At 55.5% G+C, this 230,686-nt stretch carries 205 protein-coding genes and 1 tRNA gene (2 of these 206 only partly in view); 114 read left to right on the forward strand and 92 right to left on the reverse strand.

All coding sequences use genetic code 11. The features are described 5' to 3' along the window. The 3 genes in view from ugpE to ugpQ are tightly spaced (each overlapping or abutting the next) and all read left to right on the forward strand, a layout consistent with a single transcriptional unit that may run on beyond the window. Nucleotides 1-478: the 3' portion of a sn-glycerol-3-phosphate ABC transporter permease UgpE gene (gene ugpE, locus ACXIZX_RS00920; protein ID WP_008109907.1), read on the forward strand. It extends 368 nt beyond the left edge of the window; 478 of the gene's 846 nt are visible here — the last part of the coding sequence; the start codon falls outside the window, past its left edge; its stop codon occupies nucleotides 476-478. Next, the gene (locus tag ACXIZX_RS00925; protein ID WP_479403448.1) at nucleotides 479-1,552 is read left to right on the forward strand and encodes a sn-glycerol-3-phosphate import ATP-binding protein UgpC; all 1,074 of its coding nucleotides are present in this window, start codon (nucleotides 479-481) and stop codon (nucleotides 1,550-1,552) included. Continuing rightward, nucleotides 1,549-2,292: a glycerophosphodiester phosphodiesterase gene (ugpQ, locus tag ACXIZX_RS00930; RefSeq protein WP_154154766.1), complete on the forward strand. Its 744-nt coding sequence runs from the start codon at nucleotides 1,549-1,551 to the stop codon at nucleotides 2,290-2,292. Before ACXIZX_RS00925 ends, ugpQ begins: the two co-directional genes overlap by 4 nt. On the opposite strand, the gene ACXIZX_RS00935 is transcribed toward ugpQ, so the two are convergent. Beyond that, nucleotides 2,289-2,567 (reverse strand): DUF2756 domain-containing protein, encoded by a 279-nt coding sequence (locus ACXIZX_RS00935; RefSeq protein ID WP_312180078.1) that lies wholly within the window; start codon nucleotides 2,565-2,567, stop codon nucleotides 2,289-2,291. The two genes, ugpQ and ACXIZX_RS00935, sit on opposite strands and share 4 nt — an antisense overlap. Nucleotides 2,568-2,896: 329 nt before the next feature. On the opposite strand from ACXIZX_RS00935, the gene ggt reads away from it, so the two are divergent. Then, on the forward strand, nucleotides 2,897-4,648 hold the full coding sequence (gene ggt, locus ACXIZX_RS00940; RefSeq protein WP_258144358.1) for a gamma-glutamyltransferase: 1,752 nt from the start codon (nucleotides 2,897-2,899) through the stop codon (nucleotides 4,646-4,648). Between the two features lie 83 nt (nucleotides 4,649-4,731). On the opposite strand, the gene ACXIZX_RS00945 is transcribed toward ggt, so the two are convergent. Both ACXIZX_RS00945 and ACXIZX_RS00950 read right to left on the reverse strand, forming a co-directional pair. Continuing rightward, the gene (locus ACXIZX_RS00945; protein ID WP_179451814.1) at nucleotides 4,732-5,226 is read right to left on the reverse strand and encodes a GNAT family N-acetyltransferase; all 495 of its coding nucleotides are present in this window, start codon (nucleotides 5,224-5,226) and stop codon (nucleotides 4,732-4,734) included. Nucleotides 5,227-5,454: 228 nt separating this feature from the next. Next, nucleotides 5,455-7,026, reverse strand: coding sequence for an AbgT family transporter (locus ACXIZX_RS00950; protein ID WP_179451815.1), 1,572 nt, complete (start codon nucleotides 7,024-7,026; stop codon nucleotides 5,455-5,457). A 242-nt stretch (nucleotides 7,027-7,268) separates the two neighbouring features. Between ACXIZX_RS00950 and gntR the strand changes: the two genes are divergently transcribed. The 3 genes from gntR to gntU all read left to right on the forward strand — a co-directional run bounded on the left by gntR (nucleotide 7,269) and on the right by gntU (nucleotide 10,286). Then, complete coding sequence (gntR, locus tag ACXIZX_RS00955; RefSeq protein ID WP_154194851.1) at nucleotides 7,269-8,264, forward strand: gluconate operon transcriptional repressor GntR; 996 nt, start codon at nucleotides 7,269-7,271, stop codon at nucleotides 8,262-8,264. Nucleotides 8,265-8,406: 142 nt separating this feature from the next. Then, nucleotides 8,407-8,943 (forward strand): gluconokinase, encoded by a 537-nt coding sequence (gene gntK / locus ACXIZX_RS00960; protein WP_008109916.1) that lies wholly within the window; start codon nucleotides 8,407-8,409, stop codon nucleotides 8,941-8,943. A gap of 2 nt (nucleotides 8,944-8,945) precedes the next feature. Further along, nucleotides 8,946-10,286 (forward strand): gluconate transporter, encoded by a 1,341-nt coding sequence (gene gntU, locus ACXIZX_RS00965; protein WP_154182470.1) that lies wholly within the window; start codon nucleotides 8,946-8,948, stop codon nucleotides 10,284-10,286. A 43-nt stretch (nucleotides 10,287-10,329) separates the two neighbouring features. Here gntU and ACXIZX_RS00970 read toward each other — a convergent pair whose 3' ends face one another. The 6 genes from ACXIZX_RS00970 to ACXIZX_RS00995 form a co-directional block, all read right to left on the reverse strand. Further along, entirely contained in the window at nucleotides 10,330-11,955 is a 1,626-nt protein-coding gene (locus tag ACXIZX_RS00970) for a Na/Pi cotransporter family protein (RefSeq protein WP_008109921.1), read from the reverse strand. Nucleotides 11,956-12,063: 108 nt separating this feature from the next. Continuing rightward, the gene (locus ACXIZX_RS00975) at nucleotides 12,064-13,056 is read right to left on the reverse strand and encodes an ABC transporter ATP-binding protein (protein WP_479403449.1); all 993 of its coding nucleotides are present in this window, start codon (nucleotides 13,054-13,056) and stop codon (nucleotides 12,064-12,066) included. A 2-nt stretch (nucleotides 13,057-13,058) separates the two neighbouring features. Next, on the reverse strand, nucleotides 13,059-13,844 hold the full coding sequence (locus tag ACXIZX_RS00980; RefSeq protein WP_179451819.1) for an ABC transporter permease: 786 nt from the start codon (nucleotides 13,842-13,844) through the stop codon (nucleotides 13,059-13,061). Nucleotides 13,845-13,854: 10 nt separating this feature from the next. After that, nucleotides 13,855-14,700, reverse strand: a complete 846-nt coding sequence (locus tag ACXIZX_RS00985) for an ABC transporter permease (protein ID WP_008109927.1) — start codon at nucleotides 14,698-14,700, stop codon at nucleotides 13,855-13,857. Next, complete coding sequence (locus ACXIZX_RS00990) at nucleotides 14,700-15,509, reverse strand: alkaline phosphatase family protein (RefSeq protein WP_479403450.1); 810 nt, start codon at nucleotides 15,507-15,509, stop codon at nucleotides 14,700-14,702. The genes ACXIZX_RS00985 and ACXIZX_RS00990 overlap by 1 nt, the downstream gene beginning before the upstream one ends. Nucleotides 15,510-15,519: 10 nt before the next feature. Then, nucleotides 15,520-16,581: an ABC transporter substrate-binding protein gene (locus ACXIZX_RS00995; RefSeq protein WP_008109931.1), complete on the reverse strand. Its 1,062-nt coding sequence runs from the start codon at nucleotides 16,579-16,581 to the stop codon at nucleotides 15,520-15,522. A 224-nt stretch (nucleotides 16,582-16,805) separates the two neighbouring features. On the opposite strand from ACXIZX_RS00995, the gene ACXIZX_RS01000 reads away from it, so the two are divergent. From ACXIZX_RS01000 to ACXIZX_RS01020, 5 genes are all read left to right on the forward strand, one after another. After that, a complete protein-coding gene (locus ACXIZX_RS01000; protein ID WP_008109933.1) occupies nucleotides 16,806-17,504 on the forward strand; it encodes a UTRA domain-containing protein in 699 nt (232 codons plus the stop codon). Nucleotides 17,505-17,573: 69 nt separating this feature from the next. Continuing rightward, nucleotides 17,574-17,984, forward strand: coding sequence for a phosphate-starvation-inducible protein PsiE (gene psiE / locus ACXIZX_RS01005; RefSeq protein WP_008109934.1), 411 nt, complete (start codon nucleotides 17,574-17,576; stop codon nucleotides 17,982-17,984). Nucleotides 17,985-18,076: 92 nt separating this feature from the next. Further along, entirely contained in the window at nucleotides 18,077-18,595 is a 519-nt protein-coding gene (gene ubiC / locus ACXIZX_RS01010; protein WP_061718382.1) for a chorismate lyase, read from the forward strand. A 6-nt stretch (nucleotides 18,596-18,601) separates the two neighbouring features. Next, on the forward strand, nucleotides 18,602-19,486 hold the full coding sequence (gene ubiA / locus ACXIZX_RS01015) for a 4-hydroxybenzoate octaprenyltransferase (protein WP_008109936.1): 885 nt from the start codon (nucleotides 18,602-18,604) through the stop codon (nucleotides 19,484-19,486). A 434-nt stretch (nucleotides 19,487-19,920) separates the two neighbouring features. Next, nucleotides 19,921-21,108, forward strand: a complete 1,188-nt coding sequence (locus ACXIZX_RS01020) for an IS4 family transposase (protein ID WP_479403451.1) — start codon at nucleotides 19,921-19,923, stop codon at nucleotides 21,106-21,108. A gap of 142 nt (nucleotides 21,109-21,250) precedes the next feature. Here the strand turns inward: ACXIZX_RS01020 and plsB are convergent, their stop codons facing one another. Continuing rightward, nucleotides 21,251-23,674 (reverse strand): glycerol-3-phosphate 1-O-acyltransferase PlsB, encoded by a 2,424-nt coding sequence (plsB, locus tag ACXIZX_RS01025; RefSeq protein ID WP_258144363.1) that lies wholly within the window; start codon nucleotides 23,672-23,674, stop codon nucleotides 21,251-21,253. 127 nt (nucleotides 23,675-23,801) lie between these two features. Here plsB and ACXIZX_RS01030 point away from each other — a divergent pair, with 127 nt between their 5' ends. The 4 genes from ACXIZX_RS01030 to ACXIZX_RS01045 all read left to right on the forward strand — a co-directional run bounded on the left by ACXIZX_RS01030 (nucleotide 23,802) and on the right by ACXIZX_RS01045 (nucleotide 26,726). Further along, complete coding sequence (locus tag ACXIZX_RS01030; RefSeq protein WP_154182481.1) at nucleotides 23,802-24,170, forward strand: diacylglycerol kinase; 369 nt, start codon at nucleotides 23,802-23,804, stop codon at nucleotides 24,168-24,170. Between the two features lie 105 nt (nucleotides 24,171-24,275). Then, the gene (gene lexA, locus ACXIZX_RS01035; protein ID WP_008109941.1) at nucleotides 24,276-24,890 is read left to right on the forward strand and encodes a transcriptional repressor LexA; all 615 of its coding nucleotides are present in this window, start codon (nucleotides 24,276-24,278) and stop codon (nucleotides 24,888-24,890) included. 136 nt (nucleotides 24,891-25,026) lie between these two features. Then, a complete protein-coding gene (gene dinF / locus ACXIZX_RS01040; RefSeq protein ID WP_479403452.1) occupies nucleotides 25,027-26,349 on the forward strand; it encodes an MATE family efflux transporter DinF in 1,323 nt (440 codons plus the stop codon). 164 nt (nucleotides 26,350-26,513) lie between these two features. Beyond that, nucleotides 26,514-26,726, forward strand: coding sequence for a CsbD family protein (locus tag ACXIZX_RS01045; protein ID WP_008109944.1), 213 nt, complete (start codon nucleotides 26,514-26,516; stop codon nucleotides 26,724-26,726). A 75-nt stretch (nucleotides 26,727-26,801) separates the two neighbouring features. On the opposite strand, the gene zur is transcribed toward ACXIZX_RS01045, so the two are convergent. Beyond that, a complete protein-coding gene (gene zur / locus ACXIZX_RS01050; protein WP_008109945.1) occupies nucleotides 26,802-27,320 on the reverse strand; it encodes a zinc uptake transcriptional repressor Zur in 519 nt (172 codons plus the stop codon). 451 nt (nucleotides 27,321-27,771) lie between these two features. Here zur and ACXIZX_RS01055 point away from each other — a divergent pair, with 451 nt between their 5' ends. From ACXIZX_RS01055 to pspG, 3 genes are all read left to right on the forward strand, one after another. Continuing rightward, complete coding sequence (locus tag ACXIZX_RS01055; RefSeq protein ID WP_479403453.1) at nucleotides 27,772-29,022, forward strand: conjugal transfer protein TraF; 1,251 nt, start codon at nucleotides 27,772-27,774, stop codon at nucleotides 29,020-29,022. 97 nt (nucleotides 29,023-29,119) lie between these two features. Further along, nucleotides 29,120-30,118 (forward strand): tRNA dihydrouridine(20/20a) synthase DusA, encoded by a 999-nt coding sequence (gene dusA / locus ACXIZX_RS01060; protein WP_179451824.1) that lies wholly within the window; start codon nucleotides 29,120-29,122, stop codon nucleotides 30,116-30,118. A gap of 223 nt (nucleotides 30,119-30,341) precedes the next feature. Beyond that, nucleotides 30,342-30,608 carry an envelope stress response protein PspG gene (gene pspG / locus ACXIZX_RS01065; RefSeq protein ID WP_008109948.1) on the forward strand — a complete coding sequence of 89 codons (267 nt, stop codon included), beginning with the start codon at nucleotides 30,342-30,344 and terminating at the stop codon, nucleotides 30,606-30,608. Nucleotides 30,609-30,802: 194 nt separating this feature from the next. Here the strand turns inward: pspG and ACXIZX_RS01070 are convergent, their stop codons facing one another. After that, entirely contained in the window at nucleotides 30,803-31,786 is a 984-nt protein-coding gene (locus tag ACXIZX_RS01070; protein WP_479403454.1) for an NADPH:quinone reductase, read from the reverse strand. A gap of 73 nt (nucleotides 31,787-31,859) precedes the next feature. On the opposite strand from ACXIZX_RS01070, the gene dnaB reads away from it, so the two are divergent. From dnaB to ACXIZX_RS01105, 7 genes are all read left to right on the forward strand, one after another. After that, nucleotides 31,860-33,266 (forward strand): replicative DNA helicase, encoded by a 1,407-nt coding sequence (gene dnaB, locus ACXIZX_RS01075; protein WP_036649986.1) that lies wholly within the window; start codon nucleotides 31,860-31,862, stop codon nucleotides 33,264-33,266. A gap of 128 nt (nucleotides 33,267-33,394) precedes the next feature. Beyond that, a complete protein-coding gene (locus ACXIZX_RS01080; RefSeq protein WP_008109951.1) occupies nucleotides 33,395-33,886 on the forward strand; it encodes an Lrp/AsnC family transcriptional regulator in 492 nt (163 codons plus the stop codon). A gap of 228 nt (nucleotides 33,887-34,114) precedes the next feature. Then, nucleotides 34,115-34,729, forward strand: a complete 615-nt coding sequence (locus tag ACXIZX_RS01085) for a YitT family protein (protein WP_008109953.1) — start codon at nucleotides 34,115-34,117, stop codon at nucleotides 34,727-34,729. A gap of 48 nt (nucleotides 34,730-34,777) precedes the next feature. Then, nucleotides 34,778-35,971, forward strand: coding sequence for an amino acid aminotransferase (locus tag ACXIZX_RS01090; protein ID WP_179451825.1), 1,194 nt, complete (start codon nucleotides 34,778-34,780; stop codon nucleotides 35,969-35,971). A gap of 183 nt (nucleotides 35,972-36,154) precedes the next feature. After that, the gene (locus ACXIZX_RS01095) at nucleotides 36,155-37,690 is read left to right on the forward strand and encodes a catalase (protein ID WP_258144369.1); all 1,536 of its coding nucleotides are present in this window, start codon (nucleotides 36,155-36,157) and stop codon (nucleotides 37,688-37,690) included. Between the two features lie 108 nt (nucleotides 37,691-37,798). Next, complete coding sequence (locus ACXIZX_RS01100; RefSeq protein WP_479403455.1) at nucleotides 37,799-38,215, forward strand: secondary thiamine-phosphate synthase enzyme YjbQ; 417 nt, start codon at nucleotides 37,799-37,801, stop codon at nucleotides 38,213-38,215. A gap of 3 nt (nucleotides 38,216-38,218) precedes the next feature. Then, nucleotides 38,219-38,569 carry an MmcQ/YjbR family DNA-binding protein gene (locus ACXIZX_RS01105; RefSeq protein ID WP_008109961.1) on the forward strand — a complete coding sequence of 117 codons (351 nt, stop codon included), beginning with the start codon at nucleotides 38,219-38,221 and terminating at the stop codon, nucleotides 38,567-38,569. Nucleotides 38,570-38,575: 6 nt separating this feature from the next. Here the strand turns inward: ACXIZX_RS01105 and ACXIZX_RS01110 are convergent, their stop codons facing one another. Next, nucleotides 38,576-39,640, reverse strand: coding sequence for an NAD(P)-dependent alcohol dehydrogenase (locus tag ACXIZX_RS01110; protein WP_179451826.1), 1,065 nt, complete (start codon nucleotides 39,638-39,640; stop codon nucleotides 38,576-38,578). 211 nt (nucleotides 39,641-39,851) lie between these two features. Continuing rightward, nucleotides 39,852-42,680, reverse strand: a complete 2,829-nt coding sequence (gene uvrA, locus ACXIZX_RS01115) for an excinuclease ABC subunit UvrA (RefSeq protein WP_008109963.1) — start codon at nucleotides 42,678-42,680, stop codon at nucleotides 39,852-39,854. A 222-nt stretch (nucleotides 42,681-42,902) separates the two neighbouring features. Here uvrA and ssb1 point away from each other — a divergent pair, with 222 nt between their 5' ends. Further along, entirely contained in the window at nucleotides 42,903-43,457 is a 555-nt protein-coding gene (gene ssb1, locus ACXIZX_RS01120) for a single-stranded DNA-binding protein SSB1 (protein WP_008109965.1), read from the forward strand. 72 nt (nucleotides 43,458-43,529) lie between these two features. On the opposite strand, the gene ACXIZX_RS01125 is transcribed toward ssb1, so the two are convergent. The 3 genes from ACXIZX_RS01125 to ACXIZX_RS01135 form a co-directional block, all read right to left on the reverse strand. Next, complete coding sequence (locus tag ACXIZX_RS01125) at nucleotides 43,530-43,991, reverse strand: RES family NAD+ phosphorylase (protein WP_479403456.1); 462 nt, start codon at nucleotides 43,989-43,991, stop codon at nucleotides 43,530-43,532. Then, the gene (gene parS, locus ACXIZX_RS01130) at nucleotides 43,988-44,431 is read right to left on the reverse strand and encodes a type II RES/Xre toxin-antitoxin system antitoxin (protein WP_101763056.1); all 444 of its coding nucleotides are present in this window, start codon (nucleotides 44,429-44,431) and stop codon (nucleotides 43,988-43,990) included. The genes ACXIZX_RS01125 and parS overlap by 4 nt, the downstream gene beginning before the upstream one ends. A gap of 72 nt (nucleotides 44,432-44,503) precedes the next feature. Continuing rightward, on the reverse strand, nucleotides 44,504-45,031 hold the full coding sequence (locus tag ACXIZX_RS01135; RefSeq protein WP_479403457.1) for an isochorismatase family protein: 528 nt from the start codon (nucleotides 45,029-45,031) through the stop codon (nucleotides 44,504-44,506). A gap of 123 nt (nucleotides 45,032-45,154) precedes the next feature. On the opposite strand from ACXIZX_RS01135, the gene ACXIZX_RS01140 reads away from it, so the two are divergent. Together ACXIZX_RS01140 and ACXIZX_RS01145 are read left to right on the forward strand one after the other, a co-directional pair. Further along, entirely contained in the window at nucleotides 45,155-45,985 is an 831-nt protein-coding gene (locus ACXIZX_RS01140; RefSeq protein ID WP_479403458.1) for an AraC family transcriptional regulator, read from the forward strand. Nucleotides 45,986-46,057: 72 nt separating this feature from the next. Beyond that, complete coding sequence (locus ACXIZX_RS01145; RefSeq protein ID WP_479403459.1) at nucleotides 46,058-47,011, forward strand: DMT family transporter; 954 nt, start codon at nucleotides 46,058-46,060, stop codon at nucleotides 47,009-47,011. A 932-nt stretch (nucleotides 47,012-47,943) separates the two neighbouring features. Here ACXIZX_RS01145 and ACXIZX_RS01150 read toward each other — a convergent pair. Next, on the reverse strand, nucleotides 47,944-48,339 hold the full coding sequence (locus ACXIZX_RS01150; RefSeq protein WP_008109970.1) for an IS3 family transposase: 396 nt from the start codon (nucleotides 48,337-48,339) through the stop codon (nucleotides 47,944-47,946). Between the two features lie 526 nt (nucleotides 48,340-48,865). On the opposite strand from ACXIZX_RS01150, the gene ACXIZX_RS01155 reads away from it, so the two are divergent. Together ACXIZX_RS01155 and ACXIZX_RS01160 are read left to right on the forward strand one after the other, a co-directional pair. After that, on the forward strand, nucleotides 48,866-50,122 hold the full coding sequence (locus ACXIZX_RS01155) for an oligosaccharide flippase family protein (protein WP_008109971.1): 1,257 nt from the start codon (nucleotides 48,866-48,868) through the stop codon (nucleotides 50,120-50,122). Between the two features lie 8 nt (nucleotides 50,123-50,130). Further along, nucleotides 50,131-51,081, forward strand: coding sequence for an ATP-grasp fold amidoligase family protein (locus tag ACXIZX_RS01160; protein WP_008109972.1), 951 nt, complete (start codon nucleotides 50,131-50,133; stop codon nucleotides 51,079-51,081). A 56-nt stretch (nucleotides 51,082-51,137) separates the two neighbouring features. Here ACXIZX_RS01160 and ACXIZX_RS01165 read toward each other — a convergent pair whose 3' ends face one another. Together ACXIZX_RS01165 and soxS are read right to left on the reverse strand one after the other, a co-directional pair. Beyond that, complete coding sequence (locus ACXIZX_RS01165; protein ID WP_008109973.1) at nucleotides 51,138-51,419, reverse strand: YjcB family protein; 282 nt, start codon at nucleotides 51,417-51,419, stop codon at nucleotides 51,138-51,140. 254 nt (nucleotides 51,420-51,673) lie between these two features. Further along, complete coding sequence (gene soxS, locus ACXIZX_RS01170; protein WP_036649992.1) at nucleotides 51,674-52,105, reverse strand: superoxide response transcriptional regulator SoxS; 432 nt, start codon at nucleotides 52,103-52,105, stop codon at nucleotides 51,674-51,676. Nucleotides 52,106-52,203: 98 nt separating this feature from the next. Here soxS and soxR point away from each other — a divergent pair, with 98 nt between their 5' ends. The 4 genes from soxR (at nucleotide 52,204) to ACXIZX_RS01190 (ending at nucleotide 56,786) form a co-directional block, all read left to right on the forward strand. Next, nucleotides 52,204-52,680: a redox-sensitive transcriptional activator SoxR gene (soxR, locus tag ACXIZX_RS01175; protein WP_479403460.1), complete on the forward strand. Its 477-nt coding sequence runs from the start codon at nucleotides 52,204-52,206 to the stop codon at nucleotides 52,678-52,680. 43 nt (nucleotides 52,681-52,723) lie between these two features. Continuing rightward, complete coding sequence (locus tag ACXIZX_RS01180; protein ID WP_258144375.1) at nucleotides 52,724-53,389, forward strand: glutathione S-transferase family protein; 666 nt, start codon at nucleotides 52,724-52,726, stop codon at nucleotides 53,387-53,389. A 258-nt stretch (nucleotides 53,390-53,647) separates the two neighbouring features. Continuing rightward, nucleotides 53,648-54,997, forward strand: a complete 1,350-nt coding sequence (locus ACXIZX_RS01185; protein WP_061718363.1) for an NCS2 family permease — start codon at nucleotides 53,648-53,650, stop codon at nucleotides 54,995-54,997. A 139-nt stretch (nucleotides 54,998-55,136) separates the two neighbouring features. After that, nucleotides 55,137-56,786: a Na+/H+ antiporter gene (locus tag ACXIZX_RS01190; protein WP_008109982.1), complete on the forward strand. Its 1,650-nt coding sequence runs from the start codon at nucleotides 55,137-55,139 to the stop codon at nucleotides 56,784-56,786. 69 nt (nucleotides 56,787-56,855) lie between these two features. Here the strand turns inward: ACXIZX_RS01190 and ACXIZX_RS01195 are convergent, their stop codons facing one another. Further along, nucleotides 56,856-57,758 (reverse strand): LysR family transcriptional regulator, encoded by a 903-nt coding sequence (locus tag ACXIZX_RS01195; RefSeq protein WP_008109983.1) that lies wholly within the window; start codon nucleotides 57,756-57,758, stop codon nucleotides 56,856-56,858. A 104-nt stretch (nucleotides 57,759-57,862) separates the two neighbouring features. Here ACXIZX_RS01195 and ACXIZX_RS01200 point away from each other — a divergent pair, with 104 nt between their 5' ends. From ACXIZX_RS01200 to ACXIZX_RS01215, 4 genes are all read left to right on the forward strand, one after another. Next, nucleotides 57,863-58,285, forward strand: a complete 423-nt coding sequence (locus tag ACXIZX_RS01200) for a CidA/LrgA family protein (protein WP_008109984.1) — start codon at nucleotides 57,863-57,865, stop codon at nucleotides 58,283-58,285. After that, nucleotides 58,278-58,973: an LrgB family protein gene (locus ACXIZX_RS01205; protein WP_008109985.1), complete on the forward strand. Its 696-nt coding sequence runs from the start codon at nucleotides 58,278-58,280 to the stop codon at nucleotides 58,971-58,973. Before ACXIZX_RS01200 ends, ACXIZX_RS01205 begins: the two co-directional genes overlap by 8 nt. An 84-nt stretch (nucleotides 58,974-59,057) precedes the next feature. Then, nucleotides 59,058-59,600 (forward strand): YfaZ family outer membrane protein, encoded by a 543-nt coding sequence (locus ACXIZX_RS01210; RefSeq protein ID WP_008109986.1) that lies wholly within the window; start codon nucleotides 59,058-59,060, stop codon nucleotides 59,598-59,600. 140 nt (nucleotides 59,601-59,740) lie between these two features. Further along, entirely contained in the window at nucleotides 59,741-60,286 is a 546-nt protein-coding gene (locus tag ACXIZX_RS01215) for a YfaZ family outer membrane protein (protein ID WP_008109987.1), read from the forward strand. Nucleotides 60,287-60,362: 76 nt separating this feature from the next. Here ACXIZX_RS01215 and actP read toward each other — a convergent pair whose 3' ends face one another. The 3 genes from actP to acs all read right to left on the reverse strand — a co-directional run bounded on the left by actP (nucleotide 60,363) and on the right by acs (nucleotide 64,467). Beyond that, the gene (gene actP, locus ACXIZX_RS01220) at nucleotides 60,363-62,015 is read right to left on the reverse strand and encodes a cation/acetate symporter ActP (protein ID WP_008109988.1); all 1,653 of its coding nucleotides are present in this window, start codon (nucleotides 62,013-62,015) and stop codon (nucleotides 60,363-60,365) included. Next, nucleotides 62,012-62,338, reverse strand: a complete 327-nt coding sequence (locus ACXIZX_RS01225) for a DUF485 domain-containing protein (protein ID WP_008109989.1) — start codon at nucleotides 62,336-62,338, stop codon at nucleotides 62,012-62,014. The genes actP and ACXIZX_RS01225 overlap by 4 nt, the downstream gene beginning before the upstream one ends. A 173-nt stretch (nucleotides 62,339-62,511) precedes the next feature. Further along, nucleotides 62,512-64,467, reverse strand: a complete 1,956-nt coding sequence (gene acs / locus ACXIZX_RS01230) for an acetate--CoA ligase (RefSeq protein WP_479403461.1) — start codon at nucleotides 64,465-64,467, stop codon at nucleotides 62,512-62,514. A 581-nt stretch (nucleotides 64,468-65,048) separates the two neighbouring features. On the opposite strand from acs, the gene gltP reads away from it, so the two are divergent. From gltP to ACXIZX_RS01255, 5 genes are all read left to right on the forward strand, one after another. Continuing rightward, nucleotides 65,049-66,350 (forward strand): glutamate/aspartate:proton symporter GltP, encoded by a 1,302-nt coding sequence (gene gltP / locus ACXIZX_RS01235; protein ID WP_061718358.1) that lies wholly within the window; start codon nucleotides 65,049-65,051, stop codon nucleotides 66,348-66,350. A 172-nt stretch (nucleotides 66,351-66,522) separates the two neighbouring features. After that, nucleotides 66,523-67,434, forward strand: a complete 912-nt coding sequence (murQ, locus tag ACXIZX_RS01240) for an N-acetylmuramic acid 6-phosphate etherase (RefSeq protein ID WP_479403462.1) — start codon at nucleotides 66,523-66,525, stop codon at nucleotides 67,432-67,434. Further along, on the forward strand, nucleotides 67,434-68,864 hold the full coding sequence (murP, locus tag ACXIZX_RS01245) for a PTS N-acetylmuramic acid transporter subunit IIBC (protein ID WP_479404836.1): 1,431 nt from the start codon (nucleotides 67,434-67,436) through the stop codon (nucleotides 68,862-68,864). The genes murQ and murP overlap by 1 nt, the downstream gene beginning before the upstream one ends. A gap of 146 nt (nucleotides 68,865-69,010) precedes the next feature. Further along, a complete protein-coding gene (locus tag ACXIZX_RS01250; protein ID WP_479403451.1) occupies nucleotides 69,011-70,198 on the forward strand; it encodes an IS4 family transposase in 1,188 nt (395 codons plus the stop codon). A 498-nt stretch (nucleotides 70,199-70,696) separates the two neighbouring features. Further along, complete coding sequence (locus ACXIZX_RS01255) at nucleotides 70,697-76,765, forward strand: autotransporter outer membrane beta-barrel domain-containing protein (protein WP_479403463.1); 6,069 nt, start codon at nucleotides 70,697-70,699, stop codon at nucleotides 76,763-76,765. A gap of 225 nt (nucleotides 76,766-76,990) precedes the next feature. On the opposite strand, the gene ACXIZX_RS01260 is transcribed toward ACXIZX_RS01255, so the two are convergent. Beyond that, nucleotides 76,991-81,124 carry an Ig-like domain-containing protein gene (locus ACXIZX_RS01260; protein WP_479403464.1) on the reverse strand — a complete coding sequence of 1,378 codons (4,134 nt, stop codon included), beginning with the start codon at nucleotides 81,122-81,124 and terminating at the stop codon, nucleotides 76,991-76,993. 429 nt (nucleotides 81,125-81,553) lie between these two features. Between ACXIZX_RS01260 and ACXIZX_RS01265 the strand changes: the two genes are divergently transcribed. Further along, complete coding sequence (locus ACXIZX_RS01265) at nucleotides 81,554-83,098, forward strand: methyl-accepting chemotaxis protein (RefSeq protein ID WP_479403465.1); 1,545 nt, start codon at nucleotides 81,554-81,556, stop codon at nucleotides 83,096-83,098. On the opposite strand, the gene ACXIZX_RS01270 is transcribed toward ACXIZX_RS01265, so the two are convergent. After that, nucleotides 83,095-84,045 carry an AraC family transcriptional regulator gene (locus ACXIZX_RS01270; protein ID WP_008105638.1) on the reverse strand — a complete coding sequence of 317 codons (951 nt, stop codon included), beginning with the start codon at nucleotides 84,043-84,045 and terminating at the stop codon, nucleotides 83,095-83,097. The genes ACXIZX_RS01265 and ACXIZX_RS01270 overlap by 4 nt on opposite strands. Nucleotides 84,046-84,148: 103 nt before the next feature. On the opposite strand from ACXIZX_RS01270, the gene ACXIZX_RS01275 reads away from it, so the two are divergent. The 4 genes from ACXIZX_RS01275 (at nucleotide 84,149) to ACXIZX_RS01290 (ending at nucleotide 88,915) form a co-directional block, all read left to right on the forward strand. Continuing rightward, nucleotides 84,149-85,336 carry an MFS transporter gene (locus ACXIZX_RS01275; protein ID WP_008105635.1) on the forward strand — a complete coding sequence of 396 codons (1,188 nt, stop codon included), beginning with the start codon at nucleotides 84,149-84,151 and terminating at the stop codon, nucleotides 85,334-85,336. 338 nt (nucleotides 85,337-85,674) lie between these two features. Beyond that, on the forward strand, nucleotides 85,675-85,884 hold the full coding sequence (locus ACXIZX_RS01280) for a YdgH/BhsA/McbA family protein (RefSeq protein WP_008105630.1): 210 nt from the start codon (nucleotides 85,675-85,677) through the stop codon (nucleotides 85,882-85,884). A 215-nt stretch (nucleotides 85,885-86,099) separates the two neighbouring features. Continuing rightward, complete coding sequence (gene yncE / locus ACXIZX_RS01285; protein ID WP_061718351.1) at nucleotides 86,100-87,152, forward strand: 7-bladed beta-propeller protein YncE; 1,053 nt, start codon at nucleotides 86,100-86,102, stop codon at nucleotides 87,150-87,152. A gap of 122 nt (nucleotides 87,153-87,274) precedes the next feature. Beyond that, a complete protein-coding gene (locus ACXIZX_RS01290; RefSeq protein ID WP_479403466.1) occupies nucleotides 87,275-88,915 on the forward strand; it encodes a dihydroxyacetone kinase subunit DhaK in 1,641 nt (546 codons plus the stop codon). Nucleotides 88,916-89,033: 118 nt separating this feature from the next. Here ACXIZX_RS01290 and sbmA read toward each other — a convergent pair whose 3' ends face one another. Then, nucleotides 89,034-90,269, reverse strand: coding sequence for a peptide antibiotic transporter SbmA (gene sbmA / locus ACXIZX_RS01295; RefSeq protein WP_479403467.1), 1,236 nt, complete (start codon nucleotides 90,267-90,269; stop codon nucleotides 89,034-89,036). Nucleotides 90,270-90,565: 296 nt separating this feature from the next. On the opposite strand from sbmA, the gene ACXIZX_RS01300 reads away from it, so the two are divergent. The 6 genes from ACXIZX_RS01300 (at nucleotide 90,566) to ACXIZX_RS01325 (ending at nucleotide 96,186) form a co-directional block, all read left to right on the forward strand. Continuing rightward, on the forward strand, nucleotides 90,566-91,300 hold the full coding sequence (locus ACXIZX_RS01300) for a gluconate 2-dehydrogenase subunit 3 family protein (RefSeq protein ID WP_061718349.1): 735 nt from the start codon (nucleotides 90,566-90,568) through the stop codon (nucleotides 91,298-91,300). 2 nt (nucleotides 91,301-91,302) lie between these two features. Continuing rightward, the gene (locus tag ACXIZX_RS01305; RefSeq protein ID WP_008105620.1) at nucleotides 91,303-93,087 is read left to right on the forward strand and encodes a GMC family oxidoreductase; all 1,785 of its coding nucleotides are present in this window, start codon (nucleotides 91,303-91,305) and stop codon (nucleotides 93,085-93,087) included. 11 nt (nucleotides 93,088-93,098) lie between these two features. Beyond that, nucleotides 93,099-94,418 carry a c-type cytochrome gene (locus ACXIZX_RS01310; protein WP_479403468.1) on the forward strand — a complete coding sequence of 440 codons (1,320 nt, stop codon included), beginning with the start codon at nucleotides 93,099-93,101 and terminating at the stop codon, nucleotides 94,416-94,418. Nucleotides 94,419-94,650: 232 nt separating this feature from the next. Then, on the forward strand, nucleotides 94,651-95,718 hold the full coding sequence (locus tag ACXIZX_RS01315; protein WP_277966403.1) for an ImmA/IrrE family metallo-endopeptidase: 1,068 nt from the start codon (nucleotides 94,651-94,653) through the stop codon (nucleotides 95,716-95,718). Then, entirely contained in the window at nucleotides 95,699-96,013 is a 315-nt protein-coding gene (locus tag ACXIZX_RS01320; protein WP_479403469.1) for a PIN domain-containing protein, read from the forward strand. The genes ACXIZX_RS01315 and ACXIZX_RS01320 overlap by 20 nt, the downstream gene beginning before the upstream one ends. Nucleotides 96,014-96,033: 20 nt before the next feature. Then, entirely contained in the window at nucleotides 96,034-96,186 is a 153-nt protein-coding gene (locus ACXIZX_RS01325) for a hypothetical protein (RefSeq protein WP_479403470.1), read from the forward strand. Between the two features lie 37 nt (nucleotides 96,187-96,223). Here ACXIZX_RS01325 and ACXIZX_RS01330 read toward each other — a convergent pair whose 3' ends face one another. From ACXIZX_RS01330 to ACXIZX_RS01345, 4 genes are all read right to left on the reverse strand, one after another. Next, the gene (locus tag ACXIZX_RS01330; RefSeq protein ID WP_061718345.1) at nucleotides 96,224-97,633 is read right to left on the reverse strand and encodes an MFS transporter; all 1,410 of its coding nucleotides are present in this window, start codon (nucleotides 97,631-97,633) and stop codon (nucleotides 96,224-96,226) included. A gap of 190 nt (nucleotides 97,634-97,823) precedes the next feature. After that, nucleotides 97,824-99,344 carry a p-aminobenzoyl-glutamate transporter gene (gene abgT, locus ACXIZX_RS01335; protein ID WP_154182518.1) on the reverse strand — a complete coding sequence of 507 codons (1,521 nt, stop codon included), beginning with the start codon at nucleotides 99,342-99,344 and terminating at the stop codon, nucleotides 97,824-97,826. Between the two features lie 169 nt (nucleotides 99,345-99,513). Then, a complete protein-coding gene (locus ACXIZX_RS01340) occupies nucleotides 99,514-100,956 on the reverse strand; it encodes a M20 family metallopeptidase (protein WP_479403471.1) in 1,443 nt (480 codons plus the stop codon). Continuing rightward, the gene (locus ACXIZX_RS01345) at nucleotides 100,953-102,266 is read right to left on the reverse strand and encodes an amidohydrolase (RefSeq protein WP_479403472.1); all 1,314 of its coding nucleotides are present in this window, start codon (nucleotides 102,264-102,266) and stop codon (nucleotides 100,953-100,955) included. The genes ACXIZX_RS01340 and ACXIZX_RS01345 overlap by 4 nt, the downstream gene beginning before the upstream one ends. Before the next feature lie 113 nt (nucleotides 102,267-102,379). Here ACXIZX_RS01345 and ACXIZX_RS01350 point away from each other — a divergent pair, with 113 nt between their 5' ends. Then, complete coding sequence (locus ACXIZX_RS01350; RefSeq protein WP_154193242.1) at nucleotides 102,380-103,282, forward strand: LysR family transcriptional regulator; 903 nt, start codon at nucleotides 102,380-102,382, stop codon at nucleotides 103,280-103,282. Between the two features lie 78 nt (nucleotides 103,283-103,360). After that, nucleotides 103,361-103,792, forward strand: a complete 432-nt coding sequence (yjdN, locus tag ACXIZX_RS01355; protein ID WP_008105604.1) for a VOC family metalloprotein YjdN — start codon at nucleotides 103,361-103,363, stop codon at nucleotides 103,790-103,792. 186 nt (nucleotides 103,793-103,978) lie between these two features. Here the strand turns inward: yjdN and ACXIZX_RS01360 are convergent, their stop codons facing one another. The 3 genes from ACXIZX_RS01360 to ACXIZX_RS01370 form a co-directional block, all read right to left on the reverse strand. Continuing rightward, the gene (locus tag ACXIZX_RS01360) at nucleotides 103,979-104,845 is read right to left on the reverse strand and encodes a nucleoside-specific channel-forming protein Tsx (RefSeq protein ID WP_101762354.1); all 867 of its coding nucleotides are present in this window, start codon (nucleotides 104,843-104,845) and stop codon (nucleotides 103,979-103,981) included. Between the two features lie 335 nt (nucleotides 104,846-105,180). Continuing rightward, nucleotides 105,181-106,539 carry a sensor histidine kinase gene (locus tag ACXIZX_RS01365; RefSeq protein ID WP_008105600.1) on the reverse strand — a complete coding sequence of 453 codons (1,359 nt, stop codon included), beginning with the start codon at nucleotides 106,537-106,539 and terminating at the stop codon, nucleotides 105,181-105,183. After that, nucleotides 106,536-107,195 carry a response regulator gene (locus tag ACXIZX_RS01370; RefSeq protein ID WP_008105599.1) on the reverse strand — a complete coding sequence of 220 codons (660 nt, stop codon included), beginning with the start codon at nucleotides 107,193-107,195 and terminating at the stop codon, nucleotides 106,536-106,538. The genes ACXIZX_RS01365 and ACXIZX_RS01370 overlap by 4 nt, the downstream gene beginning before the upstream one ends. A gap of 165 nt (nucleotides 107,196-107,360) precedes the next feature. Between ACXIZX_RS01370 and ACXIZX_RS01375 the strand changes: the two genes are divergently transcribed. The 3 genes from ACXIZX_RS01375 (at nucleotide 107,361) to ACXIZX_RS01385 (ending at nucleotide 110,048) form a co-directional block, all read left to right on the forward strand. After that, complete coding sequence (locus ACXIZX_RS01375; protein ID WP_008105596.1) at nucleotides 107,361-107,726, forward strand: helix-turn-helix domain-containing protein; 366 nt, start codon at nucleotides 107,361-107,363, stop codon at nucleotides 107,724-107,726. Between the two features lie 107 nt (nucleotides 107,727-107,833). After that, entirely contained in the window at nucleotides 107,834-108,724 is an 891-nt protein-coding gene (locus ACXIZX_RS01380; protein ID WP_179451845.1) for a LysR family transcriptional regulator, read from the forward strand. 112 nt (nucleotides 108,725-108,836) lie between these two features. Next, nucleotides 108,837-110,048, forward strand: a complete 1,212-nt coding sequence (locus ACXIZX_RS01385; RefSeq protein ID WP_479403473.1) for an MFS transporter — start codon at nucleotides 108,837-108,839, stop codon at nucleotides 110,046-110,048. Nucleotides 110,049-110,173: 125 nt separating this feature from the next. On the opposite strand, the gene ACXIZX_RS01390 is transcribed toward ACXIZX_RS01385, so the two are convergent. The 3 genes from ACXIZX_RS01390 to ACXIZX_RS01400 form a co-directional block, all read right to left on the reverse strand. Then, complete coding sequence (locus tag ACXIZX_RS01390) at nucleotides 110,174-111,502, reverse strand: IS4 family transposase (protein ID WP_479403474.1); 1,329 nt, start codon at nucleotides 111,500-111,502, stop codon at nucleotides 110,174-110,176. A gap of 116 nt (nucleotides 111,503-111,618) precedes the next feature. After that, nucleotides 111,619-114,009, reverse strand: coding sequence for a glucose/quinate/shikimate family membrane-bound PQQ-dependent dehydrogenase (locus tag ACXIZX_RS01395; RefSeq protein ID WP_479403475.1), 2,391 nt, complete (start codon nucleotides 114,007-114,009; stop codon nucleotides 111,619-111,621). A 284-nt stretch (nucleotides 114,010-114,293) separates the two neighbouring features. Further along, nucleotides 114,294-114,893, reverse strand: a complete 600-nt coding sequence (locus ACXIZX_RS01400) for a hypothetical protein (RefSeq protein ID WP_479403476.1) — start codon at nucleotides 114,891-114,893, stop codon at nucleotides 114,294-114,296. Between the two features lie 409 nt (nucleotides 114,894-115,302). Here ACXIZX_RS01400 and ACXIZX_RS01405 point away from each other — a divergent pair, with 409 nt between their 5' ends. Both ACXIZX_RS01405 and ACXIZX_RS01410 read left to right on the forward strand, forming a co-directional pair. After that, complete coding sequence (locus ACXIZX_RS01405; RefSeq protein ID WP_008105588.1) at nucleotides 115,303-116,541, forward strand: MFS transporter; 1,239 nt, start codon at nucleotides 115,303-115,305, stop codon at nucleotides 116,539-116,541. Nucleotides 116,542-116,644: 103 nt separating this feature from the next. After that, nucleotides 116,645-117,832: an IS4 family transposase gene (locus ACXIZX_RS01410; RefSeq protein ID WP_479403451.1), complete on the forward strand. Its 1,188-nt coding sequence runs from the start codon at nucleotides 116,645-116,647 to the stop codon at nucleotides 117,830-117,832. 114 nt (nucleotides 117,833-117,946) lie between these two features. On the opposite strand, the gene ACXIZX_RS01415 is transcribed toward ACXIZX_RS01410, so the two are convergent. Then, a complete protein-coding gene (locus ACXIZX_RS01415; RefSeq protein ID WP_323272000.1) occupies nucleotides 117,947-119,107 on the reverse strand; it encodes a Gfo/Idh/MocA family protein in 1,161 nt (386 codons plus the stop codon). A gap of 267 nt (nucleotides 119,108-119,374) precedes the next feature. Between ACXIZX_RS01415 and ACXIZX_RS01420 the strand changes: the two genes are divergently transcribed. Both ACXIZX_RS01420 and ACXIZX_RS01425 read left to right on the forward strand, forming a co-directional pair. Then, nucleotides 119,375-120,253 carry a glucosamine kinase nucleotide-binding domain-containing protein gene (locus tag ACXIZX_RS01420; protein WP_179451849.1) on the forward strand — a complete coding sequence of 293 codons (879 nt, stop codon included), beginning with the start codon at nucleotides 119,375-119,377 and terminating at the stop codon, nucleotides 120,251-120,253. An 18-nt stretch (nucleotides 120,254-120,271) separates the two neighbouring features. Then, a complete protein-coding gene (locus tag ACXIZX_RS01425) occupies nucleotides 120,272-121,396 on the forward strand; it encodes an ROK family transcriptional regulator (RefSeq protein ID WP_479403477.1) in 1,125 nt (374 codons plus the stop codon). Nucleotides 121,397-121,486: 90 nt separating this feature from the next. On the opposite strand, the gene ACXIZX_RS01430 is transcribed toward ACXIZX_RS01425, so the two are convergent. Further along, nucleotides 121,487-122,578, reverse strand: a complete 1,092-nt coding sequence (locus tag ACXIZX_RS01430; protein WP_479403478.1) for an ABC transporter ATP-binding protein — start codon at nucleotides 122,576-122,578, stop codon at nucleotides 121,487-121,489. A gap of 13 nt (nucleotides 122,579-122,591) precedes the next feature. Beyond that, on the reverse strand, nucleotides 122,592-123,191 hold the full coding sequence (locus ACXIZX_RS01435; protein ID WP_479403479.1) for an N-acetyltransferase family protein: 600 nt from the start codon (nucleotides 123,189-123,191) through the stop codon (nucleotides 122,592-122,594). Nucleotides 123,192-123,719: 528 nt separating this feature from the next. Between ACXIZX_RS01435 and ACXIZX_RS01440 the strand changes: the two genes are divergently transcribed. The 4 genes from ACXIZX_RS01440 to ACXIZX_RS01455 all read left to right on the forward strand — a co-directional run bounded on the left by ACXIZX_RS01440 (nucleotide 123,720) and on the right by ACXIZX_RS01455 (nucleotide 128,316). Further along, complete coding sequence (locus tag ACXIZX_RS01440) at nucleotides 123,720-125,063, forward strand: ABC transporter substrate-binding protein (protein ID WP_479403480.1); 1,344 nt, start codon at nucleotides 123,720-123,722, stop codon at nucleotides 125,061-125,063. Nucleotides 125,064-125,122: 59 nt separating this feature from the next. Then, nucleotides 125,123-125,995: a carbohydrate ABC transporter permease gene (locus tag ACXIZX_RS01445; protein WP_061718332.1), complete on the forward strand. Its 873-nt coding sequence runs from the start codon at nucleotides 125,123-125,125 to the stop codon at nucleotides 125,993-125,995. Further along, on the forward strand, nucleotides 125,995-126,810 hold the full coding sequence (locus ACXIZX_RS01450) for a carbohydrate ABC transporter permease (protein ID WP_061723466.1): 816 nt from the start codon (nucleotides 125,995-125,997) through the stop codon (nucleotides 126,808-126,810). Before ACXIZX_RS01445 ends, ACXIZX_RS01450 begins: the two co-directional genes overlap by 1 nt. A 177-nt stretch (nucleotides 126,811-126,987) precedes the next feature. Further along, complete coding sequence (locus ACXIZX_RS01455; protein ID WP_479403481.1) at nucleotides 126,988-128,316, forward strand: glycoside hydrolase family 28 protein; 1,329 nt, start codon at nucleotides 126,988-126,990, stop codon at nucleotides 128,314-128,316. 115 nt (nucleotides 128,317-128,431) lie between these two features. Here ACXIZX_RS01455 and ACXIZX_RS01460 read toward each other — a convergent pair whose 3' ends face one another. Continuing rightward, nucleotides 128,432-129,502 (reverse strand): tartrate dehydrogenase, encoded by a 1,071-nt coding sequence (locus ACXIZX_RS01460; protein ID WP_479403482.1) that lies wholly within the window; start codon nucleotides 129,500-129,502, stop codon nucleotides 128,432-128,434. Nucleotides 129,503-129,587: 85 nt separating this feature from the next. On the opposite strand from ACXIZX_RS01460, the gene ACXIZX_RS01465 reads away from it, so the two are divergent. The 4 genes from ACXIZX_RS01465 to ACXIZX_RS01480 all read left to right on the forward strand — a co-directional run bounded on the left by ACXIZX_RS01465 (nucleotide 129,588) and on the right by ACXIZX_RS01480 (nucleotide 134,038). Further along, a complete protein-coding gene (locus ACXIZX_RS01465; protein ID WP_479404837.1) occupies nucleotides 129,588-130,493 on the forward strand; it encodes a LysR family transcriptional regulator in 906 nt (301 codons plus the stop codon). Nucleotides 130,494-130,747: 254 nt separating this feature from the next. Then, entirely contained in the window at nucleotides 130,748-132,169 is a 1,422-nt protein-coding gene (locus tag ACXIZX_RS01470; RefSeq protein WP_179451854.1) for a sodium:solute symporter family protein, read from the forward strand. Nucleotide 132,170: 1 nt separating this feature from the next. Beyond that, nucleotides 132,171-133,358: a sialidase family protein gene (locus ACXIZX_RS01475; RefSeq protein ID WP_479403483.1), complete on the forward strand. Its 1,188-nt coding sequence runs from the start codon at nucleotides 132,171-132,173 to the stop codon at nucleotides 133,356-133,358. Beyond that, nucleotides 133,355-134,038 carry an SDR family NAD(P)-dependent oxidoreductase gene (locus ACXIZX_RS01480; RefSeq protein WP_479403484.1) on the forward strand — a complete coding sequence of 228 codons (684 nt, stop codon included), beginning with the start codon at nucleotides 133,355-133,357 and terminating at the stop codon, nucleotides 134,036-134,038. Before ACXIZX_RS01475 ends, ACXIZX_RS01480 begins: the two co-directional genes overlap by 4 nt. Nucleotides 134,039-134,085: 47 nt before the next feature. Here ACXIZX_RS01480 and ACXIZX_RS01485 read toward each other — a convergent pair whose 3' ends face one another. Then, on the reverse strand, nucleotides 134,086-136,038 hold the full coding sequence (locus ACXIZX_RS01485) for a sigma-54-dependent Fis family transcriptional regulator (RefSeq protein ID WP_479403485.1): 1,953 nt from the start codon (nucleotides 136,036-136,038) through the stop codon (nucleotides 134,086-134,088). Between the two features lie 197 nt (nucleotides 136,039-136,235). Between ACXIZX_RS01485 and ACXIZX_RS01490 the strand changes: the two genes are divergently transcribed. From ACXIZX_RS01490 to ACXIZX_RS01510, 5 genes are all read left to right on the forward strand, one after another. Then, a complete protein-coding gene (locus tag ACXIZX_RS01490) occupies nucleotides 136,236-137,255 on the forward strand; it encodes a Gfo/Idh/MocA family oxidoreductase (RefSeq protein ID WP_479403486.1) in 1,020 nt (339 codons plus the stop codon). Continuing rightward, nucleotides 137,255-138,034 carry a TIM barrel protein gene (locus ACXIZX_RS01495; protein WP_479403487.1) on the forward strand — a complete coding sequence of 260 codons (780 nt, stop codon included), beginning with the start codon at nucleotides 137,255-137,257 and terminating at the stop codon, nucleotides 138,032-138,034. The genes ACXIZX_RS01490 and ACXIZX_RS01495 overlap by 1 nt, the downstream gene beginning before the upstream one ends. 85 nt (nucleotides 138,035-138,119) lie before the next feature. Next, nucleotides 138,120-139,034 (forward strand): substrate-binding domain-containing protein, encoded by a 915-nt coding sequence (locus ACXIZX_RS01500; protein WP_479403488.1) that lies wholly within the window; start codon nucleotides 138,120-138,122, stop codon nucleotides 139,032-139,034. 198 nt (nucleotides 139,035-139,232) lie between these two features. Beyond that, nucleotides 139,233-140,201: a glycosyltransferase family 8 protein gene (locus tag ACXIZX_RS01505; RefSeq protein WP_479403489.1), complete on the forward strand. Its 969-nt coding sequence runs from the start codon at nucleotides 139,233-139,235 to the stop codon at nucleotides 140,199-140,201. Beyond that, nucleotides 140,202-141,449 (forward strand): O-antigen ligase family protein, encoded by a 1,248-nt coding sequence (locus ACXIZX_RS01510; RefSeq protein ID WP_479403490.1) that lies wholly within the window; start codon nucleotides 140,202-140,204, stop codon nucleotides 141,447-141,449. Between the two features lie 44 nt (nucleotides 141,450-141,493). On the opposite strand, the gene ACXIZX_RS01515 is transcribed toward ACXIZX_RS01510, so the two are convergent. Then, the gene (locus tag ACXIZX_RS01515; RefSeq protein WP_277966391.1) at nucleotides 141,494-142,423 is read right to left on the reverse strand and encodes a glycosyltransferase family 2 protein; all 930 of its coding nucleotides are present in this window, start codon (nucleotides 142,421-142,423) and stop codon (nucleotides 141,494-141,496) included. A gap of 230 nt (nucleotides 142,424-142,653) precedes the next feature. On the opposite strand from ACXIZX_RS01515, the gene ACXIZX_RS01520 reads away from it, so the two are divergent. After that, complete coding sequence (locus ACXIZX_RS01520; RefSeq protein ID WP_479403491.1) at nucleotides 142,654-144,105, forward strand: methyl-accepting chemotaxis protein; 1,452 nt, start codon at nucleotides 142,654-142,656, stop codon at nucleotides 144,103-144,105. A gap of 393 nt (nucleotides 144,106-144,498) precedes the next feature. Here the strand turns inward: ACXIZX_RS01520 and ACXIZX_RS01525 are convergent, their stop codons facing one another. From ACXIZX_RS01525 to ACXIZX_RS01545, 5 genes are all read right to left on the reverse strand, one after another. After that, nucleotides 144,499-144,789, reverse strand: coding sequence for a DUF1330 domain-containing protein (locus ACXIZX_RS01525; protein ID WP_479403492.1), 291 nt, complete (start codon nucleotides 144,787-144,789; stop codon nucleotides 144,499-144,501). Further along, on the reverse strand, nucleotides 144,789-145,670 hold the full coding sequence (yghU, locus tag ACXIZX_RS01530; protein WP_008106935.1) for a glutathione-dependent disulfide-bond oxidoreductase: 882 nt from the start codon (nucleotides 145,668-145,670) through the stop codon (nucleotides 144,789-144,791). The genes ACXIZX_RS01525 and yghU overlap by 1 nt, the downstream gene beginning before the upstream one ends. A gap of 101 nt (nucleotides 145,671-145,771) precedes the next feature. Then, nucleotides 145,772-146,791 (reverse strand): LacI family DNA-binding transcriptional regulator, encoded by a 1,020-nt coding sequence (locus ACXIZX_RS01535; protein ID WP_479403493.1) that lies wholly within the window; start codon nucleotides 146,789-146,791, stop codon nucleotides 145,772-145,774. Nucleotides 146,792-146,915: 124 nt separating this feature from the next. Further along, complete coding sequence (locus tag ACXIZX_RS01540; protein WP_007888450.1) at nucleotides 146,916-147,797, reverse strand: sugar phosphate isomerase/epimerase family protein; 882 nt, start codon at nucleotides 147,795-147,797, stop codon at nucleotides 146,916-146,918. 16 nt (nucleotides 147,798-147,813) lie between these two features. Continuing rightward, complete coding sequence (locus tag ACXIZX_RS01545) at nucleotides 147,814-148,851, reverse strand: Gfo/Idh/MocA family protein (protein WP_479403494.1); 1,038 nt, start codon at nucleotides 148,849-148,851, stop codon at nucleotides 147,814-147,816. A gap of 321 nt (nucleotides 148,852-149,172) precedes the next feature. Here ACXIZX_RS01545 and ACXIZX_RS01550 point away from each other — a divergent pair, with 321 nt between their 5' ends. From ACXIZX_RS01550 to ACXIZX_RS01560, 3 genes are all read left to right on the forward strand, one after another. Beyond that, the gene (locus tag ACXIZX_RS01550; protein ID WP_179451866.1) at nucleotides 149,173-150,201 is read left to right on the forward strand and encodes a LacI family DNA-binding transcriptional regulator; all 1,029 of its coding nucleotides are present in this window, start codon (nucleotides 149,173-149,175) and stop codon (nucleotides 150,199-150,201) included. A 147-nt stretch (nucleotides 150,202-150,348) separates the two neighbouring features. After that, a complete protein-coding gene (locus ACXIZX_RS01555; RefSeq protein ID WP_479403495.1) occupies nucleotides 150,349-151,272 on the forward strand; it encodes a TIM barrel protein in 924 nt (307 codons plus the stop codon). 10 nt (nucleotides 151,273-151,282) lie between these two features. Next, entirely contained in the window at nucleotides 151,283-152,452 is a 1,170-nt protein-coding gene (locus tag ACXIZX_RS01560) for a Gfo/Idh/MocA family protein (protein WP_479403496.1), read from the forward strand. 418 nt (nucleotides 152,453-152,870) lie between these two features. Here the strand turns inward: ACXIZX_RS01560 and ACXIZX_RS01565 are convergent, their stop codons facing one another. The 6 genes from ACXIZX_RS01565 to nac form a co-directional block, all read right to left on the reverse strand. Then, the gene (locus ACXIZX_RS01565) at nucleotides 152,871-153,608 is read right to left on the reverse strand and encodes an amino acid ABC transporter ATP-binding protein (RefSeq protein ID WP_008106948.1); all 738 of its coding nucleotides are present in this window, start codon (nucleotides 153,606-153,608) and stop codon (nucleotides 152,871-152,873) included. Nucleotides 153,609-153,617: 9 nt separating this feature from the next. Further along, nucleotides 153,618-154,373, reverse strand: a complete 756-nt coding sequence (locus tag ACXIZX_RS01570; protein WP_479403497.1) for an amino acid ABC transporter permease — start codon at nucleotides 154,371-154,373, stop codon at nucleotides 153,618-153,620. A 5-nt stretch (nucleotides 154,374-154,378) separates the two neighbouring features. After that, the gene (locus ACXIZX_RS01575; RefSeq protein ID WP_479403498.1) at nucleotides 154,379-155,074 is read right to left on the reverse strand and encodes an amino acid ABC transporter permease; all 696 of its coding nucleotides are present in this window, start codon (nucleotides 155,072-155,074) and stop codon (nucleotides 154,379-154,381) included. Between the two features lie 22 nt (nucleotides 155,075-155,096). Further along, the gene (locus ACXIZX_RS01580; protein WP_008106954.1) at nucleotides 155,097-155,849 is read right to left on the reverse strand and encodes an SDR family oxidoreductase; all 753 of its coding nucleotides are present in this window, start codon (nucleotides 155,847-155,849) and stop codon (nucleotides 155,097-155,099) included. Nucleotides 155,850-156,074: 225 nt separating this feature from the next. After that, nucleotides 156,075-156,497, reverse strand: a complete 423-nt coding sequence (locus ACXIZX_RS01585; RefSeq protein WP_479403499.1) for a biotin/lipoyl-containing protein — start codon at nucleotides 156,495-156,497, stop codon at nucleotides 156,075-156,077. A gap of 109 nt (nucleotides 156,498-156,606) precedes the next feature. Then, a complete protein-coding gene (nac, locus tag ACXIZX_RS01590; protein WP_049851333.1) occupies nucleotides 156,607-157,530 on the reverse strand; it encodes a nitrogen assimilation transcriptional regulator NAC in 924 nt (307 codons plus the stop codon). A gap of 486 nt (nucleotides 157,531-158,016) precedes the next feature. Between nac and ACXIZX_RS01595 the strand changes: the two genes are divergently transcribed. After that, nucleotides 158,017-159,219, forward strand: coding sequence for a pyridoxal phosphate-dependent aminotransferase (locus ACXIZX_RS01595; RefSeq protein ID WP_479403500.1), 1,203 nt, complete (start codon nucleotides 158,017-158,019; stop codon nucleotides 159,217-159,219). 428 nt (nucleotides 159,220-159,647) lie between these two features. On the opposite strand, the gene ACXIZX_RS01600 is transcribed toward ACXIZX_RS01595, so the two are convergent. The 4 genes from ACXIZX_RS01600 to ACXIZX_RS01615 are packed head-to-tail and all read right to left on the reverse strand — an operon-like array spanning nucleotide 159,648 to nucleotide 162,974. After that, nucleotides 159,648-160,418 carry a 5-oxoprolinase subunit PxpA gene (locus ACXIZX_RS01600; protein WP_479403501.1) on the reverse strand — a complete coding sequence of 257 codons (771 nt, stop codon included), beginning with the start codon at nucleotides 160,416-160,418 and terminating at the stop codon, nucleotides 159,648-159,650. 20 nt (nucleotides 160,419-160,438) lie between these two features. After that, on the reverse strand, nucleotides 160,439-161,425 hold the full coding sequence (locus tag ACXIZX_RS01605; protein ID WP_479403502.1) for a 5-oxoprolinase subunit C family protein: 987 nt from the start codon (nucleotides 161,423-161,425) through the stop codon (nucleotides 160,439-160,441). After that, complete coding sequence (gene pxpB, locus ACXIZX_RS01610) at nucleotides 161,422-162,132, reverse strand: 5-oxoprolinase subunit PxpB (RefSeq protein ID WP_479403503.1); 711 nt, start codon at nucleotides 162,130-162,132, stop codon at nucleotides 161,422-161,424. The genes ACXIZX_RS01605 and pxpB overlap by 4 nt, the downstream gene beginning before the upstream one ends. A 2-nt stretch (nucleotides 162,133-162,134) precedes the next feature. Beyond that, nucleotides 162,135-162,974, reverse strand: a complete 840-nt coding sequence (locus ACXIZX_RS01615; RefSeq protein WP_061718305.1) for a transporter substrate-binding domain-containing protein — start codon at nucleotides 162,972-162,974, stop codon at nucleotides 162,135-162,137. Nucleotides 162,975-163,244: 270 nt separating this feature from the next. Here ACXIZX_RS01615 and ACXIZX_RS01620 point away from each other — a divergent pair, with 270 nt between their 5' ends. Further along, nucleotides 163,245-164,165: a DMT family transporter gene (locus ACXIZX_RS01620; protein WP_479403504.1), complete on the forward strand. Its 921-nt coding sequence runs from the start codon at nucleotides 163,245-163,247 to the stop codon at nucleotides 164,163-164,165. Nucleotides 164,166-164,554: 389 nt separating this feature from the next. Here ACXIZX_RS01620 and ACXIZX_RS01625 read toward each other — a convergent pair whose 3' ends face one another. Beyond that, nucleotides 164,555-165,250 (reverse strand): RraA family protein, encoded by a 696-nt coding sequence (locus ACXIZX_RS01625; protein WP_479403505.1) that lies wholly within the window; start codon nucleotides 165,248-165,250, stop codon nucleotides 164,555-164,557. Between the two features lie 461 nt (nucleotides 165,251-165,711). On the opposite strand from ACXIZX_RS01625, the gene ACXIZX_RS01630 reads away from it, so the two are divergent. Both ACXIZX_RS01630 and ACXIZX_RS01635 read left to right on the forward strand, forming a co-directional pair. Further along, nucleotides 165,712-166,077: a type II toxin-antitoxin system RelE/ParE family toxin gene (locus ACXIZX_RS01630; RefSeq protein ID WP_479403506.1), complete on the forward strand. Its 366-nt coding sequence runs from the start codon at nucleotides 165,712-165,714 to the stop codon at nucleotides 166,075-166,077. After that, nucleotides 166,064-166,363: a helix-turn-helix domain-containing protein gene (locus tag ACXIZX_RS01635; RefSeq protein ID WP_176970147.1), complete on the forward strand. Its 300-nt coding sequence runs from the start codon at nucleotides 166,064-166,066 to the stop codon at nucleotides 166,361-166,363. Before ACXIZX_RS01630 ends, ACXIZX_RS01635 begins: the two co-directional genes overlap by 14 nt. 88 nt (nucleotides 166,364-166,451) lie before the next feature. On the opposite strand, the gene ACXIZX_RS01640 is transcribed toward ACXIZX_RS01635, so the two are convergent. From ACXIZX_RS01640 to aspA, 5 genes are all read right to left on the reverse strand, one after another. After that, nucleotides 166,452-166,527 (reverse strand) — tRNA-Phe (locus ACXIZX_RS01640). 108 nt (nucleotides 166,528-166,635) lie between these two features. Continuing rightward, nucleotides 166,636-167,214: a division control transcriptional repressor DicD gene (dicD, locus tag ACXIZX_RS01645; RefSeq protein WP_154193184.1), complete on the reverse strand. Its 579-nt coding sequence runs from the start codon at nucleotides 167,212-167,214 to the stop codon at nucleotides 166,636-166,638. 66 nt (nucleotides 167,215-167,280) lie between these two features. Continuing rightward, a complete protein-coding gene (locus tag ACXIZX_RS01650; protein WP_479403507.1) occupies nucleotides 167,281-168,981 on the reverse strand; it encodes a protein-disulfide reductase DsbD in 1,701 nt (566 codons plus the stop codon). Nucleotides 168,982-169,064: 83 nt separating this feature from the next. After that, the gene (locus tag ACXIZX_RS01655; RefSeq protein ID WP_154154544.1) at nucleotides 169,065-170,366 is read right to left on the reverse strand and encodes an anaerobic C4-dicarboxylate transporter; all 1,302 of its coding nucleotides are present in this window, start codon (nucleotides 170,364-170,366) and stop codon (nucleotides 169,065-169,067) included. Nucleotides 170,367-170,483: 117 nt separating this feature from the next. Then, entirely contained in the window at nucleotides 170,484-171,920 is a 1,437-nt protein-coding gene (gene aspA, locus ACXIZX_RS01660; RefSeq protein WP_008104424.1) for an aspartate ammonia-lyase, read from the reverse strand. A gap of 375 nt (nucleotides 171,921-172,295) precedes the next feature. On the opposite strand from aspA, the gene ACXIZX_RS01665 reads away from it, so the two are divergent. The 4 genes from ACXIZX_RS01665 to ACXIZX_RS01680 all read left to right on the forward strand — a co-directional run bounded on the left by ACXIZX_RS01665 (nucleotide 172,296) and on the right by ACXIZX_RS01680 (nucleotide 175,479). Further along, the gene (locus ACXIZX_RS01665; RefSeq protein ID WP_036648355.1) at nucleotides 172,296-172,748 is read left to right on the forward strand and encodes an FxsA family protein; all 453 of its coding nucleotides are present in this window, start codon (nucleotides 172,296-172,298) and stop codon (nucleotides 172,746-172,748) included. A gap of 193 nt (nucleotides 172,749-172,941) precedes the next feature. After that, the gene (locus tag ACXIZX_RS01670) at nucleotides 172,942-173,235 is read left to right on the forward strand and encodes a co-chaperone GroES (protein WP_008104420.1); all 294 of its coding nucleotides are present in this window, start codon (nucleotides 172,942-172,944) and stop codon (nucleotides 173,233-173,235) included. Nucleotides 173,236-173,281: 46 nt separating this feature from the next. Next, complete coding sequence (gene groL, locus ACXIZX_RS01675; RefSeq protein ID WP_008104418.1) at nucleotides 173,282-174,934, forward strand: chaperonin GroEL; 1,653 nt, start codon at nucleotides 173,282-173,284, stop codon at nucleotides 174,932-174,934. A 197-nt stretch (nucleotides 174,935-175,131) separates the two neighbouring features. Continuing rightward, the gene (locus ACXIZX_RS01680) at nucleotides 175,132-175,479 is read left to right on the forward strand and encodes a DUF4156 domain-containing protein (RefSeq protein ID WP_008104416.1); all 348 of its coding nucleotides are present in this window, start codon (nucleotides 175,132-175,134) and stop codon (nucleotides 175,477-175,479) included. A gap of 63 nt (nucleotides 175,480-175,542) precedes the next feature. Here the strand turns inward: ACXIZX_RS01680 and ACXIZX_RS01685 are convergent, their stop codons facing one another. Together ACXIZX_RS01685 and epmB are read right to left on the reverse strand one after the other, a co-directional pair. After that, nucleotides 175,543-175,977 carry a DUF1090 domain-containing protein gene (locus ACXIZX_RS01685; RefSeq protein ID WP_061718296.1) on the reverse strand — a complete coding sequence of 145 codons (435 nt, stop codon included), beginning with the start codon at nucleotides 175,975-175,977 and terminating at the stop codon, nucleotides 175,543-175,545. 96 nt (nucleotides 175,978-176,073) lie between these two features. Then, nucleotides 176,074-177,102 carry an EF-P beta-lysylation protein EpmB gene (gene epmB, locus ACXIZX_RS01690; protein ID WP_179451879.1) on the reverse strand — a complete coding sequence of 343 codons (1,029 nt, stop codon included), beginning with the start codon at nucleotides 177,100-177,102 and terminating at the stop codon, nucleotides 176,074-176,076. A gap of 42 nt (nucleotides 177,103-177,144) precedes the next feature. Here epmB and efp point away from each other — a divergent pair, with 42 nt between their 5' ends. Beyond that, a complete protein-coding gene (gene efp / locus ACXIZX_RS01695) occupies nucleotides 177,145-177,711 on the forward strand; it encodes an elongation factor P (protein WP_008104410.1) in 567 nt (188 codons plus the stop codon). A 145-nt stretch (nucleotides 177,712-177,856) separates the two neighbouring features. Then, nucleotides 177,857-177,991 carry an entericidin A/B family lipoprotein gene (locus tag ACXIZX_RS01700; protein ID WP_008104408.1) on the forward strand — a complete coding sequence of 45 codons (135 nt, stop codon included), beginning with the start codon at nucleotides 177,857-177,859 and terminating at the stop codon, nucleotides 177,989-177,991. Between the two features lie 39 nt (nucleotides 177,992-178,030). Here the strand turns inward: ACXIZX_RS01700 and ACXIZX_RS01705 are convergent, their stop codons facing one another. Next, complete coding sequence (locus ACXIZX_RS01705; protein WP_179451880.1) at nucleotides 178,031-178,555, reverse strand: lipocalin family protein; 525 nt, start codon at nucleotides 178,553-178,555, stop codon at nucleotides 178,031-178,033. 136 nt (nucleotides 178,556-178,691) lie between these two features. Here ACXIZX_RS01705 and epmA point away from each other — a divergent pair, with 136 nt between their 5' ends. Beyond that, nucleotides 178,692-179,669 carry an elongation factor P--(R)-beta-lysine ligase gene (epmA, locus tag ACXIZX_RS01710; protein ID WP_008104404.1) on the forward strand — a complete coding sequence of 326 codons (978 nt, stop codon included), beginning with the start codon at nucleotides 178,692-178,694 and terminating at the stop codon, nucleotides 179,667-179,669. Between the two features lie 23 nt (nucleotides 179,670-179,692). Here the strand turns inward: epmA and degS are convergent, their stop codons facing one another. From degS to zapG, 3 genes are all read right to left on the reverse strand, one after another. Next, complete coding sequence (degS, locus tag ACXIZX_RS01715; RefSeq protein ID WP_008104403.1) at nucleotides 179,693-180,772, reverse strand: outer membrane-stress sensor serine endopeptidase DegS; 1,080 nt, start codon at nucleotides 180,770-180,772, stop codon at nucleotides 179,693-179,695. An 86-nt stretch (nucleotides 180,773-180,858) separates the two neighbouring features. Beyond that, the gene (gene degQ / locus ACXIZX_RS01720) at nucleotides 180,859-182,229 is read right to left on the reverse strand and encodes a serine endoprotease DegQ (RefSeq protein ID WP_179451881.1); all 1,371 of its coding nucleotides are present in this window, start codon (nucleotides 182,227-182,229) and stop codon (nucleotides 180,859-180,861) included. 104 nt (nucleotides 182,230-182,333) lie between these two features. Further along, nucleotides 182,334-182,738, reverse strand: coding sequence for a Z-ring associated protein ZapG (gene zapG / locus ACXIZX_RS01725; protein WP_008104398.1), 405 nt, complete (start codon nucleotides 182,736-182,738; stop codon nucleotides 182,334-182,336). Between the two features lie 190 nt (nucleotides 182,739-182,928). On the opposite strand from zapG, the gene zapE reads away from it, so the two are divergent. From zapE to ACXIZX_RS01755, 6 genes are all read left to right on the forward strand, one after another. Further along, complete coding sequence (gene zapE / locus ACXIZX_RS01730; RefSeq protein WP_479403508.1) at nucleotides 182,929-184,056, forward strand: cell division protein ZapE; 1,128 nt, start codon at nucleotides 182,929-182,931, stop codon at nucleotides 184,054-184,056. 238 nt (nucleotides 184,057-184,294) lie between these two features. Continuing rightward, nucleotides 184,295-184,723 (forward strand): 50S ribosomal protein L13, encoded by a 429-nt coding sequence (gene rplM / locus ACXIZX_RS01735; protein ID WP_007886599.1) that lies wholly within the window; start codon nucleotides 184,295-184,297, stop codon nucleotides 184,721-184,723. A 15-nt stretch (nucleotides 184,724-184,738) separates the two neighbouring features. After that, entirely contained in the window at nucleotides 184,739-185,131 is a 393-nt protein-coding gene (rpsI, locus tag ACXIZX_RS01740) for a 30S ribosomal protein S9 (protein WP_007886600.1), read from the forward strand. A 329-nt stretch (nucleotides 185,132-185,460) separates the two neighbouring features. Then, nucleotides 185,461-186,102 (forward strand): stringent starvation protein SspA, encoded by a 642-nt coding sequence (sspA, locus tag ACXIZX_RS01745; protein WP_008104394.1) that lies wholly within the window; start codon nucleotides 185,461-185,463, stop codon nucleotides 186,100-186,102. Between the two features lie 3 nt (nucleotides 186,103-186,105). After that, entirely contained in the window at nucleotides 186,106-186,594 is a 489-nt protein-coding gene (sspB, locus tag ACXIZX_RS01750; protein WP_008104391.1) for a ClpXP protease specificity-enhancing factor, read from the forward strand. A 111-nt stretch (nucleotides 186,595-186,705) separates the two neighbouring features. Continuing rightward, nucleotides 186,706-188,034 carry an IS4 family transposase gene (locus tag ACXIZX_RS01755; RefSeq protein ID WP_479403509.1) on the forward strand — a complete coding sequence of 443 codons (1,329 nt, stop codon included), beginning with the start codon at nucleotides 186,706-186,708 and terminating at the stop codon, nucleotides 188,032-188,034. 47 nt (nucleotides 188,035-188,081) lie between these two features. On the opposite strand, the gene ACXIZX_RS01760 is transcribed toward ACXIZX_RS01755, so the two are convergent. Beyond that, nucleotides 188,082-189,830 carry a sulfite reductase subunit alpha gene (locus ACXIZX_RS01760; RefSeq protein WP_008104389.1) on the reverse strand — a complete coding sequence of 583 codons (1,749 nt, stop codon included), beginning with the start codon at nucleotides 189,828-189,830 and terminating at the stop codon, nucleotides 188,082-188,084. A gap of 69 nt (nucleotides 189,831-189,899) precedes the next feature. Further along, entirely contained in the window at nucleotides 189,900-195,431 is a 5,532-nt protein-coding gene (locus ACXIZX_RS01765) for a glutamate synthase-related protein (protein WP_179451885.1), read from the reverse strand. Nucleotides 195,432-196,333: 902 nt separating this feature from the next. Between ACXIZX_RS01765 and arcB the strand changes: the two genes are divergently transcribed. Both arcB and mtgA read left to right on the forward strand, forming a co-directional pair. Continuing rightward, the gene (arcB, locus tag ACXIZX_RS01770) at nucleotides 196,334-198,688 is read left to right on the forward strand and encodes an aerobic respiration two-component sensor histidine kinase ArcB (protein WP_179451886.1); all 2,355 of its coding nucleotides are present in this window, start codon (nucleotides 196,334-196,336) and stop codon (nucleotides 198,686-198,688) included. Between the two features lie 876 nt (nucleotides 198,689-199,564). Beyond that, nucleotides 199,565-200,287: a monofunctional biosynthetic peptidoglycan transglycosylase gene (gene mtgA / locus ACXIZX_RS01775; RefSeq protein ID WP_479403510.1), complete on the forward strand. Its 723-nt coding sequence runs from the start codon at nucleotides 199,565-199,567 to the stop codon at nucleotides 200,285-200,287. A gap of 5 nt (nucleotides 200,288-200,292) precedes the next feature. Here the strand turns inward: mtgA and npr are convergent, their stop codons facing one another. The 11 genes from npr to ACXIZX_RS01830 form a co-directional block, all read right to left on the reverse strand. Continuing rightward, complete coding sequence (npr, locus tag ACXIZX_RS01780) at nucleotides 200,293-200,565, reverse strand: PTS phosphocarrier protein NPr (protein ID WP_179451887.1); 273 nt, start codon at nucleotides 200,563-200,565, stop codon at nucleotides 200,293-200,295. Next, on the reverse strand, nucleotides 200,562-201,416 hold the full coding sequence (rapZ, locus tag ACXIZX_RS01785) for an RNase adapter RapZ (protein WP_008104378.1): 855 nt from the start codon (nucleotides 201,414-201,416) through the stop codon (nucleotides 200,562-200,564). Before rapZ ends, npr begins: the two co-directional genes overlap by 4 nt. A 52-nt stretch (nucleotides 201,417-201,468) precedes the next feature. After that, complete coding sequence (gene ptsN / locus ACXIZX_RS01790) at nucleotides 201,469-201,951, reverse strand: PTS IIA-like nitrogen regulatory protein PtsN (RefSeq protein ID WP_175501705.1); 483 nt, start codon at nucleotides 201,949-201,951, stop codon at nucleotides 201,469-201,471. A 160-nt stretch (nucleotides 201,952-202,111) separates the two neighbouring features. After that, nucleotides 202,112-202,399 carry a ribosome hibernation promoting factor gene (gene hpf, locus ACXIZX_RS01795; RefSeq protein ID WP_008104375.1) on the reverse strand — a complete coding sequence of 96 codons (288 nt, stop codon included), beginning with the start codon at nucleotides 202,397-202,399 and terminating at the stop codon, nucleotides 202,112-202,114. Between the two features lie 21 nt (nucleotides 202,400-202,420). Continuing rightward, nucleotides 202,421-203,860: an RNA polymerase factor sigma-54 gene (gene rpoN / locus ACXIZX_RS01800; RefSeq protein ID WP_154154511.1), complete on the reverse strand. Its 1,440-nt coding sequence runs from the start codon at nucleotides 203,858-203,860 to the stop codon at nucleotides 202,421-202,423. 48 nt (nucleotides 203,861-203,908) lie between these two features. Further along, nucleotides 203,909-204,634 (reverse strand): LPS export ABC transporter ATP-binding protein, encoded by a 726-nt coding sequence (lptB, locus tag ACXIZX_RS01805; RefSeq protein WP_008104371.1) that lies wholly within the window; start codon nucleotides 204,632-204,634, stop codon nucleotides 203,909-203,911. 5 nt (nucleotides 204,635-204,639) lie between these two features. Further along, nucleotides 204,640-205,194 carry a lipopolysaccharide ABC transporter substrate-binding protein LptA gene (gene lptA / locus ACXIZX_RS01810; protein WP_036648348.1) on the reverse strand — a complete coding sequence of 185 codons (555 nt, stop codon included), beginning with the start codon at nucleotides 205,192-205,194 and terminating at the stop codon, nucleotides 204,640-204,642. After that, nucleotides 205,169-205,741 carry an LPS export ABC transporter periplasmic protein LptC gene (lptC, locus tag ACXIZX_RS01815; protein WP_036648345.1) on the reverse strand — a complete coding sequence of 191 codons (573 nt, stop codon included), beginning with the start codon at nucleotides 205,739-205,741 and terminating at the stop codon, nucleotides 205,169-205,171. Before lptC ends, lptA begins: the two co-directional genes overlap by 26 nt. After that, nucleotides 205,738-206,304, reverse strand: a complete 567-nt coding sequence (gene kdsC, locus ACXIZX_RS01820; RefSeq protein ID WP_154154508.1) for a 3-deoxy-manno-octulosonate-8-phosphatase KdsC — start codon at nucleotides 206,302-206,304, stop codon at nucleotides 205,738-205,740. The genes lptC and kdsC overlap by 4 nt, the downstream gene beginning before the upstream one ends. Nucleotides 206,305-206,317: 13 nt before the next feature. Then, nucleotides 206,318-207,298 carry an arabinose-5-phosphate isomerase KdsD gene (gene kdsD / locus ACXIZX_RS01825; protein ID WP_101762279.1) on the reverse strand — a complete coding sequence of 327 codons (981 nt, stop codon included), beginning with the start codon at nucleotides 207,296-207,298 and terminating at the stop codon, nucleotides 206,318-206,320. 13 nt (nucleotides 207,299-207,311) lie between these two features. Continuing rightward, entirely contained in the window at nucleotides 207,312-208,295 is a 984-nt protein-coding gene (locus ACXIZX_RS01830; protein ID WP_008104362.1) for a calcium/sodium antiporter, read from the reverse strand. Between the two features lie 227 nt (nucleotides 208,296-208,522). Between ACXIZX_RS01830 and mlaF the strand changes: the two genes are divergently transcribed. From mlaF to murA, 7 genes are all read left to right on the forward strand, one after another. After that, nucleotides 208,523-209,338 (forward strand): phospholipid ABC transporter ATP-binding protein MlaF, encoded by an 816-nt coding sequence (gene mlaF / locus ACXIZX_RS01835; protein WP_008104360.1) that lies wholly within the window; start codon nucleotides 208,523-208,525, stop codon nucleotides 209,336-209,338. Between the two features lie 4 nt (nucleotides 209,339-209,342). Further along, nucleotides 209,343-210,125 (forward strand): lipid asymmetry maintenance ABC transporter permease subunit MlaE, encoded by a 783-nt coding sequence (mlaE, locus tag ACXIZX_RS01840; protein ID WP_007886633.1) that lies wholly within the window; start codon nucleotides 209,343-209,345, stop codon nucleotides 210,123-210,125. 4 nt (nucleotides 210,126-210,129) lie between these two features. Next, nucleotides 210,130-210,666 (forward strand): outer membrane lipid asymmetry maintenance protein MlaD, encoded by a 537-nt coding sequence (gene mlaD / locus ACXIZX_RS01845; RefSeq protein ID WP_008104357.1) that lies wholly within the window; start codon nucleotides 210,130-210,132, stop codon nucleotides 210,664-210,666. Nucleotides 210,667-210,684: 18 nt separating this feature from the next. Beyond that, nucleotides 210,685-211,320: a phospholipid-binding protein MlaC gene (mlaC, locus tag ACXIZX_RS01850; protein WP_036648371.1), complete on the forward strand. Its 636-nt coding sequence runs from the start codon at nucleotides 210,685-210,687 to the stop codon at nucleotides 211,318-211,320. Then, a complete protein-coding gene (gene mlaB, locus ACXIZX_RS01855) occupies nucleotides 211,320-211,625 on the forward strand; it encodes a lipid asymmetry maintenance protein MlaB (protein ID WP_179451888.1) in 306 nt (101 codons plus the stop codon). Before mlaC ends, mlaB begins: the two co-directional genes overlap by 1 nt. Before the next feature lie 114 nt (nucleotides 211,626-211,739). Continuing rightward, nucleotides 211,740-211,997: a BolA family iron metabolism protein IbaG gene (gene ibaG / locus ACXIZX_RS01860; protein WP_008104351.1), complete on the forward strand. Its 258-nt coding sequence runs from the start codon at nucleotides 211,740-211,742 to the stop codon at nucleotides 211,995-211,997. Nucleotides 211,998-212,043: 46 nt separating this feature from the next. After that, a complete protein-coding gene (gene murA, locus ACXIZX_RS01865; RefSeq protein WP_008104349.1) occupies nucleotides 212,044-213,303 on the forward strand; it encodes a UDP-N-acetylglucosamine 1-carboxyvinyltransferase in 1,260 nt (419 codons plus the stop codon). 67 nt (nucleotides 213,304-213,370) lie between these two features. On the opposite strand, the gene ACXIZX_RS01870 is transcribed toward murA, so the two are convergent. Further along, nucleotides 213,371-213,652: a helix-turn-helix domain-containing protein gene (locus ACXIZX_RS01870; RefSeq protein ID WP_008104347.1), complete on the reverse strand. Its 282-nt coding sequence runs from the start codon at nucleotides 213,650-213,652 to the stop codon at nucleotides 213,371-213,373. Nucleotides 213,653-213,886: 234 nt separating this feature from the next. After that, a complete protein-coding gene (gene ispB, locus ACXIZX_RS01875) occupies nucleotides 213,887-214,858 on the reverse strand; it encodes an octaprenyl diphosphate synthase (protein WP_008104346.1) in 972 nt (323 codons plus the stop codon). Between the two features lie 253 nt (nucleotides 214,859-215,111). Here ispB and rplU point away from each other — a divergent pair, with 253 nt between their 5' ends. The 3 genes from rplU to cgtA all read left to right on the forward strand — a co-directional run bounded on the left by rplU (nucleotide 215,112) and on the right by cgtA (nucleotide 217,121). Beyond that, complete coding sequence (gene rplU / locus ACXIZX_RS01880) at nucleotides 215,112-215,423, forward strand: 50S ribosomal protein L21 (RefSeq protein ID WP_007886644.1); 312 nt, start codon at nucleotides 215,112-215,114, stop codon at nucleotides 215,421-215,423. 15 nt (nucleotides 215,424-215,438) lie between these two features. Beyond that, entirely contained in the window at nucleotides 215,439-215,696 is a 258-nt protein-coding gene (gene rpmA, locus ACXIZX_RS01885; RefSeq protein ID WP_007886647.1) for a 50S ribosomal protein L27, read from the forward strand. A gap of 249 nt (nucleotides 215,697-215,945) precedes the next feature. Next, on the forward strand, nucleotides 215,946-217,121 hold the full coding sequence (gene cgtA / locus ACXIZX_RS01890) for an Obg family GTPase CgtA (protein ID WP_008104343.1): 1,176 nt from the start codon (nucleotides 215,946-215,948) through the stop codon (nucleotides 217,119-217,121). A 40-nt stretch (nucleotides 217,122-217,161) separates the two neighbouring features. On the opposite strand, the gene ACXIZX_RS01895 is transcribed toward cgtA, so the two are convergent. From ACXIZX_RS01895 to ACXIZX_RS01915, 5 genes are read right to left on the reverse strand one after another with little or no spacing between them, the layout of a single operon-like run. Continuing rightward, nucleotides 217,162-217,578 carry a hotdog fold thioesterase gene (locus ACXIZX_RS01895; protein ID WP_179451889.1) on the reverse strand — a complete coding sequence of 139 codons (417 nt, stop codon included), beginning with the start codon at nucleotides 217,576-217,578 and terminating at the stop codon, nucleotides 217,162-217,164. Between the two features lie 3 nt (nucleotides 217,579-217,581). Then, the gene (gene dhbA / locus ACXIZX_RS01900; protein ID WP_179451890.1) at nucleotides 217,582-218,340 is read right to left on the reverse strand and encodes a 2,3-dihydro-2,3-dihydroxybenzoate dehydrogenase; all 759 of its coding nucleotides are present in this window, start codon (nucleotides 218,338-218,340) and stop codon (nucleotides 217,582-217,584) included. Continuing rightward, complete coding sequence (locus ACXIZX_RS01905; protein WP_091003749.1) at nucleotides 218,337-219,191, reverse strand: isochorismatase; 855 nt, start codon at nucleotides 219,189-219,191, stop codon at nucleotides 218,337-218,339. The genes dhbA and ACXIZX_RS01905 overlap by 4 nt, the downstream gene beginning before the upstream one ends. A gap of 18 nt (nucleotides 219,192-219,209) precedes the next feature. Further along, nucleotides 219,210-220,826, reverse strand: coding sequence for a (2,3-dihydroxybenzoyl)adenylate synthase (locus ACXIZX_RS01910; protein WP_179451891.1), 1,617 nt, complete (start codon nucleotides 220,824-220,826; stop codon nucleotides 219,210-219,212). Nucleotides 220,827-220,836: 10 nt separating this feature from the next. Beyond that, nucleotides 220,837-222,018: an isochorismate synthase gene (locus ACXIZX_RS01915; RefSeq protein ID WP_154181736.1), complete on the reverse strand. Its 1,182-nt coding sequence runs from the start codon at nucleotides 222,016-222,018 to the stop codon at nucleotides 220,837-220,839. 176 nt (nucleotides 222,019-222,194) lie between these two features. Here ACXIZX_RS01915 and fepB point away from each other — a divergent pair, with 176 nt between their 5' ends. Continuing rightward, on the forward strand, nucleotides 222,195-223,160 hold the full coding sequence (gene fepB, locus ACXIZX_RS01920) for a Fe2+-enterobactin ABC transporter substrate-binding protein (RefSeq protein ID WP_179451892.1): 966 nt from the start codon (nucleotides 222,195-222,197) through the stop codon (nucleotides 223,158-223,160). Here fepB and entS read toward each other — a convergent pair. Beyond that, the gene (gene entS / locus ACXIZX_RS01925) at nucleotides 223,155-224,405 is read right to left on the reverse strand and encodes an enterobactin transporter EntS (RefSeq protein ID WP_061718256.1); all 1,251 of its coding nucleotides are present in this window, start codon (nucleotides 224,403-224,405) and stop codon (nucleotides 223,155-223,157) included. The genes fepB and entS overlap by 6 nt on opposite strands. A gap of 141 nt (nucleotides 224,406-224,546) precedes the next feature. On the opposite strand from entS, the gene fepD reads away from it, so the two are divergent. The 3 genes from fepD to ACXIZX_RS01940 are packed head-to-tail and all read left to right on the forward strand — an operon-like array spanning nucleotide 224,547 to nucleotide 227,313. Continuing rightward, nucleotides 224,547-225,536, forward strand: coding sequence for a Fe(3+)-siderophore ABC transporter permease (fepD, locus tag ACXIZX_RS01930; protein WP_179451893.1), 990 nt, complete (start codon nucleotides 224,547-224,549; stop codon nucleotides 225,534-225,536). After that, nucleotides 225,533-226,516, forward strand: a complete 984-nt coding sequence (gene fepG, locus ACXIZX_RS01935) for an iron-enterobactin ABC transporter permease (protein WP_479403511.1) — start codon at nucleotides 225,533-225,535, stop codon at nucleotides 226,514-226,516. The genes fepD and fepG overlap by 4 nt, the downstream gene beginning before the upstream one ends. Beyond that, a complete protein-coding gene (locus ACXIZX_RS01940) occupies nucleotides 226,513-227,313 on the forward strand; it encodes an ATP-binding cassette domain-containing protein (RefSeq protein ID WP_179451895.1) in 801 nt (266 codons plus the stop codon). Before fepG ends, ACXIZX_RS01940 begins: the two co-directional genes overlap by 4 nt. Nucleotides 227,314-227,346: 33 nt before the next feature. Here ACXIZX_RS01940 and ACXIZX_RS01945 read toward each other — a convergent pair whose 3' ends face one another. Continuing rightward, a protein-coding gene (locus ACXIZX_RS01945; RefSeq protein WP_479403512.1) for an amino acid adenylation domain-containing protein crosses the window boundary here: on the reverse strand, nucleotides 227,347-230,686 show its 3' portion. The gene runs 572 nt beyond the window's last position; only the last 3,340 of its 3,912 coding nucleotides appear in the window; the start codon falls outside the window, past its right edge — the gene reads right to left on this strand; its stop codon occupies nucleotides 227,347-227,349.

The following is a 230,686-nucleotide window of genomic DNA, read 5'->3' on the forward strand; positions in this document are numbered from 1 at the left end:
GCCGGTGGAAGTGCGTATTTTCCCCACGGTGGAAGTGATTTCGACGCTGAATATGCTCGACAGCTACAGCGGCTTAACGCTGCCGCTGATGGCGTCGGCTACCGCCACTTTCCTGTTCCGTCAGTTCTTTATGTCGCTGCCGGACGAGCTGATTGAAGCGGCGCGCATCGACGGTGCCAGCCCGATGCGCTTCTTCTGGGACATCGTGCTACCGCTGTCCAAAACCAATCTCGCCGCGCTCTTCGTGATCACCTTTATCTACGGCTGGAACCAGTATCTGTGGCCGCTGCTGATCATCAACGATGCCAGCCTCAGCACCGCTGTCGCCGGAGTGAAAAGCATGATCAACAGCAGCGGCGGCCCGACGCAGTGGAATGAAGTGATGGCGGCAATGTTATTAACCCTGATTCCACCGGTGGTGGTGGTACTCGTGATGCAACGTGCGTTTGTGCGTGGCCTGGTAGAGAGTGATAAATAAATGGCAGGCGTAACCCTTCAGACCGTTACCAAATCGTATGACGGCAAAAATCAGATCATTCAGCCACTGAATATCACCATTAACGATGGCGAATTTATGGTGATGGTCGGCCCTTCCGGCTGCGGTAAATCGACGCTGCTGCGCATGGTGGCGGGCCTTGAGCGCGTATCGTCGGGCGATATCTATATCGACGACAAACGCGTCACCAACATGGAGCCAAAAGATCGCGGCATTGCCATGGTGTTCCAGAACTACGCGCTCTATCCGCATATGACGGTGGGCGAAAACATGGCGTATGGCCTGAAAATTCGCGGCATGGGCAAAGTGCAGATCGATCAACGCGTAATGGAAGCGGCACGCAGCCTCGAACTGGATCATCTGCTGCATCGCCGCCCGCGTGAGCTGTCGGGCGGACAGCGTCAGCGCGTGGCGATGGGGCGCGCTATCGTGCGTGAACCGGCGGTCTTCCTGTTTGATGAGCCGCTGTCGAATCTGGATGCGCGTTTGCGCGTGCAGATGCGCCTTGAGCTGCAACAGCTGCATCGTCGCCTGAAAACCACCAGTATTTACGTGACGCACGATCAGGTGGAAGCGATGACGCTGGCGCAGCGCGTGATGGTAATGAACAAAGGTGTGGTCGAGCAGGTGGGCACGCCAGTGGAAGTGTACGAGCGTCCGGCCAGCCAGTTTGTTGCCTCGTTTATCGGCGCGCCCGCCATGAATTTACTGCCGGGACAAATCAGCAGCGACGGCACACGTTTCACGCTGGATGCGCTCAACAGCTTGCTGCTGGGCCAGAGCAAAGCCAAGTGGGCCAATCGTCCGCTGACGCTCGGCATTCGTCCCGAGCACATCAAGCTCAGCAGTCGCGACGCGGGCGGCATTCCGCTGGTGGTGGAGACGCTGGAGATGCTGGGCGCGGATAATCTGGCGCACGGCCGCATCGGTAATGCACGCATGGTGGTACGTTTGCCACACAGCGAGCGCCCGCAGGCGGGCAGCACCTTGTGGCTGCATCTGCCGTCAGATGCGTTACACTTCTTCGATTCAACCTATGGAAAGCGTCTGGAATGAGTCAACATAACTGGCCTTATCCGCACATTGTCGCGCATCGCGGCGGCGGCAAACTGGCTCCGGAAAATACCCTCGCGGCGATTGATGTCGGCGCGCAGCACGGTCACACCATGATCGAGTTTGATGCCAAGCTGTCGGAAGATAAGCAGATTTTCCTGCTGCATGACGACACGCTGGATCGCACCAGCAACGGTTGGGGCGTGGCAGGCGCGTTGTCGTGGCATAAGCTGTCACAGCTGGATGCCGGCGGCTGGTTTAGCCGCGATTACGAAGGCGAACCGCTGGCGCTGCTGAGTGAAGTGGCCGAACGTTGTCGCCAGCATCAGATGATGGCGAATATCGAGATCAAACCCACCACTGGGCAGGATGTGGAAACCGGCCGCAATGTGGCGCTGGCCGCACGCGAACTGTGGCAAGGACAAACCGCGCCGCTGCTCTCCTCCTTCTCATACGCCGCGCTGGAAGCAGCAATGGAAGCGGCGCCGGAACTGCCGCGCGGTTTGCTGCTGGATGAATGGCACGACGATTGGCAGGCGCTGACTTCGCGTCTGGATTGCGTGTCGATCCATCTGAACCACAAATTACTCGACGCCGAACGCACCGCGCAGCTAAAAGCGGCCGGTCTGCATATTTTGGTGTATACCGTGAATCAGCCCGCGCGGGCGCGCGAGCTGTTAGGTTGGGGCGTCGATGCTATCTGCACCGACCGCATCGATATTATCGGGCCCGACTTCCGCTAGTTCTGTTGCTGATTCTGGCCCGGCTGCGACTGAATCACGCGCTGCTGGGCGCTATCCCGCTGTTCCTGCACCTTGCGCTGTACATCCTGACTTTGCTGTTGCTGACTCTGCTGCAACTTGAGCTTCTGCTGTTGCTGCTGACTCTGCATCTGCGACTGCATCCGCTGCTGGCTCGGGTTATAGCCGGGTTTGTTCGGGTCGTTGGTGCTGTTCAACGTATTTGCCATGCTGCTTAACGGCAGCAATGCTGCGATCACAATTAGCCATTTGTTCATGGTCTTCCTCCATTAATGCAGCCTGCTGTGTGCTGATGCTGCCAATGTGGCAACACGCGCTGCAGCCATAAGTTTATGCGATATCACAAACCTATGATCCAGGAGTGCGCCGAATTTAGCTTACTGCTACGCTTTTTACCGTGTTTGCAAACACTTGCATCAATAAATAACAAATGGATACCCAAAATAATTCAAGGCGCAGGAAGGCGGCAAACGAGAGAGTCCCGATGAGCTTACACAAGTAAGTGATTCGGGTGAACGAGAGCAGCCAACGCATCTGCACCTTGAAGTATGAAGGGTATAAATAACTTTAAAAGGGTGGTGGCAGGATGAGGATACAGGGCAACATGCGGCAGTTCGGCTGGGCATTATTGATGAGTTTTACCGTGGTGCAGGGTGCACAAGCCGCGCCGGCCAACGCGCCGCCGGTTTCGTATGGCGTTGATAGCGATACCTTTCACCCGGTAAAAGCCAAACATGGCATGGTGGCATCGGTGGATGCGATGGCGACGGAAGTTGGCGTCGATATTCTCAAGCAGGGCGGTAACGCGGTGGATGCGGCCGTTGCGGTGGGTTTCGCGCTGGCGGTGACGCATCCGCAGGCCGGTAACCTCGGCGGCGGGGGCTTTATGCTGCTGCGCACCGCATCCGGACGCACCACCGCTATCGACTTCCGCGAAATGGCACCGGCGCGCGCCTCACGCGATATGTTTCTCGATAAGCAGGGCAATGCTGATAGTAAGTTGTCACTCACTTCTCACTTAGCCTCAGGCACGCCGGGCACCGTGGCCGGTTTTGCGCTGGCGGCACAGAAGTACGGTACCTTGCCGCTGAGCAAATTACTGGCACCCGCCATCAAACTAGCGCGTGACGGCATCGTGGTGAACGATGCGCTGGCCGACGATCTCGCCACCTACGGCAAAGAGACGTTGATCAACCACGACAACAGCCGCGCGATTTTCTACAAAGCTGACGGTAAGCCGTACCAAAAGGGCGAACGTCTGGTGCAGAAAAACCTCGCACATAGCCTGCAGCTGATTGCCCAGCAAGGTCCGGATGCGTTCTATAAAGGCAAAATCGCTGATGAAATTGCCGGTGAAATGGCACAGCACGGCGGCCTGATCGGTAAGCCAGATCTGGCGGCTTATCGCGCGGTAGAACGCAAACCGGTGAGCGGCACCTATCGCGGCTACGAAGTGTTCTCCATGCCGCCGCCATCGTCCGGCGGGATTCACATCGTGCAGATCCTCAATATCCTGGAAAACTTCGACCTCGCGAAGTTTGGCTTTGGCAGCGCCGATGCCATGCAGGTGATGGCGGAAGCGGAAAAATACGCTTATGCCGACCGTTCGGAATACCTTGGCGATCCTGACTTCGTTAAAGTGCCGCAACAAGCGCTGACCAGCAAAGCCTACGCCAAAACTCTGGCGCAGCAGATTGACGTCAACAAAGCGCGTCCATCCAGCGAGATCAAACCAGGTAAACTGGCACCGTATGAAAGCAATCAAACCACGCACTTCTCGGTGGTGGATAAAGATGGCAACGCGGTCGCAGTGACCTATACGTTGAATACCTACTTCGGCAGCGGGATTGTTGCCGGACAAAGCGGCATCTTGATGAACAATGAAATGGATGATTTCTCGGCCAAACCGGGCACGCCCAACGTCTACGGCTTAGTCGGCGGCGAGGCGAATGCGGTGCAACCGGCCAAACGTCCTCTATCATCGATGTCGCCCACCATCGTGGCAAAAGACGGTAAAACCTGGCTGGTGACCGGCAGCCCAGGCGGCAGCCGCATTATCACCACCGTGCTGCAAATGGTGGTGAACAGCATCGATTTTGGTATGAACGTTGCGGAAGCGACCAACGCACCGCGCTTCCATCATCAATGGTTGCCCGATCAGCTGCGCGTGGAAAAAGGCTTCAGCCCGGATACGCTGCGCCTGCTGGAAGCCAAAGGCCAGCATGTGAAAGTGATGCCGGCAATGGGCAGCACGCAGAGCATTATGATTGGGCCGGATGGCACGCGCTATGGCGCATCGGATCCGCGCTCGGTGGATGATTTGAGCGCAGGTTACTAATCACTTGTAGGGTCGCCATTCATGGCGACCTGATTTCCAGGTGCGCATTAATGCGCACCCTACAAGCAACCGGCGAATTCACATTAACCTTTCAAGCGCGCCATATAATGCGTATCCACCATTTCGCCGTCGCGCATCGCGTGTCGACGCGCGGTGCCTTCAATCTCAAAGCCAAACTGCTGATACAAGCCAAGCGCTTTGTGGTTATCGGCGAATACCGTCAGTTCAATGCGCGTTACCTGCAGCCAGTTGTCGCACAAATCAATCATTGCTGACATCAGCGCTTTACCCACGCCGCGCCGATGAAAGGCAGAATCGACGCCCATGCCGAACGTCGCCGTGTGGCGACGGCGCGGCACCGACAGCACTTCAAGAGTGAGTTGTCCGGCAATCTGATCGTCAATACACGCCACTAGCATCTGTACACCCGGACGCGGATTGCTGAGGCGTTCCTGCCACAGCGTCGGCGATTGAAACGGCAGATGCAGCGTGCTGGCCTGCGGTTCAGGCTGGCTATACATACGCGTTAAAGCGGCGGCATCTTCGGGAATGGCGTGACGAATGACGATCTGACTCATAGAGCGCTCCTTGTGCAAAATGGAATAAATCCCCTTTAACATCAAGGAATTCACATCGTTCGTCAACGCAAAATAATCCGCAAAAATACTTTACAGACGCGAATGATAATGATTATTATTGTCATGCGAGCTCGGAAACGTCTCCTGACAACCGGGTAAGCACGACATTGCTCACATTGCTTCCAAGTATTATTTAGCCAGCTCGGGTGCTGGCTTTTTTTTTACCTTTTACATTGTGTACCAGGTTGCTGCACCGGGCCCGACCGGCAGATTGAAGACAAACACCCACAGTACAAACAGCAGCGTCCAGCCAATCATAAACACCACAGAATAAGGCAACATCATCGCCACCAGCGTTCCGATGCCCATGTCGCGACGATAGCGCGCCGCCACCGCCATAATCAGACCAAAGTAACTCATCATTGGCGTAATCACGTTGGTTACCGAATCACCAATGCGATAAGCCGCCTGAATCACTTCCGGCGCAAAGCCGACCAGCATTAACATCGGTACGAAAATCGGGGCGGTAACCGCCCATTGCGCCGAGGCGGAGCCAATCATCAGGTTGATAAAGCCGCAGATCATGATGAAGCAGACAAACAGCAGCGGCGCGCCCATATCCAGTGATGCCAGCAGATTGGCGCCTTTCACCGCCACCACGGTGCCGAAGTTGCTCCAGTTAAAGAACGCCACAAACTGTGCTGCAAAGAACACCAGCACGATGTACATGCCCATGCTGCTCATGCTGGCGGACATGGCATTGATCACGTCGCGATCGTTGCGCATATTGCCAATCATGCGGCCATACACCATGCCGGGAATGGCGAAGAAGACAAAGATAAACACCACAATGCCTTTCAGGAATGGCGAGCCCGCCAGCGTGCCGGTTTTCGGGTTGAGCAACACGCCATAGCCTGGAATCACGGTCAGAATCAGCAGCAGCGTAACGCCGAGAACCGCCCAGCCTGCGCCTTTCAGCGCGCGACGTTCTTCTGCCGATAGCGCGCCCATATCGCCACGCACCGCCTCGCCTTCGCTGTCCTGATACTTGCCCAGTTTGGGTTCGACAATGCTGTTAGTGATCCAGGTGCCAAGAATGGAAATCACGAAGGTACTGACAAACATGAAGTACCAGTTCACTTCCGGACCAACATGGTAGTTGGGATCGATAATCTGTGCGGCGCTTTGGGTAATGCCAGACAGCAGCGGATCAATGGTGCCGAGCAGCAAGTTGGCGCTGTAGCCGCCGGAAACACCGGCAAACGCCGCCGCCAGGCCCGCCAGTGGATGACGGCCCAATGAGTGGAAAATCATCGCTGCCAACGGAATCAGTACCACATAGCCCAACTCAGAAGCGGTATTGGATACGATACCGGCGAAGACGATGGTGAAAGTGATGAGCTTTTTCGGTGCGTTAAACACCAGCGCGCGCATCGCCGCCGAGAGCAGCCCTGAATGCTCGGCAATTCCCACGCCGAGCAGCGCAACCAGCACGGTGCCGAGCGGCGCAAAGCCGGTGAAGTTGGTGACCAGATGGCTGACGATGCGTTGCAAACCATCGGCACTCATCAGGCTAACCACGTGAATCACACCATCCGGTGCACGGCCTGCCGCACCCACCGGGCGCGGATCGATCACGCTGACGCCGAAGGCGGCAGCAATCGCGGAGGCGACGATGATGAATAATGCAAACAACGCGAAGAGCGTAATCGGATGCGGTAATAAGTTACCTAGCCACTCAACGGTATTGAGAAAACGCTCAATCGGGCGTTTGGCTGGTGTAGAAGAATGGTCCGTCATAATGATCCTTGTTTTGTCATTTAGTCTAATGTGCAGGACTGCCGATGCTCTTTGTTCTCTTCCAGGTTAGCTACAAGACCATTCTCGGAAGTAACGAGAAGCCTGGTGCGCATGAATGCGCACCCTACAAAACCCCCGCCGTATAACCGTAAGGTCGCCATTAATGGCGACCGATTTCCCGCAAAACCTTAACCTGACAAAAAATGATAAACTCGGGTTATCTCCGATCTCAGGCGCATACGATGAAGAAGAAAAGACCGGTATTACAGGACGTTGCCGATCGCGTCGGCATCACAAAAATGACCGTCAGCCGCTACCTGCGCAACCCGGATCAGGTCTCGGTGGCACTGCGCGATAAGATCGCCGTGGCGCTGGATGAGCTCGGTTACATCCCCAATCGCGCGCCCGATATGCTCTCCAATGCCACCAGCCGCGCCATCGGCGTGCTGCTGCCTTCGCTGACTAACCAGGTTTTCGCCGACGTTTTGCGCGGGATCGAAGCCGTTACCGACGAAGCGGGTTATCAAACGCTGGTGGCGCACTTTGGCTATAACGCGCAGAAAGAGGAGCTACAGCTGCGCTCGTTGCTCGGCTGGAACATCGATGGCGTAATCCTCACCGAACGCACGCATACGCCAGGCACGCTGCGCATGCTGGAAGTGGCGGGCATTCCGGTGATTGAGATGATGGATTCGGTTACGCCGTGCCTCGATATGGCGGTGGGCTTCGATAACGTCGAAGCCGCGCGGCAGATGACACATGCTATTCTGAAAAAAGGCCATCGCCACACCGTCTATCTCGGTGCGCGCCTTGATGAACGTACCTTGCAGAAGCAACAGGGCTACGAGAAGGCGATGCGCGAAGCGGGGCTCACGCCACATAGCGTGATGATGGAGGATGCCTCCTCGTTCAGCGCCGGCGCGCAACTGCTGTGTGAAGCGCAAAAGCGTTATCCGGAAACCGACAGCCTGTTTTGTACCAACGATGACCTGGCGGTGGGCGCAATGTTTGAGTGTCAGCGTCAGGGATTGCGTGTGCCGGAGCAGATGGCGATTGCCGGATTCCACGGTCACGACATCACGCAAGTGGTGAATCCGCGCCTCGCCACAGTGTTAACGCCGCGCGAGCGTATGGGACGCGAATCGGCAGCGATGCTGCTGGCGCGTATTGGCGGCGATCGCACGATGACACAACCGCTGGATGTTGGCTTTGAAATCTCCGAAGGTGACAGCATCTGATTTTGGCGATTTTTTGAGTCAGTTCACACTTTCGTGCTTTTCCGCCTGAGAAGGGTTGCCAGCCTTTCAGTGGGCTCTGACAATGGCAACTCGATTTGTTATCGGTAACATTGGGCAGAATTCACTGCCGGAGCGCAAAACAATGACAACGCCATCTCCATCGCACCACGTCTTTATTCTGATGGGCGTTTCCGGCAGCGGAAAATCTGCCGTCGCCAATCAGGTCTCTCATCAGTTAAACACTGCGTTCCTCGATGGGGATTTCCTCCATCCGCGCAGCAACATCATGAAAATGGCCGACGGTCATCCGCTGGACGACACAGATCGCCAGCCGTGGCTGCAGGCGCTGAATGATGCGGCATTTGCCATGCAGCGTACCCAGGAGATCTCCATCATCGTCTGTTCGGCGCTGAAAAAGTCCTATCGCGACATCCTGCGTCAGGGCAATGAGAACCTGAAATTTATCTATCTGCAGGGCGACTTCGAAACCATCGAATCCCGCCTGAAAGCGCGTAAAGGTCACTTCTTTAAACCGCAGATGCTGGTGACGCAGTTCGCCACGCTGCAGGAACCCGGCGCGGATGAGCCCGATGTACTGGTGGTTGATATCAATCATTCACTGGATGAGGTAGTTGCGGCCACGGTTGCGACCATTGAGGGTGCAATCAACAAGGGTTAGTCATGAGTACCGCAACGCTAGTGTTAACCGCAGCAGGCTCTGTCCTGCTGCTGCTGTTTTTGGTGATGAAAGCGCGTATGCACGCCTTTGTTGCCCTGATGTTAGTCTCTATTGGTGCCGGTCTGTTTTCTGGTATGCCGCTCGATAAAATTGCTGAAACCATGGAAAAAGGCATGGGCGGAACGCTCGGCTTTCTCGCCATTGTGGTGGCGTTGGGCGCGATGTTCGGCAAGATCCTGCATGAAACCGGCGCCGTCGATCAGATCGCCATCCGCATGTTGAAAACCTTTGGTGAAAGCCGCGCGCACTATGCGATGGGCGTCGCCGGATTGATCTGTGCATTGCCGCTGTTTTTCGAAGTGGCGGTGGTGTTGCTGATCAGCATTGCGTTCGCCGTGGCGCGTCGCACTAAAGGTAATTTAGTGAAGCTGGTGATCCCGCTGTTTGCCGGTGTTGCCGCTTCTGCCGCGTTCCTGCTGCCGGGACCCGCACCGATGCTGCTGGCTGCGCAGATGCACGCCGATTTTGGCTGGATGATTCTGCTGGGCCTGTGCGCGGCGATTCCGGGCATGCTGATTGCCGGTCCGCTGTTTGGCAGCTTTATCGCGCGTCACGTTAGCTTTAGCGCGCCACCGGAAGATCATCAGCCGGAGGTGGAAGAGGGCAAACTGCCGTCGTTTGGCTTTAGCCTGGCGTTGATTCTGTTCCCGCTGCTGCTGGTGGGCCTGAAAACCATCGGCGCACGCTTCACCACGCCGGGTTCTCATCTGTATGAGTGGCTGGAGTTTATCGGCCATCCGTTCACCGCGATTCTACTGGCCTGTCTGGTGGCGATTTATGGCCTGGCGTATCGTCAGGGCATGGATAAAGAGAAGGTGATGCAGGTGTGCGGCAGCGCGCTGCAACCGGCGGGGATTATTCTGCTGGTGATTGGTGCGGGCGGCGTGTTTAAGCAGGTGCTGGTGGATTCGGGCGTTGGCCCGGTGTTAGGACATGCGTTAACCGGCGCGGGCATGCCGATTGCGCTGGCGTGCTTCATCCTTTCTGGCGCGATTCGCGTGATTCAGGGTTCGGCCACCGTGGCGTGTTTAACTACCGTTGGTTTAGTGATGCCGGTGATTGAACCGCTGCACTACAGCGGCGCGCAGCTGGCTGCGCTGTCGATCTGTATCGGCGGCGGCTCCATCATTATCAGTCACGTGAATGATGCCGGTTTCTGGCTGTTTGGCCGCTTTACCGGCGCAACTGAAGCCGAAACGCTGAAGACATGGACGCTGATGGAAACCATCCTGGGAACCACCGGCGCGATTGTTGGCATGATTGCGTTTAGTTTGTTGTCGTAAATTTTGTGTGGTCGCCATCAATGGCGACCCTACGAAACGACATTTAATCCTCTTCCCGCTCGTCATCCGGCTGATCCAAAACCGTGTACGCCACGGCGCAGAACAGCGAATTCAAACGCTTCATATCGCCCAGCAAGCCAAGGTGCAGCGAGCTGGTTTCGATGCTTTGCACGTTCTGCAGATGCAAACGCTCAACATGCGCGTGTGAGAAACGGCGAATCAGGATGCGGAAGCGATGCTTGGAGCGGCGCAGGCGCTTAGCGCTGGTGACATCGTGCGACAGAAACACCGACAAACTCAGACGCAGGTTATACAGCACCTGCTCCTGCAAGGTTTGCAGCTCCTCCAATCCCTCCGCTGAGAAGGCACGGCGCGCGGTCAGCGACTTATCCGCTACGTCGGCACACATGCGTTCGATGATGTCGCCCGCCTGTTCAAGGTTGAGCGCCATCTCAATGATCTCCGCCCAGCGGCGTGAATCATCCTCCGGCAAATCCTCTTTTGGCATACGCGCCAGATAGAGTTTGATCGCGGTGTAGAGCACATCAACATCATCATCCAGCCGCCGCACCGCGCGCTCTTCGCGCAGGTCGCCGTGCACCACTTTATTGAATGACTCAATCATCTGCTCGACCACATCGCCGATGCGCAGCGTCTCGCGTGAGGCATTAGCCAGCGCTAACGCGGGTGTATCCAGTGCGCTGCTGTCGAGGTGTTTGGGTTTGAGATGCGTTTCGTTCTCAGGATCATCGGCGATCATACGGCGGCACAGGCGCGCCATTGGATCGGCAAACGGCACCATGACTAAGCAGCGGATCAGGTTGTAAAACACGTGGAAGAAGATCACCAACTCTTCATCGTTGACCGGCATTTTATCCAGCACGTCGGCGACAACATTGACGAACGGCAAAATCGCGATGCTGCCAATTAGCTTAAACAGCAGGCTGCCGAGCGCGACGCGTTTGCCCGCCGCGTTGGAGCCGCTGGCGTTGATCATCGCCAGCAAGCCGCTACCGAGGTTGGCACCAATCACCAGACAGAGCGCCACTTTGAAGGAGATCACGCCGGTGGCGGTCAGCGTGGCGGTAATCAGTACCGCTGCGAGGCTGGAGTAACTGATGATGGCGAACACCGCGCCAATCAGCGCATCGAGCATCACATCGCCGGTCAGCGTTGAGAACAGCACCTGAACGCCCGCCGCCTGAGTGATCGGTTTGGCGGCCGCTACAATCAGCTGCAGCGCCAGCAGAATCAGTCCGAGCCCAATACTGGCGCGGCCCAGTTGCCCAACGCGCGTTTGCTTGCGGCTGAGGAAGAACACCACGCCAAAGAAGATAAACAGCGGCGACAGCCACGACAGATCGAAAGTCAGGATACGCGCCATGATCGCGGTCCCGACATCCGCGCCCAATACCACCACCAATGCGGGCGTCAGGCTCACCAGATTCTGCGCAACAAAGGAGGTAACCAGCAGCGTGGTGGCGTTACTGCTCTGCACCAGCGCTGTAACGCCAATGCCGGCAAGAAACGCCATCGGTTTTTTTTCAACGCTGCGGCTAAGTACACGACGCAGATCGGCACCGTAAACGCGCATGATGCCGGTTCGCACAATGTGTGTGCCCCACACCAGCAGCGCAACGGCAGAGAGTAGATTAAGCAGAGTTAACACGTATAGAGGCTCCTCATCCGTCAGGCTCAAACAGCACCGATTGCCAGCCTGACGGTGAGCACAACCGGTAAAACCTTCGCCGCGTTGTGTCGCCTTTTTTCGTTTAAATTAAGCAACCTGGCGCAACGTCGACATCTCTAACTGTAGCCCAATCTGCATGCCAGCGGGATGCAAATCTGCCACGCTGCGGTTAAGTACATCAACTGAGAGCTCCACGTTTTGCGCGCGCACCCGATAGCGAATCACGTTGCCGAGCAAGCTGTGGCTGAGGATGGTGGCGGGAATGCCAGCCTGCGGCGCGCATAGCTGGATCGACTCTGGGCGAATCGCTACCTGGCCGCTGAAAGTTTGTCCGGTCAGCTGCGTTGCTTGTTCCGCGCTCAGCAGGTTGTAGTTGCCAATAAAGCCAGCCGCAAACAGATCGGCCGGTTGGGTATAGAGCATTTCCGCGTTGCCGTTCTGCACGATCTTGCCCCGGTTCATCAACACGATGCGATCGGACATGGTCAGCGCCTCTTCCTGATCGTGGGTAACGAACAAGGTGGTGAGCTTCAGCTCGCGCTGAATATGGCGGATTTGCTCGCGCAGATGGCGACGAATGCGCGCATCCAGCGCCGACAGCGGTTCATCCAGCAGCAGCAAGCGTGGACGCGTCACTAGCGAACGCGCCAGCGCCACGCGCTGACACTGTCCGCCAGAGAGCTGATGCGGATAACGCCGCGCGAACTCGGTGAGTTCCACCAGCGCCAGCGCCTCCATCACGCGTTTTTGAATCTCGCCGCTCGCCAGTTTCTGCATTTTCAGGCCAAACGCCACGTTCTTCTCAACCGTCATGTTGGGGAATAGCGCGTAGCTCTGGAACACCATGCCGATGGTGCGCTTCTGCGGTGGCAGCGGCACGATATCCTGACCTTGCAGCAATACTTTGCCGCTATCGACTTCGGTCAATCCGGCAATGCAGCGCAGTAGCGTAGATTTGCCGCAGCCGCTGGGGCCGAGCAGCGTGACAAATTCGCCTTCTTCGGCGCTGAAATCGATATTTTCAAAAATGGCGGTTGGGCCATAGCTTTTATTCAACTGGGTGACGCTCAAATAACTCATGGTCAGCCTCGTTCAGGATTGAGGGCATTCGCCAGCCAGGTGACCAGCAGGACGACGGCAAAATAGGAGATCACCAGCGCGCTGGTAAAGTGGCCGCTGCCGTTGCGCATGTTAAACAGATAAACCTGCAAGGTTTCATAGCGGGTGCCGACCAGCATATTGGCGAAGACAAACTCGCCAATCAGGAAGGAGAAGGAGAGCAGCACCGCGATAAACACGCCTTTGCGCAGGTTCGGCAGCACCACAAACAGCGCCGCTTGCCAGGTGCTGGCACCGAGCAGCTGGGCGGCATCAATCAGCTCTTTCAAATTGATGGCCTGCATATTGTTGGAGATGGCGCGATAGATAAACGGCAAGGCGATGGTGAAGTAGCAGCCGATCAAAATCCACGGTGTGCCGGTCAGCATCAGCGGCGACGACGAATAAAGCTGCAGCAGGCCGACCGACGAAACCACCGGCGGCACGGCGAATGGCATCAGGATCAGCACGTTCATTACCGCATCCAGTTTCGGATAGTAGTAAGCGATCACAAACATGGCAGGCAGCACCAGCACCAGCGAGAACAGCAGCGCACCGAAGCAAACCAGCAGCGAATGACCGAGCGCGGTGAGGAATCGCGGATCGCTCCATAATGCGGTGAGCCACTTCAGCGTAAAGCCCTGCGGCAGAATGGTATCGCTCCAGCTGGTGGAGATGCCGTACAGCAGCGTCGCCAGCAGCGGTGCGGCTAAAATACACAGCAAAAGCCAGACAATCAGGCGATGGTAAATTTTTTCCGCGCGCGACAAGGTTGGCTCCTCAGGAAGGTTTGGCGTTGAGATAGCTGCGGCGCACCAGATACTGCTGCACCACGGTAATCAGCGCCATAATCAGCACCAGCAGCATCGCCAGCGCGCCGCCAGTATTGGGATCAAGTGAGATATCGCCAGATACCAGCGCAGCAATGCGCACCGGCACCACGTTAAAGTTGCCGGTGGTGAGCGCGTAAATGGTGGCGTAAGCGCCGAGCGCATTGGCGAGCAGAATCACGAAGGTTCCGAGCAGCGCCGGGAACAGAATCGGCAAACCGATGTGCCACCAATAGCGCCAGCGGCCTGCACCCAGCAGCGCGGCGGACTCTTGCCAATCCTGACGCAGGCCATCAAACGCAGGATAGAGCAGCAAAATGCCGAGCGGGATTTGGAACCAGGTGTAAACCAGCACCATGCCGTCACGTGAGAACAGCTTGAAGCCCTCCAGCACGCCATAATGGCGCAGCAGCAGCGTCAGACAACCGTTCAGACCGAGCAGAATCACAAACGCAAACGCCAGCGGCACGCCGGCGAAATTGCTGGTCATGTTGGTAAATGACATTAAAAAGCGCTGAAAACGGCCGCTGCCAAGGCGATGCAGCGAATATCCGGCAACCAGCGAGATCAGCAATCCGTAAATGCTCGACCAGATGGAGATATCCAGCGACAGGCGAAACGCCTGCAAATAGAACGGCGAGGTGAGGATGTCGCTGTAATTATCGAAGCCCCAGCGCTCATTGATGTCGCTCCAGAAGCTGTTGATGGCAATCCACAACAGCGGCGCAAGCTGGAATGCCACCCAAAACAGCGCAAACGGCAGCAGCAACAGCGCAGCGAGCGTTTTGCCCTTCATTACTGCGGCTCCGCCAGTAACGCGTGACAAACCGGCTTGTCATGTTCGACGCCGAGCAAGGTGCAGACGATGCCGCACAGTTCGGTTTGCTGTGGCTGGAGATCCGGCTGCAGCGAGAAGCCTTTGCCAAACACGAACAGCGGCACCTGCGTCTCTTCCGGCAAAATGCCGCCGTGCGAGCGGTCATCGTTCATGCCGTGATCGGCAGTGACAATTACCTGATAACCGGCCGCCAGCCAGACCGGCATCCATTGCGACAGGTAACCATCGGCCATGCGCGCGCGGTTACGATACTGCGGCGATGACAAGCTGTGCTTGTGCCCGGCATCGTCAATGTTCATCGGGTGAATCAGCAGGAAGTCAGGATCGTGTCGCAGGCGCAGGCTTTCTGCGTCTTCAAATAGGTGGGAATCCGGATAACTGTCGTCCCAGTAAAAATGGCCATACTGAATCGGCAGATCAGGCGCGACCGTGTGGCGGTCGCGCGCCGCGTTGAACGGGGATTGGTTATAGAGTTCACTCACCCAGTGATAGGCGGCCGCAGCGGTGGTGAGACCGGCGGCACGCGCGTAATGGAAGATGCTGCGCTGATTACTCAAGCGGCTGACGCCGTTATGAATAATGCCGCTGCGCACCGGTGGAATGCCGGTGAGAATGCATTCGTACAGCGGGCGCGACAGCGAAGGCAGTTCGCAGGTCAGCGTGTAATATTGGCCGTTGCCCTGCGCGCATTCGGCAAACAGATAGCCCATTGCGTGTTGCGCCACCTGATTACTCAGCCCATCCAACACCACCAGGATCGTTTTCATCCCTCGCTCCTTACTGCTTCATATTGATGATGACGTTCTCTTGCCACAAACGCGGCAGCATTTTCGAGGTTTTATCCCACGCAGCCTGGTCTTTGATTGGACGAGCATTTTTATACTCAGACTGCGGCAGCAGCTTGGCCTGCACGTCGGCTGGCAGCTTCAAGTGCTCGGCACGAATCGGACGCGCATAACCTTTCGCCAGATTGATCTGACCTTCATCAGACAAGATGTATTCACGCGCCAGCTTGGCGGCGTTTGGATGTTTGGCGTATTTGTTGATAATGGTGCTGTAGCCAGACGTCACGGAACCATCAGATGGAATCACCACTTCGTAGCGGTTTTTGTCGATCTGATCGCGGTAGTTCAGGCCGTTAAAGTCCCACACTACAGCCACCTGAATTTCGCCTTTCTCGATGTTGGCAATCACCGGATCGGTCACGCCAAGGCGGCCTTCTTTCGCCAGATCGCCGAAGAAGCTCAACGCCGGTTTCACATTCTTCTCGTCACCGCCCAACGCGTAGCTTGCCGCTAACACGCCGTTCGCCGCCTGAGCTGCAGTGCCGACATCACCGATAGTGACCACATACTTACCTTTCTTCAGATCGGCCCAGCTGTGTGGCACATCTTTAACCTGCTGCTTATCCACCAGGAACGCGATGGTGCCGGTATAAGCCAGCATCCAGTTGCCATCCTGATCTTTCGCCCAGCTCGGGATTTGGTCCCAATGCGTTGGTTTATAGGGTTGCGCCACGCCTTTCGCCACGGCAATCGGACCGAAAGCTGCGCCCACATCACCGATATCGGCGCTGGCGTTCTCTTTCTCTGCATCAAATTTTGCCAGTTCCTGCGCCGAAGACATGTCGGTGTCACTGTGCTTTAGACCATATTTGCTGTTGAGGTCACTCCAGGTATCTTTCCAGTTGGCCCAGCTATCTGGCATGCCGACGCTGTTAACCTGGCCTTCAGCGCGCGCGGCTTTTTCTAACGCGGCGAGGTCATTATCTGCGGCTTGCGCGGCAGGCAGCGCAAGCAGTACGGCACTGGCTACTACAGAGGCGATAAACGCTTTCATCTCGATTGCTCCCGGTATATGTTGTGGGACTTCTTGGTCTAGTCCAGCAAGAACCGAGCCAATGTAGCCCGAGTAGATGAAGGTTTTATGACCATGGTGGTGAAATGTGGTGTGGCGCGACGATCCACATGCGGTTACAGCGCGCTAAAGCGTGGGTTGTACTCTGTCACATTGTAGTCATCGAACTGTCATAGTGCAGATTTGCCCCAAAATGAGGCTGAAAAATGTTGTCGAAAACGGCGGATGTGATTGCGGCAGGGCTGCGGGAACGCATTGAAAACGGTGAATTTGCCAGCGGTCGTTTGCCTGCCGAACGCAGCTTAAGCGAACAATATTCCACCACGCGCATCACGCTGCGTGAGGCGCTGGGTTTGCTGGAAGCGCAGGGTATTATCTACCGGGAATTGCGTCGCGGCTGGTTTCTCGCTCCGCCGCGGTTGGTCTACAACCCTTCACATCACAGCCATTTTCACGCCATGGCCGCCGAGCAAGGGCGCATTGCCAGCACCGAAGTGCTGGAGGCGCGGGAAGTACCGGCACAACTGGCGATTGCGCGTCATCTGCAACTGCTTGAAGGCGATAAGGTTTACCGCATTCGCCGCCTGCGTCGTATTGACGGCCGCGCCGTGTTATATGTCGAGCATTACCTCAATCCCGCTTTTTTTCCGGGATTGCTGGATGAAGACCTGACGCGCTCGCTGACCGATCTCTATGACCAGCGCTACGGGATTCGCTACGGCGGCGCGCGTTTTACCATTTTGCCGGGACCGCTACCGGTGCGCGCCGCGCCCGCGCTCAACGTGGCGAGTGGTACGCCCGGCTTGTTAATTACCCGCATCAACCGCGATCAGCACAAGCGAGTGATTGATTGCGACTGCGAGTTCTGGCGCTACGACGCGCTGTGCGTGGATGTCGAAGTATAAATATTGTGATTTTGATCACACTACAGCATGATAGCGCCAGTGAGTTATTGAGAGCGAGAGGCGCAAAAAATGACAATAAAAACAGGGGTTGGGCAGTACATTTCTTTAGCACTGCAGTGGGTGCTGAATATTGGTCTGATCATCCTGGCCATTATTCTGGTGGTGTTTCTCGGTAAAGAAACCATCCATCTGGCCAATGTGCTGTTTAGCACTGGCGAGCAGACGTCGTCCTATCTGCTAATTGAAGGCATCGTTATCTATTTCCTCTACTTCGAATTTATCGCCTTGATTGTGAAGTACTTTCAGTCTGGTTATCACTTCCCGCTACGCTATTTCATCTATATCGGCATCACGGCGATTATTCGCCTGATCATCGTCGACCATAAAAATCCGTTTGATACGCTCTACTATTCAGCGGCGATTTTGATTCTGGTGGTGACGCTGTGGCTGGCCAACAGTAACCGCCTGAAGCGCGAGTAATAAACCCTGTTTTTAGCGCGTGGCACAACCAGCAGTGCCACGCATTCTCCTCTGCGTTAAACTAGGGCAACTTTTTTTCCGGAGATGTCCTGATGTCGCATGACGCGCTGCGCCAGTTACGCGCATTGCACTGGCTGCCAGCCTCTTCCCCGCAGCTTTCTGCCCCGTTACTTGACTGGTTAATGGAAGAAGACTCCATGACGCGTCGCTTCGAGCAGCATTGTCAGCAAGTGACCGTAGAACTGATCCGCGAAGCGTTTATTGGCGCCGATGAGATAACGGATGAGGCGGAATTTCTGCCCGCCGATCAGCGCTTCTGGCTGCGCGAAATAGTGCTGTGCGGTGATGGTGAACCCTGGCTGATTGGCCGCACCGTGGTGCCAGAAAGCACGCTGAACGGTCCCGAGCAGATGCTGCAACAGCTCGGTACGCGCCCGCTCGGTCGCTATCTGTTCTCTTCATCTACTCTGAGCCGCGATTTTATCGATCCCGGTCAGGTTGGCGAGTTATGGGGACGCCGTTCTCGCCTGCGCTTGTCGGGCAAACCGCTACTGTTAACTGAACTGTTTTTACCGGCGTCGCCGCTCTATCGCGCGCTGGATCAAGGATAAACCACTGTGCAAAACACCTTACCCATGACCAAATGGCAGGCATACTGCCGCCTGATGCGTATCGATAAACCCATCGGCACCGTGCTACTGCTGTGGCCAACTCTGTGGGCATTGTGGCTCTCCGGCATGGCGATTCCACCGCTGCCGGTGCTGCTGGTGTTTGTGCTCGGCGTTATCGTGATGCGTGCTGCAGGCTGCGTCATCAATGACTACGCTGACCGCAAAATCGATGGTCACGTTAAGCGCACGGCGTCACGTCCGCTGGCCAGCGGCGCGGTATCTGAGAAAGAGGCCAAGCTGCTGTTCGCCGGTCTCGGTTTGCTGGCGTTTATGCTGGTGCTGACCATGAACACCATGACCATTTTGCTGTCATTTGGCGGCCTGGCGCTGGCGTGGGTTTATCCGTTTATGAAGCGCTACACGCATCTGCCGCAGGTGGTGCTCGGCGCGGCATTTGGCTGGGCGATTCCAATGGGATGGGCGGCAGTTAGTGAGTCCTTACCTTTGGTCTGCTGGCTGGTGTTCCTGGCGAATATCTGCTGGACGGTGGCCTATGACACGCAGTATGCGATGGTTGATCGTGATGATGATTTGAAGATTGGTGTGAAGTCGACAGCGATTCTGTTTGGTCGTTACGACAAACTGATTATCGGTTTACTGCAGCTGGCTACGCTTGGCCTGATGGCGCTGGTGGGCATGATGCTCAATCTGAATGGCGCATTTTACTGGTCGCTACTGCTGGCAGCTGGCTTGTTTGTGCATCAGCAGAAGTTGATTGCCCAGCGCGAGCGCGATCCCTGCTTCCAGGCATTCCTGAATAACAATTATGTGGGTATGGTGCTGTTTCTCGGCATTCTGCTTAGCACCGTGCCGTTCGCGGATTTGCTGTAAATATATTAGGCGCACCGAGGTGTTCAGTTAAGCGCAGAGCGACTTTCGTTCGCCTTGCGCTGAGGCAGTTGCAGCACCTCCGTGCGGCGACCGAGCAGAGAGCGCCTGGCCGCGCCCTCTGCACTCGCGGGCCTTTCGCCAGCTCAGCTCGCCGCTGCGCGGTGCCTTCACTCGTTCACGATTCCTGACGGACCGGTGGCGATTCGCTCCTGCTCAGCGCCACCTCTCGCCGCATCCATGCGGCTCGCCCTGGAATCCCTCACTCGTTCAGCGAGTTGGGATGTCGCCTCAACACCCGCGCTGCACCATCAAGGCATAATTTTGACTCGCCATCGCTACAAGGCTCGTAGGGCTGATGAATCCCCACAAAAACGAAGCAGGCACAGTGGAAAAATGATCTAATTATTGCGCCAACAAAAAATAAGATCGCCACTATGCCTGCTTCCGCATTTTGCCATAAATTTTTACGGGAATCTTTAGCCAGCACCCATCAGTATCGTCGTAACGCCCTCACTGATATGACGATTTCCCTGACCCGCGGTGCTTCCCTCAATCTGACCAGCATTGGTCGCTCTCTTGCGGGCGATGCCCGCGTTAAGCACAAAATCAAACGCGTTGACCGCCTTATGGGGAATGCTGCCCTCCACCGGGAGGTGCCCGCGCTGTCACGCGACATTATCTGCTGGCTTATCCGGGACATGAAGGAGTGCGTCATTGCCGTGGACTGGAGCGCCTGGCCGACTCAGTCCTTCAGCCTTTTGCGTGCCAGCCTGCTGGCGGACGGACGCGCTATCCCGCTGCTGAGCCTCATCGCAGAAGGCGATAAGCTGGGAAATCCCGACCTTCAGAACCGCTTTCTGGACGAACTGGCCGGGTGTATGGGAGACAGGAAAGTGACCATCGTCACCGATGCCGGGTTCCGCCGCGAGTGGTTTAACCGCGTTCAGTCGCACGGATGGCACTTCATCGGCCGGCTCAGGGGCAACGGCGTTCTGAAGCTGGCCGGAACGGATGAGTGGGTAACGCCGGGTCAGCTAAAAGCCGGCACAACGCCGCGCTGTGCTGGTGCGGCCCGGCTGACGCGATATAAAAAATCACCGGCTTACGGCTTCGTGCACGTTCATAAGAGAGCGCCCAAAAATCGTCACGGAAAGAAAAGCCGGGATCGTTTTTTTTACACGCGCGAAGAGGCAAACCAGAGTCGCCTGGCCCGTGAGCCGTGGGTGCTGTTTACCAGCGATGCGGAGCTGAAGCCACGGACGGTAATGAAGCTTTACAGCCGGAGAATGCAGATAGAACAGAACTTCCGGGATGAAAAGAGTGAACGTTACGGTATGGGGCTGAGAAGCAGCTTCAGCCGGAGTGTGGAAAGGATGTCAGTGCTGAACCTGCTGTCGACGCTGTGCAGCATCTTACTGTGGCTGATGGGCTACGCGCTTGAAAGCAAAGGCGAGCACCGGTTTTATCAGGCGAACACGGTGCAACACCGGCGAGTACTGTCATACCTTACGCTGGCAAGAAATGCGATAAGGCACAACCCGGCAGGGATCAGTCAGCTGGATATAGAAACGGTGCGAGCCGAACTATCAGCGAGTTACAGGAATATCGTATATGTGTATTAACGATATTCCTGGGGATCCCTCAGCTCGTAGGGTCGCCATTCATGGCGACCAGGATGTGTCATCAGGCAGGAGGGATCGTGGGAGAATAGCGAGGACTTAGCAGGGCGCACCGAAGTGCGCCTTTGTGTTTTCATGTCGCCTACTAATCGTGGGTGACCGCACTCTCAATCGTCAGACGGACATCGCTGGTTACCAGCTCCGCCAGCATCTGCCACATCATATGGCTGCGTTCCGCATCGGCATCGCCTTTGTCACTGATATAACCTTCATCACGCAGCGTAAGTACCAGTGCAGTAAATACCGCTTTATCAAAGAACTCTGGCGCGTTGATGCCGTGCAGCACAGAAAGACGCTGAGCCAGCGTGCGGCTCTCTTTCTCCAGCGTGCCACGGTTGATGGCCGGTTTCGCGCTGAGGATAGCGAAGGTAATCGCGAAGCGCTGTAGCGTCTCACGAATACCCGCCGCCAACAGTTGCAGCGAACGGTGACGTGCTGGCGTCATTTTCAGCTGACCATCCTGCAACGTAATCAGCCCCTGACGTGCCATCTCTGAACAGAGTGCGTTCAGCAGGGCAGGTAATTCCGCCTTGTCCCAGCGCAGGAACAGTTCGCTCTTCAGCATCGGATACACCAGGCTAACCTGGCGCAGCAGCTCAGCTTCGCTAATTTCACGGTGTTGCTGCACGATGGCGGCAATCAGCGACGGCATCACCAACATGTGATGGATGTTGTTGCGATAGTAGGTCATCAGCACCGCCTGCTCGCGCGGCAAAATGATGATGTCGCCAATACTGTCTTGCTCGGTCTCGAACTTGTTCATGCCCATCGCGTGATCAAGCAGCGCTTCGGCGCTCATATCGGGCACCGTGGCTTCCGGCGAATACGGCACGTTGCGCAGCAGTTGGGTGTAGCACTCTAACTGCTCAATCAGCTGTTCGCGGGTTAGTGAACGCTGACGTGATGCCAGTAGCGCAGTCACGCACAGGTTCATGGCGTTAGCCGCACCGGCTTCGTTGATGCGTACCATCAGCTTCGCCGCAATGTCATTCACGGCAGGTGTCATCCACGCAGGGCGTTGCGGTTCGATAGGATCAATCGCATCACGCCATTCCGGCACGTTTTTGTTCAGGTAGTTCATCAACGGCAGCGGTTCGCCGAAGTTAACGTAGCCCTGACCCAGATTGCGCAGCTTACGCAAGCCGCGTACCATCTGCAGGAAGCTCTCTTTCTCTTTGGCCGCGCCACGCAGCTCTTTGGCATACGTGCCCACTTCCATCACGTGCTCGTAACCGATGTAGATCGGCACGAAGGTGATAGGACGACTGCCGCCGCGCAGCATCGCTTGCAGCGTCATCGACAGGGTGCCGGTTTTCGGGTCCAGCAAACGGCCAGTACGCGAACGTCCGCCTTCCACAAAGTATTCAACGGAGTAACCACGGCTAAATAGCTCGCCGAGATATTCACGGAACACGGTGGAGTAGAGTTTGTTGCCCTTAAAAGTACGACGAATAAAGAACGCGCCCAGACGACGGAAAATCGGGCCGGCAGGCCAGAAGTTCAGGTTGATACCCGCAGCAATGTGCGGCGGCACCAGACCTTGATGATAAAGCACGTAGGAGAGCAGCAGATAATCCATGTGGCTGCGGTGGCAGGGCACATAGACAATCTCATGACCATCCTGCGCCAGCTGACGCACGCGCTCACCGCCATGCACGTTGATGCCCTGATACAGGCGGCTCCACAGCCAGCCCATCACGCGGTCAGTGACTTTAATCGCTTCGTAAGAGAAGTTGGCCGCCACTTCTTCCATCATTTCGATGGCGTTCTGCTGGGCTTTCTCATGCGAAATCTTTTTGCTGCGCGCTTCATCTTCTACCGCTTTTTCAATCGCTTTGGACTGTAACAGTTTGTTGAAGAGATCCTGACGTGCAGGCAGACGCGGGCCGACCGCAGCCAGACGTTGGCGAGCAAAGTGAATACGCGCCACGCGAGCCAGCTTCTGCGCAATCGACTTATCGGTGCCGTGTTCGGTCGCCATCTGGCGTAGCGAAACGGTTTGCGAGAAGCGTACAAAGCTGTCGCGGCCGTGCCACAGAATGGCGAAGAACTTCTGCACGCCATTCAGCACACGCAGATGCGGCGTGGATTCACCGGATGTTTCACGTCCCGGCGCACGACCAAACATCACCGCGACCGGTAGCATTTGCACGTCGAGTTGCGGGTTACTGCGGTGCAAATCCAGATAATCGTGGAACAGCTTCACCGATTCGGGATTGGCCACGAAATAGGGAATTACGCGCGGACCATCGTGAATAAACACGTGGCGCGGCAGCAGGGTGCCATCGATCTCCAGCGGAGCCAGTGGATCGGGCAGATCATGTTTCAGGCATTGAGCACGCAGCGTGAGCAAGTCAGCCTTTGAATCATAAGGCAAAACATACATCACCGGACGTGTCGGATCGATCCCGTGTTCAGAGACGGGATCGGTCGGAATGACCTTACTTTTTACCAAAATAGAGAGTGGTAAATTCAATAATTTGTAATAGAGTTTACGCCAACCTGACATAGACAACTTTAAGCCTCTTGTTAGCAAAGCGCGGCAAGCATACCAGAAAGCGCAGCGAAGGTCTGTGGCTCTGCCGCCTCATACTGCCCACACATTGACGTCAAAATAGATCAAGGGTTCCATAGACATGGCAAATAACGTCACCGGTTTAGTAAGAATAGTGAAAGCAGCCGGTTATTCCTGGCAGGGCCTGCGTGCCGCATGGCAGCACGAAGCCGCATTTCGGCAGGAAGCTGTCGCCGCGCTGGTGGCCATTCTCGTGGCCTGCTGGCTGGATGTAGATACCCTTTCCCGCATCTTGATGATTGGCTCGGTAGTGCTGGTTATTATCGTTGAGATCCTTAATAGCGCTATCGAAGCGGTGGTTGACCGCATCGGGCAGGAACAACATCCGCTCGCGGGCCGCGCCAAAGATATGGGATCGGCTGCCGTATTGCTGACTATCTTACTGGCTCTGTTCGTCTGGATCGCGCTGCTCTGGACGCATTTGAGATAGGGATTCCAGATTCATCAAACCGCTGATTTTTCCCTCTGTTACGGTTTTCATTTCGCGAATACCTGTATATACTCACAGCGACTGTATAAACAACCAGGGGGCGGGATGAAAGCGTTAACTGCACGGCAGCAACAGGTCTATGACCTGATTCGCGACCATATTAACCAGACGGGCATGCCGCCAACGCGTGCGGAAATTGCTGCGCAACTGGGTTTTCGCTCGCCCAATGCTGCTGAAGAGCATCTGAAAGCGCTGGCGCGTAAAGGCGTAATTGAAATTGTTTCCGGCGCATCGCGCGGGATTCGTTTGCTAATGGAAGAAGAACCGAGCGAGGGGCTGCCGCTGATTGGCCGTGTCGCTGCCGGTGAACCCTTGCTGGCGCAGGAACATATTGAAGCCCACTATCAGGTGGATGCGAATCTGTTCAAACCAAGTGCCGATTTCCTGCTGCGTGTAAGCGGTATGTCGATGAAAGATATCGGCATTATGGATGGCGATCTGTTAGCGGTGCATAAAACGCAGGAAGTGCGTAACGGCCAGGTTGTCGTGGCGCGCATTGATGATGAAGTCACCGTGAAACGCTGGAAAAAGCAGGGCGCGATTGTTCATCTGCTGCCGGAAAACACCGATTTCCAACCGATTGTTGTTGATACCCGTGAGCAGTCACTAACTGTTGAAGGTTTAGCTGTTGGGATTGTACGCAACGGCGAGTGGCTCTGATCAGTTTCTGATCCTCCCCAACTGCGGCGGTGTGAATTTGCGCTGACCGCAGTCTGCTGTTTTACTTCTCTGTGACTCTTTCTGCGGCTCACGCTGGCGCCATTACGCTGATTACCGCACACAACGGAATGGGCTGATGCAGCTGTTTTCCTCTTCAGATAAAACACTCTGGCGGCTAGCGCTGCCGATGATTCTGTCAAATATCACCGTCCCGTTACTGGGCGTGGTGGATACCGCTGTTATTGGTCATCTCGATAGCCCGATTTATCTCGGGGGCGTCGCCGTGGGCACAACAGCGACCAGCTTCATCTTTATGCTTCTGCTGTTCCTGCGCATGAGCACTACCGGATTGACCGCTCAGGCATTTGGCGCCAATGACAAAACCGCGCTGGCGCGCGCCTTAACGCAACCGCTGCTGATTGCGCTGGTTTTTGGCGTGCTGTTTATGGTGTTGCGAACGCCGGTAAGCAGCCTGGCGGCAGCTTTAATGGGCGGCAGCCCGGAAGTGCAGCAGCAGGCGAAAATCTTTATTGAGATTCGCTGGCTGAGTGCGCCCGCAACCTTAGCCAATTTGGTTATTCTTGGCTGGCTGCTGGGCGTGCAGTATGCGCGGGCGCCGATGGTGCTGCTGATCATCGGCAATCTGGTGAATATCCTGCTTGATCTGCTGTTCGTCCTCAAACTGCATTGGGGTGTGGCTGGCGCGGCGGCGGCTACCGCGCTGGCAGAATATGTCACGCTGGGCGTGGGTTTGTGGATGGTAGCGCGCGTGCTGAAAATGCGCGGTATCCACTTTACTCTGCTTAAAAGTAGCTGGTGCGGCGATGCGGCGCGGCTATTCCGCCTCAATCGCGACATTATGCTGCGCTCTTTAATGCTGCAAATTTGCTTCGCCTCACTCACCATCCTTGGTGCTCGAATTGGCCCGGATGTGGTGGCGGTCAATGCGGTACTGTTGATGTTCCTCACTTTTACCGCATACGCGCTGGATGGATTTGCCTACGCGGTTGAAGCCTGTTCGGGTGAAGCGGTTGGGGCCAAAGATCGCAGTCGGCTGTTGCTGATTTGGCATGCGGCTTGTCGTCAGGCTTGCTTCGTTGCAGCAATCTTTGCGCTGATTTATGCGTTCACCGGTCCGCAGATTGTGGCGATGCTGACGTCACTGGAAGCGCTACGCGAGATGGCCGATCGCTATCTGATTTGGCAGGTGATTCTGCCGCTGGTTGGCGTGTGGTGTTATCTGCTGGATGGCATGTTTATCGGCGCGACGCGCGGCCGTGAGATGCGTAACAGCATGGTGATGGCGGCACTCGGCTACGGTGTATCGCTGCTCACATTGCCGTGGCTCAGCAATCACGGTTTATGGCTGGCAGTGACGGTGTTCCTGGCGCTACGCGGACTGACGCTGTGGCTGATCTGGCGCGGTCACTGGCAACGTGATAGCTGGTTCAACGCCTGAATAAGCGAAGCGTAACCTACAGATTAATCTGTAATTCTCTACAAACTGCGAAACGGCTACTACAATTACCTTATACGGCGCACATGAGTAGCGCGTTGTGTGGGTATATCGCCAGATAGATAGGCGATGTATCTATCTCACTCAGGATGAAGTGGAGGATTGTTATGAACAAAGACGAAGCGAGCGGAAACTGGAAGCAGTTTAAAGGGAAATTTAAAGAGAAGTGGGGCAAGCTTACGGATGACGACATGACGGTGATCGAAGGTAAACGCGATCAGTTGGTCGGTAAAATCCAGGAGCGCTACGGTTATGCGAAAGACCAGGCCGAGCAAGAAGTTAAGGACTGGGAAAGCACCAATAAAGATTACCGCTGGTAATCGCCCCTTAATGAATATGCTCCTACCCGCCAATCATTTAGCGTAGTGATTGGCCCGGCACAAGGATGTGCCTCTCTATTTTCTTACCCGTTTTTTCCCCTCAACCTGATGGTCATGCTCGCAACTTTCATGATGCGTGCAAGCTGCCACTTCTGCGCAGTTCTCACACAGGCCATGCGCCTCAATTACAGTATGACGCAGAGAAAATCCCGCCTGATCCGCTAACGAAGCAATGGTCTTTTCCACACCATGAGCATGTTTTTCAGTCACTGCCGCGCAACCGTCACACACCAACATCACTGAAGTATGTGCCGGCTCATCAAAATGATGACAAACCACATAACTGTTATTCGACTCAACGCGATGAATAAATCCCTGTTCTAGCAGGAAATCCAGCGCGCGATAAATGGTGGGCGGTTTAGCTTGCGGTTCACTGACACGCAGCTGATCCAGCAAATCGTAAGCGCTTATCGAACCATTCTGCTCTGCCATCAAGCGCAGCACTTCCGCGCGCTGAGTGGTGAGGCGCACGCCGCGATCAAGGCAAAGTGATTCAGCCTGGGTAAGAAGTTGTTCTGGCGTGAGGTTTGACATAGGCATTCTCCGGGTTGCAGGTGATGTTATTTTATCACACAAATTTTTACGCTGCTGTGATTGCTTATTTTACTTAAATTCCTACAGAAAATTCCCACCAATCAATCGATTACCCTTCCTGTTTTCCGATCAATTTTGTTGCAATCAACATTCCTGAAAAATGCGTACCGCCAGGCAGCGCAACGGCTGCATGGATTTTGCTTTGCAACTCACCGGGTTAGCGTCTATGGTTCAAAAGGTCTTAAGTAATTTCTGGTATCAATTTACTCACTGTTAATTTTTCTGCATAAAAACACAGCGGAATGGTGCTTACGCATCCAATTCTGCGAATAGCAGTGCTATTTCCTTTTAATTCACAGCAATGAAGCGTTAGCCAGGGTTCAGAATAGCGGCTAACTAAACTTTCAGTCGGTGAGTGATTCAGCGACATTTCAAAGGTGATGGCAGGCTCATGGTGAAGACAATATTCAGGCACAAAAAAGTAGCTTATCTTGTTGGTTTGAATGCAGTTTTTCTTTCTTCCTCAGCTCTGGCAGCAGGTACATGGTATGACGCGCGTAACGACGCAATGGGCGGTACCGGCGTAGCCTCTTCCACCTGGAGTTCCGCAGTGCTGGCTAACCCAGCATTGATGACCAAAGCGCAACCTGAAGATAACGTCAGCATCATTTTTCCTTCAGCCGGTGCACAGGTTACTGATAAAGACAAATTGATCGATCGCGTCGATGACATCACTGATACCGTTGATCGTTATCAGGACGTAATCGATAACCTGACCTTTGCCGATTACCTCAATGGTTACCCGCAGTTGAAGGCTGCCGCGGGCGATATGGCTAACCAGCTCAGCGATCTGCGCGGCAATAAAGCCAACGCAACGGCGGGCGTAGCCCTGGCCGTCACCGTTCCAAATGAAACCTTACCTTTTGCCTTTATCACTAAGGCGTACGGTACTGCGCACGTGCGCGCCAACGTAGCGGATAGCGATATTGCCTACCTGCGCGCTGTTGCCGATGGGTCAAGAATTCCTGTTCCAGGTGATGAAGATAACTTGCGCTCTAGCGCCAATGGCTTGGCGGCTCTGGTCACCGATTATGGTGTGTCAGTCGCGCATGAGTTCTCGATTGCTGGCCATCCGGTTTCTGTCGGCGTGACGCCAAAGCTGCAGAAAACCTGGCTGTATAATTACACCGCGAGTATCTACAACTACGACAAGAGCGATATCAACAACAGCCGCTATCGCAGCAGCGATACCGGTTTCAACATGGATGCTGGCGTTGCAACGGATTTCGGTGAGAACTGGACCTTCGGTGTGACCGGGCAAAACCTGATCTCGCGCGATATCGACACCAAAGAGGTGAACGGCTACCGCGATACTTACCAAATACGTCCACTGGTTACGACCGGACTTTCCTGGAATAACGGGCCGTTCACGCTGGCCGGTGATGTTGATCTGACTGAAACCAAGCGCTTCAAATCGGAAGACAGCAGCCAGTATGCTGGCGTAGGTGCGGAGTATCGTGTGCTGGATTGGCTGGCGCTGCGCGCCGGTTATCGTGCCGATCTGAAGTCGAACGATACCGACGTGTTCACCGCCGGTTTGGGTGTGTCACCGTTCAACAATACCGTTCATCTCGATCTGGCCGGTTCTGTGGGTAAAGACAATACCGTGGGTGCGATGCTGCAGCTCGGATTTAACTTCTAATTACCCGTCTGATAACGGGCGGCTGTGCCGCCCGTTTTGCTGTGATATGATTGCGCAGTTTCTCATCACTTAACTTACTGCGGATTTACTGCGTTTCATGACCGATACTTTCTCCTCGCAACGTTTTTCCATCGCCCCAATGCTCGACTGGACCGATCGTCACTGTCGTTATTTCCACCGTCAGCTGAGCGGCGACACGCTGCTGTACACCGAAATGGTGACGACCGGCGCGATCATCCACGGTAAAGGCGACTATCTGGCTTACAGCGAGGAAGAGCATCCGCTGGCGCTGCAGTTGGGTGGTAGCGATCCCGCCGCGCTGGCGCAGTGCGCAAAGCTGGCAGAAGAGCGTGGCTATGATGAGATCAACCTCAACGTGGGTTGTCCATCCGATCGCGTACAGAATGGCCGTTTTGGAGCTTGCCTGATGGGCGATGCGGCGCTGGTTGCCGACTGCATTAAAGCGATGCGCGATGTGGTGAGCATTCCGGTGACGGTGAAAACCCGTATCGGCATTGATGAGCAGGACAGCTACGAATTCCTGTGTGATTTTATTGGCACCGTGGCGCAACAGGGCGGCTGCGATACCTTTATTATCCACGCGCGCAAAGCCTGGCTTTCCGGTTTGAGTCCGAAAGAGAATCGCGAGATCCCGCCGCTCGATTATCCACGCGTATACCAATTGAAGCGCGACTTCCCGGCGTTGACCATGGCGATTAATGGCGGCATCAAAACCCTGGAAGAAGCTAAACTGCATCTGCAGCATATGGATGGCGTGATGATGGGGCGCGAAGCCTATCAGAATCCGGGTATTCTGGCGCAGATTGACCGCGAACTGTTTGGCCGCGATACGCCGCGTGTCGATCCGGTGGCAGTGGTGCGCTCAATGTATCCGTACATTGAAGCTGAATTATCCAAAGGCATGTACCTCGGCCATGTTACGCGCCATATGCTTGGCCTGTTCCAGGGCATTCCCGGTGCTCGCCAGTGGCGTCGCTATTTAAGTGAAAACGCCCATAAACCCGGCGCCGATGTGCGCGTGCTGGAAGCGGCGTTAGCGTTGGTAGCGGATAAGATCCCGCAGGAAGTGATGTAATTATCGTCAGGCAAGCCGGAGCGTTCCGGCTTTTGTAGGGTGCGCATTCATGCGCACATCAAGGCCAGCAGGATGGTTTTTTCTGCGCCATAAATTAGTTTTTTTCATCATCCTTTCAAGCCTTCACTCATACCTTATCCAACATATTCAAACAGTTAACCAAGTTTATAAGTTGGCACGCATCTTGTAATGTTCCTGATGTTACTTACACAGGAGAGCCTTCGTGGAAATTCTATTTGTTATCGGCTTTTTTCTGATGCTGCTGTTCACCGGCGTTTCATTGCTGGGCGTGATTGCGGCATTGGTGGTGGCGACCGCTTTGATGTTCTTTGGCGGATTGCTGGCAATTGTTATCAAAGTGTTGCCATGGCTGGTGCTGGCCGTTGCTGTTGTATGGCTTTATCGCGCATTTACCACGCCTTCAGGTGAGGCAAAATTGCGCAGGCTGAAAAGAAAAATCAGTGACTTAGATAGAAGGGATTGGCGTTAATTGCGGTGAGGATCACAGACTCGGAAATTGCTTAGAATAATTCCGCATTTAAACATATTTTTTACTTATGTTTTCTGTCAGGATGATTGGCGTTGTTTCAAACGAATTCATCGCCGCTGTCCCTACACCAGCGCGAACTATAAAAAAGAAAGAAAAAGGGGCTTCCTACGGGAAGCCCCGTTTGCATTTAGCGATCAGGGAATCAACAGGCTGGAACCCTGAGTTGCGCGGCTCTCCAGCACCTGATGCGCGCGCACCGCGTCACGCAAGGCAAATTTCTGCTGCTCTGGCACATTAAGCTGAATTGCCCGGCTGGCGATCAATGAGAACAATTCATTGCTGGCGGCATCCAGTTCTGCACGATTGGTGATGTAGCCGAACAGCGAAGGACGAGTGACGAACAGCGAGCCTTTCTTATTGAGAATGCCAAGATCAACGCCGGTTACCGGACCCGATGCATTACCAAAGCTGACCATTAATCCATGGCGACGCAGGCTATCCAGCGAAGGTTCCCAGGTATCTTTTCCCACCGAGTCATACACTACGGCCACTTTCTCGCCGTTGGTCAATTCGCTGACGCGCTTCGCAATATCCTCTTCACGATAATTAATCGTCGCCCAGGCACCGGCATCTTTGGCTATCTTCGCTTTCTCTGCGGAACCTACCGTGCCAATCAGATGTGCGCCGAGCGCTTTGGCCCATTGGCAGGCGATCAAACCCACGCCACCGGCTGCGGCATGGAACAGGAAGATTTCATCGGCTTTCACTTTATAGGTTTGGCGCAGCAGATACTGCACGGTTAACCCTTTAAGGAAAGAGGCCGCGCCTTGCTCAAAGGAGATGCTGTCCGGCAAGATTACCAGGCGCTCCTCCGCCACATTGTGCACTTCGCTATACGCACCGAGCGCGGCCTGGCAATAGACCACGCGGTCGCCCGCCTTAAAACGCGTCACCGCCGATCCGACGCGCTTCACCACGCCGGCCGCTTCGGTGCCCAGGCCGGAAGGGAAGCTGCTTTGCGGATACAAACCGCTGCGCACGTAGGTATCAATGTAGTTAATGCCAATCGCCTTGTTTTCCACCTGCACTTCGTGCTCGGCGGGATCGGCTAATTCGAAATCGACCCATTGCAGCACATCTGGGCCGCCGTGTTGGTTGAACTGAATACGCTTTGCCATTCTGACTCCTGTGATTGTTCATCCTGGGACGTTATACTTGCGCGTCCCTTTCACGATCGGTAATGCATTCACTATGGCAGGAAATAAACCCACCAACAAATCGAACGAACCCCGCGATCGGCAGCTGGAAGGCGTGAAAATGCCGCCGCATTCCATAGAAGCGGAGCAGTCGGTGCTCGGTGGGTTGATGCTGGATAACCAGCGCTGGGACAACGTTTCTGAACGCGTCGTCGCCAATGATTTCTTCAACCGCTCGCACCGCATGATCTTCACCGAAATGCAGCGTTTGCTGGAAGCTGGCCAGCCGATCGACCTGATTACACTCTCTGAATCACTGGAAACGCTGGGCGAATTAGAGATGGCCGGCGGCTTCGCCTATCTGGCCGAGCTGGCAAAAAATACGCCAAGTGCGGCGAACATCGGGGCTTATGCCGATATCGTGCGCGAACGTGCGGTGGTGCGCGAGATGATCTCGGTGGCGAACCAAATCGCCGATGCCGGTTATGATCCGCAAGGACGGAGCAGTGAAGATCTGCTCGACTTCGCCGAATCCAACGTTTTCAAAATTGCTGAACAGCGCGCCAATAAAGATCAGGGTCCGCAGAATATCGAGCAGATTCTCGAAGCCACGGTTTCGCGTATTGAGTCGCTGGTCTCAACGCCGCACGACGGCGTTACCGGCGTCGATACCGGCTATCAGGATTTGAACAAAAAAACCGCCGGTTTACAGGGCTCGGATCTGATTATCGTCGCGGCGCGTCCTTCAATGGGCAAAACCACCTTCGCCATGAATTTGTGCGAAAACGCCGCGATGTTGCAGGACAAGCCGGTGCTGATTTTCAGTCTGGAGATGCCCAGCGAACAGCTGATGATGCGTATGCTGGCGTCGCTGTCGCGCGTGGATCAGACGCGTATTCGTACCGGTCAGCTGGAAGATGAAGATTGGGCGCGCATTTCCGCCACCATGGGGATTTTGCTTGAGAAGAAGAACATGTTTATCGATGACTCTTCTGGCCTGACGCCAACTGAAGTGCGTTCACGCGCGCGCCGCATTTTCCGCGAAAACGGCGGGTTGAGCCTGATCATGATCGACTACCTGCAGCTGATGCGCGTGCCTGCGCTGTCCGACAACCGTACGCTGGAGATCGCCGAGATCTCGCGCTCGCTCAAAGCGCTGGCGAAAGAGCTGAATGTACCGGTGGTGGCGCTGTCGCAGCTGAACCGCTCACTGGAACAACGTGCGGATAAGCGTCCGGTAAACTCGGATCTGCGTGAATCAGGCTCGATCGAGCAGGATGCCGACTTGATCATGTTCATCTATCGTGACGAGGTGTATCACGAAAACAGCGATCTTAAAGGCATCGCCGAGATCATCCTCGGTAAGCAGCGTAACGGCCCGATCGGTACGGTACGTTTGACCTTTAATGGCCAATGGTCGCGCTTTGATAACTACGCTGGCCCGCAATACGACGACGAATAACCCTTTCAACCCGGATGCATGCACGTTTTGTGCATGCATTTCACGTCATCAGAAAATAGTGTTGGACAACCCCGGCTTTAATCAGGTTATCTGTACCAAAGCGCCCCTTATTTCGCTGTGGAAACAGAATGACTCAGGTAGACGATCACGACCTTAAGATATTGACATTATTACAATCTAACGGACGCCTCACCAACCAGGAACTCAGTGATTTAGTCGGACTTTCGGCATCGCAATGTTCACGCCGCCGCATCAATCTTGAGCAGGCCAATCTCATTCTCGGCTATCACGCACGGCTCTCGCCCGACGCGGTGGGCCTTGGCATGGTGGGATTAATTGAAGTGCGATTGAAAAACCACACGCCCGATTATGAAGAGAGTTTCCATCGCATGGTGGAGGAAGAAGCCGCCATCGTCGATGCCTTTAAAACCACCGGCGATGCCGATTATCTGCTGAAAGTAGCGGTGGCCGATCTGGCTTCTCTGAGCGCGCTAATCAGCCAGCTAGTGGCTGGCCATCAAAGCGTGGCGCACGTGAAAACGTCCGTGGTTTTGAGTCGTTTAAAAGAGAACGGTTTGATGATGATCCCGCAGCACAAAACGCGCCAAAAAAGTGCGTGATGTGCTAATCTGGTGCAATTATTGCCTTAATAATGCAAAAAACGCGCACCAGAAAACAGATTTGTGCATGGGTTGATGGTTTGAGTCTCAATTGATGCACAAAAACCTGCAATAAAGCGCCTTAGTTATCAATTGGATAATCGCTGGCACCCATCGGCGGCGCGCATACGTCGCCGATGTGGTGCGTTTTTTGCATTTGAACCGCATCATTTGCAATGAGATTAACCCATGGATAACGTTGTTCAACCCACCAAAGTTCCCCATTCGCTGATTGAAGATGCGCTGGCAATCGTGCTCGGCACGCTGATGGTCTCTTTCGGCGTCATTATGCTGAAACAGGCCGGCGCACTGACCGGCAGTTCAGCGGGTATTGCCTTCTTAATCAGCTATTTGTCACCGCTCTCCTTCGGTAGCGCCTTCTTCCTGATCAACCTGCCATTTTACTGGCTGGCCGTGCGCCGCATGGGCTGGGAATTTACCCTGAAAACCTTCTGCGCCGTTGGACTGGTGTCGCTGTTCACCCATTTGCATCCGCTGTTTGTGCATTTTTCTGCGCTAAATCCGTTTTATGCGACACTGTTCGGTAACGTGGTGATGGGCATTGGGTTTATAGTGTTGTTCCGTCACAAAGCCAGCCTCGGCGGCATCAATATTTTGGCGCTCTGGCTGCAGGACCGCATCGGTCTGCGTGCCGGAAAACTGCAAATGGCGGTTGATACCTGCGTGGTATTAGCGTCACTGTTTGTGGTGTCGTTACCGATGCTGTTTGCTTCAATCGCGGGCGCGGTGATCCTCAATCTCATCATCGCAATGAATCATCGTCCCGGCCGTTACATGGTTTGATGACGCATCTTTACCTCTTATTTATGACCAATCATGGAGATCTGCACCGTGTTTCAAAACGTTGATGCCTATGCCGGCGATCCGATTCTGTCGTTGATGGAAACCTTCAAACAAGATCCGCGTGATAACAAAGTAAACCTGAGCATCGGTCTCTATTACAACGAAGCGGGCATCATTCCTCAGCTGCAGGCGGTTGCCGCAGCAGAAGAGCACCTGCAGGCGCAGCCGCATCAGGCGTCGCTGTATCTGCCGATGGAAGGTCTGAACGCTTACCGTAACGCCATTGCACCGCTGCTGTTCGGTAAAGAACATCCGATGCTGCAAGCGGGCCATATTGCATCCATCCAGACCTTAGGTGGCTCAGGCGCGCTGAAAGTCGGTGCTGATTTCCTCAAGCGTTATTTCCCAGCCTCAAACGTGTGGGTGAGCGATCCAACGTGGGAAAACCATATCGCGATCTTCAACGGTGCGGGCTTTGATGTAGAGACTTATCCGTGGTACGACGCAGAAACCAACGGCGTGAAGTTTGATGCGTTCATCGCCAAGCTGAAAACCTTGCCGAAACAATCCATCGTGCTGCTGCATCCGTGCTGCCACAACCCAACCGGCGCCGATCTGACCAACGCGCAGTGGGACGAGACTACCGAAGTGCTGAAAGCGCAGGAGCTGATTCCGTTCCTCGATATCGCTTATCAGGGCTTTGGCGCGGGCATGGAAGCGGATGCTTATGCGATTCGCGCCATTGCGGCTGCCGGCTTGCCAGCGCTGGTGAGCAACTCGTTCTCCAAGATCTTTTCGCTGTACGGCGAGCGTGTTGGCGGCTTGTCCATTGTCTGCGACAGCGCGGAAGAGTCTGCGCGTGTGCTGGGTCAGCTGAAAGCGACCGTGCGCCGCAACTACTCCAGCCCGCCAAACTTTGGTGCGCAGGTGGTTTCCTGCGTGCTGAACGACGAAGCGCTGCTGAATAACTGGCTGGCAGAAGTGGAAGCGATGCGTCTGCGCATTATCGAAATGCGCCAGGCGCTGGTGAATGTGTTGAGCACCAAGCTGCCGGGTCAAAACTTTGATTACCTGCTGAAGCAGCGCGGTATGTTCAGCTACACCGGTCTGAGCGCGCAGCAGGTTGATCGTCTGCGCGATGAGTTCGGCGTCTACCTGATTGCCAGCGGCCGCATGTGCGTTGCCGGCCTGAACAGCCGTAACGTCAACCAGGTTGCTGAGGCGTTTGCCGCAGTAATGTAAACCATGATTTGATGATTAAAAAACCGTCGGCGCAAGCTGGCGGTTTTTTTTTAACTTATTTGTTAAGGATAATCGAGACTGGTCTTGTTAGGACTTAACTCCTTGAATGTAAAGATTGTCCAGCCTAAAAATGGCTGAGCGCGACATCATAATCGCGAATTTTATGCACAAGGAAGCATGCTCATGACCCTTAAAACCCGTTCTTACCTCATCAAACCTACGGCTATTGCACTTGCGTTAGCTTTCTCTGTTCCGGCTTATAGCACCGAACTCACGCGTGATAACGGCGCACCAGTGGGTGATAACCAGAATTCTCAAACCGCAGGCGAGCATGGTGCGGTGCTGCTGCAGGACGTACAGCTGATCCAGAAGCTGCAACGCTTCGACCGCGAACGCATTCCAGAGCGCGTGGTTCACGCACGCGGTACCGGCGCACACGGCGAGTTCCGCGCCAGCAAGGACATCAGTGACTTAACCATTGCCGAAGTGTTCAAACCGGGCAGCGTGACGCCGGTATTTGTGCGCTTCTCCTCCGTAGTGCACAGCAAACATTCTCCGGAAACGCTGCGCGATCCGCGCGGTTTTGCCACCAAGTTTTACACTAGTCAGGGCAACTGGGATTTAGTCGGCAATAACCTGCCGGTGTTCTTCATCCGCGACGCGATTAAATTCCCGGACATGGTGCACGCGTTTAAGCCTGATCCACGTACCAACCTTGGCAATGACGCTCGCACCTTTGATTTCTTCTCACATGTTCCAGAAGCCACGCACGGCCTGACCATGCTGTTCTCCAACATGGGTACGCCAGCAAACTATCGTCAGATGGATGGCAACAGCGTGCACGCCTATAAGTTCGTCAACGCAAAAGGCGAAGTCCACTATGTGAAATTCCACTGGAAAACTCTGCAGGGCGAGAAGAACCTCGATCCAGGCGAAGTGGCGGCAATTCAAAGCGGCACCTTCAGCCACATGACCGAAGATTTAGTGGCATCGATCAACAACAAAGCCTTCCCGAAGTGGGATCTCTATATTCAAACCATTAAAGCCAGCGATCTGGATAAATTCGATTTCAACCCGCTGGACGCCACCAAAATCTGGCCGGGTATCGCTGAAGTGAAAGTGGGGCAGATGGAACTGAACCGCAACGTGGATAACTTCTTCCAGGAAACCGAGCAGGTCGCGATGGCGCCATCGAATCTGGTGCCGGGCATTGAGCCATCAGAAGATCGCCTGTTGCAGGGCCGTTTGTTCTCCTACGCCGATACCCAGATGCACCGCTTGGGCGCTAATGGCCTGACGTTGCCGGTCAACGCGCCGCGCGTGCCGGTGAGTAACGGGAATCAGGATGGCGCGATGAACAGCGGTAAAGCTGACGATCATGGCGTCAACTATCAGCCAAGCCGTATCTATCCGCGTGAAGAGCTGCAGAGCGCACGTTATAGTCACAGCCCGCTGAGCGGCACTACGCAGCAGGCGATGATCGCTAAAACGCAGAACTTTAAGCAGGCGGGCGATCTGTATCGTTCCTTTAACGACAAAGAGAAAACCGATCTGATCAATTCTCTGGGCGGCGCGCTGAAAGGTGTGGATGTGCAGAGCCGCGCCATTATGCTGTCGTATTTCTACAAGGCCGATAAAGAGTACGGCGAGCGTCTGGCTGCTATCACCAAAGATGATGTGGGCAGCATCAAAACCATGGCCGCTAAGCTGAGCGACTAACCTTCAGGCGGCAGAGTTCACGCTCTGCCGCTTTTTCCTCTCTTCAGGGTTTACCTTTCGCCGACATGCTGCACACTTAAACGGTGTGATTACTTTTAGGATTCTGGCATGTGGTATCAACAAACGCTTACGCTTAGCGCTAAAGCGCGCGGCTTTCATCTGATTACCGACGAGATTGTCGGCCAGCTTCACGGCTTATCCGATGTGCGCGTCGGCCAATTGCATCTCCTGCTGCAACACACATCGGCGTCTCTAACGCTAAATGAGAATTGCGATCCCACTGTGCGCAGCGATATGGAGCAGCATTTCTTACGCCATGTTCCGGAAAGTGCGCCTTATCAGCACGACTACGAAGGGGCCGACGACATGCCTGCACACATCAAATCGTCGCTACTCGGCGTTTCGCTCCTGATTCCGGTCAACCGTGGTCGCCTGATGTTAGGCACATGGCAGGGAATCTGGTTGGGTGAACATCGGGTGCAGGGCGGTGCGCGGCGTATCGTGGCGACCTTACAAGGGGAATAAAACATGAACACATCGGATTTACTGACGTACTGCATGAGCAAGCCGGGCGCGGAGCAAAGCTTTAAAGAGTGCTGGCAGGCGACGCAGATTAAAAGTGAAGGCGTGCTGTTTGCCATGCTTTATGAGGTCAAAGGGCGTCCGGCTTTGTCGCTGAAAGCAACGCCCGCACTGGCGGAATTATTACGTGAGGAGCATAACGATGTGTTTCCCAGCGAGCACTTAAACAAGTCGCACTGGAGCACGTTGTGGCTGGACGGTTCGCTGAAGGATTCGCAGATTTACTATCTGGTGGATGCTTCCTGGCAACAGGCTGACGCCACGCGTGAAGCGGGCGTCAACCATGATGACCACTAAGGCGAATTAAGCCGCAGACTCCTCGCGCAGGGTATTGATATCAATCACGAAGCGGTATTTCACGTCGCTTTTCAGCATACGTTCGTAGGCTTCGTTGATTTGATTCATCGCGATCAGTTCGATATCTGAAGTGATACCGTGCTCGCCGCAGAAATCCAGCATCTCCTGGGTTTCCGCGATGCCGCCAATCAGTGAACCGGCGATGCTGCGACGTTTGAAGATCAGGTTGAAGACCTGCGGTGCCGGGTGATCGTGCTCCGGTGCGCCGACCAGCGTCATGTTGCCATCACGCTTTAGCAGGGCGATGAACGGGTTGAGATCGTGCTGTGCCGCAACGGTGTTCAGGATGAAGTCAAAGCTGTTGGTGTGCGCTGCCATTTGATCGGCATCTTTTGAAATCACCACTTCATCAGCGCCGAGGCGTTTACCATCTTCAATTTTTGACGGTGACGTGGTGAACAGCACCACATGTGCGCCCATCGCATGAGCCAGTTTCACGCCCATGTGACCAAGGCCGCCCAAACCAACGATACCAACTTTTTTACCCGGACCGACATTCCAGTGACGCAGTGGCGAGTAAGTGGTGATACCAGCACACAGCAGCGGCGCAACGCCCGCCAGATCGAGATTCTCTGGAACGCGCAGCACGAAGCTTTCATCTACCACCATGCTGGTGGAGTAACCGCCGTAGGTGATGGCTTTGGTTTCGCGATCTTCGCCGTTGTAGGTGCCAACAAAGCCATTTTCGCAATACTGCTCCAGCCCTTCCTGACAGCTTGGACAGCTGCGGCAGGAATCAACCATACAACCAACGCCGACCAAATCACCCACTTTGTAGTGGTGAGTGTGCGCGCCAACGGCAGTGACGCGACCCACAATTTCATGGCCCGGCACTACAGGGAAAATGGTGTTGCGCCATTCGTTGCGCGCGGTATGCAGGTCAGAGTGGCAGACGCCGCAGTACAACACTTCAATCTGCACATCATGAGCGCGCAGTTCGCGTGGCTTAAAGTCGAACGGGGCGAGTTTTGCTTTCGCGTCCTGTGCGGCATAGGCATGCGTAATATTCATGGTGTCTCCAGTAGGATGTGTCGTGAGTTTTATGCGGGATCCCGTAAGGGATAAAAGGCGCGTGAGTTACGCCAAAAGGAACGCTGTAAGGATAGTCAGCAGGATGGAATGCGTATATGCCTGAAGTTGTCTGATTCTTGCCTGTTCCTGCATTTCGTTGCGGAATTCGGCAGAAAAAAATCAGGCCCGCAATGGCGGGCCTGGGCGAAAATTACTTCTTCAACATTGGCTTAAGGAAACGCGCCGTGTGTGATTTTTCACACTCCGCCACCGTTTCTGGCGTACCGGATACCAGGATTTCACCGCCGCCGCTGCCGCCTTCCGGGCCAAGATCGACAATCCAGTCTGCGGTTTTCACCACGTCGAGGTTGTGCTCAATCACCACGATGGTGTTGCCCTGATCGCGTAGCTGATGCAGCACTTCCAGCAGTTGCTGAATATCCGCAAAGTGCAGACCGGTGGTCGGCTCATCAAGGATATAGAGCGTCTGGCCGGTGCCACGTTTAGACAGCTCACGCGCCAGCTTAACGCGCTGCGCTTCACCGCCCGAGAGCGTGGTCGCCGACTGACCGAGGCGGATGTACGACAGGCCAACATCGATCAGCGTTTGCAGCTTACGCGCCAGCGCCGGCACCGCATCAAAGAACTCGCGCGCTTCTTCGATGGTCATATCCAGCACTTCGTGGATGCTCTTGCCTTTGTATTTGATCTCCAGCGTTTCGCGGTTATAGCGTTTGCCTTTGCACTGATCGCACGGCACGTAGATGTCCGGCAGAAAGTGCATTTCTACCTTGATCACGCCATCGCCCTGACAGGCTTCGCAGCGTCCGCCGCGCACGTTGAAGCTGAAGCGGCCCGGATTGTAGCCGCGTGAACGCGCTTCCGGTACACCGGCGAATAGCTCACGTACCGGCGTGAAAATGCCGGTATAGGTCGCGGGATTGGAGCGCGGCGTACGGCCAATTGGGCTTTGATCGATATCGATCACTTTATCGAAATGCTCGAGACCGGCGATCTCACGATACGGCGCGGCTTCGATGGTGGTAGCGCCATTGAGCTGGCGCTGCGCAATCGGGAACAGCGTATCGTTGATCAGAGTTGATTTACCCGAGCCGGACACGCCGGTGATGCAGGTAAACAAGCCGACCGGAATCGTCAGCGTGACATCTTTGAGGTTGTTACCGCGCGCACCGGTGAGTTTCAGCACTTTGGCTGGATCGCCTTTGACGCGCTGTTTAGGGATCGCAATTTCACGTTTGCCGCTGAGGAACTGGCCGGTCAGGGAATTTTCATTCGCCATAATCGCGTGCACATCGCCTTCAGCAACCACCTGACCACCGTGCACGCCGGCGCCCGGACCGATATCGATCACGTGGTCAGCGGCACGAATCGCATCTTCATCGTGCTCCACCACAATCACGGTATTACCGAGATCGCGCAGGTGAATCAGCGTGCCGAGCAGGCGTTCGTTATCGCGCTGATGCAGGCCGATGGACGGTTCATCCAGCACGTACATCACGCCAACCAAACCGGCACCAATCTGGCTGGCCAGACGAATACGCTGCGCTTCACCGCCGGAGAGCGTTTCCGCCGAGCGCGACATCGACAGGTAATTCAAGCCGACGTTCACCAGGAAGCTCAGGCGATCGCCAATCTCCTTCAGGATTTTTTCCGCGATCTGCGCACGCTGGCCGCTCAGCTTCATGTTGGCGAAGAAATCCATCGCATGACCAATGCTCATTTCTGAGATGGTCGGCAGGTTGGTGTCTTCGACAAAAACATGGCGCGCTTCACGACGCAGGCGCGTACCTTCACAGCTGGCACAGGCGCGGTTGCTGATAAATTTCGCGAGCTCTTCACGCACCGCGTTGGATTCCGTCTCTTTATAACGGCGCTCCATGTTGTGCAGCACGCCTTCAAACGGATGGCGGCGCACCGAAGTGTCACCGCGATCGTTGATGTATTTGAATTCGATATTCTCTTTGCCGGAACCGTACAGAATCACATTGCGCGCGTTGTCGCTCAGGCTGTTGAACGGAGCTTCGACATCGAATTGCAGATGCTCAGCCAGCGAGCGCAGCATCTGGAAGTAGTAGAAGTTACGGCGATCCCAGCCGCGAATGGCGCCGCCCGCCAGCGAGAGCTCGGGATTTTGCACCACACGATCGGGATCGAAATATTGCTGCACGCCCAGTCCATCACAGGTCGGGCAGGCGCCGGCCGGATTGTTGAACGAGAACAGGCGCGGTTCGAGTTCACGCATGCTGTAGCCACAAATCGGGCAGGCAAAGTTAGCTGAGAACAGCATCTCTTCGGCGCTGGTGTCATCCATATCGGCGACGATCGCCGTGCCACCGCTCAGTTCCAGCGTGGTCTCGAAGGATTCGGCCAGACGCGTTGCCAGATCGTCGCGCACGCGGAAGCGGTCAATCACCACTTCGATGGTGTGTTTCTTCTGCAACTCCAGTTTCGGCGGATCCGACAGATCGCACACTTCGCCATCGATACGCGCACGGATGTAGCCTTGCGCGGCGAGGTTTTCCAGCGTTTTGGTGTGTTCGCCTTTGCGATCTTTCACCACTGGCGCCAGCAGCATTAGACGACGGCCTTCTTCCTGCGACAGCACCTGATCAACCATCTGGCTCACGGTTTGCGCCGCCAGTGGAACGTCGTGATCTGGACAGCGCGGCTCACCCACGCGTGCAAACAGCAGGCGCAGATAGTCATGAATTTCAGTAATGGTGCCGACGGTGGAACGCGGGTTATGCGAAGTCGATTTCTGCTCAATGGAGATGGCGGGCGAAAGACCTTCAATATGGTCAACGTCCGGTTTCTCCATTAATGAAAGAAACTGGCGCGCATAGGCCGAAAGCGACTCGACATAGCGACGCTGGCCTTCGGCATACAGCGTATCAAACGCCAGCGAAGACTTACCGGAACCTGACAGACCGGTAACCACAATGAGCTTATCGCGAGGGATGATCAGGTTGATGTTCTTCAAATTATGGGTGCGAGCACCGCGGACTTCGATCTTATCCATTCACCTTTCCCGGATTGAACAACACTCGCCATGCCTTGCCAGCACGACCAGCAGAAACGGTCCATTATGGCACAAAAAATAAACTGAATAAATATCCAGTGTTTTTGCTAATCTGTCCGCCGATAAATTTTGGAATCCCGCTCTAAAGTGGGCACACGCTAATGTGACGTGATACAATTTTTCGCTTAGACTTTTAGCATCAACTCATCGGGAGACAGCAACATGGCCAGTCGTGGCGTAAACAAAGTGATTCTAGTCGGGAATCTGGGTCAGGATCCGGAAGTGCGCTACATGCCAAATGGTGGCGCGGTAGCCAACATTACGCTGGCCACGTCAGAGAGCTGGCGCGACAAGACAACCGGTGAAAACAAAGAGATCACTGAATGGCACCGCGTTGTGCTGTTCGGCAAGCTGGCGGAAGTGGCTGGCGAATACCTGCGTAAAGGTTCTCAGGTTTACATCGAAGGCCAGCTGCGTACCCGCAAATGGACCGATCAGGCCGGCCAGGAAAAATACACCACTGAAGTGGTAGTTAACGTTGGCGGCACCATGCAGATGCTGGGCGGACGTCAGCAGGGCGCGAACGCAGGTGGCGCACCTTCGGGCGGCCAGGGCGGCGGCAATAACAACGGTTGGGGCCAGCCACAGCAGCCACAACAGCAGCCGCAGGGCGGTGGTAACCAGTTCAGCGGCGGTGCGCAACAGCGTCCACAGCAGCAGAGCGCGCCAGCCAACAACGAACCGCCAATGGATTTTGACGACGATATTCCGTTCTAAAAATACAGAACGTCGTATCTGTTAAGAGCCCCGCAATGCGGGGCTCTTTGTTATTCAAAAGAGAATATTTTTTTATTTTATCAATCGTTTATCGAATGCAAACGGTAACTTTTTTACGCTCGACAGATAACTCTCAAATACCGGATGCTCCGGGTTCAATATCGCATTATTTTCCATTGGAATAATACTTGAAGGGATGATCAGTGCTGCACCTTCTCTTGATTGCAGCCAACCTGTGCCCAAATCCATAGTTGAAACCGGAGCCGGATCCTGGCGCCAATCAGCAGGCAAAAAATCTTCTGCAATATAGGAGACCTCATCGTCAGGAATCTCGATGCTGAATAAGGTGTACTCATCCAAAATCGACTCGTTCGAAACGTGCACCAGCACTTCAAGCGCGGCAAGTGAAACCGAGGTCGCGACATAAATGGTTGGGTGGCCTTTGTGATTCCAGCGGCCACCGTACTGTTTCGCACCGTTTCCGGTCCAAGCTTCAGAAGCGTATAGCGTTTTGGTTAGCCGATAGAAAATCACGAGAAGACACCATGCTCCAAACGGCCAATCAGATCGAGCACATCCAGTGCGCCGCTTTCAGTGGCTAGCAAGGTAATAGGTGCAATGTTGCCTAATCCTTTGACCGGCCTGCTTAACCATTGCGTAGCATCTTCTTTATTACCACCAAACAATTGAACGGCTGCATCCATCACTCGGACGAAGCGGGCTATGCGTTCGCTCTCATCGGGTGACAAGCTTTTACCTGCGCTTTTACGGCGGGCAATATTTCGCTCATTGATGCCAGTGACCTTCATGATCTCGGCTCTGCTCATCGCCGACCAATGACGAATGTCATCTATCACCGCGACCGGCAAGCCAGCCTCAAGCATGCGAGTTAGCTCCAGTCCGCGTGGCGGTAAGCCAGCAAAGCGCCAAAGTGCGTTGTCATGTGATTTGCCATCAGGAATGTAGGCTCTCATAAGATTCTCCAGGTCTGACAAATGTCATACTCTATTATTGACACTTGTCAGAAGTTTTCAATAGCAGAACCTCTAATGCGGTCGCCATTCCCGCAATAACGCTTCCGTCTCACGCACCAGCACCGGATTGCCCGGCATAATCAAATCGGCCCACACTTCGTTGTGCTGATTGATTTGCTGCTGCGCGGAAACATACGTTCGGTCGGCGGTGGTATGCGCATCGGCGGCGACGGTGATGTGATAGCCGAGGCTGGCGCCGACTTTGATGGTGGTATCGACACAGTAATCGGTCGCGCAGCCGCAAATGACGAAGTTTTTAATGTCCAGTTGGTCGAGTTGAGCGGCAAGATCGGTTTGCCAGAAACTATCGCAGGCGGTCTTATTAATGAAGATGGCGTTGGATGGCTGCTGCAACTCGGGCACAATCGCCCAACCAGCTGAATCAACCTCTAAACCTGGCCCAACGTGCTGGATGAAGATCACCTGATCGGCCGCAGCGGTTAACTGATTGATTCGCTCACAGCGTCCGGCACGATCAAAACGCGGCGTTGCCAGCACGCCATTTTGCATATCCACCACAACTACGACTCGATTCGCCATTTCACTCTCCTAAGTTTGAAGCCTCAGTGTGGATTGCCGACGCGCAGAGGTAAAGCAATTCACCTTTGCATTTATCGCCACTGCCGCGCATGCTTATAAGCGCTTTTAAATCGGAGGTGTGTTGTGAAGGTGGTTCCTGAAATCTTTCCTTGTGAGCAAGATCGTGCGCAGTTTCAGCATTTCGCTGAGCTGCCGGGCATCGAGCTGTATCAGGCGCACATCTCCCGCTACGCTTTTGAACCCCATACCCATGAAGCCTTTGGCATCGGCACAATTGAGTCCGGCGCCCAGCGTTTTCGCTATCGCGGCGCCAATTACACCGCGCCGCAGCATTCGTTAGTGATGATGAATCCCGACGAACTTCATACAGGTGAATCTGCCTGCGACGAAGGCTGGCGCTATCGTATGATCTATATCGATCCGCGAGAAATGGATCGTCTGAGTGGCGATCGTGATTGGTGGTTCACCGATGCACTGCGCACCGATGCGCGTCTGGCACAGCCGTTCTCGCAACTGCTGGCGCAGATGTGGCAGGCGGAAACTACGCTGGAGCGCGAAAGCATTTTGCTCGAACTACTGGAGTTGATGCGTCCACTGGCGCGTCAGGGACAGCAGCGACCTAACGAAGGCGCGCATCGCTTTGATGCGGTTCGAGACTATTTGCGTGAAAACCTCGCCGAACCGGTGCGGCTTGAAGAACTTGCTGCACTGGCATCACTGTCGCCGTGGCATTTCCTGCGCAGTTTCAAACAACACTTCCACGTCACGCCGCATCAAATGCTGATGGCTTTTCGTTTGTTCGCCGCAAAACAGCAGCTGGCGCGCGGCGACAGTGCGGCAACCGTTGCGGCATCGGTCGGCCTTACCGATCAGGCACATCTCACCCGCGCCTTCGCGCATCGCTACGGCATCACGCCGGGCCGCTATCAAAAACAAGTGTTCCCTTCACGCTAACCGCAATCTGCTACAAGCCTTTCGCTTCCGCCTGCGTCACACTGCAGCGGAATGCATATAAAGGAAGAGTTTATGTTTGCTGGAATACTGTTTGCGCTGGCAGCGGGATTGATGTGGGGATTGATCTTTGTGGGTCCGCTGCTGATACCGGATTATCCGGGCACTTTGCAATCGGCCGGACGCTACGTCGCCTTTGGATTGGTGGTGTTGCCGCTGGCCTGGCTGGATCGCCGTCGTTTGCGTCAGCTGGCGCGCAAAGATTGGATTGAAGCGCTGAAGCTGTCGCTGATTGGCAATTTACTCTATTACGCGTTTCTCGCCAGCGCGATTCAACGCACCGGCGCGCCCATTTCGACCATGATTATCGGCACCTTGCCGGTGGTGATTACCGTGACGGCTAATCTCTGTTATGGCCATCTTGAGGGGCGCTTGCCGTGGCGCAAATTGACGCCGGCTTTGCTGATTATTGCCGCAGGCTTGGCTTGCGTGAATGCCGCCGAACTTCAGACGCAAGGTCCCGATTTTGATTGGTCGCGCTATCTCACCGGTTTAGGGTTAGCGGTTCTGGCGGTGGCATGCTGGACATGGTATCCGCTGCGTAATGGTCTATGGTTACGCGCGCATCCCCAACACAAGCCCTCCAGCTGGGCGACGGCACAAGGTTTGGTGACGCTGCCGCTGGCATTGGTGTTCTATCTATTGGTCTGCGTGCAGCTCCACTGGCAGCAACCTGCGTTTGCGCTGCCCTTCGGGCCGCAGCCGCAACGCTTTCTATTATTAATGTTAGGTATCGGGCTGATTTGCTCATGGCTGGGCACACTCTGCTGGAATGCTGCCAGCCAACGCGTGCCGACGGTGATCATGGGGCCGCTGATTGTGTTCGAAACCTTAGCCGGATTGCTGTGGACATTCCTTTGGCGACAAAGCTGGCCGCCGCTGTTAACTGCGGTCGGCATTGGCTGTTTGATTGTTGGCGTAATCTACGCGATGCGCATTAAACCCCAGCCGCATATTACAGCGGTATAAGTCATCAATGAGCGCTGCTGAAAAATCATTTCGGCAGCGTACTCCGCTGTATTTTAAGAATTTGACTAACCCCTTTCACGCATCTAATCCTGCTTTCTGACGCTGACCAGGCCGTTGATATAACTTTTCGGCTAATTTCAGCCGCTTTTTCAGCCCTGATTTGTCATAAACAGACATGCCGCTGCGTCCCGCGCGACAGTGTTTGGCCGTATTAAGGCGCACTAAACCTTCATAAATCCTCGTTCTTCCTGGCTATAGCAGGCCCTAAAGCGGAAAAAACCGGCGCGTTAAGGCGGAAAAACATGCATCTAACCTACCGTTTATTGCCGTTTGGCACTGAAGATTGGCACTCGAAAGCCACTTTTTGCTTAAGGGAATAGGGCGTTGTTAAGAAAGATTCCATTAACCGTTGGCAAAAAACCATTAAGCGTAACGATGAATAGGGTGCGGTAATTTAACTTATCTCCCGCTTTTTGGCTGTTATTGTTTAGGCTCGATAACCTTTCTTATCAGGATTATTCCTGGCGGCAAGATGAGAAATTATGGTCTACGCGCGTCAACCGAATGATGAATGAATCCAGGAGTAGATCCAGTTAAAAACAGAGGTTATGTGTGAGCGGTTACACGGCGTTGTTCATTAATGCTTAACAGAATTGTCTGCATTCAGGGCTGATGATTAATGTTGGTAAAGTAATAATTGAAGCGCCAATCTCACCGAAATGAGATTGGACTTCGTTTGAATGGCTTGAATAGAGAGACTTTTGCTGATGTGAATCTATTTTACCGCAAAAAAGGAAGCAATTCCGCGATGGTATTCATCAGGAAAAATTGGAGCGAATTGTTATGTTGTGAACGCCGTATTAAATGATCTTCATATCTTCTGGTAAGAACAAATCTCAGCATTAAGTCAAATAACATCGGCCTTAATGGTGTTAGCGATTATCTGTTCCTGCAGGATAATGATAAACGCTGCGGCTAATATCCAGTAAACGGCAGCTACGACGGGTACCTATGTCGAATGTCGTTTGCAGAAAGTTAACCGCCTGACGCTTTTCATTCGTGGTAAAGAAGTTTTTCAATACGCTTTGCAGCATCTCTTTATCGGAACTCAGAGATTGCAGTTCACGCGTGAGGTTAAGAAGCTGATCTTCCAACTCCTTGATTTTGCGACCTTCCTCGGAAGAGAGCCCAGAAAACTTCTTCTTCCAGCTATAGAAAGTGGCCTCGGAAATGCCAAGCTCCTCACAAATCTCCCTGACTTTCACTCCCGTTTCAGAAGCTTTAATGGCATTTGTGATTTGCTCTTCGCTATATCGTGACTTTCTCATAAATGCTATTACCTTTCTTATCAATTAGTGGATGAGAATTACTGTATTAATATCTGGCACTGCAAAAACACTATTAATTCAGTATTAAAGTGCGCGATTTGAATTGCGAGGGTTAAATTAAGATATTTAGAAGAAATATCATCATGGGATAAATCTTATTTTATTCCGAATGGCATTGAACGCCTTCCTGGCTTTAGGTTTTTGATATAAATTCTCTCCATCCCAAATGCAGAAAAATACTACATTCATTGGAAAATCGGCATAAACCACTTGCAGAAATGTCAGGGTGTGCCAGTAAACCTTTGCTTAGAATTTAAGCTGAAATCGTTTACATCCACCGAGTTTCGCACCGGATATAATCGGAATTTTCCTGAATATAATTCCTAATTGCTGACGCGAGTCTCATTTTTCGGACCAGTTTGGTTTGAAGGTAATAAATTAAGTCAGGCCCACTGAGCGCTTGTTAATTCATTTCAAGGACGTTGTACCGAAAGTTGTTGTAGTTCGTAATACTAAGGATCAGTCAATGAAATTGAGCGTAATGTCTAATGCCGCCTGGATGATGTCTGAAAAGATCGTCTCCGTGTTCGGCGTCATATTTGTGACCTCCTACGTGGCAAAATCCTTTGGTCCAACCATCTTTGGCCAAATGGCGTTTTCGACCTCGCTATTTTCCATGGTGCAGACCGTGGCGATTTTCGGTACGGAAACCATCCTGTTTAAACGTATCAGTAAGAGTGCGCCAAAAGGGCTGCGCCTGATGACCGTAGCGCGCAACATGCGCATGGTTTTGCTGTTGCTGACATCGCTGCCCGTCTTGATTTGGGTCTGGTACAACATGCAGGAAAACTTCCTCGCTTTTGCACTGGCCTCGTTTATCTCTTCGGTTTTCGTGACGCAGGACACCTTCAGTGTCTACAACAATGCGCGCTTAGCGTCGCGACTGAATACCATCGCCAACTCTGTCGGTTTGCTGCTGGGCTTCAGCTTAAGTTTTGCCATTGCCTGGCTGCACCTCAATCCGCTGTGGCTGACCGTATCGATTGTCGCCGTCACGCTGGTGCCGTATGTCATTAAGCGTTTTAACTTTTACCGCGAAAATCAGGACGTGGCGCCGCCGCAGGATAAGCGCAACACCTATCTGCGCTATTTGCTGTACGCCGGATTACCGCTGGCCATCTCCAGCATCTTTATCTCGGTGCAGGTGAAAGCGGCACAGATGTTCCTGGCGGGCATCGCCTCGGCGCGCGATCTCGGGCTGTTCGCCGCCGCCAATACCATTTCGGCTTCCTGGATTTTCATCCCGGTCGCCATCATCACTTCCTGCTTTTCGGAAATCTTCCGCGAGCGTGGAGAAGCCGCCATCAAGCTGACAGCACGGCTTAATGGTTATGTCATGGGTGTTTCATTGTTGTTGTTAGCGGTGATCGCGATGTACGGCGAAAAAATCATCATCGCTTTATATGGTCACGAGTACACACAGTCAGGAAGTCTCATTACGTTGTTGTCGTTAGCGACCTGCTTTTCGGCGATGGGGACCGTAGCGTATCGCTACATGGTCAAAGAAGGCGGGTTTAATTATCTGTTGAAGAAAATTGTTTGCCTGATGGTGATCAGCTTGCCGCTGTCGTGGTGGCTGATCCAGGGCTACGGCATCATGGGTGCCGCATGGAGCGTTTTCATCTCAGAATTGCTGTCTCTTACCGTAATGAATTACTTCTTCAAAAACGGCGTCATCCAAAAAATCCAGGTTTCCTCACTCAACTACAAAACCTACAAATGAGGTCAGATATGCTCAAGTTGAAAGATGAACTCAGAAGAAGCGTGCAGTACTTCATCAAGAAGATGCCCTGGGCATACCAGGATCGTATCTACTATTTTCATAAGTTCCGCAAACTGCCCAATTTGCGTGAGCCGAAAGTGTTTAACGAGAAGGTGCTGTACCGCAAATTCATCCATGGCGATTATCAGATGTATGGTCGTCTATCGGACAAGTATTCGGTGCGCGAATATATCGCCGAGAAAGTGGGCAGCGAATACCTGATCCCGCTGGTGTACGAGACCAGCGATCCAAGCTCTTTGCACACGCTGCCGAGCTGGAAAAATACCGTCATCAAGCCGAATCACGCCTCTAACATGGTGGAGATTCTGCTGGAAGAGCCGGATGCGCTGAAGAAGCAGCAGATTATTAGCGACTGCCATCGCTGGCTGAAGACCGATTTCGCCAACGAAGCGCGTGAGATTCACTATCGCTACATCAAGCCACGCATTCTGGTGGAGCAGTACATTGGCGATGGTAAATCGGCGCCGATTGATTACAAGTTCCACATGTTCAACAAGCGCGACGGCAGCTTTGAGTATGTGTTGCAGGTGATCTACAACCGCTGCAATCCGCTGTTGTCGATGAACTTTTACGTCAACAACCTCAACGAGGCGTATCACAAAATTCGTGATACCGGCCTGGACGTGACGCCACAAATGGCCTCGTTGCAGCACGCGTTGGCGTTGAGTAAAAAGCTGGCGAGTGATTTCGATTATGTGCGCGTGGATTGGTACATTGATAAAGAGCAGATCTACTTCGGCGAGTTGACCTTTACGCCAGGCGCGGGTTTGGTGACCGGTCTGGATCGCGGGCTCAATCAGATGATGGGTGATATGTGGATTCAGGATCGTCGCGGTACGAAGATACCGGGCATCACGGTGACGGAAGTGACCATTCCGGCCGTATTGAAGAAAATTTAAGTATCACACAGCAAAATAAAAAACCCCGCTTCGGCGGGGTTTTTTATTGGCAGCGATTAAGGCATTGGCCAATCGGTTGGCGTCTGGCTCATCACTTCAATAAAGGCGTTTTTGGAGATTTCCATAAAGTTATGCAGATTCTCCATGCTCAGCGTGATACCGAGCAGGCCAGTGACAAACCAGCAGGACATACCCACGCCAATGCCACCGCACAGCAGCGCCATCACGTGATGACTGTTCTGACGCAGTCGAATTTTCATGGTGCTGGCGAAGAACATCATTACCGCACTCAGGAGTTCCCAGCGCATAACAATCAGACTGGTGGTTAAGGTGGCCATCTGCAAAAACCTCTTAGAATCAGTGATATCCCCGACATTCAATCGACATCACTGGCGGCGAAGAAGGAAGGTCAGGGAAGTCCTTCAGGCCGTCTTACTGAATACAGGAAAGTGTGACTTGGCTCACATTATATCACTCGATTTTAAATTTTGAACAAAATTTATACCTGGTATGGTAGAAAGATTTTTATCGAACTGGAGGGAAAAGCAGGCAGGAAAAGCGAGGTGCGCCCGCAAGGGGCGCGCAGAAAAGGTTAGCTAACCGGGCAGCACTCGCCGGTTGTACGCTGGGCAAAACTGGTCATGTTGTTGTCTGCACAGTCAAAACTGAGCAAGCGCGGACGCTGAATCATCGCCTGACGACGCATAGTGTGACGATAAGCGGTTGGCGTTTGCGAGAACTGACGGCGGAACACGCGCGAAAAGGTCTGCTGCGAGTCATAACCGTATTGCATCGCGATATCGAACACCGGACGCTGAGTTTGACGCAGCGCTTCAGCGGCCAGCGTCAGACGACGTTCGCGAATATAGCCACCCAGCGTTTGTTTCGTGACGGCACGGAACATACGCTGCAGGTGCCATTTTGAGTAACCTGATTTTGCCGCGACTTCATCAATAGACAGCGCTTTATCCAGATTCTGATCGATCCAGTTGGACAGCGAATGAATGATTTCCTGTTGCATCATAGCCTCATCCTTCTGATGTTTTTTGCCTGGTGAGAAATTCGAAGTTTTGCTGGGGTGCGAGTATAATTCCTCAAGTTAACTTGAGGTAAAGGCCCTAAATGAAAAAAGAACGCAATTACCCGAAGCCGGTTTTAACGCCGGGCGAAGTGGCGAAGCGCAGCGGCGTGGCGGTGTCGGCGCTGCACTTCTATGAGACCAAAGGATTGATTTTCAGCTCGCGCAACGGCGGCAATCAACGCCGCTACAGCCGTGACGTGCTGCGTCGCGTGGCCATCATCAAAATTGCGCAACGTATCGGTATTCCGCTGGCGACGGTGAGCGACAGCCTGACGCATGTGCCGGCCAATAAGCGCATGTCGACGCATGAGTGGGACGCGCTGACGCAACACTGGCGCGAGGAGCTGGATAAACGCATCGAAACCCTGACGCGCTTGCGTAACGATCTGGATGGCTGCATTGGCTGCGGCTGTTTATCGATGCGCGATTGTCCGCTACGCAATCCGGGTGACCGCCTGGGCGAGCAAGGTTCGGGCGCGGTGCTACTCGATCCGGAACAAGACGAGCAAAAACGCTGATCGACTATACTTGGCGGAACACTTTTACCGGCAAGGAAACCGTATGATCACCGTTCACCATCTGGAAAACTCCCGCTCGCATCGCGTGTTATGGCTACTGGAAGAGCTCGCGGTGCCTTACCAAATCAAACGCTATCAACGTGAAAACACTCTGCTGGCCCCCGATTCCTTAAAGAAAGTGCATCCGCTAGGGAAATCACCGGTGATTACCGACGGCAATCGCGTGATTGCCGAGTCAGGCGCGATTCTCGAATACCTGCAACTCAAATACGACAGCGAGCATCAGCTGGCGTTGAGTCATGAAGATGAACAGATTCAGGCGCGTTACTGGCTGCATTACGCGGAAGGATCGCTGATGCCGCTGCTGGTAATGAAGCTGGTGTTTGCGCAGTTTGGCAAAAAGCCGGTGCCGTGGCTGCTGCGTCCGGCTGGCATCGCACTGAGTAAAGGGATTCAGAAAGCCTGGCTTAATAAGCAGCTGGCTTTGCACGGCAGCGTGATTGAAGAGCATCTCACGCAGCATCCATTTTTTGCCGGTTCACGTTTTAGCATCGCCGATGTGCAGATGAGCTTCCCGCTGCTGGCGCTGCAGTTGCGGGGTTCACTGCGCGATACGCCCGCCACCGCCCGCTGGCTGGAAACCATGCAGCAGCGCGCTGCCTGGCAACGTGCGATCCAGCAGGGTGGCGCGATTGAGTTGAGCCGCTAAGTTCAGCCAGGTCGCCATGAATGGCGACCCTACGGGACGGATGCCTGAATTTATCCTGTCATGCCCGCGATTAGTAGTTGAAAACCCCATGGCAAACGCCAGATAATCGTTTGCCTTTTTTCCGCGTCCCCTTTTACGGCCTGGAATACGCGGCGACGTAAACGTTTGCCTGGATTTTCATCATAAAAATCCGCCATCAGGGAACAGCAAACGTGCGCCGCGCGGCGACTCACATCACAAAAATATTGAGGAAGAATTATGTCTGGCGAATCGCGCCCGGCCAGTGGAAAACTGGACGCCTGGTTCAATATCTCTGCACGCGGCAGCAGCGTGCGTCAGGAAGTATTGGCGGGTCTGACAACGTTTCTGGCGATGGTGTATTCCGTCATCGTGGTGCCCGGCATGCTGGGCAAAGCGGGCTTCTCGCCAACGGCGGTGTTCGTCGCCACCTGTTTAGTCGCCAGTTTTGGCTCGATTATCATGGGCTTGTGGGCCAACCTGCCAATGGCGATTGGTTGCGCCATCTCACTGACCGCGTTCACCGCTTTCAGCCTGGTGCTTGGCCAGCACATTAGCGTGCCGGTGGCGCTTGGCGCAGTGTTCCTGATGGGCTTACTGTTCACGCTGATTTCGGTCACCGGCATCCGCGCATGGATTCTGCGTAACTTGCCGATGGGCGTGGCGCACGGAACCGGTGTCGGTATCGGCTTGTTCCTGCTACTGATCGCCGCGGACGGTATTGGTTTGGTGGTGAAAAACCCGGCTGCGGGCTTGCCGGTGGCGCTGGGTCAGTTCGCGTCATTTCCGGTGATCATGTCGCTGGTCGGCCTGGCAGCGATTTTCGGTCTGGAAAAACGCCGCGTGCCGGGCGGCATTCTGCTGACCATCATCACCATCTCGATTCTTGGCCTGATTTTCGATCCGGCGGTGACCTATCAAGGTCTGTTCGCTATGCCGAGCCTGAAGGATGCCAACGGGCAATCGGCGATGTTTAGCCTTGATATCATGGGCGCGCTGCAACCTGTGGTGCTGCCGAGCGTGCTGGCGCTGGTGATGACCGCCGTCTTTGATGCCACCGGCACCATTCGCGCGGTAGCGGGGCAGGCGAATCTGCTGGACAAAGAGGGGCAGATCATCAACGGCGGTCGTGCGCTGACCACCGATTCCGTCAGCAGCCTGTTCGCTGGTCTGGTCGGCGCTTCGCCGGCTGCGGTCTACATCGAATCGGCGGCAGGAACGGCGGCGGGCGGGAAAACCGGTCTGACGGCGATTGTGGTGGGTTTGCTGTTCCTGGTGATTCTGTTTATGTCACCGCTGGCCTATCTGGTTCCCGCTTACGCGACGGCACCAGCATTGATGTACGTTGGCCTGCTGATGCTGAGCAACGTGGCAAAAATCGACTTCAACGACTTCGTTGATGCGATGTCCGGCTTGCTGACCGCAGTGTTCATCGTGCTGACCTGCAACATCGTCACTGGCATCATGCTCGGCTTCGCTTCACTGGTGATTGGTCGTTTGTTTGCTGGCGAGTGGCGCAAGCTGAACGTTGGCACCGTGGTGATTGCTGTCGCGCTGGTGGCGTTCTATGCCGGTGGCTGGGCCATCTGACTTTAAAGCGAATAAATTTCGAGATTATTCTCTTTCTGCCCCACGCCGCACATCGGGTTGCCCCGCTGTGCGGCGTTTTGTTTTACACTTTCCCACGCAACAACATCGCTTTAATGAAATTGATTCGCCTAAGGAAAGCATGGAAATCTTCTTTACTATTCTCATCATGACGCTGGTGGTTTCACTCTCCAGCGTGGCGGCACGTATTCTGCCGTTTCAAATTCCCCTGCCGCTGGTACAAATTGCCGCCGGTGCACTGCTCGCATTTCCAGTCTTCGGCCTGCATGTCGATTTTGATCCGGAGCTGTTCCTTGTGCTGTTCATTCCACCGCTGCTGTTCGCGGATGGCTGGAAAACGCCGATTAACGAGTTCCTGCATCACGGTCGCGAAATCATGGGGCTGGCGCTGGTTCTGGTGCTGATCACCGTGGTCGGGATTGGCTACCTGATTTACTGGCTGGTGCCGGGGATTCCGCTGATTCCCGCCTTTGCGCTGGCGGCGGTGCTGTCGCCAACCGATGCCGTGGCGCTGTCCGGCATTGTCGGTGAAGGGCGCATCCCGAAAAAAATCATGTCGATTGTGCAGGGCGAAGCCCTGATGAACGATGCATCGGGTCTGGTATCGCTGAAGTTTGCCGTCGCGGTGGCGATGGGCACCATGGTGTTCACGTGGGGCGGCGCCAGCGTCGAGTTTCTCAAAGTGGCGGTCGGCGGTTTGGTTGCTGGTGTGGCGATATGCTGGCTGTATGGCCGCTCACTGCGTCTGCTGAGCCGCTGGAGCGGTGATGACCCGGCAACACAAACCGTGCTGCTGCTGCTGTTACCGTTCGCCTCGTACCTGATTGCGGAACACCTTGGCGTGTCGGGCATCCTCGCCGCCGTCGCCGCCGGTATGACCATCACGCGTTCTGGCATTATCCGCCAGGCACCGCTGGCGATGCGTCTGCGTGCGAACAGCGTGTGGCAGATGCTGGAGTTCGTGTTCAACGGCATGGTGTTCCTGATGCTCGGCCTGCAACTGCCCGACATCCTTTCCACCTCGATTGCGCAGGCCAACGCCGATCCTAACGTCGAACTGTGGATGCTGTTTACCGACGTTCTGTTGGTGTATGCCGCGCTGATGGTGGTGCGTTTCGGTTGGTTGTGGATCATGAAGCGCACCAGCATGCGCTTGCTGAAGAAGAAGCCGCTGGAGTTTACCAACTACTCGCTGCGTGAGCTGCTGATTGCCTCTTTTGCCGGGGTTCGCGGCGCCATCACGCTGGCTGGTGTGCTGTCGATTCCGCTGTTCCTCAGCAACGGCGATCCGTTCCCAGCGCGCTATGAATTGGTGTTCATCGCCACCGGCGTGATTTTAGTGTCGCTGCTGGTTGGTGTGGTGATCTTGCCGATTCTGCTGCGTGACGTTGAGAGCATCGATAAGGTCGGCCATCGTCGTGAGATTCAGTTTGCGCGTGCTGCGATGGCGGGCGTGGCGATTGAGAGCCTGCATAAAATGGAGCAGCGCCTCGAAACCGACACCGAAGAGAACATCGATCCTGAACTGCTGAAAGAGGTCAGCCTGCGCGTGATTGGTAATCTGCGTCGCCGCGCGGAGGGCAAAAACGATATCGAACAGGCGCAATTTGCCGAAAACCTCGAACGTCGCTTCCGCCTCAATGCGCTGCGTGCCGAGCGTGCCGAGGTTTATCATCTGCGCGCCACGCAGGAGATCTCCAACGAGACGATGCAGAAACTGCTGCACGATCTCGATCTGCTGGAAGCGCTGCTGATAGAGAAAGAGGAATAGCAGCCAGTCACACAAACGTAAGGTCGCCATTCATGGCGGCCTATCTACATAAATGCGCTGCGGCCGTTTTCACACCGACAGCCGCGGCGCACTATCCGGCCAGTGTTCACGACAACACTCAATCCACGCTTCGGCGCTACGCGACAGATAACTGCCTTCCCGCCAAATCAGCCCTAAGCTCCACTGCAACTCCGATTCCAGCGGCAGCCACAGCAGCGATTGTTTATCCAGCCGCTGACAAATGGGCTCCGGCAGAATCGCCAATCCCATGCCCGCCTGCACCATCGCGGCGAGAAAATCCCACTGCGCGCTGCGCAACGCAATAGTCGGCGTCAGGTTCTGGCGTTGGAATGCTTTGCGAATCTGGCGATTCAGCGCGAACTCTTCATTGAGGATCAGTAGCGGATGTTCGGCTAACTCCGCCAAAGCCACTTTACGGTGATTGCGCCATTGTTCAGTGCGCGGCAGCAGAACGCACAGCGGATGGTGCATCAACTCCAGCGTGTTGAGCGGCAGTTCTGACTCAATCGGCAGCGCGGTGAGGGCGATATCGAGCGCGCCACTCAGCACCGCTTGCTGCGCCGTTAATCCACCGAACTCGGAGATTTTCAGCTGTACGCCCGGATAACGGCGGCGAAAGGCTGAGATCGATCCGGCCATCTGCATGCCGACCATCGGCGGAATCCCCAGCCGCAGCTCGCCGGTTTTCAGCTGGTTGATATCACCCAACTGCGCCTCAAGCTGATGAAACTCCTGCAAAATCACCAATCCGCGCTGGTAAACCGCCTGGCCGCTATCAGTAAGATGCAGTTTGCGACCTTCACGCAGCAGCAAGGTGCAGCCGAGCTCCTCTTCCAGCTGGCGCAACATTTTGCTGATGGTCGGCTGCGTCACGAACAGCTTCTCAGCCGCACGGGTGAAGCTTTGCTGTCGCACCACTTCAGTGAAGTAGCGCAAGGCACGTACGTCCATAAACATTCCTTTTGGGCATAGTTTGAATGATTTTAATTCATTTCTTTCACAGTTTGCGGCGGATTTATACTGGGCACCTCAATTCTTCCTCAGGGTTCAAGGCAATGATGGCATTAAGTCCGCGCAGAACGGATCTCCTGCAACGTACATTTGTTCCGCTGCAGCTGGTGCTGTATGTCGGTTTGTTTATTTTCAGCGACAGACTGGTGAGCTGGCTGCATTTGCCGCTGCCGGCCAATGTGGTTGGCATGGTGCTGCTGCTGGTGTTAATCATGACGCGCATCGTGCCGCTGCGCTGGGTGAAAGCCGGTGCTAACTGGCTGCTGGCGGAAATGCTGCTGTTCTTTATTCCAGCGGTGGTGGCGGTAGTGAATTACAGCGATTTGCTGCGCAGTGAAGGCTGGCGCATTTGCGTGGTGATTGGCGTCAGTACCTTGCTGGTACTGGCGTCGACTTCACTGGTGGTCGATCGTTTATATCGCTTCGAACTGGCGCGCGCCGCCCGCAAGCAGGCCCATCATGAATGATCTGCTGATTAGCCTGCTGTGTCTGGCGTTTACACTGCTGGTCTATTACCTCAATAAGATTCTCTATCGTCGCTGGCGCACGCTACTGTTGATGCCGCTGGTCTTGACGCCGTTGGTGCTGGTGGCGCTGCTGCTGCTCACTCATGTCAGCTGGAAAAATTACATCGCCGAAAGTCACTGGCTGATTTGGTTGCTCGGTCCGGCAACGCTGGCGTTTGCCGTGCCGGTGTATGAGAACCTCGAAATCATCAAGCGTCACTGGCTGTCGCTCAGCGTGGGCGTGCTGACGGCCACGCTGGTGGCGGTATGCAGTTCGGTGTGGCTGGCGCGCTTGCTGACGCTGCCGGAAACCATCCAGCGCAGCCTGGCGGTACGCTCGATCACCACGCCGTTTGCGCTGGCAGCCGCGCAGCCAATTGGTGGCCAGCCGGATCTGGTGGCGCTATTTGTGGTGATCACCGGCGTGTTCGGTATGGCGGTGGGCGATGTACTGTTTCTGCGTATCGCCATCAAACAAGGCGTCGCCAAAGGCGCGGGTTTTGGTGCGGCGTCGCACGGCGCAGGTACCGCGCGCGCTTACCAACTCGGCCAGCAGGAAGGCGTGGTGTCCAGCCTGGTGATGATGCTGTCAGGTGTCGTGACGGTGATTCTTGCGCCGCTGCTGAGCCATTTATTATGGGCGTCATGATGCCTTTGTTTTGAGTCATTGCTCATACTGCAATCACATCGCTTTGCTTATTGTTTGCACGCTTAAACTATAAGGAAGCGAGAAATGAAAAGTCAGTATTTTGCAATGGGGCTCCTGTTGGCCTCCGCTGGGGTAAACGCTCAGGAAATCGGCGTAAAGGGTGGTAGTGATTTCTTTGCTGCCGCAATCAATAGCCAAAAAACCGCGCCAGGCCTGCAATACGGTGTGGAATATGTCAAAGCAAAACATCAGTCAGAGTTGCTGGACGCTAATCTGGGCTATGGCGTGGCGGTCGGAGAGCTGCGCGTAGTTCCACGCGTGGGCTTGTTCTGGGCTGAGTTGAACCACGACAAGACCTCCAGCTACGGCGTTAACGCGGGTATCCGCGCGATGGCTCCATTGCCACAAGCGCGCCATACCTGGCTTTACTTCGATTTCAGCATGTCGCCGAATATCGGCAATTATAAGCTGGATCATCTGCATCAATTTGAAGCGGGTGTTTACTATCAACCGGCACACTGGCTCACGTTGAGCTCAGGTTACCGCTATCTCGGCAGTGGTTTGCACGGCCATACAACCCAACATGCGATTGATGGGTTGTTTATGGGCGCAGCCTGGCGTTTCTAGTCTGACGAGTGGCCTTGCGGGGCCACTTTTTCCCCCGCCGTAATCCATTTTTACGTAAAGCTTTCCAAATAATGTTGTCTCTCGTCGCCAGGCTGGTACCCTTGCCGCCGAATTAATTGTCCTTCATGGAGTGGAATCACATGTTAAAGCAACTTGTTACTGGAAGCGTATTGGGTCTGGCACTGCTGAGCAGCGGCGCGCAGGCAATTGAGGGCAGTGTTGACGTGGGTGAGCATAGCACCAACCTGAACCTTGGCCTCGGCACCACTTCACCGGGCCTGTTCCTGAAAGGCAACTGGCTGCGCAGCGATCACGATGGCAGCACTTACGGTGCGGGCCTCGGCTATAACATCGACGTGGGCGATTTCCGCATTGCTCCTACCGCGAAAGCGCTGTTCACCCATCCGGAAGATGGTCGTGATGGCTTCACCGTGGCAGTCGGTGGCGCAGCGCAATACAGCTTCAACAGCATGTGGGGCCTGTACGGCGAATATTACTATGCGCCAGAAGCCTTCTCCGATCGTCTGGATAGCTACCAGGAAGCCTCGGGCGGCCTGAGCTTTACGCCGATCTCTCTGCTGAACCTGCGTGTGGGTTATCAGTACATCGAGCTGAACAACAAAGGCAGCCGCAAAGATAACGTACTGGTCGATGGCCCGTACGTTGGCGCGTCACTGCGTTTCTAATGAGGTAACCAGGTGCGCATCAATGCGCACCCTATCCGTAGGGTCGCCATTCATGGCGACCTTTTTAACATCCTCACTAATGCGATTTACCCTGCGAAATCCCAATCCCCGTCTGCGAGCGAATAAACTGCCCACGGAAGCGCGCACGTTCCTGCGCACCGCGTGCTGAATGGTCGGTAATCGAGAACAGCCAGATGCCGATAAACGCCGCCAGCATCGAGAACAGCGCCGGATACTCATACGGATAAATCGGCTTCTCATGCCCCAACACTTGCACCCAAATCGTCGGGCCAAGGATCATCAGCAGCACAGCAGTGATCAGTCCCAGCCAACCGCCCACCATCGCGCCGCGCGTGGTCAGTTTCGACCAGTACATCGACAGCAGAATAATCGGGAAGTTACAGCTGGCAGCAATCGAGAACGCCAGGCCGACCATGAAGGCAATGTTCTGTTTCTCAAACAGAATCCCCAGCGCAATCGCTACCACGCCCAACACCAGCACGGTGATCTTCGAGATGCGCAGTTCATCGCGCTCCGTCGCCTTACCTTCGCGGATCACGCTGGCATAGAGATCGTGTGAAACCGCTGATGCGCCCGCCAGTGTCAAACCTGCCACCACCGCCAGAATGGTGGCGAAGGCCACTGCCGAGATAAAGCCGAGGAACAGGCTACCGCCGACCGCATTCGCCAGATGCACCGCAGCCATATTGGTGCCGCCGAGCAGCGCGCCGCTGGCATCTTTGAAGGCTGGATTCGCTCCCACCAGCAAAATCGCGCCGAAGCCGATAATAAAAGTCAGGAAGTAGAAGTAGCCCATAAAGCCGGTAGCCCAGAACACGCTTTTACGCGCTTCACGCGCATCGGCCACGGTGAAGAAGCGCATCAGAATATGCGGCAAACCGGCAGTACCGAACATCAAACCGAGACCTAATGAGAGCGCCGAGATCGGATCTTTCACCAGCCCGCCAGGCTGCATGATCGCCGCGCCTTTCGGGTGCACCGCCATCGCTTCGGTGAACAGCGTATTGAAGCTAAAGCCAACGGCTTTCATCACCATAATCGCCATAAAGCTAGCGCCAAACAGCAGCAGCACCGCTTTAATGATCTGCACCCAGGTGGTCGCCAGCATGCCGCCGAACAGCACGTACAGCACCATCAAAATGCCGACCATCACCACCGCGATATGGTAATCGAGGCCAAACAGCAGCTGGATCAGCTTACCGGCACCGACCATCTGCGCGATCAGATAGAGCGCCACCACCACCAGCGAGCCGCAGGCCGACAACGTACGGATCGGTTTCTGCGCGAGGCGATAGGAAGCGACATCGGCGAAGGTATAGCGCCCGAGGTTACGCAACCGTTCGGCAATCAAAAACAGGATCATCGGCCAGCCGACGAGGAAGCCGAGCGAGTAGATCAGCCCGTCGTAACCCGAGGTGTAAACCAGAGCAGAAATACCAAGGAAGGAGGCGGCGGACATAAAGTCACCGGCGATGGCTAGGCCATTCTGGAAACCGGTGATATTGCCGCCAGCGGTGTAGTAATCGCTGCGTGAGCGGGTGCGTTTCGAGGCCCAATAAGTGATGCCGAGCGTCGCGGCGACAAACACCACGAACATGATAATGGCTTCATAGTTGGTGGCTTGCCGTTGCACCGCGCCGGTAATGGCATCGGCGGCAAACACGCTGGCGGGCACGATGGCTAAAAATACCGAAAGCAGGCGCTTCATGATTTCACCTCGCTCAGGATCTGTTTGGTCAGACGATCAAACTCGCCGTTGGCGCGCCACACGTAGACGCCGGTCAGCACGAATGACATCACGATTAAACCGACGCCAATCGGAATGCCGCGCGTGACGTTAGTGCCCGCGTGCAGCGGCGTACCGAGCCAGGCGGGCGCAAAGGCGATCAACAGAATAAAGCCGATGTAGAGCACCAGCATGATCACGCTGAGCAGCAGCGCAAACGCCTGGCGCTTATGCACCAGCTCATGAAAGCGCGGATTATTCTCGACTTGTTGCCAGACTGCTTCCTGTTCAGGGGTTTCGTTCATCACATTTTCTCCAGAGGCAAGGCAGACAGAAATCTCACAATAAAGTGATTTAACCATCTGAATATTCTAGTTATATAGGTTGTGCGATGGTGAAAAGCATACGGCGTAAGGTGAAGGTGACGGAGAGGAGCCTGCCGGGGACAGGCTGACACTCTCCGTCGGGTCGATGCCGGTTATGGCATGGTGATGGACTGTTTCTCCTCCAGCAATTTCTCTACCACGCCCGGATCGGCCAGCGTAGAGGTATCGCCGAGATTGCTGGTATCGCCGGCAGCGATTTTGCGCAGAATGCGACGCATAATCTTGCCTGAGCGGGTTTTTGGCAGCGAGTCGGTCCAGTGCAGCACATCCGGCGTGGCAATCGGGCCAATCTCTTTACGCACCCAGTTACGCACTTCGGTATACAGCTCTGGCGACGGCTCTTCGCCGTGGTTGAGCGTGATATAAGCGTAGATCGCCTGGCCTTTGATGCTGTGCGGAATGCCCACCACCGCAGCTTCGGCAATCTTCGGATGCGACACCAGCGCCGATTCAATCTCGGCGGTGCCAAGACGGTGACCGGAAACGTTCAGCACGTCATCAACGCGGCCGGTGATCCAGTAATAACCATCTTCATCACGGCGCGCGCCGTCACCGCTGAAGTAGCGATTTTTGAAGGTAGAGAAATAGGTTTGCTCGAAACGATCGTGATCGCCATACAGCGTACGCGCCTGGCCTGGCCAGGAATCAACGATCACCAGGTTGCCTTCGGTCGCCCCCTCAAGCGGATTGCCTTCGTTATCTACCAGCGCAGGCTGCACGCCGAAGAACGGTTTGGTGGCGGAACCGGCTTTCAGTTCGGTCGCACCCGGCAATGGCGTGATCATGAAGCCGCCGGTTTCGGTTTGCCACCAGGTATCGACGATCGGGCAACGGCTGTCGCCAATCTTCTTGTAATACCACTCCCAGGCTTCCGGGTTGATCGGTTCACCCACCGAACCCATGATGCGCAGGCTGCTGCGATCGGTGCCTTCAATCGCTTTATCACCTTCGGCCATCAGCGCGCGAATCGCGGTTGGCGCGGTATACAGCAGCGTAACCTTATGTTTATCCACCACTTCCGCCATGCGGCTCGGCTTCGGCCAGTTCGGCACGCCTTCAAACATCAGCGTGGTCGCGCCGCACGCCAGCGGCCCGTAAATCAGATAGCTGTGGCCGGTGATCCAGCCGACGTCGGCGGTACACCAGTAAACATCATCCGGATGATAATCAAACACATACTTGAAGGTGCTGGCGGCATACACCAGATAACCGCCGGTGGTGTGCAGCACGCCTTTCGGCTTGCCGGTGGAACCGGAGGTATAAAGGATAAACAGCGGATGTTCGGCATCAACGGCGACCGGTTGGTGCTGATCGCTGGCCTTCGCTACCAGATCGTGCCACCACAGATCGCGGCCTTCGCGCCAGCCGGTGTCTTTACCGGTGCGCTTAAACACCACCACATTTTTCACCGTGGTGACATTCGGATTGTTCAGGGCATCATCGACGTTTTTCTTCAGCGGAATGCTGCGACCAGCACGCACGCCTTCATCGGCGGTGATGATTAGTTTGGCGTTGGAATCGACCACGCGTCCGGCGACCGCTTCCGGTGAGAAGCCACCGAAGATCACCGAGTGCACCGCGCCAATGCGCGCGCAGGCCAGCATCGCCACGGCCGCTTCGGGCACCATCGGCATATAGATCGCGACCACGTCGCCTTTCTTCACGCCCAGGCTGCCGAGCACATTGGCAAAGCGGCAGACGTCCGCATGCAGTTCGCGGAAGGTAATGGTTTTGCTTTCGCTGGCGTCGTCGCCTTCCCAGATGATGGCAGGATGGTCGCCACGCGTGGCCAGATGGCGATCGAGGCAGTTAGCGGCGAGGTTTAGCTCGCCATCTTCATACCAGCGAATTGAAATATTGCCGGGGGCAAAGGAGGTATTTTTCACTTTGCTGTAAGGCTTAATCCAGTCGAGGATTTTGCCTTGCTCACCCCAAAAGGTGTCGGGATCGTCAACCGATTGTTGATACAGCGCCGCATACTGATCGGCATTAATGAGAGCATTCGCTGCAATGGCAGCGGGTACGGGATGCTTGTGTATTTGGCTCATGGCTGACCTCCTTGAAGATGTTAATCATATGTCAATCAATGGTTAATTGAAGAGCGCAGTAGGGCTTTGTTTCTGTTTTGTAGTCTGGATCACGACCTTTTATCACCGCCAAATGCCCCACGAACGCGGAGTCAAAACGCCGCGCGATCAGTCCGATCTTCTGCTTTAAGCCTAAGAGATTTCTGGTTCTTCTGTGCAAATAATAAGCAAACGAGCCGGGCCGCTTTTTGCGCAATATTGCATAGCTATGCTGAAACTTATCGAATTAACACTTTTCATAACAGCGAGTTATGGCTGTTAACCTTTGTCAGCATTTTATGCTACTAACCTGAATAAGATTTGCGCTATCACGCCGGGGGTTGCATTTACCGTAGTGAAAATGGTACTTATCTCGGCCCTGTTCAGCAGGTATCAACTCAGACTGCATCACTCCGCAGGCGCAAAATGCCTGCACAGCTGTAACCGACGTAGTCATAAATAACCCTCTATTTTATCGGGCTTTTGCTCACTTCCCTGTGTGACATTTCTCCTGCACCTTCGCAGCAGAGCAAAGGGGTTTTTAACTGAGGAAATAACGCGTTATGAAAGGTTTTAAGTTCACCCTTGCATGGCAAATCCTCGTCGCGCTGATTTTGGGCGTGATTGTGGGAACCGTGCTGCATAATCAGCCCGACGATCGTGAATGGTTAATCACTAACATTCTGACGCCAGCGGGTGACATCTTTATTCATCTGATCAAGATGATTGTGGTACCGATTGTTATCTCCTCACTGATTGTCGGCATTGCTGGCGTGGGTGATGCGAAAAAGCTCGGACGTATTGGTGTCAAAACCATCATCTATTTTGAAGTGATCACCACCATTGCCATTGTGGTCGGCATCACGCTGGCCAACGTATTCCAACCCGGCAGCGGCATTGATATGTCAACGCTGGCAACGGTGGACATCTCTAAATACGAAGCCACAACCGAAGCCGTTCAGGGCGCACCGCACGGTCTGGTCACCACCATTCTGTCGCTGATCCCGCAGAACATCTTCGCCTCGCTGGTGAAGGGCGACATGCTGCCGATTATCTTTTTCTCGGTGCTATTTGGTATGGGCTTGTCGGCGCTGCCATCGGAACATCGCGATCCGCTGGTCACGGTATTCCGTTCTATTTCCGAAACCATGTTTAAAGTGACGCACATGATCATGCGTTATGCGCCAGTCGGCGTGTTTGCGCTGATTGCGGTTACCATTGCGAACTTCGGTTTTGCCTCGCTCTATCCGCTCGCCAAGCTGGTGTTGCTGGTGTACGTGGCGATTCTGTTCTTTGCTTTCGTGGTGCTCGGCACGGTGGCGCGCTTCTGTAAGCTGCGCATCACTACGCTGATGCGCATTCTGAAAGACGAGCTGATTCTTGCCTATTCCACTTCCAGCTCAGAAACCGTGCTGCCGCGCATCATGCAGAAGATGGAAGCCTACGGTGCACCGAAAGCCATCACCAGCTTCGTGGTGCCAACCGGTTACTCGTTCAACCTCGACGGTTCAACGCTTTATCAGAGCATCGCGGCGATCTTTATCGCCCAACTGTATGGCATTGACCTGTCGCTGACCGACGAGATCATTCTGGTGCTGACGCTGATGGTGACCTCGAAAGGTATCGCTGGCGTGCCGGGCGTCTCCTTTGTGGTGCTGCTGGCAACGCTGGGCAGCGTGGGGATTCCGCTGGAAGGTCTGGCGTTTATCGCCGGTGTGGATCGCATCATGGACATGGCGCGCACCGCGCTGAACGTGATCGGTAACGCGCTGGCGGTGCTGGTGATCGCGCGCTGGGAAGACCAGTTCGACACCAAACAGGCCGCCGCCTACGAGCAGCAGCTGCGCACCCAAAGCGCCAGTTAATAACGTCGTAGGGTCGCCATTCATGGCGACCGCCATATACAGAAACCCGCTTAGGCGGGTTTTTTTATGCCTGCTGCGGCAAAAAGCAAAAAAATCACGCGCAGCAGAGGAATTAACAATTCTGTGTGATATATAGTTTTACGAATAAATTATTCTCTCACCGGAGTGTCCCATGCAGATCGATCTCAGCCAGATGATCACCGAAGGTCGTAATCCCGCCAGTCAGAACATTGATGAGCTGTCCACCGAAGCCATGCTGCGGGTGATTAATGATGAAGACAAAAAAGTGGCATTGGCGGTGGAAGCCATCGTGCCGCAGATTGCGCAGGTGGTAGATGCCATCACCCAAGCCTTCAGCAAAGGCGGTCGCCTGATCTATTGCGGCGCGGGCACGTCGGGTCGTCTGGGTATTCTGGATGCCAGCGAATGTCCGCCTACCTTTGGCACGCCGCGCAGCCAGGTTGTTGGGCTGATTGCTGGCGGCCACACCGCAATTCTGCAGGCGGTGGAAAACGCCGAAGACAATGTTGAGCAAGGCGCGCAGGATCTGCGGGATATCCAGTTCAATGCTAACGATGTGCTGGTCGGGATTGCCGCCAGCGGCCGCACGCCGTATGTGCTGGGCGCGCTGGCGTATGCGCGTCAGCAAGGCGCATTTACCGCAGCGTTAACCTGCAATCCCAACAGCCCGATGTCGCAGGCTGCGGATGTGGCGTTGACGCCGGTGGTGGGCCCGGAAGTGGTCACCGGTTCATCGCGCATGAAGGCCGGAACGGCGCAGAAGCTGGTGCTCAATATGCTCACCACCGGCGCGATGATTCGCAGCGGCAAGGTGTACGGCAATTTGATGGTCGATGTGGAAGCCACTAATCAGAAGCTGGTGCAGCGCCAGGTGAATATCGTCAAACAAGCCACCGACTGTGACGATGCCACCGCGCAGCAGGCGCTGGCGGCGTGTAATGGGCATTGTAAAACCGCGATTGTCATGGTGCTGGCGGGATTAACTTCCGATGAAGCGAAATCGCTGCTGAGTCAGAATCAGGGCTTTATTCGCAATGCGCTACGTGACGCAGGAGCGCAATGATGGCGGCCATTACCGAAGGTCTGGTGCGCGATATCCTGCAGGCTGTGGGCGGCGCCAGCAACGTGCTGCAGTGCGGCAACTGCATGACGCGTCTGCGCCTGACGCTCAACGATGCCACGCAGGTGGATAGCGCCACACTCAAAACGCTGCCGGGAGTGCTGGGTGTGATCGACAGCGATGCGCAGCTGCAGATTGTGCTCGGTCCCGGCAAAGCACAAACCGCAGCGGAGAAAATGCAGGCGCTGCTCAATCAACAGACGCCAGGCGATCTGCAGGCCATCGCCAGCGCGCAAAAGCAGCAGATGAAGGCGAAACAGACCAGCGCGCTGCACCGTTTTCTCTCTTGCTTTGCCACTATCTTTACGCCGCTGATCCCCGGTTTTATCGGTGCCGGTTTGCTGCTGGGTTTTGCCACGCTGATCGAGCAGATCTTTCACCTCAATCAACCGGGCGATCACGCGCGCTGGCTGCTGGATACCGTGGCGTACATGAAGGTGTTCGGCAAAGGGCTGTTTACCTTCCTGAGTATTTTGATCGGCTACAACGCACAGAAAGCCTTTGGTGGGACCGGCGTGAACGGCGCCATTATCGCCTCACTGTTTGTGCTCGGTTATGTGCCTGACGCCAAAGTTGGCTATTACAGCGGCATGCAGGATTTCTTCGGCATGGTGATTGATCCACGCGGCAATATTATAGGCGTGCTGCTGGCGGCGATATTTGGTGCCTGGATTGAGAAACAGCTGCGAAAAATCATTCCCGATAATCTCGATATGATCCTGACGTCGTTGCTGACGTTATTAATTACCGGCGCGGTGACATTCCTGGTGATTATGCCGATCGGCGGCGAACTGTTTAAAGGTATGTCGTGGTTGTTTATTCACCTCAATAACAATCCGTTTGGTTGCGCTATTTTGGCCGGACTGTTTTTAATTGCGGTGATGTTTGGCATTCATCAGGGCTTTATTCCGGTCTATTTCGCGCTGATGGAAACCCAGGGCTTTAACTCGCTCTTTCCCATTCTGGCGATGGCTGGCGCCGGGCAGGTTGGCGCCTCGCTGGCGTTATGGTGTAAAGCGGATAAACACTCGCAGCTGCGTAAACAGATCAAAGGCGCGATTGTGCCAGGTTTGCTCGGTGTCGGCGAACCGCTGATTTATGGCGTCACGCTGCCGCGCCTGAAGCCGTTTATTACCGCCTGTTTTGGCGGCGCGCTGGGCGGCTTCTTTATCGGGCTGGTGGCGTGGCTGGGATTGCCAGTGGGAATGAACACCGTGTTTGGCCCTTCCGGTTTAGTCACGCTGCCGCTAATGACTTCATCACAGGGCATTTTTGCCGGGATGGCGGTCTATCTCGCCGGGTTGATTGTAGCGTGGATTGGCGGGTTTGCTTTTACCTGGTGGGGCGGCACCCGCGATGTGGATTTGAGTTGAGTGAAGTGCGTGCATCGACCAGGTCGCCATAAATGGCGACCCTAAAAACCAACTCCCCGTAGGGCTGATGAATCCCCACAAAAACGAAGCAGGCACAGTGGAAAAATGATCTAATTATTGCGCCAACAAAAAATAAGATCGCCACTATGCCTGCTTCCGCATTTTGCCATAAATTTTTACGGGAATCTTTAGCCAGCACCCATCAGTATCGTCGTAACGCCCTCACTGATATGACGATTTCCCTGACCCGCGGTGCTTCCCTCAATCTGACCAGCATTGGTCGCTCTCTTGCGGGCGATGCCCGCGTTAAGCACAAAATCAAACGCGTTGACCGCCTTATGGGGAATGCTGCCCTCCACCGGGAGGTGCCCGCGCTGTCACGCGACATTATCTGCTGGCTTATCCGGGACATGAAGGAGTGCGTCATTGCCGTGGACTGGAGCGCCTGGCCGACTCAGTCCTTCAGCCTTTTGCGTGCCAGCCTGCTGGCGGACGGACGCGCTATCCCGCTGCTGAGCCTCATCGCAGAAGGCGATAAGCTGGGAAATCCCGACCTTCAGAACCGCTTTCTGGACGAACTGGCCGGGTGTATGGGAGACAGGAAAGTGACCATCGTCACCGATGCCGGGTTCCGCCGCGAGTGGTTTAACCGCGTTCAGTCGCACGGATGGCACTTCATCGGCCGGCTCAGGGGCAACGGCGTTCTGAAGCTGGCCGGAACGGATGAGTGGGTAACGCCGGGTCAGCTAAAAGCCGGCACAACGCCGCGCTGTGCTGGTGCGGCCCGGCTGACGCGATATAAAAAATCACCGGCTTACGGCTTCGTGCACGTTCATAAGAGAGCGCCCAAAAATCGTCACGGAAAGAAAAGCCGGGATCGTTTTTTTTACACGCGCGAAGAGGCAAACCAGAGTCGCCTGGCCCGTGAGCCGTGGGTGCTGTTTACCAGCGATGCGGAGCTGAAGCCACGGACGGTAATGAAGCTTTACAGCCGGAGAATGCAGATAGAACAGAACTTCCGGGATGAAAAGAGTGAACGTTACGGTATGGGGCTGAGAAGCAGCTTCAGCCGGAGTGTGGAAAGGATGTCAGTGCTGAACCTGCTGTCGACGCTGTGCAGCATCTTACTGTGGCTGATGGGCTACGCGCTTGAAAGCAAAGGCGAGCACCGGTTTTATCAGGCGAACACGGTGCAACACCGGCGAGTACTGTCATACCTTACGCTGGCAAGAAATGCGATAAGGCACAACCCGGCAGGGATCAGTCAGCTGGATATAGAAACGGTGCGAGCCGAACTATCAGCGAGTTACAGGAATATCGTATATGTGTATTAACGATATTCCTGGGGATCCCTCAGCCCGTAGGGTCGCCATTCATGGCGACCTTGCCTAACCGTGACTCTGATCACACTTTTAAACTCTCTCGCATCGCTTATCCTGGCACTGTCCCGTTAATCCATTAAGTACCGTTTGTAAGTAAAGTGTCAGCAGAAAATAAAGGATTTATTAAGGAGATAGAAAGCTAGACCTAAAATTTAAAATGGACTTAATATATTTATAATATCCAACCTGCATCGCAATTAATTCCCCGAAATCACAATAGGTTACTCATTATTGCCTTTTGCACTTAGCAATGAAAACGTCTATACCTAAAGCCAATTAATCTATAACAAAAATTCCATCCCTTTTTCGCTGCACCGTATTTCTTCACACAGTTGTTCTCAAATTAGATTGCTACACGGGATTGGTATTAACCTGCCGTTTTATCCCCTCGCGATGAATTTAACGCTGTTGCAAAAACAGCGCGGACGCTGCACGCCCACTGGAGGAAGTATGAGGTTTAAATTAAATCCTATCGCATTAGGGATGTTGGCGGCGCAATTGCTGATCTATCCAGCAATGCAAAGTCAGGCTGTTACGTTGGGGACTTACACACCACAAAATAATGACAATCAAATAGGTAAAATTACCGTCAGCAGCGGCAATGAAACCCTCACCGGCAATCAGGCGTTCACGCCAGGAACAGATGGCGCAGTCACCACCACGCTCGGACAAGTAGCAATCACCTCGGGATCGCAGTATCTCAATCAGGATCGCCTTGATCCCGGCCCGCAAAACTTTGCTATCACTACGCCCGATGCGGCCACCGGCACCAACAGCACGTTCCAGGTTTACAACTCTGCGAGTCTTGTCGCATTAGCGCCCGTCACCAGCGCCACCAGCGTGCCGGATGTGCAAAACGTCAATAATGGCCAATATATCGACGCGCGCATTGCCGATGTCACCGGCGGCACGCTGGATGTGAATATCGGCCAGGCCAATGCGCTCAGCAGCGCCAGCACCAACAGCTGGACCATGGCAGCCAAGCAGACAGAGCTGTTTGATGTGAGCGGCAGCGGCACGGTGAACTGGAACAGCAACAACCGCATCAGCTTCTTCGGCTCAACCGCCACGCCAGACGGCGCAGGATCGGCCACCAGCAGCTATCAGGTGCAAAATCTTGCCACTTATAACGGTGGTTTCAGCGTGCAGACGCTGGATGGCAAAAGCACCAGTTTTACCGTCACTAACGCCAGCCAACTGCAAAGCTACAATAACTGGCTGATCAGCCAGCTGCAGGCAGGCAATCTCGATAAAACGCGCTATCTCACCGAATTCAACAAAGCCGTCACCTTCACCAATGCCAACATCGTCTACAACGTTAGCGCCACACCGCCAGATGAAGTCACGCAACCGATACTGAACCGCATTGTGATTAATGCCAGTGGCGCAGGCGCAAAAGTCAATCTGGCGGCGGGTAAAACGCTGGAAGTGGTGGGCGCAACCGGCGGAGCGATTAAAGCCTCCAACGGCGCACAAGCGGTGATTGATGGCAAGCTGGCGAGCCGTGGCAGCATCACTAATAACGGCACGGCGCTGGTGCTAACCGACAACAGCAGCGGGATTAACAACGGTGTGATTAACGGCGGATTCCTTAATCGTCAGGATGGCACCGGCATTGGCTCAACCGGCTACGGTGCCAATGGCGTAGCCGTGCAAACCGGCAGTACCTTCAACAACAACGGCATCCTTAACTTCGCCACCACCGGCAGCAATTCACAGTATGGCGTGGCCGGCATCAATCTTGGTGTGTCATCCACCGCTAATAACAGCGGCAATATCAACGTCGGCGTTAACGGTTCGAGTGCGCGCGGCACCGCATCCGGCGTGTTACTGACCGATGCCACATCCAGCTTTACCAATAACGCCAGCGGCAATATCTACATTGGTCGCGGACCGCAGAACAGCTTGGGTGAGGCGACAGCGGATACCGCGATGAACCAGAGCGGACTCACCAGCGGTATCGCTTTGGTCGCCAACGGCAACGCGGTCAACGATGGCAGCATTACCATCGGGACGAAAACGCAAAACGCAGCGGGGATGTCGGCGACGGGTGCTAATAACGCCACCATGATCAACACCGGCACCATCAATGTGAACGGTGCGGCCGCCACGATACCGCGTGAAAACGTCGGCATGCTGGTAACCAACAGCGCGGGCAACATCAATAACGCGGGCACCATCAACCTGAATGGCGTGAACGGCACCGGCCTGAAAGTGCTGGCCACCAATGGCAACACCGCCAGCGCAACCTCAACCGGCACCATCAACGTGGCAGGCGGCGCCGATCCGGCGAGCGGCACGCGCAACTATGGCGTGTGGGTGGAAGGGCAAGGAACGGGTACGGCGCAGGCCACCGTCGATGGCCCGATTAACCTCAGCGGCAATGGCGCGATTGGCGTGCATGCGCGTGGAAACTCCACGGTAACTGTTGATCCGGCTGCCGTGCCGACTTTCTCCAACGGTACCAATCAGATTGCCTTCTTTGCTTACGGCCCTAATGCGGTGATCAACGTGCTGGGCAATGATCCGTTTGATGTGACGACACAGAACTCGACGCTGTTCCGCGTTGAGCAGGGCGCTGATTTCCACGGCAACGCCCTGTCGCTCACCGCGTCGGGCGCCGGCTCTACCGCCGTGCTCGGCAGCGGCGCAGGCACGGAAGTGAGCAGCGACGCGGCGGTGATTAACGTCAGCGGCAGCGGTGCTAATGGCATCACGGTTGAAGGGGGCGCGACGGGCGTTATTGATGCCGCTACCACCATGAATCTTACCGGCAGCAATGCGATTGGCGCGATTGTTGACGGACAAAAACACGATATCTTTGGCAGAAACAGCGGCTCGCCGGTGACCAGCACCAGCCTGAACTCAGCGGCGGCATTGAATGCTTCGCAAAGTGGATTGACCGGCTACGTGGCACGCAATCGCGCGCAGCTGACCAACACTGGCGATATCACCTTCACCGGCGCCAATTCCACCGGCATTCGCGTGGAGAGCGGCGCAACCGGCACCAACAGCGGCAATATTAATATCAACGATGGCGGCACCGGCATCGCAGTGAACAGCGGCAGCAGCACCTTTGCTACCACCGCCAATAACACCGGTACGATTAACGTTAACGGCGGCAGCACCACCAGCCGCAGTCGCGGCGTCAGCGCCAGCGGCAGTCGTGCGGTAGCAAACCTGAATGGTGGGACGTTGAATTTGAACGGCACTGGCGCGATTGGTGCGGAAGCGCTGAACGGCGCACTGGTGAATATCGCCGCCGGTTCAGCGCCGGTATTCAACAACAGCGACCAGATTGCCTATCACGCGGCGGGCAGCGGATCGCGCATCAGCTCCGCCACCAACGCTTTAGACATCAATACCAGCGGCTCAACCGGTTATCGCATTGATGACGGCGCAGCGCTAAGTTTCGCCTCTCCAACAACCATTACCTCCAGCGCCAGTAACAGCACCGGCGCGATCATCTCCGGCAGCGGCAGCAGCCTGAATAGCAGCAATGCCAACTTCACCGCCAGCGGCCAGGGCAGCACGGCAATCCGCGCAGAAGGCGGCGCGAACGCCACGCTGGATAGCGGCAGCAGCATCAATCTCAGCGGCAGCAACGCGGTCGGCGTGCTGGTAAATAATCTGCGTACCGATTTAAGTAACGCGCTGGATGGTAGCGCGGCGGCCACCCGCGTCACCAGCAACGGCAACGTCAGCGGCGCGGGCAATGGCGCGATTGGCTTTGACGTCACCAACGGCGCAGAACTGGTCAACAACGGCAATGTGAATCTCACCGGCAGCAACAATATCGGTATCCGATCGCGCGCCGGCAGCACGCTGACCAACAACGGCGTGGTGAACGTGGCCAACGGCACCGGGCTGGATGTCTCCGGCAGCGGCAGCACGCTGGCGAAAGGCGGCACCATTAATGTCGATAACGGCACGGCGGGCGTGCGCATTAGCGATGGCGCGCAGCTGGCTTTAACCGGCAGCGACACGGTGATTACCACGCGCGGCAACGCGCACGGCATCTTGCTGGATAGCGGCGCGACCGCACTCAGCGCCAGCGACGCCACGGTGAACGTGCTCGGCAGCGGCAACGGCATCGAAAACCGCGCCGAGTTAAGCAACGTCGGCCTAAGCAATCTCACCATCAATGTCGGCGACGGCAACGGTATCCGCACCGCCGTGCCATTTGATCCAGCCTCAACCGTGACCACCAATGTAAACGGCAGCGGCACCGGGCTGAATATCGCTAATGCCGATGGCTCCACCACCAGCGGCGATCTCACGTTGGGTTCGGGCTATCAGTTTAATGTTACCGGCGCGGGCGGCACCGGTATTCGCGCCAATACCACGGGAAATGTCACCACCGCCGCCAATGTGAATATCGATAATGCGGCAGGCGGATCGGCGCTGGTCTCCAGCACCGCAGGCACCATCGTCAATACCGGCAACTTCACTTCCAACAGCCTGACGGCGCCGGTAGTGGATCTGCGCGGTGGCAAAACCATCTTCGAAAACCTCGGCAACATCATCACCGCCAATCCACAAACTGTGGCGGTGGCGGGCAGTAACGCCGATGACGAAATCCTGCTGACGGAAGGCGTAGTGCAGGGCGATATCAACCCAGGCGGCGGATCGGATCTGTTCCGCTGGACGGGCGGTACGCTCAACGGCAGCCTGACGATGGGCAACGACAACAACAACACCGCTGAAGTGAGTAATGTCGATCTCGGCACCACGTACCATCTCACCAGCGGCACCGGCACCGGTAACACCTTAACCTTCAACCAGATCGATTCACGCGGCGGCAGCTTCAGCGCTGACGATCTCAGCAAAGGGGTCAACCTCGGCAGCGGCTGGAGCACCATCAACTTCGCTAACACTAAATGGACGCTAACCGATAACCTGCAGCTGGCGCACAGCACCATCAATGTTGATGCGGGATCAACGCTGTTCGCCGGCGATAATGTGCATCCAACGCTGTCGGGTGGAACGGCGGATTCGCTGGTGGTGAACAACGCCGGTACGCTGGATCTCACCAACGGCGCGGGGTCGCCGGGCAACACGCTGGATATCGCGGGCTCGCTGGCATCGAGCGGCGGCCAGCTCAATCTGGTCACCAACCTGAATGAGGGCGGTGCGCTGAGCAACCAGTTCACCGACCATCTCAACGTCACCGGCAATACCAGCGGCACCACGCTGGTGAATGTGAAACTGACTGATGCCAGCACCGGCGCACTCACCGATCTCAATCAAAATGGTGGCGTGGAGGGCAACGAAGGGATCTCGCTGGCGCAGGTCGGCGGCAATGCCAGCGCTAACAGCTTCGCGCTGAAAGATGGCTATCTCGGCGCCGGGCCGTGGCAATATCGCCTCTACACCTTCGCGCCGGGCAGCAGCGATCCCAATCAACGTTTAGTCAGCGGCAGCGGCAATAACTATTGGGATTACCGTCTGGCGAACTACTACGTGTGTGAAGATAGCAACAGCTGCCAGCCGACCTTCGTCACCGATGCCTTTGGTACGCCGCAAAGCTACGATTCGCGTCCGGCGGTGGTGCCGCAGGTACCTTCCTATGTTTCCGCGCCGGTTGGTCTCGCCTATTACACCTCGGCGATTATCGACGATCTGCATAAGCGCCTCGGCGAACTGCGCCACGAGCAGACGCGTCCGGAAGGCAACGGCGGCGAGATGTTCCTGCGCTACATCGGCTCGAACCTGAAGTACAAGAGTGATAAGAGTTTCCGCGACTTCGGTTATGACTTTGACCTCGATTACAGCGCGGTGCAGGTGGGCGGCAATTTGCTGCGTCTCGACGGCGAGCAGGATAGCCTGCGCGGCGGTTTAGCCTATACGCGCGGTAATACGCGTATTCGTCCACATGCGGCCGACGGCTACAGCAGCACCACCTTCGACAGCGACAGCCTGGCGTTTTACGGCACCTGGCAGCGTCAGAGCGGTTTCTATCTGGATGGCGTGCTGTCGTTTGACTGGCATCGCGGCGAAACCGATATTGCGCGCACGCAAGAGGTGGCGAAGCTGAAAGGTAATGGCTGGACGGCATCGCTGGAGAGCGGCTATCCGTTTGAGTTGGGCGATGGCTATAAGTTGGAGCCGCAGGCGCAGCTGATGTACATGAAGCTGAATATGGACGACTTCACCGATAAAGACGGTAACAAGGTGCGTTACGGCGATTACAACCAAACCATTGGTCGTTTGGGCGCGCGTCTTGATCGTACGTGGACCGACGACAGTAATCGTCAATACACGCCTTATCTGCGCGCTAACTACTACAAAGGTTGGGGCGGCACGGCGGATACGTCGGTTTCTTCGGTGGATAATCCGGCGTTTGGCGCCACCTTCAGCAGTGGGAAGTTTGGTCAAATGTGGGAGCTGGGCGCAGGCGGTACAGCGACCTTGCAGAAGGATGTGTCGCTGTATGCTGAGGCGGATTATCGCAAAGAGATCGAGGGCAACGGTGCCAAAGGCTGGCGCTATAACGTTGGCGTTAGGTGGCAGTTCTGATTCCAGGTGCGCATAAATGCGCACCCTACGAAAACCGAACTCTGCCTTTGTAGGGGCGCCATTTATGGCGACCGCCAAAATTCCAGGTGCGCATAAATGCGCACCCTACGAAAACCGGACTCTGCCTTTGTAGGGGCGCCATTTATGGCGACCGCCGAATGACAGGCATAAAAAAACGGATGGCGCGAACCATCCGTTTTGCTCTAACTCATGGCGTTTTAGGCGTTAGATTGCCTGATACTGCTCATCCTGCAATGCAATCGGTGCAACGGTGCTGGTGGCAATACCTGATGTGGTAACCACAGACAGATCGGCCTGAGTCAGATTCAGATTAACCTGCTGTGCTTCCGCTTCTACGTTGCTACCCAGCAGCGTTTCTTCCGCATCGCTCAACAGCTCTGCGCCTGAAATATCGAACAGGCTGAACATCTCACTCTTCGTTTCAGCGACCGGACGCTCGCCAATGTGGAAGACGAATGGCTCGGTTTCCACGCCGTTGACCTTGGCAAATACGCTGTATTGGCCATCATCAAAGCGAGCATCCACTTCGATATACCACTTACCGCTGGCAGCAACACCGGTGAAGCCCAGAGAACGGCCATCCGTAGTCAGCAGTTCCACGACTGCATCAGGCTCACCTGAACCATAAATCACCACGCGGTGATCCTGGATCGCTTCGCCGTCTGATGGCTGGCGAGTGTCATAATCGAAAGCGCGACCAGAAACAGCATCAATACTTGCGGCATCCGCTTCGACAGTGAACTTGCGAGCCAGCAAGCTATCCTGGTTCTCATTTTGGACAGAAATGCTGTGATCACCATTAGCCAGCTTCAGTGAGTAAGACCAGGTGCCATCTTGCGCGGTGCGCACGCTGCCAACCAACTCGCCGTTGTCGTAGATTTCCAGCACGATATTCTGACCTGCAAGCCCACGCAGCAGCGGCGTTGAATCTTTTGTCACCGCACCGTATGCAATCAGAGCTTCACCCGCGTTATCGTCATAAACGTTGAAGTTGATGCCGATATTTTCAGGGTCAACCAGGCTGAAGATCAGCGTGCCGCCTTTGTTGCCCGCAACATCGGTGGCAATCACTTCGTGTCCGCCAGCTGCTAATGGTTCAGTGGTCTGGAAGCTCCAGCGACCGTACTCATTGGCAATAACGCTGCCTGCAACTTTGCCATCGATGGTGATGGTGACAACTGTGCCGGCAACGGCTAAGCCATTCAATACAGGCGTATTGTCATAGATTGTGGCGTTATACGCGAAGTCTTCAATGCCATCAAATTCGCTGATGCCACCCAGAACCCACGGTGCAAACACCTTCGCTGCAACCACTTCAAATACAAAGGCTTCGCCGGTGCTTTCGCCTACGGTAATCGCATGTTTACCCAATGAAAGGGTATTTTCTGGTTTGAATTCCCAGTTGCCATTGCCATTAGCCATGGTTGAACCAATTTCAGTACCGTTATCAAAGATGCGCACCAGCGTATTTGCAGGAGCATTTCCTTTGATCGAAGGTTGGGTATCGTCAGTTGAACCGTTGGCTGCAACCACATCTTTATCAAAGAACTCATCATTAACTTGCGTGATGCTGAAAGGATTCTCCGGCTCTACCGGCACTTCTGGTGCAGTGATCACGAAGTCGAACTGGGCACTGACATTGTCATTGCCGTCTTTCGCCACGATGCTGTGTGCACCTGCAGACAGCGGGTTGGTGACATTGAAAATCCAGCTGCCATCACGAACGCTGGTCACCACGGAGCCAATCTCTTTGTCGCCTTCGTACAGGCGAATCAGCACACCTTTAGGGCCGAATCCAGTAATCAGTGGCGTGGTATCCGCCGTTTCACGATCGCCGGTCTCTTCACCTGAGTTGCTGCCTACGAAGCTGATATCAACCGGAACTTTTACAACAATATTCCAGGCTTCAGTTTCTGTACCGTTGCTGCTTTTCACCACAAAGCTGTGGTTGCCGTTGACCAGATACGCTGGGTTAACCGGAGTGAATTCCCAGTAACCGGTGGATGAAACGCGGCGCTCGCCGATTTTGATACCATTGTCGAAAATTTGTACCAGACTATTTGGCTCTGCGGTACCTGACAGTTTCGGTGTGTCGTCATCGGTGGTGCCATTTTTCTCAACATAGCCGCCCTTGCCAACGTTATCGAGGATGTACTCGATCTCTGGTGTTTGTGGCTTGGTGGCTTCTGGCGCAGAAATGGTGATAACGAACGGCGCACTGGCGGTGCCTTCGGCGGTTTTGAACACCAGATTGTAGCTACCCAGCGACAGCTCCGGCGTCAGAGTCCAGCTGCCCCATGCATCACTTAAGGTTGAGCCCAGAACTTCATCGCCGTTATACAGACGAATAACAACGTTAGCGCCTGCACGGCCAAAGAAGCGCGGCGTAGTATCGATTGAAGTTGCACCTGAACCGATCAGTTGGTTGTAGCCAGCTGAGTTATCAAACGCACCCGACACTTCGATTGGCTCTGCTGCTGCAGAAACAATGGTCACCGGGAATGGCGTAGTGGCTGAACCTTCGCCCGCTTTGAATACCAGGTTGTAGCTGCCTGAAGTCAGCGTTGGTGTCAGGCTCCAGTTGCCGTAAGCATCAGACTTGGTTGAACCAATTTCTTGCTCGCCGTTATACAGGCGAATCACCACGTTAGCACCGGCTTTGCCATAGAAGTAAGGCGTGGTGTCTTTGATGGTGGCGCCCGGAGTCAGGTTGCGGTTATAGCCGTTTGAGTCTTCTAACGCGGCATAAATTTCAATCGGCTGCGAATCTGCGGAAATAATGTTAAGCGCAAACGGTGCACTAACTGAACCTTCTCCCGCTTTGAACACCAGATTGTAGCTACCTACTGGCAGAGAAGGCGTCAGGCTCCAGAAGCCCCACGAATCGGAAAGGGTTGAGCCAATTTCCTGATCGCCGTTAAACAGGCGAACGATAACGTTAGCACCCGCTTTACCGTTGAAGCGTGGAGTAGTGTCCTGGGTGCTATCGCCGGATTTAAGTGATTTATAGGCATAGCGGTCAGAATCATCGATAGCGTTGGAAACGATGATCGGCAGTGAATCCGCGGTGGTAATGGTCAGTGCAAACGGTTTGCTGTCTGAACCTTCACCAGCTTTGAACACCAGGTTGTAGCTGCCGGCTGGCAGAGTAGGAGTCAGAGTCCAGAAGCCGCTTGACGATGCCAGAGTAGAACCAATTTCCTGGTCGCCGTTAAACAGGCGAACGACGACATTAGCGCCGGCTTTGCCGGTAAAGCGTGGCGTGGTGTCCTGGGTGGTGGAGCCCGGCGGGATTTCGCGGTTGTAACCTTGTAAATCTTCTGAGGCTGCATAGACTTCGATTTTTTGTGCATCTGCAGAGGCAATATTGATCGCGAACGGCTTGCTGTCTGAACCTTCACCGGCTTTAAACACCAGGTTGTAGTTACCGGCTGGCAGAGTCGGGGTCAGGGACCAGAAGCCACTTGACGATGCCAGAGTAGAACCAATTTCCTGGTCGCCGTTAAACAGGCGAACAATGACATTAGCGCCGGCTTTGCCGGTGAAGCGTGGCGTGGTGTCCTGCGTGGTGGAGCCTGGCAGGATCTGGCGGTCGTAACCTTCCAGATTATCTAAGGCTGCATAGACTTCGATTTGTTTAGATTCAGGCGTCACAATGTTCAGGACATAAGGCTCGCTTGACGTTTTACCCGATACAAAGGTCAGGCTATGCGCACCGCCGTCCAGTTTGGCAGTAAAGCTCCACTGGCCATTACCATTAGCCTGCACCGAACCGATTTCCTTCTCACCATCAAAGATTTTGACGACGGAGTTTGGCGTGGCGCTGCCGGTGAAACGTGGCGTGGTGTCATTAGTAGTGCTGCCAGACTGCAGATATTGGGCATAGCCCGCACTGTCATCAATGGCTTGCGCCACCAGAACCGGCTGTTCAGGCTGAGCGGCTACGGAAACATCATAGCTGGCTGAAACGGGGTTGCCCGCGCCAGCAACCTGCACGGTGAATTGGTGTTCGCCCGAGGTAAACGCATCAGACGACCAAACCCACTTACCGGTTGGCGTGGCATTGATACGTGCAATCTCAACGCCGTTATCAAAAATGATAATCTGTTTGTTCGCTGTAGCACGACCTTCGAAAATCAATACGCCTTTTTCCGCATCGCCGCCAGATTCAATCGGGGTCAGTTTGTTATTCAGCGGGGTGCGGATGGTATCGATGATTGCTTCGTTATACTTGATGGGCACAATCGGTGGTAATTGTGCCGCAGCGGTTGCGATGGAAGCAGTATTGGCGCTGGTTTGCGCTGTACGTGTTGCGTTTTGGTTTTTAGTGGTGCTCATATTTACAGTCCTATTGTCATACTGCGCTCATGGAAAAAACTGACGCAGTATTTAGAACTTCATGTAATAAAATGACGAGAAATGTCCCAATAAAGGTTAAGCTTTCTGTTAAAGCTTCTTTTTTGTTTTTTATTTATAAAATTCAATAAATTATGATTTATTAATTTTTTAAATTATTTGTTATATCTCTGCCACTTAACGTCCCCGCATCGCCAGCATCCCTTGCGCGACAAAACTGGAATCTGAATTACTCTAAATAAATTTTTATCGGTTGTTATTCCCGCAGATTTTGTGAGCCATTCCTTATTGCCATGCACGGCAAGACAAAAAACAGCCCGCCACGCTAAAGCCCAGCGCATGCGCTGCCGAAAAGGTAAAAAAGCGTAATCGATTTTTTTCTTTTAGCCTGCGTCTTGCAAGGACACACACATGCGTAACAACCAGCCCGTCACACAGCGCGAGTTCGCTTTTGACGATGACGCGACGTTGATGTCGACCACCGATCTCAATAGCTACATCACCTATGCCAACGACGCCTTTATTGAGGTGAGTGGCTTTAGCCCGGAAGAGGTGAATGGGCAGCCCCATAACATGGTGCGTCATCCAGATATGCCGCCAGAGGCCTTTGCCGATATGTGGACGACGCTCAAGCAGGGCGAGCCGTGGACGGCGCTGGTGAAAAACCGTCGTAAGAATGGCGATCACTATTGGGTGCGCGCCAACGCCATTCCGGTGGTGCGCGAGGGCAAAGTGCAGGGCTTTATGTCGGTGCGTACCAAGCCGTCAGCGCAAGAGGTGCGTCAGACCGAAGCGCTCTACCGCGATTTCCGCGAAGGCCGCATCAAAGGACGTCGCTTCCATAAAGGATTAATCGTCGGCACCGGCTGGCGTGGTCTTGGCTCGATCCTGAAAACGCTGCCGCTGCGCTGGCGTATTCGCTCCACTTTATTAACGCTGTTGCCGCTTTCGGTGATTGGCGTTTGGCTGCTTGGCCTCGCACCGCTTGCCATTGGCTGCTTTGCTGGCGGCATGGCGGGCCTTTTGCTGCTGGCGAGTCTGTGGCTGGAGCAACAAATTTCACGTCCGATGGAACGCATGTGCCGTCAGGCATTAAGCGTGGCGACCGGCGCCAGCCATAAAGTGGAACAGATCGATCGCGTCGATGAGATTGGCGTCACGCTGCGCGCCATCGGCCAGCTCGGCCTGATGTTCCGCTGGCTGGTGGATGATGTTAGCGGTCAGGCGATTAATGTGCTCAGCGCCAGCGATGCTATTGCGCGCAGCAATGACGAATTGAGCCGCCGCACCGAACAAGCTGCCGCTAACGTGCAGCAAACCGCTGCCACCATGAACGAAATGACCGCCACGGTGAAGAGCAACACCGATACGGCAAAAGAGGTGAATGGCTTATCGGAAAACACCAGTCACGCGGCGATCAAAGGCGGCAAGGTGATGCAAGAGATGGTGGGGATGATGGCGGAAATCGCCGACAGCTCGAAACGTATCGCCAATATCACCAGCGTGATTGACGGCATCGCCTTCCAGACCAATATTCTGGCGCTGAATGCGGCGGTGGAAGCCGCGCGCGCCGGCGAGCAGGGCAAAGGATTTGCGGTGGTGGCCGGTGAAGTGCGCAGCCTCGCACAGCGTAGCGCCAAAGCCGCCAGCGAAATCAAAAACCTGGTGGAAACCAGCGCCAGCCGCGTGCAGTCCGGTAGCGATCACGCTGATGCGGCCGGGCACACCATGCAGGAGATTGTCGATCAGGTGCAAAATGTCACCGCGTTGATCGCGCAGATCAGCGGCGCGACTGCCGAGCAGGCCATCGCGCTGACGCAGGTCAGCACCGCAGTGGAAGATCTCGACGATATCACCCATCAAAACGCCGCGCGCGTGGCGGAAAGCGCTGAAGCATCCGGGCGCATGAAGCATCAGGCCAATCGTCTGGTGGAAGCGATCAGCGTGTTTCGTTAACGCATTTCACGTTCGGCGCGCAGTGCGCCGGGCGGCGTGCCGACAATGCGTTTGAACGCACGGCTAAATGCCGCCAGCGAACCGTAACCGAGGTGGAAGGCGACGCTTTCCACCGCTTCGCCTTCATGCACGATACGTTCCACCGCCAATCGCATACGCAGCTCAGTAAGATAACGCAGCGGCGTCATGCCGGTTGCGCTCTGGAAGCGAGCGGCAAATACTGAACGCGAGCTGCCGGATTCCCGCGCCAGCCGTTCCACCGTCCAGTTTTCACCAGGTTCACGATGCATCGCCGCCATCGCCAGGCTGAGACGCGGATCGCGCAACGCCTGCACCAATCCGCTGCCTTTGCCGCAGCCGTTCTCCACCCAGCCACGCACAATCTGCGCCGCCACCACATCCGCCAGCCGCGACAGAATCCCGGCGAAACCGGCTTTGCGCTGCCGTGTTTCGCGCTCCATCGCATCGAGAATTGGTTGGATTTCCGGGTACTGCGCCAGCAGCGTACTCACCAGCATCACATCCGGCATGGTATGCACCAGCGGCTGCATGCCGCCGAGTTCAAACGCCATACAGGCGCTAAACAGAATCACATCGCTGTCATCTGGGCATACGTCTACGCCGTCGCCGATGGCACAGACGCTGTCGCAAATAGGGCGGCTGTTAAAAGTCGAAATGGGTTCACAGATTGCCTCTTCGCTGGAGATCAGTGCGTGCGGCTTACCGTGCGGGATCAGCAGCGCATCGCCCGCCTGCAGCGGATAGATCACGCCAGAGGCCGAGCGGATCAGTAACGATCCGCGCCCAACAAAGTGCAGCTGCGCCTTGCCTGGCGCGTCCTCATATTGCAGGCCAAAGGGCGCATGCAGCGCGATACGCTGATATTTGACGCCGTACAGGCGCATGCCCATCAGCAATTCACTGGTCAAATCTTCATAGCGGCTCATACGAATCCAGACGAATAATCAAAAAACAAAGTTTCTGCATCATAGATCGTCTGGTGATCAGTCACTATGCTTAACGCTAAATATTTTGTGATGGGGATCACAGATGAGCCTGGATACTGAAGTTATCGAAACACCACTAGAAGTGGATAAACCGGCGTGGGGCGCAGTGTTTGCCATGGCGTTTGGCGTGTTCGGCCTGATTACCGCGGAATTTCTGCCGGTCAGCTTGCTGACGCCGATTGCCGACACGCTGCACATCAGCGAAGGGCAGGCGGGACAAACCGTTACCGTGACTGCGCTGGTGGCGCTGCTCACCAGTCTGGTGATTGGCAACGTGACGCGTCAGCTTGACCGTCGTGTGGTGATGCTGGCCTTTACACTGCTGCTGATTGCCTCCGCGCTGCTGGTGGCCTTTGCCGAGAATCTGCCGATGATTCTGCTGGCCCGCGTGCTGCTGGGCGTGGCGATTGGCGGCTTCTGGACGCTCTCCACGGCAATTACCATGCGTCTGGTGCCGAGCGATCAGGTGCCGCGCGCGCTCTCCATCGTGTTCAGCGGCATTTCGCTGGCGACCATTATTGCTGCGCCGCTCGGCAGCTATTTGGGCGGCATTATTGGCTGGCGTAACATCTTTATGCTGACCGCCGCGCTGGGCGTGCTGGCGCTGCTGTGGCAGTTCTTCACCTTACCCGCGATGCCGCCCGTCAATAAAGCGCGCAGCGGTGGCGTGCTGGATCTGCTGCGTAAAAGCGTGATGCGCTGGGGCATGCTGGCGGTGATCATGATGTTCACCGGCCACTTCGCCTTCTTTACTTATCTGCGTCCGTTCCTCGAAGGCAGCGCGCAGCTTAACGTCAATCAACTGTCGCTGGTGCTGCTGGCGTTTGGCGTGGCGAACTTCTTTGGTACTTCGCTGGCCGGTTATCTGGTGACGCGCAGCGTATCGCTGACGTTAACCGCGATGGCGCTGGTGATGAGCGTGACCGCGCTGCTGTTGGTGAGTTTCGGCGAGGTGTCGTGGCTGGTCGCGGCGGGCGTGGCGCTGTGGGGGCTGGCATTTGGTTCGATGCCAACCGGCTGGTCAACGTGGATTTCCCGCGCGGTGCCGGACGATGCTGAATCGGGCGGCGGTTTGCTGGTCGCTACCATTCAGCTGGCGATCACCGCTGGTGCCGCCGCCGGTGGCTGGATGTTCGATCTGCAAGGCGCTGGCGGCGTGTTCCTCGCCAGCGGCGTGCTGATGCTCTTAGCCGCCATCACCATCTTCACCCGCGTCCGCCACCACGGTTAACCCGTAGGGTCGCCATTCATGGCGACCTTGCCATCAACCGCACGAATCACAATGTCGCCATAAATGGCGTCATGTTTGTCAGATACGCGTAAATCGGTCGCCATAAATGGCGACCCTACGAAACCTCACCTATCACAGCCATAAATCCTGCCTTTTAATTAAATGTCAGATTTTTAACCCTTTGCACAAAGGTTAACCCAAATGTGCTTTTTACGTTCAAAATATTCGAACAACAACGGCAAATCTCTCCGCTTTTTACTGATCGATTCTGCGACTACTATGTATCTCAACAAGGCGATGACGCCTTAATCAATCAAACGTACATTAAGGAATTGACCATGAAATCTATCAAAACTTTTGCTGCTGTTATCGCTCTGACCGTTCTACCATTCGCTAGCTTTGCGCAAAGCATCACTGCAACCGCTTCAACGCTGGATGGTGCAGAAGCGCAAATCGCTGCTCAGGCGCACGAAGCTGGTGCTTCCTATAAAGTGACCGAAGCCAACTTCAACAACGGCGTGCACATGACTGCCGAACTGACCAAATAAGTTGCGTTAACGTTCTGTGCTGACAGGGTGCCTTCGGGCGCCCTGGCGGCGTTGGTAACCTGATAAAATCCTGTCACTTTCCCTTCGAAATGATTACTATTCTCAAAAAGTAACGTCCTTCGTCGGCTCGCCTCGGGCTGTCTTTTTAAATATTGGTTGTAATGTCGGGCTTTCACTTCACTGCCATCAGGCGGTGTTTTTGCTATGGAGAAGTTATGAAGGCGAATAAAAAATCATGGGCGCTGCGTCCACTGCTGTTGGCAACGGCGCTGTTCTCGACCTCTGCGGTGATGGCGGCAGAATCTCAGCCGCTGAATCAGGTGATCTCAAAAGGCGCTTACGAACTGGCATTCAGCAACAGCGACAACGCACTGTTTCTCGCGACCGCGCAGAGCACAACCGACAAAAAAGGCGGCACCGTTTATCGCCTCGATCCGCAGGATTTGGCGGTGAAGCAAACCATCAATACCGATCTGCCGACCTTTGGCGCGGCGATTAACCAGAAAACCAACACCCTTTACTTCGGTAACACGCGTGACGGTTCACTGACCGCAGTGGATGCCACCAGCGGTAAAGTGATCAACACACTGGTGCTGGATGGCCGTCAGCGCAGCGAAACCGTGCGTCCGCTGCAGCCGCGCCAGCTGGCCGTCGATCCAGCAACCGATCGCGTTTACATCACCGGCCTCGGTGAGCAGAGCGTGGTGTGGGTGGTGGATGGCAAAACCCTGAAACTGATCAGCACCGTGCCGAACACCGGCAAGATGGGCACCGGTTTGGCGATCGATTCTGCGGCGCAGAAATTGTATGTCACCAACTCCGACGGCGAACTGGTGACCATCAATACGCGCCTGAACGCGATTGAAAAACGTCAGAAAATTGATGGCGATAAAGATCACTTTTTCCTGAATATTTCGCTGGATACTCAAGGCCATCGCGCCTTCCTCAGCGACTCAAAACAGTCGCAGGTGCTGGTGCTGGATACCCGCACGCAGCAGGTGATCCACAAGATCGATGTGCCAGAGTCGCTGGCAGTGCTGTTCAATGCCGATCGTGATGAGCTGTACGTTACGCACCGCAAAGCGGGCGAAATCAGCATCATCGACGCCAGCAGCTACAAAGTGAAACGCACGGTAAAAGCACCGGGCCTGCCAAACAGCCTGGCGGTTTCCGCCGATGGTAAAACCCTGTTTGTCAGCATCAAGCAGCCGGGTTCACGCAAAGAGCCACCAAAAAATCCCGATAGCGTTTTGCGCATCGAACTCTGATCGGTAGTTTTCTGAAACTGAGAGGCGGCTTATGCCGCCTTTTGCATTTCTGCCATCTGCGCCGTTTTTATCGCCGCACATACGCTACCTTGTAGAGCAACAACACCAATGGAGAGGATGCAATGAGCCAGTTTTTTATGCATGAGAAAAACGATCTGGTTAACGAAGCTATCGAAGGGGTTTTGCTGAGCACGCCGTGGCATAACCTCAGTCGCCTCGATCTCGGTGATGAGATTCGCGTGGTGGTGCGCTCGGACTGGGATAAAAGCAAAGTGGCGCTGATCTCCGGCGGCGGTTCCGGACATGAACCGGCGCATGCCGGCTTTGTCGGCAAAGGCATGCTGACGGCGGCGGTGTGCGGCGATATCTTTGCGTCGCCGAGTGTTGATGCGGTGCTGAACGCCATCGTTAACGTCACTGGCGATGCCGGATGTCTGCTGATTGTGAAGAACTATACCGGCGATCGCCTCAACTTTGGTCTGGCGGCGGAGAAAGCTAAAAACCTCGGCTACAAAGTTGAGCTGGTGATGGTGCAGGATGATATCGCGCTGCCGGAAAACCCGCAGCCGCGCGGCATCGCGGGTACCGTGCTGGTGCACAAAATCGCGGGGTTTGCGGCGGAGCAGGGACAATCGCTGGATGAAGTTAAAGCGCTGGCGCAGCGCGCAATTGATGCCACATCGTCCATCGGTTTAGCTTTCGCCACTTGCCATGTGCCGGGCGAAAAACGCGATGAACGCGTCGAGCCCGGTCACAGCGAGCTCGGCATGGGCATTCACGGCGAGCCGGGCGTGATCACGCTGGATACGCAGGACAGCCGCAACATCACCAGCATCATGACCGATAAACTGGCGCAGGCGCTGCCGGACGGCAAGCAGGCGCTGCTGTTGATCAACAATCTCGGCGGCTTCTCGCAGCTGGAGCTGGCGCTGCTGACGCGTGAGGTGTTGCAGTCGCCGCTGGCGGCACGCATCACGCATCTGTTGGGTCCGGCAACGCTGGTCAGCGCGCTGGATATGAAGGGTTTCTCACTGACGCTGCTGGCGCTGGAAGAGCCGTTCCTGGAAGCGTTAAACGCGCCGGTTCAGGTGCTGGGTTGGGTGCCAGTGTATGACTTTGCGCCGATCAGCCTGCAACGTGCCGAGAAGATCGGCAGCGTGCTGGATTTTGATGCCTCTGAGAATGCTGAGGTGGCGAAGATTGTCGCAAGCGTCACGCAGACGCTGATCGATCTGGAAAGCGAGCTGAACGCGCTGGATGCCAAAGTGGGCGATGGCGATACCGGTTCAACCTTTGCCGCCGGGGCGAAGAAAATTCAGCGCGGTTTGCAGGAAAAACAGCTGCCGCTGGATGAACTGCCAACCTTGCTGGCGCTGATTGGCGAGCAGCTGGCCACGGTGATGGGCGGATCGAGTGGCGTGTTGATGTCGATTCTGTTCACCAGCGCCGGTCAGCAGCTGGAAGAGAGCAGCGCGCTGCCGCAGGCGCTGATGCACGGGCTGGAACGCATGAAGCATTACGGCGGCGCGCAGCCGGGCCATCGCACTTTAGTGGATGCGCTGCAACCGGCGCTGGAAGCCTTAGTGGCAGGCGAGTCGCTGGCTGTTGCTGCACAAGCGGCGCAGAAAGGTGCCGACGCCACCGCGCAGATGCAGAGCGCCAAAGCGGGGCGTTCCGCGTATCTGAATCAGCAGAGTTTGGATGGGGTAAAAGATCCGGGCGCGTATGCGATTGAGAAGGTGTTTGCGGTGTTGGCGGGTTGATGTAGCAAGGTCGCCATGAATGGCGACCCTACACCGTAGGGTGCGCATTCATGCGCACCGTTTCAATGGACGCAGAATGGGTTAGCGCATTTATGCGCACCGTTTCAAAGACCGCACCTTACTCCGCGGCTTCGCGCATCATCTCTTCGTGCGGAATATCCTGCAAAATCTGCTCGAAACTGCGCAGACGTTTGTAGATCGACATCAGCGTAATCAGCGTTGACCACGAGGTGATCAAATACTGGAACGATGAACGCACCTGATCAAACACGTTGGTGATCTGGTTCAACAGGCCGAGCGTAATGGTGCCCGCCACAATCGACGGAAACAGCACAAACAGCCCGAACACGTTATCCACCTGCAGATACATAATGCGGGTGATGTTGAAGTACAAATAGTGGAAATAGAGGCGGAAATAGTTCTGACGCACGCGGCTAAACAGCTCATGCACCGTTGGCGGTGAAGCGCGTTCAGGATCGTCTTCGCCGTACACCAGCTCTTTACGATAGGCCGCTTCCACCCGCTGATTACGAAACTCCAGCCCCGGCAGTTTAATCCCCACCAACGCCAGCAGCGCGGTACCAAACAGCGACCACAGCAGCGCGGCAATCACCAATGCATACGGAATACTGCCAATAATCGGCACTTCTTTGACATGGTGCGACAGCGTGACCAGAACCGGCAGAAACGCCACTAGCGTCATAATCGCCTGAATAAAGTTGATGCCCCAATCCTGCAATGTGCCAGCGAAGCGCATGGTGTCTTCCTGCACACGCTGAGCCGCACCCTCAACCAGACGCAGACGCTGCCAGTTGTGCATGTAGTAATTGTTCATCGCGGTACGCCAGCGGAACACCCAATGGCTAACGAAGAAGGAATTCATCACGCCAATCACCACCGCGATCAGCGCGATACCGAGAAACGCCAGCACTTGCACATAGAACTGGTGGATGGCGACGGAACCGGCTTTGGTCAGCGCCTGTTGAATCATGTCGTAGAACGGGCCGTACCAGGCGTTGACGCCCACGCCAACCTGCACACCAAACCAGGTGACAAAGATGATCAGAATCGATCCCCAAACCGACCAGCGCTGCCACGGGTGGTTATCAATCACACGCCAGGTGAGCGCGAAGATGCCGGCAACAATCCAGTAATAGGCGTAAAACCACAGTTGGCTGATGTGAATAAAACGGCTGGCATTGGTTGGCAAAGGTTCGTGCATCGCCGCCTGGAGCGCAGGCCAGCGCGCCGGGAAATCACTGAAAAAGCCGAACCAGGCAAAAATTGCTACTAAACTCCAAATCGCAGCTGAGCTGAAAAACAGCGTTGGCCGCGGAAAAAAGGACTTAAACATAGGCACTCCGCTGTTGTGTGTACTCTTTTATACCGCTTCAGACCTCTATCTGTCTGTTGTCGGTTGTATCTGACGATGACAGCTTCGCCGCTGCGATGTAAAGCGACAGCGGCAATTGTTAAGTAATTAGTGCGAATTTGTTTCTAAGAACTAAATTATCCACAGCAATGGTGTTACAATATTTGCACTGTTACCGGTAACAGTGCTGCTGTATCCCTTAAGCTATCAATAAAAAAACAATACAACGCAACTACTTAACTTTCATGCCGCATTATATGTGGTACTGAGGCAATGTCATGTCAGAACAAAAAAATGGTCACACTCGCAGGGATTTTCTGCTGAGAACCATCACCCTGGCGCCGGCAATGGCGGTGGGCAGTACGGCGATGGGCGCACTGGTGGCACCGATGGCCGCTGGGGCAGCAGAACAAAACGCATCACCACAACAGGCGCGTAGCTACCAGCCAAACTGGTTCACCGCCGAAGAGTTTGCCTTTATCACGGCGGCCGTGGCGCGCCTGATCCCCAACGATGAACGCGGTCCTGGCGCACTTGAAGCTGGCGTGCCGGAGTTTATCGATCGTCAAATGAACACGCCGTATGCCACCGGGAACAACTGGTACATGCAAGGCCCGTTCAATCCCGATCTGCCAAAAGAGTTGGGTTATCAGCTGCCGCTGGTGCCGCAGCAGATCTACCGTCTCGGCCTCGCCGATGCCGATGGCTGGAGCAAAAAACAGCATGGCAAAGTGTTTGCTGAGCTGACGGGCGAACAGCAAGACGCGCTGCTGACCGCGTTTGAAAGCGGCACTGCAGAGTTCCCGCAGCTGCCGGCGAAAACCTTCTTCTCCTTCCTGCTGCAAAACACCCGCGAGGGTTATTTCAGCGATCCGATCCACGGCGGCAACCAGGGCATGGTGGGCTGGAAGCTGATTGGCTTCCCAGGCGCGCGCGCTGACTTTATGGATTGGGTGGAACGCGGTGAACGTTATCCGTTCCCGTCAGTGGATATTCGCGGGGAGAGGACGTAAGCGTGGCAAATGAATTGAAAAAAGTGGATGCGGTCGTTGTCGGTTTCGGCTGGGCGGGCGCCATCATGGCGAAAGAGCTGACCGAAGCGGGCCTGAATGTGGTGGCGCTGGAGCGCGGTCCGCATCGCGATACCTATCCGGATGGATCTTATCCGCAGTCGATTGACGAACTGACCTATAACATCCGCAAAAAGCTGTTCCAGGATCTGTCGAAAAGTACCGTGACCATCCGTCACGATGCCTCACAAACCGCCGTACCTTATCGCCAGCTGGCGGCATTCCTGCCGGGTACCGGCACCGGCGGCGCGGGTCTGCACTGGTCAGGCGTGCATTTCCGCGTTGACCCGGTTGAGCTGAATCTGCGCAGCCATTACGAGCAGCGTTACGGTAAAAACTTCATCCCGGAAGGCATGACGATTCAGGATTTCGGCGTCAACTATGACGAGCTGGAACCCTTCTTCGATCAGGCCGAGAAAGTGTTCGGTACCTCGGGCAGCGCCTGGTCAATCAAAGGCAAGCTGCTGGGCAAAGAGAAGGGCGGTAACCCGTACGCGCCAGATCGCTCCAGCGACTTCCCGCTGCCGGCGCAGAAGCGCACTTACTCGGCGCAGTTGTTCGCGCAAGCGGCGGAATCAGTGGGTTATCACCCTTATGATATGCCGTCGGCCAACACCTCAGGCCCGTACACCAACACTTACGGCGCACAGATGGGCCCGTGCAACTTCTGCGGTTTCTGCAGCGGTTACGCCTGCTATATGTATTCCAAAGCCTCGCCGAACGTCAACATCCTGCCCGCGCTGCGCCAGGAACCGAAGTTCGAGCTGCGCAACAACTCCTACGTGCTGCGCGTTAATCTGACCGACGATAAAAAACGCGCCACCGGCGTGACCTATCTGGATGGTCAGGGCCGCGAAGTGGTGCAGCCTGCGGATCTGGTGATCCTGTCGGCATTCCAGTTCCACAATGTGCATCTGATGCTGCTCTCCGGCATCGGCAAGCCGTATAACCCGATTTCCAACGAAGGTGTGGTGGGCCGTAACTTTGCCTATCAGAACATCTCGACGCTGAAAGCGCTGTTCGACAAGAACACCACCACCAACCCGTTTATCGGTGCCGGTGGCGCAGGTGTGGCGGTGGATGATTTCAATGCCGACAACTTTGATCACGGTCCGCACGGCTTTGTGGGCGGTTCGCCATTCTGGGTGAATCAGGCGGGTACCAAGCCGATCTCCGGTTTGCCAACGCCGAAAGGCACGCCAAACTGGGGCAGCCAGTGGAAATCGGCGGTAGCGGATACCTACAACCATCACATCTCGATGGATGCGCACGGCGCGCACCAGTCTTATCGCGCCAACTATCTCGATCTCGATCCCAACTACAAAGATGCCTACGGCCAGCCGCTGCTGCGTATGACCTTTGACTGGCAGGATAACGACATCAAGATGGCGCAGTTCATGATCGGCAAAATGCGCAAAATCACCGAAGCGATGAACCCGAAAATGATCATCGGCGGCGCGAAAGGGCCGGGCTCGCACTTCGATACCACCGTGTATCAAACCACGCACATGAGCGGCGGCGCGATCATGGGTGAAGATCCGAAAACCAGCGCGGTGAACCGTTATCTGCAGAGCTGGGATGTGTCGAACGTGTTTGTGCCAGGCGCTTCGGCGTTCCCGCAGGGACTCGGCTATAACCCAACGGGCATGGTCGCAGCGTTGACCTATTGGTCAGCCAAAGCGATTCGTGAACAGTATCTGAAAAACCCCGGCCCGCTGGTACAGGCATAAGGAACACGGCGATGATCAAAAGCATTTTAGCCCTGTTTCTGGGCACGATGACGTTCGCCGCAGTGGCGGACGAGGCAGGTTCGGACGCGTTGGTGAAGCGCGGTGAGTATCTGGCGCGCGCGGGCGACTGCGTGGCCTGTCACAGCACCGAAGGTGGTAAACCTTTTGCCGGTGGACTGCCGATGGCGACGCCGATCGGTACCATTTACTCCACCAACATCACGCCGGACAAAGCCAACGGGATTGGTGAGTACAGCTATGACGATTTCCAGAAAGCGGTGCGTCACGGCGTTGCGAAAAACGGCGACACGCTCTATCCGGCGATGCCGTATCCGTCTTACGCGGTGGTCAGTGATGACGACATGAAGGCGCTCTACGCCTACTTCATGCACGGCGTGCAGCCAGTGGCGCAGGCGAACAAAGAGAGCGACATTCCGTGGCCGCTGTCGATGCGTTGGCCATTAGCCATCTGGCGCGGCATGTTTGCGCCGGACGTGAAAGCGTTCCAGCCGGCGGCACAGGAAGATCCGCAACTGGCACGCGGTCGCTATCTGGTGGAAGGTCTCGGCCACTGTGGCGCTTGCCATACGCCGCGTAGCATCACCATGCAGGAAAAAGCGCTCAACAACGGCGAAGGCAACAACTATCTTTCCGGCAGCAGCGCGCCGATTGATGGCTGGACCGCCAGCAACCTGCGTGGCGACAACCGCGATGGCTTAGGCCGCTGGAGCGAAGAGGATCTCAAGCAGTTCCTGCGCTTTGGCCGCAACGATCACACCGCCGTGTTTGGTGGCATGACCGATGTGGTGCAGCACAGCCTGCAATATCTGAGCGATGACGATATCAGCGCGATTGCTAAGTATCTGAAATCCCTCGGCGCGAAAGATCCAAATCAGGCGGTGTTTAAGCAGGATGATGCGGTGTCTCAGGCGTTGTGGAAAGGTGACGACAGCCAGCCAGGCGCATCGACTTATGTCGATAGCTGCGCGGCGTGCCACAAAACCGACGGCAGCGGCTATCAGCGCTTCTATCCGGCGCTGCGCGGCAATCCGGTGGTGATGGCAGACGATCCGACCTCGCTGATTCATATTGTATTGGTTGGCGGCACTTTACCTGGCGTGCAAGGTGCTCCGACGGCGATCACCATGCCGGCGTTCGGCTGGCGCCTGAACGATCAGCAAGTGGCGGATGTGGTGAACTTTATCCGTGGCAGCTGGGGCAATGGCGTGAAATCGAGCGTTTCTGCGAAGGATGTGGCCGAACTGCGTAAAGACGAAACCGTGCAGTCAAAGCAGGGTAATGCGGATATTAAGGTGTTGGAAGGGCAGTGATTTAGTGCGCGAATAAGTAGTTGAGTCCGGTTGGGCCTCAACTATGACCCCTCATAATGGCGGCTAATCAGGTCGCCATTTTTCTATCCTTAAGCGTCTATCACTGGCGATTTTTTCTTCAAGTTCTGTCTCATTCTTCTCTCCTCTCATTGAAAGGATGAGGTAGTAAGCTCATACTTCTGGTTTACAAATTCTACAAATTTTTTTATTTCATAAACCAGAGGAGGTCAATATGTTTGGCGAGCGCTTATTGCGTGCGCGTTCTGCTGCAGGATTGTCAATGAAGCAGCTTGCTGAAAAAGCAGGCGTTAGCGCTAATATGATCAAGAAATATGAGCACAACCAGAGTGTTCCAGGCTCCGATGTGTTGGTAAAAATGTCGCGTGCATTGAATGTGCGCAATGAATATTTTTTCCGTCCAACGCAGGTTGAGCTCAAAAATATTGAGTATCGCAAGCGTCAAACGGTTTCAGCAAAAATGCTGGCGCAGATTCATGCTGATGTCATCGATCAGGCTGAACGCTGGCTTGAACTCACCAATCTATGGCCCAACTTTCCGGTTCCCCACTTTTCTCAACCTGATTTGCCAGATGAACGGATTGAAAGCTATCAGCAAATTGAACACCTTGCAGATTGTGTGCGACAGCAATGGGGTCTGGGCCATCAGCCCATCACGCATTTAATAGATGTGCTGGAAAGTCACGGGATTCTGGTCATTGTTACTGACGTTGCTCATTCTGAAAAGTTCGATGGCTGCCAGGCGATGGTTGATGCAATTCCAGTCATCGTTATCTCAGCAAAATGGCCGGGTGATCGGCAACGTTTTACCCTGGCGCATGAGCTTGGACATTTGATCTTGCACCATTGTCTTTCTCCACATTTGGATGAAGAGAAAGCGTGTAACCGCTTTGCTGGCGCATTACTGTTTCCGAGTTGTGCGGTGTTCCAGCATTTTGGTACTCGACGTTCGCGCCTTGAAGATCAAGAGCTTTATCTGCAAAAAATGGATTATGGGCTGAGTATGATGGCCTGTATTTACCGTGCTGCTGATCTTACTGTGATTACCGAAGCTAAACGCAAAGAGATGATCATGCAGTTTTCAGTGCGCAAATGGCGAAAAAAAGAACCCGGTGAGCAGGTGGCGCGGGAGAGCACCACGCTTTTTCCTCAATTGATTTTTCGTGCGTTAGGTGAAGGCATTATTAGCGAAGGGAAAGCAGCAGAATTGATGGGTATGTCGCTGGTCAGCTTTCATCGCGAGCGAAAATTGGGGTGGTCAGATGATCATTCTTATCAGTGATGCCAACATCATAATTGATATGGAAGAGGGCGGTTTATTGGAACAACTCTTCCAGTTACCTTATCAATTTGTTGTTCCAGACTTACTCTATTTTGATGAGCTTGAAGTGCATCACTCGAACTTATTAGATAAAGGCTTAGTGTTACGACAGCTCACTTCCACTAGCATGTTATACGCGATGAATCTGATTGAACGTGTTCGTGGGCCAAGCCGAAATGATTGCTTTGCCCTAGCGCTCGCTAAACAGGAGCTTTGCCCATTGCTAACCGGCGATAGAGCGCGCTCAGTAAAGTAGCCAGAACGGAAGACGTTGAGGTGCGCGGAACGCTGTGGGCGGTAGAAGAAATGATTATTCACCAGATTATTACGGTGGAAATTGCTCGCTCTGCTTACTCACTAATGCAGGAAAATGGCAGACGTTTGCCCTGGGATATTGCTTTGGCACAGTTGGAAAAAATAGAGTTGTAATGGCGGTCTGAAGACCGCCTGCTTTTACAAATCGTGGTCAAATATTCTCCAAATCCATCCCACGGGTTTTTGGCCCATAAATTCCCACCGACAGCATCACCATCAGCATGCTCAGCACGATAAAGGCGATCACGCCCTGGCTGCCGGCATACTGCAAAATAATGCCAATCAAAATACTGCTGAACACCGTCGACAGGCGGCTAAACGAGTAGCAGAAACCTACCGCGCGGGCGCGAATGTGCGTTGGGAAAATCTCGGTCTGATAAGCGTGATAGCTAAAGGTCAGCCATGCGTTGCTGTAGGTGATCAGGAAGCCGCAGATGATCATCAGCACCGGATTGGTCATAAACGCAAACAGCGTGCCGAACACCACCGTCATCAGCGATGAAAACACGATCTGCCATTTATTCTCGAGCTTATCGGCGTAGCGACTGCAAATCAGCGAGCCGAGCGGGTAGGCCAGCGTAATGAAAAACGCATACAGCAGGCTGTGCGTGACGGTCGCGCCTTTGCCCGACAGCAGCGCCGGCAGCCAGTTGCCGAAACCAAAGAAGCCAATCGCCTGGAAGAAGTTCATTACCACCAGCATCAGCGTGCGCTTGCGATAGGCGGGTGACCAAATCTCACTGAAACGCCCTTTTTTTGGTAATTGTGCCGCAGCATCGCTGTTGGAAAAGTCTTCGCCCGGCGCGATACCACAGCGCTTTTCCATCGCGCTCAACACCTGATGCGCTTCCTGATGCCGTCCTTGTTGCGCCAGCCAGCGTGCGGATTCCGGCAGGTTTTTACGAATCAGCCAGATCACCAGCGAGCAGACCGCACCGGCAATCACCACCCAGCGCCAGCCTTCAAGGCTGAGAATGGTTTGCGGCACCAGCCACCATGACATCAGCGCCACCGCCGGTACCGACAGAAACTGGATAAAGAAGGAGAAGGCGAACGCGCGACTGCGCAGATGTGCCGGTACCCATTCGGAAAGATAGGTATCGATGGTCACCAGCTCAACGCCAAGGCCAATGCCGACCAGGAAGCGGAACAGGATGATCATCTCCGCGCTCTGCTGGAACGCCATCAGCAGCGAAAACGCGCCGTACCATGCCAGCGCGCACATAAAGGTCAGGCGGCGGCCAAAACGGTCGGCGTAGGGCGCAAGCAAACTCGCGCCGACAAACAGGCCAAGGAAAGTCGCGGAGGCAAATGCCGCCTGGTCGGCGACACCGAATACGCCGGCAGAACCGGTATGAAACACGCCCGCCGCCACCAGGCCGGAGCTGATGTAGCCGGTTTCAAACAGATCGTAGAGCTCAAAGAAGCCGCCGAGCGCCAGTAGCGTGATAAAGCGCCACAGACCGGCGGAAGAGGGCAGCGCATCAATGCGCCCGGCTAAGGTGCGGCGATCCGCGCTCATGTGATCGTTCGCCATCCCTGTCGACGTGATTGTTGTCATTGTTGTGTAAACCTCGGTGTTTGCAGAACCCGCTGACGGCTGAGATTGGTTTTAAAAATAATTAACCGTTAGCAAGCGAAGGAATAGCAGGATAATAAATTCGCTGAGAGTTGCCGAGAGGCGGGACGGTGACATTTTGGCAACATACGTTGCAGTTCACAGAAAAGTAGTCGCCATCCGTGGCGCAGGCTTAGTGCAGGCTCGGATAGACGCCCGGACCGATCGGTAAACCGAGTGCGTACCACGCCAGCAGCAGCACAATCCAGGTGGTGAAGAACACCAGCGGATAGGGGAAGATCAGCACGTAATAGGTGCCCAGCTGCGCATCTTTTTGATAGCGCTGCAGGAAGCCAAGGAACAGCGGCAGGAACGGCGACATCGGTGCCAGCGGCAACACCGCAGAATCGGCGATGCGGAAAATCATCTGCGCAAACGCCGGATGGAAGCCAAGCAGCATAAACATCGGCACAAACACCGGTGCCAGAATCGACCAGATGGCCGAGCCGCTGGCGATAAACATGCACAGAAACGCCGACAGGAACATCAAGCCCATAAACGCCGGTGCGCCGCTAATACCCGCGCTCTCCAGCACATCGGTCAGGCCGATAGCCATGAACTTGCCCATGTTGCTCCAGTTGAAGAAGGCAACGAACTGCGACAGCGGAAACACCATCACAATAAAGCCCGCCATGCTCTTCATCGGATCCACCAGCAGCTGCGGGATATCATCCGCGCGGCGAATCTGCTTTGTCACCGCGCCATAGGCAATCGCCACCACAAAGAAAAACAGGATGATGATTGGCACGATGCCCTGAATAAACGGCGACGGAATGATGCCGCCGGTTTTCGGATTGCGCAGCGGCGCGTGTTCCGGCACCACCAGCAGCGCCATCAGCGCGATAAACACCAGCGCGGCGATACCGGCGGCTTTCAGGCCGCGATTCTCCAGCGCGGTGAGCGGCGGCAAACGATCGTTATTGCCGCCGTTCCACGCGGGCAGGCGCGGCTCAACAAATTTGTCGGTCAGTAGCGCACCGGCGATGGTCAGCACAATCACCGAGCTAGCCATAAAGTACCAGTTGTCGATCACGCTAACGTGCACGGTATCGCTCACCGCTTTGGCGGCTTCGGTGCTGATGCCAGAAAGCAGCACATCGGTGGTGACAATCAGCAGGTTGGCGGTAAAACCGGACGCCACGCCCGCAATCGCCGCCATCAATCCCGCCACCGGATGACGTCCCACTGCGAGGAAGATCAGCGCGCCGAGCGGCGGCATCACTACCAGCGCGGCATCGGACGAAATGTGGCTGAAGAAGGCGATAAACAGCACCATGTAGCTGGCGTAGCGACGGCTCACGCGCGAAGCCATCTTCACCATCAGCGACTGCAGCAGGCCGACTTTTTCCGCCAGGCCCGCACCAATCACCAGCGCCAGAATCGATCCCAACGGCGTGAAGCCGCTGAAGTTTTTGATGATGTTGGGCAGGATCCACTGAATCCCGGCTACGCTCAGCAGGTTGTTCACCCGCACCAGTTCGCCGTTGGCCGGGTTTTTCACCGCCACGTCGAGGCTGCTGAGTATGGCGGTGGCCACCATCAGCACCACAATCAAATAGACGAACAGTAAGAATGGATTCGGCACTTTGTTGCCGACGCGTTCAATCCAGCTAAACAGCTTTCCGGGGCTGCGGTTCTCCGTGGTGGCTTCCATAGATCATTCCTCGTCAGTCGTCTTATTGTGTTTGCATGCCCGCTGGGGGCTATATTTTTTTATGTTTGGTATTTCTGAGGTCGCCATGAATGGCGACCCTACGACGGTGTTTCATTCCGGTTGGTTCGTAGGGTGCGCATTTATGCGCACCGTGTTACGAATCGCATAATCATTTCAACTTCGACGGTGTGACATCCGCTGGAATCGGGCAGACGTAAGGCTGCTCGCGGCGCACGCTTTGGAACTCGTCGCGGCAGCGTGCCAGCGCTTCGTCATCCTGCAACAAGGTCAGCGCGGTGGCAGCCATCACTTTTGCGGCCAGACACATGCCTTTGTGGGCAATGGAAGTGCGGCCCTGCGCCACCAGTTGCCAGGTGTGCAGCGGCGTGCCGAAGGCGAAGCAGGGCGCAAAACACTGTGCGGTTGGCGTCACCCAACTCACGTCACCGACGTCGGTTGAGCCGTAAAGGATCTCGCGCGTCACCGCATAGGGCGCCACTTCATCCATCAAAATCTTGTCGCCCAACGCTTCAGTCCAGGCAACGCCCGCTTCACCGCCGGTGCGCGCTGCATTGAGACGCGCGTTACGCAAATCGTCTTTGCTTAGCGTGGTTCGAATCTCGGCGGCAAACGCCTGCTCCGCTTCACTGTAGTCAGGCAAACCAAACTGATGCAAATAGCGCTCCATCACGCTTTCCAGCGCGCGATTCGGCACGTAATTGGAGCAGGCTTTATCGAAGCGCACCGTCATCTGCGTGTCGGTCATCAGGGCGGCGCCTTTGGCGATGTTGATGACGCGCTGATAGATATCCTGCACCTGATCGAGCTGTGGCGCGCGAATCAGATACAGCACTTCGGCGTCGGCTTGCACCACATTGGGGGAGACGCCGCCGGCATTGGTCACCGCGTAGTGCAAACGCGCTTCCTGCACGATGTGCTCGCGCAGGAAGTTGGCACCGGTGTTCATCAACGTCACCGCATCCAGCGCGCTGCGTCCTAAATGCGGTGAGTTGGCCGCGTGCGCCGCCACGCCTTTGAAGCGGAAGGCGGCCTGAATATTGGCTAGCGTGCTGAGGTTGAACATGCCGCTGAAACCTTCGGGATGCCAGGTCACTGCCGCATCAACATCGTCGAATAAGCCTTCGCGCACCATAAAGGTTTTGCCGGAGCCGCCTTCTTCGCCCGGACAGCCATAGAAGCGCAACGTGCCGCGCTGGCCGTGTTCGGCCCACCAGGCTTTGATGGCGAAAGCGGCAGCCAAACCGGCGGTGCCGAGCAGATTGTGGCCGCAGCCGTGGCCGTTACCGTTTTCCACCAGCGGCTGCGGCGTGGCGCAACCCGATTGCTGGCTCAAACCGGCCAGCGCATCGAACTCGCCGAGAATGGCGATCACCGGTTTTCCGCTGCCAATGCTGGCGATAAACGCGGTGTCGATGTTGCCGACGCCGCGCTCAACGCTAAAACCTTCCCTCTCCAGCGCATCGGCCAGCAGCGCGGAAGATTGGGTTTCTTCAAAGCGGGTTTCCGGCACGTCCCAGATGGCATCGCTGAGGGCGGTAAAACGTGGCTGGTTTTGGTTGATGTAGTGATCGATAAATTCGCTATGGCTCATCGCTGGCCTCCAAACTGTGCTTGATTAAGTGCCAGCGTTGCCAGTGTTTGCACGGCGGTCGCCATGATCGCTTCGTCGAAATCGAACTTCGCGTTGTGATGGCCCGCCGCCAGATCGCAACCGAAAATTACGTAGGAGGATTGGCCGCCGCGCTGCTGCACGCGCTCCAGCATGTAAGTGGCATCTTCCGAGCCCGCCGCCTGCTGTTTGGTATCGATCACTGAGTTGAAAATGCCCAGCGCCTCGGCCTGCTGGTGGATGAATTCCACCCACGGCGGGCTTGGCGTGCAGCTGCGCGCGCCGCCCATCAGCTTGACGTCATATTCCACGCCGTACATCGCCGCCGCACCGGCAATCACACGCAGCGCCTGCTGATAGATATCGTCGTTGACCTGATTGCTGACGCCGCGCGTTTCCACCTTCATCAGCGCGCAGTCAGGCACCACGTTGCGTCCGGTTCCGGCCTGCAACACGCCAACGTTAACGCGCGCTACACCGCCGCTGTGCTGCGGCAGATTGTGCAGCGCCAGCGTGGCCTGCGCCGCTGCCAGCAAGGCGTTGCGACCCTCTTCCGGTTTGCCGCCGGCGTGCGCGCCGACGCCGGTGAAATTGACGTCGAGTTTGGTGGTGGCGAGGAAGCTGTCGCTGCCACAGACGATTTCTCCGGCCGGTACGCCGGTGCCGAGATGAATGGCAGTGAAGAGATCGACATCATCCACCACGCCCGCCGCCACCATCGCTTTCGCCCCGCGCACGCCTTCTTCGGCAGGCTGGAAAATGAGTTTGATGGTGCCGCTCAGCTGCGCTTTCATCTCCATCAACACGCCCGCCAGCGCCAGACCAATGGTGGTGTGGCCGTCGTGGCCGCAGGCGTGCATCATGCCGGGATTGCAGGAGGCAAAGCCTTCGCGCGTTGGCAGATGATCGGCGGCGCGGCTTTCGTTCTGATCGAGCGCATCCATATCCACGCGGAAACCCATCACCGGGCCTGGACGACCGGTTTCCAGCGTGGCGACCACGCCACAAAATCCGCCGGAGAAGTGCTTAATCCATTGCGGCAGCGCGCCTTGCTCTAACGCGCGCGCTTCCTGCTGCGCCAGCACCTCATCAGAGGGCAATCCCATGCGCGCGTCGGCATCGATCACCTCGCGACCCAGCTTGAGTTGATAACCAAGACGATGCAGCTCTTCGGCTACCAACGTGGCGGTGCGGAACTCCAGCCAGCCCGATTCGGCAAAGTGGTGCAGATCGCGTCGCCAGGCCTGCATCTTTGGGATGTGCGCGTTGACGAGGTCAGAAAGGGTTTTCATCGGCATTTCCTTTGTGTTGGTTTTTTATGCATTCATCCGAATCTACACATTGGTTTTGCCGCGCATAAGATGCGAATATCTTGCTACTGATAAACAACGGTTATCATCAAACTATGTCTGCGAACCTTAAACTTCATCAGCTGCGCGCGTTTGTTGACGTGGCGCGTCAGGGCAGCATCCGCGCCGCCAGCCGCTTATCCGGGCTTTCACAACCTGCGCTGACCAAAGCGATTCAGGAGTTGGAGCTGGCGCTGGGCGCGCGTCTGTTCGAGCGGCGACAGCAGGGCGTAACGCTGACCGATATCGGTGATAACTTTTTTAAGCACGCCAGCCTGGTTCTGGAAGAGCTGCGGGTGGCGCAGGAAGATATTCAGCAGCGGCTGGGATTAGCCGGCGGGCGCGTCAACATCGGCGTGGGCGGCAGTATTGCGCGCACCGTCATGCCGCAGGTGATCAATCAGTTTCATCGCGAGTATCCGCTGGTTAAGGTGCGAATAGTTGAAGGTCAGCTGGTTTCGATGGTGCATGAGCTGCGTCAGGGCGAACTGGATTTCACCATCAATACCTACGATAAAAATCATCTCGATCAGGAATTGGTGTTTGAACGGCTGATGGAGCGCGACTATCAGGTGGTGATGCGCAAAGGGCATCCGATGGCGCACGCGCGCACGCTGGCTGAGCTGCAGCATTGCGACTGGACCATGCCGACGCCGCAGGGCAGCTATTATCGGCTGCTGCACGATCTGTTTGGCGAACGTGGCATGGCGCCGAAAATCGTCGTCACCTGCGAGACCTTTATGGCCTGCACCAGCCTGGTGGCGCAGAGCGATTTCGTCAGCATTATTTCACGCGATGTGATTGAAGACCCGACGCACGGTGGCCAGTTGATTTCCCTCGATCTCGACGAACCCTTACCGAAAGCCACTTTCTATCTTATCCAGCGCAAAGACACCGCGCTGACACCGATGAGCGCCTATATGGCGCAGCTGTTTCGGCGCTACTGTCAGCAAAGGTAAGAGTGCGGCCTGGCTCGCAACTGTATAAATAATGCGCACTACACTTGCAGTGGACGTTCCCTTTATGGAGTACAGACCATGCAAGTTACCCCGTATGTGTTTTACAGCGGTCGCTGCGAAGAGGCGATTGCCTTCTACCTCGACGCCACCGATGGCGAGTTGCTGTTCAAGATGACTTATGGCGATATGCCGGATGAAACGCCGGTGGAGGACGAAGGTTGTATCTCGGGCGTGAGTTTTTCGCCGGAGCAGATTATGCATGCCCATCTGCGCATCGGGCAGGGCGAAATTATGATGAGCGACGGCGCACCGCAGGCGGCGTATGGCGGTTTTGCCGTGAGTTTATCCACGCCGGATGAGGCACAAGGCAAGCGTTGGTTTGAGGCGTTGTCAGCGGGCGGTGAAGTGACGAAAAGCTGGGCACCGACGTTTTGGGCCAATGGCTTTGGCATGTTGACCGATAAGTTCGGCGTGCCGTGGATGGTGAATGCGTATAAGCCGCAGATTTAGGTGAGTGCGGTGTTCAACCAGGTGCGCATTAATGCGTTGGATTTCGTCACCGTCATTAAAACGGTGCGCATTAATGCGCACCCTACGTGTAGGGTCGCCATTTATGGCGACCGTTTCACCAACCGCACCCATCTCATGGCGACCTTCTTACCAACCGCACCATCTCATGGCGACCGTTTCACACGATTAGAAGTTGTAACCCACCACCAAATAATAACCCCAGCCAGTCGATTTCACTTCAAACGGACCGTTACCGAAGTTCAGCTCCTGGCCGTCAGCCCACTGGCCGCCGTTGTGGAAATAACGCGCCACGGTTGAAACATGCCAGTGATCGTAGTTCAGCGACAGAATGTGGCTCGATGCAATTGAGTTGCTGGTACGTGAACGATCGGACTTATCACGCAGATCTGAACCCCAGTCGAAGTTGGTGAAGCCGATGTAGCTCAGCTTGCCGCCCCATAGATCGGTAATCGGCACAAAGTATTTCACCTTGAAGCGATAACCATCCCAGCTGTTCTCGTTCGCCGCACCGTAGTTTTCCCACTGGTATTTCGCGTAAACGTTCAGCGACAGGCCGATATCGCTGTGCGTATCGATGTCGGTGCCGAGACCCATGTACCAGGTGTTCTGACGGTTATCGCTGTTGCGACCCATGTCATAGATGTAGTTGTTGGCGAAGTACCACTCTTTAAACGGTCCGAAAGAGAGATCGGTGCCGGTCAGCTTATCGATCGAGAAACGTGGCTCAATTTCCATGAACATCGGCGAACCGTGGTCGAACACGCCGTTGGCATTGCTGTTGCCCACGCCGAAGAAGTTGGTCAGATCGAGGTAGCCGTAGAAATCGAACCAATCCTTTTTAGCAAAGGCTTCGTATTCCAGATACACGTCGTTGTTGAACTGGGGTCCAAAACGGGTGTGGTAGCTGCCCACCACGTTCACGCTCTGATGCCACCAGTCAGAAACGTACTGCGGATCGCTGTCTGCCGCTTGTGCCGCACCAGTCCAGCTGCTGGCCAATAAGGCCCCTGCTATCAACGCTTTATATTTCATTATTGTTAACCACATGCTTTTGATCGCCGGGCCGTCGCCGCGATCGGGTGAAATTGATCCCAGGGGATGGGCAGTGAGTTGTCGTATCCGGTCTGTGTCGCCAGATTTTCAAGCTTGCGTAATGTGCCTGTAACAGAGGCATAGAAAATAGATTTTGGTCACGTTTGTCAAAAAGTGTTGCAGTTTGATTCACTGGAAATGTGATCATTATCACATAAAGGCCGTGAGGCGAACGGAACCCCGCAACCGTTTACGTTGTCGCGTTCGTCGGGAAAAAGGTGTTGAGGGGATGGTGCGATAGTTGCAAGGTCGCCATGAATGGCGACCTTACGAGGTTAGGGGAGGGTAACGCGCACCTGCAGGCCGGCAATCTGGCCCTGCTGATCGTGGCGGTTCGACAGCGCAACCTGCATCTGATGCTTCTGCGCCACGCTGCGCACAATCGATAAGCCTAAGCCGCTGCCTTGCGCCTGCACATCTGGCGAACGGGTGAAGCGATCAAAGGCGCGTTCGATAAAGGATTCCGCCATGCCGGGCCCGTTATCGACAATATCCACCACGGTGTGATTGCCGACGCGATGCAGCAGCACATCGACCAAACTGCCTTCCGGCGTGTGCAGCATCGCATTGCCGATCAGGTTATCGAACAGGCTACGCAGATCGGAGCGGCTGGCGTGCAGGCGATAATGGGTGGTGCCGTTAAAACCGATATCAATGCCGCGCTTATCTGCCACCACCATCAACTGCTCAATGCTTTCTTTCAGCAGGTCATCCAGCTCGATGCTTTCCACCGTGGCAACCACCGATTGATCTTCCTGACGTGAGATATTCAGCAGCTGCGTCACCAGATGGCGCGTGCGCGTTACGCCCGCTTCCAGCTGATCGAACTGGCGGCTGGCTTCACCGGGTTGAATATGTTGCCGCAGATTCTCCAGCTGCAAAGTCACGGCGGTGACCGGTGTGCGCAGCTCATGCGCCGCATCTTCGAGGAACTGACGCTGCGATGACCAGGCCGCGCGCAGTCTATCCAGCAAAGCGTTGTAAGCTGCCACCAGCGGCAGCACTTCATCCGGCAAGCCATCAGGTGAAACGCTATGCGGATGCAGGGTTTCCTGGGCTGCGATATGGCGCGATGCCACGCGTAAATCGCGCGTTATCGCCCGCACCACCAGCCATATCACAATCAGTGAGAGCGGCATCATCAGTACCAACGGAATGATGGCGGAGAGCGCTCGCTTGACCATGATACTTTTCATGTAGCCGATATTATGCAGCACCTGAATATTGCCGATTTCACTGCCCAGCTCGCCGGGCCGCGTGTAAACACGCCATTCGCAGTCGTCGCCACAGTCACCGACTTTCAAATCGGTCCAGCCTTTTTTCAGCTGCAACGGCGCATGCAAACCCGGCCAGGAGCTGGCGCGCAGATGGTTGCTCTCGTCCCACAGCTGAACGATATAGGTACTTTTGAGTTTCTCTTCATGCATCACCATCGGCATCAGCGCCGGCATGCGTTGGCTGCTGGCCCAGGCATCGGCGATCTTGGCGAGCTGATCGTCCTTCATGGTGCCCATCATGTCGCCGTAGCAGTGATAGAAATACCAGGTGACGCCGCCAATCATCGCCAGATGCAGAATCACCAGCGTGGCGAGCAGTTTGTTACGCAGCGAGCGCATAAAGGTGAAAGGTTTCATATTGCCGGTACCCGCCAGCCAAGTCCGCGTACGTTGCGGATCACTTCGTTATCCAGTTTGCGACGCATACCGTGAATCAGTACATCCACCGCGTTGCTGCTGACCTCTTCGCCCCAGCCGTAAATGCGGTTTTCTAACTGCTCGCGTGAGAGGATCGCGCCGGGCCGCTCCAGCAAGGCGTAGAGCAGGGCATATTCGCGTGCGGTGAGCTGTTCGCGCTGGCCTTTGTACAACACTTCGCGCGTCATGATATCGATCTGCACATCGCCGCTGCCAAGCAGAGAATCTGCCGCACCGTGACGACGGCGGGTAATGGCGCGCATACGTGCCAACACCTCTTGCAGATCAAAGGGTTTCAGCAAATAGTCATCCGCGCCGCTGTCCAATCCCTGAATGCGCTGCTGCACAGTATCGCGGGCGGTGAGCACCAGCACCGGCGTCATGTCGCCGCGCGTGCGCGCTCGACGCAGCACCTGCAAGCCATCTTCACGCGGCAAGCCAAGATCCAGCAACACGCAGGTATAGCCGCCTTCGGCCCAGGCATTGCTGGCATAGACGCCGTCGCGTACCCAATCCACCGACCAACCTGCCGCTTCCAGCGCTTGCTGCAGATTCGCGCCAATCATTTCGTCATCTTCTACCAGCAGCACACGCATGATGCCCTCCAACTTAACTGAACGCAGTGTAGCGACAGATAATTAGGCCAGAATTATACCCGTTTTCCCGCTTGCTAATTCTGCGCTAATTTTCTGCTAATTAAGGGATAAATTTAACGCGCTATTGTGGCTGCACTGGACATATTGCCAACGCAGGAGAATCCCATGAATCAGCGCGAATTTATCCGTAGTTTGCTGGACTGGATAGAGAATAACTTAGGGCACGATCTTCATCTGGATGAAGTAGCACGCCGCTCGGGATACTCCCGCTGGCATCTGCAACGTCTGTTCCGTCAGCACACCGGTTTTTCGCTGGCCGAGTACATTCGCCAGCGCCGCTTAACCGAATCTGCATTGACGCTGATTAACAGCGATGAGGCGATTTTGCAGGTGGCGATGAGTTACGGCTTCGATACGCAGCAGGCTTATACTCGCACCTTCAAAAACTACTTCATGGTCACGCCAGGCCAGCTGCGCCGCCAGCGTCGCGTCGAGCCAGATCGCTTATTGTTCCCATTGGCGGTCGCGTAGGGTCGCCATTTATGGCGACCGTTTCACCAACCGCACAAACCCAATGGCGACCGGGCTCGGGGATGTGTTGTAATCTGCTGTTCTCACTCTCTTAACTGCCAGAGAACATGGATAACAGCGACAATCTCTCCGCCATGATGCTGTTTGCGCGCGTAGTGGAACGACAAAGCTTTAGCGAAGCCGCACGCACCTTAGGCGTTTCCAAATCCCACGTCAGCCGCGAAGTGGCGCGACTGGAAGTGCGACTCGGCATCAAGCTGCTGCAGCGCACCACGCGCAAAGTGGTGCTGACCGAGCTCGGCCAGGCTTACTATCCGTTCTGTGTGCGCATGCTGGAAGAGATGCATCGCGCCGACGCCTTTGTGCAGCAGGTGCATCAACTGCCGGCGGGCAACGTGCGCTTGCAGGCGCCGATCACCTACGGCTGCCAGTGCGTGGTGCCAACGCTGAATGACTTTATCCGCCGCCATATTCACATCAACGTTGATCTCGAACTCACCACCAGCGATGACCCGCAACCCAGCGCCGACGTGGCGATTGTCATCCGTGCACGTGCGCCCGATGCAGCCAACTATCGTGAACTCGCTAGCATTGATTGGGGCTTGTACGCCACGCCGGATTATCTGGCGGCGCATGCGCCTATCGATCATCCCGACCGCCTGACGCGCCACGATCTGTTGCTGTTTCACGGTCCGGCGCACACCGCCGCGCTGCCGTTTCGCCGTGATAAACAGCGGCTGGCGCTGGATGTGCATAGCCGTTTCCGCGCTAACAACAGCATGGCGCTGCTCAATGCGGCGCTGGCGGGCACCGGCATCGCTTATCTGCCCGCTTATATGACGCAGGATGCGTTAGCGCGCGGCGAAATCCAGCAGGTGCTGCCGGAATGGCAAATGGATCGCCTGCACAGCTATCTGTTGCTGAAAGAGCAGCCGCAACCCTCTTCGCCAGTAACCTTGCTGTGCGATGCATTAATCAACGCGCTCGGCATGGCGTAATTGTTGTTATCTGGCAACAATGTTGCGCCGCCTGGCAATTATCATCGCAACCCTGTTTTCTCTGATTGCTCGCTGTTAGCCTGCTAAAAAAGCAAAAAACAGGGATATCACCATGCAGCAACCTCAACTCGCGTTAGCGCCCGAACAGCAACACTGGAAGCGAAATTTATTTGTCTGCGTGCTGGGTTCGTTCAGCACCATCGTGGCGATGACGCTACTGTTGCCGTTTCTGCCGCTGTACGTGCAGCAACTCGGCGTGCAGGAACCAGCGGCGATTGCGCGCTGGTCGGGTGCGGCCTACGGTGCCACCTTCCTCAGCGCTGCCCTGACCGCGCCGCTGTGGGGCAAACTGGCCGATCGCTATGGCCGCAAACTGATGCTGATCCGCGCCAGCCTCGGCATGGCGATTGCGATGTCGCTAATTGGCATGGCCACCGCGCCGTGGCAGCTTGTGGCGCTTCGCTTACTGGCGGGTTTGCTCGGCGGTTATGCCTCAGGATCAACCATTCTGGTGGCGGCGCAGACGCCGAAAGAGCAAACCGGCTGGGCGCTCGGCGTGTTGTCGTCCGGCATTATGGCGGGCAACGTGGTGGGGCCGCTGCTGGGCGGCGTGTTGCCGCCGCTGATTGGCATTCGTCACACCTTCTGGCTGACCGGCGCGGTGATTTTCCTCGCCTTCCTGGCGACCACCTTTTTGCTGAAAGAGGTGCCGCGCTCCTCTGGCAAGAAAACCGTGCAAAACGCAGCGGACGACGCGAAGTCACTGAATCTGCCGGTGGTGCGCCTGATGTGGCTGTCGGGCATGCTGCTGATTTTCGCCAATATGTCGATTGAGCCGATCATCACGCTGTATATCGGTCAGTTTGTCAGCGGCGATCACGCCATTACCGTCACCGCCGGATTGGTGATGGCGGCCGCCGCGCTCGGCAGCATTATCTCCGCGCCGCGTCTGGGACGGCTGGCCGATCGCGTTGGGCATGGTCGCGTGCTGGTTTACGGATTGATAGCCTGCGCGTTGCTGCTGATCCCGCAGGCGTTTATCAGCGAAGCATGGCAATTGGTGGTGCTGCGTTTTCTGATGGGCATGGCGCTGGGTGGATTAATGCCGTGCGTCACTGCGCTGATTCGTCACAGCGTGCCGCAGTCGCAGGTGGGTAAGATGTTGGGTTATTCCACTTCGGCGCAGTATGTCGGCCAGGTTTCAGGTCCGCTGTTCGGCGGCTTTATCGGCGGCGCGTTTGGTATGCGTCCGGTGTTTCTGGCCACCTGCGTGATTATGGCGCTGTGCGCGCTGTTAAACGCCCGGGTGCTGCGTAACCGCTAACTCGTAAGGTCGCCATTCATGGCGACCTTCATGATGGGCGCACCGCAAGCTTGTGCGGTTTTTGCAAAGGTCGCCATAAATGGCGACCCTACGAAAAAGCGGGCCTAAGCCCTAATGCCAGTCAGTTAAGCCTGACTGGCATTTCTTCTTTTGGCTGTCGGGTACTTCCAGGGCCTCTCTTTCACCACTCTCGGGAACGACCTCTCCCGTCGCCCCGGCAGTTTGACTATCTGCGCTATCGCGTCCACATTTTTCACCAGTTCCGGGATCCGCCCCGGTGACGCGCCCTCAAGCGTCCAGAGCAGCTTCATGACCCAGGCCGCAGACTCGCTGAAGCTCAGCTGATTAGGCCAGTATCCCTTAAGCGTCGACGCCATTTTTATCATCTGATATCTCACCAGATTATACGCAAGCAGCACGCCCCACAGCTCCTGACGCACCATCTCCGGTTTTTTGCTGCGCAGCGTCAGCCGGTTATCCTGCAGCCCCTGCTTGATTTCCCGATACCCCAGCTCTATCTCCCAGCGATGGCTGTACAGGTCCGCTATCTCTTTCCCCGGATAGCGCATCGCATCCGTCATCGACGTCAGGAACCGCCACGTCTTTCCTTTAATTTCCCGGCTGATAAGCCTCATCTCTGCATATTCCGCCAGATGAGGCCACTTCTTCCGCGCCTGAGGGGAGGTTTTAACACGGATGAGCGCATCTCCTTTTCCCAGGCGGCGTACCTCTTCGTACTGCAGGTCTTTGCGGGCTGCTATCATCCAGTGACGGTTTTCCCCCGCCTGATGCCAGGCGCTGAGCAGGCCGAACGAGGTATAGCCCTTGTCGAACAGCGTCAGGCTGTTGTCGGGGACGCGTGGGATAAGCCCTTCCGCCAGTATCATTTCGTTCTCATTCTGGCAGCCCATCACGGCGCCGCCGATAAGATGGCTGGTCAGCTCCATCAGGCAGACCACGCGTACCTGCGGATAGGGCGATGCACCGGCAACCGTTTTTGTGCGGGCGATAGCCTTTTCATTATCCGGCGTTTCCTGCGTGCGCCAGACGACGCCGTCAACCGCGTGAAGCGTCAGCCCACACCAGTCAGGATGCGTGGTCTGCGCGTGCCAGAGGTCGCTGCTTTGTTCGAAGACACGCCTGACGGCATCGTCTCCCAGGCGCTGCCGGGCCTGCACCACGGCGCTGGGCGCAACAAAAGGCCGGTTTCCCGGCAACAGAATATCAAGGCGATTCACGATGGCGTGCAGGGGCTCTTTGCGCTCAAGCGCCATGCCGATAAGGCACCAGACCATCATATCGGTGGTAAGACGACGCTTGCGGAGGGTAACGGAGCCTGACTCCTGAATGCAGCGGGCGATCAGTTCGGGCTCAAGGACATCCGCGAGTGTAGTGAGTGGGTTACGCAGAGAATCGTAGCAAGAGACAATATCAAGGGCCTGACGGAGCTGCATAAAAAAATCCGGAAACGAAACGTTCCCGGATTCTTACACAGCCACTGGATCGTTCAACTGATCCTTAACTGATCGGCATTAGGCCTAAGCCCGCTTTGTTACCTCAATGCGAAAACTTACTTCGCATCTGGCAGTGCATAAGCAATCACATAATCGCCCAGCTTGGTACCAAACGAACCGTGACCACCTGCTGCGATAACAACGTACTGCTTGCCATCCACTTCATAGGTCATCGGCGTTGCCTGGCCGCCTGCTGGCAGACGAGCTTGCCACAGCATTTCACCGGTATTGGTGTCGAACGCACGCAGATAGTTATCTGCAGTAGCACCAATGAAGAATACGTTACCCGCAGTGGTGATTGGGCCGCCCAGCATTGGCATACCCATTTTGAACGGCAGTGGAACTGGCGCGCTATCGCGAACCGTACCAATGCGTTTTTTCCACACGGTTTCGTTAGTCTTCAGATCAACCGCTGAGACATAGCCCCAGGCCGGTTGTTTACACGGCAGACCAAACGGTGACAGGAACGGATTCAGCTCCACACCGTACGGTACGCCGTACTGTGGCTGGATGCCGGTTTCGGTACCTGAGCCGCCTTTGTCGTCAGCCGGTGGCTCGATCGGGTTGCCCGGGCCGCGCGGAACCAGCTTGGAAACAAACGGCAGCGCCATTGGGTTAGCAATCGCAATCTGACGATGTGGATCCACCGCGATACCGCCCCATTCGAACATGCCAAGGTTGCCTGGGAACACCAGCGTACCTTGCTCAGACGGCGGGGTGAACGGACCTTCATAGCGCAGACGCTTGAAGATCACGCGGCATACCAACTGGTCGTACAGGGTCGCGCCCCACATGTCCTTGTCCGTCAGATTCTGTTTCGGACGGAAGGTCAGTTCGGAGTACGGCTGAGTAGGAGAAACGTGGTCGCCTTTGGCGGCGCCCTGTGGAACCGGGGTTTCCGGCGCAGGGACAACCGGCTCGCCGGTGCGACGATCCAGTACAAAGATGTTACCTGTTTTCGCCGGTGCATAAATTACCGGTACGGTTTTGCCATCTTTGGTGGTGATATCGGCCAGCGTCGGCTGCGACGGCAGGTCCATATCCCACAGATCGTGATGCACGGTCTGATACGACCACACCAGCTTACCGGTGGTGGCGTTCAGTGCCAGTACGCTGCTTGCATAACGCTCCTGCTCTGCTGTGCGGTTGCCGCCCCAGATATCTGGCGTTGACACACCCATTGGCAGGTAAACGATATCCAGTTTCGGATCGTACACCGCCGGTGCCCATGAGTTCGGTGAATTCATGGTGAAGGTGTGCTCATCCTGTGGAATCGCGTTTGGATCTTTCGCGCCCGGATCGAACACCCACAACAGTTTACCGGTGTTGACGTCGAAGCCACGGATGGCACCAGACGGCTCACGGGTTGAGTAGTTATCGGTGACCGCACCCGCAACCACGATAGTGGTGTCGGTGATGACCGGCGGTGATGTCGGCTCGTACTGACCTGGTGTCAATACTGGCTGCTTGTGCTGCAGATCCAGTTCACCGTTGTTGCCAAAGGCAGCACAACGTTCACCGGTTTCCGCATCCAGCGCGAACATGCGGCCATCATTTACCGGCAGGTAAATACGGCGTGAGCACAGCGCAGGTTGGGTATTGGCCGCATCAGCTGCAGCAGGGACTTCGTGGTAAGAAACGCCACGGCAGGTCACGTGCTGGAAGGTTGGATTCGGCTTCAGGCCCGGATCAAATTTCCACTTCTGCTTACCGGTTTTGGCATCCAGCGCAAACAGAATCTGGTGCGGTGAGCACAGATACAGGGTGTCGCGGATTTTGATTGGCGTCACTTCATCGGTGATTTCGCCCGGATCGTTTGGCGTCTTCAAATCGCCGGTCTGGAACTGCCAGGCAACCTGCAGCTCTTTAACGTTACCGGTGTTGATCTGCTTCAGCGGCGAGAAACGGGTGCCTTGCTGGTCACGTGCATACGCAGGCCAGTCAGCATCATCGATTTTGCTCAGCGGCTGCGCCTGCGGAGCATTTGAGGCTGCCGCTGGAATTTCACCGCTCAGCTCTTGTGGATCGTGGAACACTGCCCACGCCAGCACCAGCACGCTGGCAAGCAGCGCCACTGACAACAGCGCCAGAGCGCCTTTGCCAGCATTATTCAGACCGCGATACACAAACGGCAGAATCAGCCAGATGCCGAAGATCACCAACACATCGGTACGCGGTGCCAGCGCCCAGAAGTCGAAACCGACTTCCCACACGCCCCACACCAGCGTTGCCAACAGCAGCAATGCGTACAGCAGTAATGCTGAGCCGCTACGGCGCCACAGCAGAATAGCGGTGATCAACATGACCACACCGCCAATAACGTAGTACCAGGAACCACCAATGGCGGCTAACCAAACGCCACCAACCAGCATAAACGCGCCCGTCAGCAGTGCAAACAGCACTGTGAGAAAACGGATTACGCCAAAAGATGAGGAAGCTTTCCCCATAATATTGACCTCTTTCTTTGCCATTAAAAACTAAAAAGGAAACAACGCGTTGGGTTGCTTCCCGACATAGAGTACGAAATAACGAAACGGTTCGAACGACGCTTTCCATGCGGCGAGATGTTCCCTTTGCGTTAAATTTTATCTTAAAAACGTTAAAGGGTTTGATATTTTTAGTGCTTTGCACTCGTGGGGAGGAAGTAGTGCGACATTTTATGGGGGAATAAAGGTGTTATGTCCGGTTAGATCGGGCCATAACACCTAAGAGCAACACTTTGTGTAAACGTTTACCCTTCGAGCAGCATGCTGCTGGTACGTTGCTGTTGCCAGCCACTCAAATTAAGTTGCGCATAGTGTTCAGCAGGCAGCGTTAACTGCTGGGTACGTAATATTACCTCCGCTTCTCTTTCGCGACAGGACTCCAGCAGAAAAGGAAAGCTGAACTTGAGGTAATTATCGTTAAAAAACTCATCGGTCAGCACAATACCGCGAAAAGGAAAGGTGGATATATTCTTCCAGCAGGTGCCGGGCGGAGCCAAATCATATAGCCAAAATGAGAAACGCTCTGCGGCCTGGCGTAATGCACTATCTTGCTGAACTAAACCGGCATAATTGATCGCCAGTTGTACATTCTCATTCTGCAGGCAGGAATAATTATCCGGTGCCTGTAAAAAGCGCAGAAGGTTATTTCCCGTTAACGGGATGATTATTAATTCGGGTGCATCCGGCAACTGGTTATGCAGCGAAATTATGTTGCATCCATTAAGTGTTGTCGTGCTTTCCTGTTCGCAATGCATAAAAGGTGCTGAATAACACACGCCAGCTAGCGCACCGTCGAAACGGCGAATGCGCTCAGTAACATAAGGATTATAAGATCTGTTTTCCATTTATCTCTGTGAATAAATTAATTGGATGGAACGTCTTAATTATTATAAGAACGGGCGTCTGGTGAAATCTTAATCGCGACAATATAAACCCTTTACTTAATAAAGTTGAGCTTTTTTAATTGTCTCTGATAGAGAGATATTAAGTGAAGCGGTTGCGATAATTCACACTCATCTTATCTGTGATGATATTTTCACGTTATAACCATCAGCCCGCTAATATTAAGAGCGCTATGCTTAGCTAAATTTTGGATAAGCTTCTGTTTTTAAACAGCACGGCTAGCCATTGCCTGGCTCAACAAGATGCCGCACTCTGTGACCTGAAAAAATAAAGCGGAAGCCATGATGTGGCTTTTCACCAGGTTGGTGCAACGACGCTAACCGATGTAATGATTTAGGATGGGATAAAACTATGGGTTCTACAGTATCCGCAGCAGAGGATTCGTTGCTGCGGCACAGGTCGTTTGTCGCCTTTTGGCTGGCGCGCACCTGTTCATCGTTTGGTTTTCAAATGTTCTCGGTTGCGGTCAGCTGGCAAATCTACGCGCTGACCCACAGCGCGATGGCGCTGGGCATGATCGGTCTGATGCAATTTCTGCCTTCCGTACTGCTGGCGCTGCCCGCCGGACATCTGGCGGATCAGCTCGACCGTCGCCGCATCGTGTTGCTCGGGCAATGCATTGAGTGGCTGGCGCTGCTGGGGCTGGTTGCGCTCACGCTGATGAACTGGGCGGGCAAGATTGAGATTTGGGGATTGGTGTTCCTGATCTCCGTCGCCAAGGCGCTCGAGTGGCCAGCGATTACCTCGATGCTGCCCGCGCTGGTGCCGCCGCCGATTCTGGCCCGCGCCATGGCCGCCAGTTCGGTGGGCGGACAGGCGGCGGTGATTATCGGCCCAACGCTCGGCGGCTTCCTTTATGTTGCGGGTCCGGATGTGGTGTATGGCGTCTCGGCGCTGTTCTACCTGTTCTCCATTGTGCTGGTAAGTCGACTGCGCTATGAGCGTCCACCGCAGGCGCGCTTGCCGATGAATCTGCCCAACCTGTTTGCCGGCGTACGCTTTATCCGCGACCGCAAAGATGTGCTCGGCGTGATTTCACTCGATCTGTTTGCGGTGCTGTTGGGCGGCGCGACTGCGCTGCTGCCGATCTTCGCGCAGGATATCCTGCATACCGGGCCGTGGGGATTGGGCATCCTGCGCGGTGCGCCATCGGTCGGCGCGCTGCTGGTTGGCGTGTGGCTGAGTCGTCACAAGCTGGAAAAGAACGTCGGCATGATCATGTTCGGTTCGGTGGCGGGTTTTGGCGTGGCGACATTGGTGTTCGCGCTCTCCACCCAGCTGTGGCTGTCGGTGATCGCGCTGGCAGCGTTGGGCGGCTTCGATATGGTCAGCATGGTGATTCGCGGCGCGCTGGTGCAGCTAGATACGCCGGATGACATGCGCGGCCGCGTCAATGCGGTCAACGCTATCTTCATTAATACCTCGAATCAGCTCGGCGAGTTTGAGTCAGGTTTACTGGCCGCATGGATGGGCGCGGTGCCCGCAGCAGCGATTGGCGGCATCGGCACGCTGATCGTGGTGGGCGTGTGGATGACGATTTTCCCGCATCTGCGTAAGCGCCAGAAGCTGGAAAACGAAACCGTGGTTTGATAGAAACGGTTCGCCGTAGGGCTGATGAATCCCCACAAAAACGAAGCAGGCACAGTGGAAAAATGATCTAATTATTGCGCCAACAAAAAATAAGATCGCCACTATGCCTGCTTCCGCATTTTGCCATAAATTTTTACGGGAATCTTTAGCCAGCACCCATCAGTATCGTCGTAACGCCCTCACTGATATGACGATTTCCCTGACCCGCGGTGCTTCCCTCAATCTGACCAGCATTGGTCGCTCTCTTGCGGGCGATGCCCGCGTTAAGCACAAAATCAAACGCGTTGACCGCCTTATGGGGAATGCTGCCCTCCACCGGGAGGTGCCCGCGCTGTCACGCGACATTATCTGCTGGCTTATCCGGGACATGAAGGAGTGCGTCATTGCCGTGGACTGGAGCGCCTGGCCGACTCAGTCCTTCAGCCTTTTGCGTGCCAGCCTGCTGGCGGACGGACGCGCTATCCCGCTGCTGAGCCTCATCGCAGAAGGCGATAAGCTGGGAAATCCCGACCTTCAGAACCGCTTTCTGGACGAACTGGCCGGGTGTATGGGAGACAGGAAAGTGACCATCGTCACCGATGCCGGGTTCCGCCGCGAGTGGTTTAACCGCGTTCAGTCGCACGGATGGCACTTCATCGGCCGGCTCAGGGGCAACGGCGTTCTGAAGCTGGCCGGAACGGATGAGTGGGTAACGCCGGGTCAGCTAAAAGCCGGCACAACGCCGCGCTGTGCTGGTGCGGCCCGGCTGACGCGATATAAAAAATCACCGGCTTACGGCTTCGTGCACGTTCATAAGAGAGCGCCCAAAAATCGTCACGGAAAGAAAAGCCGGGATCGTTTTTTTTACACGCGCGAAGAGGCAAACCAGAGTCGCCTGGCCCGTGAGCCGTGGGTGCTGTTTACCAGCGATGCGGAGCTGAAGCCACGGACGGTAATGAAGCTTTACAGCCGGAGAATGCAGATAGAACAGAACTTCCGGGATGAAAAGAGTGAACGTTACGGTATGGGGCTGAGAAGCAGCTTCAGCCGGAGTGTGGAAAGGATGTCAGTGCTGAACCTGCTGTCGACGCTGTGCAGCATCTTACTGTGGCTGATGGGCTACGCGCTTGAAAGCAAAGGCGAGCACCGGTTTTATCAGGCGAACACGGTGCAACACCGGCGAGTACTGTCATACCTTACGCTGGCAAGAAATGCGATAAGGCACAACCCGGCAGGGATCAGTCAGCTGGATATAGAAACGGTGCGAGCCGAACTATCAGCGAGTTACAGGAATATCGTATATGTGTATTAACGATATTCCTGGGGATCCCTCAGGCCGTAGGGTCGCCATTAATGGCGACCTTCACAATGGACGCACGAAACCATGGCAACCGTCACGATGGACGCACGAAACATTTCTCCCGCGTCACACCTTTATTGCTTTCCCCAAACTGGCGTCAAAGGTTTTCCAGCTCTCCGTCATATCCACCACGGTTTTCGATTTTCGCGCTTCATCGATTTTGATCGCGGTAAGTCCCGCTTCCAGCGCATCCACCACGGAAACCTTCAGCGGCGTTCCTTGCGTAATGTGTTTCACAATCTCTTCTGCCATCAGCGCATCGGCGCCGTAATGGCCGTCATAAGCGTTGCCGTCATACTCGGTATCCACTTCGCGCTCGCCGGTGCGGGCGTTGTGCACGCGGAAATAGTTACGCACGAAGTCACCTTCGGCCATGCCATCGGTGCCCATCACGCAGAAGCGGCGGAACTCATCCGGCACGTTAAGGTTGGCGTGGAAGGCGAGGGTGGCGCCACCGGCATACTCAATCAGCGCGGTTTGGTAATCGACGATATCGGCATCGCCGTCAAACACCGCATCGGTGCTTGACCAGCCGCTCGGCTTAACGTGATACACCTCAGACTGCGGCGTTACCGCACCTTTAGGCGCATGCTGCGGCGTGAAGTTTTTGCGTCCGCCAAAGCTGGCAACGCGCACCGGACGCTCGCCGACCAAACCCTGATAGAGATCGATATCGTGGCAGCATTTTTCCAGAATATACGGGCCAGCGTACTTCTCGAGGCGACGCCAGTCGCGCTGGAAGAACGCACCGTGATACGGCTTGATATGTTCGGTGGCTTCAATTGAGGTAATTTCGCCGAGGCGATTTTCATCGCGCGCGGTGAGCAGGTCGCGATAGAGCGGCGAGTAGCGCAGCACCAAGCCGACCAGAATGCGCTCGTGACCATATTGCTGCACCAGCTGTGCCATCGCCATGGTCTGCTCTTCGTTGATCACCACCGGCTTCTCGGTAAATACCGTGTAGCCCGCCGCTAAGCCCTGACGAATGTGCTCAAGGTGCATAAAGTTCGGCGAACCAACCAGCAGCAGATCAAAACCGCCGTGTTGCAGCAGCGCATCCACGCTGTCAAACGCGGTGCCCGCATCGATGCCAAAGCTGTGCAGATTCGGTAATCCCGCCGGAGCCGGATCGACATAACCCACCACGGAAAACGCTGTGTCGGCTTTGTTGAACTCTTTCACCACATGGGAAAGACGAAAGCCCAGACCAATAATGCCCACTTTCATGTTGTACCCCTGAAGCCCGTTGCCTGTAAGCCGCCCGACCTGTCAGGCTGCTGATAATCTGACCGCTAACTTATTACGACAGAAAAACTAATGTCAATCCGTGTGGCGGATCTCAATTGGTGAAAAATTGTTATTTATATGATTTATATCTATTTTAATTAACTATACGGATTGCCTATTTATTTGTTATTGCGATTTAAGTTTTTTTCCCCTATCTTTCGCACATCTATAAGCGTCATACCGTTTCGGGCTGGCAGGAGGAAGCGCGTGCAATCACTAATGCTGGGTATTGATGGCGGTGGTACGCATTGTCGCGGACGCCTGACCGACAGCGCCGGACGGCTGCTGGCGGAAGCCAAAGGCGGTCCTGCTAACGTCTGGTCGCAGTTCGATGCCGCCATTGTGGCCATTGAGCAGGTCATTGACGATCTGTTTGCGCAGGCGAATTTACCCGCTGAAGCGCGCGACCGCACGGTGATCGTCGCCGGTCTGGCGGGCGCGAATGTCGCCTCGGTACAAACCCGTCTCGCCAGCTGGCAGCCACGCTGTCAGGCGCGCTATCTATTTACCGATGTCGAAATCGCCTGTGCCGGTGCACATGCCGGTGCGCCGGGCGCGGTGTTTATTATTGGCACCGGCAGCCAGGGCGCGGCCTGGGATGGCGCGCACTTCACGCTGCTCGGCGGCTGGGGTTTTGCCCTATCGGATGCCGGTTCGGGCGCGATTCTCGGCCAACGCGCGCTGCGGCTGGCGCTGCTGGCGCACGAAGAGATTGTGCCCGGCTCGGCGTTAACGCAACGCATCATGGCAAGCTATCAAAATAGCCCGGAACAACTGCTAATCTGGTCGAAACAGGCGACACCCGCCGATTGGGGCCGCGTGGTACCTGAGGTGTTCGCTGCCGCGCAGCAGGGCGATGTGCACGGCACAGCGCTGGTGCAGCAATGCGCCGCGGATATCGTGCAGATGGTGCAGCCGCTGCTGGCGCGCAGCCACGGCAAGCTGGCCTTGATGGGCGGATTAGCCGAACCCATTCAGGCGTGGCTGCCAGCGGATATCGCCGCGCTGCTGGTGCCGCCACAGGGCGATGCGCTGAGCGGTGCGCTACGCCTCGCCACGCAGTTCAGTCTGACACTTCCCGCTTAACTTCAGATAAAGAGGCTCATGAGCGCTCCCAATGTAACTGCGCGCATTCTGCGGCTGATTGTCGAAAATGCGCCTATTAGTCAATCCGATCTCAAAGTGCGCAGCGGCCTAAGCATGTCGACGGTATCGCAAGCCACTAATCGTTTGCTGACCGGCGGCATTGTGCAGGAATTGGGGCTGCGTCGCGTCTCGATGGGGCGACCCAAAACGCTGCTTGGCCTGAATCCGGATCACGCCAGCGTGGTGGGGATTCAGCTCAACGCCGAACGCAATCTGATGGTGTTGACCGATCTCAGCGGTAACATCATCGGTGAACAGCAGATTCCTTCTGGCGCGATGACACCCAAGCAACTCGGCGATGCGCTGGCGAAGTTTTTGCGCGGCGTGGAGGGCAAAAAGGTTGGGGCGATTGGTCTGGCGCTGTCGGGTTTAGTCGATGCCAGCAACGGCGTTTGCGTGCTGTCACGCGCGCTGGGCTGGGATAACGTGCCGATTGCCCGGCTGCTGGAGGAGCGCTTCTCGCTGCCGGTATTTATTGAAAATGACGCTAACGCGCTGGCGATGGCGGCGCTGGTGTTTGGTCAGCTCGGTCACGCACAGTCGGCGGTGATTGCTACCTTCGGCAAAGGCATCGGCGCGGGGATTCTGCTCGATCGCCAGCTCTATCGCGGTCGTCATGGCAAAGCGGGTGAGATTGGCGTTTCGCTGCTGGGCGATGGTTCTGAGCGTTTGCTGGAGGATGTAGCATCCTCGCAGGCGATTCTGCAGCGCGTGGCGGCCACCACCAAAGACGAGGTGCCGCACACGCTGCGCGATCTCGATGTACGTCCAACGCCAGAGGTGCTGAGTGCGCTGGCCGAGGCCGGGCAGCATTTGGGAATGTCGCTGGCGAATCTGTCGGTGGCTTACGATCCGGACGTGGTGTATCTGGCGATGGAGCCGCAAATGGCTTCGCGCATTCTGCTTGATCACATTACGCAGAGTTTCCAGACCTACCGTTTGAAGCTGACGCCGCACATGACGCCGCTGCAGTTCCTCACCGAATCCAACCGCATGTGGGCGCAGGGCGCAGCCGGGTTTGCGGTGAATAAGTTGCTGGATCTGTTGGCCGCGCAGGCCGATGAGGATATCCCACCGCAATAATGAAAAATGCGATAAATCCCCGCACATTCCGTAGCGGCGCGATTTATCGCGCAATAAATTGCGCCGCTACGATAGGATGCGGCTTTTACCTTATCTGAGCCGCAAACCCTGCTCATCAAACAACAAACAATGCTCGGCGCGCAGCTGGTAACTCATCCTCTCGCCAATCGCGTGTTCCGCCACGTTACGCTCCTCAATCACCAGCAGCTTCTCTTCGCCGATATCGAGATAAAGATAATTGGTGTGTCCCAGCATCTCGCTAAACGACAATTCGCCGCTGAAACTCACGGCATCATCGTTGCTGCTCACCGGCTGGAAATGCTCCGGCCGCACGCCCAGCGTGATTTTCTGCCCTTCGCGGCACGGCGCGGCGATCGGCAGCGTCAGCTGATTGATGCCCAACGCTGGCACACGCAACTGCACCGCGCCCGGCGCGATCGCCGCCACTTCGGCATTGAGGAAATTCATCTTTGGCGAGCCAATAAAACCGGCGACAAACAGGTTGTCGGGATCGCGATACAGCGTCATCGGCGCGCCGACCTGCTCAATACGGCCCTGACGCAGCACCACAATGCGATCCGCCAGCGTCATCGCCTCCAACTGATCGTGCGTCACGTAGATCATGGTGTTGCCCAGCGAGGCATGCAGGCGAGCAATCTCAATGCGCATCTGCAAACGCAGCTCAGCATCGAGATTCGACAGCGGCTCATCAAACAGGAATATACGCGGATGGCGGATAATCGCGCGGCCAATCGCCACGCGTTGCCGCTGCCCGCCTGACAATGCACGCGGTAAACGGTCAAGGAATTCAGTGAGATGCAGACGCGCCGCCGTCTTTTGTATCGCCTGTTCAATTTCCGCTTTCGGGCGCTTCATCACCTCCAGCGGATAGGCCAGGTTGCCACGCACCGTCATGTTCGGGTAGAGCGCATAGGACTGAAACACCATGGCGATGCCGCGCTCGGTGGCGTGCTGATCGGTCATGTCGGCGCCTTCAATCAGCAACTTACCGTCGGTGATCTCCTCCAGCCCGGCAATCATGCGCAGCAGCGTGGATTTCCCGCAGCCGGAAGGACCGACAAACACCACGAATTCGCCGCTGTTAATGGTGAGATCGATGCCGTGAATCACGTTCACATTCTCGTAGGACTTCTTAACGTTTTGCAGATGCAGGCTGGTCATGCGATGCCTCGAATCAGAGAAGTTGGCCCATATAAATGGCGTTGCTGCGCATAATCGGCGTGAAGCCGAGGCGCTGATAGAAACCACACACCTGCTCATTCTGTAGGCTGACGCCGAGGTAGACGCCCGGCACGCCTGCAGCACGCAGGTCGTGCAGCAGCTGTTCAATCAGCTTGCGCCCCCAGCCGCCTTGCTGCGCGGCTGGCAGCAGATTGATGTGCAGATGCGCAGGCCACTGCGTCACCAGCTGATCCGCTGCCGCATCGGGCTGATGAATCGCTTCCAGCACTTTACTATCGAGCGCCGCCTGTGGCGCGTAATCGCGATACTGCTGTTGCAGCTTTGGCCACCAATCAGTATTCAGCTTTGCTTCGAAGGCGCGCGTATCGGGCGCGGTAACCGCGTAGCCGACTGCCTCGCCGTGCTGTTCCAGCACATAAGCAAATTCAGGCGCAAAGCGCGCGTAGGGAATGACAAAGCGCAGGCCGGGCAGCGCGGGATCGGAGTAGAGCGCGCTGGCATCGGTCCCGGCATTGGCGGTCTCTAAGCAGATGCGCGACAAGGCGGGGAAATCAGCCTCGCTGGCGCGACGAATAACACCTTCAGCCGTCATGGTGGAGCCTCTGTGGTCAGGAGATGAACAGATTTTACGGTAAAGAAAGCCGACTTAGTTTTCAAGGTGTAATAATTGCGCTGGCGCACAAAGCTGATGCGAACTATAACCACAAAGCATGACGGAACGCCTGACAAACCCACGCGCCACGCCTGTTCACTCGCCAGATGACGACACATTGCCTTTCGCTCTCGTAACGTAATGATAATAACTATAGGATTTTCATATGCTCTATCAGTGAGTTAAAGCGCTTCGTTTGCCTGAGTGATTTATACTGATGCTCAGGCTTTAATCTTCAACGCCGTCTGGTTTGCGCGCTGAATCGCAGCATCCTCTGCTGTTCCAGTGGCTTTTCTTCTTACTCTTTGCACTGTATCACAGAGCAAAAATTCCGCAGTGGCGATGTTTGACTTTCTTTTGTGCATAAAGTAAGTATGAATTATGTGCGTTATCGCTGCTGAATCAACCTGCCGGGAATCGCAGGTGTCGAGATGAAGGGATGCCAGTCATCTGTTGGAGAAACCGAGCATGATGTGTGATTTAACCAATCGTCCTTCCCGTTTGCAAAGCTCACTGCGCACCTTGTCGCGTCTGGTCTCCGCCGGGATTTTGCTCGGTGCGACCATGGCAGCCGCGCAGGCCGTAACCCTGAATGAATGGGATATTTACAACTATCCGCAACAGACCGAAGCGGTAGATGAAGCGGTAAAAGCGTTCCAGCAAAAGAATCCGGGCATTGTGATTCAGCGTTCGGTGCACTCCTTTGAAGACACGCGTATTCCACTCAAGCTGGCGCTGACCGCCGGTGACGGCCCGCAGATTGCGCAGGTGAATCAGGGCGGCGGCGATATGGGCTCGCTGGTGAAAGACAAACTGCTGTGGCCGCTGGATGATTACGCCAAAACCTACGGCTGGACCACACGCTTCCCGGATTCGATCCTGAAACGTAACCGCTGGTCAGATAAACAAGATTTCGGCAGCGGCAAACTCTATGGCGTGGCGAGCCTCGGCGAGATGGTGGGCTTGTACTACAACAAAGCGCTGCTGGATAAAGCCGGTGTCGCGGTGCCTAAAACCTTGCCGGAACTTGAGCAGGCGATGGAAAAACTCAAAGCCGCCGGCACGCCGCCGATGATGCTGGGCCTGCTCGACGGTAACATGGGCCAGCAGCTGCTCAGCACCTTGTGGGAAGCGCAGATTGAGAGCAGCGATCGGAAAAAACTCGACGATCTGATTTACGACGTGGGTGGCACCTTTAAAGACGACAAGCTGGTGAAAGCCGCCAACCTGATGAAAGGCTGGAACGACAAAGGCTATCTGTTCCCCGGTTTCCAGGGCATTGGGCACGATGATGCTGCGACCCTGTTCCAGAATGGTCAGGCGGCGTTCCTGGTAAGTGGAACCTGGTATCTCGGCCAGTTTAAAGACAACAAAGATCTGCACTTTGCCGCGATGCCAGCGGGCGAGGGCGTACAGCATCCGCTGATGGTGGGCGGCACCGATCTGGCGTTCTCCATCACCAGCACCGCTAAAGACAAAGCGCAGCAGGACGCGGCAGCGAAATTTATCGATTACATCGTCTCGGATGAGATGGCAAACCGCTGGTTGAAAGTGGGCTTCCTGCCGGCTGGCACCAGCAAAAATGCGCAGATTCCAGCGGACAACCCGCTGCTGGCGGAAGCGTATCAGGTGTGGGTAACGCTGAATGACAACGATGGTCTCGGCCATTATCTCGACTGGGCCACGCCAACCATGAACGCTGAACTGAATCAGAATGTGCAGCTGCTGTTGGCGGGGCGTCAGACCGCCGATCAGATGGTGATCAACTTCGATAACAACTATCAACGTTACCTGAAAACCCTCAAGCACTGATGACGTTCGGCCCGGCGTAAGTGGCCGGGCCGCGAACAGGCCCGCAAGCGAGTACGGTTATGCTGAATAAATCTGCCTGGCGCAATGCGCTCTATCTTCTGCCCGCGGTGCTGGTGTATGCCGTGTTTCTGCTGCTGCCGCTGCTGGCCTCGTTAGGGATCAGCTTCACTGAATGGGACGGTACCTCGTGGCCGATTTTCATCGGCATGGGCAACTATCTGCGTATGTTCCAGGATCCGGTGTTCTGGGTGGCGCTCGGCAATAACGCCTTGCTGATGCTGTTCTACACGCTGTTTCCGATTGGCGTTGGGCTGCTGCTGTGCAGCTTCCTGTATGAGACGCGCAATAACAAAGAGCGCAGCGTGCTGCGTATTCTCTTCTTCCTGCCGTATATCATGCCGATGGCGGTACTGGGCGTGGTGTGGCGCTGGCTGTATAACCCGGCGTTTGGTCCTATCGATCAGTTTCTGCGCGCCGTCGGTTTGCCGCAGCTGGCGAAGTCATGGCTGGGCGATTTTACCTGGGCGCTGCCCGCCGTGGGCTTTGTCGCCACCTGGTACTTCTTCGGTTTCTGCTTAGTGCTATTTATGGCCGGCTTGCAGCGCATGGATCCCTCACTGCTGGAAGCGGCCGATCTCGATGGCTCATCACGCCGCCAGAAATTTATGCGCATCACGCTGCCGTCGCTGCGTCCCGAACTGCGCATCGCGCTGCTGCTGACGGTGATCGCCAGCCTCAAAGCTTTCGATCTGGTCTACGTGATGACGCAGGGCGGACCGGGCACCTCCACTATGGTGACCAACATCTTTATGTATAAGCAGGGCTTTGATCTGCACTACTTTGGCTATGCCTCCGCCGTGGCGGTGTTCAGTATGCTGATTGTATTGATGATCAACGGCTTAATTCATCTTTGTTTACGGGAGCGTCACTGATGCGCGGCACGCCAACTGTCTCACGCGCGCTGATCTGGATTGTCGCGCTGATGACCATTCTGCCGTTTTTAATGGCGCTGATGACCTCGTTCAAAACCCAGATGGAGCTGTTTCAGGGCGTGTTCACCTTGCCTTCATCAATCAATTTTAAAAATTACATCACCGCGTGGCAGCAGGGACATTTCAACGTCTACTTCATGAACTCGGTGCTGGTGGTGATTCCGGTGGTGATCTGCAGCATCCTGCTCGGCATTCTGGCGGGATTCGGTTTTGCCTGGCTGAAGATCCCCGGCAAAACGGTGGTTGCCGCGCTGCTGGGCCTTGGCATGGTGCTGCCGAGTGAAGCCTTTATTATTCCGCTCTATCACGAGCTGCGCTGGATGGGGCTGACCAATACCTATCTGGCGCTGATTCTGCCGCAAATCGCTTTGTCGCTGCCGTTTACCACACTGATGATCGCCACCGCGTTGCAGCAGGTGCCGCGCGAGCTGGTGGAAGCGGCGGTGATGGATGGTGCATCGCGCCGTAAAATTCTTTGGGGTTTATTGGTACCGGCGATTTGGCCGACGCTGTCTACGCTGGCGCTGCTGCTGTTTATCTGGACGTGGAACGAGTTCCTTATTCCGTTGATTTTGGTGAATAAAGATGAGCTGCGCACCTTGCCGATCGGCATGATGTTTTTCCAGAACAAAAACACCATCGATATTCCGGTGCTGATGGCGGGCGCGATGATTGTCATTCTGCCGTTGGTGGCGGTGTTCCTGGTGTTCCAGCGCAAATTTATCAGCGGCGTCACCGAAGGCGCCGTCAAGTAGAGGTCGCCATGAATGGCGACCCTACAACATCCACACACCACCGTCGTAGGGTCGCCATTAATGGCGACCTTCGTGATGAACGCACGATACATAACGGCACTTATTGTCCACCAGCAAAAGGTTTTGGTCATGCGGCGCGTGCTGCAATAGCGCATCGCCGCTATTCAGGAGAACCGCATGCACGTTTCACTGGCTGATTTCTATCCCATCGCCGATGGCGAAACGCTGGATACTTACTGCTTCCAGCGCGCTTTAAATCATCTGGCATCGCGCGGCGGCGGCACTTTGTCGGTGCCGCCCGGTCGCTATCATCTCGGCACGCTGACGCTGGGTTCCAACATCAATCTGCATCTCGAAGCGGGCGCCACGTTGCTCGCCAGTTCCCGCATTGAGGATTATCAGCAGCAGCTGGCGCAGAGCCAGGCTGAACTGTCACAGCATGTGCTGATCTACGCCGCCGGACAGCGCAATATTCGCATCAGTGGCAAAGGGGTGATCGACGGTAACGGCGATGCCTGGTTTGCCGCAGAAAAGGACGATCAGGGTTATCGTCTGCCGCGTCCGCAGCGCCCGCGCATCGTGGTGTTTGAGGATTGCGAGCAGGTGACGCTGGAAGATTTCACCATCATTCAGGCGCCGATGTGGACGGTACATTTGGTGAGTTGCCGCCATGTGCACGTCGATCATCTCACCATCGATAACAGCATGAGCATGCCAAACACCGATGCGCTGGATATCGACAGCTGTGAAGCGGTGTTTGTCAGCAATAGCTACCTGAGCGCGGCCGATGACGCCATCTGCATCAAAACTACTCAAAAACCCGCGCATCTGCGGCGTGCCGCGCGACAAATCATGATCAGCAACTGCCTGCTGCGTTCTTACAGCTGCGCGTTCAAAATCGGTACCGAAACCTTCGACGACGTGGAAGATGTCACCGTCTCCGGCTGCACCATCTTTGATTCCAACCGCGCGATTGGCTTGCTATCGCGCGATGGCGGCCAGTTCCGCCGTTTGCTGTTCAGCAATATCACGCTGGCCTGCCGCCACGCGCCGCCGTGTCATTGGGGTAAAGCCGATGCACTGTTTGTTTCAGTGCGCGCGCGCGATCCGGCGATAGTGCCGGGCAGCATCGAGCAACTGCAATTCAGCAACGTCAGCGGTGTGATGGAAGGAGCAATTAACCTGCATGCGGAACAGCCGGGGCAGATTCGTGATGTGATGCTGGCGAATGTGCAACTGCGGCAAGTGGTGGCGGCAGGCGCGGATCAAGGGCATTACGATGTGCGCCCGCCGTGTAACCCCGAATCGCCGACCGGCATGGGTTTGGACAATGCGTATAAACTGGATAGCGCATCGGGTTTAGCGTACGGCGTTGCTGCTTACCCGGATGGATTGCCGGGCGTGTTTGCACGCGGCGTGGAGAACCTGCAGTTGCATAACGTGGTGATTGCGCGCCCGCAACCGTTGCCGCACGACTGGCATGCGGAAACGGTGCAGATTTCGTAGGGTGCGTACCTGTAATTGAGGTCGCCATAAATGGCGACCCTACGACGGGATGGTGCGAATTTTTGACATCGTAAAACAGGTTTTCGTAGGGTGCGCATTTATGCGCACCTGGATGTTACAGCGCCTGAGCGATGGCCGCGCCAAGCTCCTCGGTTGACGCGTTGCCGCCGAGGTCACGCGTCAGGCTGTTGCCCGCTGCCAGCGTGCGCTCGATGGCATCTAACACCGCCGCGCCCGCTTTGGCATAGCCCAGATGCTCCAGCATCATCGCGCCACACCAAATCTGGCCAATCGGGTTGGCCACGCCTTTACCGGCGATATCTGGCGCCGATCCATGCACCGGCTCAAACAGGCTTGGGAATTTGCCTTCCGGATTGATGTTGGCCGAAGGCGCGATGCCGATGGTGCCGGTACAAGCTGGGCCGAGATCCGACAGGATGTCGCCAAACAGGTTGCTGGCGACCACCACATCGAACCAATCCGGATGCAGCACAAAGTTAGCGGTGAGAATATCGATATGATATTTATCGACTTTCACTTCAGGATAGCTCGGTGCCATCGCTTCCACGCGGCTGTCCCAATACGGCATGGTAATGGCGATGCCGTTGGATTTAGTCGCGGATGTGAGGTGTTTTTTCGGGCGCTTCTGCGCCAGTTCGTAGGCAAATTTCAGGATGCGATCGACGCCAACGCGCGTCATCACCGTTTCCTGAATCACCACTTCACGATCGGTGCCGGGGAACATGGTGCCGCCCACCGACGAATATTCGCCCTCGGTATTTTCACGCACCACGTAGAAATCGATATCGCCGGGCTGACGATTGGCCAGCGGCGCTTTGACGCCCGGCATCAGACGCACCGGGCGCAGATTGACGTACTGATCAAACTCGCGACGGAATTGCAGCAGCGATCCCCACAGCGACACGTGATCCGGCACCACATCCGGCCAGCCCACCGCGCCAAAGTAGATGGCATCGAACTGGCTGAGCGTGGCGAACCAGTCATCGGGCAGCATTTTGCCGTGCTGCTGCCAATATTCGGCGCTGGCGAAATCAAACCATTGCCACTCCAGCGCAATATCAAATTTCTTTGCCGCTGCATCCATCACGCGGATGCCTTCAGGCATCACTTCTTTGCCAATGCCATCGCCAGGGATGACGGCGATTTTATAGGTTTTGCCGCTCATAGGGTTTCTCGCAGGTTGCTGTTGATGTTCTGTACGCAGTATAACCATGCATCTGTGGGAAATAATTAGCCTGAGCGATAAGCCAATGTTGAATAAAAGTAGAGAATCGCGCACTTCAACCGACGATCTGGCGTTCTTCGTGCGCGTGGCGGCGCTGGACAGCTTAACCGCCGCCGCACGCGAACTTGGCTTATCGCTTCCGGCGGTGAGTAAGCGCCTGAGCCAGCTGGAGCAGCGGCTGGGCGTGCAACTGCTTAAGCGCACCACGCGGCGGCTGGAGCTGACGGCGGAGGGCAAACGCTATCTGGAGGGTGCGCGTCCGCTGCTCGATCAACTGGCGGAACTGGAGGAATCGGTGAGCAGCCAAACCTCGGTGCTGCGCGGCTCGCTCAACATCAACGCCTCTTTCGGCTTTGGACGGCGTCACGTCGCACCTTGCGTGTCGCGCTTTGCCGCGCTGCACCCCGAATTGGCGATGAGTTTGCAGCTCAGCAGCCAGCCGCTCAATTTTCTCGATGCGCGCGTGGACATCGATATCCGCGTCGGTGAGCCGCCCGATGCGCGACTGATTGCGCGTAAGCTGCGCACTAATCCGCGCGTGCTGTGCTGCTCACCTGCGTACGCCGCGCGCCACGGCATGCCGACAAGCATCGCCGCGCTAGCACAGCACAACTGCATTTTACTGCGCCAGTTCGACAGTGATTTCGCGCTATGGCGCCTGGGTGATGGCATACAGCAGCTGACGCAAAAGGTGCGCGGCAGCTTAATCACCAACGATGGCGAAGTGGCAATGCAAATGGCTTTAGATGGGCATGGCATTCTGCTGCGTTCGTGGTGGGATGCGCAGCACAGCATCAAACGCGGTGAACTGCTGCATGTGCTGCCAGAGTGGAGCGCCACTGATGGCGACATTTTTGCCGTCTGGCAGCCGCAGCGTCAGCTGCCGGTACGCATCAGCGCGTTTGTTGATTTCCTGCAGACGGAGCTGTAATTAATAAGTCTATTTTGATTATTTATAATCATCATTGATGATTTGTGAGCAGCATCAAACAAATTCAGCCCTGTTTATCCTATAAATTGCCTCCATTATGCGTAAATTCATTCTTGTTTGAGCGAAATGAATCATAAGCGTAAGTGGGGTGGCGAAGTGCATAGACACGCGTTAATAACAACATCGGCCACCTCATCAACGGAACGCGTGAAGCCCAGCGCGTTCCACGACCCTACGTTATCGATGAGGCTGAAATGAAACAATTCTCTACAGAAGGGATGGTGATTATCGTCGGGATTGTCATCGCGTACATCCTGTTCACCACCTGGCTCACCTGGCGCCTGCGCAGTAAAAACAGCGGTGATTTTATGGCCGGATCCAATGTGATGCCGGCTTTTGTGGTGGGCGTGATGTTGATGTCGGAATACATCGGCGCTAAATCCACCATCGGCACGGCTCAGGCGGCCTTCGAGGATGGCTTTGCCGCGTCATGGTCGGTGATTGGTGCCGCCATCGGTTTCCCGCTGTTTGGTTTTCTGCTGGTAAAACGCATCTACAACACCGGCAAAATCACTATCTCTGCGGCGATCGCTGAGCGTTATGGCAACTCAACCAAAAACATCATCTCGCTGATCATGATCTATGCACTGCTGCTGGTTAACGTTGGTAACTACGTGAGCGGTGCGGCGGCGATCTCCACGGTGCTCAACCTCGATCTCACCACCGCAGCGGTGATCACCGCGATCGTCAGTACGTTCTACTTTATGTTCGGCGGCATGAAAGGCATCGCCTGGGTCACGCTGCTGCACAGCGGACTGAAATATATCGGTATTCTGATCATTCTCGGCGTGGCGCTGCACATGACCGGCGGCGTTAGCCCGATGATCAAAGAGATGCCGCATTTCTACTGGACGTGGGATGGCAACGTCGGCGGCAGCACCATCTTCGCCTGGATGATTGGTACCATCGGCTCGATCTTCTGTACGCAGTTTGTGATTCAGGCGATTGCCTCAACCAAAAGCGCCGAGTCCGCCAAACGTGCGACCTGGGTGGCGTTCTTCTTCTGCATGCCGATTGCCATTGCCATCGCGCTGATTGGCGTGGCGGCGAAATACCTGCATCCCGATATCAAAAGTCTCTATGCGTTGCCGGTGTTCCTGCAGGATATGAGCCCGTGGCTGGCGGGGATTGTCACCACCTCATTAGTGGCATCGATCTTTGTCAGCGTCAGCACCGTAGCGCTGGCGATTGCCTCGCTGGTGGTGAAAGATTTCTACGTGCCCTATCGCAATCCGACGCCGGAGCGCGAGTTCCGCATGACGCGCTGGCTGTCGCTGCTGATAGGTTTCCTGCCGCTGATTTTCGTGCTGTTCGTGCCGGAAGTGTTGAAGCTCTCATTCTTCACCCGCGCCATTCGTCTGTCGATTTCAGTGGTGGCAATCATCGCCTTCTATCTGCCGTTCTTTAAAAGCACGCGCGGCGCTAATGCCGGCCTGATTGGTGCCTGCGTCATGACTTCGGTGTGGTATCTGCTCGGCGATCCTTTTGGTATCAACAACATGTATGTGGCGCTGGTCACGCCTGCGGTGATCATGGTGATTGACCGCCTGATCCCGTCAAGCCAAGCCCATGACAAAAAAGCCCCGAAATCTTCAATGCAAAACAGTGGAGCCTGAAATGAGTGATGTAACCCTTACCGTTGTTCGCAGCGGTAACCTCTCTCCGCACGCGCAGGATGCGCAACAGCTCACGGCGATGCTGCCTTCGGTCTGCCCGCAGAACCACGCGGCGAATCTGCTGCCATTGCCCAATGGCGACCTGCTGTGCGTATGGTTTGGTGGCACGCAGGAGGGGATCGCCGATATTTCGGTGTGGTGCTCGCGGCTGGAAAACGGCAGCACGCAGTGGAGCGAGGCGCAAAAGCTGTCGGACGATCCCACGCGATCCGAGCAGAATCCGGTGCTATTCCTCGATCCCGAACAGGTGCTTTGGCTGCTGTGGACGGCGCAGAAGTCCGGCAATCAGGACACCGCGATTGTGCGCTACCGTCAGTCACGTGATTTCGGCCGCAGCTGGGGCGCCATCGACACTTTGCTTGATCAGCCCGGCACCTTTATTCGCCAGCCGATTGTGGTGCTGCCAAACGGTAACTGGCTGCTGCCGGTGTTTTATTGTCGTACGCAGCCAGGCGTGAAATGGGTGGGTAACGATGATATCAGCGCGGTGAAAATCTCCAGCGATAAAGGCCAAAGCTGGCGCGATGTTGCGGTGCCAGACAGCCTGGGCTGCGTGCATATGAACATTACGCTGCTGCAGGATGGCAGCTTGCTGGCGCTGTATCGTAGCCGCTGGGCCGATTTCATCTATCAAAGCCGTTCGACCGACGGCGGTGAAAGCTGGAGCGCGCCGCTGGCGACTGACCTGCCAAACAACAACTCGTCGATTCAGGTCACGACGCTGCGCAACGGCCATCTGGCGCTGGTGTTTAATGCCATGAGCGCCAAAGATGCCAGCGAGCGCCGCTTATCGCTGTATGACGAAATTGAAGATGAAGAGGATGACCGCGATGTGGCGGTGGCGGCCGAGCCGGTGGTGCACAGCGGACGCACCGCATTTTGGGGCGCACCCCGCGCGCCAATGACGCTGGCGATTTCCGCCGATGGCGGCAAAAGCTGGCCATGGCAGCGCAATCTCGACGAGGGCGACGGCTACTGCATGACCAATAATTCGCAGCAAAAGCTTAACCGCGAGTTCTCTTATCCAAGCATCAAGCAGAGTGACGATGGCGCGCTGCATGTGGCTTACACCTATTATCGTCAGGCGATTAAATACGTGCGCGTCGATGAAAGCTGGGTGAAAGGATGAGCAGGCCGCGACACGCGCTGGTGACGGGCGTCAGCTCTGGCATTGGCGCGGCCATCGCCGATCACCTATTGCAACAATGTTGGCAGGTGACCGGTTTTAGCCGCACGCCGGTGCAGAAAGATCATCCGGCGTTCACCTCGGTTAGCGTGGATTTGTTGGATGCCAATTTGCTCAAACAGGCGCTACTGGCGCTGCCAAAGGTGGATGCGCTGGTGCACGCCGCAGGCATGATGGCGGCTGCGCCGCTTGGTGAGTTGGATGAGGAGCAGAGCGCGCGTTTGTGGTACCTGCACGTGCAGGTGGCGCAGATCATGGCGAATGCCTTGCAGCCGCAGATGGCGCAGGGCGATCGTATCTTGCTGATTGGCAGCCGCACGTCACGCGGCGCGGCGAATCGCAGCCAGTACGTGAGCACCAAGGCGGCAATGGTGGGCATGGCACGCAGCTGGGCGGCGGAACTGGCACCCAAAGGCATCACGGTGAATGTGATTGCGCCGGGCGCGACGGAGACGCCCATGCTGCTGCAGCCCGGCCGCGCCAGTTCACCGCCAAAGCTGCCGCCGATGGGGCGCTATATCAGGCCAGAGGAAGTGGCGGCGCTGGCGGGATTTGTGCTGTCGCCGGCCGCTGATGCGATCACCGGTCAGGAGTTGGTGATCTGTGGTGGGGCGTCGTTGTAAGTTGTGCGGTTGAAAACCAGGTCGCCATAAATGGCGACCCTACATAATCAGCGCCGCAATTCCGCCACATCCACCTGCCACTGATTCAGCTTGTTATACAGCGCGGTGCGCGAAATCCCCAGCAGCTGCGCGGACTGGCGCAGGTTGCCTTTCTGCTCGCGCACCACCTGCATCACATGCTGGCGCTCATTCTCCTGCAGCGAGCTCAATTCGCTGGCGACAGGCGCGTTACGCTGCACCATCTCTTCCGGCAGATCGTGGCGATCAATCTCCAGTCCTTCACACAAATTCACCATGCGCTCGACCAGATTCTCCAGCTCGCGCACGTTGCCGGGCCAGTGCCACGCCTGTAAACAGCTCATTGCCTCGGCGGAGAGCTGCGGTGCGATGCGCTTTAATCGGGTGCAGAGCGCCTGAATAAAGGTATTCACTAGGCCGGGAATATCCTCCTGACGCTCGCGCAGCGGCGGGATCTCAAGCGAAATCACATTCAGGCGATAGTAGAGATCGCGGCGGAACGCGCCTTTCTCCACCGCGTCAAGCAGATTGCAGTGGGTGGCGGCGATCATACGCACGTTAACCTTGATGGGATGCGCCGCGCCGATTCTCACCACTTCGCCTTCCTGCAGCACGCGCAGCAAGCTGGTTTGCGCCTCGAGCGGCATCTCGCCAATCTCATCAAGGAACAAGGTGCCGCCATCCGCCAGCTCAAATTTGCCCGCCGAGCCGCCGCGCCGCGATCCGGTAAAAGCGCCGTCGACATAGCCAAACAGTTCGCTCTGCACCAAATCACGCGGCAGCGCGCCACAGTTGAGCGCGATAAACGCTTCCTGCTGGCGCGGGCTGGCGTTGTGAATCGCCTGCGCGAACAGTTCTTTACCGGTGCCGCTTTCGCCGGTTAATAGCACGGTGCTGTCAGAGCGGCTGCTGGCGCGCGCTTTATGAATCGCTTGCAGCACGCGCGGCGCGTGCCCGCGAATCATCTCAAACGTGTAGCTGGCGCCCACGCCCATCACACGGCGCGTAATGGCGCGGATACGCTGGTTTTCGCGCAGCGACAGCACGCGGCCGCCGTCGGGCGCGGGCATTAGCGAAATCAGGCAGGAAAGGGGATTGATGCCATCCGGCATAAACTGCAGCTCGCGGTCATTGCAAAACGGCATGGTGAGCAGCGATCCGCCCTGCGGTTGCAGCAGCACGTCGATCGGCCCGGCGTTGGGATCGAGGCCGCTAAAGATCTGGCGGGCATAGCGATTCAGCGTTTTGATGCGGCCGTGGCGATCGCAGACGATCACGCCTTCGTTTAGGGTTTCGAGGATCGACTGCTGCTCGGCCAGCAAACGGCGCAGCATCAATTGCTGACCGACCGCTTCCGCTGCCGCCTGCACCGTGCCGAGCGTGTGCGCATTGAAGTTGTCGGGCGTGGCGGTCAACGTGAGTACGCCCAGCAGCTGGCCGCTGGCATCGCGCACCGGTGCGGCGGCGCACTGGCGATGGCGTTTGCGCAGATCGAGCTTCCAGTTCTCGCCGCTCAGCACATACACCAGCCGCTGCTCAATCAGGCAGCGCGCGGTGCAGTTGGTGCCGAGTACCTCTTCGCGCAGGATGCTGCCGACCGGCGTCAGATCCGCGCCGCAGAAATGTAGCGTCACGCCTTGCGCATCGGTCAGATTGATGTGGCCATCCGGGTTATACGCCAGCAGGTTCTCCATGATGCTGCGCGCTGCGAGGATCAACTCGGCGTTGTGCTCAAGGATCGCCGCCAGTTCTGCAGCGGGCGGAGAGACATAGGCAAAGGTGGCGGGATCGATCGCGCGCTGCTGCGATCGCTGCCACGACTGCAAAATGCTGTGCCGCATCCAGCCAGGCTGTTCGCCGCGTTCGAAGCTGTGCCAGCCCTGCCACAACAACGTATCCCATTCACCCACCTCGGCGCTGTCTGGCAAGCTGAAGATCGGATCGCTTTCATCTTTAAACGGCAAACGCTCACTGGCACGCATGGGACACTCCTGACCAGGATGGAATGTCCATTTTATTGACATGTGAAGTTGACATGTAAATTTTGTTGCCAGATTGTGAGCTATATCTGTGTTATGCCTCACATAAAGCGGCGGATTGCAGTTGGCATCGCCTTTGCACTACAGATTGCACATCCCTGCGCTCGAATGAGCACATCCAAAACAAAAAGGAATAGGTCATGACATTTCATCTTAAGCCAGTACGCGTCGGCCTGATTGGCGCCGGACGCATGGGCAGCTTCCACGCGGAAAATCTGGCCTGGCGCGTGCCGGGAGCGATCCTGGCGGCGGTGGCCGATCCGCAACCGGGCGCGGCCGAAGCGCTGACCAACAAGCTGGGCGTCGCCAAAGCCTACAGCGATCTGCATGCGCTGCTGCAAGATCCAGAGATTGAAGCGGTGGCGATTGCCGCGCCGGCGCGTACGCACGCCGAATGGGTGATCGCAGCCGCCAAGGCCGGCAAGCATGTGTTCTGCGAAAAGCCGATGGCGGTAACGCTGGATGAGGCGGATCGCGCGATTGCTGCCGCGAAAGCGGCTGGCGTGGTGTTGCAGGTCGGTTTTAACCGCCGCTTTGATTCAGGTTTTGCGGCGGCGATCGCCGCAGTGAAAGCAGGTGAGAATGGCACAACGCAGCTGAGCCGATCGCTGACGCGCGATCCCGGCCTGCACGATCCTTCGCGCATCCCGCAGTGGACGATCTTCCTCGAAACGCTGATTCACGATTTCGACACGCTGTTGCATTTCAACCCTGGCGCGAAGCCGGTGGAAGTCTATGCGCTGGCCGATGCGCTGGTGCGTCCGGATTTCAAAGACAAAGGCTTGCTCGACACTTCGGTGGTCACCATTCGCTTTGATAACGGCGCGATTGCCACCGCTGAAGCCAACTTCCAGGCGGTATATGGCTACGACGTGCGCGGCGAGGTGTTCGGCAGCAAAGGCATGCTGCAGGCGGGCCACATCAACGTTAACAACTGCGTGCGCTATCACCAGGATGGCATCGCGATTGAAACCTCACGCATGGATTCAGACCTGCTGCGTGAAGCCTATGTGGCGGAGATGGCGGAATTTGCCCGCTGCATTCGCAGTGGCGAGATGCCGCGCGCTACCGGTGAAGATGCGCGAAACGCGCTGGAGATCGCGCTGGCCTGTATCAACTCGGTGCAGCAGCAGCAGCCGATCAAATTGGGAGGTCGCTAATGGCCGGTTATCAGCTATCGGTTTGTGCCGAAATGGTGTTTCTCGATCTGCCATTCGTCGAGCGCGTGAAACGCATTCATGAGCTGGGATTTGGCGTCGAAATCTGGGGCTGGGTCAACAAAGATATCGATGCGCTGGCAGCAACCGGCGCGCGTTTCACCTCAATGACCGGCTACCTCAGCGGCAACCTGACCGATGATGACGAGATCCAGCAGCTGCTGCAAAGTGCCGAAGCGTCGCTGGCGGTAGCCGAACGGCTCAACTGTCCGGCATTAAACCTGCACGGCACCGGCCTGGATGACAAAGGTTTGCCGGTAAAACCGGTTGAAGTGGTGACCGGCGCGATGTGGCTGAAAGCCGCCGATACGCTGCGCAAGGTGGCGCAGCTGGGTGAGCGCGCCGGACGCGTCTTTACGCTGGAGAACCTCAACTTGCCGGTTGATCATCCCGGCACGCCGTTCGCACTGGCGGCCGACACGCTGGCGCTGGTGGAAGCGGTTAATAGTCCAGCGCTAAAGATGAACCTCGACCTGTATCACGCGCAGATCGGCGAAGGCAATTTGATCGAACTGATTCGCCGCTGTGGTTCGGCGATTGGGGAGATTCAGGTGGCCGATGTGCCGGGGCGTCAGCAGCCGGGTACCGGTGAGATTAACTATCGCGCCATCGCCCGCGCGCTGCACGATGTCGGCTATCAGGGCACTGTGGCGCTGGAAGGCTGGGCCAGCGGCGAAAGTGGTGCCGCGCTGCAGCAGTTCCGCGATCACTTCACGCTTTAACGGTTCCACCGCCGGGTATTTGCCTGTTGCCCGGCGTTAACTCGATGAAATAAATAATAATATCTCAACCCTACAGGACTAACCCATGAACATCAGAAATGTGATGCTGTGCCTCTGCGCGCTGCTGCTCAGTCTGAGCGTGAGCGCTAAAACCTTTACCGTCGGCGTAGCGCTGGCGAACTTCGATCTCAACTTCGTTTCGATTCTGCGCACCCAGATGCAGGAGGAACTGAAAGCCAATCAGCTCAACAGCCAGTTTGTCGATGCCAAAGGCGATGTGGCGCTGCAGGTGCAGCAAGTAGATGATTTTGTGAATCAGGGCGTCGATGCCATCATCCTCAATCCGGTGGATACCCAAGGCGTATTGCCGATGATTACCGCAGCGAAAAACGCCGGCATTCCGCTGATCTTCGTCAATCGTAAGCCAGAAGTGAAGTTGCCCACCGACATGGCGTATGTCGGTTCAGACTCGGCGTTAGGCGGCGAAATGCAGATGGAAGCACTGGCGAAGAAGATGAACTACAAAGGTAACGTAGCGATTCTGATGGGCGCGTTGTCGAACGAAGAAGCGCGCGAACGCACCCGTGCGGTGGAAGCGGTGATCGCTAAATACAAAGATATGAAGGTGATTGAGAAGCAGAGCGCCAAATGGCAGCGCAACGAAGCGGTGGATGTGGTGTCGAGCTGGCTGCTGAACCAGCGTCCGATTGACGCTATCGCGGCGAATAATGATGAGATGGCGATTGGTGCCATCATGGCGCTCAACCAGGCGAAGAATGAGAAGATTTTGGTCGCCGGTATCGACGGCACGCCGGATGGTCAGCAGTTCGTGAAGAACGGCAAAATGACGCTGACGATTTTCCAGGATGCAAAAGGGCAGGCGACCGGCGCGGTGCAGGTGACTAAAGCGCTGCTGGAGAAACAGAAAGTGCAGGAGTTTAACTGGATTCCTTATCAAACCATTACGCCTGAGAACTACGCGCAGTTCGCCGCGAAATAACCTTTTTAGCTGACGAAAACTCTCCTGCTTGCAGGAGAGTTTTACGCTGGAAACCAGATTTATTCTCCCTCCACTTCGCTTTATTTGCCTAACTCTGACTGATAAACTCCGGCTGCAACCAGAATCGCTTCTGGTTAATAATTGCTCAGGCATGATGCATTGACAGAACGCACGCGTTCACCCGGAGAAAAGTGCAGGATGGATAAAGACATTCTCAAGACCATTAATTCTCAGCACCTTTTCCCCGCGCAAAGCGACCGGCATATTTTTTTTGGTGTTGATGGTAAATTCATCGCCCACTCGCTGATTACCATCATGTCGATAATCAAACATGCCGATGATGCGCGTTATCACTTTCATCTTATCTCTTCGGAAATCTCCGCAATTGATACTGCGCGTCTGGAAAAAATATTCGCCGGACAGTCACATGGATTAACGCTGCATCATATTCAGGACAGTCTGTTTAGTGCTTTCCCCACTACAGAGCTGTTCACTCGCGCGACCTATTATCGTTTTCTCGCTCCGCTTATATTGCCTCATGCCGAGAAACTGCTTTATCTCGATGCGGATATGGTTTGTCTGAATCCTCTCGACGAATTATGGCAAATTGCCATGCCATCCGAGGTGATTGCCCTGGTTGTTGGTGAGATTGCAGCACTGCAAGCGCAGTTGGCTGAAAATGTTGGCCTGCGTGGAAAACGCTACTTTAATGCTGGCATGATGCTGATTGATGTTCAAAAGTGGAACCGAGAGCAGGTGAGTGAACGCGCTTTTAATTTGCTCAGCGAAACGGGAAAACAGTTCCAGTATCTTGATCAGGATGCGTTAAATACGTTGCTTGAAGATCGTGTGATATTTACGGAAGCTCGCTTTAATACCATTAACATGCTCTCACACGATGATAACGGTTATACGCAGGATGTGCCGCATAATACCTGCTTATTGCATTACGCTGGTGCTGATAAACCCTGGCAACAGTGGAATCAACAACACGTTGGCCATTACTATCGCGATCTTTATCAGATTTCACCGTTGGCAGATGTTCCTTTCGAAGCACCTAAAAACGCGCAGCAAGCGAAGAGAATGTATAAATATTTATTCCGTAGCCATCAACGGTTATCGGCACTCTATTGGCGCATTAAGTATTTTAAAATGAGGTATTTTTGAGTGCAGACTTTACGTTTAAAGCCGCTGCTAACCGAAAACAATGTATATCAGCTTTGCTTTCTGTTGTTGACTATGGCGTTTGCGACCTCGTTAGTTATTCCGGCATACCCTAAGAAAACATTCTATCTGGTCGGTTATTTAACGCTGTTTTTTCTGCTTGCTCAGGGAATAAAAAGAAAATTCGTACTGGATAAGAGTGCTTTTATCGTCGCCATTCCCATTTTGCTCTTGGGCTTAGTCAGGGTGATTTGGTCGCGTATTTATGCCGATGCGTATTTCAGTGATGTGGTGGATAACTATTTTCAGGGCGGGAAACTCTTCATTATCTCCGCTTTTGTAAGCTATTTTTTCATCGCATGGCGTCATTGTCTGTCAGAGAAAGTCTTGCGCATTAGCGTGTGCCTGTTGATTTTTGGTTTACTGCTGACGCTTGGCGCCGCTTTTTATGAGCACGCTCAGACACAGCAACGTATTAGATTACTCACAGATTCAGCCGGTACCGTTTCGTACCTGATCACGGCATTGGCTTTAACTGCACTGTTTATTGTCAATAAGGTGATCGTTCGCCGTCTTAATCAAATTCTGCTGTTCACGGCTATCTTTGTGGTGAATATGCTGCTGATGTTCCTCACTGAATCTCGTGCGGCGGTATTGGTGTTGCCTGTTTTATACCTGCTATGTTTCTATCTGGTTCATCGCTGGGCGGGAAAATATTCACTGGTGATTCTAGTGCTACTCATTGCTGGTGGCCTGTTCTTGATGCCAAGCTCTATTATGCATCGCCTGGACAACATCCAGAACGAGATCGATAGTTATCAAAAAAATAATGACACCTCGATTGGCGCACGTTTCTCGATCTGGAAAAGCGGCTATCACAGCGTTTCCTGGTCGCTGCTGGGGCAAAGTCCGGATGACAGAACGGATAAAGCACGCGCTTATATTAAAGCCAATGAACGTGCTAATCCTGAAGCCTATAAAAATGTCATGTATCACTTGCATGATGACTTATTAGAAACGCTTTCGCTGCAAGGGATCGCCGGTGCCGTCACCCTGATTATTTTTTATGTTGGGTTGATTATGGTGGCTATACGGCGTCAGGCATTGGATGTCGCGCTGCTGCCTGTTTCCATTTTTATTTTCGGTTTAACTGATACCGTATGGATACAAAGCAGTTCGGTGTTTATTCTGATGGCCTCGATTATTATGAGTTATGCGCTGATACAGCGTAAACCCATAACTAATAAATAGACTTGGTAGGGTCGCCATTTATGGCGACCGCTTTCATCAACGCCTCAAGCCATTCCCCGCAACTTCATCTTCAGAAACTTTTTCTTCAGGCTAAATCTGACTTTACTGTCCATCATAAATGAAGCGAAAGGCACGTTTTCTATTGCCCGCTTCACGACGCCTTTTTCATGCTCATCACTGATTAACGGATAAAACTTATGTGCCAGATTGATCCAATGGCAAGCGAGCAAGTTACGGTATTTTTCACCTAACACAGCATCCATCTGTTGCGTGGCTTTAATCAGCATCGATATTTTATTGGCATCCAGCGCGCTGGAGAGGCTTTGACCCCGTTTAAAATAAAGATAAGGCCCATATTTTGCTAAAGAGATCTTTTCACTGGCTTTCAGGATAGAAGGAAATAAATACGCATCTTCATAGCAGGTGAAATCGGGAAAGTGATTATCGGCAAACAGCGATCGTCTAATAAACTGACCAATGAAGTGCGCCTGAATATCGCGATGGATAAGGAATTTTTCAATCACCTGATGCTGCGATAAGGCAGTAACCTGCAAACCGTTCCACATTAGCGGCTGCGGCTTACTTTCATAAACTTCATTCAGCGGCGCCAGCAGAATATCGGGTTGTTGTGCCTGCAAAAACCGCACGATGTCAGCAAAGGCGTGCGGCAGAAGCTGATCGTCGCCATCCAGCATAGTGACATAGTGGCCGCTGCATTTGCTGACGCCAAAATTTCTTACCTTGCCGATGTTACGGAGCATCACGTCAAAGATTTTCACATGGCTGAATGAAGCGGCAAAGGTATGCAGCAACTCACCGGTATTGTCCGTGGATGAGTCGTTCACCAAAATAATCTCGACAGCATCCTCAACGCCCGTGCAGGCCTCTTTAAGGCTGTTTAATGTCTCGGCAATATACTTTTCGCAATTATGAGCCGTGACCAGGACGCTGAGCGTGCAGGGTGAATCCATCATTAGCCTCTATCCGTTAACAGCCTGTGTGGCGAACAAGTCTATCGTTTTCTGTGCTGAAGGGAATGAAATTGTGTTGCACGGCTTCGGTGATCCTCCTCACAACTCCACACATCATTAATTACCGTAACTAAACTTTCGCGCCGCTCCGCCGATGTTTTCACCACTGAGTCCGTGCGCTTTGCCCCACGATTTTGGGGCTCTACGATCAACTTCTGGTGTGGAAAAATGTCATGATCGCAACGCCCTTGTCAGGCCCGGCGGCTTCGCCGGTGGAGATGGTTTCGCTCAAACGTATCGCCCAGCGCGCGGATAGCCTGGCGGTGATCCTTAGTTGGGCACTGTTGCCGATTGCACTTGGCGTTGGCTGGCTCAATGACAGCGTGCTGGTGGCGTTGATTGCTGGCCTGGTGCTGGCGCTGCTGGCGACGTTTTTTGGCACCGCACTGCGCGGTACGCTCACTTCACGGCTGGTGTTATCCACGTTGTTAATCGGCTGGGCGGGCTTGCTGATTCAGGTAGGCGGCGGCGAAACCGAATACCACTTCTCGGTGTTTGTGCTGATGTCGGCGCTGCTGGCATGGCGTGATGTGCGCCCGTTATTGATGGGCGCTGCTGCTGCGGCCACGCATCATGTGTTATTCAATTATTTGCAGGAAAATGATCTCTTCGGCGTGGTGGTGTTCCATCATCCGGGCTGGGACATGGTGTTGTTCCACGCGCTGTTTGTAGTGGTGCAAACGGCGATGCTGCTGGTGATTGCGCGCCAGATGGCTGCGGATGCGCGCTCCGCCAGCGAAGTGGCGCAACTGGCGGCCCACATCAATCAGCAAGCCGGTTATCTCACGCTGAGCGCCGATACCCAGCAGAGTGAAACGCCGTTCGCACGCACCTTCAGTACTACGCTTGGCACCATGCACGGCACCTTGCATCAGGTTAGCGACGGCGTAGGCCTGTTGCTGGCGGAGTCCGATAGCATTCTTGAACGCAATGCCGCGCTCTCAACGCGTACCGATGAACAGGCGCAGGCGCTGGAAGTGGCGGCCAGCGCGATGACAGAAATCAGCATCGCCGCCAGCTTAACCCGCGACAAAGCGCAGAGCGCACGCGAGCTGGCGAGTGAAACCCGCGCGGTGGCGACGCGTGGCGAAGAGAACATTCAGTCGGCGATTCGCTCGATGGAGAAAATCAGCGAAGAGTCGAGAAGGGTGAAGATCATTCTGGAGCTGATCGACGGCATTGCGTTTCAGACCAATATTTTGTCGCTGAACGCCTCGGTAGAAGCGGCGCGCGCCGGTAATCAGGGACGCGGTTTCGCCGTGGTCGCCAGCGAAGTGCGTAATCTGGCGATGCGCAGCGAAAGTGCGGCGCGCGAAATCCGTCAGCTGATGGATGCCAGTTCAACCAGTACCGAGCACGGCACCGTGCAGGTAGAGCATGCGGCGCAAACCATGCGCGAGATTCATAGCAGTATTAGTGGGTTATCGCAGCTGGTGACGGAACTGTCGGAGATGAGTGAGCAGCAGAATTTAAGCATTGAGCAGATTCAGCAGAGCATCAATAGCATCGATCACAGCGTGCATCATAACGTGCAGCACGTGGCGGAAACGTTGCAGGTGGCGCAGCAGCAACAGCAGCAGGCCAATGCGTTGAAGCAGGCAATTTCGTTGTTTAAGTTGGGATAGAAACGTCATGGCGTAATGCCGATCAGTTAAGCACAGAGCGACTTTCGTTCGCCATGTGCATAGGCAGTTGCAGCACCTCGGTGCGGCGACCGAGCAAAGGGCGTCTGGCCACGCCCTCTGCACTCCCGGGCCTTGCGCCAGCCCAACCCGCCGCTGCGCGGTACCTTCACTCATTCACGATTCCTGACGGACCGGTGGCGATTCGCTCCTGCTCAGCGCCACCTCTCGCCGCATCCTTGCGGCTCGCCCTGGAATCCCTCACTCGTTCAGCGGAATGGGATGTCGCCTTAACACCCACGCTGCAGCAGTAGAGCGAATTCTTAACTCACAACCGCTATAAATCTCGTCGGGTCGCCATTTATGGCGACCTGGTTAATCACCGCGCGGACGCGCTTACGCGACGCCATTCACCAGCAGCACGCGGTACTTCGCGCCTTTCAGGCGATGCGCTTTGGCTTCCTGATACGCCGGGCTGAAATACCAGCCTTTCGCCGCCTCAGCATCCGGGAACTCCAGCACCACCACGCCTTCCGCTTCCGGGCCTTCCAGCGTTTCCAGCTCGCCATAAAACGCCAGCGGGGTGATCGGGTGATCGCCGCGCGCCTGGCCGGCTTTTTCGGCGTAGGTTGCCAGCTCGTCTTTGTCTAAGGTTTCGTCCTTAATAAACACTACATATGCAGCCATTACTTCTCTCCTCGCGCCTGGCGTTTGTCTTCAGTATTGTTATCGAAATCGGCGGCATCATGGCGCTCCAGCAGCTGATCCTGCGGCTCAGCACCAAAGGCGCGATTCACTTTACGACCACGAATCACCGCCGGACGCTCGGCAATCTCTTTCGCCCAGCGCACCACATTTTTGTACGACTGCGCATCAAGGAATTCGCTGCCGCCATACTGGTTGTTCAGCACCAGATTGCCGTACCACGGCCAGGTAGCGATATCAGCAATGGTGTATTCGTCACCGGCGAGGAAACGATTGTCGGCCAACTGACGATCCAGCACATCCAGCTGACGTTTGGCTTCCAGCGTGAAGCGGTTGATGGCGTATTCGATTTTTTCTGGCGCGTAGTGATAGAAGTGACCAAAGCCGCCGCCGAGGTACGGCGCAGAGCCTTGCAGCCAGAACAACCAGTTCAGGGTTTCGGTGCGGCCCGCCAGTGAGGTTGGCAGGAAGTGACCAAACTTCTCGGCCAGATAGAGCAGGATGTTGCCGGATTCAAACACGCGCTGCGGTGGCGTGACGGAATGGTCGCTCAGCGCCGGGATTTTCGAATTTGGGTTTACATCGACAAAACCGCTGGAGAACTGATCGCCATCGCCGATACGGATCAGCCAGGCATCGTATTCGGCGTCTTTGGCACCGACCGCCAGTAACTCTTCCAGCAGGATGGTAATTTTCTGGCCGTTAGGCGTGCCGAGCGAATAAAGCTGCAGCGGATGTTTGCCAACCGGCAGGGCTTTCTCGTGCGTCGGCCCGGCGGTTGGACGGTTGGTTTTCGCGCCGTTACCTTTGGCTTCCGGGTCCCAGGTCCAGACTTTCGCGGGCTGATACTGATGTTCCGACATAGTGGTTTCGCCTTGTTGTGTTTGTATTTTTGCTGCTACTGAGTGTAGCAGCGCGTGATACAGGCGATTTAACCGCGCTGGCGGTGCGACGCAAAGTCCGATTATGTAAAGTTCTCTTGCGTAAACAGCATAAAGTCCACTTTGCCGGGCTGATAGGTATCGGGAATCTCGCCCTCTTCCAGATGCCGCAGCATCAGCGTTAAGGCGAGCTGGGCATGGCGCAGGGTGTTTTGATCGAGAGTTAAGGTCAGCACGCGATCCTGCAATAGCCGGCGCGTGGTGCTGTACAACTCGTGCGTGACGTACAGCACTTTGCCGTCGAGCCGATGCCGCGCCAGCGCTTCATGCACCTGCGTATTGCCAATGCCGGTGTTATACAACCCGACAATCGGCGGCGAGGCGGCCAGCGTTTTTTCTAGCAGACGGCTGATGCGTTCGCGTTCATCCTGACCGGCAAGAATCTCGCGCAGGCGCAGCTGCGGAAAGCGTTTGGCCAGCACCGCCTGAAAACCCTCAATGCGCAGGCGATGCGCTGCGTAATCGGCGCGTCCGCTCATCAACACCACTTCACCCGGCTGCGACAGCATGCTGCCGAGCATCAAACCGGCGGTGCGCCCGGCTTTGTATTGATCGATGCCGACGTGGCACAGCCGCGCGGCATCGGGCAGATCGGCGACCAGAGTGATTACCGGCACGCCACGCGCTTTACAGGCGGCGAGCGCATCGTAGATCAGCGGGTTTTCATGGGCGAAGACGATCAGCGCGTCCATCTTTTTACTGCTGGCGGTGATGTGCGCGGCGAGTTTTTCCGGCGCGTTTTCCGGGATTAGCGTGCGATGCAGACGCAGACGGCGATAACCGAGTTCGTCGGCGAGTTTGGCAAAGTCTTGCGCTAATTGCTGGAAGAAGAAGGAGGCGTTCCCGCTGAGCAGCACTTCGATCTGCCACGGATGGCGATGCTCCTCGGGCAGAATGCGTTTCAAACCGGCGTCACGTGCTGCCTGCAGGATTTTTTTGCTCATGGCGGGCGATACGCCGCCGCGATCGTTGAGTACCCGATCAACCGTGGCGACACCAACGCCCAGTTGTTTTGCCAGCTCGGCCAGCGTCACTGCTTTCATGTTGCGTGCATTCCATCAGAGCGGGCCCTCATCCTAACCTTCTCCCGCCAGCGGGAGAAGGGACTGTTTTGTTCCCTCTCCCCGTGGGAGAGGGTTAGGGTGAGGGCATCAGCCCGCACTTACCTTAACCCAGCAGCTCACGCTCAATCAGCTCACGGGTTTCCACCGCCTGATACTTCATCTTTTCCGGATAGCCAAACAGCGCCGCCGAGATAATCGACTCGCCGCCGACCTTAAAGGTGCGGTTGGCAAAATTCATCTCGCGCAGCGCTTCAAACAGTGCATCGAAATTCACTTCGCCTTCACCGACCGCCACGTGCTGGTGGATAGTCGCATCCACGCCTGGCGGGTTGACGATATAGCGGCAGTGTTTGGTGTGGTTCATGGTATCGGCGATCAGCATATGCGACAGATCGTCGCCCGCGTAATGCAGCATGTTCTTCACATCGCCCACGCCTTTGTCGTAATAGAAGGTGTGCGGTGCGCTGTAGATGTACTTCACGTTTTCGCTGCGGAACGACTTCACAATGTCAGCGGTTTCGTTGCTCTGCTCGCAGAAATCCCACGGATGCGCCTGAATTTCAACGCGGATGCCTTCACGTTCGATAATCGGCAGCAGCTCTTCCATCGAGCGATAGAACATCTCTTCACAAATTTCCGGCTCGTTGGGATTGCCCGACAGCTCGGTGTTGATCACCTGCACACCCATTTCGACGGCGATCTCGATCATGCGTTTCCAGTTCTTCACCGCCGCCTGACGACGCAGTTCATCCGGGCCAGACCAGCGATAAACGGTGATAAACGAGGAGATTTCCAGCCCGGTGGCATTCAGCGCATTTTTGTATTCGCGCATGATTTCACGGCTGGCTTTCGGATGTTTATAGAACGGGTTGATCTGCGGATGCGGCGACTGCTCGATGTACTTGTAGCCCCATTCCGCCACCTGATGCACCATGCGCGTGATGCCAAGATCCCTGATTACATCCACATCAAAAGCGATTTTCATTGTTTTCTCCTGAGCGTTAAGCGGTGCGCTCTTCATTAAAGACCACACCGATCTGCTGCCGCACTGCATCCATCGCGTTCAAGGTCGCCAGCGAGGTGGCAAGCGGACGCACAGGTGAGTCGGTCAGGCCCTGATGAATACACCAGGCGGTATGTTCGATTTCATGACTGAGCTGAATATAGCGATTAGCCGGTTCTTCCCAGCGCAGCGTGTGGCGGCCATCGCTGGAGGTCAGACGGAAGTTACCCGGCGCGTAAAACTGGCCGTCGAGATAGAGCGTGGCATCACGACCGGCGATTACGGCGGTGCCAGGCGTGTTGCTGAACAGCGTGGTATTCAGCACCGAATGCATGCCGTTGGCGTGGGTCAGCAGCATCGACGCCTGACCGTTGACGCCACCCGGCGCGGGCTGGCCCACGGCGGTAATGCTAGCGGGTGCACCGCCGACCAAAACACTGAACCCCAGCAGATAGCTGCCAAGATCCAGCATGGTGCCACCCGCCAGATCCGCATTAAAAATGCGGTGATCTTCGGTGAAGTATTCGCCATGATCGGCCAGCAGCGTATGAACGTCACCCAATGCGCCATCGGCTAACAGCTGGCGAATCACATCGTATTTTGGTGCAAAGTCGCACCACATCGCTTCAACGCACAAGCGCTGCTGCTGTTGTGCCGCCTGTTGCAGCTGCAAGGCTTGCTGCGCGTTGAGCGCCAGCGGTTTTTCAATCAGCACATGTTTGCCAGCCTGCAAAGTACGCAGACCGTCGCTGAAGTGATGATTATGCGGCGTGGCGATATACACCACATCGACATCGTTGCGGCTAAGCAACGCATCAATGCCTTCCACCGCATGCGGGATTTCCCATTTAGTGGCAAAGGCTTGCGCTTTATCGAGGCTGCGCGAAGAGACCGCCACCAGCTGCTGCTGCGTATGGTGGCGCAGCGCGTTGGCAAAGTGATCGGCAATCCAGCCGGGCCCGACAATGCCCCAGCGCAGCGCAGGAATTTGATGGACAGGATGACGACGCGGGACAGGTAAAGTGGTAGGGAACATGGTATCTCCGTTTATTCGACCTTTTTAAGGCAGATCGCGTTAAATGTAGGAAGAGCCAACCGCAGTCTCTACTCTTTTTCTGATGCGAAACCATCAGCCTAAACCGCCTTTAATGCGCCAATAAATATCAAACATTTATTCTGAATGGTATGGAAATGAAATGAGTTATTTCTTTTTTGCGAGGGCGATCAAAATACTGAGAGATTCTCTATCACTCAATGCCGTTTAATGATGATTTCTGCGTTTGAGGATTGGTGATTTATCGCGGGTTAGGGCATTATTTTTGATAATTTATTATCATTTTTAATCTGGAAATAGCGCATGAGTAAAATCACTATGACCGCGATTGCCGCCGCTGCCGGTGTTGGCGTGGCGACCGTTGATCGCGTATTAAACCGTCGTGCGCCGGTGCGCGCAGCCACTGAACAGAAGGTGCTGGAAGCGGCCAATCGCCTCGGCTATCGCATTGGTAATGTGCCGCTGCTGAGCGGCATCGCGCCCGCCTCAAGCGTAACGCTGCGCATGGGCTTTATCCTGCTGTCAAAATCCTACTCGTTCTATCATTCCCTCACTGATGCGCTGCGTCAGCATACGCAGCCGTTTCATCCGGCAGGCAGCGAACCGCTGTTTACCTGGCACGACATCGATGATGTGGAAGCGGTGGTGGCCTCGCTGTATGCGCTGGCCGAGCAGGTGGATGCCATTGGCTTAGTCGCGCTGGACCACCCGCTGATTCGCCATGCGATAGAAAACATATCGCGTCAGGGCGTGAGGGTTTATGCGCTGTTTTCCAACTTTTCGCCGTGCGGCCATGCCGGTTATGTCGGTCTGGATAACCAGAAAGCCGGGCGCACTGCCGCGTGGATTGCCACGCATCTGTTGCATCAGCCGGGCTCGGTCGGCGTGCTGGTGGGCGACCATCGCTTTATCTGTCAGGAGAGTAATGAGATCAGTTTCCGCTCCTATCTGCGTGAACAGGACAGCGCGCGGCGCGTGCTGGAGCCGCTAAAGACCAATGAATCGATTGATGGCGGCTACCGTTCCACGCGTCAGTTACTGGAAGAACATGCCGATTTGGCGCTGATCTTCGCGCCGTGCGGCGGTATTGAGGGCGTGATTCACGCGTTGCGCCAGCAGCCGCAGCGCAAGGTGGCATTGATTTGTCATGGTCCGGTGAAGGAGGGCGAGCTGGCGCTGATTGATGGCACCATTACGGTGATGATCCGCAACCGCATCGACGAAATGGCCATGCGTTTAGCGCAGATGGTGCAGCAGCATCATGCGGAGCCGGGCGATCATTTCACCCAGATCATCCTGCCGTTCGATATCGTCACGCGTGAAAACCTGTAAAGCGCGTCATTGCTGGATTTGATGTGTTTTCTATCATTTTTATGATGCGAAATACTATGATCGCTATCAAAAAATGAATGTTTCATGGTTGTTGGCGATGAAATATTTGTTTGATACTTGCGCTATCCACTACCGCAAGGAACGATCATGACTATTCATATTGCTAACGCGCCCTGTAGCTGGGGCGTTGATGACCCGAAAAATCCTTTCCTGCCGCCGTGGCAGAAAGTCCTGAGTGAAGCGTCACAGGCCGGTTATAAAAGCATTGAGCTGGGCCCGTGGACCTATCTGCCGGTTGAACCTGCCGAACTGCGCCAGCAGCTGGAAGCGCACGACCTGTCGCTGGTGGCGGGCACCATCTTTGATGATTTGGTGAGTGAAGCCAATTTCCCGGCGATGGTTGAGCTGACGCACAACATTTGCCGCAACCTGTCGCTGGTGCCGACCGCCACCAAAACCCATGTGGACAACAAACCTGCGCCTTATCTGGTCATTATCGACTTCGGTAATCCAGAACGCGCCAAATATGCCGGTCAATCCGACAAGGCGCCGCGCCTGTCAGATGAGGAGTGGCAGCGCATGATGCAGCACATCACCACGCTGAGCCAGATTGCCTGGAACGAATATGGCGTGCGCGCGGTGATCCATCCGCATGCCGGCGGCTGCATTGAGTTCGCTGACGAGCTGCAACAGCTGGTGGAAGACATCCCACACGAGGTAGCCGGTTTGTGCCTCGACACCGGGCATTTGTACTACTCCGGCATGGATCCGATTCCTTATCTCAGCCGCTACTGGGATCGCATCGATTACCTGCACTTCAAAGACGTTAACGACGCGGTGTGGCGTGACGTGATTGCGCGCGGCGTCGATTTCTTTGCTGCCTGCGCAGAAGGCGTGATGTGCCCGATTGGCAAAGGGGCGATTGATTATCCGGCGGTGCGTGCCTTCCTGGCGGAGCGCAATTATCAGGGCTGGATCACCGTCGAGCAGGAGCGCGACCCGCGCGATGCCGACACCAGCCTGCGTGACGTCACCGCCAGCCTGCACTATTTGCAATCGGTCGGATTCTGAGGAGAACAGCATGATTAACGGCATTAAAGCTCTGGATCGCTCGCTGCGCTGGGGCATGGTCGGCGGCGGCGGCACCAGCCAGATTGGTTATATTCACCGTTCGGCGGCCACGCGTGACAATAACTTCACGCTGCTGGCGGGCGCCTTTGATATCAACGCCGAGCGCGGCCGCGCCTTTGGCACTTCGCTGGGGATTGACGCCGATCGCTGCTATGCGGATTACGAAACGATGTTTGCGGCAGAAGCGGCGCGAGCTGACGGCATCGAAGCGGTGTCAATCGCCACGCCAAATAACACGCACTTCACCATCTGCCGCGCCGCGCTCAATGCGGGTTTGCATGTGGTGTGCGAGAAGCCGCTGTGTTTCACCGCCGCCGAAGCCGATGAGCTGGAACAGCTGTGCGCCGAGAAGAAGAAAATCATCGGCGTGACCTACGGTTATGCTGGCCATCAGCTGATTCATCAGGCGCGCGAGATGATTGCGGAAGGTTTGCTGGGCGAGATCCGCATCATCAACATGCAGTTCGCGCATGGCTTCCATAACCAAGCGGTTGAATTACAGAACGAAAGCACCAAGTGGCGCGTCGATCCGCGTTTCGTCGGGCCGAGCTATGTGCTGGGCGATTTGGCGACGCATCCGCTGTTTATCGCTGAAACCATGGTGCCGCATCTGCAGGTGAAACGCCTGCTGTGCAGCCGCCAGAGCTTTGTCAAAACCCGTGCGCCGCTGGAGGATAACGCCTTCGTGATGATGGAGTATGACAACGGCGCGGTCGGCACCATGTGGGCGTCGGCGGTGAACTGCGGTTCGATGCACGGCCAGAAAGTGCGGGTGATCGGCGAGAAAGCCAGCCTGGAGTGGTGGGACGAACAGCCGAATCAGCTGCGCTATGAAGTGCAGGGCGAGCCGGTGCAGATTCTCGAGCGCGGCATGGGTTATCTGCATCACAGCGCGCTGGCTGACGACCGTATTGGCGGCGGGCATCCGGAAGGATTGTTTGAAGCCTGGTCCAATCTTTATCGCCGTTTTGCGCTGGCAATGGATGCCACCGATCGTGGCGATCAGGCGTTCCTTAAGGACTTCTGGTATCCCGGCGCGCATGCCGGTTTGATGGGCGTACGTTGGGTGGAACAGTGCGTGAAATCCGCCGATGCGGGTGCGGTGTGGGTGGATTGTTGAGATTGGTGCGGTGGTTGGCAAGGTCGCCATGAATGGCGTAATGCTTCTCAGATAAGCAGCGCGCTGACATCGCAGGGGTTCCGCCCGCTAAGCATCTGGCAGTTTCAGAATGCCAGAAGCAGGCGGCCGGGCTAAGGTCCGAAGGCGCGGACCTCGCTGTTCCCTCGCTTATCCCTCCGGCCTGACGGACCGCGCGGATTCGCCTTCCTGGCTCATACCGCGCTTTCGCCGACGTCCTGTCGGCTCATCCTGGCCGTCACTCTGCGCTCGGCGCTGCGGATGGCGCGCAACAGCGCCGCCTGTGATGACAGTGCCCGAACTGGTTTTTCGTAGGGTGCGCACCAGGTCGCCATGAATGGCGACCCTACAAAGGATTGGCGCGTTTTTCGTAGGGTCGCCATTTATGGCGACCTGAAATTCAGTGTGAACGTAGATCGCTTAAAAAGCGCTGTGCGCGCGGATGCTGCGGCTGGGTGAAGAACTGTTCCGGCTGTGATTTCTCCAGAATCTGTCCCTGATCCATAAACCAGATGGTATCCGCCACTTCACGGGCAAAGTTCATCTCGTGGGTCACGCACATCATCGTCATTCCTTCCTGTGCCAGACCGCGCATCACCGACAACACTTCGCCGACCATCTCTGGATCGAGCGCCGAAGTCGGTTCATCGAACAACATCACCGGCGGCTTCATCGCCAGCGCACGGGCAATCGCCACGCGCTGCTGCTGGCCGCCAGACAGCTGCGCCGGATAGGCATCGGCTTTATGCGCTAAACCCACGCGTTCCAGCAATTCACCGGCCTGACGACGCGCCTCGCTGCGCTTCACGCCCAACACTTTCATCGGCGACATCATGATGTTCTCGGCCACCGAGACATGCGGGAACAGGTTGAAGCTCTGAAACACAAAGCCGATGCGCGTGCGCAGTTGATTGAGGCGTGTGCTGCTGCCGTGAATATCGGTGCCATCAAACACGATCTGGCCGTCATCGATGGGTTCTAAGCGGTTAACGGTGCGGATCAGCGTTGATTTGCCCGAGCCGGACGGGCCGCACACTACCACCACTTCACCGGGATTAATCTCGGCGCTCAGGTTGGTCAGCGCCTGATATGCGCCGTACCATTTGTTGACCTGATTAAACATGATCATCGGTCCCATGCGGTTTCCTTATTGCGAAGAGGTTTTAGTCAGCATCACCGCGGGCGCCACGCTGGACGTTGGCTGCGGCGGTTGACGACGTTTCTGCGCAATGTGCGCTTCGAGTTTATTGGTCAGCCAGGTGAGGCTGAAGCAGATGATGTAGTAGCTCAACGCCACAATGGCGAACACCTGGAACGGTTTGGTCAGCAGCTGATTGCTCACCTGATTGGCGGCAAAGGTCAGCTCCGGCACGTTGATCACGTAGCCGAGCGTACTGTCTTTGATGATCGAAACCAGCTGGCTAACCAGACTGGGCAAGGTGTTGAACAGCGCCTGCGGCAGAATCACCAGACGCAGGGTTTTCAGGTGGCTCATGCCCAGCGCGCGCGAGGCTTCGTATTGACCGTGCGGCAGCGCCTGAATGCCGCCGCGCACGATCTCCGCGATATAGGCACTTTCATAGATCACCAGCGTACACAGCATGGTGGCGAAGCCGCTGATGTTGTGGCCAATCAGCAGCGGCACACAGAAGTAAGTCCAGAACACCACCATCATCAGCGGGATGCCGCGCAGCAGGTAAACCCAGCCGGTGGCGGGCCAGCTCAGCCAGCGCCATGGAGACAGACGCGCCAGGCCCAGCAGCACACCAATCGGAAACGCCAGCAGCACCGCCAGCACCGAGATCAGCAGCGTACAGAGCACGCCGCCAATCGGACCGTTCGGGTATTGGCCCATCAACAGCAGCATGCCGTTGTCATGCAAAATGGTGAAAATCTCAAACATCGCCATTACCTCGCATAGACGCGCTGGAAGCGGCGGGCCAGCAGTGCGCCAAGGCCCATCAGCAGCAGGGAGAAGAACAGATAGCCCACGGTCGCCATGATGTAGGATTCGAAGGTACGGAACGTTTGGTTCTCAATATCGCGCGTCACATAGGTCAGATCCGCCACGCCAATCACCATCGCCAGGCTGGTGTTTTTAAACAGCAGCACCGTATGGTTGATCACCGCGGGCAGCGCGTTGCGAATGCCCTGTGGCAGAATCACGCCGCGCATGGCGCGCACGTAGCTCATGCCCAGTGCGCGCGCGGCTTCGTTCTGGCCGTCGGGAATGGCGCGCAGGCCGCTGCGGATATCTTCAGAGAAGTACGCCGCCTGACACAGGCCCAGCGCGGTGAGGGAGAACAGGAACTCGGCGTTGTAGTTGTTGATCCACATCTGCAGCGCTTCCGGCAGCAGCGTGGGAATGGCGAAGTACCACATCATCAACTGGATCAGCGTCGGCACATTGCGGTGATAAGAGACATAGGCTTTGACCAGCCCGACCGCGATGCGGTTTTCAGTCAGGCGGATCACCACCAAAAGCAGCGCCAGCACCATCGCCAGCAGCCAGGCACCCAACGCCAGTTCAAGGGTGATCACCGTTCCGTCAACGATCATCTGGCCGTATTGGCCGGTTATCACACTGCTGAAATCGAGAGCCATTCTGTTACCTCATGGTCACAAATTACGCGCTGTGGTCGCCCGGTCGCATAGTGGAAAGACCGCCCGGCACCTGCAGCGTTGGGGTGATTTCGATGTTGCCGATATTCACCGCCAGCGGTGCCGCGAGCGCGAAGGCGACGCAGTCGGCGATATCTTTGGCCTGCGGCAGTTCGAAGCCATCAATGAAGCGGCGGCGCGCCTCTTCGTGATCGCCTGACACGTTGCCGAAGATATCGGTGGCGACGCGGCCCGGACAGATTTCGGTGATGCGCACGCGTGCGCCGTAGCAATCGACGCGCAGCTGGCGCGAAAGGGCATGCACACCGGCTTTGGTGGCGTGATATACCGAGTTGCCGTTGAAGTTGTAGATGGCAGCAATCGAGGTGATGTTGAAGACGTGGCCGCGATCGCGTTTCACCATGCCCGGCACCAGCAAACGGCACAGATGCAGCACCGCGCGCAGATTGACGTCGACCTGGGTTTCAATCACGTTCTCGTCGGCATCAAGGATCGATCCCGGATGCGACAGGCCCGCGTTGTTGACCAGAATGTCGATTTCGAGATCTTTGCACAGCGCGGTCAGCGCGTTGACGTCGCTGACATCCACCGCATGCGGAATACAGCCGGTACGATCGGCCAGCGCCGCCAGCTGCTCTTTACGGCGCGCCACCGCGTGCACGGTGATGCCCTCTTTGCACAAGCGCTCAACGATCGCTTCACCCATTCCCGCGGATGCGCCGGTTACCAGCGCGGTTTTGTAATCTGAAAATGGCATCTGCCTCTCCTCGTTATGGCGTCTTTTGACTGTATGCAGTTATGCCGCAAGGGCATAAGACATAAAAATTTTGAGGCAATAAGCGCCCCTTATAACGCTTGCCTGCCGCACTTCACCCGTTCCAACATTGCGCAATAAATTGCGCCGCTACGACATGTGCGGTGATTGATCGACCCACAAAATGCTCGTATTTGTAGCGGCGCGATTTATCGCGCGGTGTTGAACTTATGCGCTTGACGGCGCAAATGTCAGGATCTCCTCGTCATATTCCACCGTCGAAAGATGCTCAGCCATGAGCGACCGGATCGTGCCGCTGGTGGGGCTGATCACCGGCACATACAGCGGGCCAACCTGCACCAGCGCCACCACTTCACCGGCCACAATCTGCTGGCCGGGCGCGACAAAATCCTGCTGGCTATGCGGATGGCGGTGCAGCAGCGTGCCGGGCATCGGTGCGCCGATGCGTTGCGTGATGGGGAGGATTTCAGCGGCGGGAACCGTGGCAGGCGCGGGCGTGGCTGGCGTGGCGGCGAAGGTCAAGCGCACCGACCAGTGTTTGCCATCGAGCGCCAGACTGTTCAGCCCGGAGGATTGCATCTTGCGTGCCAGCGCGCGCAGCGTCGGCAGCGGTATTGCGGTTTTATCCATGGAATTCCCGTCAAAGCGAAACACGCCCGCCAGAGCGGGCAAAATCGTAATCTAGCGCGTTCGCAATACGGGCAGTAAGAGGGTTTCGCTTTGCGGCAATAAGCGGGACTTATCCCACCAAGGTCAGTGGATGGTTCTCAACGTTGCGGCGCGACATCAGCGACAGCAGGATCGATTTCACCGCTTCGGCCGGCTGTGACAGCGGCAGATGATCCGACATGCAGAACGACAGCGACACCTGCACATCCGGATCGACGATCTTCGCCATCCACGCATCGCCGCTTTTCAGCATCGCGCGCGCAGCAGATTCCGGCATGATGGTGGTGCCGAGACCGGCGCTCAGTGCGGCATTCAGGGTGGTTTGTGACTCGATCTCGCATTTCACGCGGTACTGCAGATTGTTGTGTACGAAGGCATCGTCGAGCACTTTGCGCATGATGTTATAGACGCGCGGCAGGAACAGATCGTATTGCGCCACCTGCGCCAGCGGGATCTCTTTCACCGGTTGCGCGAGGCTGAACGGGCAGACGAAGTAGAGATCCTCTTTCATCAACGGCATAAAGCGCAGGCCGTGAATAGTGCGGTGATCGTAAATTACCGCCATATCCATGCGGCCATTCATGATCAGTTCGCTTAGCGTGGTGCCGAAGTTCTCATTGAAGTAGAGCACGATGCCGGGATGCTGTTGCTGCACTTCCATCATCAGCGGTAACGCGAGGTTTTGTGCGGCAGTGCCCGGCGCTAAGCCCACTGAGACGCTGCCGCTCAGCGAAGCGCCAACCAGCTCAATGGCGCTTTGTGCCTGCTCGCACTGGCGCAAAATCGCCTGCGCGTGGGAATAGAGCGTTTTACCGGCTTCGGTCGGCGTCACGCCGCGCTTGGTACGAATGAGCAGTTGCTGATTCACTTCCCCTTCCAGCGTAGCCAGCTGCTGGCTCAGCGCGGGCTGGGCAATATGCAAAATATCGGCGGCCTGGGTCAGGCTGCCTACATCAACAATTTTAACAAAGTACTTCAGGCGACGAAGATTCATGAACGCTTCCTCCAACAGAACGCATAGCGGGTATCAAGCAAACTTGATGCCAAAATAAGCTTTCGCGAGTGAACTCAGACAGGAGGGTAGAGCCACAGTGCCTCCTAAGGCCGATGCTGAGTTGGACAGTTGCCGAGACGGCGAGGGTAAAACAGCGACCTTTGCACTGGTATGGTGCGATTCACTCATTAGATTTGGCGATGATGGGAGTGAGTAAACGGGCATTGCGCGCTGTTAACCGGCACTCAAAGTAACACTCTATTAACATTGCGTCAGGCGCTGGCGCGTGACCTGCCGCGCATTTCCACATCAGGCTCGTCACCTTTATGGCGAAAGTGTGCGGTCGGTTCAGTCATCGCTTTGTGTTATATCACCACAACAAAGCACTATTAACCGACGCTTCGGGCAAAAACCTATCCTCTGGTAAACGTCGTGTTTGCAGCTTGCTGCAAGCCGTTCATGCTGACACTGAGCCAGGATTAACCCATGCCCGAGATAGCCGATCGATTAAAGAATGTCACCGTTTCTGCCTCCGTTGCTATGACCCAAAAGGCCCGCGATCTCGCCGCGCAGGGCATTGATGTGGTAGCGCTTTCTACCGGTGAACCCGATTTCCCCACGCCACCTCACGCGATTGAAGCCGCTTACGCCGCCGCGCGCGCCGGAGATACGCGCTATCCACCTACCGACGGCACGCCAGCACTGCGCAAGGCGATCCAGCTGAAGTTCAAACGCGATAATCAGCTAGATTACGACGTCAGCCAGATCCTCACCGCCGGCGGCGCTAAGCAGATCATCTTTAACGCGATCCTCGCGACCATTAATCCGGGCGATGAAGTGGTGATCCCGACGCCGTCGTGGATCAGCTATGCCGATATCGTCAAATTCGCCGGTGGCGTTCCAGTGGCGCTGCCATGTGCGCAGGAGAACGGCTTCAAGCCGCTGCCTGCCGATTTAGATGCTGCCATCACCGACAAAACCAAATGGCTGCTGCTCAACTATCCGAGCAATCCCACCGGTTCGGTGGCGACCAAAGCGGAGCTGCACGCGCTGGGCGAGGTGCTGTTGCGCCATCCGCAGGTGTGGATCATGACCGACGATATCTACGAGCACCTGATTTATGACGATGTGCGCTTTTATACGCTGGCGCAGGTTGAGCCGCGTCTCTATGACCGCGTGCTGACGGTGAATGGCGTGTCGAAAGCCTATTCCATGACCGGCTGGCGATTGGGCTTTTGCGGCGGCCCGGCGCCGTTGATCAAAGCGATGAGCAACGTGAATACGCAGAACAGCGGCGGCGTTTGCACCTTAACCCAGGCAGCGGCGGTGGCGGTGCTGGAAGGCCCGCAGGATCTGCTGCAGGAGCGCGCGCACATCTATCGTCAGCGCCGCGATTACGTGCTGGAGCGCCTGACGTCGATTGACGGCCTGCGCTGCCATAAACCGCAGGGCGCGTTTTATCTGTTTGTGAATATCGCCGGCTACATTGGCAAAACCAGCGCTGGTGGCCGGTTGATCACTAATGATGCCGATTTTGTGCTGGCGCTGATTGAGGAGCAGCACGTGGTGACAGTGCAGGGCGAGGCATACGGCATGAGCCCGTTTATCCGGTTGTCGTATGCCACGAGCATGGAGCGGTTAGAGACGGGATGCGATCGCATTGCGGCGTTTTGTGGAGGTTGCGTTTGAAATTCAGGTCGCCCTGAATGGCGTGATGCCGCTCAGTTAAGCGCAGAGCGACTTTCGTTCGCCATGTGCTAAGCAGTTGCAGCACCTTGGTGCGGCGACCGAGCAGAGGGCGTCCTGGCCACGCCCTCTGCACTCCCGGGCCCTGCGCCAGCCCAATCCGCCGCTGCGCGGTACCTTCACTCATTCACGATTCCTGACGGACCGGTGGCGATTCGCTCCTGCTCAGCGCCACCTCTCGCCGCATCCATGCGGCTCGCCCTGGAATCCCTCATTCGCTCAGCGGTTTGGGATGTCGCCTCAACACCCGCGCTGCAGTAGCAATGCAATTTTCTGACTCACAATCGCGACTAATTCCGCAGTGTCGCCATTCATGGCGACCTGGTGCACATGAATGCGCATCCTACGAAAAACCCGTTCGGGTACTGTCATTATTGCGCGATAACCTCTGCGGCTGGAGCGACCTGATGGCCGCAGGCTTTGATTTCGCTGCGCACAATGGTGGCGAGCGCCAGCGAACCTGGCGTGTCGCTGTGAACCAGAATCGAGCGCGCACGCACTGCAATCTCTTCACCTTCAATCGTTGTTACCGTGCCATGCTGCAAAAACTGTCGCACGCGGGCGCGCAACGCGGTTTCCTCTTTGATCACCGCACCGGCAATGCCGCGCGGAACTAAGCGGCCTTGCGCGTCATAGGCGCGGTCCGCCAGAAACAGCGTCAGCGTTTTCAGGCCTGCCGCCTGCGCGGCGGTTTCGATGATGGTATCGGGCTGGGCGAAGATGATCAGATCGCTATTGATGCGCGCCACCAATTCCATCACCTGTTGCGCCAGCGCGACATCGCGGTTGACGATGTTGCCCATCGCGGCGTGGAAACTGAAGTGGGAAACATAGGTGCCTTCCGCGCGGGCAATCGCCGTGAGCGCGCCGAGTTGATAGGCCACTTGCTGGCAAATCTCTTCGGCGTTAAACGGCAGTTCACGGCGGCCAAAACCCTGACGATCCGGCAAGCCGGGATGCGCGCCAATCCCCACGCCATGTGATTTCGCCAGCCGCACCATGTTGGTCATGATCGCCGGATCGCCGGCGTGGAAACCGCAGGCGATATTAGCGGATGACACCACTTTCATCAGCGCGGCGTCATCGCACAGCTGGTAAACGCCAAAGCCTTCGCCCATATCGGAATTCACATCTATCTTCATGCCTGGTTTCCTTGTGCGGATTATACGGTAAGCGCTTTACGCAGTGGCTGGCAGCTGAGACGCAAGCGGCTCAGCCAGCGCGTGACTTCCTGTTCGATGGCGATCGCTTCACGCACATCACATTGGATCAGCTGGATCGACTGGCCCGGCAGCACTTGCCCCAGCCGCCACAGATCCTGCTCGATCACGCCCGCGATCTTCGGATAGCCGCCAGCGGTGTTGGCATCACTCAGCTGGATGATCGGTTCGCCGCCCGGCGGCACCTGCACAATGCCGGGGATCAGCCCGTAAGATCGCATCTCAACGGTTTCTGACGGGAAGATCGGATCGCCTGAAAGCCGATAGCCGGTGCGATTGCTTTGATTCGATACCTGCCACGACTGCTGCCAGAAACGCGCGGCATCGGCGGCAAACAGCGGGTATTCGCCGGAGGGAATGGCGCGCAGCTGAATGTCTCCGGCGCGGTTGCAGGGAAAACAGGCGTGTAACGCGCTGTCTGGCGGTTCGATGCCGATGCCGCTTTGAGGCAGTGCCGGGCTGCGACTTTCGCCGAGCGCCAGCCGATCGCCACGCTGCAGCGGACGTCCTTCAACGCCGCCGAAGCCGCCGCGCAGCGCGGTACTGCGCGAGCCGAGCACCAGCGGCACATCAATGCCGCCAGCAATACACACATAGCCACGCGCGCCGCTGCGTGGATAACGCAGCTCCAGCACTTGCCCGGCGCGCACGCCACAGCCCCACCACGGCGGCAGCGGCGTGCCATCCAGCGTGGCGCGGCAATCGGCACCGGTCACCGCGATGCTGCTGTTTTGCAAAAAACGTACGCGGAACGGAAACAGCTGCACTTCAATCGCCGCTGCATTTTCGTCGTTGCCGAGCAGGAGATTACCGGCACGCAGCGCCAGCGGATCCATCGCGCCGCTCACCGACACGCCCATGTGGCGATAGTTGAATCGTCCTAAATCCTGCACCGTGTTCAGCGCACCGCTCTGTTCGATATCAATCACAGCTCAATCCTCTGCGGCAGAAAACGGATGCGATCGCCCGGTGCCATCAGCGCGGGTGATGCTGCGAGTGGGTCAAATACCGCCAGCTCGGCAAAACCAATCGCGTTCCAGCCGTTCGGGCCGGTCAGCGCCGAGACGCCCGCCTGTGCGCCGCCGATAGTGACGGTGCCTTTTAGCATGCTGAGCGATGGCACTTTCTTGCGCGGCGTTGCGAGTAGCGGATCCAAACCATGCAGATAACCGAAGCCCGGCGCGCTGCCCAGCGCAAACACCGTGTATTCGCTTTGATGATGCAGGCGTACCACTTCGCGCGGGCTTAAGCCGGTATGGCGGCATACCGCCTCGAGATCGGTGGCGTGTTCACCGCCGTAATGCACTGGGATTTCAATCAGTTTGCCCTGCGGACTGATCGCCTGAGCCTGATCCCAGGCAGCGTGCAGCTGCATGCGCACGGCGGTTTCATCGGCTGGAATATGGCGAAACAGCACCAGCAGATTGGTGACGCCGGGGATCAGCGCTTCAATCGCTTCGTCGGCATGCAGCAGGCGCGCCAGCGACCAGATGCGCCGCTGCGCCGGGAGATCGAAACCGCCCGGCGCTTCCACCAGCCACGCGCGTGCGCCAATGGTGGAGAGCTTGATATCAGAGGAGCAAACCAGCGCGGGGGCGCTGGCGGGCTGGAGAGCAGAGTGCGACTTCACGGGCATGGTTATTCCAGCGGTTCAAATTTCAGACTGGAGAGCGGCTGTACGCGCTCTTCGCGCACCATTTTGTATTCGGTGTTGGGCCCAATCCATGTATCCCAGATTTTGTCGATGGTGCCGTCATCGTCCATCGCCTTCAGGCTGCTGTTGACGCTGGCCAGCAGTGCCGGTTCATCACGCTTCATGCCGACACCAATCGGCTCCAGCGCCATCGGCTCTTTGATCATCGCCAGATTGATGCCGTCTTTTTTCGCCTGTGAAATGGTTTTGATGCCGGTCATGGTGTTGGTGACGAAGCCGACCGATTTGTTCTGCTCCAGCGCGAGGAAAGCGGAAGCCGAATCCTGGAAGGTCACCGCTTTGCCGCCTTTAATGTGGATCGACTGCTCAGAGGTGGTGCCTTTGGTGGCGCTGATGCGTTTGCCCTGGAAATAGCTCAGCGGCTTGTCGGCCAACGGCGCTTTCACCAGCAGCATCTCTTTGGCGACGTAGTAGGGATCGCTGAACTGAATCTGGTTGCCGCGAGTTTTGGTATAGGCAAGGTTAGCGATCAGCACGTCGGCGCGACCGGTGGCAATCACCGCAATACGCGCTTCCACCGAGGTGGGCACCAGCGTCAGTTTGACGTTCATCTGCTTCGCCAGCGCGTTGCACAGATCGATATCCATGCCCGCCAGTTGACGCGTTTTCGGATCCGGGGAAGAGAAGGGCGGCACGTCCGAATAGACCGCGCACTTTAGCTCGCCGCTGGATTTGATGTTCGCCATCATGTCTGCATGAGCAGCCGAAATAGCCAGCAGCGGCAGCAGTGCCAGCCCGATGGTGGTACGTCTTTTCATGGTCATGTGAACTTCCTCAATGATGAATACCACGGCGTCACCGGGACGGAGCGCCTGATTTCTCGCTTTTCTGGACTATATCGGCTTTGTTTTCAGACGAAAAAGAGGGAAACCCTGTCGTGCAATAGCAAAAAAATATGGCTACGCGGCGCATAAGTTCTTTCTATTCGGGCAGAGCAAAAAAGTGTTATCCAGCGCACACTTTTCTCGCCAGGCTGGTCGCATGTCCTCTCGGCAGTCCCGCCGATTGCATGTGGTAGAGAGAAGTGAAAAAGCATGAATGCCCGATTAGGCGTGTTATTGAAGATAGTGGCCGCGCTGTGCGCCACCTTGATGCTGGCGTGTGTGAAGGGGCTAAACGGTGCCATTCCCACCGGCGAAGTGATTTTTTTCCGCAGTTTTATCGCGCTGTTTCCGCTGCTGATTTGGCTGAAAATTCAAGGTAACGTGCTGGAAAATATCAAGACGCGTAATCTGTTTGGTCACTTTATACGTGGCTTCTCCGGCACCGGCGGCATGTATTTTAACTATCTGGCGCTGGTGTATATCTCACTCGCTGATGCGACCGCGCTCAGCTATGCCGCGCCGCTGTTTACCGTGATTATGGCGGCAATGTTGCTGAAAGAGCGGGTGCGGATTTCGCGCTGGATCGCGGTGGTGGTGGGATTATCCGGCATTCTGATCATGCTCTCATCCAGCCTGAGCGCCAGCGGCGCGCTGTTTTCTCATGGTGCCAGCAATGCGACGGCGAGCCTTGGCGTGGCATTTGCGCTGATTGCGGCGCTGTGTTCCGCGACCTCTAACGTACAAATCCGCTTCCTCAACGGCATCGAAAAGCCGGGCGCGATTGTGTTCTATTTCTCTGTAATGACGACCCTTATTGGCCTGGCGACAGCGCTGTTTGGCTGGAGCAAACCCAGCGCCATACAGCTGTTATTGCTGGTGGGCTGCGGCCTGTTTGGCGGTCTGGCACAGATTCTGGTCACGCTTAGCCTGCGTTACGCCGATGCGTCACTGCTGGCGCCGTTCGATTACACCACGCTGGTGTGGTCGATGCTGATTGGCTATCTGTTCCTGAACAGCCTGCCGGGCAGCACCACCTTGCTGGGCGCATCGATTGTGGCGCTGGCCGGGATTTTTGCGGTGTGGCGTGAAAATCGGCAGCGTAAAGTGGCGATGGTGAGTAGCACGCCTTAACGGCGTGGTGCCGCTCAGTTAAGCGCAGAGCGACTTTCGTTCGCCATGTGCTTATGCAGTTGCAGCACCTCGGTGCGGCGACCGAGCAGAGAGCGCCTGGCCGCGCCCTCTGCACTCCCGGGCCTTGCGCCAGCCCAACCCGCCGCTGCGCGGTACCTTCACTCATTCACGATTCCTGACGGACCGGTGTCGATTCGCTCCTGCTCAGCGCCACCTCTCGCCGCATCCATGCGGCTCGCCCTGGAATCCCTCACTCGTTCAGCGGGTTAGGATGTCGCCTCAACACCCGCGCTGCAGCAGCAGTGCGTATTCTTAACTCACAATCGTTGTAGGGTTGCCATTTATGGCGACCTGGTGCGCATAAATGCGCACCCTACGACGGCGAAAGATTAGCGGAACACATCATCAATGATTTCAACCTGCTTGGTGCGCAGCGTCTCATCCAGCCAGCTGCGTTCCAGCGCGCCGGTTTTTGCCAGCTCGAAGTTGTGTTCATCAACAATGAGATACGCCTGCGCTGCTTCGAGAATGCGTGCGGCATCCTGGCGAGGAATCACAATCACGCCATCCGCATCGCCCAGTACGATATCACCCGGCGAGACGTGAATTTTACCGCAGGCAATCGGCACGTTGATCTCGCCGGGACCGTCCTTGAACGGGCCACCCGGCGTGTGACCGGCGGCGTAGATGGGGAAGTCCATGCGTGACAATCCTTCGATATCGCGGACCGGGCCGTCCAGCACAATGCCTTCCATACCGCGCTGTTTGGCATAGGTCGCCATCACTTCACCCATCAGTGACTGGCTGCGATCGCCTTCGTTCGACAGAATAATCACATCGTTTCGGCCCGCCATATCCAGCGCTTTGTGCAGCATCAGGTTGTCACCGGAACGCGCTTTAACCGTCACCGCCAGGCCACACATGATCGGTTGGCGCGGCGCGGTTTTCAGACTGATCTCCGCAGACAAGGCGGGCAAGCGGCTCATGCAATCCGCTACCACCGCCGCCGGTAAACGGCGAAAAGCTTCCAGCAACGGTTCGGCATCGGCGGGACGGCGTAAATAGATTCGGTTTCCTGCGCTCATGGTTATTTTCCTGTAGGGAGTGATTTAATTAATCGAATCGTGTTTCTGAGTAAATAATTAAAGATTGAAGTAAGACGTTTTATTTTTCTTTTTAATGAGTCATTACTTCAATGATTAGGGCGTTAAGCTAACAAGCTGAATCAGTGGATGATTACTGGTATGAGATTAAGCTTACGCGATTGCGAACGTGTTACGTGTGGGATGTTACGGCTAACGGAGGCAGGATCACGAATTAATATTTTGGGTGGGTTTAAATCACTGATAATTAATTTTATTGGATTTTATTATGGGGGGATAGATTAAAAATATTAGCTGAGTCGTTAATTTATTTTCAGAGGCAACTCTCAAATCTAAGACGTTCAGTTCAGCGGAAAGCAGAAATCATGATGCAAATCATCTCTCAAAATATAACTTCCAGTTTATATGGTGTCGATATAAACTACAGTTTATGAGAGGCAATTTTGAAAAGTTGGGAAGTCGAAATTACTTTGCTCTTTGCAGCATGGCTGCAAGAACAAGATGATGAAATGGTTGAAGATGTGTTGTCGAGCCTCGAAGTTCTGAAAGTGTTTGGCCCAATGTTGGGGCGACCGGATGTCGATACGGTCACCGGTTCTCGTTTTGCCAACATGAAGGAACTTCGCGTCCAAAGTAATGGAAGGCCGATTCGCGCATTTTTCGCGTTTGATCCTGCAAGGAAGGCTATCGTGCTGTGTGCGGGTGATAAAACCGGTGTTAATCAGAAGCGCTTCTACCAATCGATGATCAAACTGGCTGATAAAGAGTACAAGCAGCATCTGGAGGAATTAACCAATGCCAAAACTTGAAGAGCTGATCGCACAGCGTTCTCCTGAGTCCCAGGAGCGCATTAAAAATAAGGCAGACCAAAAAATTCTGGAGATCCGCCTGCGTCAGTTGCGTGAGGAGCTGGAACTTTCACAGGTGCAGCTGGCTGAAAAAATGGGTATCTCGCAGCCTGCTATCGCCGCGATTGAAGCGCGAGGTGACGAGATAAAACTTTCCAGCCTGAAAAAGTATGTCGAGGCGTTAGGTGGTAAGTTGAGTCTCAATGTTGAACTTCCCACCGGAGATGGCCGGATATTTCAGATCTGATGTGGAGGAAGATGTCCGTGAGAAACCGGCATCTTTTTCAGAATGCAGAAAAGCAAAAACCCAGCCATAAGCTGGGTTTTCAGAATGTTGGTGCCCGGACGCGGAATCGAACCACGGACACGGGGATTTTCAATCCCCTGCTCTACCGACTGAGCTATCCGGGCAACGGGGCGCATTAAACCCTAATGGCTTATCGTCGTCAACGGCTTTCGTCAAAAAAGCGTAGCAATCGTGATTGATTGCTTGCTTTTCAGACAGGATGGATAAAAAGGCTACGCCAGCGCACCATTTTTGCGGCACAGCGCGATGCCGAGTACATCTTCCGCGAGACGGCGCGCCGTCGCCACATCCTGCACGTTGCGTTTCACCAGCAGCTTGCTCAGGCAACCTTCCAGAATCAGCTCCATCTGATCGGCCACCATGGTGGGATTATCCAGCGCTAAATCGACCAGAATTTCATGGGTAAATTGCCAGGAACTGCGCTTTTGCTGTTCGGCTAGCTGATGCACCGGCTGATCAGGTTGCGGATAGAAGCTGCAGGCGGCGATAAACAGGCAGCCGGGAAAGCGGCCTTTGCTGACGTGCTCACTCAGCACTTCGTAGCGGGCTAACAGCTTTTGTTCGGCGCTGAGATGTTCATTGAGCTGCACCTGACGACGCCAGCTATCAATCTGCTGGCCGTGATAGCGCAGCGCGTCGTACAGCAAGGCATCACGATCGGGCCAGAAACGCGTAAGTTGTTCCGCTTCAAGACCGGTTTCGCCAGCCAGCTGGGTCAGGGAAGTGGTGGCGGCCAGGCCGCTCTGTTCGAGCACATTCAACGCATGCTCGAGTATTTGTTCACGTTGCAAGTGACTCTCCTCTGGAATGCGGGCCCGCTCGCGGACGAGCGGGCAGTGTTCTGCTGACAGTGTCGTTTAACGTGACAAATTCTGCAAATGCGCACGGAAATCGGCGGCGTTGAGGAAGCCGGTGACGCGCGAATCGGGAATCTCTTTGCCTTGGGCGTCGAAGAACAGAATGGTCGGCAAACCTAAAACCTGCAGATGCTGTAACAGCGCGTTGTCCTGCGCGTTATTGGCGGTGACATTGGCTTGCAGCAGTTGCACCTGACTTAACGCGTTACGCACGCTTCCATCGCTGAAGGTGTATTTCTCGAACTCTTTGCAGGCCACGCACCAGTCGGCATACAGATCGACCATGGTGATGCGGCCTTGCGCCTGCTGCAGCGCGCTATCGAGCTGCTCGCTGCTATTGATGGTTTGGAACGGCAGATGCGCCACGGCTTGCGCACTGGTGCTGCTGCCAAACGCCCAATCCTGTAGCGGGCGCGCACTGACCAGCGCGGCGGTGAGCATGATGATCTGCAGCACACGCCATTTACCGCTGGCGCGCAGGCTGAGGCTGAATGCCCAGGCAAAAAACGCCACGCCGAGCAGACTCCACAAGCGTAAGCCCCACAGATCGCCAATCACGCGTTCCAGCAGGAATACCGGCAGTGCCAGAATCACAAAGCCAAAACCTTCTTTGACGGTTTGCATCCACGGCCCGCTTTTCGGCAGCAGCTTGTTGCCAAACATGGTCACGGCAATCAGCGGCAGGCCCATGCCGAAGGCATACAGCCACAGCGTGCCAGCGCCGGCCCACAGATTACCGCTCTGCGCGATATACAGCAGAATGGCGCTGAGCGGTGCGGTGGTACAGGGCGAGCAGATCAAACCCGCCAGTGCGCCCATCATGAATACGCCGGGCAGCGATCCACCTTGCTGGCGATTGCTCCACAGCGTCAGGCGCGTTTGCAGGCTGGCAGGCAATTGCAGCGAGAACAGGCCAAACATCGACAGCGCCAGCACGATAAACAGCGCCGACAAGCCCATTAACACGTAAGGATGCTGTAGCGCGGCCTGGAAGCGTAATCCCGCCGCGGCGACCACCATGCCGAGCACGGTGTAGGTCAGCGCCATACCTTGCACATACACCATCGCCAGCGCGAATAATCGCCCCATCGAATAGCGGCGTGGGCCACCTAAAATGATGCTGGAGATCAGCGGATACATCGGCAATACGCACGGTGTGAAAGCGACGCCAATACCAATCAGCAGCGCCCACAGCGGTGAAAACGGCAGCGGCGTGCTGTTTTTGGCGGGCTGGGCGCTGACTGCGGGCGCATCCTGATTGGCGGTAACCGCGCTCAGCGGCACGGTGCGGGTTTCAGGCGGATAGCAGAAACCGGCGGCGGCGCAGCCTTGATAGGTGACGGTGACGGTCGCGCCGGCATCGGCCTGACGCAGCGTGATCGGCAGTTGCAGATCCTGCGGGTAGATTTCACTTTTGCCGTAGAACTCATCTTCGTGCGGCTGGCCCGGCGGCAACGTCAGCGGGGCAATCTGCGCTTTTTGCGGCGTAACGTGGATTTGCTGGCGATAGAGATAGTAGCCATCCTTCACTTTCCAGCTGAGCGTCAGCTGATTGCCTTGTTGCGTGAAATCGAAGCCAAACGCCTGATCAACCGGCACAAAGCGGCTGTTGTTGTTCGGGGAGAAGAGTGAGGCTTGTGCCGAAAGGCAGAAAACCAGCGCCAGGCAAAAGCCGGCAAGGCGAAAGAGTCGTGCAGCCATAGCGAATGAATGAGCTCCGGTGGCGAATAGGCCGCGATAATAGCACGACCGCTTCGCCACGAGGTTTTCAGGATGTAACGGCGCTACAGAATCAGGCTGCCAAACAGGAAGCCGAACGCCACCGAGAAGGCAATCGCCAACACGCCGGGAATAATAAAGGAGTGGTTAAACACAAACTTGCCGATACGGGTTGAACCGGTGTCATCCATTTCGACGGCGGCCAGCAGCGTAGGATAGGTCGGCAGCACGAACAGCGCGGAAACCGCTGCAAAGGAGGCGACGGCGGCCAGCGGCGAGACGCCCAGCATCAACGCGGCAGGCATTAACGCTTTGGTGGTGGCGGCCTGCGAATAGAGCAGCGTGGCGGCGAAGAACAGCACCAGCGCCAGCATCCACGGATAACCTTGCAGCATGTCGCCGGCTAACGCCTGGATATCGTTAAGGTGCGCTTTAACGAAGGTATCGCCCAGCCACGCCACGCCCATCACGCAGATACAGGCGCTCATGCCTGATTTAAAGGTGCTGGCGCTGAGGATTTCACCGGTATCGACTTTGCAGGTCAGGCAAATTAGCGTGGCAACGGTCAGCATAAACACCACGATGGCTTCGTTGCGCGGCAGCACTGGATTGGTGATGAGGCCAACGCTGTCGCTAATCGCGGTGGCGTAGAGCACCACGGCGGCAATGCCGATCAGGAAGAGGAAGACAGCACGCTTCGCGCCTGGTTTGATGTCATAAACCTGCTCGCCGCGTAGCTTCACTTCGCCTTTTGCTAAACGCGCCTGGTAAACCTCATCATCCTTAAGCTCCTTGCCAAGGAAGCTGGTGATGATGGCGGCGCAGAAGATTGCTGCCATGGTAGAGGGAATCGCGACACCTAACAGCGCCAGATAACTTACGCCGCGCGGTTCAAGAATGGAGGCGAAAAACACCACTGCCGCAGAAAGCGGCGACGCGGTGATGGCAATCTGCGAGGCGACGACCGCAATCGACAGCGGACGTGAAGGGCGTACGCCTTGCTCTTTCGCCACTTCAGCAATCACCGGCAAGGTGGAGAAGGCGGTGTGGCCGGTACCGGCGAGCAGCGTCATGACGTAGGTGACCAGCGGCGCGAGGAAGGTGACATAGCGCGGATGACGGCGCAGCAGGCGTTCGGCCAATCCCACCAGGTAGTCGAGACCGCCGGCGATCTGCATCGCGGCAATCGCGGCAATCACCGCCATGATAATTTCGATCACATCGAAGGGAATCGCGCCGGGCTTTAAGCCGCAAATCAGCGTTAACGCCAGCACACCTAAACCGCCCGCGAAACCGATGCCGATGCCGCCAAGACGCGCACCGAGCCAGATCGCCAGCAGGACAATAACTAACTCCACTACTACCATTCGTTCCGCTCCCTGAGCCGTGGATCAATTTCGACTCTTAAAGTTGTAGCCGCCAAAATGAAAAAAGCACGCCGCATTGTATACGGGCGTGCTTTTGGCAACTTGATCCGGAACGGATTACTGTTCGTTTTCGTCGGTGTAGCGTTTGGCTTTATATACCGGATGCATCAGGTTCTGAATGGAGAAAATATCGTCCAGTTCGGTTTCCGTCAGCAGGCCGCGCTCCAGCACCACTTCACGTACGCTCTTGCCGGTTTCGGCACAAATCTTACCGACGATGTCGCCGTTGTGATGGCCGATGTACGGGTTGAGGTAGGTGACGATACCAATCGAGTTGAACACGTAAGCTTCACACACCGCTTTGTTGGCGGTGATGCCGTTAACGCATTTTTCCAGCAGGTTGAAGCAGGCGTTCGTCAGGATGCTGATCGATTCGAACAGCGCCTGGCCAATTACCGGCTCCATCACGTTGAGCTGCAGCTGACCCGCTTCAGACGCCATGGTGACGGTGATGTCATTGCCGATCACTTTGAAGCACACCTGATTCACCACTTCTGGCACCACCGGATTCACTTTGGCGGGCATGATTGATGAACCGGCCTGCAGTTCTGGCAGGTTGATCTCATTCAGGCCGGCGCGCGGACCGGAAGAGAGCAGGCGCAGGTCGTTACAGATTTTCGACAGTTTCACCGCCAGACGTTTCAGCGCTGAGTGCACCATCACGTATGCGCCGCAGTCGGACGTGGCTTCAATCAGATCTTCTGCAGGCACCACAGGCAGATTACTCACTTCCGCCAGACGCTGCACCGCCAACTGCTGGTAGCCATCAGGCGTGTTGAGACGGGTACCGATGGCGGTAGCGCCAAGGTTCACTTCCAGCAGCAGTTCAGCGGTACGCAGAATGCTGCGGGTCTCTTCATTCAGCAGCACGTTAAACGCGTGGAACTCCTGGCCGAGCGTCATCGGCACCGCATCCTGTAGCTGGGTACGGCCCATTTTCAGGATGTTTTCGAACTCAACCGCTTTGCGCTGGAAACCTTCGCTCAGCTGATTGATGCCGTCGAGCAGTTTCAGGATCGAGGCGTAAACCGCGATACGGAAACCGGTTGGATAAGCGTCATTGGTAGACTGACACTTGTTCACGTGATCGTTGGGATTGAGGTACTGATATTCACCTTTCTGGTGGCCCATCAGCTCCAAACCGATGTTGGCCAGCACTTCATTGGTGTTCATGTTGACCGAGGTGCCCGCGCCGCCCTGATAGACGTCAACCGGGAACTGATCCATGCATTTACCGTTATTCAGGACTTCATCACAGGCCTGAATAATGGTGTTGGCGATATTGCGGGGAATGGTCTGCAACTCTTTGTTGGCGAGCGCGGCTGCTTTCTTCACCATCACCATACCGCGGACAAACTCCGGTATGTCGCTGATTTTACTATTACTAATATAGAAGTTTTCAATCGCACGCAGAGTATGAACACCGTAGTAAGCGTCTGCCGGAACTTCGCGCATGCCTAACAGGTCTTCTTCGATACGAATGTTGTTCGCCATGATTACCTTCTTATTATTGCTGCCTGGTTACTGCCGGGCGCCCGGATGGACGGGCGGCAATTAACGTGCAGGTGAAGCGATTATATTGTCGTGGAATGTCAGCGCCGACATATTATCCATCTTCGCGCTGACGGGCACGATCATATTCTGATGTTACAGAATTGTTTGTGCACAGATCACTTTACGGGCTTTTACAGGCCCAGCGGTAATAACGATATGTGATGTACTTCGCAATTTTAAGTCAGTGGGAAAAAAATGGCAGGATCGGTTGAAAATGCCGGTGCAAATGCCCATCTCTATCAATACGGTCCTACAGACCATCCCTTTCTGCTGCCTGGCAATTTGCGGGGCAGCTCCAACTCACAGGAGAATTCGGTGCGCTGGTTACCGTTAGTGATTTTTTTTGTTTTGGCCTGGATTGAAATCTCAATCTTCATTCAGGTCGCGCATGCGCTGGGTGTGCTGCTCACCATGCTGCTGGTGATCTTCACCTCGTGTATTGGTGTTTCGCTGGTGAAAAATCAGGGCATGAAGAACTTCCGGCTGATGCAGGAGAAGCTGGCGCGTAACGAAAGCCCGGCGGCTGAGATGACCAAAAGCGTTTCGCTGATCATCTCCGGCTTCCTGCTGCTGTTGCCGGGTTTCTTTACCGACTTCCTCGGTTTACTGCTGCTGTTGCCGCCGGTGCAGAAGCACCTGACGTTGAAGCTGATGCCGCATCTGCGCGTGTGGCGCGGACCGGGCGCCGGTCCGGATGCTGGTTTCACCGTGGATGGTGAATACGAGCGCAAAGATCAGGACCGAATTGGTCACGATAAGGACCAATAAATTCATCAAGGCGGCGCAAGCCGCCTTTTTGCTGCATTTTTCGCCATCTGTTGCAGAAACGAAAATATTTATATTTTTTGCCCTTGAAAGCCCACTTATTGCCCCTATCTCTTCCAGCACGAGGCCGGAAGCCATGCAGTCCGGTTCAACCCCAAAAAATGAATGATTGGACTTCTCAAAGGAGAGCTATCAAATGAAAATTCGTCCATTGCACGATCGCGTCATCGTCAAGCGTAAAGAAGTTGAAGCTAAATCAGCGGGCGGCATCGTGCTGACCGGTTCAGCTGCCGGTAAATCTACCCGCGGTGAAGTCCTGGCTGTTGGCAAAGGCCGCATCCTGGAAAACGGTGAAGTTAAGCCACTGGACGTAAAAGTGGGTGATCTGGTGATTTTCAGCGAAGGCTACGGTGCTAAAACCGAGAAAATCGACAACGAAGAAGTTCTGATCATCTCCGAAAGCGACATCCTTGCAGTAGTTGAAGCGTAATTTACGCGTAATTCACTGAACGAAACGAATTTAAGGGATATTTGAAATGGCAGCTAAAGACGTAAAATTCGGTAATGACGCACGCGTGAAAATGCTGCGTGGCGTAAACGTACTGGCAGATGCAGTAAAAGTTACCCTTGGCCCGAAAGGCCGTAACGTGGTTCTGGATAAATCTTTTGGTGCACCGACCATCACTAAAGATGGTGTTTCTGTTGCGCGTGAAATCGAGCTGGAAGACAAGTTCGAGAACATGGGTGCACAGATGGTGAAAGAAGTTGCCTCTAAAGCGAACGACGCAGCAGGCGACGGCACCACCACCGCAACCGTTCTGGCTCAGGCGATCATCACTGAAGGCCTGAAAGCTGTGGCTGCGGGCATGAACCCGATGGATCTGAAGCGCGGTATCGATAAAGCAGTTATCGCTGCCGTTGAAGAACTGAAAGCGCTGTCTGTACCTTGCCAGGATTCACGCGCTATCGCACAGGTTGGTACCATCTCTGCTAACTCCGACGAAACTGTTGGTACTCTGATCGCTGACGCGATGGATAAAGTGGGCAAAGAAGGCGTTATCACCGTTGAAGAAGGCACCGGCCTGCAAGACGAGCTGGACGTAGTTGAAGGTATGCAGTTTGATCGCGGCTACCTGTCTCCGTACTTCATCAACAAGCCAGAAACAGGCGCAGTTGAGCTGGAAACCCCGTTCATCCTGCTGGCTGACAAGAAAATCTCTAACATCCGCGAAATGCTGCCAGTGCTGGAAGCCGTTGCTAAAGCCGGTAAGCCACTGCTGATCATTGCAGAAGACGTGGAAGGTGAAGCACTGGCAACGCTGGTGGTGAACACCATGCGCGGTATCGTGAAAGTGGCTGCGGTTAAAGCACCTGGCTTCGGCGACCGTCGTAAAGCCATGCTGCAGGATATCGCTATCCTGACCGGCGGTACCGTGATCTCTGAAGAGATCGGTATGGAGCTGGAAAAAGCTACCCTGGAAGATCTGGGTCAGGCTAAGCGTGTTGTGATTAACAAAGACACCACCACCATCATCGATGGTGTGGGCGATCAAGGCGCTATCTCTGGCCGTGTTACTCAGATTCGTCAGCAGATCGAAGAAGCGACCTCTGATTACGACAAAGAGAAACTGCAGGAGCGCGTAGCGAAACTGGCAGGCGGCGTTGCCGTTCTGAAAGTGGGCGCAGCAACTGAAGTTGAAATGAAAGAGAAGAAAGCACGCGTTGAAGATGCTCTGCACGCGACCCGTGCTGCAGTAGAAGAAGGCGTGGTTGCTGGTGGTGGTGTGGCGCTGGTTCGCGTTGCAGCGAAAATCGCCGCATCTGGCCTGAAAGGCGATAACGAAGATCAGAACGTGGGTATCAAAGTTGCGCTGCGCGCAATGGAAGCGCCACTGCGTCAGATCGTTTCTAACGCCGGCGAAGAGCCTTCAGTTGTTGCTAACAACGTGAAAGCGGGCGACGGTAACTACGGTTACAACGCGCAGACCGAAGAGTACGGCAACATGATCGACTTCGGTATCCTGGACCCAACCAAAGTGACCCGTTCTGCGCTGCAGTACGCTTCATCTGTTGCGGGCCTGATGATCACCACCGAAGCGATGGTGACCGATCTGCCTAAAAACGATGCACCTGATTTAGGTGGCGCTGGCGGTATGGGTGGCATGGGCGGAATGGGCGGCATGATGTAATTGCCCCTGACTGCTTAAGTCATCTGGAAAACCCCCGATCGGAAACGGTCGGGGGTTTTTCTTTTGCTGGGGAACAAGGTATAAGTAAGGGCGCAATACTTCGGCTTTACGGGTTTAGGGCAATGAATGTTCAGAAAAAAAGTGCGCTTTTCTGCTACGCTGCCGCCCGACACTGATGATAATAAATGGGGATTACAATGCGGATTAACCTCTTGCTCGGTCTGGCAGTCGGAACTTTACTGCTGGCGGGCTGTAGCAGCTCCAATCAACTGAGTGCTGGCGGCGAACGTGTGACCTTCGTCGACCAACAACCCGCGAGTCAATGTCAGCTGCTGGGAACGCTTACCGGCTCCCAGAGCAACTGGCTGAGCGGTTCAGGCGGTGAAGGCAGTTCACTGCGTGGCGCAGCTAACGACCTGCGTAACCGCGCGGCTGAAATGGGCGGCAACGTGATTTATGGCGCCACCAGCCCGACGCAGAATTTGCTGTCAGCTTTCGCGCCGCTCGATAGCAAAATGACCGGCCAGGTGTATAAGTGCCCGTGATTTTTCCGGCCTAATTGCCTGAAAGGTCCAATGCAAAATGGCCGAAGCGATTCGGCCATTTTGTTACTTCCTCAATGCGGACATCTCATTCCGCACCCGCGCCAGCTCTTCTTGTGCTTCAGCGAGTTCCTCTTGTTTATCTTCTAGCTTACGCTGATATTTGCGAATTTTTTTCGCATCTCCATCTGCGCGTGCGCGTTGTAAATCAAACTCGATTTCACGAATAGATTTCTGCTTATCCGCTACTTTATCGTTGAGTTTATCGAGTTGGCGTTGAGTATCTGAAATGACGTTACTGCGAGTGCAATGCGTATCCAGTTCTGCGAGAGCGCTGCGCAGTCCGTTGATACGCGAATAATTATTATTGGCCTCAGCGTAACGTAATTCTTCACTAATTGCCGCGTGACGCGTGGCACAATCCTGAGCGGCGTGGGTTTTCATACTAAAAACCAAACTCACTGACAACAGTGCCAGCAGCGTTAATGCCACCTTTTTCATACATGCTCCTGTATAACCTAAGCACACCATGTGCCTAATAATTTCAGGAGCTGTTATAGCGGAATGCTGAGTAGGAAGCGTTAAGGCGGGTCTTGGTTACTCTTGCCGTAACTGTAAATCCAGCGGCGTCTTGCTTGGCTCGCCGCCAATCTCACGCGCCAGTTTTGGCACCATATAACCGGACACCATCACCAGCAGCTGGCGCACCAGCACGCGCGCTTCCTCATCTGAAACAAAGAAGTGCGCCGCGCCTTGCACCTTATCCAGCACGTGCAGGTAGTAGGGCAGAATGCCGGCATCAAACAGCGCATTACTAAGATCCGCCAGCGTCTGCGCATCATCATTCACATCACGCAGCAACACGCTCTGATTAAGCAGCGTAACGCCTGCACGCTTCAGCATCTGCATGCCGTAACGCAGCTCGTCATCAATTTCCTGCGCGTGGTTGATATGGCTCACCATCAACACCTGCAGACGCGTGTCGGCCAGAATCTGACACAAGCCTTCAGTGATGCGCGCCGGGATCACCACCGGCAAGCGGGTGTGAATACGCAGGCGTTTGAGGTGCGGGATTTTTTCCAGCGCGTCCACCAGCCATGCCAGCTCATGATCTTTCGCCATCAGCGGATCGCCGCCGGAGAAGATAATCTCATCCAGTTCCGGATGCGTGGCGATGTAATCAATCGCCGCCTGCCAGTTGCGCTTGTTGCCCTGGTTATCCTGATAGGGAAAATGACGGCGGAAACAGTAGCGGCAGTTGACCGCACAGCCGCCTTTTACCAGCAGCAGCGCACGGTTTCTATACTTATGCAGTAAACCCGGCACCACACTGCTTTGTTCATCCAGCGGATCGGTGCTATAACCTGGCGCATCAATAAATTCCTGACGGCTGGTGAGCACTTGCAGCAGCAGCGGGTCCGTTGCATCGCCTTTTTTCATGCGTGCGATGAAGGCGCGCGGTACGCGCAGGGCGAAAAGCTTGCGTGCATCAGCGCCTGCAGCCAGATCAGCATGCTGATCAAGAGATAAAAGTTGCAGTAATTCAGCAGGTTCGGTGACAACATCAGCTAGTTGCTGCAACCAATCTTCTCTGACGGGGGGATTTAGGGTTACAATGTGTGCCATTTTTTTGGCTATTTACCAGTTCAATATTTACAGAGGGCCTTTATGGCGACTTATCTTAGCAACGATTTCCGTCCCGGTCTTAAAATCATGTTCGAAGGCGAGCCATATGCCATCGAAGCCAGTGAGTTCGTTAAGCCGGGTAAAGGCCAGGCATTTGCGCGCGTAAAAATGCGTCGTCTGCTGACCGGTTCTCGCGTTGAGAAGACCTTCAAATCTACTGACTCTGCCGAAGGCGCAGACGTTCGTGATATGACGCTGCAATACTCTTACAACGACGGCGACTTCTTCTACTTCATGCACCCGGAATCTTTCGAGCAGTATCAGATCGAATCTAAAGTGCTGGATGACGTGACCAAGTGGCTGCAGGACAATGCAGATTGTATCGTTACCCTGTGGAACGATAAAGCGATCGCTGTTCAGCCACCAAACTTCATCGAAGCTGAAGTTATCGAAACCGATCCAGGCCTGAAGGGTGATACCGCAGGTACCGGCGGTAAGCCAGCTACGCTGTCGACTGGCGCGGTAATCAAAGTGCCACTGTTCGTACAGATTGGCGAAGTGGTAAAAGTGGATACCCGCTCTGGCGAATACGTTTCTCGCGTAAAATAATCGTCAAATCAGGCGCATCATTGATGCGCCTTTTTTCTCTCTGTGTGTTTCCCTTCTCTTTTTTCATCCGCCCAATCCGCAGTTTTACAGATCAAGACTATGCTTTAAGAGCTGTACTTTTACTGCAACCAAAAAGGATATGGCTATGTTAAAGAAAAGTATTGTCGCGATTTTTTCCGTGCTGGTGCTCTCATCCGTTCTGACCGCTTGTAACACCACGCGTGGTGTTGGCGAAGATGTTCAGGCGGGCGGCAAAGCGATTCAGCGCAGCGCACAGTAAGATATTCCGGTGTGAAAGCGACTTTCGCACCGGTTCTCTCTATTTCTGCTCCACCCAAATCAGTTCATCCACCGGGAATCCGGCACTTCTGGCCTGTTCAACCAAACGTTGTTTAACGCTTTCATCCAGTTGCGGCGTACGCGACAAAATCCACAAGTAGCTACGATTCGGTCCGCACACCAGCGCATAGCGATAGTCAGGATCCAAGGCAATCACGTTGTAACCGCCATAGAACGGGCCAAAGAATGACACTTTAAGCGAGGCGCGCTGTTTATCGCCGGTGAAGTAGGCTTTGCCCACGCTCTCCTGCCAGCGCTGTTTCTGCTGATTGTAGCCACGGTTGATCACCTTCAAGCCGCCATCGTCGCGCGGACTATAATTGGCAGTAACCTGTTGTAATCCGCGCTCAAAGCGGTGATCGAGGCGGGCGATTTCATACCATTGGCCGAGATAGCGTTGACTATCGAAACCTTCTACCACCGTGACGCCTTTGGGCGGTGTGGTTGAGCAGGCAACGGAGAGAAAGGCACTCAGGCTGGCGAGCAGGGTTTTCCATGGGGACATTGTGGGATTCCTTTACAATTTTAATGGGTTAAGTATAGCTGCCCGATACCAAATTGCTGCCTGCGCCCGCTGTCGTTGTTTGCTATCGGCAATGCGGGTAGACTTCCACCCCTTATCTGTATGAGGAGTCATCAACATGAGCGAAACGGCAAGCTGGCAGCCGAGCGCATCCATTGCCAATTTGTTGAAACGCGCCGCTATCATAGCGGAAATACGTCGTTTCTTTGCCGATCGCGGCGTGCTGGAGGTTGATACCCCGGCGATGAGCCAGGCGACCATCACTGACATCCATCTGGTGCCGTTCCAGACGCGTTTTGTTGGGCCAGGCGCAGCCGAAGGGCGCGATCTGTGGCTGATGACCAGTCCGGAATATCACATGAAGCGCCTGCTGGCGGCCGGAAGCGGCCCGATTTACCAGATGGGTCGCAGCTTCCGTAATGAAGAAGCCGGGCGTCACCACAATCCCGAGTTCACCATGCTGGAGTGGTATCGTCCGCACTACGACATGTACCGCCTGATGAATGAAGTTGACGATTTGATGCAGCAGGTGCTGGAGTGCGATAGCGCGGAATCGCTGTCGTATCAGCAGGCATTTATCCGTCATCTGGAAGTGGATCCGCTGTCAGCCGATAAAGCACAGCTGCGCGAAGTCGCGGAGAAGCTGGGCGAGGGCGAGCTGGCGAATCGTGAAGAAGACCGCGATACGCTGCTGCAACTGCTGTTTATGCTGGGCGTTGAACCGAAAATTGGTAACGATAAGCCGTGCTTCGTCTACCACTTCCCGGCAACACAGGCCGCGCTGGCAGAGATTAGTACCGAAGATCACCGCGTCGCCGAGCGTTTCGAGGTCTATTACAAAGGGATTGAGCTGGCGAACGGTTTCCGTGAGTTAACCGATAGCCGTGAGCAGCGTCAGCGTTTTGAGCAGGACAATCGTCGTCGTGCGGCGCGTGGCCTGCCGCAACATCCTATCGATACCAATTTGCTGGATGCGCTGGCGCACGGTATGCCTGCCTGTTCTGGCGTGGCGTTGGGCGTAGATCGTTTGATCATGCTGGCGCTGAAAGCCAGCTCGCTGAGCGAAGTGATCGCCTTTCCGGTCGATCGCAGCTAAATCATAAGGGCGCGCAAGCGCCCTTATGGCGTGGTGGTGGCGGGCGCGGTCACTTCCGGGAATTCCTGAATCGTCACCGGCAAGGTCATTTTCTTTTCATTGCGCAAAATCTGCACGTCAATCACCGAACCCGGACGAATTTCTGCCACCTGATCCATGGTTTCCTGCGCTGAGAGCGCCGGTTTGCCATTCACTTCCAGCAGCACGTCATTAGCCTGAATGCCGGCGCTATCGGCGGGGCCGCCCGGCGTGACGTCGCTAACGATAATGCCCTGTACGCGATCGAGATTATTGCCCTGGCCATGCAGCGGCGGCAGTTCGCGTCCGGTAATGCCGATATAGCCGCGAATCACCCGGCCATCACGAATCAGCTTATCCATGATTTTGCTCGCCAGCGCGGTAGGAATGGCGAAACCAATCCCTTCCGGCGTTTCGCCATCGCTGCTTTTATCAAACGTCAGGGTATTAATGCCCATCAGTTCGCCCAGCGAGTTAATCAATGCGCCGCCCGAGTTGCCCTGATTGATTGAGGCATCGGTTTGCAGGAAGTTTTGTCGTCCGGATGAGCTCAGGCCCACGCGTCCGGTGGCGCTGATAATGCCTTGCGTCACGGTTTGGCCGAGATTATACGGATTGCCGATCGCCATGACGACGTCGCCGATGTGCGCGATACGTTTGGCGTTGATGGGGATAACCGGCAAGTTAGAGGCGCTGATTTTCAACACCGCTAAATCGGTCATGGCATCGGAACCCACTAAGGTGGCTTCGAAGAAGCGTCCATCCTGCAGCGCGACGATGATCTGATCGGCGTTATTAATCACATGTTTATTCGTGAGGATGTAGCCTTTGCCGTTCATGATTACGCCGGAGCCGAGCGTGGTGATGCCGCGATTATTGTTGCCATGGGCGCTGCGGTTATAGACGTTGACGACTGCGGGCACGGCGCGTCGCACACCCTGATTAAAACTAACGGGTGCTTCATCGTCGCTATTGTCATGTTCAAAGGTGATGTTGCTGCCCATACGCAGCGCAGGGATCGCGACAAGCAGTAAGCCAGCCACGATCAGGCCCATCACCACAGAACGCAAAAGTTTAAGAAACATGGTGTTATTTCAAGCCAGGTGAGATCGCAGGGCAGAATAGCATGAGAAAGGCGGACAAACACCTGCTTGTCCGCCTGATGCGAGGATTATCGCAGAAGCAGGTAAATACTCTCTTCGCCGCGCACCACGTTCAGTGCCAGCACCGGCGGTTTGCCTTCCAGCACTTTGCGCATTTCGGCAATTGAAGCGACGCGATTACGGTTCACGCCGATGATCACATCGTCTTTCTGCAAACCAACTTGCTCTGCTGGTGTGCCTTTTTCGATGGCATCGACTTTCACGCCTTTATCACCGGTTTTGGTCGTGCCGTCGCTCAGCGTTGCGCCTTGCAGTGCCGGAGACATCAATTGTGCGCTGGCGGTGGTTTGCGCGCTCTGTTCCAGTGTAACGGTGACGTTTACCGGTTTGCCTTCACGCAGCAGGCCGATTTTCACGTCCTGGCCCGGCGGCGTGGTACCGACTTTCACGCGCAGCTCAGCAAAGCTGGTGATCGGCTTATCATTGATCGAGGTAATGATATCGCCGGCTTTGATGCCTGCTTTCTCGGCGGCTGACTTCGGCAGCACTTCCGAAACAAAGGCACCGCGCTGCGCATCAACGTTAAACGCTTTGGCGATATCGGCGGTCATTTCCGTGCCTTTGATGCCGAGCTGGCCGCGCTTCACTTCGCCGAACTGAATCAGCTGATGCGCCAGATTCATCGCCATGTTGGCAGGAATGGCGAAGCCAATGCCGATGTTGCCGCCGCTCGAGGCCAGAATCGCGGTGTTGATACCAATCAACTCGCCATTCAGGTTCACCAGCGCTCCGCCGGAGTTACCGCGGTTAATCGCGGCATCGGTCTGAATGAAGTTTTCCAGACCTTCCAGATTCAGGCCGCTACGACCGAGCGCAGAGATGATGCCCGATGTGGCCGTTTGCCCCAGACCAAACGGATTTCCGATGGCCACGGCAAAATCACCCACTTTGAGCGAATCGGAATCGGCGATTTTTATCTGCGTGAGATTTTTCGCGCCTTCAACCTGAATCAATGCGATGTCGGTTTGTTCATCGTGACCAATTAACTTAGCGTCATATTCGTTGCCGTCACCCAACTGCACGCTAATTTTATCGGCGTTGCTGACCACATGGTTGTTGGTGAGGATGTAGCCTTTAGCGGCATCGATGATCACGCCAGAACCCAGACCTTCAAAGGGCTGCGGCTGAGATTGTCCCGGCGCCTGACCAAAAAAGCGCTTCAGCGGTTCAGGAATCTCCTGCGCCTGCTGGCCGCTGTCGGTACCTTCAACACGCACGCTCACTACTGCGGGCAGAACTTTTTCCAGCATCGGTGCCAGGCTTGGCAATGCTTGTCCCTGAATCTGGGCGGGAAGAGTCGCCAGCGCACTCGGCGCCGCAGCCAAACTCATCCCGATACCCAAGGCTAATGCGCTTAACAGACGTGCTTGTTTTTTCATTGCTACAACGCTCTCGCTGCGAAAGGGATAAAAGAAGTGTGACAGTAGTTTGTGGTTTGTGTTCGAAAACAAAAAGGGCACAGCCAAGCTGTGCCCCAAAAGGATTAATTACGCGGTGCGCGGTCGCTGCCACGTAACAGGCCGGATGCGCCTTCAGAGTAATCGCGCGGCATCTGTACCGGCGCCTGATCGTTATCCGCTTCGGCTTCCGTTAGCTGGTAGGCAAACGGGTTTTTCTCGCCTGGCAGGTTTGGCAGCAGGTCGTTAGAACCTTTCGCCATGTGCTGATACAGCTGGCGATAATCATGCGCCATGTTGTCCAGCAGCTCGGCGCTGCGTGCGAAGTGGTTAGTGAGCTCCTCGCGGTAATCCGCCAGCTCCGACTTCGTTTTTTCCAGTTCATACTGCATGCTACGCTGCTCGCGCAGCTTCTTGTTGCCAAAACGCATGACGACTGCGCCGACAATAATGCCAATCACTAAACCAATCAGCCCGTATTCCCAGGTCATAATGACTCCCGTGTAATTTCCGTTGTTTCGTAGGGCATTGCTTCTGTTGCAACATCAACTTCAATAGCAGCCACTATACCCAATAATCTATTGGAAGTGGAACTATCGGGCTGCATCGCTTAGTGTAGAGCGGCCTATTTTTCGTCAACCGACCCGTGAATCGGACTTTTTCAGGGATTCTGAGAGAACCATGCAAACCTCATCTCCGCTTGCACGCTACGAGCAGGCGCTGTCGCAGGGCGAATTTCGCCCGGATGACGTACAACGAGAAGCGATTACCCGCTTAGATACCATCCAGCAAGGATTGATTGCCCGCCAGCAACAGGTTGAACCGGTTGCCAAAGGTCTGTTTGGTCGCTTGTCTAAGATGATTAATAAAGAGAAAAGCACCCGCGAAGCGCCCGTACGCGGCCTTTATATGTGGGGCGGTGTGGGACGCGGTAAAACCTGGGTGATGGATCTGTTTTTTCAGTCAATTCCTGGTGATCGTAAGCTGCGCCTGCATTTCCACCGCTTTATGCTGCGTGTCCATCAGGAACTGACGCAGCTGCAAGGCCACAGCGATCCGTTGTTGATTGTTGCCGATCGCTTTAAAGCAGAAACCGACATTCTTTGTTTCGATGAGTTTTTTGTCTCGGATATTACCGATGCGATGCTGCTGGGCACGCTGATGGAAGCACTGTTTGCGCGCGGCATTTCGCTGGTGGCAACCTCGAATATTCCGCCGGATGAGCTCTATCGCAATGGCCTGCAGCGCCCGCGTTTCCTGCCAGCTATCGAACAAATCAAGCGTCATTGTGACGTGATGAACGTTGACGCCGGCATCGATTACCGCTTGCGCACCTTAACCTCGGCGCATTTGTGGAACTTCCCGCTCAACGATGCCACGCACAGCGAAATGGAGCGCATGTTCCGCGCGCTGTCAGGCAAAGCGCGTGAAGACGCGCCGGTGCTGGAGATCAACCATCGCCAGATGCCGACGCTCGGCGTGCATGAAGGCGTGCTGGCGATCAACTTCCTGACGCTGTGCGGCGAAGGGCGCAGTCAGCACGACTATATTGAGCTCTCGCGCCGTTTTCACAGCGTCTTGCTGTATGATGTGCCGGTGATGATTTATAAGACCGAAGATCAGGCGCGCCGTTTCCTGGCGCTGATCGATGAGTTCTACGAACGCCACGTGAAACTGGTTGTCGCGGCTGAAACATCACTGTTTGAAATTTATCAGGGCACACGCTTGAAGTTTGAGTATCAGCGCTGCTTGTCGCGTTTGCAGGAGATGCAGAGCGAAGAGTATTTGCGTCTGCCGCATCTGCCCTGATGACGTGGCATAAATCGTAGGTTTTAGATGCAAAAAGGTTCGATCTTTGAGTTCGACTTCTCTATAATCTTGCGACCCCACGTTACAGCATCGGTTTTCTTTCCCAAGAACTCGATGTGATCCGGTAACTCACTTGAAGGGGTGGCTTGCTGGGCAAAATGGTCGTGTGAGCCTCAATCGTTTACTTAGCGTTTGGGATTTCACCAACGTGTAACTTTTTATTTGGGTAAGCTTTTCAATGAAAACTTTTACAGCTAAACCAGAAACCGTACAGCGTGACTGGTATGTTGTTGACGCAACGGGCAAAACCTTGGGTCGCCTGGCGACTGAACTGGCGCGCCGTCTGCGTGGTAAGCACAAAGCGGAATACACTCCGCACGTTGATACCGGTGATTACATCATCGTTCTGAACGCAGAAAAAGTTGCTGTAACCGGCAACAAGCGTACTGACAAGATTTACTATCACCACACTGGCCACATCGGTGGTATCAAGCAAGCGACCTTTGCAGAGATGATCGAGCGCCGTCCTGAGCGTGTGATTGAAATCGCGGTTAAAGGCATGCTGCCGAAAGGCCCACTGGGTCGTGCTATGTACCGTAAACTGAAAGTTTACGCAGGCAACGAGCACAACCACGCGGCGCAGCAACCGCAAGTTCTTGACATTTAATCGGGATTATAGGCAATGGCTGAAACTCAAAACTACGGCACTGGTCGCCGCAAAAGCTCTGCCGCTCGCGTCTTCATCAAGCCGGGTAGCGGTAACATCGTAATTAACCAGCGCTCTTTGGAGCAATACTTCGGTCGCGAGACTGCACGCATGGTCGTGCGTCAGCCGCTGGAGCTGGTTGATATGGTTGGTAAATTTGACCTGTACATCACTGTTAAAGGTGGTGGTATTTCTGGTCAGGCTGGTGCGATCCGTCACGGTATCACACGCGCTCTGATGGAGTACGACGAGTCTCTGCGTTCTGAACTGCGTAAAGCGGGCTTCGTTACCCGTGATGCGCGTGAAGTTGAACGTAAGAAAGTCGGCCTGCGTAAAGCACGTCGTCGTCCGCAGTTCTCCAAGCGTTAATTGTTTGCTGCTTCGGCAGCGGCAGTTGGCTCAAAAAACCCGCTTCGGCGGGTTTTTTATTACCTGCATTTATGATTTTTTCCCACGAAAAACGCGAGCTTTACCCGCATTTTGCCCGCAAATCATCACGCCCGCCCCACAAGCTGCTTAAAATCTGGTAAACTCACTGTCACTTTGCGCCTGCGAGACGCAGCGTTGTGCTTGTCGTTCCTGTCGGGAAGACCGGACGATGCGACTAACGCTGACGGTAGGCGAATCTGATGAGCCGGTGAGTCGCCGCGTGGTTGGCTATTCGCAGTATCTTTTTGTGAACAAACTTGGAGGTTTTCATGGCTGTCGCTGCCAACAAACGTTCGGTAATGACGCTGTTTTCTGGTCCGACTGACATTTTCAGCCATCAAGTACGTATCGTACTGGCTGAGAAGGGCGTCAGCGTGGAGATCGAGCAGGTTGAAACGGATAACCTGCCGCAGGATCTGATTGACCTCAACCCGTATCGCACCGTACCGACGCTGGTCGACCGTGAACTGACGCTGTATGAATCACGCATCATCATGGAATACCTCGATGAGCGTTTCCCGCATCCACCGCTGATGCCGGTTTATCCGGTCGCGCGCGGTGAAAGCCGTCTGATGATGCACCGCATTGAGCAGGATTGGTACAGCCTGATGCGCACCATCGAAACCGCCAACGGTGCAGAAGCCGATGCAGCGCGCAAGCAACTGCGTGAAGAGCTGCTGGCGATTGCGCCACTGTTCGCACGCACGCCGTTCTTCATGAGCGAAGAGTTCAGCCTGGTGGATTGCTATCTGGCGCCGCTGCTGTGGCGCTTGCCGCAGATGGGTGTTGATCTGTCTGGCGCGGGTTCTAAAGAGCTGAAAGGCTATATGACGCGCGTGTTTGAACGTGACTCTTTCCTTGCGTCACTGACGGAAGCAGAACGTGAAATGCGCCTGCAAGCTCGGGGCTAATGTATGGAAATGTCGCAACTAACGGCGCGTCGTCCTTACCTGTTGCGGGCGTTCTACGACTGGTTGCTGGATAACCAGTTGACGCCGCATCTGGTGGTCGACATCAATCTGCCTGGTGTGCAGGTGCCGCTGGAATATGCGCGTGATGGGCAGATCGTTCTGAACATCGCGCCGCGTGCGGTAGGCAATCTGGATCTCGCCAATGATGAAGTGCGTTTCAACGCGCGTTTCGGTGGCGTACCGCGTCAGGTTTCTGTGCCGATGGCTGCGGTTCTGGCGATTTATGCCCGTGAAAACGGCGCTGGCACCATGTTCGAACCGGAACCGGCTTATGAGCTGGCAACGGACGATCAGGATGGTAGCGGTCAGGAAGAGACGATGATGTCTGTGATTGATGGCGATCGTCCGGATGATGCGACTGACGACGATCACTCGCCAGATGATGAGCCGCCGCCGCGTGGCGGACGACCTTCACTGCGTGTGGTGAAGTAAAACGTGCAATAAAAAACGGGCCGATTGGCCTAATGCCGATCAGTTAAGGATCAGTTGAACGATCCAGTGGCTGTGTAAGAATCCGGGAACGTTTCGTTTCCGGATTTTTTTATGCAGCTCCGTCAGGCCCTTGATATTGTCTCTTGCTACGATTCTCTGCGTAACCCACTCACTACACTCGCGGATGTCCTTGAGCCCGAACTGATCGCCCGCTGCATTCAGGAGTCAGGCTCCGTTACCCTCCGCAAGCGTCGTCTTACCACCGATATGATGGTCTGGTGCCTTATCGGCATGGCGCTTGAGCGCAAAGAGCCCCTGCACGCCATCGTGAATCGCCTTGATATTCTGTTGCCGGGAAACCGGCCTTTTGTTGCGCCCAGCGCCGTGGTGCAGGCCCGGCAGCGCCTGGGAGACGATGCCGTCAGGCGTGTCTTCGAACAAAGCAGCGACCTCTGGCACGCGCAGACCACGCATCCTGACTGGTGTGGGCTGACGCTTCACGCGGTTGACGGCGTCGTCTGGCGCACGCAGGAAACGCCGGATAATGAAAAGGCTATCGCCCGCACAAAAACGGTTGCCGGTGCATCGCCCTATCCGCAGGTACGCGTGGTCTGCCTGATGGAGCTGACCAGCCATCTTATCGGCGGCGCCGTGATGGGCTGCCAGAATGAGAACGAAATGATACTGGCGGAAGGGCTTATCCCACGCGTCCCCGACAACAGCCTGACGCTGTTCGACAAGGGCTATACCTCGTTCGGCCTGCTCAGCGCCTGGCATCAGGCGGGGGAAAACCGTCACTGGATGATAGCAGCCCGCAAAGACCTGCAGTACGAAGAGGTACGCCGCCTGGGAAAAGGAGATGCGCTCATCCGTGTTAAAACCTCCCCTCAGGCGCGGAAGAAGTGGCCTCATCTGGCGGAATATGCAGAGATGAGGCTTATCAGCCGGGAAATTAAAGGAAAGACGTGGCGGTTCCTGACGTCGATGACGGATGCGATGCGCTATCCGGGGAAAGAGATAGCGGACCTGTACAGCCATCGCTGGGAGATAGAGCTGGGGTATCGGGAAATCAAGCAGGGGCTGCAGGATAACCGGCTGACGCTGCGCAGCAAAAAACCGGAGATGGTGCGTCAGGAGCTGTGGGGCGCGCTGCTTGCGTATAATCTGGTGAGATATCAGATGATAAAAATGGCGTCGACGCTTAAGGGATACTGGCCTAATCAGCTGAGCTTCAGCGAGTCTGCGGCCTGGGTCATGAAGCTGCTCTGGACGCTTGAGGGCGCGTCACCGGGGCGGATCCCGGAACTGGTGAAAAATGTGGACGCGATAGCGCAGATAGTCAAACTGCCGGGGCGACGGGAGAGGTCGTTCCCGAGAGTGGTGAAAGAGAGGCCCTGGAAGTACCCGACAGCCAAAAGAAGAAATGCCAGTCAGGCTTAACTGACTGGCATTAGGCCGATTGGCCCGTTTTTTTATGCCTGCGCGTCTTAGTAGACGTCGCGCAAGTAGCGTTTATCTTTCTTCAGCTGATCAACGTAAGCCGCCGCACGCTCGCTGGACAAGCCACCGAACTGACGAACCACTTCATACAGCGCCGCATCAACGTCTTTTGCCATGCGTGATGCATCGCCACACACGTAGAAGTACGCGCCATCCTGCAGCCAGGCGTACAGCTCAGCGCCTTTCTCCAGCATGCGATTTTGCACGTAGATCTTCTCTTCCTGATCGCGCGAGAAGGCCAGATCCAGATTAGTCAGCAGACCTTTCTCCTGCCATGCCTGCAGCTCTTCTTCGTAGATGTAATCGTGTGCCTGATGCTGGTCACCGAAGAACAGCCAGTTTTTACCTTCTGCGCCCGTTGCCTGACGTTCCTGCAGGAAGGCGCGGAACGGTGCGATACCGGTGCCTGGTCCAACCATAATCAGCGGCGCATTGCCGTTTGACGGTACGCGGAATGCTTTGTTCGGCGAGATGAAGATCGCCGGCTTTTCGCCGCGACGTACACGTTCAGCCAGATAGGTTGAGCACACGCCTTTACGTTCGCGACCGCCGCTATGGTAGCGCACGGAAGCGATGGTCAGATGCACCTGATTTGGATGCGCTTTCGAGCTCGACGAGATGGAGTAAGCGCGATGCTGCAGTGGACGCAGCATGGCAACGAATTCCGGCACCGACAAGCTGCGCGTCAGCTCAAGCTGCAGCAGATCCAGCGTGTCTTTGCCCCACAGCCAAACGGCAAGGGTATCTTTGTCGTCGTGCTGCAACACGTGACGCAATTCCTGGTTGGTGGTGTTCTGACCAACCCATTCAATCAGTTTGCGTGACGGCTCTGAAATTTCGAACTGATAAGTCAGCAGATCGCCAAGGTTACGGTCAAAGCCAGGTACCGGCGTTTCGTAATCGGCTTTCAGCTGAGTCAGCAGCAGTGAAACCAGTGACGCGTCGTTCACCGGGATCACACCCAGCGCATCGCCCGCTTCATATTTCAGGCCGCTGTCGGTGAGATCAAACTCAAAGTGACGAATATCTTTCGCCGACTCTTCTGCCGACAGGCGCTTATTGGTCGCCAATGCGGCCGCATAAGGGTTTTGCTTATTGCTGCCCGGAATGACAGGTGCTTCTGGCGCGCTTTCTAATGCATTACCGCTGCTGCCCGCACTGGCGGCGAATTGCGGCATTGCCGTGCCAATCCACTCACTGGATGGCTCTTCGAAATCGATATCGCAGTCGATACGATCGGCGACGCGTTTCGCACCGAGCTGCTCCAGACGCATATCGATGAATTTACCTGCCTGGCAGAAACCGTCGTAGCCGGTGTCGCCAATCGCCAATACCGCAAAGTGCATCTGCTCCAGACGTGGCGCGGTACTGGCTGAAATCGCGTTCCAGAACAGCTGAGCGTTATCCGGCATTTCGCCCTCGCCGTAAGTCGAGGTGACGATCAGCACGTGACGCATGGTGGCGAACACATCCAAATCCACTTCGCCCAGCGCCTGCACCACCGGCACCAAACCTTTGGCGCGTGCGGCTTTAGCTGCTGTTTGCGACAATGCTTCAGCGTTACCGGTCTGTGAACCGAACAGGATATGCAGCTGGGTGTTTGCACCCGCAGCCGGTGCGCTCTGCTTGTCTTCTAATACCAGCAGGCGCGAATGGAGACCGGCGAGGAAGCCCGCCAGCCAGTATTTCTGCTCACCGTTAAACGGTGCATCTTCAGGAATGTAAGGAATTTTCATCGGTAAGGCACTCAATCCTGTTCAATCAAAATATAAAAACTAAATTACACATGTTCAGTAGCACTGTAATCAGGAAAGTTTCCCGACTGCAGCTGCGATTTCTGGCAGTGCAGCACGCGCAAACAGCTCTTCAAAATCAGGCAGATGGCCCAGTACTTCACGGTTGCAGGCATCCTGATAAATGATCCAGCCATATGTCGCCAGGCTGTCCATGGAGCGAATGTTGCGCTGCGTTAATGCCGCTTTGTAATCTGCCATACGTTTAGCGGCGATCAGGCTTGCCAGCTCGTCATCGCTGTAGCTCTCAATCGCAGAGCGTGCATGACGTTGCAGTCGGCTTATTAAGGTGAAATCTTCGGTCATCAGCAGATTGCGTACCGCTTTTTCCACCGCCGGATCTTCCACCGCCGTGCCTTTCGGCAGTTTGCCCAGCGCCAGCTGCTGCGCGAGGCTGAGAACGGTGTAGTTGTTCAGCAGAACAAACATCTCCAGCGTATCTGTCGCGCCGTAAGCCGGAACAGCACCGTTAGCAATGGTTTTACCGTCACGCCAGGCCGATTTGAACTTCGTCACCTGATGCGCAGCCAGCGACGTTGAGAGCTCTTCGAGCAAGTCTTTACGTGATTTGGCTTTGAGGATTTCGGTGCCATCCTGATACAGCAGCAGCGAACGCGGCATCACATATACAAAGTGATGGCACTCGGTTTCCCAGTTATCCAGCAGCCAGGCCGCGCGTGGCGATTGGGTTGCTTCCAGATGCCAGTTAAGCATGGTCAGCACCGCTTGTTTGTGCACCTGCGCCATTTCATCTTCATCGGCGATGGAGCCAAACAGCACCGAATCACCTGCCGCGTGCGCAGCCAGCGATCCATACGGGTCGTACTGGTAAGCGAAACCGCCGCTCATGCCGTTGCCGAAGCCTTTACCAAAGGTGCCAAGGTTAAGAATGGCGCCGTTGGTCATGTATTCGCAGCAGAAGTCACCAACGCCTTCAACTACCGCAGTTGCGCCGGAGTTACGCACGGCGAAGCGGTCACCCGCCTGGCCCTGAACAAACAGACGACCGCCGGTCGCGCCAAACAGCGCGAAGTTACCGATCAACACGTTGCCATCGCTGTCCTGTGCGCCACCGCCCGGTGACATCACCACCAGTTCGCCGCCGCACTGGCCTTTGCCAACGCCGTCGTTGCAGGTGCCGTAATGCTTCATTTGCATGCCGTCATTGCAGAACGCGCCGAACGACTGGCCGGCAGAACCGCTGGTATTAATCAGCACGCTACGCGGTGCCAGATAATGACGACCGCGATCGTCTTTCATGACCGCTGGCAATGCTGCCAGTTGATCTTTAGGTAATTCATGGTTCAGCATGCGCTCGATATCGATCGCCAGCTGACCACCCACGCTCTTGTTACGGTTGTTCAGGGTGATGCCCGCGCCCAGCGCGATTTCACGGCTTGCCGCGCCAACCAGCTGCGTTTTCAGCTCGTTAACCCAGCCATCATCCAGTTCAAAATCTTTTTCCAGATACACCGGCTTAGCAATTTTCTGTTCTGGCACCACGGTCAACATCGCGCGCAGATCCAGTTTGCCGACTTCCAGCGGGTGATCCATCAAGTGCAGTAGATCCGAACGGCCACGCGCTTCACGCAGAGAACGCAAGCCGAGGCGGGCGAGGAACTCACGCACTTCCTGCGCCACGTTGATGAAGTACTGCGCCAGCTGACGCGGATCACCATCAAAGGCTTCGGCGTTGGTGGTTAAACCGGCCGGGCATTTGACGTTACAGTTTTTCGCCATCACGCATTTCAACATCATCAGCGCGGTGGTGCCGAACTCGAAGCTGTCGCCACCGAGCAGGGCTGATTTGATCACATCGCTGCCGGTCTGCTGCGCGCCGGAGCAGCGCAGCTGCACTTTGTCGCGCAGGCCGTTAGCACACAGCGCCTGATGCACTTCAGCGATACCGATCTCCGCGACGCGGCCGGTATATTTCAGGCTGGTAACGGAAGCTGCGCCGGTGCCGCCGGTATTACCCGCGACGTTAATCACATCCGCGCCGGCTTTCGCCACGCCGACGGCGATGGTGCCGATACCTTCAGATGAAACCAGCTTGACGATGACGCGCACGCGCGCGGCTTTACAGTCATGGATCAGCTGTGCCAAATCTTCGATGGAGTAAGTGTCGTGGTGCGGCGGCGGTGAAACCAGCTCGACGCCCGGCGTGCCGCCGCGCGCTGCGGCAATCTCAACGGTCACTTTCGGTGCCGGCAACTGACCGCCTTCACCGGGCTTCGCGCCCTGACCGATTTTGATCTCCAGCTCTTCCAGCATCGGGTCAGCCAGATAAGCCGCCCACACGCCGAAACGACCGGATGCCAACTGCTTGATACGTGAGGCGCGGATGGTGCCGTGACGTGAATAGTGCTCGCCACCTTCGCCGCAGTTACTCATGCCGCCAACCATGTTGGTACCGTGCGCGACAGCTTCGTGCGCAGGCGCCACCAGCGCACCGTGGCTCATCGCACCGGAAGCAAAGGTACGCGTGATTTCATGTGCCGGTTGAATCTCTTCCAGCGGCAGCGATGGCAGCGCGGTGAAGATCAGTGACAGATAATCAGCAGCTTTGCCGTAAGCGGTGATGTGCAGCACGCCATCCGCCACGCTGCTGCTTTCGATATCGTCGGTGAAACGGGTTTTCAGCGCACGCGCCAGCGCTTCAAGGCGCTCGTTCTCTGATTTCAGACCTGCAATCGCATCAATGAGACGCAGCTCGAACTGGTTCAGGCTGCCGTTCACCGCTTCACACTTCAGGCCACGCGTAGCGAAGCCGTTGTTCACCAGCGAGTAGCGGCCCAGTTTGCGGCCGAATTCGGCTTCGCTATCAACGTGGGTCAAATCGCATGGCAGCGCCAGGATGTCGCGCAGCGCCGCAGGACGACGTTTACGCTCGGCATGCATCAGGCCGGAGAACTGACGGTAATCTGGCGTGATGGCAAAGGTGTCGATCACATCATTCGGAATACGCTCGAAGCTGCTGTCTTTAAAGGCTTCTGCTTTGATGTTGAACGCGTTATCCAGTTTGGCCAGCGTCATCAAACGAATAAAGTTGTCCTCTTCGCGCTCTTTATTAGCAAAGCGAATCGGCTGTTCCGTCATATCGATAAAGGTACGTACCGCGATGGTACCGTACGAGTGTCCCGCGCCTTCAGCACGCTCTTTGAACAGGCCGAGCAATGGCACTTCCGCTTCGCCCTGAATTTTCAACGAGCTCTGGTGCCAGTCAACTGCCATCTGAGCGATCGCCGGGAAGCCCGCGCCGCCGACAGGAGTTTTGATATTCGGGAAATATTTCTTCAATACCGGATCGTCGGTATTCAGGAAGTTCGGCTCGAAGAACTCGCCGCAGCTGTAGCTCTCAACAGTACACAGGCCGACTTTACCCATGGTTTTCATCAGCGCTTTTTCGGCTGCTTTGGCATAGCGTTTAAAGGCTTTGTTGCCTTCTTCGCCTTCACCAAATTTCTCTTCCGCACGCATCTGCACGCCGAGTGGGTAAACGGCAGAAGCACCGAAGCCCAGCGTCGCCGCGATGTGGTGTGAAGAGATGCTTTGACCACTTTCGACTACCAGCGAAACATCCAGACGCAGACCTTCCTGCACTAAGCGCTGGTTGATCGCCGACACCATCAGCAGCATCGGAATCGCTGCGTGCGTTGAGGAGATATGACGGTCGGTGATCACCGCGATGCCGCCTTGCTGGCGTGCGAAATCCACCACCTGCTGGGCTAAGTCATCAATGGCTTTTTCCAGCGCGTTGGCGTTGGCCGCACGGCTGACGATATCTTTGCCAACGACTGGCTCGTACAGCATCTCGAAGCGCGCATAAGGTGCGACGGTTTGCTCGCGCAGGCGCAGCATGTCTAGGTGGGTCAGGATTGGCGTCGGGACAATGATTTGCTGGCCTTTGCTGCGGCCGAGATGCGGTTTTGCACCTAGAGCAACACGCAGCGTCATGCCGTCCGCTTCACGAATCGAATCGAGCGGTGGGTTGGTGACTTGCGCAAAACGTTGTGAGAAGTAGTGCGCCATGCCGCCTTCGTGATCGGACAGGCCATTGATGGCGTTGCCGTAACCCATTGCTGAGATCTTCTCAGCGCCGGTTTGCAGCATCGGGTCCATCATGAATTTGAAGCTTTCCTGGTTGTAGTAGTAGGCGACAAAACGCTGATAGGTTTTGAGGTCACCACGATAACGCAGCGGCGAGCCGAGTTGCTCCGCCTGAATTTCCGGCAGGTCGGCGAGATCGATACGCGCTTTGCTCAGCAGCGACAGGTAATCTTTTTCGGCTGCCAGTTTTTCCAGCGCTTCAACCGTGGTGTAAGAGCGTTTCTCTTTGTGATCGTAATAGAGCATGCCGCCCGCTTCGATGCGGCCACGACGCAGAACGCTTTCCGGTGGGAAGGCGATCTGGCCTGCTTCAGACATCGCACCGATGTATTCCTCAGTTTCAACGGAACGCAGCGGACGCAGGCCGAGGCGGTCAAGACGCGCGCCGATCACTTCACCGTTACCGAAGATCAGTGCAGCTGGGCCATCGTTTTTCTCTTCATATAAAGAGAAGTATTCGAGCATGGCGCGCACTTCGTTTGAGAGTGACGTATCGTTCTCCCACGCCGGCGGCATCATCGAAACCACGGCGTTGATCAGATCGAGATTATCTTCCATCAAACGGCTGTGGATGCTCTGGTCGAGACGTGAGCTGTCTGACTGACCTTTTGGACGCACGATTTTTTTACCGCGCGCCAGCATCAGTGCCGCTTCAGCAATGCGGTTTTTACGATCGGTGTTCAGCTCGCCGTTGTGCGCCATTAAACGGAACGGTTGCGCCATGGTGGTATGCGGATCGGTGTTGGTCGAGAAGCGGGTGTGGAAAAACAGCCCGCGCACCTGATGGTCCGCATCGGTCAAATCTTTGAAGTACGGGATCACTTCGTTGGAGTTCAGGCGTGCTTTAAACACCTGCGTGCGCGAAGAGAGCGACAGCGGATAGAGGCCGCCGAATTCGCTTTCGGTAAAGGCGCGTGCTTCGATATCCAGCAGCGCGCGATAAATCTGGCGCTCGAATTCGAGTTGTTCAGTCACTTCCTGCGGCGCGGCAAAAATCCACTGCACAATTGGCAGCTGGAATTGCAGGGCGGCCGGGCGCGTCACGCTGCCGTCGAGCGGCATATCGCGTTTCACTAAGATCGGGAAGTTATGCGCCGCCAGCGTTTCTTCAACCAAACGCTCAGCGTTGGCGCGCAGCTCTGCATCTTTTGGCACAAAAAAGTTACCGACGCCGAAACGGCCGGCTTCCAGCGCCAGACCGGTAACCTTGCGGAAGAAGTTCAGGGAGAGATCGACGTTTACACCCGCGCCATCGCCCACGCCTTCGGCAGACATGCCGCCACGGTGCGGGACTGTGCATAGCGCGCTATGGGCCATCCGCAGAATCTCATGAGTCTGCTCGCCGTCCTTACGGGTAATGAAACCTACACCACAGCTGTCACTTCCGGCTGATGGGTCATACAAACCATAGGGATTCGGTTTTTGCGTGGACATTGAGAGTCTCCTTAAACTTCTTTTGACATTACCTGCATTATTTCGCGTACCGCAGCGTGGCATTTAGAGCCAACGCGGCGGTATCAATTCTTGTGCCGCTCAGTAAAGAGCGGGCGTCGCAGCACCGAGCAAGGGCTCTCAAGACACTGTTGTCACGTCCTTAATGAGCTGCTCTTTTTATTCCGGTCTCTTTCGGGAGATAGCTTGCATCCAGAGGGAGGCTTCTTGCTGCATAGATATGCCGAGACACAGGCCCACCAGGAAAGCTTCCAGTGGAATTCCAACTTATCGGGAAAGCGAACTCAGGTCAAATAGCCAGCTTTGTTGCGGGTAATTGGCTTTTTTGTCACTTAATCAAATGATTATTAAGGTTTTTTTGCGTAAATTTATGTCAATCTCCCGCTGCGCATTCCCCCAGGAAGTGTGAGCCGTCTCACTGTGACCCAGCCCTCTAATATCCAAACAATGCTGGCAGGAAGGGTTATAACAGCATTTAATTCTGTTGGGGGCAGTTGATACACAGCATGTATCTGTTTTTCTTATGGCGTCATATTTGAATCAAAATGGGGCTGCCATTAGTAAAATTAATCACGCGAGGCGTGCTTAAAAAATCACTTAAGTTGAATGGGTATGCAATAAAGAGGTGCAACCATCAGGAAAAATGGCTGCCAGGGTGCTGATTAGCACAGGATGTTGAGATAAGGCCCGCAAAAGCGCGGCCCTCCAGATTATTCAGTTGGCAGAATTAGTCAAGCGCTTTGCGCATATAGAAGGGAACGTCGGCGAAATCGCGCTGCGATGCACCATTACAGGGCATAACCCGCGTGATATGGCAGGGTGAAGCGGGGCAGCGCAGCGATAATTACGCTATCATGAGCCAGATTTCGTTCAGGGAGCTCGTAATGAAACAGATTCGTCTTTTAGCGCAGTACTACGTTGATTTGATGGTCAAACTCGGCCTGGTGCGTTTTTCGCTACTGTTAGCCTCGGCGCTGGTCGTACTGGCGATGGTGGTGCAGATGGCCGTCACCATGGTGTTGCGCGGACATGTGGAAAGCATCGACGTTGTCCGCTCCATCTTCTTCGGTCTGTTAATTACGCCCTGGGCAGTCTATTTCCTCTCGGTGGTGGTCGATCAGCTGGAAGAGTCGCGCCAACGCCTGTCAAAACTGGTGGATAAGCTGGAAGAGATGCGTACGCGCGATCTCGAGCTTAATCAGCAGATGAAGGAGACCATCACCCAGCTTAATCAGGAAATTAACGATCGTATTAAAGCTGAGCAGGCGCGTGAGCAGGTGATGGATAAGCTGCGCGAAGAGATGGCACGACGCGAGCAGGCGCAAATCGAGCTGGAACAGCAATCCTCCTTCCTGCGCTCTTTCCTCGATGCATCACCGGATTTGGTGTTCTACCGCAACATTGATAAGCAGTTCTCCGGTTGTAACCGCGCCATGGAACTGCTAACCGGAATGAGTGAAAAGCAGTTGATAGGCCTGACTCCGCGCGATATCTACGATGACGAAGCCGCCACTAAAGTGCTGGAAACTGATGAGAAGGTGTTCCGCCACAATGTATCGCTGACGTACGAACAGTGGCTGCAATATCCCGACGGTCGCAAAGCCTGTTTCGAAATCCGTAAAGTGCCCTATTACGACCGTGTGGGTAAACGCAGTGGCCTAATGGGCTTTGGCCGCGATATTACCGAGCGTAAGCGCTATCAGGACGCGCTGGAGAACGCCAGCCGTGAGAAGACCACCTTTATTTCTACTATCAGCCACGAGCTGCGTACGCCGCTGAATGGCATCGTTGGGCTGAGCCGCATCCTGCTGGATACCGATCTCAATCAGGAGCAACTCAAGTACCTCAAAACCATCCACGTTTCAGCCATCACGCTGGGCAACATCTTCAATGACGTGATCGAAGTGGACAAAATCGAGCGCCGTAAAGTGCAGCTGGATAATCAACCGCTGGATTTCACCGGCTTCCTCGCCGATCTGGAAAATCTCTCTGGCCTGCTGGCGCAGCCAAAAGGGCTGAAGTTTGTCATGGCGCCAGAGTTGCCGCTGCCGCATAAAATCTCGGCGGATGGTACGCGCTTGCGTCAGATTCTGTGGAACCTGATTGGCAACGCCGTGAAATTTACCCAGCAGGGCGAGATTGTGGTGCGCGTCGCCTATCGTCAGGATGAAACGCTGCACTTTGAAGTGCAGGATTCCGGCATGGGCATTCCGGAGGAAGAGCAGGATAAGATCTTCGCGATGTATTACCAGGTGAAAGATCAACATGGCGGCAAACCAGCGACGGGCACCGGCATCGGTTTAGCGGTTTCGCGTCGTCTGGCACAGGCGATGGGCGGCGATATCAGTGTCAGTAGCGTCGCGGGGCAGGGTTCCTGCTTTACCGTCGAGATTAACGCGCCACGCGTCGCTGAGGAAGTAGAAGACGACAATCTGGATGACAGCATGCCGTTGCCGGCGCTGCACGTGTTGCTGGTGGAAGATATCGAGCTCAACGTCATCGTGGCGCGTTCAGTGCTGGAGAAACTGGGCTGCAGCGTTGACGTCGCGATGACCGGAACAGACGCGCTGGCGATGTTTGATCCGCAGGAGTTCGATCTGGTGCTTCTCGACATTCAGCTACCGGATATGACCGGCCTCGACGTGTCGCGCGCTATCCATCAGCGTTATGCCGATGTGGCGCTGCCGCCGCTGGTGGCATTGACCGCTAACGTGCTAAAAGACAAAAAAGAGTATCTCGATGCCGGCATGGATGATGTGTTGAGCAAGCCGCTTGCCGTGCCAGCGCTGACGGCGGTGATCAAGAAGTTCTGGGACTATCAGCCTGAGCAGGAAGAGATAGCCAGCGAGTCATCAGACGAGCAGTCACGCACGCTGTTGGATGTGGCGATGCTGGAACAATACATTGAGCTGGTTGGCCCAGGATTGATTACCCAAAGCCTCACTATGTTTGAGCAGATGATGCCGGGTTATCTCGACGTGCTGGATTCCAACATGATGGCGCGCGATCAAAAAGGCATAGCTGAAGAAGGGCACAAGATTAAAGGTGCAGCAGGTTCGGTTGGCTTACTGCATTTACAGCAGTTAGCGAAACAGATTCAGTCGCCGGAATTGCCAGCGTGGTGGGACAACGTGCAAGAGTGGGTCGACGAATTAAAACATGAATGGCTCAATGACGTGAACGTGTTACGTGAATGGGTTGCAGAGCGGGAAAAATTACAGGACGTTAGAAAAAAATGACCCCAGTCGAAACTGGGGTGCGCGAATACTGCGCCAACACCAGGGAAATGGGTACTGCTGCTATTATTAGAAATCGAATAAGAAAGCAACAGTTCGGTATTGGTTAACGCTTCAAAATCACCTTAACAAATTCGCCAATGCTTGCGACAAGATTCATTAAATTGTGTGATGTTGAGCAGCGATTAAATACAGAAAACATTAATTTGCTGACACAGTCAAGCAAGGAATTAATTTCTTTGCCATATTGCACTTTTTTTGACCAAATGTTCTGCTTTTTGCCTGGTTTTGCTGCAGTGACCGGCAGGAAAAGCCTGACACAAGCATGGAAAATCTGATTCTGACAAAAAATTGAGGTTAAGTAAGATTAACACTCTGATATTGATGGATAAAAACAGATTTTTCGGCGGGTTATCCAAAACGTTTTGGAAACCTTAAACGGAAAGTTCCAGTTTATAGTTTATTGAATAATGTAAACCAAACGTGCGGTAAATCGCTTTACCATCCGTGAGGTCGAATGCATGCAGGATCAGACAGATTTGGGCGCATTTTTCAGAATGGTCTCTGTTATCAATGAACAAGTTCGCACAACAATAAAATTGATAGTTAAGCATCATGAAAGCATTTACGTGAGCGATATCACATTCAGTTAAGTGTTCATGCATGCAGCATTTGATCTATTGATCGTTATGGAACCGATTCCTTTTTGGCGGAAGTGCTTGATGTGATTGGCTCTAATAGAGGAACACTGATTGCGATGGCAACAATTTTTCAGGCGTCTTTACCAGTCTGAGGATAAAATTTAGTGGTTAATCGTTGGTATTCGCTATCGTGACTTGGGTGATTGATTAATACAGGGAACAGGTAAGAGAAAATTGCATGAGCAAGAGTAAAGGGACATTGGGAAAACGTATTAAAGTGCTGATTGCTAAAGCGCTACTGGCATGGCTTGGCATCTGGTTAGCGGGCATTTTGCTGTTTGCTTTTTTACCGGTACCGTTCTCAGCGGTGATGGTGGAACGGCAAATCAGCGCCTGGTTTACTGGGCGCTTTGATTATGTGGCGCACTCGGATTGGGTCGGCATGGACGAAATCTCGCCGTGGATGGCATTAGCAGTTATCGCTTCTGAGGATCAAAAGTTTCCCGAGCATTGGGGCTTTGATGTCGATGCCATCCAGTCAGTGCTGGATAACGATGGCAATGAACGCATGCGCGGTGCTTCAACGCTTTCACAGCAGACGGCGAAAAACTTGTTTCTGTGGGATGGTCGTAGTTGGTTGCGTAAAGGGCTGGAAGCAGGATTAACGGTGGGAGTCGAAACCGTGTGGACTAAGCGGCGTATCCTGACGGTTTATCTTAATATCGCAGAATTTGGCGACGGCGTGTTTGGCGTGGAAGAAGCTTCACAGCGCTATTTCCATAAACCCGCTAGCCGCCTGACGATGTCTGAAGCGGCGTTACTGGCAGCGGTGCTGCCCAATCCGATCCGTTTCCGCGCCGATGCGCCTTCAGGCTACACGCGGCAGCGGCAGCAGTGGATTATGCGGCAGATGCGCCAGTTGGGCGGCGAGGGTTTCCTCAATCGCTACAAGCTGCACTGATAGGTTTAATCCTCGTCAAAGCCCGCTTCAAACAGTTCAATAACCGCTGCCAGCGCATGCTCTTCCTGCGGGCCGCTGGCTTCAATCTCAATATGGCCGCCTTTCGCTGAGTCGAGCATCAGCAGCGCAATCACGCTGCTGGCTTCGGCTTCGGTGCCCGATTCGTTACGCAGCAACACTTCAGCATCAAAACTCTGCACCAGCTCGAACAGCTTCATTGCCGGGCGCGCGTGCATGCCCAGCTTGTTACGAATCTCAACGGTTTGCTTCACGGTCATGATTTGCGTTTTTCCAGAGTGCGATGACGAGATTGCACGTTTTTACCGCGTGAACGGAAATAATCCGCCAGTTGTTCAGCGATATACACTGAACGATGTTTTCCGCCAGTACAGCCGATGGCGACGGTGAGATAGCTGCGGTTATTGGTTTCCAGCATCGGCAGCCACAGTTCCAGATAGCTGCGCGTTTGATAGATAAAGTTGTGCACTTCGGTGTGACGATCGAGGAAGGCGGCAACCGGACGATCCAGGCCGGTCATCGGACGCAGCTTAGGATCCCAGTGCGGATTCGGCAGGAAACGCACATCGAAGACATAATCGGCGTCGATCGGAATGCCGTGTTTAAAGCCGAATGACTCAAACACCATGGTCAGTTCACGCTCGCGCTTGCCCAGCAGGCGCGTACGTAGCATTTCCGCCAATTCATGAACCGACATCTCGGACGTATCGATAATCAGATCGGCGCGTGAGCGCAGCGGCTCCAGCAGATCGTTCTCTTCATCGATAGCACTCTCCAGCGACAGATTTTTGCTGGAGAGCGGATGCAGACGACGCGTATCGCTGTAGCGGCGAATCAGCGTGTTGCGATCGGTATCGAGAAACAGCAGCTGCGGCGAGAAGGTATCCGGCAGATTATTGAGCGCGGCCTCAAAGACTTCCGGTGATTCCGGCATGTTGCGCACGTCAATGCTGACCGCCGCAGAGATATTGCGTTCGGTTAAGGTATTCGCCAGCTCCGGTAGCAATACCACCGGCAAGTTGTCGACACAGTAGAAGCCCATATCTTCAAGGGCACGCAGCGCGACTGATTTTCCTGAGCCTGACCGACCGCTAACGATCATCAGCACCATCACATTTCTCCCGTTTTAAACCGGCGAACAGGCCGGTAAAAGTGTTTCTCGCTTAAGAGTGTGCTTCCTGAGCTTCTGTGATAATGGCGTAGAGCTCTTCGTCGCTCTGTGCCGCACGCAAACGACGACATACGGTTTTATCCGCCAGACGTTTGGCAACCAGCGAAAGCGTGTGCAAGTGGGTTTTACACTGGTCCGCAGGTACCAGCAGGGCAAACAGCAGGTCAACCGGCTGATTGTCTACCGCATCAAAAGCGATAGGCTGATCGAGGCTGATAAACACGCCGACAGCGCGTAAGGTGTCCTCCTCCAGCTTGCCATGTGGAATGGCGATGCCGTTGCCAATACCGGTACTGCCCATACGTTCGCGGGTCAGGATGGCTTCGAAAAGCGTCTGGTGCGGCAGATTGAGCTGCTTCGCTGCCAGCTCGCTGATAATTTCCAGCGCGCGTTTTTTACTCTGGCAGTGTACGCCGCTACGGGTACAGTCCAGTGAAAGGACCGAGCTCAATTCCAGTGTTAGATCGTTGTTCATCATCGTTTCACTTGCGAGTTCACATAGCCGCGAGGTTCAGGCGATTGATTTCATTGCCCTTCGTCCGCTGGCGCTTGCGCAGATGACAAAACGGGGCGGTAATATCCGCCCCATTTATGCTCTAAGTGCCGAATCAGTCAGCACTCTGCAAGCGTGAAGGTTAGTGTTTTTTCAGTTTGTCTTTGTGTTTGGTCAGCTGACGGGAAAGCTTGTCGATTAACCCGTCGATGGCCGCGTACATGTCTTCCGCTTCCGATGTGGCGTGCAGCTCCCCGCCGTTGACGTGAAGTGTTGCATCCGCAATCTGCGTCACCTTCTCTACCTTCAGAACAATATAAACCTGATTGATGCGATCAAAATAGTGTTCCAGTTTGGCAAATTTGGTATTTACAAATTCACGCAGAGGTTCGGTAATCTCAACATTAAGTCCGGTAAGGTTTAGCTGCATAGGTCTTCCTTCTTCGTTCGGTCAAACTAGCTGTTTACGCTGGTTTGATGGCGGTATAGATAAAGACTCGCGATATTTAGCAACCGTACGTCGCGCTACCATGATGCCCTGTTCGGATAACATGGAGGTCAGTTTGCTGTCGCTCAAGGGTTTTGCGGGGTTTTCCGCCGAGATCAATTTTTTCACTAATGCACGAATCGCCGTGGACGAGGCTTCGCCGCCGCCTTCGGTGTTGACGTGACTGGAGAAAAAATACTTCAGTTCAAAGATGCCACGCGGGCTGTGTAAATACTTTTGCGTGGTCACGCGGGAAATAGTGGATTCGTGCATATCAACAGCCTGAGCGATATCCGCCAGCACCATCGGACGCATGTACTCCTCACCCTGCTCAAAAAACGCCTGCTGCTGTTCAACGATACAGCGTGTCACTTTCAGCAGCGTGTCGTTACGGCTCTCCAGGCTCTTAATCAGCCACTTGGCTTCCTGTAAGTTGCTACGAATAAACTGATTATCGCTTTCATTACGGCCTGCTCCGCCCATCGCAGCATACTGCTGATTGATTTTCAGGCGCGGCATGCTGTCGGAATTCAGTTCAACCGTCCAGCGCTTGCTGATTTTGCGCACCAGCACATCGGGAATAACATATTCCGGTTCGCTGGTATTGATTGACTGGCCAGGGCGCGGATCGAGTGACTGAATCAGCAACATCGCCTCTTTCAGCACCTCTTCCTTCAGACGCGTTACGCGCATCAGGCTGCGGAAGTCATGGTTGGCCAGCAGATCAAGATGTTCGCTCACAATCAGGCGCGCTTCCGCCAGCATGGGCGTAGCGGCATCATATTGCGAAAGCTGCACTAACAGGCAATCACGCAAATCACGCGCACCGACGCCGACCGGATCGAAACGCTGCACCCGTTTGAGCACGGCTTCAACTTCTTCTAGCGTCAGCTCTTCATCGCCAATACTGTCATAAATATCTTGTAAGCTGACGGTGAGATAGCCGGTGTCGTCAATGGCATCAACAATGGATGTAGCGATGGCGCGATCGGTATCAGTGAACGGCGTTAACTCAACCTGCCACATCAGGTAATCCTGCAGCGATTGCGTGGTTTCGCCCTGATAGATTGGCAGTTCGTCATCCTGGTAATCGGTGCCGGTGCCTGACGGCGTGCCCGCAGTGTAGATTTCGTCCCAGGTGGCGTCGAGCGGGAGATCTTCAGGCATGTCTTTCTGTTCAAGAGCTTCACGCGTGTCTAATGAATCACTCTCTTGTTCCTGAAATTCGCGCGCGTCGACTTCTTCGTGCAGATCGGTTTGTTCAAGCAGCGGATTGCTTTCCAGCGCCAGTTGGAGTTCTTGCTGGAGTTCAAGCGTAGAGAGTTGCAGCAAGCGAATGGCTTGCTGCAACTGTGGAGTCATCGCCAGCTGTTGGCTGAGCCTGAGTTGCAAACCTTGCTTCATAATTCGGTTAGAATTTCCTAAGCAAACGTAGGGTGTTACGACACCTTATCAGAGTCTGAACTCTTCGCCCAAATAAACACGCTTAACCTGCTCATCTACAAGAATTTCATCAGGCGTGCCATGGGCAATTAAATGCCCCTGGCTAACTATATAAGCGCGTTCACACACCGCGAGGGTTTCACGCACGTTGTGGTCGGTAATCAGCACGCCAAGGCCGCTGTCACGCAGATGCTCGATGATTTTCTTGATGTCGATAACCGAAATGGGGTCAACACCGGCAAAAGGCTCATCCAGCAGGATGAATTTAGGATTAGCCGCCAGCGCGCGAGCAATTTCTACACGACGGCGTTCACCACCCGACAGCGCCTGGCCCATGCTGTCGCGCAGATGGCCGATATGGAACTCTTCCATCAGCTCGTTGGCACGATCCTGACGCTGCTCTTCTGTCAGATCATCACGGATCTGCAGCACCGCCATCAGGTTGTCGTACACGCTCAGGCGACGGAAGATCGAGGCTTCCTGCGGCAGATAGCCGATACCGCGACGGGCACGCGCATGCAGCGGCAGGATGCTGATGTCTTCATCATCAATTACGATGCGGCCCGCATCGCGCGGCACAATTCCGACCACCATGTAAAAGGTGGTGGTTTTACCGGCACCGTTTGGGCCCAGCAGGCCGACAATCTCGCCGGATTTTACCTGCAGGCTAACATCTTCCACCACGCGGCGGCCTTTGTAGGCTTTCGCCAGGTTCTCAGCGATTAGTGTAGCCATAGCAATCAGTTACTCTTTTTAGGGCTCGCGGACGAACCGTTTTTGTCCTGCAGCTGCGACGGAACCAGAACGGTGGTCACGCGCTTGCTGTCACCCTGGCTGAACGCCTGCATCTTCTGCTCTTTCACCAGGTAAGTGATGCGGTCGCCTTTAATGTTGCTATCCTGCTGCTGAATGAAGGCATTACCGGTCAGCTCAACAAAATCATTCGCCAGTTCATAGTGCAGTTTACTGGCGTGGCCTTGCACCGGCTTACCGTTATCCTGCATCTGATAGAAGGTGGCTGGCGTGCCGTAAGCATCAACGATGGTTTTCTTGCTATCGCCGCCCGGACGGGTGACGACCACTTTATCGGCGGTAATCTTGATGGAACCCTGGGTCACAATCACGTTGCCGGTAAAGGTCGCGACGTTGCCCTGCAGATCCAGCGCCTGGTTGACGGAGTCAATATTCACCGGTTTGTCTGAGTCGCCGGTTAATGCCAGCGCAGGCAGGCTCGTTGCCAGCAGCGTACTCACCAGCAATAACTTAAGGCTATTTTTGTTCATTTTGAATTTCATAGGAAGTTTTGACCTTTTCAAGCAGCTCAGCATGTTTCGTCCGTAAATTGCCGCGCATTTTCATGCCAGTGGAATTAAAACTGCGGCCAAAAAGGGTGACTTGATCGTCAGATGTCACATCCTGGGTGACCAAATTAACCTGAGCGTTATCGGTAAGGATGCGCTCAAGCTGTGAATCCTGGGTCAAAGTATTGACGACAACGTTGCCATAAAGATAAAGCATACGATCTTTAGTCAGCTTTGCCTTATCGGCGCGCACCGACCATGTCGCGACTTTGTTTACGTCATAGGTGGTCATCACCGGATTATCGAACCAACTTATCTCATCGGCAGCAAAGTAGGTGACTTTATCGGAGACCAGCTTATAGCCCAGCGCGCCTGTTGGGTTATACACCACCGTGTTCGATTTCTCGCTGGTGTAGGTTGGCGCTTGATCGTTAGTCGCCACCGGCGTTCGGTCGTCATCCTGGTTGGTGAGATTCCAGCCGATCAGCACTAAGGCGATCAAGGCCAGGATCAGCGTCATCCAACGCCTGCTCTTACTCATATTGATTGCCCTTTGGCATCCTCAAATTTGTTCTGCGCCATCAAGATCAGATCGCACAACTCACGTACCGCGCCGCGGCCACCGGCAATGCGGGTAACATAATGCGCACGCGGCAGTAAAATCGGGTGGGCATCGGCAACGGCCACGCTCAAACCCGCCTGCGCCATCACCGGCCAGTCGATCAGGTCATCGCCAATGTAGGCGACCTGATCGGCGGTTAATGACAGTTTATCCAGGAGTTCCCGCCAGGCCAAAAGCTTATCCGATTGTCCCTGGTAAAGATGCGTAATGCCGAGCGTCTTACAGCGATCTTCCAGCAGTTTTGCTTTGCGGCCGGTAATAATAGCCACTTCGATGCCGGAGGTCAGCAAGCAACGCACGCCATAACCATCGCGCACGTTAAAAGCCTTCAGCTCTTCACCGCTGTTGCCCATGTAAATCACGCCATCCGACATCACGCCATCGACGTCACAAATCAGCAGGCGAATCTTCGCAGCACGCGCCATGACGTCCGCGCTCACCGGACCGTAGCAAGTCTCGACCATCGCCGTTTCAGCACTCATTGTTTCTTCCTGTTCAGACTACGCCAGCGCGCAGCATGTCATGCATATGTACCACACCGAGCAGGCGATCGTCATCGGCCACCAGCAGGGCGGTGATGTTTTTGTTTTGCATCAGATTAAGGGCATCGACCGCGAGCATATTCGGGCGCACGCGGATACCGCCGCTGGTCATCACTTCCTGAATGGTGGCTTTCTGGAAATCGATGCCCATATCGAACACGCGGCGCAAGTCACCATCGGTGAAGATGCCTTCGATTTTCATCAGGTCATCAACAATCACCGTTAAACCAAGATTCTTGCGGGTAATTTCCAGCAGCGCATCGCGCATTGAGGCATCACGGCTGACGTGCGGGATTTCATCGCCGCTGTGCATGATATCGCTGACGTGCAGCAGCAGTTTGCGGCCCAACGCACCGCCGGGATGCGATAGCGCAAAATCTTCCTGGGTAAATCCGCGCGCTTCCAGCAACGCCACGGCCAGCGCATCACCCATGACTAAGGTGGCGGTGGTGCTGGTGGTCGGCGCCAGGCCGAGCGGACAGGCTTCCTGCGGCACTTTCACGCACAGATGCACATCCGCCGCGCGGCCCATCGCGCTGTCCGGACGGCCGGTGATACAGATCAGCTGTACCTTCTGGCGCTTTAACACCGGCACCAACGCAAGGATTTCGCCGGATTCACCGCTGTTGGAAATCGCTATCACCACATCATTGGTGCTGACCATGCCGAGATCGCCGTGGCTGGCTTCACCGGGATGCACAAAGAAAGAGGGCGTACCGGTGCTGGCAAAAGTCGCGGCCATCTTTTTACCGATATGTCCGGATTTGCCCATGCCCATCACCACCACTTTGCCACGGCAGGCAAAGATCATCGCGCAGGCGCGATCGAAATCATCATTGATATATTGATCAAGCTGCTCCAGCCCTTCGCGTTCGATGCGCAGCACCGCTTTACCTGCTTGCTGAAAATCGAAATCCGGTTGCTGATGTGACATGGTCAGTCCGTCCTTAATAGCTTGTGATAAGCATGGGGCTAAGCCACAGCCATAGCACCCACGCGATAAAACCACCTAATAATAGTGTGCCTGCGATACGACCAATACGGCGTTTACGCAGCAGGCAGAGCAGGGCGAACAGCACGCTCACCGCCAGCATCACCCAGTAATCACGCGCGAAGGCATGCGCATCAACGCTACCGGGATGAATCAGCGCTGGCAGGCCGAGCACAATCGCCAGATTGAAAATGTTGGCGCCGATCAGGTTACCGATAGCGATATCGTCCTCACCTTTCAGCGCGCCGGCCACAACGGTGGCCAGTTCGGGCAAGCTGGTGCCGACGGCAATCAGCGTCAGGCCCATCACCAGTTCGCTTACACCGAAGTAGTCAGCAAAGACGGTGGCGTTGTCGATCACCATACGCGTCGACATCGGCAGAATAATTAGCGCCACCGCCAGCCACAGAAAGGCCACGGTATTGCCGGCTTCATCGCGCGGTAGTTCGGCCAGTTGTTCACGGGTGAGCGTGTCGTTATTGTCACGTTCAGCACGGCGAGCAATGCGGATCACCACCAGCAGATAACCCAGCGCGATCAGTAGCAACGCAACGCCATCGAGACGGCTGAGGTGATTATCAAACAGCATGATGCCGCTGAGCAGTGAGACTAGCAGCATTAATGGCAGTTCGCGCCGAATCAGATTGGAGTGTACTGTCAATGGATGGAGCAACGCTGCGCCACCCAGAATCAAGAGAATGTTGGTGATGTTCGAGCCCAGCGCGGTGCCGACCGCTAAATCCATTTGTCCATGCTGCGCGGCTGAAAATGAGACAATCAATTCCGGCAATGATGTGCCAATGCTCACCACCGTCATACCTATGATCAGCGGTGGGATGCCAAAGGATCGACAGAGGATCGCGGCGCTAAATACCAGACGGTCGGCGCCGTAAACCAGTAAAATCAATCCGATAAACAGCAAGGCAGAGGCTACGAACATTAAAAATCCTTGATGGATGGAGGTGTCGGCGAACCTTGTCCGACAGGTAAAAACATTCTGCACGCACTAACAGGCGCTGATTTTGACTGTCTGAGAGGCAAAAGTAAATTTTAAGGCCGTTTTCGCCACACTAAGTGGGTAAGTTTCTGTAAAACTATCGTGCATTCGAGGCTACCAGGCTACCATCCACCGCTTTGATAGCGCCCGATCCGCATAAAGAGGTAAAGATGATCCAGCAGCAAACGAATCTGGTTGAGGTTCGTGGCGTCAGTTTCACGCGCGGAGATCGTACAATCTTTGACGATATCTCGTTAACGGTACCCGCCGGCAAAGTCACCGCGATTATGGGGCCGTCCGGAATTGGTAAAACCACGCTTTTACGTCTGATTGGCGGGCAATTACAGCCCGACAAAGGCGAGATTTGGTTCCGCGATCAGAATATCCCGACGCTTTCCCGCACGAAATTGTACGAAGCGCGTAAAAAAATGAGCATGCTGTTTCAGTCAGGTGCGCTGTTTACCGATCTCAACGTGTATGAAAACGTTGCCTGGCCGTTGCGTGAACATACGCAGTTGCCGCCAGAACTGTTGCACAGCACCGTATTGATGAAGCTGGAAGCGGTGGGATTGCGTGGTGCTGCGAAACTGATGCCTGCCGAACTCTCTGGCGGTATGGCGCGCCGTGCGGCGCTGGCGCGTGCTATCGCGCTGGAACCGGAGCTGATCATGTTCGATGAGCCATTTGTCGGCCAGGATCCGATCACCATGGGCGTGCTGGTAAAGTTAATTGATGAACTGAATCATGCCTTGGGCCTGACCTGCATTGTGGTTTCACACGATGTGCCTGAGGTATTGAGCATTGCCGATCATGCCTATATTGTTGCCGGACAAAAAATTATTGCTCAGGGCAGCGCGCCGGAACTGCGGGAAAATCCCGATCCGCGTGTGCGCCAGTTTATCGAGGGTCATGCGGATGGTCCGGTGCCGTTTCGCTTTGCCGCTGGCGATTATCTCAGCGACTTGACCCGCTCAGGGAGAACGTAAACTGATGTTGTTACAGGCGCTAGCGTCATTTGGACGTCAGGGAATTAATACCTGTGCCGCTTTTGGCCGCGCAGGCCTCATGCTATTTCATGCGCTGGTGGGTAAGCCGGCGTTTCGTCGCCATGCGCCGCTGCTGGTAAAACAGCTCTACAGCGTGGGCGTGTTATCGTTGCTGATCATCGTGGTATCAGGCCTGTTTATTGGCATGGTGCTGGGTCTGCAAGGCTATCTGGTGCTCACCACCTACAACGCTGAAACCAGCCTTGGCATGCTGGTGGCGCTCTCGCTGCTGCGTGAACTCGGTCCGGTCGTCACGGCGTTGCTGTTTGCAGGCCGTGCAGGTTCAGCGTTAACCGCTGAAATCGGGCTGATGAAAGCCACCGAACAGCTCTCCAGCATGGAGATGATGGCCGTCGATCCGTTACGTCGTGTGGTATCACCGCGCTTCTGGGCCGGCTTTATCAGCATGCCGCTGCTGGCGCTGATCTTTACCGCCGTCGGTATTGCCGGTGGCGCGCTGGTGGGTGTGAGCTGGAAAGGGATCGATCCTGGTTTCTTCTGGTCGGCGATGCAAAATGCGGTGGATTTCCGCACTGATGTCGTTAACTGCATGATCAAAAGCGCGGTCTTTGCCGTCACGGTAACCTGGATTGCGCTATTTAATGGCTATGATGCCATCCCGACCTCGGAAGGGATCAGTCGGGCGACGACGCGTACCGTGGTGCATGCTTCACTGGCGGTACTCGGTTTGGATTTTGTGCTGACAGCACTGATGTTTGGGAATTGATGCAATGCAAAGCAAGAAAAACGAAATCTGGGTTGGCGTCTTCATGCTGGCTGCGCTGCTGGCGCTGTTATTCCTCGCCCTGCGCGTCGCCGATCTCAAAACAATCGGCACCGAACCGACGTGGAAGATGTATGCCACCTTCGATAATATCGGCGGACTGAAAGTCAGTTCTCCGGTAAAAATTGGCGGCGTGTTAATTGGTCGGGTGTCAGATATCGCGCTGGATGAGAAAACCCTTTCACCGCGTGTAACCATGGATATCAGCGATAAATTCGCCAATAAGATTCCAGACACCAGCTCATTAGCCATTCGCACCCAAGGTCTGCTTGGTGAGCAGTTCCTGGCGTTGAATTTAGGTTTTGACGATCCCGAGCTTGGCTCATCGATGCTGAAAGATGGCGGCACCCTGCGTGACACCAAATCGGCACTGGTGCTGGAAGACCTGATTGGTCAATTCCTCTATAAGAGCGGCGATAACAAACCCGACAACAAATCCCAGGGCGCGGAGAGCGCACCAGCAGCACCTGCAACAACGGAATAACCTACGAGGTAAAACATGATGTTTAAACGTTTACTGATGATTGCCGTGTTGGCAATCGCACCGCTGGCAGCCAACGCCGCAGCGGATCAAACTAATCCTTACAAGCTGATGAACGAAGCGGCGGATAAGACCTTCACCCGTCTGAAAAACGAACAGCCGAAGATTAAGCAGGATCCGAACTATCTGCGCGAAGTGGTGCGTCAGGAACTGATGCCGTACGTACAGGTAAAATATGCCGGTGCGTTGGTTCTCGGCCGCTATTATCGTGATGCGACACCGGCGCAACGTGATGCCTACTTTGCCGCGTTCGGTGATTATCTGGCGCAGGCTTACGGCCAGGCGCTGGCGCTGTATAACGGTCAAACTTACCAAATCCAGCCGGAACAGCCGATTGGCGATGCCAATATCGTGGCGATTCGCGTCACCATTATCGATCCGAACGGGCGTCCGCCAGTGCGTCTCGATTTCCAGTGGCGTAAGAACAGCCAGACCGGCAACTGGCAGGCGTATGACATGGTAGCCGAAGGCATCAGCATGATCACCACCAAACAGAATGAGTGGGGCGATCTGCTGCGCACCAAAGGCATTGATGGCCTGACGGCTCAGCTGAAAGTCTATGCAGCACAGCCGATCACCCTGGATAAAAAGCAATAATGAGTGAACCGTTACGCTGGCAGCGTACTGCCAGCACGCTGGCCTTAAGCGGCAAATTAGATCGTGATACCCTGCTGACCTTGTGGCAGGAACGTAACACTGCGGTGGCGGATATCACCACCATTGATGTTGCCGGGCTGGAAAGGGTGGATTCAGCGGGTTTAGCGCTGCTGGTGCATCTGCGTGAAATCGCGCGAGCCCAAGGCAGCGCGCCACTTTTCTCTGGGATCTCAGATAAACTCCAGTCACTGATCACGCTGTATAACCTGCAGCAGATTATTGTTTCTGCGGAAAAAATCGCCTGATCTGCGGATGTTGAAGCTAAGCCCCTGATTTTTTCAGGGGCTTTTGCGTATTTAAGAGTCAGGCGCTTTCCTCTAAGATGGCAGCCTTATTATTATTAAGCGAAGTAACGAGCAATGGAAAATAGTGAAGTTCAGGCCGTGCTGATGCAGGCGCTGGCATTAGAAGAAGTACACGTACTCAGCAACGATGGCAGCCATTTTCAGGTCATCGCGGTGGGCGAAATGTTCGGCGAACTGAGCCGCGTGAAAAAGCAGCAGGCTGTGTACGCGCCACTGATGGAATATATTGCGGATAACCGTATTCATGCGGTTTCCATCAAAACTTATACCCCAGCCGAGTGGGCGCGCGACCGTAAACTCAACGGTTTCTAAGTGCCTCACCGGTTGTTTTATTGATAGATAATTGAGAGCCGTGTTAATGGACAAATTTCGTGTGCAAGGCCCCACTCGTTTAAGTGGTGAAGTGACCATTTCCGGGGCGAAGAATGCTGCGTTGCCGATTCTGTTTGCTGCACTGCTGGCTGAAGAGCCGGTAGAGATTCAGAACGTACCGAAGCTGCGTGATATCGATACCACCATGAAGCTGCTGAATCTGCTGGGTGCGCGCGTTGAGCGCAATGGTTCGGTCCACGTTGATGCTCGCGAAGTTAATGTTTTCAGTGCGCCTTACGATTTAGTGAAAACCATGCGTGCTTCGATCTGGGCGCTGGGTCCACTGGTGGCGCGCTTTGGTCAGGGCCAGGTTTCACTACCGGGCGGTTGCGCTATCGGTGCGCGTCCGGTCGATCTGCACATTACTGGCCTGGAACAGCTGGGTGCGGAAATTAAGCTGGAAGAAGGCTACGTTAAAGCTTCTGTCAATGGCCGCCTGAAAGGCGCGCACATCGTGATGGATAAAGTGTCTGTTGGCGCTACCGTCACCATCATGAGCGCGGCTACGCTGGCTACCGGCATCACCATTATTGAGAACGCCGCGCGTGAGCCGGAGATTGTCGATACGGCAAACTTCCTCAACACGCTGGGCGCGAAAATCACGGGCGCAGGCACAGACAAAATCACCATCGAAGGTGTTGAGCGTCTGGGCGGCGGCGTTTATCGCGTTCTGCCAGATCGTATCGAAACCGGTACTTTCCTGGTCGCAGCAGCGATCTCACGCGGCAAAGTTGTTTGCCACAATACCAAGCCAGATACGCTGGATGCGGTGTTGTCTAAATTGCGTGAGGCTGGTGCAGAGATCGAAGTGGGCGAAGATTGGATCAGCCTGGATATGCACGGCAAGCGTCCAAAAGCGGTGAATATCCGCACGGCGCCGCATCCTGGCTTCCCAACTGACATGCAGGCGCAGTTCACGCTGCTCAACCTGGTGGCAGAAGGAACCGGTGTGATTACCGAAACCATCTTCGAAAACCGCTTCATGCATATCCCTGAACTGATTCGTATGGGCGCGCATGCGGAAATCGAAAGCAACACAGCGATTTGTCATGGCGTTGAAACCTTGTCGGGTGCGCAGGTGATGGCTACCGATCTGCGTGCATCAGCTAGCCTGGTACTGGCAGGTTGTATTGCTGAAGGCACTACGTTAGTCGATCGTATCTATCACATCGACCGTGGCTATGAGCACATCGAAGACAAGTTGAAAGCAATGGGTGCAAATATCGAGCGCGTAAGCGGCGAATAATTTTACCTTTGCGCATTAAAAAACCAGTCACGGTAACGCGGCTGGTTTTTTTTCATCTGCAGCACACTCAGATCTTTTTACGATCCTTGGGCGATCGTATGCGCTTTTTGCGATCCTTCAGCAGGCCGGTAAAAGGATCATAATATCGGCTCGGCCAGATCTCTGCCGGATGCACCTTGATTGCATTGGCGATTAGCCACTCGCCTTTCGGCCAAGGACGCGACAGCGCATTGGCCAATGTTGACGAGCTAAGCCCTGATTCACGTGACAGCGCTGCCAGTGATGTGCCTTTCTTACGTAATGCAGCAATGATATCTGCCGGGTGCCAATCCACTTTCCTTGGGTACATAACTTTCTTCTCCGTGTCCGTGTTATTACTTGATCTCCGCTGAAAAAGCTTTCCCGTTGCAGAGATATCTGGAAAAAACCCGCATTTTTATAGCAAATGTTTCCAGTTAATTTCCAGTAAATGTTTGAACGGCGCACGAAACTGCGTCGCTTTTCGCAAAAGCAATGCAAGCGATGTAAGTGAAAGGGGAGAAGAGTGAGAAAGGAAACGGGACCAATGCAGGCCCCGTTAAAATCAGAAGTCGCGTTGTACTGACATGTGTGCCAGTGCTTCGAGTGCGCTGCGCCACGGGCTTTCGGGTAATACTTGCAGTGCTGAAATAGCTTTATCCGCCTCTTCTTCAGCACGTTTGCGCGTCCACTCCAGCGAGCCAGTTTGTTGCATTGCAGCCAGCACCGGTTCCAGCAGGTGACGACCGTTGCCTTCTTCAATGGCTTTACGGATCATCTGCGCCTGTTCAGGCGTTCCGTTGTGCATCGCGTGCAGCAGCGGCAGCGTCGGTTTGCCTTCGCTCAGGTCATCACCGGTATTTTTACCCAGCGTTTCGCCATCCGCGCTGTAATCCAGCAAATCATCAATTAACTGGAAAGCGGTGCCAAGATAGCGACCATAATCCTGCAGCGCTTTTTCCTGCGCTGGCGAAGCATCAGCTAAAATCGCCGATGCTTGCGAAGCTGCTTCGAACAAGCGGGCGGTTTTGCTGTAGATCACCCGCATGTAGCTCTCTTCAGTGATGTCGGGATCGTTGCAGTTCATTAACTGCAGCACTTCCCCTTCGGCGATCACGTTGACCGCTTCGGACATCAGCGCCAGGATCTTCAAGGATCCCATGCTGGTCATCATCTGGAATGAGCGCGTATAGATAAAATCGCCCACCAGCACGCTAGCCGCATTACCAAACGCGGCATTCGCGGTAGCTTTGCCACGGCGCATATCGGATTCATCCACCACATCATCGTGCAGCAGCGTCGCCGTATGGATAAATTCGATCAGCGCCGCATTGGTGATGTGCAACGATCCCTGATAATTCAGCGCGCGTGCCGACAGCACAGCGATCATCGGACGGATGCGTTTGCCCCCGCCGCTGATAATGTAATAGCCCAACTGGTTAATCAGTGAGACTTCTGAATTCAGCTGCTCGAGGATGGTCTGGTTGACGGCCGCCATATCCTGCGCGGTTAATTCATTAATCTGTTCTAAGTTCATTCGTCTTTTCAGCTTTACTCGTTTTTTGCATGGTAAGCGCTTTAAACAGCGTGAGTTCAGGTAATCTGTTACTGATTGTACTTGAAAAATCGGGTTGCGAAACGTTTGCATTCGCCTTGCGCTTTTTTTCTGCAAGAGAGTGCAAAGTGCTCTTGTCTTCTGCTGGAGTATTGCGTAGAATTCGCGCCCTATTGTGAATATTTATCGCGCCGCCTGATGAACAAGAAAGGCACGCGCAGAAGCGGAGTTTTATATGTACGCGGTTTTCCAAAGTGGTGGTAAACAACACCGAGTAAGCGAAGGTCAGACCGTTCGCCTGGAAAAGCTGGACATCGCAACCGGTGAAACCATTGAGTTTGACCAGGTTCTGATGATCGCAAATGGCGAAGACGTGAAAATCGGCGCGCCACTGGTTTCAGGCGGTGTGATCAAGGCAGAAGTTGTGGCTCACGGTCGTGGCGAGAAAATTAAAATCGTTAAGTTTCGTCGTCGTAAACACTACCGTAAGCAAGCTGGTCACCGTCAGTGGTTCACAGATGTGAAAATCACTGTGATCGGCGCGTAAGAGGAGATCTGACAAATGGCACATAAGAAGGCTGGTGGCTCGACCCGTAACGGTCGCGACTCCAACGCAAAACGTCTGGGTGTAAAACGTTTCGGTGGCGAATCTGTTCTGGCAGGTAGCATCATCGTTCGTCAGCGTGGCACCAAATTCCACGCAGGTAGCAACGTAGGTTGTGGTCGTGACCACACCCTGTTTGCCACCGCAGACGGCAAAGTAAAATTCGAGATTAAAGGCCCGAACAACCGTAAATATATCAGCATCGTTGCTGAGTAAGGTTGTCGTGCTGCAGACGTCTAACGTCTGAATACACGAATGAAAGGCCCCGCAGCTTTGCGGGGCTTTTTACATTCTGCTACTGAGCTTGCTGGATAACAGTTACGCTTTAGCACAGTTGTTGTACAATTTATGTACTCCTGGCTTTGCCAATCTTGTATTATCCGCCGTCGGTCAGCGCAGAAGACCCTGGCGGACCCGTTTGCGGCCTGCAAGCTGCCGTGAACGACAGCGTGACGGAGAAATAAAATGAAGTTTGTAGATGAAGCGACGATCCTTGCGGTCGCGGGTGATGGCGGCAACGGCTGCGTAAGCTTCCGCCGTGAAAAATATATTCCAAGAGGCGGCCCTGATGGCGGCGACGGCGGCGACGGCGGCGACGTGTATCTGTTGGCGGATGAAAACCTCAACACCCTGATCGATTATCGCTTTGAAAAGTCTTTCCGTGCCGAACGTGGCCAGAATGGCCAAAGCCGTGATTGCACCGGTAAACGTGGTAAAGACATCATCGTTAAAGTGCCAGTTGGTACCCGCGTCATTGATCAGGGTACAGGCGAAACGCTGGGCGACATGACGCGTCATGAGCAGAAGCTGATGGTGGCGAAGGGCGGCTGGCATGGCCTTGGCAACACGCGCTTTAAATCCTCGGTTAACCGTTCCCCGCGTCAAAAAACCATGGGAACACCGGGCGAGAAGCGTGACCTGCAACTGGAACTGATGCTGCTGGCTGACGTTGGTATGCTGGGTCTGCCGAATGCCGGTAAATCGACCTTTATTCGCTCGGTTTCCGCGGCGAAACCAAAAGTTGCGGATTATCCGTTTACCACGCTGGTGCCAAGCCTTGGCGTAGTCCGCATGGACAACGAAAAGAGCTTTGTTGTCGCTGATATTCCTGGCCTGATTGAAGGCGCAGCGGATGGCGCAGGTCTGGGTATTCGCTTCCTGAAGCACCTTGAGCGTTGTCGTGTGCTGTTGCACCTGATCGATCTTGCCCCTATCGATGAATCTGATCCGGTCGAAAATGCCCGCATCATTCTCGGCGAGTTGGAGAAATACAGCGATAAACTTTTCCAGAAGCCGCGTTGGTTAGTGTTCAACAAATGTGACCTGTTGAGCCGCGAAGAAGCGGAAAGCCGTGCCAAAGCGGTAGTGGAAGCATTAGGCTGGGAAGAAAAATATTACCTAATCTCTGCGGCTAGCCATGATGGCGTGAAAGATCTTTGCTGGGATGTGATGAGCTTTATCATCGAAAATCCAAAAGAAGCCGAAGAAGAAGCTAAAGAGCCAGAGAAAGTGGCCTTCATGTGGGATGATTATCATCGTGAAGCCATGGAAACTGCGCAGGAAGTGGAAGAAGACGATGATTGGGATGACGACTGGGACGAAGAAGACGACGAAGGCGTCGAAATCATTTACCAGCGTTAATCGCACAAAAAAGCGGCCAGAAGGCCGCTTTTTTTATGTCTTAACCCAGCACCGCCACCGTCAATCTCGATGTGCAGCACAGCTGATCGCGGGCATTACGAATCTCGATCTGCCAGCTTTGATTACGCGCACCAAGGTGTAGCGGGCGACAAATGCCGCGCACTTCACCGCTGCTCACCGCGCGATGGTGGCTAGCACTCACCTCAATGCCCACCACGCTTTTGCCTTCTTCGATGCTGAGATACCCGGCGATCGATCCCATCGACTCCGCCAGCACCACCGAAGCACCGCCGTGCAGCAGGCCAAACGGCTGCTGCGTGCGGGCATCCACCGGCATGGTGGCTTCGAGGTAATCTTCGCCGATAGTGGTAAACACAATACCAAGGTGTGCCACCAGCGAGTTCTCACCCATCTTATTCAGCGTTTCAAGATCGACCGATCGTTTCCAGATTGCCATCACTTAGGATCCTAGCGTTGCGCCACCGTCGACCACAATATCCTGCAGTACTACGTGGCTGGCAAGATCCGAAGCGAGGAACATCACGTTCGCGACGATCTCCTGCGGTTTCGCGATCTTGCGCAGCGGGATCCCCAGCTTGTACTGATCTGGGAAACCATTAATCATCTCCTGCTCGGCTTCTGGCGTATGCCACAGGCTGCGTTGCATATCGGTATCGGTGGAACCTGGCGAGACGATATTGCAGCGCACGCCGTAAGGTGCCATTTCCAAACCCACGGTCAGACACAAGCTGCGCAGTGCGGCCTTGGAAGCGCCATAAGCGGACATACCAAGACGTGGCGCATGTGCGGCATTAGACGCGATGGTGACAATCGCGCCCGCCCGCTGCTGGCGAAACACCGGCAAGGTTTGCTGGAACATGTTGAACGCGCCGCCGGCATTCACCGCCAGACACGCTTGCCAATCTTCGAACGACAGTTCATCGGTGCTGCCAATACGCAGGATGCCGGCACCGTTCACCAGCACATCGAGACGTGGCTGGTCAGCCAGCAAACGCTGACAAACCGCTTTCACCTCGGCGGCATTCGCTACATCCAGCACCTGCGTGGCGAACGGATAATCGGTTTGATCAAATCGCAGATCGAAGCCAATAACCTGCGCACCTGCCTGATGGAAGCTCAGCGCGGTGTGATAACCAATCCCTTTGCCCGCGCCGGTCACCCAGACAATCTTTCCGCTAAAATCGAACGTCGCACTCATTTAGTCGGCACCCTTGATAACAGCGCCCACCAGCCATCGATGGTCGGATTTTTTGCCAGACTGACGAAGTCGATATCGCTGTGCACCTGACGCCAGCGCGCCGCCAGCGCCATTACGCGTACCGAATCCAGACCGTAATCGATCAGGTTCTCGTCATCTGCTGGCACATCGTCATCTTCCAGCAGCGGCAGAATCAGCGCGCGCAGATCGTCTTTGCTCAACGGCAGCGGCATCAGATCGGCGGTCATCACCACTTTACCGCTGCGACCTGCGGTGTAAGTCAGCGCCATCATGTGTTCTTCGCGCGTGAAGTCAGCCAGCGCATCCGCCACCATAAACGGCTGGATGTTACGCATAAAGGCGTCAGTCGCGGTGGTCAGGCAGCCGATATGCGCGTACACGCCGGTGATGATCAGCTGATCGCGGCCCATCTCCTGTAGGATCGATTCCAGTGGTGAGCGCACGAAGGCGCTGTAACGCCATTTGGTCAGTACCTGATCGTCCTGATCCGGTGCCAGCGCATCAACGATCTTCTGCTGATCGGGATGTTTGTTCAGGCCCGGTCCCCACATGTCGTTAAGCAGCGCGCGATCGGCATCGCTCTGCTCGTTCGGCTGAGCGGTATAGAACACCGGAATGCCCTGCGCTTTGCAGTAAGCGCGCAGGCGAGCGATGTTTTCCACCACCTGATTAACCAGCGGGCTGTTTTCGCCCCAGAAATTGAGGAAATAAGCCTGCATATCGTGAATCAGCAGCGCGGCGCGCTGAGGTTCAACCGCCCACTTCACTTTATTGGTTGGCAGTTCAGTCGCTGCAGGCAGCGCGTAAGAGTTCAGTTTTGGAATAGCCATTACAATCTCCGGAACAGGTCAGGCTTGCGCTTGTTGATCGGCAAGCTGTTGGCGTAAACGTTTTTTATCCACCTTGCCGACAGGCGTCAGCGGCAGGGCATCTACGCAGGTAATACGGTCAGGTAATTTGAACTCGGCCACGCCCAATTCGCGTAGGTGACGACGCAGCGCCACTGCTTTGATCGGTTGGCTGGCGACAATAAAGGCGCAGCTCTTTTCACCCATCAGTTCGTCGTTCATTGACACCAGCGCAGCGTGGATCACATCTGGATGGCGCTGTAGCAGGTTTTCGATCTCTTCCGCGGCGATCTTCTCGCCACCGCGATTGATCTGATCCTTTTCGCGCCCTTGCACGGTGATGTAGCCCTGCGCGTCGATCTCAATCAGATCGCCCGAGCAGTAAAATCCGTTGGCATCGAAGCTGGCAGCGTTATGTTCCGGGCTCTTGTAGTAGCCACGGAAGGTATAGGGTCCGCGCGTCATCAGGCGACCGATGGTGCCGGTTGGCAGCGCATTACCGTGCTCATCGGCGACCCACACTTCATCATCTTCAGAGATCGGGCGGCCTTGCGTGGTGAGAATAATTTTCTCATCGTCGCCAAAGCGAGTGTAGTTCACCAGACCTTCGGCCATGCCGAACACCTGTTGCAGCTGACAGCCGATTTCGCGCTGAATACGTGCCGCCAGGGTTTCGCCCAGTTTGGCGCCGCCCACCTGGATACGCTGCAGCGAGGCCAGCTGTTTATTGCTGCCCCATTCCTGAATCGCCTGTAACCACAAACTCACCGCTGGCGGCACCAAACCGGTATCGGTGACCTGATGCTTCTCGATCAGCGGGAAACAGAGCGTGGCGCTGGGATCGGCGGCCAGAATCACCTGACCACCGGCATAAAATACGCCGAGCGAGCCCGGTGAGCTCATAGCGAAGTTATGCGGTGCGGGCAGGGCGATGAGATAGCGCGTATCGGCGGTCACGTGGCAAATCTCATCACTGGCGCGAATGCTGTAGTAATAGTCGTTGTGGGTGCGCGGAATCAGCTTCGGCGTGCCGGTGCTGCCGCCAGAGAGCTGGAAAAACGCCACTTCATCGGCGGCGGTTGGCGTGGCGACGAAATCACCCGCAGCTTCCGCCATCAAGGATTCCAGCGTGTTTTCCGGCTGGTTGTCGTTGCGCAGAATCACCTGCTGCAGTGAAGGTTGCGCATCGCATAGCGCGCTGATAAAGCTATCGTCAGCAAACAGCGCGTGAGTGCGATCGGCAATCAGCAGCTTAGGTTCGATCTGCGCCGCATAGGCGCTCAGCTCGGTACGCTGATGGCTGAACAGGGCGAATACCGACGCCACGCCGAGCTTAAACAGCGCAAATACCGTGACATAAAAATCAGCCACATTGCCAAGCTGCACCAGCGCCGTATCACCGTTTTGCAGACCACGACGCTGCAGCGCGGCGGCCAGATTGCTGCTCAGCACATCCATTTCGCGATAGCTGATTTGACGATCGCCATCAATCACCGCGATGGAATCGTTGTGCTGATGACGCGCCAGAATGTCGGTCATCGGCACATCCAGCCAGTAACCTTTTTCGCGGTAGCGCGCAGCCAGATCGTCCGGCCAGCGAGTATAGGGAATGCTCATGCTCTTTCCTTTATTGCAGTCCAAAGGCGCGCAACATGGTGTCCAGCTTCACGCCGGTTTCACGCCACTCTGATTCGGGTTGGGAGTCGGCGACAATGCCCGCGCCAGCAAACAGGCGCACGCGCGTACCCTGCACGGTGCCGCAGCGGATGGTGACGACCCATTCGCCGTTGCCTTGGCTATCGCACCAGCCGACGATGCCGCCAAACAGTTGGCGATCAAAAGGCTCCAGCTGCTGAATGAGCTGCTGCGCGCGCTGATGCGGGAAGCCGCTCAACGCTGGCGTTGGATGCAGCAGGCAAGCCAGCGACAGCGCATTTTCGCGCTCATCCTGCACTTCACCGTCAATTTGCGTGGCGAGATGCCACAAAGTGGCGGTGGTGATCAGCGATGGAATGGTTGGAACCGACAGCAAACGGCTGCGCGGCTGCAAGGTGTCGCGCATCGCATCGGTCACCAGTTTGTGCTCATGACGATCTTTACCGGAATCCATCAGCGTATCGCCTGCAGCACGATCCTGTTGGGCATCGTCGTGATTGCGCCGCGCCGAACCCGCCAGCGGACAAGAGCTAAAATCGCGCCCCTGTTTGCGCAGCATCAGCTCCGGACTGGCGCCAATCAGCGCACCGCCTTGCGGCAGCGGCAGATGGAAATGGTAGCTGTTGGGGTTCTGCGCAATCACGCGCTGCATCAGTGCGGCGGTATCAACCGGCTGTTCGGTGACGATATCCATCAGACGCGACAGCACCACTTTATCCAGATCGCCGCGCTGCGTGGCCGCCACCGCATCGGCCACCATGGTGGTAAACACGTCGTGGTCCGGTATCGCTGCGCGGCGACGCACCTGCGGCAGATCGCTGACGTTTTGCGGCAGCGCGTTTTGCAGGTCGGCGCGGTTAAACGTCTGATAGGTCTCAGGAATAAACAGCGCAGCCGGCTGGCTGACGTCAAACGGGATCGCACCGACCAGAATCGGATTGTCGATGCCCTGTTTTTTCGCCGTCGCAAAATGCTGACGCAGCTGTTGTTGGAAATCACCGTCCAGCGACGCGGCATCTGCTACCGGCGCGGTAATGGTGGTATAGCATCCTTGCGTTGCCAAACTACGCCACGGCGAGGTAAAGAGGAAACCACGGCTTAGCGCGGAATAATCCTTCAGCCAGGCATTTTCAAACGTGGAAGATTCCACCATAATTTTCACCTATAAATGATAAGATTATTAAGAATGATTATCATTTTTATTATGGGCCTGTAACCTACGTCGATTGGGCAAAGGTGTCAATCCATTCGCGGGATTTCAGCTGCGTTTAAACGTAATCAGGCGCTGACGCTAAGCAGGGCAATATGCTAAAAAGTGGACCAAAACTTATGAATAAATGCGGTTTTTGGGGCATTGCAGCCCTTATATGTGTTTTCCAGACTTTCACCAGCATCGCCCATGCCGAACAAGGTTGGCCGCGCACCGTGCAGGGCGCCAACGGATCGATCATCCTCAATCACGCGCCGCAGCGCATTGTCTCGACCAGCGTCACGCTAACTGGCTCGCTGCTGGCTATTGATGCGCCAATCATCGCATCCGGCGCGACCGCGCCGAACAGTCGCCTGGCTGACGATCAGGGTTTCTTCCGTCAGTGGAGCGATGTTGCCAAAAAGCAGCATCTTCAACGTCTGTACATCGGTGAACCGAATGCCGAAGCGGTTGCTGCGCAAGCGCCGGATCTGATCATCGTCAGCGCTACCGGCAACGATTCTGCCATCAAGCTCGCCGAACAATTCTCGGCTATTGCACCGACGTTGGTGGTCAATTACGACGACAAAAGCTGGCAGGATGTTGTGACGCTGTTAGGCAAGGCCTCCGGTCACGAAGCGCAGGCGGCGCAGCGCATTAAAGCTTTCGACGATCGCGAAGCAGCGCTTAAAAAAGCCATCACGCTGCCACCGCAGCCGGTTTCCGCTATGGTGTGGAATGGCGGCGGGCGCGCGGTCAATCTGTGGACCGCAGCCTCGGCGCAGGGCAAGCTGCTGGAACAACTTGGCTTTACCCTGGCAGCGCCACCGGCGACGGTTGAGCAGGGGCACAGCATGGGACAACGCAAAGACATCATTCAGCTATCGGGCGAAAGCGTTGCCAGCGGCCTGACTGGGAAAACTTTCCTGCTGTTTGCCGCTGACGATAAAACCACCCAGTCGGTGCTAGGCAATCCGTTCCTCGCGCAAAACGCTGCCGTGCAGAACAAGCAGGTGTACGAGCTGGGCGTCGATTCGTTCCGTCTCGATTACTACAGCGCCAGCAATCTGCTGGCGCGTCTGGAAAAGCTGTTCGTTAAATCATGATGCCTGTTCCGCCAGCTCTGGCGCTGGCGGATGGTAACGACGTAAACGGCCCATCACCAACCACATCAATATGCCCAGCAGCGCCGCCGCAAAGCCAAACACGGCGGCGGCCTGCGGTGGCAGCAACCATGAACCCATCGCACCAATCACCGCCGCACCAATCGCATCGCCGGTCACGTTCTGCGCGGTCCACAAGCCGTTGATACGGCCTAACAGATGATCCGGCGTTAATGCCTGAATCATCGCGTACTGCACCAGGCTGTTGATGGCGCTGAAGTAACCGAAGGCGACTAAACAGGCTAATGCCAGCGGCAGGTTCGGCATCAGACTAAACAAACCCAGCGCGATAAACGCCGCAATCGCGCTGCCGAGCACCAGCTGTCCGGGACGCGCGGCGTGTTTAAGCTTACCGCTAGTGAATGCGCCGATCGCCGCTCCGAGCGGTACGGCGGCGTACATCAGGCCAAGCTGGTCCGCGCTTACGGACCAATGCGGCGCGAGGGATGGATAGAGCACGCGCACCGCGCTGGCCAGCGTCACTAATGCGCCAATCAGCGCCACCATGCCGACAATCGGGCTGGCGAAAAGAAACTGCACGCCCGCGGCGAGGGATTTCAGCGGATGTTCACGCGGCTGCGGCGGAGGCGGCAAGGTCGGCAACTTCAGCAGCGTTAACACGGTAAGCAAAGTGCCGAAGGCGGCGAGGGCGTAGTTCCAGGTTACGCCGCCATGCGCAATCACCAGACCGGCAATCGCCGGCGATAAAATCGAGCCGAAGCGCACCGTCAACATGGTGATCGCGCCCGCCTGCATAATGTTTTCCCTGCCGACCAGCGCGGGTGTCGCCGCCAGCAGCGCGGTCACGCCAATGGCGCCGAAAAAGCCATCCCAGAAACCAAGCAGATAAACCGCGATCAAAGAGGGTTCCGGTAGCGCGGCATTGATGGCGAGCGCGATAAAACCTAAGCCGCAGGTGGATCGGGCAAACAGAATCAGCTTTTTGCGTTCATGGCGATCCGCCAATACGCCGCCGGTGAGCAGGCCGATAAACATGCCCGCAGCGGCCAGCGTCACCGCCAATCCCACCAGCAGCGGTGAATTTGTCATGTGCTGGATCTGCACCGGCACCGCCACGGCGAGCATGCCGAGTGCGACAATCGAGATAAAACGCGCGATAAACACCGCGCGAAAAGCCGGATGGGTTTTCAGCAGTGAGAGATCGATAAAGTGGGAAGATTTGTTCATGTGTTCGCCTTATTGCACCAATTTTCCTCATCGTCCGCGAGGCGAGTCATGGTAACATAGCTAAACGCGAGTAATAACGATAACCATTATCAAGTTACATCGCGCATGCGACGACGTTGAACAGTGAAGGTTTAGAACGCTATGCGCCAGATTCGTGCATTAGCAGGCTCAGGGATTCTGCTCTTGCTCCTCATCGCGCTCAGCTTAATGCTGGGGGCAAAATCAATACCGCTTCCCGATGTTTATCATTCGCTTACCACCTCCTGTAACAGCGCGGAGTGCGTCATTGTGCGTGACGCGCGCCTGCCCCGTACGCTGGCCGGTTTGCTGGCGGGCGTGGCGCTCGGCCTCGCCGGTGCATTAATGCAGAGCCTGACGCGTAATCCGCTGGCCGATCCCGGCATTCTTGGCGTTAACGCCGGAGCCGGTTTCGCGGTAGTAATTGGCATTGCGCTGTTCGGTGCTGACTCGCCGGTAGATTGGCTCGGCTTCGCCTTTGGCGGCGCGCTGTTGGCTTCCGTGCTGGTGGCGATGACCGGCGCGATTGGCGGCGGGCGCGTCAATCCGGTGCGTCTGACGCTGGCCGGCGTGGCACTGGGCGCGGTGCTGGATGGATTAACTTCTGGCCTGTCGCTGCTCAATCCTGACATCTACGATCATCTGCGCTTCTGGCACAGTGGTTCGCTGGATATTCGCAACTTCTCCACGCTGCGCACGCTGTTCCCGGCGGTGCTGATCGGCAGCATGGTGGCCATTGCGCTGTCGCAGGCGCTAAACAGTTTGAGTATGGGCGGCGACATGGCGACCGCGCTCGGTACGCGAGTGGCGCGCACCCAACTGCTTGGCCTATTGGCGATTGCGCTGCTGTGCGGCGCAGCCACAGCGGCGGTCGGCCCGATAGCCTTTGTTGGTTTGATGACGCCGCACTTTGCCCGCTGGCTGGTGGGTAACGATCACCGCTGGATGCTGCCCGCGACCGCGCTGGTCACGCCGATTCTGCTGCTCGCCGCCGATATTCTTGGCCGCCTGCTGGTGGCGGGCGAGCTGCGGGTTTCCATCGTTACGGCGATGCTCGGTGCGCCGATGCTGATTGTGCTGGTGCGCCGTAAATTGGGCCGGGGTGCAATATGACGCGTCGTCTCTGGCTTCATACGCTTTGGCTGCTGTGCGCCTGCGCTCTGCTGGCCTGGCTGGCGATGACGCGCGGCGCATTGCAGATCAGCAGTGAACAGATCTGGCAAATTCTGCTCGGGCAGGGCGCCAGCAACGTCAAGCTGATCGTGCTGGAGTGGCGCTTGCCGCGCGTGCTGATGGCGCTGTTGATTGGTGCGGCGTTAGGCATCAGCGGCGCGATTTTCCAGTCGCTGCTGCGCAATCCGCTCGGCAGCCCGGACATTCTTGGCTTCAACACCGGCGCTTACAGCGGCGTGCTGGTAGCGCTGGTGCTGTTCAATCAAAGCATCACGGCGATGACTGGCGCAGCCTTGATTGGCGGCATCGCCACGGCGGCGCTGGTCTATCTGTTTGCCTGGCGCAACGGCGTGGAAACCTTCCGGCTAATAATCGTCGGCATCAGCGTGCGTGCGCTGCTAATGGCGTTGAATTCATGGCTGATTATCAGTGCCTCGCTGGAGTCGGCGTTGAGTGCGGGCTTGTGGAGCGCCGGATCGCTCAACGGCATTACCTGGGCGAAAACGCCGCCGGTGATTGCGGTGCTGCTGCTGGCGTTACTGCTGATGGCGCTGCTGGCGCGGCGGATGCGTTTGCTGGAGATGGGCGATGATACCGCCTGCGCGCTCGGTGTGCCGGTGGAGCGCAGCCGCATGTGGCTGATGCTGATTGGCGTGGTGCTTACGGCGGCGTCTACCGCGCTGGTCGGGCCGATTTCGTTTGTCGCGCTGCTGGCACCGCAGATCGCCCGTCGTCTCGGCGGCGGCGTCAAAGGTGCCTTGCCGCTGGCGGCGTTGTGCGGCGCGCTGCTGCTGATAGCCGCAGATTTCGCCGCACAGCATCTGTTCCTGCCTTATCAATTACCGGTTGGCGTGATAACCGTCATCCTCGGTGGACTTTATCTGATTGCTTTACTGGTGCGGGAGGCGCGACGCCAATGACCGAGATCCCTTCACGTCTGCGCGGCGATAGCCTGACGCTGGGCTACGACAAAAAGGTGGTGGCAGAGAATCTGTCGGTGGCGATTCCGCAAGGTGAGCTGACGGTGATTATCGGCCCCAACGCCTGCGGCAAATCGACGCTGCTGCGTACGCTGAGTCGCCTGCATACGCCGCTGAAAGGTGAGGTGTTGCTGGATGGCGCGGCCATTGCCAGCTATCCCACTAAAGAGGTGGCGCGGCGTCTGGGCCTGCTGCCGCAAAGTTCCAACGCGCCAGCGGGCATTAGCGTCACCGAGCTGGTGGCGCGCGGACGCTATCCGCATCAGGCGCTGTTTGGGCGCTGGCGTGCGGAAGATGAAGCGGCGGTGCAGAACGCGATGCGCGCCACCGGCGTGGCCGATTTGGCGCAGCAGTCGGTGGATACGTTATCAGGCGGTCAGCGCCAGCGCGTGTGGATTGCCATGGTTTTGGCGCAGGAAACGCCATTACTGCTGCTGGATGAACCGACGACCTGGCTGGATATCACCCATCAAATTGAGCTGCTGGAATTGATGCAGGATCTTAATCAGCAGCATGGTCGTACGCTGGTAGTGGTGCTGCACGATCTCAATCACGCTTGTCGCTATGCCACGCATTTGATAGCGATGCGTTACGGCAAGATCGTTGCCGAAGGGAAGCCGTCGGAGATCGTCACGCCCGAGTTGATCGAGCAGGTGTACGGTTTGCGCTGCGTGATTGTGGAAGACCCGGTGGCGCATACGCCGATGATAGTGCCGCTGGGGCGCGGGAGTAATTGAGGAGGTCGCCATGAATGGCGACCTTCTTTCAAATTATCCCAATAACTCCTGCAACAACGGCCCAATCTGCTCAAACATCTGCGGTGAAATGATCTCCACGTGAGCGCAATCCATCGGCCACACCTCCAGTTCACCGACATACGGCGCCCAGGCGCGGCGCGTATCTTGTCCAGGCTGCTGCGTCTGCTCGGCGAGGAACAGCGTGGCGCGACCGTTGAAACGGGCGCTGCGGGCCGTTGCCAGCAGGCGCACCGAGCTGGCGTAGTTGGCTTCGATGGTATCGAACATCGCACGCATCTCTTCACCGGCCTGATGACGCTGCGCGGCGATAAACTGCTCGCGCTCGCGATTCACCTCTTCCAGCACCGCCGGATCCAGCACGTTCTCGCCGCGTTTCTCATCCCAGTTTTGCGTTTCCGGCGGCCAGGTATCCAGCAGGCCAAGGAACGCCACTTCTTCACCTGCCGCTTCCAGCCGTGCGGCGATGCCTTGTGCCAAAGTTCCGCCCAGCGAATAGCCGAGGAAATAGTAAGGTCCGTGCGGCTGCACCTCGCGCAGGGTTTGCAGATGGGCGTCGCACACCTCATCCAGATGTGCACTTTGGTTCAGCGGGCTGTCGATATCCGGCGACTGAATGCCCACCAGCGACCAGCGTTGATCGAGATAACGCTGCAGGATACTGAACTGCCAGGCAAAACCCGACGCCGGATGGAAACAGAACAGCGTCGGTCCGTTGCTCTTACGCAGCGGCAGCACCGCTTCGAAACCGGCTTGCTGATGTGATTGCGTATCACTGAGCAGCGTTGCCAGTTTCTCCACCGTCGATGCCACCATGATTTGCCCCACCGAGACCGGCTGTTGCAGTTCACGGCGCAACTGCGCCGCTAAGCGCATCGCCAGCAGCGAATGGCCGCCGAGGGCGAAAAAGTCATCCTGCGCGCTGATTTCCTCACGCGCCAGCAGCTGACAGAAAGCATTGGCTAAGGTGGTTTCCAGCCCGGCGAGCGGGGCACGTCCAGCGCTGACGCCAGCAGATTCCGGCAACGGCAGCGCTTTACGATCCAGTTTGCCGTTGCTGCTGAGCGGGAAGGCATCGAGCTGCACAATTGCCACCGGCACCATATGCGCGGGCAAGCGTTGCGCCAGCGCCTGACGCAGCGCGTCGCTATCAACCGGCTGCTCTGCAATCACGTAGCCGACCAGCTGGCGCGCATCACCTTGCGCCGCTGTGCCACCGAGTACCACCGCGTGTGTGACCGCCTGTTCAATGCCGGGCTGCGCGCTGAGCACATGATCGATTTCATTCAGTTCGATGCGCTGACCGCGAATCTTCAGCTGATCGTCGCTGCGGCCGAGATATTCCACCGCGCCGTTATCCAGCCAGCGCGCTACGTCGCCGGTAAGATACATGCGTTCGCCGGGCACAAAAGGATCGGCGATAAAGCGGCTGGCGGTGAGATCGGGACGGCCAAGGTAGCCATGCGCCAGTTGCACGCCGGTTAAGTAGAGATCGCCCGCCACGCCCGGCGGCACCGGCTGCATGCGGGCATCAAGGATGCGCAGGCCGGTATTCCACACCGGAAAACCAATCGGCACGCTGGCACCTTCGACCGCGGCCAATGCATCACCAAACGCCGGATACCAGCTGACATCCACCGCCGCTTCGGTGGGGCCATACAGATTATGCAGCGGCACGCGCGTCAGTTTTTCCCACTCGCGCGATAAATCCGTTGGCAGCGCTTCACCGCTGCAGAACACGTTGCGCAGGCTGGCGCAGCAGGCAATCGCCGGTTGATCATCCAGCGCCGCGACAAAGGCCGCCAGCATTGAGGGGACGAAATGCGTGGTGGTGACTTGGTAGCGGGCAAACAACTGCTGTAGCGCTTCCGGGTCGCGATGGGCTTCTGGCGGTGCCATCACCAACTGCGCACCGACCAGCAGCGGCCAGAAGAATTCCCACACCGAAACGTCGAAGCTGCTCGGGGTTTTCTGCAGCACCACATCATCGGCTTGCAGCGGATAGCGATCCTGCATCCACAACAGGCGATTGACGATGGCTTCATGTCCCACCAGCACGCCTTTAGGTCGACCGGTCGAACCTGAGGTGTAAATGATGTAGGCGCCATCCTGCGGCGTCGGCTCGCTGGCCGGCTGCGGCGCATGCGGGTTGTTATACAGCACATCAAAATGCAACTGATTGACCGACGCGATGGCGCTGAAGCGCGCGCTGAGCGCCGCGGAGGTGATCAGCGTTTTCGGCGCGGCGTCCTCTAACATCAGCTGCAAACGGCCATCCGGGTATCCGGTATCGAGCGGCAAGTAGGCGGCACCGAGCGAAACAATCGCCTGCAGCGCCAGCGAGAGCTGCACCGAACGCGGCAGCGCCACGGCGACAATATCGCCACGCTGCACGCCTGCGGCGCTGAGATCGGCGGCCAGCGCAAACACCTGCTGCTGCATTTCGCGGTAGCTAAGCTGATGCTGTGCGTCGGCCAGCGCTGGTGCATCGGGCGTACGCGCCGCCTGTTGCGCTAACAGGGAAGCGAGCGTTTCAGCTGGCAGCGGATAGGCGGTTTGGTTGATCGCGGCAATCTGCGCATGTTCTTCGGCGGTGAGCAGGTCGAGTTCGCCGCACGGCCGTAGCGGCTGTTGCGCCAGCTGATCGAGCAGCAGAGCAAAGCGGCTGGCGTGACGTTGCAAAGTTTGTTCGCTGTAGCGTTCGGCATTCGCCAGCAGCTCCAGCGTCAGTTCACCGTGCTCGCTGATATAGATGGCGATTTCCAGATCGCGCACCGGGCCTGACGCCAGCTGATGCGTAATGCCTTCCACGCCAGCGAAATCGAGTTGGTAATCAAACATCTTCAGATTGATCACCGGTCCATACAGCGGATCGCCATCGCCGAGACGGCCGAGATCGCGCTGCACCTGCTCAGCGTCATAGCGCTGATGACGACGCATCTTTTTCACTTCGCCCGCCAGCTGGGCGGCGAGCGCGCTGATCGGTTGCGTTGGATCGTAATGTACCGCCATCGGCAATACGTTGATCACCGGGCCGGTGGCGCACAAGGCGGCCGAGCCGATACGGCGCATAAAGATGAAACCGGCGGCAAAGTCGTTTTGCCCGCTGAGACGCGCCAGCCACAGCGCTACCAGCGCAAAGGCGAGATCGGCGGCGCTGGCGTGCGGATGCTGCTGAACCAGCGTCTGGAAGGTGCTGCGATCCAGCGTAACGCTGTGGCGCAGCAGATCGGTGCTGGCATTTTGTCCGGCGAGCGGCAGCGGCGAGAGCGAAGCTGGTGAAGGCAGCGCCGCGCCTTTTTCGCGCCAGAACTGGCTGTCACGCGCAAAGGAGGAGGATTCACGATAGCGCTGA

The sequence above is a fragment of the Candidatus Pantoea symbiotica genome (assembly GCF_056491525.1).

Bases quoted from the DNA above. Each gene is read 5' to 3' on its own strand.
- ACXIZX_RS00925 (WP_479403448.1), top strand. From the start codon at position 479: ATGGCAGGCGTAACCCTTCAGACCGTTACCAAATCGTATGACGGCAAA.
- ugpQ (WP_154154766.1), top strand. From the start codon at position 1,549: ATGAGTCAACATAACTGGCCTTATCCGCACATTGTCGCGCATCGCGGC.
- ACXIZX_RS00935 (WP_312180078.1), bottom strand. From the start codon at position 2,567: ATGAACAAATGGCTAATTGTGATCGCAGCATTGCTGCCGTTAAGCAGC.
- ggt (WP_258144358.1), top strand. From the start codon at position 2,897: ATGAGGATACAGGGCAACATGCGGCAGTTCGGCTGGGCATTATTGATG.
- ACXIZX_RS00945 (WP_179451814.1), bottom strand. From the start codon at position 5,226: ATGAGTCAGATCGTCATTCGTCACGCCATTCCCGAAGATGCCGCCGCT.
- ACXIZX_RS00950 (WP_179451815.1), bottom strand. From the start codon at position 7,026: ATGACGGACCATTCTTCTACACCAGCCAAACGCCCGATTGAGCGTTTT.
- gntR (WP_154194851.1), top strand. From the start codon at position 7,269: ATGAAGAAGAAAAGACCGGTATTACAGGACGTTGCCGATCGCGTCGGC.
- gntK (WP_008109916.1), top strand. From the start codon at position 8,407: ATGACAACGCCATCTCCATCGCACCACGTCTTTATTCTGATGGGCGTT.
- gntU (WP_154182470.1), top strand. From the start codon at position 8,946: ATGAGTACCGCAACGCTAGTGTTAACCGCAGCAGGCTCTGTCCTGCTG.
- ACXIZX_RS00975 (WP_479403449.1), bottom strand. From the start codon at position 13,056: ATGAGTTATTTGAGCGTCACCCAGTTGAATAAAAGCTATGGCCCAACC.
- ACXIZX_RS00985 (WP_008109927.1), bottom strand. From the start codon at position 14,700: ATGAAGGGCAAAACGCTCGCTGCGCTGTTGCTGCTGCCGTTTGCGCTG.
- ACXIZX_RS00990 (WP_479403450.1), bottom strand. From the start codon at position 15,509: ATGAAAACGATCCTGGTGGTGTTGGATGGGCTGAGTAATCAGGTGGCG.
- ACXIZX_RS00995 (WP_008109931.1), bottom strand. From the start codon at position 16,581: ATGAAAGCGTTTATCGCCTCTGTAGTAGCCAGTGCCGTACTGCTTGCG.
- ACXIZX_RS01000 (WP_008109933.1), top strand. From the start codon at position 16,806: ATGTTGTCGAAAACGGCGGATGTGATTGCGGCAGGGCTGCGGGAACGC.
- psiE (WP_008109934.1), top strand. From the start codon at position 17,574: ATGACAATAAAAACAGGGGTTGGGCAGTACATTTCTTTAGCACTGCAG.
- ubiC (WP_061718382.1), top strand. From the start codon at position 18,077: ATGTCGCATGACGCGCTGCGCCAGTTACGCGCATTGCACTGGCTGCCA.
- ACXIZX_RS01020 (WP_479403451.1), top strand. From the start codon at position 19,921: ATGCCTGCTTCCGCATTTTGCCATAAATTTTTACGGGAATCTTTAGCC.
- plsB (WP_258144363.1), bottom strand. From the start codon at position 23,674: ATGTCAGGTTGGCGTAAACTCTATTACAAATTATTGAATTTACCACTC.
- ACXIZX_RS01030 (WP_154182481.1), top strand. From the start codon at position 23,802: ATGGCAAATAACGTCACCGGTTTAGTAAGAATAGTGAAAGCAGCCGGT.
- lexA (WP_008109941.1), top strand. From the start codon at position 24,276: ATGAAAGCGTTAACTGCACGGCAGCAACAGGTCTATGACCTGATTCGC.
- dinF (WP_479403452.1), top strand. From the start codon at position 25,027: ATGCAGCTGTTTTCCTCTTCAGATAAAACACTCTGGCGGCTAGCGCTG.
- ACXIZX_RS01045 (WP_008109944.1), top strand. From the start codon at position 26,514: ATGAACAAAGACGAAGCGAGCGGAAACTGGAAGCAGTTTAAAGGGAAA.
- zur (WP_008109945.1), bottom strand. From the start codon at position 27,320: ATGTCAAACCTCACGCCAGAACAACTTCTTACCCAGGCTGAATCACTT.
- ACXIZX_RS01055 (WP_479403453.1), top strand. From the start codon at position 27,772: ATGGTGAAGACAATATTCAGGCACAAAAAAGTAGCTTATCTTGTTGGT.
- dusA (WP_179451824.1), top strand. From the start codon at position 29,120: ATGACCGATACTTTCTCCTCGCAACGTTTTTCCATCGCCCCAATGCTC.
- ACXIZX_RS01070 (WP_479403454.1), bottom strand. From the start codon at position 31,786: ATGGCAAAGCGTATTCAGTTCAACCAACACGGCGGCCCAGATGTGCTG.
- dnaB (WP_036649986.1), top strand. From the start codon at position 31,860: ATGGCAGGAAATAAACCCACCAACAAATCGAACGAACCCCGCGATCGG.
- ACXIZX_RS01080 (WP_008109951.1), top strand. From the start codon at position 33,395: ATGACTCAGGTAGACGATCACGACCTTAAGATATTGACATTATTACAA.
- ACXIZX_RS01085 (WP_008109953.1), top strand. From the start codon at position 34,115: ATGGATAACGTTGTTCAACCCACCAAAGTTCCCCATTCGCTGATTGAA.
- ACXIZX_RS01095 (WP_258144369.1), top strand. From the start codon at position 36,155: ATGACCCTTAAAACCCGTTCTTACCTCATCAAACCTACGGCTATTGCA.
- ACXIZX_RS01100 (WP_479403455.1), top strand. From the start codon at position 37,799: ATGTGGTATCAACAAACGCTTACGCTTAGCGCTAAAGCGCGCGGCTTT.
- ACXIZX_RS01105 (WP_008109961.1), top strand. From the start codon at position 38,219: ATGAACACATCGGATTTACTGACGTACTGCATGAGCAAGCCGGGCGCG.
- ACXIZX_RS01110 (WP_179451826.1), bottom strand. From the start codon at position 39,640: ATGAATATTACGCATGCCTATGCCGCACAGGACGCGAAAGCAAAACTC.
- uvrA (WP_008109963.1), bottom strand. From the start codon at position 42,680: ATGGATAAGATCGAAGTCCGCGGTGCTCGCACCCATAATTTGAAGAAC.
- ssb1 (WP_008109965.1), top strand. From the start codon at position 42,903: ATGGCCAGTCGTGGCGTAAACAAAGTGATTCTAGTCGGGAATCTGGGT.
- parS (WP_101763056.1), bottom strand. From the start codon at position 44,431: ATGAGAGCCTACATTCCTGATGGCAAATCACATGACAACGCACTTTGG.
- ACXIZX_RS01135 (WP_479403457.1), bottom strand. From the start codon at position 45,031: ATGGCGAATCGAGTCGTAGTTGTGGTGGATATGCAAAATGGCGTGCTG.
- ACXIZX_RS01145 (WP_479403459.1), top strand. From the start codon at position 46,058: ATGTTTGCTGGAATACTGTTTGCGCTGGCAGCGGGATTGATGTGGGGA.
- ACXIZX_RS01150 (WP_008109970.1), bottom strand. From the start codon at position 48,339: ATGAGAAAGTCACGATATAGCGAAGAGCAAATCACAAATGCCATTAAA.
- ACXIZX_RS01155 (WP_008109971.1), top strand. From the start codon at position 48,866: ATGAAATTGAGCGTAATGTCTAATGCCGCCTGGATGATGTCTGAAAAG.
- ACXIZX_RS01160 (WP_008109972.1), top strand. From the start codon at position 50,131: ATGCTCAAGTTGAAAGATGAACTCAGAAGAAGCGTGCAGTACTTCATC.
- ACXIZX_RS01165 (WP_008109973.1), bottom strand. From the start codon at position 51,419: ATGGCCACCTTAACCACCAGTCTGATTGTTATGCGCTGGGAACTCCTG.
- soxS (WP_036649992.1), bottom strand. From the start codon at position 52,105: ATGATGCAACAGGAAATCATTCATTCGCTGTCCAACTGGATCGATCAG.
- soxR (WP_479403460.1), top strand. From the start codon at position 52,204: ATGAAAAAAGAACGCAATTACCCGAAGCCGGTTTTAACGCCGGGCGAA.
- ACXIZX_RS01180 (WP_258144375.1), top strand. From the start codon at position 52,724: ATGATCACCGTTCACCATCTGGAAAACTCCCGCTCGCATCGCGTGTTA.
- ACXIZX_RS01185 (WP_061718363.1), top strand. From the start codon at position 53,648: ATGTCTGGCGAATCGCGCCCGGCCAGTGGAAAACTGGACGCCTGGTTC.
- ACXIZX_RS01190 (WP_008109982.1), top strand. From the start codon at position 55,137: ATGGAAATCTTCTTTACTATTCTCATCATGACGCTGGTGGTTTCACTC.
- ACXIZX_RS01195 (WP_008109983.1), bottom strand. From the start codon at position 57,758: ATGGACGTACGTGCCTTGCGCTACTTCACTGAAGTGGTGCGACAGCAA.
- ACXIZX_RS01200 (WP_008109984.1), top strand. From the start codon at position 57,863: ATGATGGCATTAAGTCCGCGCAGAACGGATCTCCTGCAACGTACATTT.
- ACXIZX_RS01205 (WP_008109985.1), top strand. From the start codon at position 58,278: ATGAATGATCTGCTGATTAGCCTGCTGTGTCTGGCGTTTACACTGCTG.
- ACXIZX_RS01210 (WP_008109986.1), top strand. From the start codon at position 59,058: ATGAAAAGTCAGTATTTTGCAATGGGGCTCCTGTTGGCCTCCGCTGGG.
- ACXIZX_RS01215 (WP_008109987.1), top strand. From the start codon at position 59,741: ATGTTAAAGCAACTTGTTACTGGAAGCGTATTGGGTCTGGCACTGCTG.
- actP (WP_008109988.1), bottom strand. From the start codon at position 62,015: ATGAAGCGCCTGCTTTCGGTATTTTTAGCCATCGTGCCCGCCAGCGTG.
- ACXIZX_RS01225 (WP_008109989.1), bottom strand. From the start codon at position 62,338: ATGAACGAAACCCCTGAACAGGAAGCAGTCTGGCAACAAGTCGAGAAT.
- acs (WP_479403461.1), bottom strand. From the start codon at position 64,467: ATGAGCCAAATACACAAGCATCCCGTACCCGCTGCCATTGCAGCGAAT.
- gltP (WP_061718358.1), top strand. From the start codon at position 65,049: ATGAAAGGTTTTAAGTTCACCCTTGCATGGCAAATCCTCGTCGCGCTG.
- murQ (WP_479403462.1), top strand. From the start codon at position 66,523: ATGCAGATCGATCTCAGCCAGATGATCACCGAAGGTCGTAATCCCGCC.
- murP (WP_479404836.1), top strand. From the start codon at position 67,434: ATGGCGGCCATTACCGAAGGTCTGGTGCGCGATATCCTGCAGGCTGTG.
- ACXIZX_RS01250 (WP_479403451.1), top strand. From the start codon at position 69,011: ATGCCTGCTTCCGCATTTTGCCATAAATTTTTACGGGAATCTTTAGCC.
- ACXIZX_RS01255 (WP_479403463.1), top strand. From the start codon at position 70,697: ATGAGGTTTAAATTAAATCCTATCGCATTAGGGATGTTGGCGGCGCAA.
- ACXIZX_RS01260 (WP_479403464.1), bottom strand. From the start codon at position 81,124: ATGAGCACCACTAAAAACCAAAACGCAACACGTACAGCGCAAACCAGC.
- ACXIZX_RS01265 (WP_479403465.1), top strand. From the start codon at position 81,554: ATGCGTAACAACCAGCCCGTCACACAGCGCGAGTTCGCTTTTGACGAT.
- ACXIZX_RS01270 (WP_008105638.1), bottom strand. From the start codon at position 84,045: ATGAGCCGCTATGAAGATTTGACCAGTGAATTGCTGATGGGCATGCGC.
- ACXIZX_RS01275 (WP_008105635.1), top strand. From the start codon at position 84,149: ATGAGCCTGGATACTGAAGTTATCGAAACACCACTAGAAGTGGATAAA.
- ACXIZX_RS01280 (WP_008105630.1), top strand. From the start codon at position 85,675: ATGAAATCTATCAAAACTTTTGCTGCTGTTATCGCTCTGACCGTTCTA.
- yncE (WP_061718351.1), top strand. From the start codon at position 86,100: ATGAAGGCGAATAAAAAATCATGGGCGCTGCGTCCACTGCTGTTGGCA.
- ACXIZX_RS01290 (WP_479403466.1), top strand. From the start codon at position 87,275: ATGAGCCAGTTTTTTATGCATGAGAAAAACGATCTGGTTAACGAAGCT.
- sbmA (WP_479403467.1), bottom strand. From the start codon at position 90,269: ATGTTTAAGTCCTTTTTTCCGCGGCCAACGCTGTTTTTCAGCTCAGCT.
- ACXIZX_RS01300 (WP_061718349.1), top strand. From the start codon at position 90,566: ATGTCAGAACAAAAAAATGGTCACACTCGCAGGGATTTTCTGCTGAGA.
- ACXIZX_RS01310 (WP_479403468.1), top strand. From the start codon at position 93,099: ATGATCAAAAGCATTTTAGCCCTGTTTCTGGGCACGATGACGTTCGCC.
- ACXIZX_RS01315 (WP_277966403.1), top strand. From the start codon at position 94,651: ATGTTTGGCGAGCGCTTATTGCGTGCGCGTTCTGCTGCAGGATTGTCA.
- ACXIZX_RS01320 (WP_479403469.1), top strand. From the start codon at position 95,699: ATGATCATTCTTATCAGTGATGCCAACATCATAATTGATATGGAAGAG.
- ACXIZX_RS01330 (WP_061718345.1), bottom strand. From the start codon at position 97,633: ATGACAACAATCACGTCGACAGGGATGGCGAACGATCACATGAGCGCG.
- abgT (WP_154182518.1), bottom strand. From the start codon at position 99,344: ATGGAAGCCACCACGGAGAACCGCAGCCCCGGAAAGCTGTTTAGCTGG.
- ACXIZX_RS01340 (WP_479403471.1), bottom strand. From the start codon at position 100,956: ATGAGCCATAGCGAATTTATCGATCACTACATCAACCAAAACCAGCCA.
- ACXIZX_RS01345 (WP_479403472.1), bottom strand. From the start codon at position 102,266: ATGAAAACCCTTTCTGACCTCGTCAACGCGCACATCCCAAAGATGCAG.
- ACXIZX_RS01350 (WP_154193242.1), top strand. From the start codon at position 102,380: ATGTCTGCGAACCTTAAACTTCATCAGCTGCGCGCGTTTGTTGACGTG.
- yjdN (WP_008105604.1), top strand. From the start codon at position 103,361: ATGCAAGTTACCCCGTATGTGTTTTACAGCGGTCGCTGCGAAGAGGCG.
- ACXIZX_RS01360 (WP_101762354.1), bottom strand. From the start codon at position 104,845: ATGAAATATAAAGCGTTGATAGCAGGGGCCTTATTGGCCAGCAGCTGG.
- ACXIZX_RS01365 (WP_008105600.1), bottom strand. From the start codon at position 106,539: ATGAAACCTTTCACCTTTATGCGCTCGCTGCGTAACAAACTGCTCGCC.
- ACXIZX_RS01370 (WP_008105599.1), bottom strand. From the start codon at position 107,195: ATGCGTGTGCTGCTGGTAGAAGATGACGAAATGATTGGCGCGAATCTG.
- ACXIZX_RS01375 (WP_008105596.1), top strand. From the start codon at position 107,361: ATGAATCAGCGCGAATTTATCCGTAGTTTGCTGGACTGGATAGAGAAT.
- ACXIZX_RS01380 (WP_179451845.1), top strand. From the start codon at position 107,834: ATGGATAACAGCGACAATCTCTCCGCCATGATGCTGTTTGCGCGCGTA.
- ACXIZX_RS01385 (WP_479403473.1), top strand. From the start codon at position 108,837: ATGCAGCAACCTCAACTCGCGTTAGCGCCCGAACAGCAACACTGGAAG.
- ACXIZX_RS01390 (WP_479403474.1), bottom strand. From the start codon at position 111,502: ATGCAGCTCCGTCAGGCCCTTGATATTGTCTCTTGCTACGATTCTCTG.
- ACXIZX_RS01395 (WP_479403475.1), bottom strand. From the start codon at position 114,009: ATGGGGAAAGCTTCCTCATCTTTTGGCGTAATCCGTTTTCTCACAGTG.
- ACXIZX_RS01400 (WP_479403476.1), bottom strand. From the start codon at position 114,893: ATGGAAAACAGATCTTATAATCCTTATGTTACTGAGCGCATTCGCCGT.
- ACXIZX_RS01405 (WP_008105588.1), top strand. From the start codon at position 115,303: ATGGGTTCTACAGTATCCGCAGCAGAGGATTCGTTGCTGCGGCACAGG.
- ACXIZX_RS01410 (WP_479403451.1), top strand. From the start codon at position 116,645: ATGCCTGCTTCCGCATTTTGCCATAAATTTTTACGGGAATCTTTAGCC.
- ACXIZX_RS01415 (WP_323272000.1), bottom strand. From the start codon at position 119,107: ATGAAAGTGGGCATTATTGGTCTGGGCTTTCGTCTTTCCCATGTGGTG.
- ACXIZX_RS01425 (WP_479403477.1), top strand. From the start codon at position 120,272: ATGAGCGCTCCCAATGTAACTGCGCGCATTCTGCGGCTGATTGTCGAA.
- ACXIZX_RS01430 (WP_479403478.1), bottom strand. From the start codon at position 122,578: ATGACCAGCCTGCATCTGCAAAACGTTAAGAAGTCCTACGAGAATGTG.
- ACXIZX_RS01435 (WP_479403479.1), bottom strand. From the start codon at position 123,191: ATGACGGCTGAAGGTGTTATTCGTCGCGCCAGCGAGGCTGATTTCCCC.
- ACXIZX_RS01440 (WP_479403480.1), top strand. From the start codon at position 123,720: ATGATGTGTGATTTAACCAATCGTCCTTCCCGTTTGCAAAGCTCACTG.
- ACXIZX_RS01445 (WP_061718332.1), top strand. From the start codon at position 125,123: ATGCTGAATAAATCTGCCTGGCGCAATGCGCTCTATCTTCTGCCCGCG.
- ACXIZX_RS01450 (WP_061723466.1), top strand. From the start codon at position 125,995: ATGCGCGGCACGCCAACTGTCTCACGCGCGCTGATCTGGATTGTCGCG.
- ACXIZX_RS01455 (WP_479403481.1), top strand. From the start codon at position 126,988: ATGCACGTTTCACTGGCTGATTTCTATCCCATCGCCGATGGCGAAACG.
- ACXIZX_RS01460 (WP_479403482.1), bottom strand. From the start codon at position 129,502: ATGAGCGGCAAAACCTATAAAATCGCCGTCATCCCTGGCGATGGCATT.
- ACXIZX_RS01465 (WP_479404837.1), top strand. From the start codon at position 129,588: ATGTTGAATAAAAGTAGAGAATCGCGCACTTCAACCGACGATCTGGCG.
- ACXIZX_RS01470 (WP_179451854.1), top strand. From the start codon at position 130,748: ATGAAACAATTCTCTACAGAAGGGATGGTGATTATCGTCGGGATTGTC.
- ACXIZX_RS01475 (WP_479403483.1), top strand. From the start codon at position 132,171: ATGAGTGATGTAACCCTTACCGTTGTTCGCAGCGGTAACCTCTCTCCG.
- ACXIZX_RS01480 (WP_479403484.1), top strand. From the start codon at position 133,355: ATGAGCAGGCCGCGACACGCGCTGGTGACGGGCGTCAGCTCTGGCATT.
- ACXIZX_RS01485 (WP_479403485.1), bottom strand. From the start codon at position 136,038: ATGCGTGCCAGTGAGCGTTTGCCGTTTAAAGATGAAAGCGATCCGATC.
- ACXIZX_RS01490 (WP_479403486.1), top strand. From the start codon at position 136,236: ATGACATTTCATCTTAAGCCAGTACGCGTCGGCCTGATTGGCGCCGGA.
- ACXIZX_RS01495 (WP_479403487.1), top strand. From the start codon at position 137,255: ATGGCCGGTTATCAGCTATCGGTTTGTGCCGAAATGGTGTTTCTCGAT.
- ACXIZX_RS01500 (WP_479403488.1), top strand. From the start codon at position 138,120: ATGAACATCAGAAATGTGATGCTGTGCCTCTGCGCGCTGCTGCTCAGT.
- ACXIZX_RS01505 (WP_479403489.1), top strand. From the start codon at position 139,233: ATGGATAAAGACATTCTCAAGACCATTAATTCTCAGCACCTTTTCCCC.
- ACXIZX_RS01515 (WP_277966391.1), bottom strand. From the start codon at position 142,423: ATGATGGATTCACCCTGCACGCTCAGCGTCCTGGTCACGGCTCATAAT.
- ACXIZX_RS01520 (WP_479403491.1), top strand. From the start codon at position 142,654: ATGATCGCAACGCCCTTGTCAGGCCCGGCGGCTTCGCCGGTGGAGATG.
- ACXIZX_RS01525 (WP_479403492.1), bottom strand. From the start codon at position 144,789: ATGGCTGCATATGTAGTGTTTATTAAGGACGAAACCTTAGACAAAGAC.
- yghU (WP_008106935.1), bottom strand. From the start codon at position 145,670: ATGTCGGAACATCAGTATCAGCCCGCGAAAGTCTGGACCTGGGACCCG.
- ACXIZX_RS01535 (WP_479403493.1), bottom strand. From the start codon at position 146,791: ATGAAAGCAGTGACGCTGGCCGAGCTGGCAAAACAACTGGGCGTTGGT.
- ACXIZX_RS01540 (WP_007888450.1), bottom strand. From the start codon at position 147,797: ATGAAAATCGCTTTTGATGTGGATGTAATCAGGGATCTTGGCATCACG.
- ACXIZX_RS01545 (WP_479403494.1), bottom strand. From the start codon at position 148,851: ATGTTCCCTACCACTTTACCTGTCCCGCGTCGTCATCCTGTCCATCAA.
- ACXIZX_RS01550 (WP_179451866.1), top strand. From the start codon at position 149,173: ATGAGTAAAATCACTATGACCGCGATTGCCGCCGCTGCCGGTGTTGGC.
- ACXIZX_RS01555 (WP_479403495.1), top strand. From the start codon at position 150,349: ATGACTATTCATATTGCTAACGCGCCCTGTAGCTGGGGCGTTGATGAC.
- ACXIZX_RS01560 (WP_479403496.1), top strand. From the start codon at position 151,283: ATGATTAACGGCATTAAAGCTCTGGATCGCTCGCTGCGCTGGGGCATG.
- ACXIZX_RS01565 (WP_008106948.1), bottom strand. From the start codon at position 153,608: ATGGGACCGATGATCATGTTTAATCAGGTCAACAAATGGTACGGCGCA.
- ACXIZX_RS01570 (WP_479403497.1), bottom strand. From the start codon at position 154,373: ATGTTTGAGATTTTCACCATTTTGCATGACAACGGCATGCTGCTGTTG.
- ACXIZX_RS01575 (WP_479403498.1), bottom strand. From the start codon at position 155,074: ATGGCTCTCGATTTCAGCAGTGTGATAACCGGCCAATACGGCCAGATG.
- ACXIZX_RS01580 (WP_008106954.1), bottom strand. From the start codon at position 155,849: ATGCCATTTTCAGATTACAAAACCGCGCTGGTAACCGGCGCATCCGCG.
- ACXIZX_RS01585 (WP_479403499.1), bottom strand. From the start codon at position 156,497: ATGGATAAAACCGCAATACCGCTGCCGACGCTGCGCGCGCTGGCACGC.
- nac (WP_049851333.1), bottom strand. From the start codon at position 157,530: ATGAATCTTCGTCGCCTGAAGTACTTTGTTAAAATTGTTGATGTAGGC.
- ACXIZX_RS01595 (WP_479403500.1), top strand. From the start codon at position 158,017: ATGCCCGAGATAGCCGATCGATTAAAGAATGTCACCGTTTCTGCCTCC.
- ACXIZX_RS01600 (WP_479403501.1), bottom strand. From the start codon at position 160,418: ATGAAGATAGATGTGAATTCCGATATGGGCGAAGGCTTTGGCGTTTAC.
- pxpB (WP_479403503.1), bottom strand. From the start codon at position 162,132: ATGCCCGTGAAGTCGCACTCTGCTCTCCAGCCCGCCAGCGCCCCCGCG.
- ACXIZX_RS01615 (WP_061718305.1), bottom strand. From the start codon at position 162,974: ATGACCATGAAAAGACGTACCACCATCGGGCTGGCACTGCTGCCGCTG.
- ACXIZX_RS01620 (WP_479403504.1), top strand. From the start codon at position 163,245: ATGAATGCCCGATTAGGCGTGTTATTGAAGATAGTGGCCGCGCTGTGC.
- ACXIZX_RS01625 (WP_479403505.1), bottom strand. From the start codon at position 165,250: ATGAGCGCAGGAAACCGAATCTATTTACGCCGTCCCGCCGATGCCGAA.
- ACXIZX_RS01635 (WP_176970147.1), top strand. From the start codon at position 166,064: ATGCCAAAACTTGAAGAGCTGATCGCACAGCGTTCTCCTGAGTCCCAG.
- ACXIZX_RS01650 (WP_479403507.1), bottom strand. From the start codon at position 168,981: ATGGCTGCACGACTCTTTCGCCTTGCCGGCTTTTGCCTGGCGCTGGTT.
- ACXIZX_RS01655 (WP_154154544.1), bottom strand. From the start codon at position 170,366: ATGGTAGTAGTGGAGTTAGTTATTGTCCTGCTGGCGATCTGGCTCGGT.
- aspA (WP_008104424.1), bottom strand. From the start codon at position 171,920: ATGGCGAACAACATTCGTATCGAAGAAGACCTGTTAGGCATGCGCGAA.
- ACXIZX_RS01670 (WP_008104420.1), top strand. From the start codon at position 172,942: ATGAAAATTCGTCCATTGCACGATCGCGTCATCGTCAAGCGTAAAGAA.
- groL (WP_008104418.1), top strand. From the start codon at position 173,282: ATGGCAGCTAAAGACGTAAAATTCGGTAATGACGCACGCGTGAAAATG.
- ACXIZX_RS01680 (WP_008104416.1), top strand. From the start codon at position 175,132: ATGCGGATTAACCTCTTGCTCGGTCTGGCAGTCGGAACTTTACTGCTG.
- ACXIZX_RS01685 (WP_061718296.1), bottom strand. From the start codon at position 175,977: ATGAAAAAGGTGGCATTAACGCTGCTGGCACTGTTGTCAGTGAGTTTG.
- epmB (WP_179451879.1), bottom strand. From the start codon at position 177,102: ATGGCACACATTGTAACCCTAAATCCCCCCGTCAGAGAAGATTGGTTG.
- efp (WP_008104410.1), top strand. From the start codon at position 177,145: ATGGCGACTTATCTTAGCAACGATTTCCGTCCCGGTCTTAAAATCATG.
- ACXIZX_RS01700 (WP_008104408.1), top strand. From the start codon at position 177,857: ATGTTAAAGAAAAGTATTGTCGCGATTTTTTCCGTGCTGGTGCTCTCA.
- ACXIZX_RS01705 (WP_179451880.1), bottom strand. From the start codon at position 178,555: ATGTCCCCATGGAAAACCCTGCTCGCCAGCCTGAGTGCCTTTCTCTCC.
- epmA (WP_008104404.1), top strand. From the start codon at position 178,692: ATGAGCGAAACGGCAAGCTGGCAGCCGAGCGCATCCATTGCCAATTTG.
- degS (WP_008104403.1), bottom strand. From the start codon at position 180,772: ATGTTTCTTAAACTTTTGCGTTCTGTGGTGATGGGCCTGATCGTGGCT.
- degQ (WP_179451881.1), bottom strand. From the start codon at position 182,229: ATGAAAAAACAAGCACGTCTGTTAAGCGCATTAGCCTTGGGTATCGGG.
- zapG (WP_008104398.1), bottom strand. From the start codon at position 182,738: ATGACCTGGGAATACGGGCTGATTGGTTTAGTGATTGGCATTATTGTC.
- zapE (WP_479403508.1), top strand. From the start codon at position 182,929: ATGCAAACCTCATCTCCGCTTGCACGCTACGAGCAGGCGCTGTCGCAG.
- rplM (WP_007886599.1), top strand. From the start codon at position 184,295: ATGAAAACTTTTACAGCTAAACCAGAAACCGTACAGCGTGACTGGTAT.
- rpsI (WP_007886600.1), top strand. From the start codon at position 184,739: ATGGCTGAAACTCAAAACTACGGCACTGGTCGCCGCAAAAGCTCTGCC.
- sspA (WP_008104394.1), top strand. From the start codon at position 185,461: ATGGCTGTCGCTGCCAACAAACGTTCGGTAATGACGCTGTTTTCTGGT.
- sspB (WP_008104391.1), top strand. From the start codon at position 186,106: ATGGAAATGTCGCAACTAACGGCGCGTCGTCCTTACCTGTTGCGGGCG.
- ACXIZX_RS01755 (WP_479403509.1), top strand. From the start codon at position 186,706: ATGCAGCTCCGTCAGGCCCTTGATATTGTCTCTTGCTACGATTCTCTG.
- ACXIZX_RS01760 (WP_008104389.1), bottom strand. From the start codon at position 189,830: ATGAAAATTCCTTACATTCCTGAAGATGCACCGTTTAACGGTGAGCAG.
- ACXIZX_RS01765 (WP_179451885.1), bottom strand. From the start codon at position 195,431: ATGTCCACGCAAAAACCGAATCCCTATGGTTTGTATGACCCATCAGCC.
- arcB (WP_179451886.1), top strand. From the start codon at position 196,334: ATGAAACAGATTCGTCTTTTAGCGCAGTACTACGTTGATTTGATGGTC.
- mtgA (WP_479403510.1), top strand. From the start codon at position 199,565: ATGAGCAAGAGTAAAGGGACATTGGGAAAACGTATTAAAGTGCTGATT.
- npr (WP_179451887.1), bottom strand. From the start codon at position 200,565: ATGACCGTGAAGCAAACCGTTGAGATTCGTAACAAGCTGGGCATGCAC.
- rapZ (WP_008104378.1), bottom strand. From the start codon at position 201,416: ATGGTGCTGATGATCGTTAGCGGTCGGTCAGGCTCAGGAAAATCAGTC.
- ptsN (WP_175501705.1), bottom strand. From the start codon at position 201,951: ATGAACAACGATCTAACACTGGAATTGAGCTCGGTCCTTTCACTGGAC.
- hpf (WP_008104375.1), bottom strand. From the start codon at position 202,399: ATGCAGCTAAACCTTACCGGACTTAATGTTGAGATTACCGAACCTCTG.
- rpoN (WP_154154511.1), bottom strand. From the start codon at position 203,860: ATGAAGCAAGGTTTGCAACTCAGGCTCAGCCAACAGCTGGCGATGACT.
- lptB (WP_008104371.1), bottom strand. From the start codon at position 204,634: ATGGCTACACTAATCGCTGAGAACCTGGCGAAAGCCTACAAAGGCCGC.
- lptA (WP_036648348.1), bottom strand. From the start codon at position 205,194: ATGAAATTCAAAATGAACAAAAATAGCCTTAAGTTATTGCTGGTGAGT.
- lptC (WP_036648345.1), bottom strand. From the start codon at position 205,741: ATGAGTAAGAGCAGGCGTTGGATGACGCTGATCCTGGCCTTGATCGCC.
- kdsC (WP_154154508.1), bottom strand. From the start codon at position 206,304: ATGAGTGCTGAAACGGCGATGGTCGAGACTTGCTACGGTCCGGTGAGC.
- kdsD (WP_101762279.1), bottom strand. From the start codon at position 207,298: ATGTCACATCAGCAACCGGATTTCGATTTTCAGCAAGCAGGTAAAGCG.
- ACXIZX_RS01830 (WP_008104362.1), bottom strand. From the start codon at position 208,295: ATGTTCGTAGCCTCTGCCTTGCTGTTTATCGGATTGATTTTACTGGTT.
- mlaF (WP_008104360.1), top strand. From the start codon at position 208,523: ATGATCCAGCAGCAAACGAATCTGGTTGAGGTTCGTGGCGTCAGTTTC.
- mlaE (WP_007886633.1), top strand. From the start codon at position 209,343: ATGTTGTTACAGGCGCTAGCGTCATTTGGACGTCAGGGAATTAATACC.
- mlaD (WP_008104357.1), top strand. From the start codon at position 210,130: ATGCAAAGCAAGAAAAACGAAATCTGGGTTGGCGTCTTCATGCTGGCT.
- mlaC (WP_036648371.1), top strand. From the start codon at position 210,685: ATGTTTAAACGTTTACTGATGATTGCCGTGTTGGCAATCGCACCGCTG.
- mlaB (WP_179451888.1), top strand. From the start codon at position 211,320: ATGAGTGAACCGTTACGCTGGCAGCGTACTGCCAGCACGCTGGCCTTA.
- ibaG (WP_008104351.1), top strand. From the start codon at position 211,740: ATGGAAAATAGTGAAGTTCAGGCCGTGCTGATGCAGGCGCTGGCATTA.
- murA (WP_008104349.1), top strand. From the start codon at position 212,044: ATGGACAAATTTCGTGTGCAAGGCCCCACTCGTTTAAGTGGTGAAGTG.
- ACXIZX_RS01870 (WP_008104347.1), bottom strand. From the start codon at position 213,652: ATGTACCCAAGGAAAGTGGATTGGCACCCGGCAGATATCATTGCTGCA.
- ispB (WP_008104346.1), bottom strand. From the start codon at position 214,858: ATGAACTTAGAACAGATTAATGAATTAACCGCGCAGGATATGGCGGCC.
- rplU (WP_007886644.1), top strand. From the start codon at position 215,112: ATGTACGCGGTTTTCCAAAGTGGTGGTAAACAACACCGAGTAAGCGAA.
- rpmA (WP_007886647.1), top strand. From the start codon at position 215,439: ATGGCACATAAGAAGGCTGGTGGCTCGACCCGTAACGGTCGCGACTCC.
- cgtA (WP_008104343.1), top strand. From the start codon at position 215,946: ATGAAGTTTGTAGATGAAGCGACGATCCTTGCGGTCGCGGGTGATGGC.
- ACXIZX_RS01895 (WP_179451889.1), bottom strand. From the start codon at position 217,578: ATGGCAATCTGGAAACGATCGGTCGATCTTGAAACGCTGAATAAGATG.
- dhbA (WP_179451890.1), bottom strand. From the start codon at position 218,340: ATGAGTGCGACGTTCGATTTTAGCGGAAAGATTGTCTGGGTGACCGGC.
- ACXIZX_RS01905 (WP_091003749.1), bottom strand. From the start codon at position 219,191: ATGGCTATTCCAAAACTGAACTCTTACGCGCTGCCTGCAGCGACTGAA.
- ACXIZX_RS01910 (WP_179451891.1), bottom strand. From the start codon at position 220,826: ATGAGCATTCCCTATACTCGCTGGCCGGACGATCTGGCTGCGCGCTAC.
- ACXIZX_RS01915 (WP_154181736.1), bottom strand. From the start codon at position 222,018: ATGGTGGAATCTTCCACGTTTGAAAATGCCTGGCTGAAGGATTATTCC.
- fepB (WP_179451892.1), top strand. From the start codon at position 222,195: ATGAATAAATGCGGTTTTTGGGGCATTGCAGCCCTTATATGTGTTTTC.
- entS (WP_061718256.1), bottom strand. From the start codon at position 224,405: ATGAACAAATCTTCCCACTTTATCGATCTCTCACTGCTGAAAACCCAT.
- fepD (WP_179451893.1), top strand. From the start codon at position 224,547: ATGCGCCAGATTCGTGCATTAGCAGGCTCAGGGATTCTGCTCTTGCTC.
- fepG (WP_479403511.1), top strand. From the start codon at position 225,533: ATGACGCGTCGTCTCTGGCTTCATACGCTTTGGCTGCTGTGCGCCTGC.
- ACXIZX_RS01940 (WP_179451895.1), top strand. From the start codon at position 226,513: ATGACCGAGATCCCTTCACGTCTGCGCGGCGATAGCCTGACGCTGGGC.